The following is a 230,686-nucleotide window of genomic DNA, read 5'->3' as shown; positions in this document are numbered from 1 at the left end:
GAGCCTGGAGGCCCAGCTTGCGGTTCGCCACGACCGTTACGAGGGCGGAACGAACTCCACCACGCCCAAGGTGGCGCTGCGCTACCAGCCTATCAAGCAGGTGCTGCTGCGTGCCTCGTACTCTGAAGGGTTCAAGATGCCCTCGCTGCGCGACCTGTTCGGGGGCCTGAACCAGAGCGCGGATTCGGTCCAGGACTTTCCCGGCTGCGCGGCACGCAACCAGTCGCCCTGTCCGCGACTGCAGTACGACCGCTTCTCCGGTGGCAACACGGCGCTGCAGCCTGAGAAGGCCAAGGGCATGAACTTCGGCGTGCAGTTGGAGCCGACTGCCAACACTCGCCTGGGCTTGGACTACTTCATCATCAAGAAGACTGATGAAATCGGTCTGGTTCTAACTCAGTTCGTGATCGATAGCGTGCCCTATGCCCCGGGCGCCACGACCAATCTGGGCGGGAATCCCGCGTTCTCGGTGACCCGCAATGCAGGTGGCACCATCACCTCGGTGAACACGTCGCTGGGCAACCTGGGCAAGCGCAACATCCGCGGCTTTGACCTGTCCGCGGAGCAGGCGATCCCGACCTCCATCGGTCGGTTCTCGCTGGAAGCCAACGGCACCTACTACGCCAAGTACAGCTATGCCGACCAGCCCGGGACGCCGATGTACAACCGCCTGGGTCTGCTGAACCTGCCGCGCTGGCGCACCCAGGTTCGCGTGGGGCTGAAGTCCGGCAACTGGGACGGCAATGTGTACTTCAACAGCCGTGCCGACATGTACGACAAGCAGCAGTCGACTGCCGCTACGCCGGTGACCCCGACGACGGCGGTGGTAGGCAATTTCGACACCTTCGATCTGTCGCTGGTTTACACGGGCTTCAAGAACCTGCGTCTGACGGGGTCGGTGAAGAACCTGTTCAACAAGGAGCCGCCGTTCTCCAACAACGACACTCGCACGCTGGGCTTCTCGCAGATGGACGACATTCGCGGTCGTTTCTTCACGGTCAGCGCGAACTACACCTTCTGATGCTGATGGCTTGAACCCGGGCTAGCCTGGGTTTTCAGGTTCACGGGCGACTCCTCACCCGCAAGTTAACACCCCAACCACCTCGGTGGCTGGGGTGTTTTTATTGGCACTGCGGTTTCGCGAACAGGGCCAGTCGGCTGTCCGGCGTTGCTCGAGGGAGCGCGGGCGCACTGGCCGCCATGCCTTTCCCCATCAGAACTGCTTGGCGGCGGAACCTGACCGAATCCAGCATTACAAGTGTGGCGTTGTGTATGAACAACGGAAATTTCAAATTTTGATTAGGTAGAAACTCTTTGTTTTGCCACTGTTTTGTTTCAAAAAAAGCACCGCTTGGTTCGACTTAGTCATCAATTCGGGGGAACCCGACTCTGTGCTGTGTGAGGGGCATGAGAACTTTCACTCCCTTTTAGCAGGGACACCGGCTTGGCCGGTTGTGCCCAAGGGGGCGCGGCTTTCAGAAGGAGCCCGCTGCCACTCTGATTCAACGGGAGGTTATGAATGCTCAAACGCAACGCAATCAGCACCGCGGCCTTGGTCTGCCTTGGCGTGACCACCAGTGTCTCGGTGCAGGCACAAGAAGAGAAGACGACGCTGGAGCGTGTCACCGTCACGGGTTCCAACATCAAGCGGATTTCCGCGGAAGGCCCTCTGCCGGTTGAAGTGATCACCCGCGCCGAGATCGAGCGCAAGGGCGTGACCAGCACCAATGAGCTGCTGCGTTCGTTGTCCTACATGTCCAGCTTCAACGATGAGCTGACGTCCAACAGTCCCAACGCCACCGGCTCCGCGACCGCCGGTTTCCGCGGTCTCTCGGGCGATCAGACCGTGGTGCTGCTGAACGGACGCCGCCTGGCCAACTATGGCTTCGACGGCGCCTTCGTCAACCTGAACACCATCCCGCTGGGGGCCATCCAGCGTGTCGAAGTGCTGAAGGACGGGGCGGCCGCGATCTATGGTGCCGATGCCATTGGTGGCGTCATCAACTTCATCACCCGGCGCGATTACAAGGGCGTCGATCTGTCGGCGTCGTATGGCATTTCGTCGGAGGGCGACAGCAAGGAAACCTCGGCGACGGGTACGGTGGGCTTCGGCAGCCTGGAGCGTGAAGGCTTCAACGTGCTGGCCAACCTGAACTACTTCAAGCGCGACCCGCTGATGAATCTGGACCGGGAGCGCACGAAGACGGGCGACTACCGCCGCTTCGGCGGCAGCAACCAGCTGTCCACGTTCGCGCCGACCGGCAACTTCGTGAATCCGACGACCGGCCTGCAGGCGCCGTTCCGTCCCTGCCCGGACCCCAGTCTGCTGGTGACGCCCTCGCCGCTGTCGGGATCGGGCTCCAGCTGTGTGTTTGACTTCGCCCCCTATCGCACGACCATGTACAGCACCGAGCGCCTGGGTGGCCTGGTGTCGGGCCGTGTGAACCTGGGCAGCAGCGCCCAGCTGTTCGGCGAACTGATGTTCTCCCGCAGCGAGAGCTTCGCGAGTGCCGCGGGTGCGCCCGGCAACTTCACGCTGCCGGTGGGCCACCCGGCCAATCCTTATTCCAGCGCGATCACCGTGCGCGGCCGCCCGCTGCAGGCGGGGCCGCGCACGACGGACAACACCTCCGAGGCCTCGCGCATCCTGGTGGGGGTCGAAGGTACTGTCGGCGGCTTTGACTACAACATCGCGGTGGGCCAGGCCAAGAACAAGACGGAGAACGTTGACGGCGGCTACTTCCTGCTGGACAAGATGTTCGCCGCGATTGCGAACCGCACCTTTGATCCGTTCTCGACCAGCAACCCTCAGTCGGTCATCGATGCCATCAAGTCCAATGACGTGCGCACGGGTGAGACGACCAACACCTTTGTCGACGCCAAGCTGTCGACCGAGGTGGGCCAACTGGGTGGCGGGGCGATTGGTGTGGCGGCGGGCGTGACCTTGGGGCGAGAGGAAATCTCCGACGTGCCGGGACCGAACTCCCGTATCGGCAACATCTTCGGCAGCATCCAGCAGTCGGAAGTGAATGCCAAGCGTTCGCTAAGTGCTGCGTACGCGGAAGTGAGCCTGCCTTTCACCAAGAGTCTTGAGGCGCAATTGGCACTGCGGCACGACCGTTACGAGGGCGGAACGAACTCCACCACGCCCAAGGTGGCACTGCGCTACCAGCCTATCAAGCAGGTGCTGCTGCGTGCCTCGTACTCTGAAGGGTTCAAGATGCCCTCGCTGCGCGACCTGTTCGGGGGCCTGAACCAGAGCGCGGATTCGGTCCAGGACTTTCCCGGCTGCGCGGCACGCAACCAGTCGCCCTGTCCGCGGCTGCAGTACGACCGCTTCTCAGGTGGCAACACGGCGCTGCAGCCTGAGAAGGCCAAGGGCATGAACTTCGGCGTGCAGCTGGAGCCGACTGCCAACACTCGCCTGGGCTTGGACTACTTCGTCATCAAGAAGACCGACGAAATTGGCCTGGTTCTCGCACAGTTCGTGATCAACAACGTGCCCTATGTTCCGGGCGCCACCACGACGTTGGGTGGCAACCCCTTGTTTGCGGTGACCCGCAATGCCGGCGGCACCATCACAAAGGTGCAGACGTCCCTGGGCAACCTGGGCAAACGCAAGATCCGCGGCTTTGACCTCTCCGCGGAGCAGGCGATTCCCACCTCCATCGGTCGGTTCTCACTGGAGGCCAATGGCACTTACTATGTCAGATATGCCTATGCTGACCAACCTGGGACGCCGATGTACAACCGTCTGGGCCTGCTGAACCTGCCGCGCTGGCGCACCCAGGTTCGAGTGGGGCTGAAGTCCGGTAACTGGGATGGCAATGTGTACTTCAACAGCCGGGCCGACATGTACGACAAGACCCAGTCCAATGCCGCCTTGCCTACGCCTCCGACCACTCCGGTTGTCGGCAATTTCGACACCTTCGATTTGTCGCTGGTGTACACGGGTGTCAAGAACCTGCGTTTGACGGGATCGGTGAAGAACCTGTTCAACAAGGAGCCACCGTTCTCCAACAACGACCCCCGCACCCTGGGCTTCTCGCAGATGGACGAAATTCGCGGTCGTTTCTTTACGGTCAGCGCGAACTACGCTTTCTAATTCTCTCGGTGAGGGACCCGGCGATGCTCGGGTCGCGATCCTACGAGCTGTCTAAGCGCTTGTGACTCGACACCTCGGCCTCGACAGAGGCCGAGGTGTTTTTCATGTCCGTTCAGCATGAGCGCACTCTCGCCAAGACGGTCCTGACCATCAGCTACTTCGACCGGCCGGGCCGTCCCCGTCTTTCATGACCTCAAACTTTCGAACCGCCCGGTGTGGATCCTCATGCCGGGTGGTGTGGGAGGGGCTCGGCCGGCAAGGGCCGACCCCTATCCCGATTTCCGGTGGCGCATTCCGTCAGCGTGGCCGATTTGCCGGCCTGCATGCCATCTTCCCCCGAACGCATCAAGAGCGCTGACCGAAAGGCGGCTGGCGCTGATGGCATCTTGCTGTGTCTTAAAAAGATGATTTGGGCGATATGCGCCAATATATTTATATGGTGACGAAAACGGGCGAATTATGCGTATTTGTGCGACTGCTGAATGCGCAATCGATTTCGTGAAAATTGAAGATGGAGATTTTTGGCATTAGAAGAAGAGACCGGCATCCCGTTGCTTGATTTCCTGGCGTTGCCCCCCTCCAACAATGCCAGACGGCGGGCGGGGAAACCCGATGAATCCCTCTCTTGTGGTTCAGTGACACTCGTGGACTCATCAGTTGCACAACGGATGATTTATTGGTATCGCCATGCAAAACCAAATTGGTTGAGTGTTGCGAATCGTCAGAGGAGGATTATTATGAGATTGAAACCTATTGCTTCCGCGGTGGCCGCAGCACTTGCTGCTTTCACGGTTCCTGCGATTGCCCAACAGTCTGGGGCTACACAGCTTGAGCGTGTCGAAGTTACTGGAACGAACATCAAGCGTGTGGATGCGGAGACAGCGTCCCCGATTCAGACAATATCACGGGAAGATATTCAAAAGTCCGGTAAGACGACGATTGCTGACGTCATCATGGGGCTGAACGGCAATAGCAACGGTTCCGTTCCGATGTCGTTCAGCAACGGCTTTGCCGCAGGCGCTGCGGGTGTTTCACTGCGAGGACTGGGTGCGAATTCAACACTCGTTCTTTTGAATGGTCGTCGTCTGGCTCCTTACGGCCTGGCGGACGATGGCCAACGCACCTTCGTGGACCTCAGCACCATTCCGCTGGATGCGGTTGAGCGGGTGGAGGTCGTGAAGGACGGTGCGTCGGCGATCTACGGCTCGGATGCCATCGCCGGGGTGGTCAATATCATCACCCGACAAGACTATCAAGGAATATCCGCCAATGTTTCATACGGCCAGACTCGCTATAGCGATGGCGAACGTGTGAAGGCAGCCATTGCGGGTGGTTTTGGCGACATCGGACGGGATCGTTATAACGTCTTCTTCACGCTTGAGGCACAAAGCATCGGTGAGGTACGCCAGAGCGATCGTCAGGATCGTAAATGGATTGGCGATCCCGATATGACGAAATATGGCTACGATTACTTGCAAGGGGGGATTCGTGGTCAAAAAATATCTAATACTTCGGTAAGTCCGAGTCCGACCGGATGGGCTCGGGCAGTCACTGATGCGACGGGCGCGACCCCGGTTCCTGGCTCGGCCTATTTGCAACTGAAACCGATCGAAGGTTGTGCGACGCATCCGTCGGCCGTGGCTCAAGGATATAGCGGATGCACTTGGAATATACTGGACTATAATCAACTTCAGCCTAAGGAAAAGAAGCTGAATTTCTTGACGCGAGGTACTCTTCAAGTCAGTCCTTCAGTGACAGCATTTGGCGAAGTCGGGCTCTTTACATCCAAGGTGTCGACCACTTTCACGCCGACTTCAGTGTCGGCGAGTTGGGTGGATGCAGTGAAGGGTACTAACAAGGATAATACAAACATAGTTCTGGGTCCCAATCACCCTGACAATCCAACACCAGGTAGCTATTCGCGCCTGCGTTATGTGACAGCAGATTTTGGTGGCCGAGATAATACATATAATACGACCGTTTCTCGTGCCTTGGCGGGATTGAAGGGGACGGCGTGGGATTGGGATTGGGAAACGGGTCTCTTGTATACCGAGAGCAAGACCAAGCAAGGGACCGATGGCTATGTACGAGATAGCGTATTGCGAGACTTTCTAACTGGTCGTAATGATACGGGGCTTAATCCTTCTGGTAAGTACTACCGATTGGGAGCCAACGCGGGTCTGAACGGCAGTGATATCCGCGGTGCCATCGCGCCTCATATCGAACAAACTTCCAAAACATCGATTACTGCGCTTGACATTCGAGCGAGCAGGGAGTTGATCAAGCTGCCCGGAGGCATGTTGGCGCTGGCTGTGGGTGCGGAGTTTCGTCAGGAAAAAGTAGACAGTCCCCCGAAGCCCTTTACTTATGACGCTGATATCATCGGGTTGGGGTATTCTGGCTTTACTGGTAATCGTCGCGTGAACGCGATGTATGCTGAATTTGTAGCCCCGGTCCTCAAGAGCTTGGAGCTAAATGCGGCATTGCGGACCGACCGCTACTCGGACTATGGGTCCTCGACCACGCCAAAGCTCGGATTCACCTTTAAACCTTTGCCTCAGTTTCTGCTTCGAGGCACCTATGCAGAGGGCTTCCGTGCTCCAGGTGCGGCGGAGAGCGGCAAGAGTGAGGGCGGCTCAGCGGGATATGTGCAAGTGCGCGATCCGCTGCGTTGTCCGATGGTCAATGGCGTGGCGACCCCGCTGCCTGGTGCCACGATTAGCGACAGCTGTGAGGCCCAAGTTGTGGCGTTCAGCGCTGCGAACACGGCGGTCAAGCCCGAAAAATCGAAAAGCTTCAACTTTGGTGTGGTGCTTGAGCCTATCAAGGATCTGAGTCTGTCCTTGGACTATTGGAAGATCAAGCGTAAGGATGAAATTAACGGGGCGGACCCCGCAACGGTTCTTGAGAATCCCGCAGGCTTCCCTTCTGCTGTCATTCTTCGTAATGCAGGTGATGCATTGCCGGGTGTGCCGAATTCTGGCACGATTGCAGTGATATCAGCGCCGTATACTAATGGACCAAGCTCGGTCACGGATGGAATTGATATTGATCTTCGCCATCGCATGAGTTTGGGTGCTTGGGGTCGGCTGGTTTCTGGTTTGACATGGACTCATATACAGCATTTCCGCCGCACTTTGTCTGATGGGAAACCGTACGAGTATGCTGGCACTATAGGTCCTACTTCAATGAGTAGCTCATCTGGGCAGCCTAAGGATAAGGCTACGTTCCAAACAACTTGGGATCGTGGGGCATTTTCTTTTACTGCTACGGTGAATTATGTGTCTGGATATAAAAACGTGGAACACAAGTACACGGAAAGCGGCTGTATAAAGCGCTTTGCCAATGGCGAGGAGGCTCCTCTGGGTTGCCGAGCCCCGTCCTTCACTACGTTTGACCTGAGCGGCAAGTACGATGTTTCCAAGGCCTTGCAGGTTTATGGAAGCATCTCCAATCTGTTCGACCGTGTCGCTCCTCTGGACTTGCAGGCGTTTTATGGCTCTACCCATTACAACGCCAATTACAACCAGGCAGGTGGTATCGGCCGAACCTTCAATGTGGGGCTGAAGTATCAGTTCCGTTGAGGAGTGCTCCCCATTCCGGGGCGACTGAGCCGGATAGGCCCAGTATCAACAACGCCGGCATTCGCCGGCGTTTTTCTTGGTCAGCCGACGCTGCCCGACAGATTGCCGTTTGCACTGAGAGGTGTGGCGCGGACGGAGATGGGGGAGCTGAGTACATAGAATCCCCCTTCGTTCTCTGGAGTCTGGGCGATGAATGCTTACGATGCGGCAGCTGTTCCTGCGCGCTGTGATGTGCTGGTCATCGGCGCCGGCCCCGCCGGCTCGGCCGCGGCTCGGGTGCTGGCCTCGGCCGGCCGCGAGGTGCTGCTGGTCGATCAGCAGCCATTGGGCCGCGACAAGACCTGCGGCGATGGACTGATCCCCGACGCCCATCAGGCGCTGCGCCGCCTGGGGTTGCTGGACGCGGTGATGGCGCGCGCGCAACGTGTGGCCCACGTGGGCTGCGTGGGCCCGCGCGGCGGACGCATCGACGTGCCCGGCAGTCTGGCCGTGCTGCCGCGCCAGCAGCTGGATGAGATGCTCAACCGCCATGCGCAGGCCGCTGGTGCGCGCTTCGTCCAGGCGCGCTTCGAGCGCCCGCTGGAGGATGCCCAGGGCCGGGTCTGTGGCGCCGTGCTGAGGGCGGGTGACGCGGAGTTCGAGGTCCGCGCCGACTGGGTCGTGCTGGCCACCGGCGCGGTGCCCAAAGCGCTCAGCGCCGCCGGCATGTGCGAACGCCACACGCCCAGCGGCGTCGCGCTGCGCGGCTATGTGCAGGCGCCGTCTCTGGTGGGGCGCATCCGTGCGCTGGAGGTGGTCTGGAGCCGCGCCGTGCGGCCGGGCTATGGCTGGATCTTCCCTGCGCCCGATGGGCATTTCAACATCGGCGTCGGCGTGACGGACAGCCACCGCGCGGTGGGCGGCAAGGGCGCCAAGAAAGACATCAACCTGCGTGCCATCTTCGATGCCTTCGTGAAGGACTACGCGCCGGCCGCCGAGTTGATGCGCGAAGGCCGGCTGGTCGGCGAGCTGAAGGGGGCGCCGCTGCGCTGCACGCTGGCCGGCGCGCGCTGGTCGCGCCCGGGCCTGCTGGTCGCTGGCGAGGCGGCGGGCTCCACCTATTCCTTCACCGGCGAAGGCATCGGCAAGGCCATGGAGACCGGCATGCTGGCCGCCGAGGCCCTGCTGCAGCCGGGCGACGACGCGGCGCTGCGCGCGCGCTACGAGGCTGGCCTGCAGGCGCTCAAGCCGCGCTTCGATCTCTATGAACGTGCCAACCGCGTGAATGCCGCGCCCTGGCTGGCCGACCTGCTGATCTGGCGCGCCCGCAAGAGCCCGCGCCTGCTCGCGCGCATGAGCGGCGTGCTCAACGAAACCAGCAACCCGGGCAACCTGGTCAGCCTCAAGGGGCTGAGCCGGCTGTTCCTGGAATAGCCCGGGGCGATGCGATGTGCCAGCTGATGGGCATGAACGCCAATGTGCCGACCGACGTGATGTTCAGTTTCACGGGGCTGGCGCGCCGTGCCGACGAGCACAAGGACGGCTTCGGCATCGCCTTCTTCGAGGGGCGCGGCCTGCGCCACTTCGTGGACCACCACAGCGCCCGGGTGTCGCCGCTGGCCGAGCTGGTCAAGCACTATCCGATCCGCAGCGACAACGTCATCGCCCACATCCGCAAGGCCACCCAGGGCGTGGTGTCGCTGGAGAACACCCATCCCTTCCAGCGCGAGCTGTGGGGCCGCTACTGGGCCTTCGCGCACAACGGCGATCTCAAGGGCTTCGCGCCGCGGCTGCATGCGGCTTTCCGGCCGGTGGGGCAGACCGATTCCGAGCGCGCTTTCTGTTGGCTGATGCAGGAGCTGGCCAAGTCGCATGCCGACGTGCCCAGCATCGCGGAACTCAGCCACACCCTGGCCGAGCTGATGCCGCAGCTCAACCGCCATGGCACCTTCAACATGCTGCTGTCCAATGGGCAGGCGCTGTGGGCGCATGGTTCCACCAAGCTGCACTACCTGCTGCGCCGCCATCCCTTCGGCCGCGTGCAGCTGCAGGACGAGGACCTGCAGGTGGACCTGGCCAGTCAGACCACCGCCCAGGACCGGGTGGCCGTCGTCGCGACCGAACCGCTGACCCGGGACGAGGCCTGGGTGGCCTTTCAGCCCGGTGAGTTGAAGGTCTTCGTCGGCGGCGAACCCGTGCCGGCCGGGGCCTGAGCCTTGCCCGGCCAGCCGGGGTCGGGCCGCCAGGCCTTCCATCGCGCCTCCCCGCCATTCGCCGCACGGGCCTGCCGTTCGCCGCAGCATGGGCGAGGGGCCTGGGCATCTCACTAGACTGTCTGACATGAACGACAGCACCCGCTTCGACTGGACGCCGTGGATCTACCCCGGTCCGCAGCGCGTGTTCACGCCCGACGAGCTGCGGCGCGCAGGGGGCGACGCCTGGCCGGACAAGCTCAGCCATTACCTCTACGTCAATGTGCTGGTGCTGGTGCTGATCTTCTATAACGAGATGCCTCGCACGCTGGCGCCCTGGGTGCTTGTCGGGGCACTGGCGCTGGTCTGGATGAGCCTGGGCGTGGCGCGCATGCTGTGGCGCCAGCCGACGCGCCGCCGCCTCAATGTGGCTTCGGCCAGCCTGGCGCTGTGCGTGGGCGCGGGGGGCTTGGCACTGATCGGCACGCCCTATCGCGACAGCGTGCGGACCGCGCTGCCCTTTGTCGCCGCGGCGCTGACGCTGATCCTCAGTGCCTGGTGGTTCCTCACCGTGTATCGCTCGCAGCAGATCGCCACCCGCCTGGGCGAGCAGGAAGCGCAGGCCCAGCGCGTACAGCTGGCGCTGCGCCTGGCCACTGCGCAGATCCAGCCGCATTTCCTCTTCAACACCCTGGCCTCGCTGCAGCACTGGGTGGACACGCGCGACGAACGCGCCGGCCCCGTGCTGCGCTCGCTGACCCGCTATCTGCGCGCCACGCTGCCCATGTTCGCGCAGGACCGCCTGGCAGTGGCGCAGGAGCTGCAGATCGTGCGCAGCTATCTGGAGATCATGCAGGCCCGGCTGGGCGGGCGCCTGCGCTGGCACGAGGAGCCCGGGCCCGGCGTGGACGAGGCGCTGCTGCAGCGCGCCAGCCTGCCGCCCGGCAGCCTGCTCACCCTGGTCGAGAATGCGATCACCCATGGCATCGAGCCCAGCCTGCGTGGCGGCGCCGTCCGGCTGGGCGTGGCGCGCGAGGGCCAGGTCTTGCGCCTGAGCGTGCGCGACGAGGGGCAGGGGCTGTCGCCCGACGCTCACGAAGGGCTGGGGCTGCGCAACACGCGCGAGCGGCTGCGGGCCCAGTTCGGTGATGCGGCGCGCCTGCAGCTGCAGCCCGCCGAGCCCGGCTGCCTGGCCTGGATGGAGATTCCGCTGCCCGAGGACGACGCACGATGACAAGCCTGCCCACCCTGATCGCCGACGACGAGGAAGGCCCGCGCGAACAGCTGCGCGCCGCGCTGCAGCGCCTGGCGCCGGAGCTGGACATCGTGGCCGCCAGCTGCAATGGCGTGGACGCCTGGGACGACGCGCTGGCGCTGGAGCCTCGGCTGTGTTTCCTGGACATCCGCATGCCCGGGCTGAGCGGCCTGGAGGTGGCGCGCCGGCTCTCGGCGCTGGCCGAGCCGCCGCAGGTCGTCTTCGTCAGCGCCTTTGGCGACCATGCGCTGTCCGCCTTCGAGGCTGGCGCGGTGGACTATGTGCTCAAGCCGGTCGAGGACGAGCGCCTGGGCCTGTGCCTGCAGCGCCTGCGCGCGCGCGCCAGCACGGCCGCCGCCAACGCCCCCTCTATCGCGGCACACAACCCGCTGCTGGAGACGCTGCGCCAGCTGCTGCCGGCGCGCGCGCCGGTGCGCCCCGCACCCATCCAGGCCAGCGTGGGCAAGGAAATCCGCCTGATCCCGCCCGACGAGGTGCTCTTTTTCCAGAGCGACAACCGCTACACCCGCGTCGTGCATCTGGGCGGCGAGGCCTGGATACGCACGCCGCTGAAGGAGTTGCTCGTGGGTCTGGACGAAACCCAGTTCTGGCAGGTCCACCGCTCGGTGCTGGTGAACAGTCGTTTCATCGTCAGCGCCACGCGCGTCGATGAAAGCACCATGCTGCTGAGCCTGCGCGGGCATGACGAGAAACTGCCGGTCTCGCGCCAGTTCCAGAGCCTGTTCCGCGCCCAGTAGCGGCAAGGGCGATCAGCGGGCGTGCGGGCATCGCCAGCGCCAGGGGCGCCGTGCAAAATAGCCTCGGCCTGGCAACGCACATCCGCCCCCCCCATGTCTCAAACGCTGCCCACCCCGCGCTTCGACACCTTTCCTCGCTACGAGGAGCTGACCCAGCTGCTGTTCGCCTATGCGCAGGCGCGGCCCAATCTGGTGTCGGTGCGCTCCATCGGCAAGAGCCACGAGGGGCGCGACATCTGGATCGCCGTGCTCACCAACACGGCCACTGGCGCCGACCTCGACAAGCCGGCCTTCTGGGCGGACGGCAACATCCACGCCGCCGAGCTGACCGCTTGCACCACCTGCCTGTACTACCTGCACGACCTGCTCAGCCGCTACGGCGCCGACGCGCAGGTGACCCAGCTGCTGGACACCCGCGTGGTCTACCTGGTGCCGCGCCTCAACCCCGACGGCGCCGAGCTGGCGCTGGCCGAGCGGCCGCGGCACATCCGCTCCTCGACCCGCCGCTATCCCTACGACGAGGAACCGGTCGACGGCCTCTGCATCGAGGACGTGGACGGCGATGGCCGCATCCTGACCATGCGCGTGCCCGATCCGCATGGGGGCTACAAGAAGCACGATGGCGATCCGCGCCTGATGGTGCCGCGCGAGCCGGGCGAGTTCGGCGGCGAGTACTACCGCCTGATGCCCGAGGGCTTCATCCGCAACCATGACGGCCTGACCATCCAGGTCAACCGCGACCCCGAAGGCCTGGACCTGAACCGCAACTTCCCGGCCGACTGGCGCCAGGAATTCCAGCAGACCGGGGCCGGCCCCTATCCCACCAGCGAGCCCGAGGTGCGCGCCATGGTGGACTTCATCACCGGCCATCCCAACATCGGCGCGGCGATCAGCTTCCACACCTACAGCGGCGTGATCCTGCGCCCCTGCGGCACGCGCAGCGACGACGACATGACGCCCGAGGACCTGTGGAGCTACAAGCGCTTCTCGCAGCTCGGCGAAAAGGCCACCGGCTACCCGGCCATCAGCATCTGGCACGACTTCAAATACCACCCCAAGGAGACCGTCAGCGGCACCCAGGACTGGGTGTACGAGCACCTGGGCGCGCTGTTCTGGGTCGTCGAGCTGTGGTCGCCCAACCGCGAGGCCGGCATCGAGGGCTACAAATGGATCGACTGGTTCCGCGACCATCCGGTCGAGGACGATCTCAAGCTGCTCGCGTGGAGCGACCAGCAATGCGACGGCCAGGCCCACGTCGACTGGCGTCCCTTCCTCCATCCCCAGCTGGGCGCGGTGGAGATCGGCGGCTGGGACAAGATGAACTATTGGCGCAACCCGCCGCCGCAGCTGCGCGAGCGCGAGGCCGCGCGCTTCCCGGCGTGGATGAACCAGATCGCGCTGTCGCTGCCGCGCCTGGAGCTGCTGCGCACCGAGGTGCGCGCGCTGGGGCCGGACAGCTGGCGCGTGCGCCTGGCCGTGGCCAACAGCGGCTATCTCAGCGCCGCGGTCACCGCGCGGGCGCGCGAACGCGAGGTGGTGCGCGGCGTGATGTTCGAAATCCTGCTGCCGCCGGACCCGGAGGTGAGCCTGATCGGCGGTCGGCCGCGCTTCGAGGGCCCGCACCTGGAGGGCCATGGCCCCAAGTCCTCGCAGCTGAACTTCCTGCCCACCGAGCACATCACCGGCGACCGTGCGGTGGCCGAGTGGATCGTGCGCGCGCCCAAGGGCACGCGGGTCTCGCTGTCGGCCCATGCGGCGCGCGCCGGCACGGTGCGCACCGAGGTCACGCTGGACTGACGCGGCCGCCGCCTCACTGCAGCGGTGGCTTGAGCCCCTGGTCCTCGGCCGCCTGCATGGCCTCGCGCCACACGCGTGCGGGCACGAAGCTGCGCAGTTGCTCCAGCGCGCGCTCGATCAGCTGCGGGTGCAGCTCGTGGCCAATCTCGGGCAGCACATCGGCGGTGACGTCCGCTCCCAGCGCGATCAGGCGCTTGGCCGCGGCCACCTGATCCCGGTAGGGCAGCACCGCGTCCTGCTGGCCGTGCAGCAGATGCACGCAGACCTCCTGCGGCGCATGCTCGGGCAGCGTGGCATAGGCACCGCCGAAGGCCAGCACCCGGCCGGCCAGCTGCAGCTCGGCCTGCACGGCCTCCAGCGCCATCACCGCGCCCTGCGAGAAACCGGCCAGCGCCACCTGCTGCCAGGGCAGCTCGAAATGCGCGCTCCAGGCCCGCACCAGCGCGACGAAGCCGGGCATCGCGGCGGCCACGCGCCGCGCATGGTTGTCGTCGTCGGCGCCGGCCAGCGAATACCACTGCAGCCCGGCGCCGCCGCCAGGGATCAGGTCATAGGGCTCGGGCCCGGCCAGCGCCAGCACGGCCGCGCGCGGGTACTGCTGGCGCAGCGCCTGGGCCAGCGGACGCATCTGCGTGGCGTCGGCCCCGGCGCCGTGGAAAAGCAGGAACAGCAGCTCCGCCACGCCCTGGTCGGGCAGCAGGGCCAGCGCCTGCGAGCGTTGCGGGGAAGGGGATTCGTCGGAACTCATACCCGCATTGTGCGCATGCGCCGCGGGTCTGGCGAGCGGCGCGCTCAGGACAGGGCGGGGCCCGGCGCGCTGGCCGGCTGGGTCAGCCGCGTCAGCACCTGGCGCAGGCGCTGGGCGTCGACCGGCTTGGTCAGGAACTCGTTCATGCCGGCGGCCAGCGCCTCTTCGCGCTCCTGCACCAGCGCGGCGGCGGTCAGCGCGATGATGGGCAGCTGGCGCGCGTCGAAACGACGGCGGATCTCCCGCGTGGCCTCATGGCCGCTCATCACCGGCATCTGCACATCCATCAGCACCGCGTCAAAGGGCTTGCCCATGCTGGCGGCGGCATTCACCGCCTCCACCGCCTGGCTGCCGTCGCTGGCCTGTGAGACCTCCACGCCCCATTGCTCCAGCAGCGCCACCGCGATCATCATGTTGACCGGGTTGTCCTCCACCATCAGCACGCGCCGGCCCTTGAGCTGCGGCGGTTCGCGCGCCGGCTCGCGCGGAGCGCCATAGCCCGGCGGCGCCTCGGCCAGCGGCAGCTCGGCCCAGAAGGTCGCCCCCTGGCCGGGCTCGCTGATCACGCCGACGCGCCCGCCCATCAGCGTGGCCAGCTCGCGGCAGATGGACAGGCCCAGCCCGGTGCCGCCATAGCGGCGCGTGGTCGATTCGTCGGCCTGGGTGAAGGGCTGGAACAGGCGTTCGTGCAGCGCCTGCGCGATGCCGGGGCCGGTGTCGCGGACCTCGATGCGCAGCCGTGGTTCGTCGGGCTGGGCGATGCGGGTCACGCTCACCGTGACCGAGCCCTGCTCGGTGAACTTGAGCGCGTTGCTGAGGTAGTTGCTGAGGATCTGGCGCGTGCGCACCGGGTCGCCCAGCACCCAGGCCGGCACATCGGGCGCGACGTCGATCGCGAAGGCCAGCCCGCGCGCCTGTGCCAGCGTCAGATAGGCCATGCGCATGGTGGCCAGCATGTCGCGCAGCGCGAAGGGCACGGACTCCAGCGTCAGCCGGCCGGCCTCGATCTTGGACAGGTCCAGGATGTCCGACATCAGCCCGGACAGACTCTCGGCGCTGTCCAGCATCTGGTCCAGGTAGTGGCGGCGCGTCTCGTCGTCCAGGTCGGGCTGCTGCAGCAGGCGGGCCAGGCCGACCAGGCCGTTCAGCGGCGTGCGGATCTCGTGGCTGATGTTGGCCAGGAAGGCGCTCTTGGCCCGGCTCGCGGCCTGGGCCTCGTCCTTGGCCTGGGCCAGCGCGGCCTCGACGCGGCGCCGCTCGGTCACGTCCTCCATGATCCAGATCGTGCCGCCGCGGCTGGGATGGCGGGTGTCGACCGCGCGCGCCAGGATGCGGCACAGGAAGGTGCTGCCGTCGCGGCGGCGCATGGTCCGTTCGATCTCGATCTGCTCGCCCAGGCTCAGGCGCGGGCCGATCTCCCGGCCCACCTGCGCATAGTCGTCCTCGCCGCACCAGACCACGGAGCCGGGCTGGTCCAGCAGGCCGCCGGGCGGCCAGCCGAACATCTCCTCGACGAGGCGGTTGGCCTGCACGAAGCGCTGGTCGCGCGTCAGCGCGATGCCGATCGACGCGTTCTCCAGGATGGCACCGTGGACCAGGCGCGTGCGCTGCGTCTCGGACACGTCGCGGGCGTTGATCACCAGGTAGGAGACGCCGTCCATCTCGAACGGCGCGGCCGAGATCAGCGTCGGGATGGTGTCGCCGCTCTTGCGGATGAAGTTCACCGGCACGTCCACCGCGCGCCCCTGGGCGCGCAGCGCGCTGAGCAGGGCCTCGCGGTCGCTGCCCTCGTTCCAGATGCCCAGTTCCGACGCCGTGCGGCCCAGCACCTCCTCGCTGCCATAGCCGGTGAGCTGCTCGAAGGTCTTGTTGACCATCACATAGCGGCCGGAGGCCGATTCGGTCAGCGTGATCGCGTCGGGGCTGGTGGCGAACAGGTGCGACAGCAGGGCCTCGGAGCGGCGCAGCGCCTCCTGCGCGCGCGAGGCCTCGGTCTGGTCGATGAAGAAGGACAGCGTCGCCGGGCCGCTGGCGGCTTCCACGCGCACGCTGGTGGCATGGACCACGCGGCGCCGGCGCGACAGCGTGCGCAGCCGGAACTCCGCCATCGGCAGCATCGCGCCCAGCGGCATGGCCTCGATCTTGGCGGCGCGCTGGCGGCCGCGCTCCTCGTCGCCGGGCTCGAAGTGCGAGAACAGGTCCTGCCCGATCATGCTGGAGCGCTGGGTGTAGCCAAACATGGCCATGGCCGCCGGATTGGCATCCAGCACCCGGCCCCAGCGGTGCAGCACCAGCGGCGATGGCGAGCGGCGGAACAGCTCGCGGTAGCGGGTCTCGGTGGCCAGCATGGCCTGCTCGGTCTGCACCTCGTCGGTGACGTCCCGACCCACGCCCCAGTAGCCGCGGAAGTTGCCCTGGCCATCGAAGCGTGGCTCGCCACTGACCGAGACATAGCGGACCGTGCCGTTGCTCGACGCGCGCCGCATCACCAGGCCGCGGAAGGGGCGGTGCGATTCCAGGTCGGCGCGGTGCGCGTCCATCTCCTCATCGTTGAGCCCCAGGCCCTCGATCTCCCAGGGCGTGCGGCCGCGGCGCTTCTGCAGCGGCAGGCCCGACCCGCCCTCGCCGTTCTCGGCCAGGTGGGTGAAGCGGAACTCTCGGTCCATCTCCCAGTACCAGTCGGCGGCCATGGACAGCAGGTGGCGGAAGCGCGCATGGCGCTCGTTGACCTGGGCCAGCGCGCGCCGCAGCAGGCGCATGGAGCCCACGCCCACCATCAGGCCCACCATCAGGCAGGCGGCCTGCACGCTCAGGCGCAGGCTCAGCACCGGCTCGGCCTGCATCGGCCGGCCCTGTTGTTCCAGCACGGCCAGCACCAGCAGCGACAACAGCCCCAGCGCCGACAGGCCCAGCCCGGCGGCCATGCCCAGCATGGCCGTGCCCAGCGCCACCAGCAGGCCCAGCAGGCCCAGGCCCACCGAGTAGAGACCATGGCCGTGCAGCGCCGCCGCCGCCACCACGGTCAACATGCCGTAGCCCAGCACCAGCAGCACGGCCGGAGCGCCCAGGCGCGGCGGCAGGCGCCACCAGGCGGCGCCGGCGATCAGCGCGCCGATCAGCGCCAGCGTGGCGCTGACTTCGTTGGACGGGACCGGCGCGGCCAGCAGCAGCAACCCGCCCAGGCCCAGCAGCAGCGCGGCGCAGCCCAGGAACAGGCGCACCGAACGCCAGGACACGCCGCTGGGCAGTGCGTGGCTGCTCAGTGGCGTGTCCTGGCCCACCAGGCTGCTCAGATCATCCAGGGTCGGCTCGCTCAACGTCGTCTTCCAGGGCGCCAGGGCTCTTGGGCCCCAATCCCGCAGTCTCGGCGACAAGCGTGGCCTCTGAACAGCCGGTGAGACCCCGAAACCACGGGCAAATCCCCCCGGCGAAGGCCTCCGTGCCAACTATTCCCGGATGCCCGCGGCCGCGGCGCGCAGGGCGCGGGCGGCCGGGGTGCTCGGGCTCAGCGGCGCAGTTCGGCGCGGGTGGCCAGGGCCACGCGGCGCGCGGCGGCGGCGAAGTCCTCGCCCGCGCTGGCATACAGCACGGCCCGCGAGGAGTTCACGATCACCGGCCCGGTGGTCTGGCCCTGCGCGTCGCCGCGCCAGCCGGCGACCACCGTGGCACGGGCATCGCCGCCCTGCGCGCCCACCCCGGGGATGAGCAGCGGCAGCGTCGGTGCCAGCGCGCGCACGCGCTCGATCTCCTGCGGGTAGGTGGCGCCCACCACCAGCCCCAGCTGGCCGTTGTCGTTCCACTCGGTCTCGGCCAGTCGGGCCAGGTGCTCGTACAGCCGCGGCTGGCCCGGCACATCGGCCAGGCGCTGCATCTGCCAGTCGTCGCCGCCCGGATTGGAGGTGCGGCACAGCAGGAACACGCCCTTGTTCGCATAGCGCAGGAAGGGCGCGATGGTGTCCCGGCCCATGAAGGGCGACAGTGTGACGGCATCGGCCTGGTAGCGCTCGAAGGCCTCGCGGGCGTACTGTTCGGCGGTGGCCCCGATGTCGCCGCGCTTGGCATCCAGGATCACCGGCACCTGCGGCGCCACCCGCTTGATGGTGGCCATCAGCTGCTCCAGCTGGTCTTCGGCGCGGTGGGCGGCGAAGTAGGCGATCTGCGGCTTGAAGGCGATGACCAGGTCCTTGGTGGCCTCGACGATGGCGGCGCAAAAATCGTAGATGCGGCCGGCGTCGCCATTCCAGGCGCCGGGAAAGCGGGCCGGATCGGGGTCCAGTCCGACGCACAGCAGGGATTCGTTGAGACGCTCGGCGGTGCGAAGTTGCTGCAGGAAGCTCATGACGATAGGCGAAAGGGGGTGGCGCTGCGCTATTGTCCCCCGGTATTGTTCCGGTTCCGCCGGCCACCTCGTCGAATCCTGCCCATCATGGACATCCTGGAGACTTCCCGCTTGCGCCTGCGCTGGTTCGATCCCGAACGGGACGCCGCCTTCGCGCTGGAACTGCTCAACGATCCGGACTGGATCACCCACATCTACGACCTGCAGGTGCGCGAGCGGGTCCAGGCGCGCGAGTGGATCCAGGAGCGGCTGCTGCCGCGCTACTGGAGCCAGGGCCATGGCTTCTGGCTGGTGGAGCGGCGCAGCGACGGCGAGCCGCTGGGGCTGTGCGGCATCATCCACCGCGAGGGGCTGGACCATCCCGACCTGGGCTACGGATTCCTGGGTCGCCATCGCGGCCAGGGCTATGCGCGCGAGGCCGCCCGGGCCTGCCTGGACTATGCCCGGCGCGTGCTGGCGCTGGACTTCCTGCTCGCCACCACCGCGGTCGACAACGAGGCCTCGGGCCGGCTGCTGCTGGATCTCGGCTTCGAGGACCGCGGCGTGCAGCAGACCGCGGCCCACGAAGGGCTGTCGCGCGTCTACGAATGGGGCCAGGTCTTGCCGCCGGTCGACGACGACACGGCCATCCGCACGCTGCTGGCGCGCTTCTGGTCGGCCTTCGACAACCGAGAGGGGATTGCGCCGCTGGCCATGCTGCCGCGCCTGTTCAGCGCCGATGCGCGCATCCATCGCGCCGATGCCCAGGGCGTGCAGAGCATGGGCGTGGCGCAGTTCCTGCTGCCGCGCGCGGCGCTGCTGATGCCGGGCGGCGCGCTGACCGGCTTCCATGAAACCATGACCGAGCTGCGCCTGGACCGCCAGGGCCGCGTGGCCCAGGCCTGGATGCGCTACATCTGGTCTGGCCGCCGCGACGGCCAGCCGCGCCACGGCGGCGGCACCAAGACGGCGCAGCTGCTGCGCACCGACGCCGGCTGGCGCATCGCCTCGCTGGCCTGGCAGGACGAGGGCTGATCCCCGCCCCGCCGCGGGTGAGGGCTCAGCGCGCGGCGTCGAGCCGCTCCAGCGTGCGGCGCGCCATCGCGTGCTCGTTGAACTCGACCACGCCGGTGTCCACCGCCTTTTGCAGGTAGCGGCGCGCCAACGCGAGGTCCTTGTCCAGCAGGGCCTTCTGCCCGGCGTAGAAGTAGAGCTCGCACTCCTGTCCCAGGGCCTTGACCTTGTCTTCGCGCGCCAGCTTGAGCGCCGCCTCCAGGTCCAGCTCGCCCTGCATCAGGCGCAGCACCGGCGCCGGCCAGGCCGGCTTGCTGGCGCTGGGCTGGAAGGCGCGCACCGCCTCCTTGCCGTCCTCGCCCAGCTGGCGCGCGCTGAGGTAAAGCCAGATGCCGCCATAGCCGCGCTCGACCTCGCTGCGCGAGCGCAGCAGCTCGCGCAGTTCGTCGCGCGACTGCGCGTACTGGCCGGCAAAGTAGCGCGCCCAGGCGCGGGTGTAGCGCACCGAGGTGTTGCCCGGCGCGAGCTGCAGCGCGCGCTCGGCGTGGGTCACGGATTCGCCATCCTGGCCGCGCAGCAGCGCGTTGACGGCCAGCGCGCCGTGCAGGTCGGGGTCCTCGGCGTTCAGCGCCAGTGCCTGCTGCAGCAGTGCCAGGGCCTGCTGAGCCTCGCCGAGGTGGTCCAGCTGGATGGCGGCCTGGGTCAATACCTGGGCGCGCACCTTGGGCGGCAGCCGGCCTGCCTTCAGGCTGTGCTGGGCGACGAGCAGGTCCAGCCGCGCATTCACCTGGTCGCGGGTGAGCGCCTTGACGCTGCCGCGGCGCATCTGCTCGGTCTGCTCCTCCATCGCCTTGCGCAGCGCGGCCAGCTCGGCGGGCGCCATCGGGACAAGGCGCATCGTGTTGCCCAGCCGGGGCCAGGTCTTGAGCAGTTGCTCGCGGTAGGCGTTCCACTGCCCGGCCTCGACCTGCTCGGCGCGCAGCCGCAGCTCGCCTTCGATCTGCTGCATGCGCGGCTCGCCGGTGTAGGCGAGGTTCAGCTCGTAGAAGGGATTGCTGTCGTCGAAGCGGCTGCTGCTGGGCTGGCTGAAGGTCTCCTCGCCGAACTCGAAGCGCAGGGTCTGCGCATGGCGGCCGCGCGCGCTCAGCCGCATGGCCTGGCTGCGCGGCGTCTGGTCCTGCAGGCGCAGCGGGCTCATCAGCGCGTACAGGGCGTAGTCGCCGGCCAGCAAGCGCATGTCCTGCAGGCGCCAGAACTGCGGTAGCTTGTAGCGCTGGGTGATGCGCAGCGCGTTGCGCTCCGGCACCTCCTCGACCTGCGGCGTGCCGTCGGCGACCATGCCCGGGTAGGCGCGCCAGACCTCGCCGGTGACGATCTTCTGCCAGTCCTCGGGCGGCAGCGCGCTGCGCGCGTCGCGCAGCCATTCGGCGCTCTCGCCGTGATAGGTGCTGACCGCTTCCAGCTCGCCGGCCTCCGCCAGGCGCGGGAAGCGCAGCAGGTCACGGGTTTCGCTGCGCAGCACATCCTCTCCGCTGGGCATCGCGGTGGGAGAGGTTTCGGTCTTCACCGCGACCAGGCCGTGGCCCAGGGCCAGTGACTGCCGGCCCTCCGGCGCGCCGCGCTGGCTGGCCCGCGTGGCGTCCAGCCACAGCACCTGCCCAGGGACCGGTCCCTGCACGCGCGCGATCGCGTGGTTGAAGGCCAGCGGGCTGGGCAGCTGGTCCGCGACCGCCTCGCGCAGATGGGTGGACACCAGCACCGGCTGCGCGGGGATGCCCAGCCGTGCGAGCAGGTTCACGAGCAGCGCCGTCTTGTCCTTGCAATCGCCGAAGCGCTGCCGCAGCACGGTGTCGACCGAGGCCGGCTGGTGCGAGTTGATGCCGATCTCGGTGCCGAAGTAGCGGATGTCCTGCTGCACGAAGTCCAGCGCCCGGCGCAGCCGGTCTTCCGGCGAGCTGGCCTGCTGTTCGATGTCGCGCGCCACCGGGTCCAGGGCCTCCGTGCCCTTGGCGGCACGCGCGAAGAGCTGATCGGCCCAGGCAGCGACCTCGGCCCAGCTGGCGAACTCGCTGATGGAGATCTGGTCGCGGAAGGTCTCCGCCATGGGCAGCAGCGGGTCGAAATTGAACTGCGCGGCGCCGCGGCGCTGGAACACGGTCTCGCGCCAACGGCCGTCGACGCGTTCGCTGACCTCGGTGTCGGCTTGCCGGGTGCGGTGGTGCAGCTTGCGCTCGCTGGGCGCGAGCAGGCGCAGCCGCGCCAGCCCCACCGGCCCCAGGCTGCTGCTCATCCATTCCTGGTCGACGAAGCGGCCCTCGAACACCGGGTTGTCGCCGCTCAGGGTGTAGGCCCAGTCCAGCCGGTCGCCCACGCGCAGGTCTTCTAGCACGATGGACGCGGTCATCCGGCCGTCGATGATCTGTCGCTCCAGCTGCGGTTCGCGGTGCAGCAGCTTGACCTGGCGGCGGTCCAGGCGGTTGATGCGCTTGCCGTCGCGCCACAGATCGAGGTGGTGCAGGGTCAGCGTCTGGTAGGCGGGGTCGAACTCAATCTCGATCTGACCGCCGCGCTGCAGCCCGGCCGCCTCGCTGATGCGGCGCACGTTGCGCCGGTAGCGCTGGCTGCCCGCGGGATCGACGCGGGTCTGGCGATCCAGCAGCAGCACCTGGACCGCGCCGGCCGGGACCGGCAGCGCGGGGTCGACCTCCTGGGGGCGCACCCAGCCGGGCGCCGCGGCGACCTGGAAGCCCGGCGCCGCGGCACTGGGCGCCGCGGAGGTCGCCCGGGCCGCGGCCTTCGGGACCGCGGCGGACTGGGTTGCCTGGGTGGCCGTGGCCGCGAGCGCGGTGGTGGCCATCGTCAACGCGGCCGCGCAGCTCGCCGCGAGCAGCACGAGGCTGGCCCGCACGCGCTGACGCGCGGCGGTCCCTGTGGGCTGGTGCATGGGTTCCTCCCCGATTGTTCGTACACGGATTATCCCGGGCGGTCCGTCGGGCCCGGTCCGGCCTTGTCCTATGCTTGCGACATGAACGCCCCCCAGCTTGCCCGCATCCTGCTGATCGAAGACGACGAACGACTCGCCGAGCTGATCGCCGAGGCCCTGCGCCGGGCCGGCTACGAGGTCCGCATCTGCGGCGACGGGCTGGACGGCGAGACGCTGATGCGCCAGCAGGCCTATGACCTCGTGCTGCTGGACGGCCACCTGCCCGGCAAGGACGGGTTCGACGTGCTGCGCGACACGCGGCGCGATTTCGCCGGCCGCATCGTGATGCTCACCGCGCGCGACGATGACATCGACCAGGTGTTGGGCCTGGAGGGCGGGGCCGACGACTACATCACCAAACCGGTGGCGCCGCGCGTGCTGCTGGCGCGTGTGAAGGCGCTGCTGCGGCGCGAGCCGCTGGCGCCCGCGGGTGCGCCGGCGGAGGCGCTGCAATTCGGTCACCTGACCCTGTTGCCGCAATCGCGCGAGCTGCGCGTCGATGGCGAGCCGGTGGCGCTGACCACCGCGGAGTACGAGCTGCTGCTGTTCCTGGTACAGCGCGCCGGCCAGGTGGTCAGCCGCGACGAGATCATGCAGGGTCTGCGCGGGCTGGAGTTCGACGGGCTGGACCGCGCGATCGACGCGCGCATCTCCCGGCTGCGCCGCAAGATCGGCGACGACGCCCAGTCGCCGACCCGCATCAAGACCGTGCGCGGCCAGGGCTATCTGCTCGCGCCGGATTGAGGCCGACCATGACCAAGGTGCTGACGCTGCGCGCGTCGCTGGTGCGCATGGCGCTGGGCCTGGGCCTGGCGGTGCTGGCGCTGACGCTGCTGATCGAGGCGCTGGTGTTGATCGCCGCCGCCGAGGTCACCACCGACTACGTGCGGCACTTCATGCGCGGCACCGTGGACATGCTGGCGCGCGACCTCGCGCCGCTGGACGCCAGCGCGCGGCGCGAGCGCGTGCGCGAGCTGGACCAGGCCTTCGACTATCCGATACGCCTGGTGCCGGCCACCGAGGCGGGACTCAGCCTGCGCGAGCGCGAGCTGCTGGACCGCGGCGGCATGGTGGTCACCGGCATCAACCGGCGCATTTACGCCGCGCTGCCCGGCGAGCCCGAACAGCTGCTGCTGCTGGGGCCGCTGAGCGCCAAGCGCGGCGGCGAGCTGCCGCGCGAACTGGCGGCCCAATTGGGTGCCGCGCTGGTGCTGGCGCTGGCCGTCGCCGCGCTGGCCTGGTGGCAGCTGCGTCCGCTGTGGCATGACCTGCGCGCGCTGCAGCGCGCCGCCGAACGCCTGGGCGCGGGGCGGCTGGAGACCGAGCTGCCGCCGCTGCAGAGCCGGCTGTTCGCGCCCGTCGTGGCGGCCAGCCGCGCGATGCTGGAGCGGCTCGCCGCCGCGCTGGCCACGCAGCGCGAACTCACCGGCGCGGTCTCGCACGAGCTGCGCACGCCGCTGGCGCGGCTGCGCTTCGCGGTGGACGCGCTGGTCGAGGAAGAGGACCGCGACGCGCGCGAGCGCGCCGTGCAGGCCTGCGAAAAAGACATCGCCGAGCTGGAGCAGCTGATCGATGCCAGCCTCACGGTGGCGCGCCTGGACGTGGGCGCGCTGCAGCCCAAGCTCAAGGCGGGCAACCTGGCCGCGCTGCTGGCCCAGGAGGCCGCGTCGATGACGCCGCTGCTGTCCGGCAAGGCGCTGAGCACCGACCTCAAGCTGCCGCCCGAGCTGCCCTACGACGAGACCCTGCTGCCCTATGCGCTGCGCAATGGGCTGCGCAACGCGGCCCGCCATGCGCGCTCGCGCATCCGCCTCTATGCCTGGACCGCCGAGCGCCAGCTCTTCCTCGCGATCGATGACGACGGCGACGGCGTGCCGGAGCGCTGGCGCGAGGCCGCCTTCACGCCGTTCAAGCGCCTGGAGCTGGGCGGCCGCGCGCGCGGCCGCGGCTTCGGGCTGGGGCTGGCCATCGTGCGCCATGTCGCGCGCGCCCACGGCGGCGAAGCCAGCCTGCAGCAGGCCCCCGAGTTGGGCGGCGCGCGCCTGCTGCTGCACTGGCCGCTGGAGGCGCCCGCCGCCGCCGCGGGTCAAGAAGCGTAAAGCGCGGGCGCAGTCGCTGTCATCGACGGTCACAAAAGCCACGCAGTCCGCCCACAGACTTTCAGGGCCGGTCTTCCCACAATGAACCCATGCCGACATCGACGTTCGGCGCAGCGAAGCAACGCGAAAGGAGTTCATCATGACCAAGACCAACAAGACCAAGCTGTGGGCCGCTACCGCCATCGCTGCCCTGAGCCTCGGATCGGGCGCCGCGATGGCCGCCGACCAGGGCTTCTACATCGGTGGCGATCTGGCCAAGGCGCGCCAGTCCGTGGACGGCGGCGCGTTGAAGCGCAACAGCGACAGCTACGGCGTGTTCGGCGGCTACCGCTTCAACTCGAACTGGGCCGTGGAAGCCGCCTATACCGACCTGGGCAAGGTCCAGGGCTCGGCCATCGAAGCCAAGACCAAGACCTATTCGCTGGACGGCATCGCCCGCGCGCCGCTGGGAAAGGACTTCGGCTTGTACGGCCGTGTCGGCGTGGCACACTACGAGCGTGATTTCACCGGTGCCGGCGATGCCAGCGCCAATGGCCTGAAGCTGGGTGTGGGCGTGGACTACGCGCTGACGCAAAACCTGGCCCTGCGGACCGAGCTGACGCGCTACAACAACCTGCCGACGTCCTACGGCCTGGGCAAGAGCGTGGACCGCCTGGGCGTGGGCCTGAGCTACCAGTTCTGATCGACCGATCTCCCTCCGCGCGCCTTTCCCCAAGGCGCAACGGTTGGCAGCGCCGAGGCGCTGCCTTTTTTTGTGGGCGGCGCCCCAACGAGAAACGGCACCTCGCGGTGCCGTTTTTCATGGTCGGGCGCGTGGCGTCAGATGCGCTGCGCGAGTGCCTCGGCGCGGCCGGTGTAGCCGGCCGGCGTCAGCGCCAGCAGGCGCTGCTTCTCGTCTTCGGGCAGCTCCAGGCCGCGGATGAAATCCTGGATGGATTCGCGCGTGATCGCCTTGCCGCGCGTCAGCTCCTTCAGGCGCTCATAGGGGTTGGGCAGCGCGTAGCGGCGCATCACGGTCTGGATGGGCTCGGCCAGCACTTCCCACGCGGCGTCCAGGTCTTCGGCCAGGCGCGCCTCGTTGAGTTCCAGCTTGTCCAGGCCCTTGGCGAGCGAGTCCAGGCCCAGCAGCGCATAGCCCAGCGCGACGCCCATGTTGCGCAGCACCGTGGAGTCGGTCAGGTCACGCTGCCAGCGGCTGATGGGCAGCTTCTGACTCAGGTGCGTGAGCAGCGCGCTGGCCAGGCCGAAGTTGCCCTCGGCGTTCTCGAAGTCGATCGGGTTGACCTTGTGCGGCATGGTCGAGGAGCCGATCTCGCCCGCCTTGGTGCGCTGCTTGAAGTAACCCAGGCTGATGTAGCCCCAGACGTCGCGCGACCAGTCGACCAGGATGGTGTTGGCGCGGGTGACCGCGTCGAACAGCTCGGCCATGTAGTCGTGCGGCTCGATCTGGATGGTGTAGGGGTTGAAGCTGAGCCCCAGCTGCTCCTCGATCACGCGGCGGCTGAAGGCTTCCCAGTCGTGTTCGGGATAAGCGCTCAGGTGGGCGTTGTAGTTGCCCACGGCCCCGTTCATCTTGGCCAGCAGCTTCACCTCGGCGATCACGGCACGCGCGCGCTGCAGCCGGGCGACGACGTTGGCGATCTCCTTGCCCACGGTGGTGGGGCTGGCGGTCTGGCCATGGGTGCGGCTCAGCATGGACGCGCCGGCCAGGCCGTGCGCCATCTCGGTGAGTTTGGCGATGACGCGGTCCAGCGCCGGCAGCAGCACCTGCTCGCGCGCGGCCTTGAGCATCAGGCCGTGGCTGGTGTTGTTGATGTCCTCGCTGGTGCAGGCGAAGTGCACGAACTCGCCGGCGGCCTCCAGCTCGGCATGGCCGGCGAATTGCTTCTTGATCCAGTACTCGACCGCCTTGACGTCGTGGTTGGTGGTCTTCTCGATGTCCTTGATGGCCTGGGCGTCGGCCTCGCCGAACTGGGTGACCAGGCCGCGCAGCCGCTCGCGCGCGGCGGCCGACAGCGGCTTGAACTCGGGAAAGCCGGCGTCCGACAGCGCGATGAACCACTCGATCTCGACCTGCACGCGGCGGTGCATCAGGCCGAACTCGGACAGCAGCGGGCGCAGGCTGCCCATGCGCGAGGCATAGCGGCCATCCAGCGGGGACAGGGCGGTGAGGGCGGAGAGGTTCATGGCGGGCACCGGCGACGAAGCCGGCCAGAGCAGGGCAAACCCGGGGATTTTAGCGAGCCCGCTCCGGCTGCGCGAATGGCGACCGGCCAGCCCGCCGCAGCGGGGACAATGCCGGCGAGGCCGACTATCCAGGGAGGGTCCGTTGTCTTTGGCTCGTTGTTTCCCCAGGGGCCGCCTGTGCCTCGCGCTGTTGGCGGTCGTCGTGCTGGCGGCTTGCCAGCGCCAGGAGGGCGGCGCGCTCGCGCAGGCCGCGCCGGCCGCGTCAGCACCGGGCTCCGCCGCGGCGTCGGGCGCGCAGCGCCTGGCCGGCCAGGCCGACACCGTGCTGGCGCTGCACCGGCAGATGATCGTGCTGATGGACGGCGAGGCGGCACTCAAGCCCGCCGAGCGCGAGGCGGTGCAGGGCGTGGGGCTGATGTTGTTCCATGACCTGCAAAAAAGCAGCCGCGCGCTGATGGCCGAGGCCACCGCGGCGGCGACCCCGCTGGACGCGCCGGAGGCGCTGCTGGAGCGCATCGAGGCCGAGCCCGGCTGGTTCGACGCCGACCGCCTGGCCTTCAAGGAGCTGCTGGTGCAGCTGCACCAGCATTTCTCCGCCAGCCAGAGCATCGCCGGGCTCAAGCTGGCCAAGCGCGCGCAGGAGGACCTGGCCGTTCTGTCCGAGGTCGAACAGTCCTACGAGAAGGACCTGCGCGACACCTTCGGCCGCTTCGCGCAGCGCGGCATCACCTTGCAGCGCGAGAAGTGGAGCGACTATGTCGCCAAGCTCAAGACGCTGTACCGCCGCGAGCAGATCCTGAAGGACTACGCCACCATCCTGCCCTCGGTGCAGGCGCGCCCCAAGGCCGAGTCCGCGGAGCGCGAGCTCTTCGGCCGCCAGCTGCCGCCCAAGACGGTGCTGCTGAGCTTCGACGACGGCCCGCATGGCCGCTACACCGACGAGATCCTGGACATCCTGCGCCGCTACCAGGCGCCGGCCATCTTTTTCCAGCTGGGGCAGAACCTGGGCAGCGTGGCCGCCGATGGCACGGTCCGCCCCGGGCCCGGCAGCGCGGTGGCCAAGCGGGTGCTGGCCGCCGGCCACCAGCTCGCCAACCACAGCTTCACGCACAGCCTGATGTCCAAGTTCGCGCCCGAGCAGGTGCGCGAGGAAGCCCTGCACACCGAGGCCCTGCTGGACAAGGCCGGGCGCAGCGGCCAGGCCCTGTTCCGCTTCCCCTATGGCGCGCGCAACGACGCCGCGCTGGACACCATCGAGTCGCTGCAGCTGCGCTCGATGATGTGGAACATCGACTCGCTGGACTGGTCCGACCCCATTCCCAAGTCCATCGCCGCGCGCGTGCTGGCCGAGGTGCAGAAGCAGCAGCGCGGCATCATCCTCTTCCACGACATCCATGCGCGCACCGTGCAGGCGCTGCCGCTGGTGCTGGACCAGCTGGTGGCCGAGGGCTACAGCTTCGCGAGCTGGAAGGACGGCCAGTTCGTCAGCGCCGAGCGCAAGCCCCTGGCCAGCGGCAATGAGGGCCTGGCGGCTGGCGCCGCGCTGTACCGCGAAAGCCATGCGCTGATCATCGGCATCGACCAGTACCAGCGCTGGCCGCGCCTGCAGCATGCGGCGCGCGACGCGCGCGCGATGCAGACGCTGCTGCAGACCCGCTTCGGCTTCGCGCCCGAGAACGTCAAGCTGCTGCTGGACGGCGAGGCCACGCGCGCCAACATCCTGCGCGCGCTCAACCGGCTCGCCGGCCAGGGGCTGAAGCGGGACGACCGCGTCTTCGTCTTCTTCGCCGGCCATGGCAGCACGCGCAAGCTGCCCAGCGGGCGCGAGGTGGGCTATGTGATTCCGGTGGACGCCGGGCTGGACGATCTGCAGACCGACGCGGTCGCGATGCCGCAGCTGCAGGAGCTGGGCGAGGCGCTGCCGGCCAAGCATGCGCTGTTCATGATCGACGCCTGCTATTCCGGCCTGGGGCTGACCCGCGCCGGTGGGGCCAGCGCCAACTTCATCCGCGACAACGGCCGCCGCCTGGGGCGGCAGATGATGACCGCGGGCGGCGCCGACCAGCAGGTGGCCGACGACGGCCCCGGCGGCCACTCGGTCTTCACCTGGACCGTGCTGCAGGCGCTGACCGGCAAGGCCGACTTGAACGGCGACGGGCTGATCACCGCCACCGAGCTGGCTGCCTATGTCGCGCCGGCCGTCGCCGCGGTGGCGCACCAGACGCCCGCCTTCGGCAGTCTGCCGGGCTCGGAGGGTGGCGAGTTCGTCTTTGAGCTGGGCGCGGCGCAGGAGCAGGCGCTCAGCGGTGACAGCGGCCAGCTCGACGCCCAGGCGAGTGCGCTGGCCAAGCGCCTGGACGAGGTCGGTAGCGCGAGCCTGCAGCCGGCCCAGGGCCGCAACCCGCAGGTGCGGCTGCAGGGCCTGGACGGCAAGGAGGTCGCGATTGCGCCGTCACTGGTCAAGGTGGACCCGGGCGCGCGCGTGGCCGCCCAGCGTGCCAACGACCGCGGCCTGCAGCTGTACAAGGAGCGGCGCTACGACGAGGCCGAGGCCGCGTTCACCGAGGCGCTCAAGCTGCAGCCGCGCTTCGCGCTGGCCGCCAACAACCTGGGCTTCATCTACTTCAAGCGTGGCAAGCCGGTGGAAGCGGCGCGCTGGTACCAAAAGGCGCTGGAGATGGACGGCAGCCGCGCGCTGGCATGGCTGAACCTGGGCGATGCCCAGCTGCAGGCCGGCGACGACAAGGCCGCGCTGCAGGCCTATGCGCGCTTCGTGGAACTGGCGCCCCAGCATCCGCGCAGCGCCGCGCTGCGCGCCTGGCTGGCCCAGCCGGACGCGGCCAACCGGCCCAAGCTGCCCGCCTGAGGCGCGTGGCGGGGGGGGGCGCGCGGGTCGATGCCGGCCCGCGCGGCTTGGCTCAACCCGGCGCGTGCGCCCGCGCCCGCGCCCAGTCGTCGCGCGTCATGCCGTACAGATCGCCGTCGACATGGCGGCCGTCGATGAAGATGACGCCTCGCAGCCGGCCCTCGTACAGAAAGCCGGCGTTCTGCGCGACGCGCGCCGAGGCCAGGTTGTCCGGTGCCAGGCTGCAGCAGAGCCGGTGGACCGGCAGCGCGCGGAACAGATAGTCCACCAGGGCCCGCGCACCGGCCGTGCCATAGCCGCGGCCGCGGTCGGCCGGGTCGTGGACCGACCAGCCCAGCTCGCGCGCGCTGGAATAGCGATGGGCGCTGAAGTGCATCACGTCGCCGACAACGCGGCCTTGCTCGTCGCAGACCAGCAGGCGCTCCGCGTCCTCGCTCGCGAAGCCGTTGTCGCGAAAGCGCGCCCACAGCTGCTGCGGACTGGTCATGCGCGTGGGCGAATAGGCGCCGCGCCAGGCCGGGTCGGTGACGGCGCGGATCAGCTGTGGCATGTCGTCCTCGCGGACATGTCTCAGCGTGACGGTGGGCAAAATCATGGTGGGGCGAGCTCCTGGCGCAAGGGCGCCGCCCGGTGCGGCGGCGTGCCGATGTTATGCGCGGCGCCCATGGGCTTTCCCCGATGCCGCCGGTGCGGGCTTGCTGCTTAATGCACGCTTTTTCCCGCACGAGCTTCAGCCTGCATGGCCTTGGTTTCCGATGGCGTCGCCCCGCGCCTGATCCGGGTGCACCAGATCGACACGCTGGCCTGGGCGCCGCTGCTCGCGGCGGCCGAGGCCGAGGGCCGGCGCATGGTCCGGCGTCTGCTGGACGAGTGGCGCAGCGCCGCCAATCGCTACGACCGCCCCGGCGAATCGCTGTGGGCCTGGATGGACGCGCAGGGCCAGGTGGTGGCCGTCGGCGGCCTCAACCAGGAGCCGGCGCCGGGACGGCGCGGCACCGCGCGCATGCGCCGCTTCTATGTGCATCCGCAATGGCGCGGCCGGGGGCTGGCGCGGCGCCTGGTCGGCGCGGTGCTGGCCAGCGCGCAAGGGCATTTCGACCGCCTGCACGTCAACTGCGAGAGCGCGGAATCGGCCACCTTCTGGTCGCGCTGCGGCTTCGCGGCGGTGGAGGGCGACGCCCGCTACACCCACTGTCGGCTGCTACCGCAGGTGCGCGCCGCGGCCTGAGGCGCGTCGCCCGACCCTGTTCGCGCGTGCTCAGGGCCAGTGGCGGCCCAGCAGCTCGGCCACCTCGGGCAGGGCCTCGATGCGGCCCAGCAGCGCATGGAAATCCGGGCGCTGCTCCTTCAGAAAGGGGCGGGTGCCGGACCAGCGCGACACGATCACCGCCATGAAGTCCAGCGCGCCGGCGCGCGCGCCGCTCAGGAAGGGCTGCGCGGGGAACTGGTCGGCGAACAGCGCCCAGTGGTGGTGCAGCCGGGCACGCGTGCCTTGGCGCAGTGCCTCCAGCGAGGCCGTGTCGGTCTGCGTGGTCCAGCGTTCGGGGAAATCGCTGACGCTGATCGCGCTGTAGCAGTTCGCCGCGATGTAGACCAGCCCGCGCAGGATCTGGTCGCGCTGCGCCGACGTGTCGCCCAGCAACCCGCTGTCCGGGTGGCGCAGACCGAGATGCATCAGGATGGCCGCGCTTTCGGTCAAGACCTGACCCTCGGGGGTGCGCAGCGTGGGGATCTGCATCAGCGGATTGAGCTGGCGCAGCAGCTCGCGGTCTGACTGGTCTTCCCAGGACGAGGCCTGCACGACGCGATAGGGCTGGCCGCAGCGCGCCAGACCCAGCTCGGCGATCGCCGAACCGGAACCGCGGGTGCCCAGCAGGAGGTAGTCGCTCATGGCCATGAGTCTAGGCGGCTGCGGCACTCCGGGGTCGGATGTCCTTTGCGGCGCTGGGGCGGCAAGAGTGTGGCGCAGCCCCGAGCTGCCGACAAGCACCCCCGCAAGGGCGTGGTGGCGCCCTGACAGGCGGGCGGCAGACGCTTGGCTAGAATGATTTTCAAGTTGTCACCAGCGACGGTTCCCGTCGGCACACAGCCTTCTCGGCAAGAGAACCCGGTGCGGCGCTGCGTTTCCCTGAGAGGCCTGCGGGCTTCGCCCTACAGATCCCATGAAACTGATCGGTTCCCTCACCAGCCCTTATGTCCGCAAAGTCCGCATCGTGATGGCGGAGAAGAAGCTCGACTACCAGTTCGAGCTGGAGGACGTCTGGGCCAGCGATGCCATCCTCAAGGTCAACCCGCTGGGCAAGGTGCCCTGCCTGGTGATGGAGGGACAGGACTCGATCACCGGCGCAGTGTTCGATTCGCGCGTGATCGTCGAGTACGTGGACACGCTCAGCCCGGTGGGCAAGCTGATCCCCGAGCGCGGCCGCGAGCGTTGTGAGGTGCGCACCTGGGAGGCGCTGGCCGACGGCCTGTTGGACGCGGCGCTGGCCGCGCGCCTGGAGCAGACCTGGTCCGGCCGCAGCGAACTGGAGCGTAGCCAGGCATGGATCCAGCGCCAGACCGACAAGCTGCAGGCCGCGCTGAAGGCCATGGCCCATGGGCTGGGCGAGAAGCCCTGGTGCTCCGGCAACCACTTCACGCTGGCCGACGTGGCGCTGGGCTGCGCACTGGGTTACCTGGACTTCCGCTTCCCGGCCATCGCCTGGCGCGAGGCCCATCCCAACCTGGCGCGCCACTACGACAAGCTCATGACCCGGCCCAGCTTCCAGGATACCCAGCCGCCCAAGGTTTGACCTAGGCCGAACCCGGAGGGCGGGGCCGCGCCCGCTCTGCGTGTTTTCCTACCCCCAAGAGTGGGTCGCCTGGCTTTCGTCGGCGCGGCCCTGCTGCTGCACAATCGGCGCTCTTCGAGTCACTGAGGGGGAATGAAGTGTCCGTGAAGAGCCTGTTCTCACCGATCTGGTGGGTGTTGAAGAAATTCTGGTGGCTGCTGGACGGCACCCGCCGTGCGCTGCTGAACCTGCTGTTGCTGGCCCTGATCGTCGCCATCGTGTGGGGACTGGCGACGCGCGGTCCCAAGCCGTTGAAGGACAAGACCACGCTGGTGCTGGACCTGCAGGGCGACATCGTCGAGCAGTTCTCCGGCTCGCCGCGCGACCAGGCCCTGGCGCAGCTGCGCGGCGACGCGCGCCACCAGACCCGGCTGCGTGATCTGCTTGCCGTGCTGGACAGCGCGGCCAAGGACGACAAGCTGGCCCAGCTGGTGCTGGACCTGGACCGCATGGGCAGCGCCAGCCCCGCGACCTTGCGCGAGATGGAGGCGGCGCTGCAGCGCTTCAAGAAGGACAGCGGTGGCAAGCCCGTCGTCGCCTTCGCAAGCAACTACGACCAGCGCAGCTACTATCTCGCCGCGCAGGCCGACCAGGTCTATCTGCACCCCATGGGCGCGGTGCTGATCGAGGGCTTCGGCCGCTATCGCACCTACTACAAGGATGCGCTGGACCGCGTGGGCGTCACCGCCCACGTGCTCAAGGTCGGCACCTACAAGAATTTCGCCGAACCCTACATGGCCAATGGCCCGTCCAAGGCCTCGCTGGAGGCGGAGGCCTATCTGTGGGATGACCTGTGGGGCCGCTTCCAGCAGGGCATCGAGAAGGCCCGCAAGCTGCAGCCCGGTGCGCTGAAGCAGGCGATCGACGAGCTGCCCCAGCGCCTGGCCGCCGTCAACGGCAACACCGGCAAGCTGGCACTGAACGAGAAGCTGATCGACGGCCTGAAGACCCGCGACCAGCTCAAGGAGCTGCTGGAGAAGAAGGGCGCGCTCGACGACAAGCAGCTGCGTCAGATCCGCCTCGGCGCCTATCTGGCGCGCATCCCGCCCAAGCTGCCATCCTCCGAAGGGGCCGTGGGCGTGATCGTGGCCGAAGGCGAGATCGTCGACGGCGAGGCCGCGCCCGGCAAGATCGGTGGCGAGTCCACCGCCAAGCTGATCCGCCAGGCGCGTGAGGACGACAAGATCAAGGCCCTGGTGCTGCGTGTGAACTCGCCCGGCGGCAGCGCCTTCGCGTCCGAGCTGGTGCGGCGCGAGCTGGAGCTGGCGCGCAGCGCGGGCAAGCCGGTCGTCGTCTCCATGGGCGGCGTGGCGGCCTCGGGCGGCTACTGGATCTCCACCGCGTCCGACGAGATCTTCGCCGACGCCTCCACCGTCACCGGCTCCATCGGCGTGGTCGGCGTGCTGCCCACCGCCGAGAAGCTGATGGACAAGCTGTCGCTGCGCACCGGCGGCTACACCACCACCTGGCTGGCCGGCGGGCTGGACCCGCGCCGCGCGCTGGACCCGCGGCTGGAAGCGGTGATCCAGGGTGCGATCAACCACACCTACGGCGAGTTCACCGCGCGCGTCGCGCAGGCGCGCAAGAAGACCGTCGAGGAGGTGGATCAGGTCGGCCAGGGCCGCGTGTGGTCCGGCCAGCAGGCGCTGGAGCGCGGGCTGGTGGACAAGCTGGGCCGGTTGGAGGACGCGGTCGCGTCCGCCGCGCAGCGCGCCAAGCTGGGCGACAAGCCCCAGGTCCGCTATGTCGAGACCGAGCGCAGCAAGTGGGAGCAGGTGGCCGACAGCTTTGGCGACGCGCTGGCGCCGTCCGTGCAGGCCATGGTGCGCGATGCGCTGCGCCAGTCCGGCGTGCCCGTGCTGCCGCAGTCGGTCCAGGCCGTTCAGGGCGACATGAGCTGGCTGGTCGAGCAGGCCCAGACCGGCGCCAAGGGCCGCGTGCCCGCGCTGGCGCACTGCCTCTGCGGCATGCCCTGAGGACCCCCGTGGGGCGCTACAATGCGCCCCACAGCGCCGATTTGTTCCGGCTTGCGGGCGCTCAAGAAATCCAGCTAAAGAGGGACGCCCGATCCAGCATCGCCCGGTGTCCGCTTCTGATGCGACGCCGGGCGTTTTTGCTTTTGGAGTGTCAAGAATGGGCTCGGTCGGAGACGTGACGCCACAGCGCATGGCGTTCAGCGAGCCGCTGCGGCTGCGCAGCGGGGCAAGCATCGGCGACTACTGGCTGATGGTGGAAACCTACGGTCAGCTCAATGCCGACAAATCCAACGCGGTGCTGGTCTGCCATGCGCTCAACGCCAGCCACCACGTGGCGGGCACCTATGCCGGGCAGGCGCGCAGCGAGGGCTGGTGGGACAACCTGATCGGACCGGGCAAGCCGCTGGACACCGACCGCTTCTTCGTGATCGGCATCAACAACCTCGGCTCCTGCTTCGGCTCCACCGGCCCCATGCATGACAACCCGGCCACGGGCCGCGTCTACGGCGCCGACTTCCCCGTGGTGACGGTGCACGACTGGGTGGACGCACAGGCGCGCGTGCTGGAACGCCTGGGCATCTCGCAGCTGGCCGCGGTGCTGGGCGGTTCGCTGGGCGGCATGCAGGCGCTGGACTGGTCCTTGCGCTATCCGGAGCGGCTGCGCCACTGCATCGCGATCGCCACCGCGCCCAATCTGTCGGCGCAGAACATCGCCTTCAACGAGGTGGCGCGGCGCGCCATCATCACCGACCCCGACTTCCACGGCGGCTTCTTCTACGAGCATGGCGTGCTGCCCAAGCGCGGCCTGCGCGTGGCGCGCATGATCGGCCACATCACCTACCTGTCCGACGACGTGATGGAGCAGAAGTTCGGCCGCCAGATGCGCGCCGCCGAACTGGGTTATTCGACGCAGGACATCGAGTTCCAGATCGAAAGCTATCTGCGCCACCAGGGCGACAAGTTCAGCGAGTACTTCGACGCCAACACCTATCTGCTGATCACGCGCGCGCTGGACTACTTCGACCCGGCCCGCGAGTTCGGCGGCGACCTGAGCCGCACCTTCGCCAGCAGCCGCTGCAACTACCTCGTCGCCAGCTTCACGACCGACTGGCGTTTCTCGCCGGCGCGCTCGCGCGAGATCGTCAAGGCGCTGCTGGACAACAAGCGCGACGTGTCCTACGCGGAGATTGACGCGCCGCACGGGCACGACGCCTTCCTGCTGGAGGACCCGCGCTACCACGGCGTGCTGCGCGCCTACTTCGAGCGTGTGGCCAAGGAGTTTGGGCAATGAGCGACCGTGCCGTGATGGAGATGATCGCCGCGCTGGTGCCCCCGGGCTCGCGCGTGCTGGACCTGGGCTGCGGCAGCGGCGAGCTGCTGCACCACCTGCAGACGCAACGGGGCTGCACCGGCTATGGCGTGGAGCTGGACGATGCCAACGTGCTCGCCTGCGCGCAGCGCGGCGTCAACGTGATCCAGCTGAACCTGGAGGAGGGGCTGGCGATCTTCGAAGACCAGAGCTTCGACGTCGTGCTGCAGCTAGAGACCCTGCAGCACCTGCGCAACACCGAGGCCATGCTGCGCGAGACCGCGCGCGTGGGGCGGGTCGGCATCGTCAGCTTCCCCAACTTCGCGCACTGGCCCAACCGGCTGCAGGTGCTCACCGGCCGCATGCCGGTGACCCGCGTGCTGCCCTACCAGTGGTATGACACGCCCAACATCCGTGTCGGCACCCATGCCGACTTCGAGGTGCTGGCACGCAAGTGCGGGCTGCGCGTGCTGGACAGCTTTGGCGTGCAGGCCGGCCGCGCGGTGCGCCGCCTGCCCAACCTGATGGCCAGCATGGCGGTCTTCAAGTTCGACCGCGGCTGAGCGGCCGGGCGCTCAGGGATCGAAGCGCCCCAGCCTCACCGCCGTCTGCCCGGCCTTGAGCGGCCGCTGCGTGGGCATGACCAGCACGCAGTCGTCGAACGGGGTCGCGCGGAGGCGCCCGCCGTCCTCGGCCAGCGGCGTGCCGGCGCGGGGGATGCAGTCCAGGTGATGGACGTCCCGCAGGAAGCGGAAGTCCTCGCTCTGCGCGGTCCAGGCCGACGTCACCCGCAGCAGGCGCTGCTGTGTGGCCGCGGCCAGCGGCAGGCGGGCCTGCGCCCACGCGGCGTCCACCAGGCCTTGCTGGGCGAGCAGGCGCAGGCAGACGTCGAACGCCATCTCGGCCGATTCCCGCGCCCAGTGCGCACCACATTCCACCAGCAGGGCCTGGCGCGGGCTGGCCGGGTCGGCGAAGCCCGGGCGGTCGATCAGGCGCAGCCCGGCCGCGTGGCCGGTGTCCACCATCAGCGTGGCCGGCTGGCCCAGCGCGCGCGCCAGTGCCGCGCTCTTGTCCTGGGTGCCGCAGATCGCCAGCGCCGGGGCGCCGTCCTCCTGCATGGAGTGCAGGTCCAGCAGCACGTCGGCCTGTTCGACGAAGGGCAGCAGCGCACGCGCGCGGCGCAGCTCCAGCGAGTCGCGCGGGCCCTGCAACACCGCGTCGGCCCAGACGCGGTTCATGTCCTCGTCCACGCAGCGCGAATCGAAGGGATGGGCGGCGTCAAAGCGCAGGAAGGCCTCGATGTTGGCAAAGGCCAGGATCAGCCGACCGCGGCGCAGCTGCGCGCCCACCTGCTCCCGCAGCAGCCGGTCCAGCGCGATCGCGCCGCACAGCTCGTTGCCGTGCATCAGCGCCTGCAGCATCACCGTGGGGCCGGGCCGGCCGCTGTCCAGCAGGTGGACATAGGGCGTGCCGGTGTTGCCGGCGGCGTGGGGCGACAGGTCGGGGGGCAGCAGGTCTGGCGGTGTGTGCATGCCCGGGATTGTGACAAGCCGGACGCGCGCGGGCAGCCCCTACACTGCGCCGCATGCGCAGCCTCAAGACTGAAGACGGACTGCCGCTGCACTGGCGGCAATGGAGCCCCCCGGCGGGCACGGCCACGCGCGGGACCGTGCTGCTGGTGCACGGGCTGGGCGAACATGTGGGGCGCTACGAGGCGCTGGCGGGCCGGCTCAACGAATGGGGCTGGCCGGTGGTGGGCTATGACCACCGCGGCCATGGGGCCTCGGGGGGGCCGCGCGGCGACCTGCCGCAGCGCCACGCGATGCTGGAAGACCTGGCCCTGGTTGTGGACACCTTGCGCGCCGAACCGCTGGCGGACGGCCCGCTGATCCTGCTCGGCCACAGCATGGGCGGGCTGGTCGCGGCGCGCTTCGTCGCCGGAGCGCTGGAAGGCGCGCGCTGGTCGCGGCCGGTGGACGGGCTGGTGCTCAGCTCGCCGGCCATGGATCCGGGGCTGTCGGGCTTTCAGAAGGCCCTGCTGGCAACCAGCCTCAAGGTCGCGCCGCATCTGGCCGTGGGCAACGGGTTGAAGCCGGAGTGGATCTCGCGCAGCGCGGCCGTGGTGCGCGCCTATGTCGACGACCCGCTGGTGCACAACCGCATCAGCGCCACGCTGGCGGCGATGATCGCCGAGGAGGGCCGAGAGGTGCTGCGGCTCGCCCCCGGCTGGACCGTGCCCACCCTGCTGATGTGGGCCGGCGCGGACCGCTGCGTGAACCCGGCCGGCAGCGCGACGCTGGCGCAGGCGCTGCCGCCGCAGCAGCTGCAGGCCCAGGCCTTCGAAACCTTGTTCCACGAGATCTTCAACGAGCCGGAGCGCGAACAGGTGCTGACCCGGCTGCGGGCATGGCTGGACGCGCGCTTCTAAAATCGTCTTTCCGCGCGGCTGAACCGGCCGCGCATGCGCCCCTCACGCCCGGACCACGGCCCGGACCGCCCCGCAAGGGGCGAGAGCACCCGGGGCGGTCCTTCGTTTTCTCATGAGGAGAGCTTCGATGAACGCACGTGACCCGTCGTTGCCGCTGCAAGCCGATGAAGCGGGCGCCCTGGGCGCTTTTGCCGGGAAGGTCTGGGACGAGGAGATCGTCCCCAAGCTGACCGACTACATCGCCATTCCCGCCAAGAGCCCGATGTTCGACGCCGACTGGGCCAGCCATGGCTACATCGACCGCGTGGTGCGCGACGCGGCCGACTGGGTCGAGAGCAAGAAGATGCCCGGCCTGACGCTGGAAGTGATCCGCCTGGAAGGGCGCACGCCGGTGATCTTCTTCGAGCTGCCCGCGACCAAGGCGGACAGCGGCGACACCGTGCTGCTCTACGGCCATCTGGACAAGCAGCCCGAGTTCAACGGCTGGCGCGCCGACCTGGGGCCGTGGACGCCCAAGTACGAGGACGGCAAGCTCTATGGCCGCGGCGGCGCCGACGACGGCTATGCGATCTATGCCTCGCTGACCGCGCTGATGGCGCTGGACCGCCAGGGCTTGCCGCGCCCGCGCTGCGTGGGCCTGATCGAAACCTGCGAGGAATCCGGCTCCTATGACCTGCCGGCCTACATCGAGGCGCTGAAGCCGCGCCTGGGCAACGTGTCGCTGGTCGTCTGCCTGGACTCGGGCGCCGGCGACTACGACCGCCTGTGGCTGACTACCTCGCTGCGCGGCATGGTCTCCGGCGTGCTGAAGGTGGAGGTGCTGACCGAGGGCATCCACTCTGGCGACGGCTCCGGCGTCGTGCCGTCGTCCTTCCGCATCCTGCGCCAGGTGCTGGACCGGCTGGAGGACGCCAAGACCGGCCGCCTGCTGCCCGAGAGCTTCCATTGCGAGATTCCCGGCGCGCGGCTGGAGCAGGCGCAGGCCACCGCGGCCATCCTGAAGGAAGAGGTGTACAAGCGCCTGCCCTGGGCCTGCGGTGCCGATGGCGGTCCGGTGCTGCCGGTCACCACCGACCCGGTCGAGGTGCTGCTGAACCGCACCTGGCGGCCCACGCTGTCGGTGACCGGCGTGGACGGCTTCCCGGAGCTGAAGAATGCGGGCAACGTGCTGCGCCCCTACACCGCGTTCAAGCTCTCGCTGCGCCTGCCGCCGCTGGTGGATGGCAACGAGGCCGCGCTGCGCCTGAAGGCCCTGCTGGAAGACAACGCGCCCTACAACGCCAAGGTCAGCTTCGTGCCCGACGGCCGTGCCGGCGCGTTCGGCGCCACGGGCTGGAACACGCCGGACCTGGCGCCCTGGCTCAGCCGCGTGCTGGACGAGGCCAGCCAGGCGCACTTTGGCGCGCCGGTGGGCTACATCGGCCAGGGTGGCACCATCCCGCTGATGAGCATGCTGCAGAAGGGCTTCCCGGCCGCGCAGATGATGGTCTGCGGCGTGCTGGGCCCCAAGAGCAACGCCCATGGTCCCAACGAGTTCCTGCACGTGCCCTATGGCAAGCGCCTGACGGCCGCGGTGGCGCAGGTGATCGCCGCCCACCCCTGAGCAGGCCCCGTCGCGGAGCGCAGGCATGGACCAGGTTCGCGCGATGCGCGTGTTCAGCCATGTGATCGACCAGGGCAGTCTGGCCGGCGCGGCGCGCGCGCTGGACCTGGCGCCCGCGGTGGTCACCCGCCTGATCAGCGAGCTGGAGGAGCATCTGGGCGCGCGGCTGCTCCACCGCAGCACGCGCCGGCTGTCGCTCACCGATGTCGGCGAGGCCTATCTGGAGCGCGCGCGCCGCATCCTCAGCGACATCGAGGAGGCCGAGGCCCTGGCCTCGGCCGCCACCAACGAGCCGCGCGGGCATCTGCGCGTGCTGCTGCCGCCGGCTATCGCCGTGCACCAGCTGGCCAAGCACCTGCCGCGCTTCCGCGAGCAGCACCCGCATGTGACGCTGGAGCTGGATGCGCTGGGGCCGGTGCAGATGCTGGACGCGGCCTACGACCTGACCATTCTGTCCACCCGCCAGCCGCTGGATGGCGAGTTCGTCGCCCGCCGTCTGGCGCGCACCGAGGTGATCATGTGCGCCTCGCCCGATTACCTGGACCGGCGCGGCCGTCCGCGCCATCCGCGCGACCTGAAGGCCCACGACACCATGATGCCGCCGGTGGCCCAGCTGCAGCGCGGCCTGCTGTTCCAGAGTTGCGTGCCCGGCGGCGAGGACTTCCAGGGCACGCCCAGCCGCGTCGCGCTGACCACCTCGTCCATCGACACCAAGTACGCCGCGGCGCTGCACGGCTTCGGCATCGCCGGCCTGCCGTCCTTCGTGATCGGCGACGCCTTGATGGAGGGGGCGCTGGAGCGCGTGCTGCCCGAATGGCGGCTGTTCGACTACACGATCTGGGCCGCGATGCCCACGCGCAAGTTCGTGCCGGCGCGCACGCGCGCCTTCCTGGACTTCCTGCTCCAGGTCTTCGGCGGCGAGGACCGCGACCCCTGGCTGGCGGCGGCCGGCTGCCCCAGCGCCACGCCGGGGCCGCTCAACGCAGGCTGAAGCCGGTCTGCACGAACTGCGGCTGCAGGTCTTCCAGCAGGCGCAGCAGCGGGGCCAGTTCCACATAGCGGCTGGCCGTCTTGATCGTGTAGGCGAAGAAGCGCGGCAGGTCCTCGGCATAGGCTGGCTTGCCGTCGCGCAGCTTCAGGCGGCTGAAGATGCCCATGATCTTGAGCTGGCGCTGCAGCACCGTCCATTCCAGCGCGCGCCAGAACAGGCCGAAGTCCTGCGCCATGGGATGCGCCGCGTCGCCGTCGCCCAGCAGTCGGCTCATGCGCAGGCCTTCCCAGTAGCGCACCGCCCAGTCCAGCTCCTCCTCCTCGTCCCAGGAGATGAAGGCGTCGCGCAGCAGCGAACCCATGTCATAGCTCACCGGGCCGCGGACCGCGTCCTGAAAGTCCAGCACGCCGGGGCGGCCGTCCGCGTCGGCCATCACCATCAGGTTGCGCACCATGAAGTCGCGGTGCATGGGCACCTGGGGCTGCTCCAGCGCATTGCGCACCAACAGGGCCACCGTGTGCTCCCACCAGGCCTGCTGCTGCGCGTTCCATTGGCGGCCGAACAGGCCCTGCACGCACCAGTCCACGAAGATCTGCAGCTCGCGGCGCACGAAGGCCTCGTCATAGGCCGGCAGCTGGCTCGCGTCGCCCAGCAGCTGCCACTGCAGCAGCGCGACGCTGGCTTCGCGCATGAGCCGCGCCGGCAGCGCGCGGTCCTCGCGGCGCTGGGCGTCCAGCAGGGCCCGCAGATAGCTCTGCTCGCCCAGGTCCTCCATCAGCGCGAAGCCGGCCTCCGCGTCCACGGCATGCAGGACCGGCACATGCAGGCCGCAGCGGGCCATCTGCGCGCCGACGGTGACGAAGGGCGCCATCTGGTTGGGCGAGGCCGGATCGTCCATCACGATCAGCGACGGGCCGCCTTCGGTCTGGACGCGGAAGTAGCGGCGCACGCTGGCGTCGCCACTGGCCAGGCCCAGCGTGGACAGCCGCAGTCCATGGGTGGCGGCCAGGGGTTGGAGCCAGGCATGGAGCTGGTGCTCACGGGCGAGGGCGGCCGGGGCGGCAGAGTTCATCGGGTGGTGGCGAAGGCAGGAGGGTGGGCGTGGGCCGGAGCCCGGCATCATGAGCCCGACAAGGCGTTGCATTGACGGCCGCATGCCTGCATGGCGCGGGCATGGGCTCGTGGATAATGAATTCTACAAACCGCTGCGCCCGGACCTCGCGGGTGCGTTCCCGCACCTGCCGTTGCCGATACCGCCTTGAGCCCCCATTTCCGACTCGCGCCGCTGTGCCAGGCGGCCCTGCTGATGCTGAGCCTGTGCGCGACCGCTGGTGCGCAGGAGTCCGCCGAATCGCTGAAGCTCAAACCCGTCAAGCAGCTCGCGCCGCTGAAGAGCGAAGGGCGGCGCCCGGCCATGGTGCTGAGCGCCGACAGCGCCGAAAGCGAGGTCGACCGCAGCGCCCAGGCCCGCGGGAATGTGCAGCTGCGCTATGGCGACCTGAATCTGCGCGCCGATTCGCTGAGCTATGACGTCGCAAAGGACCTCGCCCATGCCAAGGGCGGCGTGGAGCTGAGCCAGGGCGGCTCGGTGCTGCGTGGCCCCGAGCTGACGCTGTTCGTGGACCGCTTCGAGGGTGAGCTGACCAGCCCTACCTATTTCTTCTCGGCCACCGGAGGCAGCGGCAGCGCTGCCCGCCTGAGCTTCCTCGGCGAGCAACGCCTGCGCGCCGACGCCGCGACCTACAGCACCTGCCCCATGCCGCGCGAGCCTGGCGAGACGCCGGCCTGGCAGCTCGTCACGCGCAGCCTGAAGCTGGACTTCGAGGCCGGCGAGGGCGTGGCCACCGATGCCGTGGTGCGCTTCTACGGCGTGCCCATCCTGGCTGCGCCGGCGCTCAGTTTCCCGCTCGGTGACCAGCCCAAATCGGGCTGGCTGCCGCCCAACTTCAACATGGACAGCCGTACCGGTGTCGAGCTGGGCCTGCCCTACTACTGGAGCATGGCGCCCAACCGCGACGCCACCGTCACGCCCTTCATCACCACGCGCCGCGGCGCTGGCGTGGACGGCGAGTTCCGCTACCTGGAGCCCCAGCACGCCGGCCAGCTCAACCTGGCCATGCTGCCCAACGACCGCGTGATGGGGCGCTCGCGCTGGGACTTCCGCACCGACCTGAAGGGCCAGCTGATGGACTGGCGCTACGAGCTGAAGTCCGAACGCGTGTCCGACGACGAGTACTGGAAAGACCTGCGCCGGCGCATGGTCAGCCCCACGCCGCGCCTGCTGAGCCTGGATGCCCAGACCCACCGCGAGTTCCAGCTCGGCTGGGGCGAGCTGCAGACCTATGCCCGCGTGCAGCGCTGGCAGCCGCTGCAAGGCACCGACACGGACGCCCAGTTCGCCTCGCCCTACCAGCGCTCGCCGCAGATCGGCGTGCGCCTGAACAGCCAGGCCGACGACGTGGTGCTGGCCGGCTACCGGCCCTGGGGGCGCCGCACCCGGCTCGAGGGCGGCGTGGAACTGGAGTACAACCGCTTCGACCTGCCCAGCGGCCGCCTGAGCGACCAGACCCAGACCGGAGAGCGGGCCCATGTGCTGGGGCACCTCAGCCTGCCGATGAGCGGCGCCGCCTGGTGGCTGATTCCCAAGATCTCGGTCAATGCCGCCAGCTACCGTGTGGACCAGCCGCTGGCGGACGGCCGGCGCAGTATCAGCCGCACCATCCCCAGCTTCAGCATCGACCATGGCTGGCTGTTGGAGCGCGACACGCGCCTGCTGGGCCGGGCCATGCGCCAGACCCTGGAGCCGCGCGTGATGTACCTGAACACGGCGTACCGCAATCAGGACCTGGTGCCCAACTTCGACGCCGCGGCGCGCGACTACAACTTCGACTCCGTCTTCGCCGAGAACCAGTTCTCCGGCGTGGACCGGGTCGCCGATACGCACATGCTGGCCTTTGGCGCCACCACCCGCTGGATCGAGGAGGAGCGCGGCGAGGAGCAGCTGCGGCTGGGCCTGGTGCAGCGCTACCTGCTGCGCGAGCAGCGCGTCACGCCGGACGGCAAGCCGCTCACATCCAAGCTCTCGGACATGGTGCTGCTGGCGTCGGCGCACCTGAACGACGCCTGGTGGGTGGACAGCTCGGCGCAGCTGAATTCCTCCAGCGGCAAGCTGGAGCGCACCGTGCTGCGCGCGCGCTACTCGCCGGGGCCGTTTCGCAGCCTCAGCGCGTCCTACCGGCTGGCGCGCGGGCAGAGCGAGCAGCTCGAGCTGGCCTGGCAATGGCCGTTGTTCGGCCGCGAGCGCAAGGCGGCGTCTGGCGGTTCGTCCTGCCAGGGAGCCTGGTATGGTGCGGGCCGTCTGCAGTACAGCCTGCGCGACAAGCGGCTCACCGATTCCGTCGTCGGCGCCGAGTACGACGCGGGCTGCTGGATCCTGCGCGTGGGCGTGGAGCGGCTGTCCACCGGTCGTGCCGAGGCGAACACCCGCCTGATGCTGCAACTGGAGCTGGTGGGCCTGTCGGCTGTGGGTTCCAATGCGCTGAAGGTCTTGAGAGACAATATTCCCGGTTACCGCGCGCTGAGTTCCGAGCGTTCGGTGTTTGCCACCAATGACTGAATTCCTGTCGATGCGTAAGAACTGCCTGGCCAGCGCGGCCGCGATCCTGCTGGCCATGGCCGGCGCCAGCGTGCATGCCCAGGGCTCGACGCCGGCTGCGGCGGCAACCCTGAAACCCGGCGACTACATCGCCGCGGTGGTGAACTCCGACGTCGTGGCCGCCAGCGAGGTGGTCCAGCGCGTCGAGCGGCTGCGCGAAGAGGCGCGCCGCCGCGGCGACAACGCGGACCCGGAGCTGCTGCGCAAGCAGGCGCTGGACGCGCTGATCGAGGACCGCGTCATCGTCACCTATGCGCGCGAAAACGGCCCGCGCGTCGACGAAGCCGAGCTGGATCGCGTGGTGGGCAACGTGGCCGCCCAGAACAAGCTCACGATGGAGCAGCTGCGCGAGCGCCTGAAGGCCGAGGGCATGGACTACAAGCGCTTCCGCGAAAACCTGCGCGACCAGCTGATGAGCGAGCGCGTGCGCGAGCGCGAGGTGCAGGGCCGCATCCGCATCACCGACGGCGACATCGACCGCTACCTGGAGGAGCGCCAGGCCGCCGCTCAGGAACGCGCCATGATCAACGTGGCGCAGATCCTGGTCCCCGTCCCCGAGGGCGCGTCGCCCGCCGTGGAGGCCGAACGCCGCGCCAAGGCTCAGGCGGCGCTGGACCGCGTCAAGGCGGGCGAAGATTTTGCCAAGGTCGCGGCCGAGGTCTCCGAGGACGCCAACAAGGCGCGTGGCGGCGAGATCGGCATGCGTCCGGCGGACCGCCTGCCAGACCTCTTTGTCGAAGCGGTCAAGGACTTGAAGAGCGGCGAAGTGAGCGCGACGCTGCTGCGTTCCGGTGCCGGCTTCCACGTGATGAAGCTGGTGGAGCGCCAGAAGGGCAGCTCCCTGAACATGGTGCTGCAGACCCATGCGCGCCATGTGCTGCTGCGGCCCTCGGCCCAGCTGAGCGCCGAACAGGCGGCCTTGCGCATGCGCGAGTTCAAGCGCCAGATCGAGGCCGGCCGCGCCACCTTCGAGCAGATCGCGCGCCAGAATTCCGAGGACGGCAGCGCCGAAGGCGGCGGCGACCTGGGCTGGGTCTCGTCCGGCGGCTTTGTGCCCGAATTCGAGGAGGCGATGAACGCCCTGCCGCTGGGCGGCATCTCCGAGCCTGTGATGTCGCGTTTCGGCATCCACCTGATCCAGGTGTTGGAGCGTCGCGACGTGGTGATGGAGAACAAGCAACTGCGCGAGCAGGCGCGCACCGCGCTGCGCGAACGCAAGTACGACGAAGCCTACGGCGAATGGGTCAAGGACCTGCGGGCCCGCGCCTTCGTCGAAACCCGGGAATGGCTGGATTGAGCCACGTCGCACGCAAGCGCTTCGGCCAGCACTTCCTGACCGATCGCGCGGTGATCGACGCGATCGTCGACGCCATCGCCCCGGGCGACAACGAGTCCATGGTGGAGATCGGCCCCGGCCTTGGGGCGATGACGCTGCCGCTGCTGGCGCGCCTGCCGGCGTCCAGCCAGCCGCTGACCGTGGTCGAGCTGGATCGCGACCTGGCGGCGCGCCTGCGCAAGCGGGGCGATCTGAATGTCGTCGAGTCCGATGTGCTGCAGGTGGACTTCGCGGCGCTGGCTGCCGAGCGTGGACGCAAGCTGCGTGTGGTCGGCAATCTGCCCTACAACATCTCCTCGCCCATCCTCTTCCATTTGCTGAACTTCGTGGATCAGGTGGTGGACCAGCATTTCATGCTGCAGAAGGAGGTCGTGGATCGCATGGCCGCCGAGCCGGGCGGCAAGGACTACGGCCGGCTCAGCGTGATGCTGCAGTGGCGCTACGACGTTGAATGGCTGTTTGACGTGCCGCCTGAGGCCTTCGACCCGCCGCCGCGGGTGGATTCGGCCATCGTGCGCATGCTGCCGCGCGCCGAGCCGGCGGCGCTGGATGCCCGGCTGCTCAGCGAGCTGGTGGCCAGCGCCTTCTCGCAGCGCCGCAAGCTGCTGCGCCACAGCCTGGGGCGTTGGCTGGAGGCGCGAGGCTATGGCGGCGACTTCGACCTGCAGCGCCGCGCCGAGGAGGTGCCGGTGCAGGAGTTCGTCGCGCTGGCGCAGAGCCTGGACTGATCAAGGCGCAGGCGGCTGTTCCCGCGCCCATGAAGAAAGCCCTCCGGCGGAGGGCTTTTTCTTTCCCGGGGGCACATCGTCTGGCGGACGATGCGCGGCGTTCAGGCCGCGTTGAGCCACATCGAGGTATCGAACGCGCTGCACATCATCGGCATGTTCATGCCGAAGTTGGGGTTCGGATTCGTCTTGGTGCTTTTGATCACCGGCTGTTGGGCCACCTCAGTCGCCCGCTCCCATGACCCGTTTTCCTGGGAGCGGGCTACCGAAAAGAATAAAAACATCGGAAGGGGATTTTTCGTTCCCCCCAGAAGTCCGCGGCATCCCGGAACACATCCAGCAGCTGCTCGCGCGCCTCGCGGTCGAAGCGGGCATGGTCGGGCAGCTGATCCAGCACGACGACAAAACCTGGCTGGCTGCCCGACTTGTGGACCAGATCGGTCATGCAGTCGTACAGCGCATCCAGGTTCTTGCCGAAATGCGCCGGAAATAGAAAGGACTGGGCGATCTGCTCCAGCACATCCTGCTTGGTCTCGGCGTCGGCGAGGCTGGCGTACAGGAAATGCTGGCCCGCGCCCTGAGCGGCTTGCATCAAGTCCTCGACCCTGTAGGCCCGGATGGCCTGCACGATGTTGGGACGGACGGTCTGCAACAGCATGGTCACGTTCCTCCTCAAAGTTCAAAAACCCGCACCGCCGCTCACTCCGCCACGCGCTTGAAGCTGGCGTAGTGGTCGTCGGTGTAATAGCAGACATCAGGCGTGGTGGGCGGCTTGCCGCCACAGACCAGCCGCCGCGCCCCGCGGTTGCGGGCCCTCGGCGTCTTCACGGTATATTCGCGGTAATAGCCTCGTGCCTTGACCGGCAGCAGGCGTTCCCGATTTCCGAACACCGAGCCGTCCTTGTCGTAGGGGAAGGGGCCGCCGACATGGATCAGGCGGTAGGTGTTCTGAGCCTCGGCCGGCAGTGCCGACAAGGCGACTGTGTCCTGCCGAGGTGTCGATTCGCGGGCCTGAGCCACTTGACCGGCCGCGAGAGTGGCCGCGATCAGCGTGGCGGCACCGAGGCGGTGCCAAGTGGCCCTGATCGCCGACTTGTCGAGCAAAAACACGGGTTTACCCTGAATCCTGAAGCCCTCATGGTACCGAAGGCGCCGAAGTTTCTCAAGCCGGGGGGCTTGCTCTTGCCTCATATTGAAGCAATGTGAGCATGCGCTTACTGTCTGAAATCAGTAGGCGTATACGGGGGATTCCTGCGGAAATCAGCGCTGGTGAGCCGGTGCAAACTTTTGTATTGCCGAGCGCGCTTCAAGGCCTTAGCGGGCCTTCGCGACGGCTATCGGGTCGTGGGACACCGCTCAGATCTCAGCGGAAACGGGCATGAAAAAACGCCCGCCGGCCCCCTCGAGGGGGCGGCGGGCGCGAGCGGATGCCGGTCCGCAGCGGGCCCGGCGGCACCGGATTCAGCGCGCGGCGTTGGCGTCGGCCACGGTCAGCGCAGTCATGTTGACGATGCGGCGAACGGTGGCGGACGGCGTCAGCACATGGACCGGCTTGGCCGCGCCCAGCAGCACCGGGCCGATCGCGATGCCGCCGCCGGCCGCGGTCTTCAGCAGGTTGTAGCTGATGTTGGCAGCGTCGATGTTGGGCAGCACCAGCAGGTTGGCCTCGCCGCTGAGCGTGGAGCGCGGCATCAGCTGGGCGCGGTAGTTGGCGTCCAGCGCGGTGTCGCCGTGCATTTCGCCGTCGACCTCCAGCCAGGGCGCGGTCTGCTGGATCAGCGCCAGCGCATCGCGCATCTTTACCGCCGACGGGCAGTTGCTGGAGCCGAAGTTGCTGTGCGACAGCAGCGCCGCCTTGGGGCGCAGTCCGAAGCGCATCATCTCCTCGGCGGCCATGATGGTGATCTCGGCGATCTGTTCGGCGGTGGGGTCGTAATTGACGTGGGTGTCGACCAGCATGACCTGGCGTCCGGGGAGGATCAGCCCGTTCATGCAGGCATAGGTCTTGACGCCGGGGCGCTTGCCGATGACCTGGTCGATGTACTGCAGGTGCATCGCGGTGTTGCTCCAGGTCCCGCAGAGCATGCCGTCGACTTCGCCCTTGTTCAGCAGCATGCAGCCGATCAGGGTCAGGCGGCGGCGCATCTCGATCTTGGCGAGCTGCTGGGTCACGCCCTTGCGCTCGGCCATGCGGTGGTAGGTCTGCCAGTAGTCGCGGTAGCGGTGGTCCTGCTCGACGTTGACCACGTCGTAGTCTCGGCCCTCCTGCAGACGCAGGCCGAAGCGCTCGCAGCGCTCGGCGATCACGGCGGGACGGCCGATCAGCGTCGGACGCGCCAGGCCTTCGTCGACCACGACCTGCACCGCGCGCAGCACGCGCTCCTCCTCGCCCTCGGCGTAGGCGACGCGCTTGTGCACGGCCCGCTTGGCCAGGTTGAAGATGGGCTTCATCGTCGTGCCCGAGGCATAGACGAAGCTCTGCAGCTTCTCTCGATAGCTGTCCCAGTCCTGGATGGGGCGCAGCGCCACGCCCGAGTCCTCGGCGGCCTGGGCCACCGCGGGAGCGATCTTGATCATCAGCCGCGGGTCAAAGGGCTTGGGGATCAGGTAGTCGGGGCCGAAGCTCAGCGTCGCGCCAGCATAGGCGGCGGCGACGACCTCGCTCTGCTCGGCCTGCGCCAGCTCGGCGATCGCATGCACCGCGGCGATTTCCATCTCGTCGGTGATGGTCGTGGCGCCGCAGTCCAGCGCGCCGCGGAAGATGTAGGGGAAGCACAGGACGTTGTTGACCTGGTTCGGGTAGTCCGTGCGGCCGGTGGCCATGATGGCGTCGTCGCGCACCGCCTTGACTTCCTCGGGCAGGATCTCCGGCGTGGGGTTGGCCAGCGCGAAGATCAGCGGATGGGCCGCCATGCTGGCCACCATGTCGGCCTTGAGCACGCCGCCGGCCGACAGGCCCAGGAAGACGTCGGCGCCGGCGATCACCTCGCGCAGGCTGCGCGCGTCGGTCTTTTGCGCGAACAAGGCCTTGTCCGGGTCCATCAGTTCGGTGCGGCCCTCGTAGACCACGCCGGCGAGGTCGGTCACCCAGATGTTCTCGCGCGGCAGGCCCAGCTTGACCAGCAGGCTCAGGCAGGCCAGCGCCGCGGCGCCCGCGCCGGAGGTGACCAGCTTGACCTTCTTGATGTCCTTGCCCTGGACCTTCAGCCCGTTGAGCAACGCCGCGCCGACGACGATGGCCGTGCCGTGCTGGTCATCGTGGAAGACCGGGATCTTCATCCGCTCGCGCAGCTTGCGTTCGACGTAGAAGCAGTCCGGCGCCTTGATGTCTTCCAGGTTGATGCCGCCGAAGGTGGGCTCCAGCGCGGCGATCACGTCGACCAGTTTGTCGAGGTCTTTTTCCTGAATCTCGAGGTCGAAGACGTCGATGCCGGCGAACTTCTTGAACAGCACGCCCTTGCCTTCCATCACCGGCTTGGAGGCCAGCGGGCCGATGTCGCCCAGGCCCAGGACCGCGGTGCCGTTGGTCACCACCGCGACCAGGTTGCCGCGCGAGGTGTAGCGGAAGGCGTTGGCCGGATCGGCGACGATTTCCTCGCAGGCGGCGGCCACCCCGGGTGAATAGGCCAGCGCCAGATCGCGCTGGTTGACCAGCTGCTTGGTGGGCGCGACGGCGATCTTGCCGGGCGTCGGGAACTCGTGGTACTCCAGGGCAGCCTGGCGGAGCTGGGCGCGTTTCTGTTCGGACGTGGACATGATCGGCAATTGAAGAGCGGGTCGGCGATTGTAGGAGTCGCTCCGCGATCGCGGCAGTGCGGTTCCTGCGTATGCCGAATGCGCATGGAGCGAACCCCGGGGCGAGGCGGGCGACAATGCGGCCATGGGTGAATTCGATCTGATCGCGCGCTTCTTCACGCGCCCTGGCCGCGGCGAAGGCGGGGTGGTCGTCCAGGGAATCGGCGACGACTGCGCGGTGCTGGGCCCGACGCCGGGCATGCAGTGGCTGGTTTCCACGGACATGCTGGTCGAGGGCCGGCATTTCCTCTCCACCGTGGCGCCCGAGCGCCTGGGCCACAAGGCCCTGGCGGTGAACCTCAGTGATCTGGCGGCCTGTGGTGCCACGCCGCGGGCCTTCTTCCTGTCGCTGGCCTTGCCGCGGGCGGACGAGACCTTTCTCGCCGGCTTTGCCGAGGGCCTGTTCGCGCTGGCGGACGTCCACGGCATCGTGCTGGCCGGCGGCGACACCACGGCCGGCCCGCTGAACATCAGCATCACCGTGATGGGCGAGGCGCCGCGCGGCCAGGCCTTGTTGCGTGACGGGGCGCGTCCCGGCGACCAGATTTGGGTCAGCGGACGCCTGGGCGACGCGCGGCTCGCGCTGGAAATGTTCCGCGGCCGCGTGGCCCTGCCGGGCGAACAGTTCCAGCGGGTGCGCGACGCGATGGAGTGCCCGCAACCGCGCGTGGCGCTGGGGCAGGCGTTGCGCGGGCTGGCAAGCAGCGCGATCGACCTGTCGGACGGCCTGCTGGGCGATCTGGGCCATGTGCTGAAGCGCTCGGGCGTCGGTGCGACGCTGGCGCTGGCCGCGCTGCCGCGCTCCGAGGTGCTGGCCGCGCAGCCGGCGGCCCTGCAACGGCTTTGCCTGTTGGCGGGCGGCGACGATTACGAGCTGGTGTTCACCGCCCCCGCGGCCGAACAGGCCGCGGTGCGCGCCGCCGCGGCGGCCTGCGCGACACCGGTCACCTGCGTGGGCTGCATCGACGCCCAAGCCGGGCTGCGCGTGCTGGACGAGGCGGGCCAGTTCCTGTCCGCGATGCCGGACGGCTTCGACCACTTCAAGTCATGAGCAGTACCGAACTGCCGCCCGGCGGCGAACGCGAGGACACCGCGCCGCGGCGCGCCAGTGCGCGCTTCATGGGGTCTCATCCGGCGCATTGGATCGCGCTGGGCTTTGGCAGCGGGCTGTCGCCCAAGGCCCCCGGCACGGTGGGCACGCTGTGGGCCTGGCTGGCCTATCTGGTGCTGGACCTCTGGCTCAGCCCCGCTGCCTGGGGCGTGGTGCTGGCGGGCGGCCTGTTGCTGGGCTGGTGGGCCTGCACCGTGACCGCGCGCCATCTGAACACGCCCGATCCTGGCGCGGTGGTCTGGGACGAGGTGATCGCGTTCTGGCTGGTGCTGTGGCTGGTGATGCCCGCAGGCCTGGCGTGGCAGGCGCTGGCCTTTGCGTTGTTCCGCTTCTTCGACGCCGCCAAGCCCGGCCCGGTCGGCTGGGCCGACCGGCTGTTCAAGGGCGAGCGCGGCGCGCGCGTCGGCTGGGTCCAGGGCTTCGGGATTCTCTTCGACGACCTGGTCGCGGCCGGATGTACGCTGCTGGTGATGGCGCTGGCGCGCCATTTCCTGACCTGACCCCACCCCGATGATGAGGAGGCTGCCATGCGTTGTCCCGAGGAATCCGAGCTGATCGAACGCATCGCGCTGGCGTTGATCCAGCGCCGCGAGCGCATGGGCACGGCCGAGTCCTGCACCGGCGGGCTGATCGCCGCGGCCTGCACCAGCCTGGCGGGCTCCAGCCAGTGGTTCGAGCGCGGCGTCGTCAGCTATAGCAACCAGTCCAAGACGGAGTTGCTGGGCGTGCCGGCCGCGCTGATCGAGCTGCATGGCTCGGTCAGTGGCGAGGTGGCCACGCACATGGCGCACGGCCTGCTGGCCCACGCGCCGATCGACTGGGCGTTGGCGGTGACCGGCATCGCCGGACCCAGCGGCGGCAGCGAGGCCAAGCCCGTGGGCACGGTCTGGCTGGCGCTGGTGCACGAGCGCCAGCCGGTGCGGGTCTGGAAGGAGCTGTTTCCGGGCGACCGCCAGGAGGTGCGGCTGCAGACCGTGCGCGCCGGTCTGACGGCGCTGTGCGAGGCGCTGGAAGACCGCGACCGCTGACCATGGCTTTGCTGCTGTGGGGCCAGTGGTCGGACGCGCAGCGCGACGACTGGCTGGCACGATTGCGCGCCGCGCTGCCCGGCGAGGACTGGGTGTTGGATCCGCAGGCCCCGCGTGCCGCCGAGGTGGAGCTGGCCGTGGTGGCCAACCCGCCGCCGGGCAGTCTGCGCGGCCTGCCGCGCTTGCGCCTGATCCAGTCGCTGTGGGCCGGCGTGGACCGGCTGCTGGACGACCCGACGCTGCCGCCGGGCGTGCCTATCGCGCGCATGGTGGATCCGGCGATGAACGAGGCCATGACGCAGACGGCGTTGTGGGCCACGCTGTCACTGCATCGGGGCTTCTTCCAGGTGTTGGCGCAGCAGCGCGAGGCCCTCTGGCGGCCGCCACCGCAGGCGCGTGCCGCCGAATGCCAGGTGCTGGTCCTCGGCCTGGGGGAGCTGGGCGGACGCGTGGCGCAGGCGCTGGCGGCCCAGGGATATGCGGTGAGCGGCTGGAGCCGCAGTCGCCGCAAGCCGCCGCCGGGCGTCTTGGCGCTGAGTGGTGACGCCGAGCTGGCGCCAGCGCTGGGCCGGGCCGACGTGGTGATCAACCTGCTGCCGCTGACGGCGCAGACGCGCGACTTCTTCGATGCCAGCCGCCTGGCGCAGTTCCGGCGCGGCGCGGCCCTGGTCAACCTGGCGCGCGGCGCTCAGGTGGACGAGGTCGCCCTGCTCGCGGCGCTGGACGACGGGCGGCTGGGGCATGCGGTGCTGGACGTGTTCCGGCAGGAGCCGCTGCCGGCCGGCCATGCGTTCTGGCGCCATCCGCGCGTGACGGTGTTGCCGCATACCGCGGCGCAGACCGACCCGCGCAGCGCGGCCGAGGTCGTCGCCGCCAACCTGGCGCGGCTGCGCGCCGGCCAGACGCCCTGGCACCTGGTGGACACGGGACGAGGGTACTGAACCGCCCGGCGCGCCGCGAGGGTCTCAGCGCCGCAGGGCCTGCATCAGCATCAGCGCCAGCCGGTTCAGCGCATCCCAGGGGTTGGCCGGCCACTCGGGATGCCTGAGGCCCTTGACGATGCCGTCGCAAACCTGCGCGGCATGCAGCAGCTCGAGCAGCTGGGGCTCGGCCAGTGCCGGCAGCACGCGCTCGAACAGGCGCTCCTTGGGACCCCAGACGCGCGCCTCGCGCAGCGCGATGGGCAGGGGTTTGCCGGCGGCCATCGCATCGCGGGCCCTCTTGAGCGCGCGGATGTCCTCGGCCAGGGTCCAGTGCACCAGCACGGCCGCCTCGCCTTCGGCCTGCAGGCCGTCCAGCATGCGCATCACGCGGCCGGCCTGGCCGGACAGCACGGCCTCGCTGAGCTTGAAGACATCGAAGCGCGCCACGTCCAGCACCGCCTCTTCGATCTGCGTCAGGCTCAGTTCGCCGGGCGGATGCAGCAGCGCGAGCTTCTGCAGTTCCTGGTGGGCGGCAAGCAGGTTGCCCTCCACGCGGTCGGCAAAGAATTCCAGCGCGCGCTGACCGTCCGGCCCGCCGGCCACCGGCTGGCCCTGCTGGGCCAGGCGGCGGGCGATCCAGGTCGGCAGCTCGCGGCGCTCCACCGGGTCCACGCGCACTGAGATGCCCGCGCCATCCAGCGCGCTGAACCAGGCGCTGCCCAGCTGGGTCTTGTCCAGGCGCGGCAGCGTGACCAGGGTCAGCACGTCCTGCGGCGCGGCCTCGCAGTAGCGTTGCAGGGCCTCCGAGCCTTCCTTGCCGGGCTTGCCGCCGGGGATGCGGATCTCGATCAGCTGGCGCTCGGCAAACAGGCTCATCGCCTGCGCCGCGGCCAGCACCGGCGCCCAGTCGAAATAGGCGCCGCTGACGGTGAAGACATGGCGCTCGCTGAAGCCGGCCTGGCGCGCGGCCGCGCGCACCGCGTCGGCCGCCTCCTGCGCAAGCAGGGCTTCGTCGCCATGCACGGTGTAAAAGGCCTTGAGCCCCTTGGCCAGGTGGCCGGCCAGCGCCTCGGGCTTGAGCTGCATGCCTCAGCCCGGCAGGCGCACGGCGGCCAGGCGGCGCAGCAGCAGGCCCACGGCCTCGTACTGCATCGCACGGTAGAGCGTGGCCTCTTCCTGCTCCTTGGCCAGCGCGGCGCTCTCGGTGTAGTTCATGTCGCGGGCCAGGCGCAGCTCGGTCTGCGGCAGCAGGATCTCGCCGGCGGCGCTGCGGATCTGGTAGTCGAGCGACAGACGCAGCTGCCATTCACGGACCTGGCCCGCGCTGGTCGTGACCACCGCGCTCTTGTCGCGCCAGTCGCGCCGGGCCTCCAGCACCACCTCGGCGCGGTTGGGATCCTCCAGCAGCTGCAGCGGCGTGCGCTCCAACTGGCGGCGCAGTTCGCGCGCCAGGGGCGAGGCCGGCGCGAAACCGGCCAGCGCCAGGGTCCGGAACTGGAACTCCGGCTCCTTGCGCAACTCGAAGCCGCAGCCGGCCAGAGGCGCGGCCAGCGCGGGAACCAGGGCTTGCAGCAGCTGGCGGCGGCGCATGACGTCAGACCACCACGTTGACCAGGCGACCCGGCACCACGATCACCTTCTTGGGCGTCTGGCCCTCCGCGAACTTGGCAAAGTCCGGGCTGGCCAGCGCGGCGGCCTCGATCGCGGCCTTGTCGGCGCCGGCCGGCACCTTGATCGCGCCGCGCAGCTTGCCGTTGACCTGCAGCATCAGCTCGACCTGGTCCTGCTGCAGCGCGGACTCGTCCACCTGTGGCCAGGGCGCGTCCAGCAGGTCGCCGAGTTCGGCGGCCAGCCCCAGATCGGTCCACAGCGCATGGGTGATGTGCGGGCAGGCCGGGTAGAGCACGCGCAGCAGCACCGAGAAGCCTTCGCGCAGCGCGGCGTCCTGGCCGGTGGCCTTGAAGCCCTCCAGCGCATTGAGCAGCTTCATCGCGCCGGAGACCACGGTGTTGTACTGCATGCGCTCGTAGTCGTAGCTGACCTGCTTGAGCACCAGATGCACCTCGCGGCGCAGGGCCTTGCCCTCGTCACTGAGCGCGCCGAAGTCGGCCTTGGCGGCCTGGATCGCGGCGGCATGCTTGGTGCCAAAGCCCCAGACGCGCTTCAGGAAACGGTGCGCGCCCTCGACGCCGGCGTCGTTCCATTCCAGCGTCTGCTCCGGCGGGCTGGCGAACATCACGAACAGCCGCGCGGTGTCGGCGCCGTATTCGTCGATCAGGGCCTGGGGGTCCACGCCGTTGTTCTTCGACTTGGACATGGTGGTCATTTCGTACTCGAGCGGCTGTCCGTCCGCCTTCAGCGTGCCGCCCACCGGCACGCCGTGCTCGTTGCGAATGACGTCGACCTCGTGCTCCCAGTAGTAGTTCTTGCCGGCGTCGGGCGGCTTGCGGAAGAAGGCCCCCTTCAGCACCATGCCCTGCGTGAGCAGCTTGGTGAAGGGTTCGTCGAACTTCACCAGGCCCAGGTCGCGCATCACCTTGGTCCAGAAGCGCGCATAGAGCAGGTGCAGGATCGCGTGCTCGATGCCGCCGATGTACTGGTCCATCGCGGCGCCCTGGCGCATCCAGTAGGCCGTGCCCTCGCCGACCATGGCCTGCTCGTTCTTCGCGTCGCAGTAGCGCATGAAGTACCAGGACGAGTCCACGAAGGTGTCCATGGTGTCGGTCTCGCGCCGCGCCGGCTTGCCGCACTTGGGGCAGCCGACGTTCAGGAAGTCGGCGCGCTTGTTCAGCGGGTTGCCGCTGCCATCGGGGATGCAGTCCTCGGGCAGCACGACGGGCAGGTCCTTCTCGGGCACCGGCACCGGGCCGCAGTCGTCGCAATGGATGATGGGGATGGGCGTGCCCCAGTAGCGCTGGCGGCTCACGCCCCAGTCGCGCAGGCGCCAGGTGGTCTTCTTCTCGCCCAGGCCCTGGGCACCCAGCAGCTCGGCGACCTTGTCGACCGCCTGCTTGTGGTCCAGCCCATCAAGCACGCCGGAGTTGACGCAGCGGCCCTTTTGCTTGTCACCGTACCACTCGGCCCAGGCCTCGGTGAAGAAGGTCTCATCGCCGACCGCGACGACCTGGCGGATGGCGATGCCGTACTTCTTCGCGAACGCGAAGTCGCGCTCGTCATGCGCCGGCACGCCCATCACGGCGCCATCGCCGTAGCTCATCAGCACATAGTTGCCGACCCAGACCTCGACCTGCGCACCGGTCAGCGGATGGGTGACGAAGAGGCCCGTGGCCAGGCCCTTCTTGTCCTGCGTCGCCAGCTCGGCTTCGGTGGTGCCGCCCTGCTTGCATTCCTCGATGAAGGCGGTGAGCGCGGCATTGCCGGCCGCGGCATGCGTGGCCAGCGGGTGCTCGGGCGCCACCGCACAGAAGGTCACGCCCATGATGGTGTCGGCGCGCGTCGTGAAGACGTGGAGTTTGCCGCCCTGGATCAGCTCGCCGCTGGCGTCGCGGATCTGGTGCGGGAAGGCGAAGCGCACGCCCTCGCTCTTGCCGATCCAGTTTTCCTGCATCAGGCGCACGCGCTCGGGCCAGCCGGCGAGGTAGTTCTTGTCCTCGGGATCGGCCACCGCGGCGAGCAGCTCTTCGGCGTAGTCGGTGATCTTCAGGTAGTAACCGGGGATCTCGCGCTTCTCGACCAGCGCGCCGGAGCGCCAGCCGCGGCCGTCGATGACCTGCTCGTTGGCCAGCACGGTCTGGTCCACCGGGTCCCAGTTGACGACTTGGGTGCGGCGTTCGGCGATGCCCTTTTCGAGCATCTTCAGGAACAGCCACTGGTTCCAGCGGTAGTACTCGGGCGTGCAGGTGGCGACCTCGCGCGACCAGTCGATCGCCAGGCCCATCGCCTGCATCTGGCGCTTCATGGTGGCGATGTTGTCGTAGGTCCAGGCGGCGGGCGGGACCTTGTTCTTCATCGCCGCGTTTTCCGCCGGCAGGCCGAACGCGTCCCAGCCCATGGGCATCAGGACGTTATAGCCCTTCATGCGCAGCTGCCGGGTCAGCATGTCGTTGATCGTGTAGTTGCGCACATGGCCCATGTGCAGCTTGCCGCTGGGGTAGGGCAGCATGGAGCAGGCGTAGAACTTGGGCTTGCTCGCGTCTTCGCTGACGCGGTAGGCGTCGCGGGCATTCCAGTGCGCGCGCGCGGCGGCTTCGACCTCGGAGGGGGAGTACTTGTCGTTCATGGTGGGCAAGAGGCTGTGCGCCCGATTGTAGGAGGCCGCGACGGACACGCCGGGTCGGCGCGGTCGTGGCTCAGCGCGCCGCGCGGTCCGACGGGCCGACCGCGTCGGTCGACTCGGCGGAGAAGGCAATGCGCTGGATGCCCGCGGCCTGGGCCCAGCCGATCAGCTCGGCCACCTGGCCATAGGGCACGCGGCGGTCGGCGCGCAGCTGCAGCTCCGGGTCGGGGCGCTCGCGCCCCAGCTCACTCAGCCGGCGCTTCAGCGCGGCGGCGTCCTGGGGCTGCTCGTCCAGGTAGTAACGGCCCTCGGGGTCGATGGCGACCTGGATCGCGGCCGGGCCCTGCTGCGGAGCGGTGGCCTCGGCCTTGGGCAGGTCCAGCTTCAGCGAACTGCTCATCAGGGGCGCCGCGATGATGAAGATCACCAGCAGTACCAGCATGACGTCGATCAGCGGCGTCATGTTGATCTCGCCCATGGGCTTGGGCGGCTCGCGTCGCTCCAGTCGGCCGAAGCTCATCGGGGCGGCCGCGTCAGCGCGGCTCCAGCAGTTCGCGCAGGTCGTGCGCGAAGCCTTCCAGCTCGGCTTCGCAGGCGCCGACGCGCTTGCCGAACAGGTTGTAGGCCAGCACCGCCGGGATGGCCACGGCCAGGCCGGCCGCGGTCATGATCAGGGCCTCGCCCACCGGGCCGGCGATCTTGTCGATGCTGGCCTGGCCGGCGGACGAGATGCTGAGCAGCGCGTGGTAGATGCCCCAGACGGTGCCGAACAGGCCGACGAAGGGTGCGGTCGCCCCCACTGTGGCCAGCACCACCTGACCGCTGCCCAGCTGGTTCAGCACCTGATGCAGGGCGTCGCGCAGCCGGCGCGTGAGCTGGGATTCGTGGCGCGCGCTGGCGGCCAGGGTCTGCGGCGCGGCCTCGGCGAGGCCGGCGTCCAGCAGCGGCAGCAGCAGGCCCTCACCATCCAGGCGCTGCAGGAGCTCTCGGCCCGCAGCCAGGTCGGGCGTGGCCCAGAACGCCGGCACGGCGCGCGCCAGGTCCAGGCGCGCGCGGCGTAGCGTCCAGCCCTTCCACAGGATCAGCACCCAGGAGAGCACCGACATCGCCAGCAGCATCAGGGCCACGGCGCGGGAGATCGCGTCGCCCTGTTCCCAGTATTGGCTCAGGCCGTCCATCGTGTCCCGCCGGCTCAGCGCGTGCCCAGCACGTCGGCCATGTCGAACAGCCCGTGGGGGCGCTGGGCCAGGAAGCGCGCGGCGCGCAGGCTGCCCTGGGCATAGATCCCGCGGCTGGACGCCTTGTGACTGATCTCGATGCGCTCGCCGGTGCCGGCGAACAGCACGGTGTGGTCGCCGATGATGTCGCCGCCGCGCACCGTTGCAAAGCCGATGGTGGACGGGTCGCGCGCGCCGGTGACGCCTTCGCGGCCATAGACCGCGCATTGCTTCAGGTCGCGGCCCAGCGCATCGGCCACCACCTGGCCCATCTGCAGCGCGGTGCCACTGGGGGCGTCGACCTTGTGGCGGTGGTGGGCCTCGACGATCTCGATGTCGTAGCCTTCGTTGAGCGCACGGGCGGCAACTTCCAGCAGCTTGAGCACGACGTTGACCCCCACGCTCATGTTGGGGGCCATCATGATGGCGGTGTGGCGCGCATGGGTGGCGATCTGCGCCTTCTGCGCCTCGTCGAAGCCGGTGGTGCCGACCACCGCCTTCACGCCCAGTTCGGCGCACAGCGCCAGGTGCGCCAGCGTGCCCTCGGGGCGGGTGAAGTCGATCAGCACATCGGCGCCGGACAGGCCCGCGCGCAGGTCGCTGGCGATCAGAACGCCGGTGCTCTGGCCCAGAAAGGCGCCGGCATCCTGGCCCAGCGCCGCGGAGCCTTCGCGATCCAGCGCGGCGGCGAGCCGGCAGTCCGGCGCGGCCAGCACGGCCTCGATCAGCATGCGCCCCATGCGGCCGGAGGCTCCGGCGATCGCGATGCGCAAGGGCTGCGCCCCGCTCATCGCTGGGTCTCCAGCGGTGGATAGCTGCGGTTCACGCCCATGGGTTCGGGCGTTTCGACCGGTTGCTTGGCCGGCACCGGCAGCGCCTTGCGCTCCTCTTCGCTCAGCTCCAACTTGGGCGCCTTGCCCTTGGCGCGGGCGGTGTCGATGGAGGCGATGAATTCGTACTCGGACGGCAGGTCCGATGGGGCGTCGACGGACTTCAGCAGGTCACCGTCAAACCACAGCACCACGGCGCGGCGCTGCGGCTCGGTGCCCTGGCGCCGGATCGTGAAGACATAGTCCCAGCGGTTGTCGTGGAAGACGTCGGTCAGCAGCGGCGAGCCGAGGATGTCACGCACCTGGGCGCGGCTCATGCCGGGTTTGGCTTGGGCCAGCAGTTCCTTGGTCAGCACGTTGCCCTGGACGACCTCGACCCGGTAGGGGCGCACCAGCCCCAGGACCTTGTCGCCGCTGACGGAGGTGATGGAGTTCAGCGTGGGCATTTGGGAGCAGGCGCTGAGGGCAACCAGCGCCAGAGCGGCCGCGGGCAGGCGCACAACGGCGGCGAAGCTAGGGGTCAATGGCATCTCGGTCGTTCGCAAATGCGCAAGCTGGCTATGATGCGGGCATTCTAGCGGTTGGTCCATGCCGGACCGGCCGGCACTCCCTGCGATGAACCGGTCAGACGAAATCAAGAACAGCGGCCTGAAGGCGACGCTGCCGCGCATCAAGATTCTGGAGATCTTCCAGAAGGCGCAGCAACGTCATATGACGGCCGAAGACGTGTACAAGGCGCTGCTGGACGAGCGTGCCGACATCGGCCTGGCCACGGTCTACCGTGTGCTGACGCAGTTCGAGCAGGCCGGCCTGCTGTCGCGCAACCACTTCGAGTCCGGCAAGGCGGTGTTCGAGCTCAACGAAGGCCATCACCATGACCATCTGGTCTGCCTGAGCTGCGGTCGCGTCGAGGAGTTCTACGACCCGCAGATCGAGGAGCGCCAGCACACCATCGCCAAGGATCGCGGCTTTGACCTGCAGGAGCACTCGCTGGCGCTGTACGCGACCTGCATCAAGAAGGACTGCCCGCACCGCGGGAGTTGAGGGCCCGTCCCGGGACGGGTGGATGACAGCCCTGGCGGCCCTGGGTCAGTCGGCGGACGGATCCAGCCCCTGTTCGATCGCCCGCTGGTGGCGTTCGACGAATTCGCGGTAGGTGTCGATGCCGCGCAGTTGCAGGATGGTGTTGCGCACCGCGGCTTCGACCAGCACCGCCAGGTTGCGGCCCGCGTCCACCGCGATCACGACTTTGCGCACCGGCATGCCCAGCACTTCCTCGTACAGCGGCTCGTAGGGCAGGCGCTCGAAGTCGCGCTCCAGTGTTTCCTTGCGCACCAGGTGCACGATCAGCTTGAGCCGCATCTTGCGGCGCACCGCGGTCTCGCCAAAGATGGCCTTGATGTCCAGCAGGCCGATGCCGCGCACCTCCAGCAGATTCATCAGCAGCTCGGGGCAGCGCCCCTCGATGGCCGTCTGCGCGATGCGGAAGAAGTCCACCGCGTCGTCCGCGACCAGTCCGTGGCCGCGCGAAATCAGCTCCAGGCCCAGTTCGCTCTTGCCGAGACCGGACTCACCGGTCAGCAGCACGCCCAGCCCGAGGATGTCCATGAACACCCCGTGGCGCGTCGTGCGCGTGGCGCACAGTTGTGCCAGGTAGCTGCGCACGACGTCGATCACATGGCCGGCTGACTCCTGGGTGACGAAGAGCGGGATCTCGGCGCGGTCGCACATCGCGACCAGGCGGTCCGGCGGCGTCTGGTTGTCGGCGACGATGATCACCGGCGGCTCCAGCGTGACGATGCGGGCGATGCGGCGGTCCAGCACGTCGTCGGAGGCGTTGCTGAGGTAGGCCACCTCGCGGCGTCCGACGATCTGCACCCGGTAGGGGTGGATGTAGTTCAGGTAGCCGACCAGGTCCGCGGAAGACTGGGCGTCGCGCAGCGCGCCCTCGTCGAAGCGGCGCTCGGGATGGGCATGCCCGGCGATCCATTCCCAACGCAGGCTTTCCCGATGCTCCTCGAAGAGCCGGTCGGCGCTGATGAAGGTGGGTTTCACGCGGCGGTCCGGCCGGTCAGGCCACCGACTTCAGCGGTTCCCACTCGGCGATCAGCCGGTGGACCGTGGCGGCCTCGGCCTCGGTCTTCAGGCGCTCGCGCAGTTCGCGGTCGGACAGCATTTCGGCGATCTCGGAGAGGATCTCCAGATGGCGCTGGGTGGCGGCCTCGGGCACGAGCAGGAAGATCAGCAGGCTGACGGGCTCGTCGTCCGGCGCGTCGAAGCCGATCGGCTGTTGCACGCGCAGCACGGCGGCGAGCGGGTTCTTCAGGCCTTTGATGCGGCCATGCGGAATGGCCACGCCATGGCCCAGGCCGGTGGAGCCCAGGCGTTCGCGGGCGAACAGGTTGTCCGTCACCGAGGCGCGGGCGATGGAATGATTGTTCTCGAACAGCAGGCCAGCCTGCTCGAACACGCGCTTCTTGCTGGAAGCGTCCACATCGACCAGCACGTTGCTGGCGGGCAGGATGGCAGCGAGACGGTTCATCGGGGCACAGCGCCGATTACGGCTTGGGGCCTTGGGCGAGACGCTTTGGTCAAGGGGTAGGGGGCGGATTATAGGAAGCCGCGCGGAATCCCGGTGGGCCGGGCGTGGCGCGGGCGTGATTTGATCGGCGCCTGCACAACAAAAAGGCGACCGTCCGGGGGTCGCCTTGCGTCAGTGCGTCAAGCGCACGGGATCGTTCTCAGGTGGCTGGCAGGTCCAGCCGCTTCGCGGACGCGTGGTGATGGTCCTGCAGCTTGTCCTTGTGGCGGCAGACCTGTCGATCCAGCTTGTCCATCAGTTGGTCGATCGCGGCGTACAAATCCTCGTGGGATTGCTCGACAAAGATGTCGCGTCCCTTGACATGTAGCGTGACTTCGGCACGTTGCCGGCGCTCCTTTTCCTTTTGCTTCTCCACGGTGAGCAGGACGTTGATGTCCACGACCTGGTCAAAGTGGCGGGTCACCCGGTCCAGCTTGGTGAGCACGTACTCACGCAGGGCTGGTGTCACTTCGAGATGGTGGCCGCTGATCGTCAGGTTCATAAAGCCTCCTTTCACAAGGGCTTGGTCGGGAAAGCGAATCAAATCAAACAGGATGGGGAGACGGTAGGTGGCTTTTGCGGTCTTGGCTTTCTGAGGCTGGGGTGGGGATCTGGAAGCTGCCCCGCGGAGGGGGCTGGAGATGGAACTGCGGTGGGAGGACCTGGTAGCAGATGAAGATTTCGTGAAACGAGTGTGCTCCCACTGCCCCAGTGTGGCAAGAGGGTTGGCGCAGCGAAATGGACGGTTATTCGCGCGTTCTTGGCTGGGGTTAAGAGCTGTGCTGGAATGCCGGATGTTGTCGGCGCGTCGGCTTGATGGCGGCGAATGCGCGGTGTGATAATGCCGCGTCCCAATTCCTGGAGATGTCCTTGGACAGCGACCACCCTCGGTGGCCGTCCACTCCAGTGTCAATGCGCCGCAAGCCGCGCTGATCCCCCGGAGCAGCCCGAGTTTTCGCACCGCGCCTTGTCCGGAGTGAGACGGGGTTCCACCGCCTATCGTCAAGCCTCTCAAGAAGAGCCCGGGTCATACCGGCTTTCTTGATCCCCCAGGGGAGCGTGCCCGGCCCAGCCTGGCCCCGAGGAAGCCCTCACCGACCGGACGAGCCGGGCCGCCGAGTGCGCGGCCCGACCCATCCCGCGAATCGTGCGCCGCGGTGCGCGCGCCGGAGATCTGCCGCATGCTGAACGTCTTCACGCTGGACAACGGCCGCCTCAAGGGTGGCCAGCTCCAGGACGAGATCGATTGCTCCCCCCAGGATGGCCTCGTCCGCCCCGTGTGGGTGGACCTGGAGTCGCCCACGGCCGAGGACAAGGCCTGGATACGCGAGCGCTTCGGGTTGGAGCTGCCCGAGGATATCGTCGACGAAGACCTGGAGGAATCGGCGCGCTTCTACGAGGAAGACAACGGCGAGCTGCACATCCGCTCCGACTTCCTGATCGACGATGCCGACACGCCGCGCAACGTGCGCGTGGCCTTCATCCTCTACAAGAACGTGCTGTTCTCGGTGCACAACGAGGACCTGCCGGTGTTCCGCCTGCTGCGCCTGCGCGCGCGCCGCATTCCGGCGCTGATCGAGGACGCCAAGGACGTGCTGCTCAAGCTCTATGACGCCGATGCCGAGTACTCGGCCGACGTGCTGGAGGGCATCTACGACAAGCTGGAACTGATCAGCGCGCGCGTGCTGAAGAACGACGTCGACGATGCCGCGGCCGGCGAGGTGCTGGCGGCGATCGCCCGCGAGGAAGACCTGAACGGCCGCATCCGCCGCAACGTGATGGACACCCGCCGTGCGGTGAGCTTCATGATGCGCAGCCGCATGCTCAACGCCGAGCAGTTCGAGGAGTCGCGCCAGATCCTGCGCGATATCGACTCGCTGGACTCGCACACCGCCTTCCTGTTCGACAAGATCAACTTCCTGATGGACGCGACGGTCGGTTTCATCAACATCAACCAGAACAAGATCATCAAGATCTTCTCGGTGGCCAGCGTGGCGCTGCTGCCGCCGACGCTGATCGCCAGCATCTACGGCATGAACTTCAAGATGATGCCGGAGCTGGATTGGGAGCTGGGCTACCCCTTCGCGCTGGGGCTGATGCTGGCCTCGGTCGCGGCGCCCTTCATCTACTTCCGGCGCAAGGGCTGGCTGAAGTAGGGTCTCCCGGAGGCGTCGTTCCGCCGCCGAGGCACACCGGGGCGAGGCAAAGAAAAAGGCGGTCGCGAAACGCGACCGCCTGGGCATAAAAGAAGCCTCAAGACGCCCCGGAGCCAACGAGGGAGGGAGGGAGGAGGAGGAAAAAGGCTCCGGAATTTCAGTCCTGATGGAAGGTCTTGCGGCTGAAATCTCCTTGTCACTTTAACCGCTTTGCGCACAAAGCTGGTAGAAACCCCGACTTATCGTTCGGGTTGTTGTGCGATTTCAGACATTCCGGCGACTCAATAGGCCGTTTGACATCTGCTGATTGGTGAAAACCCTTGTGGGGTGTTCACGGCTGGGCCAACAGTCGCTCCAGCTCGCGGACGAAGCCGGCGCTTTCCGGATCGGTCATGGAGCCGAAACTTAGCACCTCGGTGCCGTTTCTCGCCACCAGATATTTGTGGAAGTTCCAGCGCGGCGACTGGCCGGTGCGCCGGGCCAGTTCGGCGAACAGCGGATTGCGGTCCGGCTTGCCGGCGGCGACGCTGGACTTGGCGAACATCGGGAACTTGACGTTGAAGGTGTTCTCGCAGAACTCCGCGATTTCCTTGTTGCTGCCGGGTTCCTGGCTGCCGAAATCATTGGACGGGAAGCCCAGCACCACCAGCCCCTTGGCGGCATAGCGGGCGTGCAGGGCTTCGAGGCTCTTGTACTGCGGCGTGAAGCCGCAGAAGCTGGCGGTGTTGACCACCAGCACCACCTTGCCGGCGTACTGGCACAGGGCCTGCGGTTTTTCGTCCTGCAGGCGCGGCATCTCGCGCTGCAGCAGGCTGGGGCAGTCGGCGGCCTGCGCCAGGCCGGTGGCGAGGGCCAGCGCCAGGCTCAGGCCCCAGGCGCGCAGGCCCTTGAATCGGTGGACGTGCATCATGGTGGCGATCCTGTGGGTGTTCCGCGATCAAGGGCTGCCATCCTAGACCGAGCCGAAAACCGTTGCACGGGTACGGTGGCCGCGGGCGGCCCGCGACAGTGCAATGGCCCCAGAACAGCGACTGTCACACGGCGCTGGCTAGAATCCGCCCGCCCTCAAGCTCCCAGGATGGTCCCATGCTCTATCCCGAACTTTTCAAGCAGCTCGAAGCCGTGCGCTGGAACATGGACACGGACATCCCCTGGGATCGGTTCGATGCCAGCCTGTTGACCGAGGACCAGGCGCGCACCATCAAGATGAACGCGATCACCGAGTGGGCGGCGTTGCCGGCCACCGAGATGTTCCTGCGCGACAACCGCGACGACAGCGACTTCTCCGCCTTCATGAGCGTCTGGTTCTTCGAGGAGCAGAAGCACTCGCTGGTGTTGATGGAGTACCTGCGCCGCTTCCGTCCGGATCTGGTGCCCAGCGAGCAGGAGCTGCACGAGATCCGCTTCGAGTTCGATCCCGCGCCCGCGCTGGAGACGCTGATGCTGCACTTCTGCGGCGAGATCCGGCTCAACCACTGGTACCGGCGCGCGGCCGAGTGGCATACCGAGCCGGTGATCAAGGCCATCTACGAGACGCTGGCCCGCGACGAGGCGCGCCATGGCGGTGCCTATCTGCGCTACATGAAGCGGGCGATGCAGAAGTTCGGCGACGAGGCGCGTGCCGCCTTCGCCAAGGTCGGCGTGCTGATGGCCAGCGCGCGCCGCACCGCGCAGGCGCTGCATCCGACCAACCTGCATGTGAACGCGCAGCTGTTCCCGCGCGACACCATCCAGAGCCGGCTGCCCGATCCGCAGTGGCTGGAACACTGGCTGGACAAGCAGATCCAGTTCGACGCCGTGTGGGAGAACAAGGTCGTCGAGCGCATCTTGCACAACATGAGCCTGTTGATGGAGCGCAGCTTTGCCAGCGTGCAGGAGCTCAACCGCTTCCGCAAGGAGCTGTCGCAGCGTCTGACGCAGGCCGGCGCCGGCCCGGCGCCGGCGGCCTGATCCCGCGCCGCACAGCGACCCGGCCCGCCTCGCGCGGGCCTTGTGCTTTCAGAGCAGGCCGCGTGACTGCGCCATCAGCCGCGTCAGCCCCAGCAGCGCGTCGGTGAAGGGCGTGGGCAGGCCCAGGTGCTGGCCGGTCTCGCGCACTGCGCCCACCAGGGCGTCCAGCTCGATGGGGCGGCCCGCTTCCACGTCCTGCAGCATGGAGGTCTTGAAGGCGCCCAGCTTGCGCGTCACCGCATGGCGCTGCTCGGGCGTCTGGTCGATCGCGCAGCCGATGCGTTCGCCGATCGCCGCGGCTTCGCGCATCACGGCCGTCACAAGCCCCCGCACCAGCTCGTCGTCCAGGATGCGGTCGCAGGTGGCGCCGGTGAGCGCGGAGATGGGGTTCATGGTCATGTTGCCCCAGAGCTTGAACCAGATGTCGCGCTGGATGCGCTCGGACACCGACGCCTCGAAGCCGGCGCGCTGCAGCCTCGCGGCCAGTTCGTCGACGAACGGATCGCGGCCGCCGGCCGGATCGCCGAGGATCAGCCCGCGGCCCATCACATGCTGAACCACGGCCGGGGCGGCCAGCCGGCACGAGGCATGGACCACCGAGCCGACGACGCGCCACGCCGGCAGCATCTCGGCCAGGCGGCCTCCCGGGTCCACGCTGTCCAGCCGCAGGCCCCGGCAGGGGCCGTCCAGCGATTCGAAGAACCACCAGGGTACGCCGTTCATCGCCACCAGCACGCGGGTGTCGGGCCCCAGCAGCGGCAGCAGCGCCGGCACGGCCTGCGGCAGTGCCGGGGCCTTGACCGCCAGCACCACCAAATCCTGGGGCCCCAGCGCCTCGGCCCGGTCGCTGGCGCGCACGGCGCAGTGCCAGGTCTCGCCATCGGCGTGCCGCAGGCGCAGCCCTTGCGTCTGCAGCGCGGCCAGCGTGGCGCCGCGCGCCAGCACGCTCAGTTCGGGCCGCTCGTCCGGCGCGGCCTGCGTGGCCCATTGCGCCGCAATCCAGCCGCCGATCGCGCCGGCTCCCACGATGGCCATCTTCATCGCTGTTCTCTCGCTCCGCTGCACAAGCACGCAGTGTAGGCACGGCCGGCGCCAAAGCCGCAGTGCTGCGGCCCGGACGCCGGGCGGGGACAATGCGGTTCTGTCTGTTTTTTCACCGCCACCCTCGCGGGAGCCTCTGTACCGATGAAATACCTGCACACCATGGTGCGCGTCACCGATCTGGACGCTTCGCTGAAGTTCTACCGCGATGCGCTGGGCCTGGTCGAGGTGCGCCGCACCGAGCACGAGGCCGGCCGCTTCACGCTGGTCTACCTGGCCGCGCCCGGCGACGAGCCCGGCCCCTACCAGCCCCAGGTCGAGCTTACCTACAACTGGCCCGACGCGGACGGCAAGGGCGAGCTCTACACCGGCGGCCGCAACTTCGGCCACATCGCGCTGGCCGTCGAGGACATCTACGCCGCCTGCCAGCGCCTGGCCGACCATGGCGTGACCATCCTGCGCCCGCCGCGCGATGGCCGCATGGCCTTCGTGCGCTCGCCCGACCAGATCTCCATCGAGCTGCTGCAGATCGGCGCGGCACTGGCACCGGCCGAGCCCTGGGCCAGCATGCCCAATACCGGCAGCTGGTGAAGCTGCTGGCCGGCATCCGCGCGCTGCCGCGAACGGTCTGGTTCGTCGGCCTGATCAGCCTCGTCAACGACAGCGCCAGCGAGATGCTTTATCCGCTGGTGCCTCTGTACCTGTCGTCGGTGCTGATGGCGGGGCCGCGCGTGCTGGGCCTGATCGAAGGGCTGGCCGAAGCCGTGGCCAGCCTGCTCAAGCTGTTCTCCGGCGTCATGGTGGACCGCAGCCGGCGCAGCAAACCCTGGATCGTGGCCGGCTACGGGCTGGCCGGCCTGGGCCGGCCGCTGATGGCGCTGGCCACCGCATGGCCGGCGGTGCTGGCGCTGCGCTTCGCGGACCGCGTCGGCAAGGGGCTGCGCACCTCGCCGCGCGACGCGCTGCTGGCGGCCAGCGTCGCGCCGGGCCAGCGCGGGCTGGCCTTCGGGCTGCACCGCGCCATGGACAACGCCGGCGCCGTCATCGGCCCGCTGCTCGCGGCGGCGCTGCTGGCCGGCCAGTTTCCTTTGCGCGACATCTTTCTGTGGTCGCTGCTGCCCGGGCTGGTGTGCCTGGCATTGGCGCTGGCGCTGCGCGAGCCGCGCGCCGGCGCGCAAGAACCGGCGCCGCGCTTCGAATGGACGCTCGCCGATCTGCCGCCGGCTTTCCGCCGCTATCTGGTGGTGGTGGCGCTGTTCACGCTGGGCAACTCGTCCAACATGTTCCTGCTGCTGCGCGCGCGCGAGCTGGGCATGCCGCAGGCGCAGGTGCCGCTGCTGTGGGCGGGCGTCTCGGCGGTGGCGATGCTGCTGTCCACGCCGCTGTCCGCGCTGTCGGACCGCTGGGGCCGCTGGCCGGTGCTGACCCTGGGTTGGCTGGCCTATGCGCTGATTTATCTGGGCCTGGGCTGGCTGAGTTCGGGCGACGGCGTGTCGCTGGCGCTGCTGTTCGCCGGCTATGGCGTCTTCCTCGCCGCGACCGAAGGCGTGGAGAAAGCGCTGGTGGCCGATCTGGTGCCGCAGGCGCGGCGCGGCACGGCCTATGGCTGGTTCAATCTGGTCAGCGGTGCGATGCTGCTGCCGGCCTCGCTGGTTTTCGGCACGCTCTACCAGGGGCTGGGGCCGGCAACGGCCTTCGCCACCTCGGCAGCCTGCGCGCTGGTGGCCGCGGTGCTGCTGCAGCTGTGGGTGCGGCGCGCGGGCAAGACCTGACCCCCTGTCGTTTGCCGCCTTCCCGGCTTCAATGGCCCGGCCTGGACTGAGTCCGCGTGTGCATGCGGAGCCGGATCCCGTCCTCGCGCCCCCACAGGCGACAAGCGCGCGGCGGCAATGCCGCGTATCAGTAGTGGCCCAGCACGCCCAGCCGGCGCGCGCGCCGGTTCAACAGGATGAAGACCGCCAGCCCGGCCAGCAGGTAGAGCAGGCTGTTCAGCGCCACCGCGATCCACACGTCGCTGCCCAGCGGGGTGCCGGTGGCGGCCGCGCGTGCCGCGGCCGCGCTGAGCGCATAGGGCAGCAGGGCCAGCGCGTTGATCGGGAAGGCCGGCAGCGCCACCAGGCCGATCACCGCCGGCTGCGCGCTCACCAGCAGCAGCTCGCCGCGCTTGACCAGCAGCATCACGCCGGCCAGCGCGTAGCTCGCGCCCACCAGCGCGGGCGCGCCCAGCAGCAGCAGGCCGAGGACCTGCGGCTGCAGCGGCGCCACCCGGCCGTCGGTGAGCAGGCTGATCAGCATCAGGGTCAGCGCGAGCAGGCCCAGGCCCACGAGCATGCCCAGCACCGTGCGCACGGCCAGCGTGAAGCTGAGCGGGCGCGGCGCCAGGCTGAGCTGTTCCAGCGTGCGCTGCTCGGTCTCCTCCTGCACTTCCTTGCAGGCGCTGCCAAAGGCGCCGGCGGCGAAGAGCCAGATGGCGAAGCCGACGATCAGTCCGTCCGCCTCGCCGGAGCCCAGGCTCTGGCCGCTGACCGACAGCACCGCGAACAGCAGGCCGCCGAACAGGCCGAAGATAAAGCCCAGGCCGATCAGGCTCTCCACCCAGTAGCGGCGCGCCAGGCCCAGGCTGCGCAGCGCTTCGTTGAGCAGGTGGTGCATCCAGCGCGCCATCATGCGGCTTCTCCTTCGAGCTGGGGCTCGGCGCGCGACGCGTCGGCGCCGACCAGGCCCAGGTAGTGGTCGCGCAGATCCACGCGGCGCAGTTCCAGGCCGCGACAGCGCGGCAGCTCGTGCTGCCAGGCGGTCAGCAGCAGGCAGGTCTCGGCATGGCTGCGCAGCGGCAGCGTCCAGCTGCCATCGCCATGGCCGGTGGTGTCCGGGGCCTGCCAGCGCAGCCCGGCCAGCGCCAGCGGCAGCGCCGGCGGCGCCTCGCCTGCGGGGGGCTGCAGGCGCAGCTGGTAGTGGTGCTCCAGCTGCACGAAGGACTGGCGCGGTCCGTCGAAGACCTTGCGTCCCTGCGCGATGCAGACGATGCGACCGCACAGCCGTTCGATGAAGTGCAGGTCGTGCGAACTCAGCACGAAGGCCATGCCCTGCTGCGCGCCATGGCGCACCAGGGCCTGCAGCCGTTCCACGCCCAGCAGGTCCAGCCCCAGCGTGGGCTCGTCCAGCAGCGCCAGCGCCGGTTTGTGGATCAGCGCGCCCAGCAGCGCCGCGCGCAGCTTGTTGCCGGTGGAGAACTGGCGCACCGGCGCGCGCACGTCGGGGATCTCCAGCAGCGCGGCCAGCTGGTCGAAGTGGGCGCGGTCGAAGCGCGCTTCGCGCAGGCCGCAGAAGTAGCGTGCGTTCTCCAGCGTCGACAGGCGCTCGTAGGCGGCGCCGCGGCCTTCCAGGATCACGCCGATCTCGCGCAGGTGCGGACCGGCCTGGCCCGCCGGCAGCGCGTCGCCGCCGCGCCAGCGCAACTGGCCCTGATCGGCGCCGCACAGCCCGGTGACCAGCTTCACCAGCGTGGTCTTGCCCGAGCCGTTGGGGCCGAGCAGACCGACGATCTCGCCAGCCTGCACGCGCAGCGAGAAGTCATCCAGCGCACGGATGCTCTGGCCCGCGCGCCTGTAGGTCTTGCCGGCCTGCTGCAGGTCCAGCAACGCAGTGCTTGGTGTGGTCACGTTTCTCCCCGAGGTCCGCCGTCATGGTGCGACGCGCGAGCTCGCTAGTGTCCCGTGCCGACCCCCGGACCGCGCCCTACCTAGGTTCACAGGTGTGCGGTGCCGGCCGCGCCTTGCGCGACCTGCGCACACTACGGACCGGCCGGCCCTGTCACGCTGCCGTTACCATCGCGTGACTCCCCGATCCCGCCATGCCCCCCGACCTCATCGACAGCCCCCAGGCGCTGCAGGACTGGTTTCTGCGCAGCGGCGTGACCAGTCCGCTGCTGACCTGCGTCGGGCCGCTGCCGCGGACCCGGGCGTCGATCGCGCGCTGGTCGCGGCGACAGGCCGACAGCGCCATCCAGGTGGTCAGCCCGCATCCGGACAGCTACCGCATCGCCGTGATGCTGGAGCCACTGGAATCTCAGATCTGGGTCGGCGACCGCGTCGTGTGGGGCGGCATGATCGGCGCCAACCGCTTCCGCATCTGCCCGCCCGGCGCGCCCAGCCGCTGGCGCCAGCTGAGTGGCTGCGACATCGTCAATCTCTTCATCCCGGTGGACACCGTGGAGGCGCTGTGCGCCGACGCCGGGCTGCCGGACGGGGCGCGGCTGGCCGGCACCCTGTTCGCGCCGGACCGCCAGGTGCTGGACCTGGTCTGGAAGATGCTCGATGCGCAGGCGGCCGCCGGGCCGCTGGCTGCGCGCTACTGCGATGGGCTGGTCGACGCATTGCTGTGCTATCTGCTGGAGCGCCATGCCGCGATGGGCGAGGCGCGCGCCGGCGGGCCCGGGCTCAGCGGCGGACGGCTGCGCAAGGTGCTGGCCTTCCTGGCCGAGAACGCGACGCGCGATCCCAGCATCAGCGAGATGGCCCAGCTCTGCGCGATGAGCGACTCGCATTTCTCGCGCGAGTTCCGCGCCGCGATGGGGCTGCCGCCGCACCAGTACGTGATGAAGCTGCGCCTGGAGCGCGCCTGCGAGCTGCTGCGCGGCAGCGAGGCCAAGCTGGTGGACATCGCGCTGGAGCTGGGCTTCACCAGCGCCAGCCACTTCTCGCGCGCCTTCGCTCAGCGCTACGGACAGCCACCGGCCAGCTACCGCCGCCAGCGCGGCTGAGGGCTTTCCCGCGGTTGCCGTGCCGCGGCAGCAGGAATCGGCAAGTCCGGCAGGATTTGCGAAGCAGGGCGCCGGGTGGACTTTGAGAATCGCGCCGCGTTCTCAAACGAAAGCCCTCCCCATGACCTCCTTCCCCTCCAGCCACTTCCGGCGCGTGGCCCAGGCCGCCGCCGCCGTCTGCGCCGGGCTTGCCGCCTGGCCTCTGTTCGCCCAGACCTCCGAGGCCGAGCCCCGCGCACAGGCGCTGGAGCGGGTGGAGGTCACCGGCTCGCGCATCAAGCGGCTGGAGGCCGAGACCGCGTCGGCGGTGCAGGTCATCAGCCGCGACGACATCGCCCGCTCCGGCGCGCTGAGCGTGACCGACGTGCTGCGCGACCTGCCCGCGGGCAATGTCGGTGGCATCTCCAGCAACGGGCCGGTGGACGCCACCTTCGGCAGCGCCGGCATCTCGCTGCGCGGCCTGGGCGTGGGCTCCACGCTGGTCCTGATCAACGGCCGGCGCGTGGCGCCCTTCGGCTTTGGCACGGCGTCCTTCGTCGACACCAGCGCCATCCCGGTGGACGCGGTGGAGCGCATCGAGACCCTGCTGGACGGCGCGTCGGCCATCTACGGCGCGGACGCGATCGGCGGCGTGGTCAACATCATTCTGCGCAAGGGCTACGAAGGCCTGGTGGGCAGCGGCGGCTACGGCCGCTCCAGCCGCGACGACGGGCAGAGCCAGAACCTGTCCCTGACCTATGGCCGCGGCAACGTCGCGCGCGACGGCTACAACCTCTTCCTGACCTATGCCCACCGCGAGCAGGACCCGGTGCGCGCCTCCGCGCGCGAGCGCACCCGCGACGCCGACTTCCGCCGCTACGACCTGGCCGACCGGCGCTCCTCCTACTACCGCAATGTCTACCGCCTGACGCCCAGCTCCGGCCCGATCAACAACGACCCGGCCAACTTCCTCGGCCCGCTGACCGGGCTGGACCAGCCCTGTACGCCGGCCAGCGGCACCACCGCAACGCTGAACGGCCGCTGCCTGAACGACAACACCCGCTCCGTCAGCCTGTCCGCCGGCTGGACCATGGACAGTGTCTACGGCGCCGGGGTGCTGGCGCTGCCGGCGGGGTTCGAGCTGTTCGCCGATGCCGCGCTGACGCGCTCGGCCTACCACGCGCCCAACTTCAGTTACGGCAGCGACTCCTATGGCTACTACACCTACAACCAGGTGGACAAAGCGGGGCGCTACGGCAATGCGCCGGGCGCTCAGATCAACTACCTGATCCTGCCGGTGGGCCATCCGCAGAACCCGCTGGCCGATGCCGAGGTGGGGGTGCGCTACCTGTTCAATGACGTGCCCGGGCAGATGAAGAGCCACAGCTTGAACCAGCGCTACACGCTGGGCCTGCGCGGCGAATTGGGCGGCTGGGACCTGGAGTCGGCGCTGATGATCTCGCGCGCCCGCAACACGACCACGCAGCAGGGGCTGATGCAGGACGCGGTCTTCGTCAACGAAGTGCTGGACGCCAATGGCAAGGTGCGCCCCGGCTTCATCCTGGGCAACGCCGGGGCCAACGACGCCGGGCTGATGGCGCGGCTCTATCCCACGCTGCGCAGCGTGGGCCACACCGCCACCGAGTCCATCGACCTGCGCGGCAGCCGCGAACTGTGGCAGCTGCCGGGCGGCCGGCTGGGCGTTTCGCTGGGCGCCGAGTACCGCCGCGAGAAGGTGGACTCGGTGCCGGACACGCTGCTGTCCTCCGGCGCCATCTCGCTGTGGAACGTCCAGGGCGTCGCCGGCTCGCGCCGCGTCGGCGCGGTCTATGCCGAAGCGGTGGCGCCGCTGCTGAAGGGGCTGGAGCTGTCGCTGGCGCTGCGCATGGACGACAACAGCGACTTCGGCCGCTCCAGCACGCCCAAGGTCGGACTCAAGTGGCAGGCGCTGCCGCAGCTGCTGCTGCGCGGCACCTATGCCGAGGGCTTCCGCGCGCCCACGCTGCCCGAGCAGCACATGGGCACGCAGACCTATTACGTGAAGGTGCGCGATCCCAAGCGCTGCCCCAGCTTCGATGCCGCCAACCCCGACTGCGACCGCTATGTGGTGGGCATCTACGGCGCGTCCGGCGACCTCAAGGCCGAGACCTCCAAGAGCATTTCGCTGGGCCTGGTGTTCCAGCCGCTGCGCCAGCTGAGCCTGGCCGTGGACGCCTACGACATCAAGCGGCGCGGGGAGGTGGCGGCGATGAGCACGAGCTACCTGCTGGACCACGAGGATCAGTTCCCCGGCAAGGTGGTGCGCGGCGCGAGCTCCGGCCAGATCGACACCATCTACCTCACCTCGACCAACCTGGCGCAGACCCATGTGCGCGGGCTCGACGCCGAGGGGCGGGCGCAGGTCGACCTGCCCCAAGGCCTGGGCCGGCTGCAGCTGCAGGCCACCTACAACCGGCTTGCCAAGTACGAGCAGGCCAACGCGCCCGGCGCCGAGATGCTGGACACCGCCGGCTACTACCTCAAGCCCAAGGAGCGCATGCGCTTCGGCGTGGCCTGGGACCGCGGGCCCTGGCAGCTCAGCGTCAACTGGAACTACACCGGCGCCTACGCGCAGAAGGACGATCCCAGCGTGTCCTGCAGCTATGCCACGCAGGCCCTGGCGCGACCCGAGTACTGCCGCATCAAGTCCTGGCTCACCGCCGACGCCTACCTGGCCTACCGCGGCATTCAGAACCTGGAGCTGAGCCTGTCGGTGCGCAACCTGGACGACCGCGCCGCGCCCTTCGACGCCGACCGCATCGCCTACCTGCAGGGCTTCAATCCGGCCTATCACAACCAGCTGGGCCGCTACATCCAGCTCGGCGCGAAGTACCGATTCTGGTGAGCGCGATGGACTCCCAAGCTCATGCGGCCCGCCTCGCGGCGCTGCGCGCGGTGCTGGCGGCGCAGGGCCTCTCGGCGTTGCTGATCCCGTCCGCCGACCCGCATCTGTCCGAGTATCTGCCCGAGCGCTGGCGCGGCCGCGCCTGGCTCACCGGCTTCAGCGGATCGGTGGGCCACCTGGTGGTGAGCGCCGACGCGGCGGTGCTGCTGGTGGACGGGCGCTACCGGCTCCAGGCCGAGGCCCAGCTGGCCGGGACCGGCGTGGCGGTCCAGCCCATCGCCAGCGCCGCTGCCGCCGACGCGGCGGCGCGCGACTGGCTGGCGCGCCATCTGCCCGCGGGCGCCTGCGTGGCGGTGGATGGCGGCGTGCTCGCCTGTGCCGCGGCGGCGCGGCTGCGCGAGGCGCTGGCGGCCGCCGGGCTGGCGCTGAGAACGGACCTGGACCCGCTGGACGCGGTCTGGGCTGATCGGCCCGGCCTGCCTGCCCGGCCGGTGCTGGACCACGAGTGCGCGCAGGCCGGTGAGGGACGGGCCACCAAGCTGGCCGCGCTGCGCGCCGCGATGGCCGAGCACGGGGCCAGCCATCACCTGGTCTCGGCGCTGGACGAGATCGCCTGGCTGCTGAACCTGCGCGGCAGCGACGTGCCCTACAACCCGGTCTTCCTCGCCCATGTGCTGCTCGACGAGCACCAGTGCCAGCTCTTCGCCGAGCCGCAGGCGCTGGCGCCCGCGCTGCAGGACGCGCTGCGGGCGCAGGGGGTGTACCTGCGTCCCTACCGCGAGGCGGCGCAGGCCTTGGCCGGGCTGCCGGCCGGCGCGCGCCTGCTGATGGACCCGGAGCGCGTGGGGCTGGCGCTGGCGCAGGTGCTGCCCGCGTCGGTGCAGCGACTGGAGGCCCGCAATCCCGCGCTGCTGCTGAAGAGCCGGCGCAACGACGCGCAGGCCGCGCACCTGCGCCAGGCGATGGCGCAGGACGGCGCGGCGCTGTGCGAGTTCTACGCCGCGCTGGAGGCCCGCCTGGACGCCGGCGACCCGCTCACCGAGCTGGACCTGCATGCGGCCGTCACCGCCTGCCGGGCGCGCCGCGAGGACTTCCGCGGCCCCAGCTTCGAGACCATTGCCGGCGTCGACGCCCATGCCGCGATGCCCCACTACAGCCCCAGCGCCGCCAGCGCCCGGCCGCTGCGCGGCGCCGCGATGCTGCTGATCGACTCCGGCGCGCACTACCTGGGCGGCACCACCGACATCACGCGGGTCTGGCCGCTGAGCCCGCCCAGCTCCGAGCTGCGGCGCGACTACACCCTGGTGCTCAAGGGCCTGGCCGCGCTGTCGCGCGCGCGCTTCCCGCGCGGCACGCTGGCGCCCATGCTGGACGCGGTGGCGCGTCTGCCGCTGTGGGCGCAAGGCCTGGACTATGGCCATGGCACCGGCCATGGCGTCGGCCACTACCTCAATGTGCATGAGGGGCCGCAGTGCTTCGCGCAGGTCCTGCCGCGGCCCGAGATGGCGCTGCAGCCGGGCATGGTGATCAGCATCGAGCCGGGGCTGTATCGCGCCGGCCGCTGGGGCCTGCGGCTGGAGAACCTGGTGCTGTGCGTGCCCGACCGGCACACCGAGTTCGGCGAGTTCCTCGCCTTCGAAACCCTGAGCCTGTGCCCGCTGGACCTGGACTGCGTCGACACGGCGCTGCTGGACGAGGCCGAACAGGCCTGGCTGGATGCCTATCACGCCCGCGTGCGCGACCGGCTGGCACCGCTGCTGCGCGGCGAGGCCCTGGACTGGCTGCTGCGCCGCACCGTGCCGCTGGCCCAGCACAGCCCCCGGCCGCCGGCATCGGTGACCGCATGAGGGCCGGCGCTTTCGCCTCCCTCGTCGGGCTGGCCCTGCTGCTGGCGGCCTGCGCGCCGCTGCACCGCGCCGCCCCGGCCGGCCAGGACAGCATGGCCGCGGAGTGCCCGTTCCCGACCCGCTATACCCGTGTTGGGCATGGCGCGCTGACGCTGGCGGAGTTGCAGTCCATGGCCCAGGCGCGCCTGGGCCGCCTCGGGCTGGAGGCGGCCTGGAGCGCGCCCGAGGCGCGTGCCTTCGAGGACCTGCCCGAGGACCGTGAGCGCCTGAGCGCGCTGCTCAGCGTGGTGCTGCCGGCCTACGAGCGCTACCCGCGCGAGCTGTTTGCCCGCGTGGGGCTGCGCCGGCTGGAGCTGGTCCAGGATCTGCGCGTGGCCGGCCAGTTGCGCCGCGCCATGCCGGCCGTGCAGCGCGACGCCGTCGCGTATGCCGACATCGGCGACCCGCCGGGCGCCGCGATCTGCGAGGCCGGCATCGAGGCGCGCATCCACCACGAGCTCTACCACCTGATCGAGGCGCGGCTGTTCGGCGACTACTACCACCGCGACCCGCGCTGGCTGGCCCTCAACCCCGCCGGCGTGACCTATGGAAACGGTGGCGCCAGCGCCTATGGTGGCGTCTTCCACAACCTGGGCCATCCGCGCCCCGGCTTCGTGAGCCGCTATGCGCTGTACGGGCCGGAGGAGGACAAGGCCGAGGTCTTTGGCTGGATGATGACGCCCGGCTATGCCGCGCGCGTGATGCAATGGAGCCGCGACGACCCGGTGCTGAACGCCAAGCGCGAGTTCATGCTGGCGCTGATGCAGACGCTCAGCCAGGGCCGCATGGACCCTGCCTATCTCGATGCCCTGGCCCACCGCGAGGCCCCCTGAGACTCCACGACCGTGATGAACAACACCCTGCCGCAACCCTCCGTCCTGGCCGCGCTGCTGCTGGCCAGCAGTCTGCTCGTTCCGGCCGCGCAGGCCGCGCCGAGCGTCGCCATCGACCTCGCCGCCACCGCCGCGCTGCTGGATGCGCAGCAGTTCCGACAGGCGCAGCCGGCGCTGCGTCGCCTGCTGGCGCTGGCCCAGCCCGACGCGGCCCAGCGCGCCCTGATCTACGACTGGCTGTTCGCGGTCGACGACCTGGCGGAGGTGGAGCGGCGCACGCAGCGTGGCCTCGCGGCGGCCGTGGACCTGCTGGCGGCCGGTCGGCTGGCGCTCAACGCGCGCGAGTTCGCGCCGGCCCGCCAGCACTTCGAGCAGGCGCAAACGCGCGCGCGCGATGCCCGTGAGCGCGGCCAGGCGCTGCGCGGTCTGGGCCAGATCGCCTACCAGCAGCGCGACTATGAGCGCTCGCTGCCGCTGCTGGAGGCGGCGCGTGAGCAGGAGGCGTCACCCGACACGCTGATGGCACTGGCCGACACGCTGATCCGCCTGGGCCGCACCAACGACGCCGTCGCCGCCAGCGAGGAGGCGGTGCGCCGCAACCCCTTCCACGAGGTCGCCAACTACCAGCTGGGCAACGGCTACACGCGCGCCAACTACACCGAGCTGCAGGCACGCTGCGGCGCGGAGCTGGCGCGCGCGGCACGGCTCACGCGCCGCGCCTCCGACGCTTTCGAGGCCGGTCGGCTCGCGCAGGCCCGTGGCGACGCGCGCGCCGCGCTGGCCGCCTGCCCCGGCTATGGCCGTGCGCATGCGGTGCTGGCCAAGACGGTGGAGGGCGAGCGCATGCGCGTGGACGTCCACCGCGCCGAGGACGAGCGCCGCTTCGCGGCGACGCCCATGCCCCAGGTGCCCGGCATCGAGCGCTATGTGCTGAACTGGAAGGATCTGACGCCGCGCCACCGCAAGCGCGTCGCACTGTCGGTCGAGCCCTGGAAGGCCTACGTGCCCATCCTCGTGGCCGGCGGCGCCCACCACTACATCAAGCCGCTGCACATGCGCCTGTCCGAGACGCCCGGTGCCAAGTCGCTGCGCGACGCGCGCATCGACTACGACTCGCGGCTGTGGGACGACGTGCGCGGCATGGGCGGACACATGACCGTCACCGGCATCGAGGATGTGGAGCGCTCCATCTACGGCCGCTACAACACCGTGCTGCACGAGCTGACCCACCAGGTTCATGGCGTGATGACCAGCGCGCAGAAGCGTGAGATCCAGGCGCTTTACAGCCAGGCCAAGGAGCGCGACGCGCGCAGCGGCCAGGCCTTTCTGTCGCGCTATGCCGGTGGCTCCATCTGGGAATACTTCGCCGAGGGTGCCAATGCGCAGTCCTCGCCGCGGCGCGACCGCCACGACCACAAGGAGATCGCGCGCGAGCGCCTGGCCGCGCTGGACCCGGCGCTGCAGGCCCTGGTGCTGCGCGAGTTCGCGCGCCGCGACGTGGCCGCCAGCCTGCCGGTGGCGCTGGTCAACGACGCGCAGCGCCACCAGGAAAACGGCGAGCTGGACCGCGCGCTGGCCCAGCTGCAGCAGGCGCTGCGGCGCGCGCCCGACGACGAGCAGGTGCTGGCCGCCGCGCTGTACGGGCTGGCGCTCAAGGGCGAGCCCGCGCCGGTGCAGGCGCTCGCCCGCCAGGCGCTGCAACGCCACCCGGACAGCGCCAGCCTGCGCGTTGCCGCGGTTTCCGCGCAATGGCACAGCGGGCAGCCGTTGGCCGCGCTGCTGCCCCTGCTGGAGCCCGACGCCGCGCAGACGCTGGCGCCGGACGAGCGCTTCGAACTGGACATGGCGCGTGCCGGCTATGCGCTGCACCAGGGGCGCACCGAGGCGGCGCTGGCCGCCTACGAGGCGGCGCTGGCTTACCAGGCCGACAGCCCCGAGGCCCTGTGGGGCCGCGCCGCGACGCTGGCGCTGGCGGGCCGCTGGGACACGGCCTTCGCCGTCTACGGCCAGGTGCTGAAGCTGCGCACCGGCCTTATCGCGCTGCGCCTGGACCTGGCGCGCGACCTGCTGCTGGCCGGCCGCGTGGAGCCGGCGCGCGCTCAGCTGGCCGAAGCACGCACCTTGAATCCCACCGAGCCGCAGCTGCTGGCGATGGAAGGCTGGCTGGCCCTGGTCGACGGCCAGCCCGGCCAGGCCCTGGCCCGGGCTGACGAGGCGCTGCGCCGCGGCCCCTGGTGCGACACCGCGCTGATCGTGCGCGCCGCCGCGCTGCGCCGCCAAGGCCAGGCCGATGCCGCCGCGCAGGCGCTGGCGCCGCTGCGCGAGCGCCTGGCCGGCGACGCCGGGCCGCGCTATGTCTACCGCGCCGACATCTCCGGCTGGGACTCGGTGCGGCGCGACAGCGCGGTGCTGAAGCGGGTGCTGGGCGCGCTCGACACGCCGTCCTGAGCCCGTCGTGGCGCGGGGCCGGGTCTTGCCACCGAGGGTCTTCCCGCGGTGGCGGCAGGGATGTCGGGCCTGGACATGTCGGCGTCGCGCCGGGAGCACTTGGCCGGCGGCACAGGCCTAGAGTGCACTGGGTCAACTGCCGAACGGAGACCGCCCATGAGCCGCCCCCCCAAGACCTTGCAACGCCGCCACTTCATCGCCGGCGCCGCCGCGCTGGCCCTGCCCGCCGCGCCGCTGAGCGCGCTGGCCGACACCAAGCCCATACGCATCGGCTGGACCGCCTGGTCCGATGCCGAGGTGGTGACCCACGTCGCCAAGCTCATCCTCGAACAGCGCCTGGGCCAGAAGGTCGAGCTGGTGATGACCGACGTCGCGCTGCAGTACGCCGCGCTGCAGCGCGGCCAGATCGACCTGATGCTGATGGCCTGGCTGCCCGGCACGCACAAGAGCTACTGGGAGAAGGTCAAGGACGATGTCGAGGACCTCGGCGCGCTGTACACCGGCGCGCGGCTGGGCTGGGCCGTGCCGGACGAGATCCCGGTCGGCACGCTGCGCAGCATCGAGGACCTGGCCAAGCCCGAGGTCCGCGAGAAGCTGGGCTCGCGCATCCAGGGCATCGACGCCGGGGCCGGGCTGATGAAGCTGTCCGAGGCCACGATCAAGACCTATGGCCTGGACTACAAGCTGCTGACCGCATCCGACGCCGCGATGGTGTCGGCGCTGGACCGCGCGATCCAGCGCAAGCAGTGGATCGTCGTGACCACCTGGTCGCCGCACTGGATGTTCTCGCAGTACAAGCTGCGCTATCTGGAGGACCCCAAGCAGACGTTGGGCGGCGCCGAGTCCATCCACGGCCTGGCGCGCAAGGGCTTCACGGCGGCCTTCCCCAAGGCGGCCGCCTTCGTGCGCAACCTGAAGATGCCGCTGGCCGATCTGGAGGCCGTGATGCTCAAGGCGCGCGACAGCAATGCCGCGAAGGAAGCGGCCGCCTATGTGGCCTCGCATGGCGAGTTGGTCAACCAGTGGCTGACGGGCGCCTGAGCGTCCGAGCCCGTGGGCGGCGCGATGCGCCGCCCTGGCCCTGAGCCCCGCGGCCCCGCATTCACAGGCGGGGCCGTGTTCGTTCAGGAGGCCTGCAGCGGCAGGCCCGGCGTCGCCACCGCTCGGTGGCCCTTGGCGTGCAGCGGCGCCTGCAGGTGCACCAGGCCCTGGTTGCCGCCCTGGCGCCGGTGGTCGCTGGGCGAATGGCCGAACTGGGCGCGGTAGGCCTTGCAGAAATGCGAGGCGGTCTGGAAGCCGCAGGCCACGGTGATCTGCATGACCGGCGCGCTGGTGTGCGCCAGCAGCTCGCGGGCGCGGCGCAGGCGCAGCGCCAGGTAGTGCTGCGCCGGCGTCACGTCGTGGTAGCGGTGGAACAGCCGCTCCAGCTGGCGCAGCGACACGCCGGTGGCGTCGGCGATCTCGGCCAGCGACAGCGGCTCCTCGATGTTGGCGGACATCAGCGCGATGGCCTCGACCAGATGCTCGTAGCCCGGGCCGACGAATTCGGGCTGCGGCAGTCGCTGCTGGTCGCTCTGGTCGCGCACGCGGTCGACGATGAACTGCTCGGAGATCGCCATCGCCAGCTTGTTGCCGTGATGGCCGCGCACCAGGTGCAGCATCAGGTGCAGCGGGGCGATGCCACCCGATGCGGTGAGGCGGTCGCGGTCGACGACGAAGACCTCCAGCGTGAAGCGCGCCTGCGGGCAGGCCTCGCGCAGCGCGGTCAGGTTCTCCCAGTGCACGGCGCAGCGGTAGCCGCCCATCACGCCGGCCTCGGCCAGCGCATGCGCGCCGGTGCACAGGCCACCGAGCACCTGGCCGCGCGCGGCGCGGCGGCGCAGGTCCTGCACGACGGTGGGGTTGATCGCGCGCTGCACCTTCACGCCGCCGCAGACGAAGACCGCGTCGCAGCCGTCCAGATCGGCCAGCCGCGCCGGCTGCGCCAGGCTCAGGCCGTTGCTGGCCGTGCCGTGTTCGCCGTTGACCGTCGCGACGGTCCAGGTGTAGAGCGGCTGCCCGCTGAGCAGGTTGGCCATGCGCAGCACCTCCAGCGCATTGGCGAAGGCGATCATCGAATAGCTGTCCAGCAGCAGGAAGCCGAAGTGGCGGGCCGTGGGCCCGGAGGACGTGGAAGCTGTCATCGCAAGAGGCCGTGATCGTGATCGGCGGACTGCCGTGCATCGATCGCCAGGCTCGCCCTCCGTCGGAGCGGCGCTAAGCGTTCGATGTCGTCCGTTCGTTGATTCTGATCAATGAATGCCGCCAAGGCTGTCGGGTCTTTTGCGTAGCCCCTGGGGGCGACGCGAGCCCCGCAGGGCCGGCCGTTCCGGGGCCGGCACTTGCATGCAGGCTCAGGCCTGCGGCGGGATCAGCGCGCGCTGGCGCAGGTGGTCCAGCAACTGCCGCGCCTTGTCCAGCGCCGAACCTTCGTGCAGCACCGTGCCGCCGCGGCCGGCCGGTTCGGCCGCGCCGGTGGCCCGCGCCATGCGTTCGGCGCCGCTGGCCTGGCTGGCGGCGGCCAGCGGACGGCGCTGCTTGCGCGTCGGCTCGAGCTGCCACGGCGCCGCTGTGGCGCCACCCGGATGGGCCGACGCCGCGACGCGCAGCTCCTCGATGCGGCCGGCCTGCGCGGACGCCCAGGCATGGCGCTGCGGCAGGTCCTCGCGCTGCGCCAGGCGCGGGCTGCAGACCAGCACCGCGGCGACGCCAGGCTCCAGCCGCCAGCACCGGCGCGCGCCGCGCGGCCGGGCCTGCAGGACCCGCCAGCCGCCGTCCTTCTCGCGCTGCAGGTCGATCACGTCGTGGATCAGCGGGCGGTTCAGGCGTTGGGCCAGCGCATAGGGCAGCATGCCGCTGGACATGCCGGCCTCGCCGCGCGCGCCGCACAGCACCAGGCCCGCGTCGCGGCAGACATAGGCGAGCGCCGCGACCAGCTCACCCTGCGTGGCTTCGTCGGGCAGGGCCAGGTGCGTGAGCCGGCTCAGGCCCTGGGCCAGGTAGTCGCGCATCACGCCCGCCGGCAGGGCGCCGGCGCTGCACAGCCGGGGCTCGTGCGCTGGGCCCAGGGCCTGCTGGGCCAGCGCGACGGTCGCGGCATCGGCACGGCTGCGCGTCGCGCGGCCGCAGGTCGGGTCGATGCGCGGGCCCACCAGCACCATCAGGTCCGAGGGCTTGAAGACGGTCGTCGTGGTCATGGCTGGGTCTCCTGGGCGGGGGACGGGCCGGGCTCGCGGCGCAGCAGGCTCAGCAGCGCGCGCATCAGCGCCTGCACGTCCTCGGCCACGGTCAGTTCGGAGCGCTGCACGATGGGTGCGGCGGGGTCGGTGTTGACGGCCATCACATGGCGGCATTCGCGGATGCCCTGCAGGTGTTGGACCGCGCCGGAAATGCCCAGCGCCAGATAGCCGCGCGCCTGCACCGTGCGGCCGGTGGCGCCGATCTGCTGGCTGCGCGCGAAGCGGCCGTCGTCCACCGCGACGCGCGATGCGCCGACGCTGGCGCCCAGGGCCTGGGCCAGCTCGTGGAACAGCGCGACATCGGTGACGCCGTTGCCGGCGGCGATGATGAAGTCGGCCTCGTCCAGGGCCAGCTGCCGGGCCTGGCCGGCGAGCAGGCCCAGGTCGTGCACGCCGGCCATGGGGCGTGCCGCGGGCGGTGGCAGTTGCACCTGCTCGCCCAGTCCCAGAAAGGGCAGCTCGGTGCGCGCGACATGACGCGCCAGCAGCAGCAGCTGCAGCTGCGCCAGCGCCGCCGTCGCATCGCCGGCGGCGCGGCCCGGGGCGCCCAGGTGGCGCACGCGGGCCCGCCAGTCGCCGCGCTCCTGCGCGATCTCGACCACGCCGGCCGCCGTGGCCAGCCCCTGGGTCGCGGCCAGGCGGCGGCCCAGGTCGGCATCGTCGCCGCGGTCGGGCATCAGCAGCAGGCGCGGCCGCCAGTGCTGCCAGCGCTGCAGCAGGGCCTGGGCCTGCGCGTCCGGCGGCGTGGCGCCGGCCAGCGGCAGGATTTCCAGGCAGTCGATGCCCAGCGCCGCGGCGTCCAGCTGCAGCGGCAGCTCGGCCGCGGGAACGGGCAGCAGCGCGACCACGGCCTCGTCCGGCGCGGCGAGCAGCGCCGCCGCGGCCAGGGTCTCGCAGGCATGCTCGTCCAGCCCGCCCGCCTCGGGCTGGGCGATCACCATCAGGCAGCCGCGGGCGGCGCCGCTCAGGCGCGGGCGGCGCGCGCTCGCCTGGCCATGGGCGCCGGGACGCAGGTCGCGTTCGCCTTCGGTGCCGCCGAGCACGAGGCGGCGCAGGCCCTGTGCATTGCGCGTGGCGGGGCGGCGGGGGTCGATGCGTCGGGTCATGCTGGCCTCTCCTGGCCCGTGCCGGGCCGTACGGCGCGGGCCACCAGTTCGGCGACGTCCAGCACCTGGGGTCTCTTGCCGACCACGCCTTCCAGCATCGCGGTGCACTGCGGGCAGGCCACCGCGACGATGTCGGCGCCGGTGGCGCGGGCGTCATCCATGCGCAGATCGGGGATGCGACGCTGGCCCGGGATGTCGGTGGCCGGCGCGCCGCCGCCGCCGCCGCAGCAGCGCGCGTTCAGGCCATGGCGCTCCATCTCGACCACGCGGATGCCGATGGCCTTGAGCGCGCGCCGTGGCGCTTCGGTCTGGCCGTTGTAGCGGCCCAGGTAGCAGGGGTCGTGCAGCGTGACGGCGGGCGGCTCCACGCCAGGCGTCGGGGCCGCGGGGCGCAGCGCGCGGCGCTCCAGCAGCTCGGCGAGCAGCTCGGTGTGGTGCCAGACGCGCGTGCGGCCCTCGGCCAGCGCCTGGGCCCAGGCGGCATCCAGCAGCGGGTACTCGTTGCGCAGCGCGTGCAGCAGATGCGGGTCGGCGGTGACGATGTTGGCGGCCGGCCGCGTCCACAGCGTCGCGATCAGCTGGCGCGCGAGGCGCTGGTAGCCGGCCTCGTCGCCGAGGCGGCGCGCGAGATCGCCGCAGTCGGTCTCGGCCTCGCCCAGCACGGCCGGGACGATGCCGCCGGCCGCGAGCGCCTGCACCAGCGCGCGCAAGGTCTTCTGGCCGCGCATCTCGAAGCCGGCCTCGCCGGCCAGCAGCAGCCATTCGACCGCCGCCGCGTTGGCCTGCCCGGGCGGGTGCGCGGGGGCCAGCGGCAGGTCGAGGTCGGCCGCCCAGTGGTAGCGCGCGGCGAGCGGGAAGCGGCCCTGGGTGTCGGTTTCGCGCAGCGCGGCCAGCGCCTCGGCGCCCTTGTTGGGCAGCGTGCCGCCGACCAGCGTCAGATGGCGGCGCAGGTCCACCACCAGGTCCACATGCTCGATCAGCATGGGGCAGGCCTGCACGCAGGCGCGGCAGGTGGTGCAGCTCCACAGGGTCTCGGCCTCGATCAGGCCGGGCACGATGGGCTGCTGTGGCGCGCCGCGATGGCGTCCCGTCTCGCGGCCCGGGTAGGGGTTGCCGGCGTAGCGCGCGTCGCTGCCGCCGCTCATGCCCACGACCAGGTCCTGCACCAGCTTCTTGGGGTTGAGCGGCTGGCCCGCGGCGTAGGCGGGGCAGGCGGCCTCGCACTTGCCGCATTGCACGCAGGCGTCGAAGGACAGCAGCCGGTTCCAGGCCAGGTCGGCGGGACGCGCCACGCCGGGCGCGTCGCGCGTCAGCACCAGCGGCTTGAGGCTGCTCGCGGGGCGCTGCGCGCCAGGGCCCACGCGCTGCGGCTGGAAGCGCTCGGGGCGTGGATGCAGGCCCAGGTGCAGCAGCCCGGCGACGGCATGCTTCATCGGCCCCGCCAGGCCCACGCCCAGCGCCAGCTCGGCCGCGCCCGCGCCCAGCGCGAGCATGCACAGCGCCGCCCACCAGGGCGCGATCTGCGCCGACCACAGCGCGCCGGCGGCCAGCAGCGCGAAGCCGGCCGCGCCCGCGCCCAGGGTCCAGGGCAGGCGCCGCCACGGGCCTTGCGACACGCGCGCGGCCACCTGGGGCTGCGCGCGGCGGCGCGCCATCATCGCCGCGCCGGCCAGCATGGCCAGCGCGCTGAGCACCAGCGCCAGGTCCAGCAGCGGCAGGCGCAGGCGCAGCCCGTCGTTGAGCGCGACGAGCAGCAGGCAGGCCAGTGCGCCGCCCGCCACCGCGACATGGGCGCGCGCCGCCGCGGGCTCGCGGGCGACGACCTCGTGCAAGTCCACGAAGTAGCGCCTGGGGATGGCCAGCAGGCCGCGCCAGGCCAGCGGCGCCGCGCGCCCGGTGCGCCACAGCCGCGCGCGGCGCCAGGTGCCCAGCAGCAGCGCGGCGACGGCGAGCCAGAACAGCAGCGTGACCAGGTCGCGCCACACCAGCCCGCCGGCCGTGGGCGACGCGAGGAAGGAGGAAGTGAAGCCGTCCATGTCAGAAGTCCTTGCACAGGCGCAGCGCGTCGTAGATGGCGGCGTGGATGTTGTGCATGGACACCGCGTCGCCGATGCGGAACAGCGCGAACCCGCCCTGGCCCAGCGGCTGCGACAGCACCGGCTGGGGCCGGGCGGCGAAGAGGGCTTCGGTGTCGGTCTGGCCGCGGTTCAGCGAGCGCTCCTTGAGCTGCCAGTACAGCGCCTCGTTGGGCCGTATCCCGTTCTCGATCACGACCTGGTCGACGACGCGCTCTTCCTGCACCTCGGTGTACTCGTTGCGCAGCACGGCGACGAGCTTGTTGCCGTCGGGCGTGTGCTCGCGGTAGACGCGGTCCAGCCAGCAGTTGGGCGTCTGGATCACGCCTTGCGCGTAGAGGCGGCGGTAGAAGATCGGGAAGGTGGTGCCGCCGGTGTCGTCGGCGACCTTGACGTCCGGCGTGACGATCTCGACCAGGTGGCCGCGGCTGGCGATGTAGTCGGCCACGCTGGCGCCGGCATGGGTACTGACGCCGTCGTAGACCAGCACATTGCCCTGCGGCGCGACGCGGCCGCTGAGAATGTCCCAGCTGGACACCGACAGCCCCTGGTCCGCGCCCCAGTCCGCGATCTGGTCCACATGGGCGATGCCGCCGGTGGCGAGCACGACGATGTCGGGCCGCTGGTCCAGGATCATCGCGGCGTCGGCCTCGCAGTTCAGGCGTCGGTCCACGCCCAGCCGCGTGGTCTCCAGGTCGAACCAGCGGATGATGCCGGCCATCTGTTCGCGCTTGGGCGCCTTGGCCGCCAGGTTCACCTGGCCGCCGACCTGGGCCTGCTTCTCGAACAGCACGACCTCGTGGCCGCGCTCGCGCGCCACGCGCGCCGCCTCCAGCCCGGCCGGGCCGGCGCCCACCACCACCACCTTGCGCCGCGGGCCGCTGCTCTTCTGGATGATGTGGGGCATGCTGCGCTCGCGGCTGGTCGCGGCGTTTTGCACGCACAGCACGTCCAGCCCGTTGTACTGCCGGTCGATGCAGTAGTTGGCGCCCACGCATTGCTTGATCTGGTCCTCGCGGTCTTCGCGGATCTTGAGCACCATGTGCGGGTCGGCGATCTGCGCGCGCGTCATGCCCACCAGGTCCACCGTGCCGCTGGCGAGCAGGCGCTCGGCCTGCTGCGCGTCGCGGATGCTCTGGGCATGCATCACCGGGATCTTGACCACGCTCTTGATGCCGCCGGCCAGATGGGCGAAGGGCTCGGGTGGCAGCGCCATCGGCGGCATGCAATTGGCCAGCGTGTTGTGCGTGTCCGCGCCCGAGCCGATCACGCTGAGGTAGTCGATCAGCCCGGTCTCGCTCATCGCCTGCGCGATCTCCTTGAGCGCCTCGTGGTCCAGGCCGTCTTCGTGGAATTCGTCGCCGCACAGGCGCAGGCCGACGCAGAAGTCGCGCCCCACGGTCTCGCGCACGGCGGTCAGCACCTCGATGCCGAAGCGCAGCCGGTTCTGCAGCGAGCCGCCGTACTCGTCGCGGCGGTGGTTGGTGCGCGGGCTCCAGAACTGGTCGATCAGGTGCTGGTGCGCGGCCGAGATCTCGATGCCGTCCAGGCCGGACTCTTTGACGCGGCGCGCCGCCTGGGCATAGTCCTGGACGATGCGGCGGATCTCCTCGATCTCGATGGTCTTGGCGTTGCCTCGGTGCACCGGCTCGCGCACGCCCGAGGGGCTGACCAGGTGCGGCCAGTCGAAGCCGTGCCAGGCGGTGCGCCGGCCCATGTGGGTGGCCTGGATCATGATCTTGGCGCCATGCGCGTGCATGGTCTCGGCCAGGCGGGCCAGGCCCTCCATGGTCTCGTCGCGGGCCAGGTTGACCGAGCTCCACCATTCGCTGGGGCTGTCGCGCGAGACCGGGCTGGAGCCGCCGCAGATCGCCAGGCCCACGCCGCCGCGTGCCTTTTCCTCGTAGTAGCGGATGTAGCGCTCGCCGGGGATGCCGTTCTCGGCATAGACCTCGGCGTGGGCGGTGCTCACGATCCGGTTGCGGATCTTCAGCTGGTTCAGCTGTATGGGTTCGAACAGATGGGGGTAGCGCATGGTCGGGCGGCCTCGTCAGGTTCGGGAGGGAAGGGGCGTCACGCTGAACACGCAGTGCGCATGGCCTTCGGCGGCGCACTGGGTCTCCTCGCTGTGCGTGGTCCAGCGCTGGTCGCCGTCCTGGCCGACCCAGTCCATCGCGCCGGAGAACCAGCCGGCGAACAGATAGCAGAGCTTGTCGCGGCGCACCGGAACGCCGGCGATGCCCTGCGCGAGCACGAAAACCGAGTGCTCCAGCCGGATGCGGGCGTGGCCGGTCAGCGCATCCACCGACTCGAAGCTGAACAGGCCCCAGCCGCGCTGCGAGAGCCGCTTCAGGTAGTGCTCGTAGACCGCCAGGCCGCGCAGGCCGTGGGTGCGCGCTTCCTGCTCGCACCAGAAGTAGGCCGAGCGGTGGCCGGCCTTGTACAGGCTCTGCGCATAGGTGTCGCGGCCGATCGCGGCCTCGGCCTCGACGTGGTTGTTGACGAAGAAGTGGCGCGGCACATAGATCATGGGCAGGCCATCGGTGCTCCAGATGCCGGTGTCGGGGTGGATGTCGATGGGGAGTTGGGGTTGCATGGCGGGGCCTCGGGGGACGGGGGAAGTGAAGGCGAATGAGGAGGCGGGGGCGGGCTCAGGCGCCCCAGACGTCCTTGAACACGCGCAGCCAGTTGGCGCCTATCACCTTCTCGATGCGACGGGCCGGCCAGCCGGCGCGTTCCATCGCGTCGGTGAGGTTGGGCATCTCGCCGATGCTGCGGATGCCGGCGGGGTTCTGCACCGTGCCGAAATCCGTGAGGCGGCGGTGGCGGCCCTTGTCGTGCGTGAGGCTGTGGAAGAACTCGGCGCCATGGCCCTGGGTGTGGTCGGTGCCCACGCCCACGCAGTCCTCGCCGACGCGGTCGATCACGTAGGCGATGGCCTCCACGTAGTCGTCCACGGTGGCCTCGATGCCGCGGCGCAGGAAGGGCGGGAACATGGTCACGCCGATGAAACCGCCGTGGTCGGCGATGAAGCGCAGCTGCTCGTCGCTCTTGTTGCGTGGATGCGCCTTCAGCCCGGCGGGCAGGCAGTGGCTGTAGGTGACGGGCTTCTTGGAGGCGAGGATGGCCTCCTCGCTGGTCTTGGCGCCGACATGCGAGAGGTCCACCATGATGCCGACGCGGTTCATCTCGGCGATGACCTCGTGGCCGTAGCCGGAGAGGCCGCCATCGCGCTCGTAGCAGCCGGTGCCGATCAGGTTCTGGGTGTTGTAGCAGAGCTGGACCACGCGCACGCCCATGTCGGCGAAGGCCTCGATGTGGCCCAGGTGATCCTCGAAGGCATGGGCGTTCTGGAAGCCCAGGATGATGCCGGTCTTGCCTTCGCGCTTGGCTCGTTCGATGTCGGCCGTGCTGCGCACCAGGGTCAGCAGGTCGGCGTTGGCGCGGATGTGTGCCTTCATCTCGGCGATGTTGTGCACCGTGGCGCGGAAGTCCTCCCACACCGAGACGGTGCAGTTGGCGGCGCTGAGGCCGCCCTTGCGCATGTCCTCGAACACCGCGCGGTCCCACTTGGAGATGATCAGGCCGTCGATGACGATGGCGTTGGCGTGGATGGCGTTCATGGCTGGGTCCTCTCAAGAAAACGAAGGGCCGCCCCGAGTTGTCCGGCCCCTGTCGGAAGGCCCGCCGCCATGCGGCAGGTCTGGGGCGCGCGCATCGGCTGCGGGGCGCTCGCGGGGGCCACCGGCGGTGTGCTCCTGCAGGGCTGAATTCTTCGAGTCAGCGCCCCGTGGGGCTTGTGCGGCGCGGACACGCACTTGCACAAATCCGACATGGCCGACGGCGGCGCGTCCGGCCGTGGCGGTCAGAGCTCGAGCACGCGCGGCGCATGCCCGGTCAGCGCCAGGAAGCCGAGCAGCGCTTCGTGGGTCAGCGCCAGCGTGGCGGTGTTGCGCAGCGGATGGGCCTGCACCTTGCCCGCCTGCCAGACGGCGCTGTCCAGCACCAGCTCGACGCGTCGTTCGCGGTCCTGCATCAGCGCCAGCACGCTGACCGCGCCCGGCGTCACGCCCAGGTGGCGCTGCAGCCGCTCCGCCGACGCCAGGCTGAGCTTGGATGTCCCAAGAATCGGTGCCAGAGCCGCCAGGTCCAGCCGGCGGTCGTGCGGCACGATGACGAGGAAATGGCGGCTGCCCTTGGCGTCGCGCAGGAACACGTTCTTGGTCCGGAGGCCGTCGATCCGTGGCGTCGCGGCGAGCGCGTCGGCGATGGTGAACACCGGCGCATGCTCGACGCGCTCGTAGTGCAGGTGGTGGCCGTCCAGCAGCAGCAAGAGGGCGTCGCTGGCGCTGGTGTCGCCGGTGCTGGCGCTGGTCGGGGTGGAGGTGTCGTGTGGCATCGCGCCAGCATAGGAATCGGCATCGCGAACGCTGGTCTGCAAGCGTCGTGTCCTTGACGATTCACGACAAGGCGCGGGGCCGCGCGGCGACGCCGGCACCGCGTTTGATGGCGCAGAAACCGGCATGTCGATTCCAGACAAGTCCGCGTCCGACGCATGCAAGGTCGCCACGACGGCCCGCCGAACAATGCCGCAGCAGGGAGCCGGCCGCCTGTCGGCCGCGAGTTCCCGCGAGGCCCATTCAACGGATACCAAGGACCTGCGTCATGTCCATCCCGTCCCATCCCCTGACCCTGCATCCCCGCCTTGGCGCCTCGCGCGCATTTCTGGATGCCTTGCTCGACCGACGCCGCCCCGGCTACAGCCTGGAGGCGCCGTTCTACCTGAGCGACGAAGTCTTCCAGGCCGACATGGCCTACATCTTCCGTCGCCACTGGATCTTCGTCGGCGTCGCGCCGCAGATGCCGGAGCCGGGCGACTACATCACGGTGGACATCGGCGAGGACTCGTTGCTGATCGTGCGCGACGACGACATGGGCCTGCGCGCCTTCCACAACGTCTGCCGCCACCGCGGATCGCGGCTTTGCCAGGAGCACCAGGGCAGCCTGGGCCACATCGTCTGCCCCTATCACCAGTGGACCTACGACCTCGGCGGCCGGCTGGTCCATGCCGACCACATGGGCGAGGCCTTTCTGCGCGAACAGCATGGCCTGCACAAGGTGCACCTGCGCAACCTCGAAGGCCTGATCTTCGTCTGCCTGGCCGACCAGCCGCCCGAGGACTTCGACGAGGTCGCGGCGCGCATGAAGCCCTATCTGGCGCCGCACCGCCTGGAAGACTGCAAGGTGGCGGCCCAGGTCGACATCATCGAGGAAGGCAACTGGAAGCTCACGCTGGAAAACAACCGCGAGTGCTACCACTGCGTGGCCAACCACCCGGAGCTGACCGTCTCGCTGTACGAGCACGGCTTTGGCGCGCAGCCGGGGCCGCAGAACGCCGACGGCGTGGCGCGCTTCGAGGACATCGTCAAGAGCAACCACGCCCGCTGGCAATCGCTGGGCCTGCCCAGCGCGCGCATCGAGGAGCTGGACAGCCGCGTGTCGGGCTTCCGCACCCAGCGCCTGCCGCTGGACCGCGCCGGGCAGTCGCAGACGCTCAACGCCGAGGTCGCCTGCCGCAAGCTGCTCGGCGACTTCCGCGAGAAGTCGCTGGGCGGGCTGTCCTTCTGGACCCAGCCCAATTCCTGGCACCACTTCATGAGCGACCACGTGGTGAGCTTCTCCACGCTGCCGCTGGACCCCGGGCGCACGCTGGTGCGCACGCTGTGGTGCGTGCACAAGGACGCGGTCGAGGGCGTGGACTACAGCGTCGAAAACCTCACCGCCGTCTGGAACGCCACCAACGCGCAGGACCGTCGCCTGGTCGAGGCGACGCAGCGCGGCGTGGCCAGCCCGGCCTACCAGCCCGGCCCCTACTCGCCGTATACCGAAGGCCTGGTCGAGGCTTTCTCCAACTGGTATGTGACGCGCCTGCGCGCCGGCCTGCAGGGCGACCGGTGATGGAGCCGGCCTACCCCGATCTGGCGCTGGCGCCCGCCAGCCCCTGGGGGCCCGACGACGAGTGGCTGGAATGCGTGCGCGTGCGCGACGAGACGCACGACGTGCGCAGCTTCGTGCTGCGCCCGCTGCAGCCACGCTGCTTTCGCTACCGGCCCGGCCAGTTCATCACGCTGCGCCTGGAGATCGAGGGCGAGGTGCTGAACCGCTGCTACACGCTGTGCTCCAGCCCGACCCGGCCCGACACGCTCACCATCACCGTCAAGCGCGTCCCCGGCGGTCGCGTGTCCAACTGGCTGCATGACACGCTGCGGCCCGGCATGCGCGTGTCGGCCACCGGGCCGGCGGGCGCCTTCTGCTTTCCGCCCGGGCCGGTCGTGGCGCCGGCGCGCGGGCAGCTCTACCTGTCCGGCGGCAGCGGCATCACGCCGCTGATGTCCATGTCGCGCGCCTGGGCCGATCTGGGGCTGGACGCCGACGTGCAGTTCCTCCATGCCGCGCGCAGCCCGCAGGACATCGTCTTCGCCGACGAGCTGAAGCTGCTGGCGCGCGCGCTGCCGCGCTGGCGCGCCACCGTGCTGTGCGAGACGCGCGGTGCCGTGCCCGGCTACGACGGTCTGCTGGGGCGGCTCAGCCTGCCGCTGCTCCAGGCCCAGGTGCCGGACTTCCTGGCGCGCGAGGTCTGGTGCTGCGGCCCGGCGCCCTTCATGGCCGCGGTGCGCGCGCTGCTCGCTGAAGCCGGCTTCGAGATGGCGCGCTACCACGAAGAGAGCTTCAGCTTCGCGGCACCACCGGCCGGCGAGGTGCCGGCGGCGGACGCCGGCGTGCCCGAGGCCGCGCCCCGGCGCTTCAGCATCACGTTGCGCTCGCGCGGCGAGCGCTTCGATTGCGGCGCCGACGAGACCCTGCTGGGCGCCGCCCAGCGCGCCGGGCTGCGCTGGCCCTTCTCCTGCGCCAGTGGCATCTGCGGCACCTGCCGCACGCGCAAGCATGCCGGCGAGGTGGAGATGAAGCAGGGCGGCGGCCTGCGCCCGCGCGAGGTGGCGCAGGGCTGGGTGCTGCCCTGCTGCAGCTGGCCGCTGAGCGATCTGGAGCTGGACCGCTAGCGGCGCCGCGGCCCTCCACCCCTTTCTCCACGACCCAGGAGTCGAGCATGTCCCAGGCGAAGATTCAGATACGCGAGCTGACCAAGGTCTTCGGCACCCGGCCCGAGCAGGCACTGAGCCTGCTGGCCCAGGGCCTGTCCAAGGACGAGATCTTCCAGCGCACCGGCCAGGTCGTCGGCTTGAGCCGCGTCAGCTTCGACGTGGAGGCCGGCGAGATCTATGTGCTGATGGGCCTGTCGGGCTCCGGCAAGTCCACGCTGATCCGGCTCATCAACCGGCTGGTGGAACCCACCTCGGGCGCCGTCACCATCGACGGCCGCGACGTGGTGCGCATGCGCCCGGCCGAGCTGGTGCGCTGGCGGCGCAAGCGCGTCGCGATGGTGTTCCAGAGCTTCGCGCTGATGCCGCACCGCAGCGTGTTCGACAACGTGGCCTTCGGGCTGGAGATCGCCGGCGAGGCCGGCAGTCGCTGCCGCGATCGCGTGATGGACGTGCTCGAGCAGGTCGGCCTGAAGGCCTACGCGCAGAAGTACCCGCGCCAGCTCTCGGGCGGCATGCAGCAGCGCGTGGGGCTGGCACGCGCGATGGCGGTGGACCCCGACATCCTGCTGATGGACGAGGCCTTCTCCGCGCTGGACCCGCTCAAGCGCACCGAGATGCAGGACCTGATGCTGGAGCTGCAGCGCGAGCACCGGCGCACCATCTTCTTCGTCTCGCACGACCTGGAGGAGGCGCTGAAGATCGGCTCGCGCATCGGCATCATGGAAGGCGGCCTGCTGGTGCAGCAGGGCACGCCGCACGAGATCGTCACGCGCCCGGCCAACGACTATGTGCGGCGCTTCTTCAAGGGCGTCGACACCTCGCGCTATCTCACCGCCGCCGACCTGGTGGACACGGGCGGTGCCGTCGACCCGCTCGCGCATTTCAACGGCAGGAACCGACTTTCGGCGTCGACCACGCTGCCCGATGCCTTGCGCACCGTGCTCGGGCTGGATCAACCCGTGGGCGTGTTCGACGAGGCCGAGCGCCTGGTCGGCTGCATCACGCCCAAGAGCCTTCTCACCAAGATTGCGAGCACCCGCCATGCTTTCTGAACTTCTCCAGGCCCTGCTGAAGGGTCAAGACAAGGACGTGCTGCCTCTGGGCGCCTGGGTCAACGACGGCGTCAAGCTGCTGCTGAGCCGCGGCGCGGGCCTGTTCGACACCGTGGGCCGCGTCGTCGACAACTTCGCCAGCCAGGTCGAGACGACCTTTCTCGCGCTGCCCTTCTGGCTGGTGCTGCTGATCGTGGTGGGCGTGGGCACCTGGCGGCTGAAATGGCGCTTTGGCCTCTTCGCGCTGGCCAGCCTGCTGGTGATCCGCCTCACCGGCTTCTGGGACCAGACCATGGTGACGCTGGCGCTGGTCTTCTCGGCCACGCTGATCAGTCTGCTCGTCGGCGTGCCGCTGGGCATCCTTTGCGCGCGCCACGACCGCTTCAACGCCAGCCTGCGCCCCATGCTGGACTTCATGCAGACCATGCCCGCCTTCGTCTACCTGATCCCGGCGGCCATGCTGTTCGGGCTGGGCCGCGTGCCCGGCATCCTCGCCACCGTGGTGTTCGCGATGCCGCCGGTGGTGCGCCTCACCGCGCTGGGCATACGCCAGGTGAATGCCGAGCAGGTCGAAGCCGGCCAGGCCTTCGGCTGCACGCCGCTGCAGCTGCTGTGGAAGGTGCAGCTTCCCATCGCGCTGCCCACGCTGATGGCCGGCGTCAACCAGACCATCATGATGGCGCTGTCCATGGTGATCATCGCGTCCATGGTGGGCGCCGGTGGCCTGGGCAACGACGTGCTGTCCAGCATCCAGCGCCTGGACATCGGCCTGGGCTTCGAGAGCGGGCTGTCGGTGGTGCTGCTGGCCATCATCCTGGACCGCCTCACCGAGAGCTTCGGCACGCGCCACCTCGAAGGCTGACGGCGCGGCCGCCTGCGGCGACGGGGTGGGCAAGACCTGACCCCTGACGCGCCGGGCCTCCCAGCCTCTGAAGCCCGCGCGCTGCGCGGCGTCGGACGCATGTCGGATCGCGGCCGGTTTGCGTCGCCGCGCGGCAAGGGCGCCCGCGGCGCCTCCCTAGCATCCATCGGCAGATTCCCCCGCATCGGCTTGCGCCGCTGCCCCTCCCTTCCTCACCCCCATCGACAACCGGAGAGAGACATGACTTCGTTCCGACGTACCGCCGTTCCCTTCGCGGCCTGCGCGCTGTTGCTGGCCAGCGGCCTGGCCCAGGCCCAGTCCTCGGTCAGCATCTCGGGCCTGATCGACATCGGCGCCTACCGCGACTTCGACAAGACCAAGAAAGTCGGCACCATCCAGCGCAGCAACATCGCCTTCAGCGGCAGCGAGGACCTGGGCGACGGCATGGCCGCCACCTTCATGCTGTCGCACCGCTTCGATGCCGACACCGGCCGCGTCGAGGGCGATGGCGCCAAGCCCTTCTGGCATGGCGAGGCCAGCGTCGGCCTGAAGGGCGGCTGGGGGGCGCTGCGCCTGGGGCGCGCGCTGGATGTGATCTCGGCCAACTACTGGGCCTTCGACCCCTGGTACGCCTTCAACCGCATCGCGTCGCCCAGCTGGCATTTCGTCGAATACAACTACGCCGCCAACCGGGCCAGCAACAACGGCTCGGCCGAATACAACCGCCTCAACAACGGCGTCTTCTACGACTCGCCCACGGTGGCCGGCTTCAGCGCCCATGTCAGCGGCTCTTTCGAGAAGTCCGACGGCGCCACCAAGAACAACGCCGGCCTGTCGCTGAACTACAACCAGAACGGCGTCTCGCTGATGCTGGCCAGCACGCGCAACGGCTGGGGCGATACCGAGACCTTCGCCGGCGCCAAGTACGCCAGCGGCGCCTGGTCCGTGATGGGCAGCTATGACCAGAGTACGTACAAAGGCACGAGCGCGGATTCCAAGGCCAAGACCGCGACGCTGGGCGCGACCTACCGCCTGGGCCAGGTCGAGCTGAAGGCCGGCTACGGGCGCATCGACGTCGACGGCGTCAAGGGCCGCTTCGTCGGTCTGGGCGCCGACTACGCGCTGTCCAAACGCACCACGCTCTACGCCAGCCTGGGCAGCAAGAAGGCCCCGTCGCTGGGTGCGAGCAGCCAGACGGCCTATGGCGCGGGCCTCGCGCACAGCTTCTAAGCTTCAGGAGAACAGCATGTCCAGCAATCGCGGCGTCGCCTATGTGCGGCCCGGGGCGGTGGAGGTCCGCTCCATCGACTTTCCCACGCTGTCGGACCCGCGCGGCCGGCGCATCGACCATGGCGTGATCCTGCGCGTGGTCTCGACCAACATCTGCGGTTCCGACCAGCACATGGTGCGCGGACGCACCACGGCGCCCGAGGGCCTGATCCTGGGCCACGAGATCACCGGCGAGGTGATCGAGCTGGGTCGCGACGTGGAGACGCTGGCCAAGGGCGACCTGGTCTCGGTGCCCTTCAATGTGGCCTGCGGCCGCTGCCGCTGCTGCAAGGAGCAGAGCACCGGCGTCTGTCTCAGCGTCAACCCGGCGCGCGCCGGCGGCGCCTACGGCTATGTGGACATGGGCGGCTGGATCGGCGGCCAGGCCGAGTATGTGATGGTGCCCTATGCCGACTTCAACCTGCTGAAGTTCCCGGACAAGGCGCAGGCGATGGAAAAGATCCGCGACCTGACCTGCCTCTCCGACATCCTGCCCACCGGCTACCACGGCGCGGTGTCGGCCGGCGTGGGGCCGGGCAGCACGGTCTATGTCGCCGGCGCCGGACCGGTGGGTCTGGCGGCCGCGGCCTCGGCGCGGCTGCTGGGCGCGGCGGCGGTGATCGTCGGCGACGTCAACCCGGCCCGGCTGCGCCATCCCCAGGCGCTGGGCTATGAGGTGGTGGACCTGTCGCTGGACGCCGGGCTGGGCGAGCAGGTGGCGCAGATCCTGGGCGTTCCCGAGGTCGATTGCGCGGTCGACGCGGTCGGCTTCGAGGCGCGCGGCCATGGCCATGCGGGCGCCCAGGTCGAGGCACCGGCCACGGTGTTGAACTCGCTGATGGAGGTGACGCGCGCGGCCGGTCGCATCGGTATTCCCGGCCTCTACGTCACCGAGGATCCGGGCGCGGTGGACAACGCGGCCAGGACCGGTTCGCTGAGCATCCGCCTGGGCCTGGGCTGGGCCAAGTCGCACAGCTTCTTCACCGGGCAGACGCCGGTGATGAAGTACAACCGCGCGCTGATGCAGGCCATCCTGTGGGACCGCATCCGCATCGCCGAGACCGTGGGGGTGGAGGTGATCTCGCTGGACGACGCGCCGCGCGGCTATTCGGAGTTCGATGCGGGCGCGCCCAAGAAGTTCGTCATCGACCCGCACGGGCTGGTGGCCCGGGGCGCCGCCTGAGGCCGAGAACCCCAGTTGAGTCTGAGTCCCCGCCCCACAAAGGCGGTTGGGCGCGCATCCGGTCCGGAATGCGCGCCCGTTTTTTTGGCGGGTCCTGAAGAAGAGGTCTTGGCGCCGGGGGGCGCGGCCGCGGCCCTCCGCGCGGCTTACCTCAGCACCACGGTCCGCAGGCCGTTGACGAACACGCGGTGCTCCAGCACGTAGCGCAGCGCGCGCGCCAGCACCAGGCATTCCACATGCCGGCCCGCGCTCATCAGCTGCTCGGGCGAAAAAGCATGGTCCACGCGCTCCAGGGCCTGTTCGATGATGGGGCCCTCGTCCAGGTCGGTGGTCGCGAAGTGCGCGGTCGCGCCGATCAGCTTGACGCCGCGCGCATGCGCCTGCGCATAGGGGCGCGCGCCCTTGAAGCCGGGCAGGAAGGAATGGTGGATGTTGATCACGCGCCCGGCGAGCCGCTGGCACAGGTCTTCCGACAAGACCTGCATGTAGCGCGCCAGCACCACGAGCTCGGCACCGCTGTCTTCGATGCAACGCAGCAGCTGCGCTTCCTGCTGCGGCTTGGTCTGCGCCGTGATCGGCAGGTGGTGGAAGGGGATGCCGTCGGCCTGCGCGAGCGGCTGCAGGTCGGCATGGTTGGAGGCCACCGCGACCACCTCCATGTCCAGCTCGCCGCGGCGGCGCTGCGCCAGCAGGTCGATCAGGCAGTGGTCGGCCTTGGAGACCAGGATCAGCACGCGCGTGGGCCGGCGCGTGTCGTGGATCTCGCCCTGCGCATCGCCGATGCCGGCGCGCACGCGCGCATAGTCGGCACGTAGGGTCTGCAGGGCCTGGGCGCCGGTGTCGCGGATGCGGAAGACCGTGCGCAGATAGAAACGCTCGCTCAGCACATCGTCGAAGACGGCGAACTCCTCGATGTAGGCGCCGCGGCTCTCCAGCAGCGTGGTCACCTTCGCGACCTGCCCCCGTTCGCTGCGGCAGGCCAGGGTCAGGCAGTAGCGGCCCTCGGCCGCACCGCAGCGCGGCGGCGCGCCATCACCGCCGCTCATGCGAACCGCCGCGTGATCAGGCCGCATTCGCTGCTGGCGCGCTCCAGCATCAGCCACACATAACTCATGAAGCTGCGCCGCACCAGCAGCTCGTACTCGGGCGTGTCGGACAGCTGCCACAGCCAAACCGAGGCCTTGAAGAAATGCGAACCGGCGCTGCGGCCCGGCGCGAACACGCGCGGATGCAGGTCCAGCGGGCAGCCCTGGGCGAGCACCTCGCGCGCCGGCGTGCCGCTGAGGTGCAGCACCGTGTAGCCGCTGCTGACGTCGGTGAGCGCATGCAGCTGGCCGGCGAGCGCCTGGCGCAACGCATCGGTCAGGGCCTGCTGCTGGCCCTTGGGGCCAATGACGAACCAGTCGTCCGGGCCGACCCACACGATGCGCAGCGTCGCGCCGCCGCTGAAGCTGCAGGACTGCACCGGCAGCGGCGCGCCCAGCGCCCGCGCGACGGCGTCGCGGAAGGCGGGCTGCTCGCCGTCGCCGCGCAGATTGAGGATGGCCAGGCCCTCGCGCCAGCCGGCGAGCAGGCCGCGGGTTTCGTGGCGGGCGGGATTGAGCTCAAGCATTCTGGCGCTCCGATTGGGGGTCGTAGAACACGGGGCTGGCGATGGTCGCGGTGACCACGCGGCCGCCCTGCATGGAGACATGGACGCGTTCGCCCATGCGCTGCGCGCCGCCGCGCACCAGCGCCAGCGCGATGGAGCGGCCCAGCGTGGGGCTGGCATAGCTGGAGGTGACATGGCCCGACGCGCGCGTCGGCACCCGGGTGGGCGGCGCGTCCAGCACCTGGGCGCCTTCCTCCAGCACGACTTGCGGGTCATCGCTGAGCAGGCCCACGAACTGCTTGCGGTCGCCACGCGCGGTGTCGCTGCGCGCCAGCGAACGCTTGCCCAGGCAGTCCTTGGTCTTGGTCACCATCGCGCCCATGCCCAGGTCCACCGGGGTCACCGAGCCATCGGTGTCCTGGCCGACGATGATGTAGCCTTTCTCGGCGCGCAGCACGTGCATGGTCTCGGTGCCGTAGGGCGTGATGCCCAGCGGCGCGCCGGCCGCGTGGATGGCCTCCCAGACGCGCAGGCCCTCGGCCGAGGGCACGTTGATCTCGTAGCTGCGTTCGCCCGAAAAGCTGATGCGCATGATGCGGGCGCGCACGCCGGCCACCGTGCCCTCGCGGTAGGACATGAAGGGGAAGGCGGCGTCGTCGAAGTCCACGTCGGGGCAGAGCTTCTGCAGCAGCTCGCGGCTCTTGGGGCCGGCCAGCGCGGTGGTGGACCAGTGGTCGGTGACGCTGGTCAGGTAGACCTTGAGCTGGGGCCACTCGGTCTGCAGCCAGCGCTCCAGCCAGGCCAGCACGCGCGCCGCGCCGCCGGTGGTGGTGTGCATCAGGAAGTGGTTCTCGGCCAGGCGCACGGTGACGCCGTCGTCGAAGACCATGCCGTTCTCGTCCAGCATCAGCCCGTAGCGGCACTTGCCCACCTCCAGCTTGGACCAGGCGTTGCAGTACACCCAGTTCAGCAGCGTGGCGGCGTCGGGGCCCTGGATGTCGATCTTGCCCAGCGTGGAAGCGTCCAGCGTGCCCACGCCCTGGCGCACCGCGAGCACCTCGCGCCGCACCGCGGCATGCAGGTCCTCGCCCTTACGCGGGAAGTACCAGGGCCTCTTCCACTGCCCGACGTCCTCGAACAGCGCGCCCTGGCGCAGATGCCAGGGGTGCATGGCGGTGGTGCGCACCGGCTCGAAGGCGTCGCCCAGCTCCAGCCCGGCCACGGCGCCGAAGCTGATGGGCGTGTAGTTGGGCCGGAAGGTCGTCGTGCCCACCTCGGGAATGCGCCGGCCCAGGGCCTGCGCGGCGATGCCCATGCCGTTGATGTTGCCGGTCTTGCCCTGGTCGGTGCCAAAGCCCAGCGCGGTGTAGCGCTTGACGTGCTCGATGGAGCGGAAACCTTCACGCACCGCCAGCTCGATATCGGAGGCGGCGACATCGTTCTGCAGGTCCACGAACTGCTTGGGCGCGCGGCTCGCCGGCCGCGCATGCGGCACCAGCCACAGCGGGCGCAGCGTCCCTGCGTGGGTCTCGGGCACGCGTGGCGGCGTGCCGGGCGGCACCGCGAAGCCGGTGGCCTGCGCGGCGGCCACGCCGGCAGACCAGCCGTTGTGCGCGCACAGGAACAGGCTCTGCAGGCCGCGGCTCGCGCCGGCGCAGGTCTCCGCCTGGGCCGGGGCGCCGGGCACGAAGGCGGCGCGCTCCTCGTCCCATTGCGGCTTGCCGCCGGCCTGGCAGTACAGATGGACCACCGGGCTGAAGCCGCCGGACAGCGCGACCAAGTCGCAATAGAGCTGGCGCTCCGCGCCGCTGAGGCGGCCCTGCGCGTCCAAGCCCTGCACGAGCACGGCCCGCACGCGTCGACGGCCAATGGCTTCGGTGAGCACCTGGCCGGCAAGGATCTCCACGCCGCGGGCCCGCGCCCGTTGCGACAGGCTGCCGGTGACCTCGCTGCGCGCGTCCACCACCACGACCGACGCGCCCGCGCCCTGCAGCGCCAGCGCCGCGTCGTAGCCGGCGTCGTTGTTGGTGAAGACCACCGCGCGCCGGCCCGGTAGCACGGCATAGCGGCGCACATAGGTGGACACGGCCGAGGCCAGCATGATGCCCGGCAGGTCGTTGTTGCCGAACACCAGCGGACGCTCGTGCGCGCCGGTCGCCAGCACCACCTGGTGGGCGCGCACCTTCCACAGCCGCTCGCGGAAGGCCGGGGCCTGCTCCGACCGCAGGTGGTCGGCGCGGCGCTCCAGCAGCGTGAGCAGGTTGTGGTCGTGGTAGCCGAAGGCGGTGGTGCGCGGCAGCACGCGCACCTCGGGCATCGTGGCCAGTTCCTGCAGCGCCTGAGCCACCCATTCGGCGGCAGGCAGGCCGTCCACCTGTTCGTCGCTGGACAGCAGCCAGCCACCGGGTTCGGGCTGCTCGTCGCACAGCAGCACGCGCGCGCCGCTGCGTCCGGCGGCCAGCGCCGCGCTGAGCCCGGCGATGCCGGCACCGACCACCAGCACATCGCAGTGCGCGTAGCGCTTTTCGTAGCGGTCGGGATCGGGCAGCACGGGCGACTCGCCCAGGCCGCTGGCGGCGCGGATGTGCTTCTCGAAGAAATGCCAGGCCGACTGCGAAGCCATGAAGGTCTTGTAATAGAAGCCGGCCGGGATCAGGCGCGAGAACCAGCCGTTCACCGCCTTCAGGTCGAATTCGATGCTGGGGCTGGCGTGGATGGAACGGGCGCTCAGGCCATCGACCAGCTCGACCTCGGTCATGCGCGCGTTGGGCACGGTGCGCGCGCCATCGAACAGCTGCACCAGCGCATTGGGTTCCTCCACGCCGGCGCTGAGGACGCCGCGTGGCCGGTGGTACTTCCAGCTGCGCGCCACCAGCGCGACGCCGTTGGCCAGCAGCGCCGAGGCCAGCGTGTCGCCGGGATGGCCCGCGTAGCTGCGGCCGTTGAAGCGAAAGCGAATCGTCTGGCCGCGGTCGATGCGGCCTCCGGTGGCGAGGCGGGCCTTCATGCGGGGCTCCTGGTCGTGGTGCTGGGGGCGGTGGGGGTGGGCTGGCCATCGACGGCCGGCGCGGGTTCGCCGATGCGCCAGATGGCGACGAAGCGATAACTGACCGTGTCGCGCAGCGCGTTGAACCAGCGGCCGCAGCCGCTGCTATGGCGCCACTGCTCGTGGTGCACGCCCTTGGGGTTGTGGCGCATGAACACGTAGTCGCCCCATTGCTCGTCGCTGAGGGTCTCGGTGTTCAGCGGACGGGCGATGCTCTCGCCGCCGCAGTTGAATTCGGATTCGGCGCGCGGGCCGCACCAGGGGCAGTGGAGTTGCAGCATGGGGTGGGTCCCTTGGGGTTCAGTGGTGGGGCGGGGGGGCAGGGGCGTGCGCTTGGGCTTGAGGGTTGCCTCGTCGCCTGGTCGCTTGGTCGCTTGGTCGCCTGGTTCCGGCCTGGCGGCCGGGTCACTTTCTTCTGGGGGCCCAGAAGAAAGTAACCAAAGAAGAGGGCCTGAATGCGATTTGACCGAGACCCGCGCTGCGCACCGAGCAGCGGCCCGACGACCACCCGGGCCACGCCAACGCTCAGGCCTCGAGTCGCTCGCCGGGTACGGCTCGACTCCACGCCGGGCCTCGTGCACGGGCTCGCTGCCACGAGCAGCGCCGCACCCTCTGGGGGACCGTCCACGGTACGCCTCGGACAAGGGGGGCGCGCCTTGCTGGGCCGAGCGCCGGGTCGTCCCAAACCGGCCCGCGAGCGCCACCGGCGCCTCGCCAGTGGCCGGCCAAGGTTGGCCTTGGACGAGGGGCTCCTCATGTCAATGGGCCACGGCCGCCGCGCCGTGCTCGTCGATCAGATGGCCGCTGGAGAAGCGCTCCAGCGAGAACGCTTCGTTGAGCGCATGCGGACGGTCGCGCGCAATGGTGTGGGCCATGACCCAGCCGGAGCCCGGCGTGGCCTTGAAGCCGCCGGTGCCCCAGCCGCAGTTGATGTACAGGCCCTTCACCGGCGTCAGGCCGATGATGGGGCAGGCGTCGGGCGAGACGTCGACGATGCCGCCCCATTGGCGGTTCATGCGCACGCGCGAGAACAGCGGGAAGAGTTCGACGATGGCCTGCAGCGTGCCCTCGATCACGTGGTAGCTGCCGCGCTGGCCGTAGCCGGCGTACTGGTCGATGCCCGCGCCGATGACCAGGTCGCCCTTGTCGGACTGGCTGATGTAGGCATGGATGGCGTTGCTCATCACCACGGTGGGGAAGATGGGCTTGAGCGGTTCGGACACCAGGGCCTGCAGCGGATGGCTTTCCAGCGGCAGGCGGATGCCGGCCATTTCGGCCAGCACGCTGGAATGGCCAGCGGCGACCAGGGCGACCTTCTTGGCCTTGATGAAGCCGCGCGCGGTGTCCACGCCGATCACCGCGCCGCCCTCGCGGCGTAGGCCGTGCACCTCGCAGTGCTGCAGGATGTCCACGCCCAGCGCGTCGGCGGCGCGCGCGAATCCCCAGGCCACCGCGTCGTGGCGCGCGACGCCGGCGCGGCGCTGCAGCGACGCGCCCAGCACCGGGTAGCGCGAGTTCAGGTTGATGAAGGGCAGCATCTGCTGGACCTGCTGCGGCGTCAGCACCTCGGCGTCGACGCCGTTGAGCCGGTTGGCGTTGACGCGGCGCTGGATGTCGCGCATGTCCTGCAGCGAGTGGCCCAGGTTCATCACGCCGCGCTGGCTGAACATCACGTTGTAATTGAGGTCCTGGGACAGGCCTTCCCACAGCTGCATGGACTTCTCGTAGAGCTGCGTGGCCTCGTCCCACAGGTAGTTGGAGCGCACGATGGTGGTGTTGCGCGCGGTGTTGCCGCCGCCCAGATAGCCGCGCTCCACCACCGCGATGTTGCGCAGCCCATGCTCCTTGGCCAGGTAGTACGCCGTGGCCAGCCCATGCCCGCCGCCGCCCACCACCACCACGTCGTACTCGCGCTTGGGCTCGGGCGACCGCCACTGCGGCTGCCAGCCCTCGTGGTAGGACATCGCATTGCGCAGCAACGACCAGATCGAAAACTTCTGCATCTCAGTTCCTCTCAGTCCTCTTCAAAGCGGCACGCGCGCCGCAGCCCCAGGCGCGAAGCCTCATGCCATGGGCCGAGCGCCGGGCCGCCCCAAGCCGGCCCACCTGGCGATGTGCGAGCGGGGCAGTCCCCGCGAGCATCGCCGTCCCCTCGGGGGGCCGTCCAAGGCACGCCTTGGGCGAGGGGCTCCACGCATTTCCGGGCCGAGCGCCGGGCCGCCCCAAGCCGGCCCACCTGGCGATGTGCGAGCGGGGCAGGCCCCGCGAGCATCGCCGCCCCCTCGGGGGGCCGCCTCCGGTACCCCGGAGGCGGGGGGCTCCACATCAACACTCGACGACATTGACCGCCAACCCCCCGCGCGAGGTTTCCTTGTATTTGGTCTTCATGTCCGCCCCGGTGTCGCGCATGGTCTTGATCACCTTGTCCAGGCTGACGTGGTGGGTGCCGTCGCCGCGCAGCGCCATGCGCGCGGCGTTGATGGCCTTCACCGACGCGATCGCGTTGCGCTCGATGCAGGGGATCTGCACCAGGCCGCCGACCGGATCGCAGGTCAGGCCCAGGTGGTGCTCCATGCCGATCTCGGCGGCGTTCTCCACCTGCTCCGGCGAGCCGCCCAGCACCGCGCACAGCGCCCCGGCGGCCATGGAGCAGGCCACGCCCACCTCGCCCTGGCAGCCAACTTCGGCGCCGCTGATGCTGGCGTTTTCCTTGTAGAGGATGGCGATCGCCGCGGCGGTGAGCAGGAAGTCGAACACGCCCTGCAGGTTCGCGCCGGGAATGAAGCGGTGGTAGTAGTGCAGCACCGCGGGCACGATGCCGGCCGCGCCATTGGTGGGCGCGGTGACGACGCGGCCGCCGGCCGCGTTTTCCTCGTTGACCGCCAGCGCGTAGAGGTTGACCCAGTCCATCACCTGCAGCGGGTCGCGCAGCGCCGCCTCGGGGTTCTGCGTCAGACCGCGGTGCAGCTCGGCGGCGCGGCGGCGCACCTTGAAGCCGCCGGGCAGCACGCCCTCGGTGGCGATGCCGCGCCGCACGCAGGCCTGCATCGCTTCCCAGAGGCGGGTGAGGCCGGCGCGCAGTTCGTCGTCGCTGCGCCAGGCCAGCTCGTTGCGCCACATCAGCTGTGCGACCGACAGGCCGTTGGCGCGGCATTGCGCCAGCAGCTCGGCGCCGCTGCGAAAGGGGTGGGGCAGCGCGCGCGCATCGGGCCGTAGCTGCGGCTCGCCGGTCTCGTCCTGCATGACGACGAAGCCGCCGCCGACCGAGTAGTAGCAGCGCTCCATCAGCGGCCGGCCCTCGGCGTCCAGCGCGGTCAGGCGCATGCCATTGGGATGGAAGGGCAGGGTTTCGCGGCGCAGGAACAGCAGGTCCTCCTGCTCCACATAGGCGATGGCATGGCTGCCGGCCAGGCGCAGCAGGCGCCGCTCGCGGATGCGCTGCAGCCGCTCGGCGATGGTGTCGGGGTCGATGCGGTCGGGTTCCTCGCCTTCCAGCCCCAGCATCACGGCCTTGTCGCTGCCATGGCCCTTGCCGGTGGCGCCCAGCGACCCGTAGAGCTGGCAGCGCACGCGGCGCACGGCATCCAGCTGCCCGCTCTGGCCCAGCGCGACGGCGAACAGCCGGGCGGCGCGCATCGGGCCCACGGTGTGCGAGCTGCTCGGCCCGATGCCGATCTTGAAGAGGTCGAAGGTGCTGACGGCCATGGCGGCGCCCTCAGACCGGCGTGTCGACGTAGACCGGGAAGGCCTGTGCCAACGCCTCGACGCGGGCGCGCACCCGGGCCAAGGTGGCCGCGTCCGCGGGGTGGTCCAGCAGGTCGGCGATCAGATGGCCCACCTCGCGCGCCTGCGCCTCGCGGAAGCCGCGCGTGGTCATGGCCGGCGAGCCCAGGCGTATGCCGCTGGTGACCATGGGCTTCTCGGGGTCGTTGGGAATGGCGTTCTTGTTGACCGTGATGTGGGCCTGGCCGAGCAATGCCTCGGCGGCCTTGCCGGTGAAGCCCTTGGCGCGCAGGTCGACCAGCATCACATGGCTTTCGGTGCGGCCGCTGACGATGCGCAGTCCGCGTTCCACCAGGGTCTCGGCGAGCGCCTGCGCGTTCTTCAGCACCTGCTGCTGGTAAGCCTTGAACCCGGGTTGCAGCGCTTCGTGGAAGGCCACCGCCTTGGCGGCGATCACATGCATCAGCGGGCCGCCCTGCAGGCCAGGGAAGACGGCGCTGTTGATGGCCTTCTCGTGCTCCGGGCGCATCAGGATGATGCCGCCGCGCGGGCCACGCAGGCTCTTGTGCGTGGTGCTGGTGACGATGTCGGCATGCGGGATGGGATTGGGGTACAGGCCGGCGGCGATCAGTCCGGCGTAGTGCGCCATGTCCACCATCAGCAGGGCGCCGACGTCCTTGGCGACGCGCGCGAAGCGCTCGAAGTCGATGCGCAGCGCATAGGCCGAGGCGCCGGCGATGATGAGCTTGGGCCGGCACGCGTGGGCCTTGCGCTCCATCGCGTCGTAGTCGATTTCTTCCTGCGCGTTGAGGCCGTAGCTGACCACGTTGAACCACTTGCCGCTCATGTTCAGCGCCATGCCGTGGCTCAGGTGACCGCCTTCGGCGAGGTTCATGCCCATGAAGGTGTCGCCGGGTTTCATCAGCGCCATGAAGACCGCCTCGTTGGCCTGCGCGCCGGAGTGCGGCTGCACGTTCGCGGCCCAGCCGTGGCGGTCGGCGCCAAAGAGCTCACGCACGCGCGCCAGCGCCAGCAGCTCGGCCTGATCGACGTACTCGCAGCCGCCGTAGTAGCGCCGGCCGGGATACCCTTCCGCATACTTGTTGGTGAGCTGGCTGCCCTGGGCCGTCATCACGGCCGGCGAGGTGTAGTTCTCGCTGGCGATGAGTTCGATGTGCTGCTCCTGGCGCTGGTGCTCCTGTTGCACGACCTCCCATAAATCGGGGTCGACGGCCTTGAGCGAATGCGTGTGGGTGCTGAACATGGAGGGGTCCCGAGGTGGATCGCGAAGTGAGCGAATCTTCCGAGCGCAGCGCCTCCAGCGCTGATCCGATTGCGACGCACAACATGCCAATTACGACATCGCTCCCCACAACCACAACCACAACGCCGGCGCGGCCTGGCCACCACTCGAGGCGCGACGCGGCGGAGGGCGCCGTGGCGCCGCTGCGCGTGGGCTTTCTGCTCACACCGCGCTTCACGCTGACGGCCTTCGCCGGCTTCGCCGATGCGCTGCGCCTGGCCGCCGACGACCGCGACCGCAGCCGGCCGCGCCAGGCGCGCTGGGCGGTGCTGGATGCCAACGACGGGCCGGTGTCCTCCAGCTGTGGGGTGGCCGTGCTGCCCAATGCGCCGCTGGAGGCGCCGCGGGACTATGACTACCTCGTCGTGATCGGCGGCTTGCTGCATGGCGGCCAGCGGGTGCCGGCGCGCCTGAGTGCCTTTCTGCACGAAGCGGCCGCGGCGGGCGTCAAGCTCGTGGGCCTGTGTACCGGCTCCTTCGTGCTGGCGCGCGCGGGGCTGCTGGAGGGCCACCTGGCCTGCGTCAGCTGGTTTCATCGCGAGGAGTTCGCGGCCGAGTTCCCGGCCTGCCGCGTGGTCTCCAACCAGATGTTCGTCGTCGATCGAGACCGGCTGACCTGCGCCGGCGGCACCAGCGTGGTCCACCTCGCGGCCCACATCATCGAGCGCAGCCTGGGCCGCGCGAATGCGGTCAAGGCGCTGCGCATCATGATCGAGGAGCAGCCGCTGCCCTCGCGCACGCTGCAGCCCGAGCCGGTGATCTCGCTGCGCAGCACCGACAGCGTGGTGCACAAGGCCATGCTGCTGCTGGAGCAGCAGCTGCATGCGCCCAGCACGATTGACGAGCTGTGCGCGCCACTGGGCCTGGGCCGCCGCCAGCTGGAGCGGCGCTTTCAGCGCGACGTGGGCCTGAGCCCGGCCGAGTACCGCCAGCGCCTGCGCCTGGAGCGCGCGCGCTGGCTGCTGCAGCACACCGACCTGGAGGTGACCGAGATTGCGCTGGAATGCGGTTTCCAGAGCAGCGCCAATTTCGCGCGGGTGGTGCGCCGGGCGCTGGGGCAGAGCCCGCGCGAGCTGCGCCAGCTCGGCCGGGGCGAGAAGCGCGAGCTGTCCGGCGCGGGGCAAACCGCTCCTAAAGGCACGTGACCCCTCAGGGTGGGCTCACAACACCTTGAATCGCGCCAGCGCCTCGGTGCTGCTCATGCCGGCCTCGATGGCCTGGCGCACCCGGTTCTCGCTGCCCACCTTGTCCAGCGCGCGGCGCAACACCTCGTCCTCGCAGGCGCGCGGCACGACGACAACGCCGTCCATGTCGCCGAACACCAGGTCGCCCGGGCGTATCCAGACCCCGCCCAGTTCGATCTCGCAGCGGAAGTCGACGATGCCGGTGCGCACCGCCGAGTCCTGGCCGAAGGCCCCGCGGCTGAACACCGGCCACTGCTGGGCCAGCACCATGGGCGTGTCGCGGTGATAGCCGTCGATCACCGCGCCGTTGGCGCCGCGCATGCGCGCGGTGACGGTCAGCAGCTCGCCCCAGTAGGCGGAGCGCATCAGGCCGCCGGCGCCGCCGGTCCCGCCAGCCTGACCGGCGCGGATGACGGCAAGACCCGCGGCACCCGCTTCGGTGCCCAGGTCGAGGTCTGGTTCTGACGCTTCGCGGACCGCGTGAGCGAGGCCGGTCCCCGCTTTGAGGGGGCCGGTCCCCGCGCGCTGCGGCATGCCGCGCGATCTGGGCCACCAGGCGCCGCGGACAGAGCCGGCCGAGTCGGGGTACAGCGCATGAGATCAAGCTGCGCAAGCAAGGCGTCCGGCTGGTCTATCAAATCAAGGACGTTCAGCGACGCTGTATCGCGTCCGTTGACCTGCAGATTTGAGCGGCCGCGCTACAGCGGCGCCGGATTCATGACATCGGGCGTGCAGTTCTCTTTCACGATTGCGGCGGGGTTGCCAGCGACAACCGAATAGGCGGGCACACTTTCTGTGACGAATGCCCCCCCGGCGACTCTGCTACCACGGCCAATCGTCACGCCCCCGACGATTATTGCGTTCGGACCGACCCATACGTCATCTTCGATGACTGGGTATTCAGTCAGGCGGGTCCCATCGGGCGCGATGCGATCTCGTTGTCCGAGAGTAACCCCGTGAAATAGCGTTACGTTTCTACCGATGACAGCGCCTTGATTGACGACAAGCCCCCATCCGTGCGTGAGGGCAAGTCCTCCTCCTATCTTCGTCTGCCACGAAAAATCCATCGCTGCGGAATGTGTGGCGATGCGATGCATCACTTTCAAGGGGAGAAGCATGAATCGGTAAGCCCCGCGGCGAGTCGCCACAGCTTGGCAAAGACGCATCGTAACGACGGGGCGAAAAGTCCGACGTAAGACCATACCCTTTACAACGTGCCCCCAGCTGAATTTGCCATATTGCCGATATGTGTCTGCTTTTAGTTCATCCCATTTCATGTCTCTTGCCGCCTTGGTTGTTATAGAGAATGGTTCGGGTGGCGATTGGGGCACATGGCTCTGTGCGGCCCTCCCTTTGTTAGAGGGGTATTTTATCATGCCATGATGGATTTGAATTTTGGGTATATCTGGACTGGGGTGGATATGGCGGAAATTAGGCGGAAAGGCGGGGAGCGCTAAGCAAGAAGTTCGGCATCCAGATGGCATGTACATCGGGAACTGATCCGCATTGAATAAATTGAGACACGCTGAGCGTTAGTCTTTCGGCGGTTCGGCCCCTACACGGACGCGACCAACCCCTGCCAGGGGGTCAAGGGTTTCAAGGAAGTCGGGCGCGACCGCTACGTGAGCGACGACGAATTCCGGGCGGTGTGGGAGAAGGCGGACCAGACCCTGCGCGACGCGATGGACCTGGCTCTGTTGACCGGCCAGCGGCCAGCCGATGTGCTGAAGACCAAGCGCGAGGACTTGCGCGACGGCGCGCTGTGGATCGTGCAGAACAAGACCAAGGCCAAGCGCGCCATCGAGATCACCGGCGAGCTGGCCGCGCTGATCGAGCGCATCGGGGCCAGACCGCGCGAGCGCCTGAGCGCCTGGCTGATTCAGGATGATGACGGCAAGCCGCTGGGCACCTTCGGCCTGCGCTCACGCTTCGACAAGGCGCGGCGCGCGGCCGGCGTGGAGTTCCAGTTTCGGGACATTCGGGCCAAGGCGGCAACCGACACGGGCGACTTGGCGCATTCGCAGAAGCTGCTCGGCCATCGGAATCGCGAAATGACCGAGCACTACGTCAGAACACGCATCGGTGAGCGGGTTAGACCATTGCGCTAGCCAACGGAAAGCCCGCCTGGGCCGTCATACCTGGCGTTCCTGATCGCAAATACTTCAGAGTTCGTCGTCAGATCCAACGCACTCAGGGCGAACCTGACGTCAGGACGAAGTGAGCGACTCACTACAGCGATACCAGATATTCGAGTTGGTATCCGATCGTTCTGCGCCAGTTGCTCGATGACGCGTCGGATCATGGCCCCAAATCCGGGCTCAGCAATTGACGCCCCGAGGACAAGGACACCTCCGCCGTCTTGCGTAATCTGACCGCGTGTCGCCCGAAGCTTCTCCTCAACGATACGGGCGAGCCGGTCTTCACTCGGCATCGTCACAGGCCACTGCAGTTCCGCCGGAGCCTTGACTTCGATGCTGTGCCTGCGATCTGCATCCAAGTTGATGAACATGTCCGGACTCCTGCCGCCGCCAGCTCTCGGCTCTCCAAAACCAATCCGATTTCCGGCCTCGGCCAAATAGCTCGCCGCGATCAACTGCGCCATGGAGTGATTGAACTCAGACAGCAGCGCCGCACGAATGGCGGGAAACCGTTCGTGGTGCTGCCAACGCGGCAGCAGGCCCAGCAGGGTATGCAGCGTCGCCAACGCGACTCCATCCACCGTATCAAGGTCAAGCGCCCTGGCAGCGACGCATTGCTGAAGCCAGGCTAACGCCCAAGCCGGAGGGCACTCGATGAATCGCTGGTTACCTCTCTGCATAGCGTTTCTGACACGGCGCATACAGCTCTGGAAACCGTCCAACGTCTCGCCCAGCGTCACTTCAAGCGCGGCGAGCCCTTCGGGACTAATTTCCAATGGGCTGGCTGCTGGGGGGGCACCAATCCCGCTCTCCCTAGTAACCCTTGCGATTTCTTGAGCGGGCGCGAGGACAACCGCGCGACCCCTTTGATCGACGGTACCTGCTATACGAAAGCGACCTGCGTCTCCCAACGAAACAACGCTGAAAGGCAAAGGTTCGCCGGCTGGCCATTGGGGTGTCCGAGTAATCCGCTGACAGCGAAAGCACTCTAGGTCCACTGCTGCGAAGAGCCTTGGAATGTACCCATCAATAAGGATGTGTCCGCAACCGACGCATGCGAGAGCTCCGTCGCCGGCCCCTCTAAACATGGGCGCCTCGCTTCCCTGCACGATGGTCGGCCAGTTCGCTTCAGTCACCAACGCAATGCCCCCCCCAGGTGGCTCGAACGCGGATTTGTAGATGGTCGCGAAGATTGTAGAAAAGCCCCGGACAGTCGAACTGCGCGGGGCTCTCTGTAAGTGCTTGTGGGCACTCGGGAATTCTGGTGGCCAAGGGCGGAATCGAACCACCGACACGCGGATTTTCAATCCGCTGCTCTACCAACTGAGCTACTTGGCCTTGTTCTGTCTGCCGCCGCGACCCTCTTGCGAGGCGCGTCGATCAGCGAAGACAGAGACTATAACACTAAATTCCGCTGTTGCGCTTGTTGCGCGAAAGATCCACACCCAGCTGCTTCAGCTTGCGGTACAGGTGGGTGCGCTCCAGGCCGGTCTTCTCGGCCACGCGGGTCATGGAGCCGTTCTCCTTGGCCAGGTGGAACTCGAAGTAGCTCTTCTCGAAAGCGTCGCGCGCCTCGCGCAGCGGGCGGTCGAGTTCGAACAGCTGCTCGGAGGCCAGGCCCTGGCTGGGCAGGGTGGCGCTGGGCAGGTTGCCCATGAGGGCGGGGCTGTGGCCGCCGCTCATCACCGGCATCGCGGCAACCCCGGCGCCCACGCCGGGATCGAGCCGGGTGTAGGTGGGCAGGCCCACGGGCGCGGCGGCGGCCGGCAGCGGGCGCGGCGCCGTCTTCACCAGCGCCTGCTCCACGGCGCGCAACAGCTTCTGCAGCGTGATGGGCTTTTCCAGGAAGGCCATGGCACCGAACTTGGTGGCCTCCACCGCGGTGTCTATGGTGCCGTGGCCGCTCATCATGATGACCGGCATGGTCAGCTGGCCGTTGCTGCCCCATTCCTTGAGCAGCGTGACGCCGTCCACGTCGGGCATCCAGATGTCCAGCAGCACCAGATCGGGGCGCATGCGCTCGCGATAGGCGCGCGCCTGCTGGGCGTTTTCCGCCAGCTCGATGGTGTGGCCCTCGTCGGAGAGGATTTCTGACAGCAGGGCACGGATGCCCAGTTCGTCGTCTACAACAAGAATGGTTGCCATGTATGCCTACTGTTCACACGGGCTGCGGCTTCGTGTCCTGCAGAGGGCCCGGTGCAGTCGCGAGTTTTGAAAATGATAACGAAACTTGTGCGCCTGTCGGCGTGCCTGAGGGTTGGTCCTCGGTTCCCAGGTTGGCGAGCCGGATGCGCGCCCCATGTTCGTCGGCGATCTTTTTGACCACCGCCAGGCCCAGGCCGGTGCCCTTGGTCTTGGTGGTCACATAGGGTTCGAAGGCGCGCTTGAGCACGCTTTCGGCAAAGCCGGGGCCGTTGTCGGTGATGACCAGGCGCAGCGCGCGCAGCTCGCCGGCGTCGTTGAGCGCCTTCTGGGTGCGCACCAGCACATGGCCGTCGGGCCGGTCGGTGACGGCGTCCAGCGCGTTCTGGACCAGGTTGTGGATGACCTGGCGCAGCTGGGTGGCGTCGCCCAGGATGGCGGGCGGCTCGGTGGTCAGCTCGGCGCGCAGATGGCCGGACTCCTGTGCCGGGATGTACAGCGCCAGCACCTCGTTGACCAGGGCGTTGAGGTCCAGCGGGTCCAGCTTGGCGGCGGGCAGGCGGGCGTAGTCGCGGAACTCGTTGACCAGCTGCTTCATCGCCTGCACCTGGTTCACGATGGTGCCGACCGAGCGCACCAGCATGGACTGGTCGGCGCCTTCCAGCTTGGCTTCCAGTTTGTGCTGCAGCCGCTCGGCGGAGAGCTGGATGGGGGTCAGCGGGTTCTTGATCTCGTGGGCCAGGCGGCGCGCGACCTCGCTCCAGGCGGCGGAGCGCTGCGCCGACACCACCTCGGTGATGTCGTCGAACACCATCAGCCGTGCGTCCTGGGGCAGCGCCGCGCCGCGCACCAGCAGGGTCAGCGCGTTGCTGGGGTCCAGCGGCAGTTCGAAGGACTCCTGCCAGTGGTCGCGCTCGCCGGCCTCGGGGCTTTGCAGCTCGAAGCGCTGCCAGACGGCGCGGGCGAAGTCCTGCAGCTCGGGCACCTCGTCCAGGCGGCGGCCGACATAGGCCGACAGCGGCAGCTTGAGGATGCGCGTGGCGCCGGGGTTGACGGTCTCGATGCGGCGCTGCGCGTCGAACACGATGACGCCGGCGGTCAGGTTGTCCAGGATGGTCTGCAGGTGGGTGCGTGCGCTCTCCAGCTGGGTCAGGCTGCGGTCCACCAGGCTGCGAGCGTCGGACAGCTGCTGGGTCATGTCCGCGAAGGAGCGTGTCAGGCCGCCCAGTTCGTCGCGCGAGCGGAACACGGGCTTGGCGGTGAGGTCGCCCTGCGCCACCTGGCGCACGCCGTCGGCGAGCAGCAGCAGCGGGCGCGCGAGCTGGTTGCCCAGCGCCACGGCGAGCAGGAAGGCGGCGAACACGGCGAGCACCAGCACCAGGGTCAGCGTGCCCAGGTACATGCGGCGCAGCCCGTCGCGCTCCAGCGCGCGCGCCTGGTACTCGACGTTGGCGGTCTGCACCGCCAGCGCGTTGGCGACCACGCTGCTGGGCAGGCGCTGCACCACCATCAGATAGCGGTCGGAACTGCCCAGCTGCAGCTCCAGCGAAGGCAGCAGCGCCAGCGCGCGGATGCGCGCCTGGCCCTGCAGCGCCAGGTTCTCGTCCTCCAGGCCCTCCAGCTGGGTGGCCACGCCGGCGGTGCGCGCCTGGCGCAGCAGGCTGGCGGACGGCCGGTCGGGCGTCAGCGCGTTCGGCTCGCCGCCCACGCTGGTGAGCACCTGGCCGTTGCTGCCGACCACGGCCACGGTGCGCGCCGAAAGCTGGTCGCGCAGCCGCTCCAGCGCCAGTGGCGAGGTGCCGGTCTCGGTCCAGCGGTCGGCGGCGCCACGGGTGCGGTTGCCCAGGTCGTTGACCAGGTTGTCCAGGGTGCCGCGGCCCAGGGTGAGGCCGGCGTCCAGCGCGCTGGCCAGGCGCTGGTCGAACCAGTTCTCGATGCTGCGGTTCACGAACTGGTAGGACACGGTGTAGATCAGCAGGCCGGGCACCAGCCCCACCATGCCGAAGATGCCGGCCAGCTTGAGCAGCAGCCGGCTGCCGAAGCGGCCGTGCTTGAGTCGCAGCACCAGGCGCACGCCGGCCGCGACGATCACCACGGTGAGCAGCGTCGCCACCGCGACGTTGAGCCAGAACAGCCAGTCGTAATGGCGCTCGAAGAAGCCGCGCTGCGCGGTGGTGCTGACCGACAGCAGGAAGGCCAGGACCGCGCTGGCGCCGGAAATGGCGAACAGCGAGGCCAGCCAGGCCAGGCGCGCGCCCTTGCTCACAGCATGACTCTCATGGCGTGGTCTTGACCGCGGCGGCTTCCAGGTTCAGGGTCAGGCTGCGCTCGATCGCGAGGTTCCAGCCATGCGGCAGCCCGAGGCCGATCTGCATGGGCTTGGGCAGCTGGCTGGAGTCCAGCCGGTAGCTGAATTCCAGGTAGTAGCGGCCGTCGTCCTCCAGGTCGCGGGCCTCGGCGATGCGCCAGCCCGACAGCCCGCGCAGCGAGGCCACGGCCTCGGGCAGGCTTTCATAGCTCTGGTGCAGGCCGCCGGTGGAGACGCGGTATTGGCGTGTCAGCGGCTGCCAGCTCAGGCGCCAGCTGCGCGAGGCGCGTGCCACGCGGGCGTCGCGCCAGTACCAGCGACTGCGGTAGACCGAGACCTCGGCGGTGAAATAGATGGGCACGCCCTTGGACAGCGCGTCTTCCACCGTGCGCGGCAGCTCGAAGCGGGTGCTGAAGCCCAGGTTGAGCCCGCCGTCCTCGGCGCGCTCACTGTCCAGGTGCAGCAGCTGGATGCCCTGGGCGGGCGCCATTCCTGCCCACAGGCCCAGCAGCAGCGCCAGCCACAGCGGCGCACGGCGCAGCGCGGCGAACAGGCGCTGCGGCAGGGTGGGCAGGGCGTAGGGGGTGGACACGGACGGGGTCAGGCCTTGTGCAGCAGGGCGTAATAAAAGCCGTCCAGCGCCGGGACGGACGATGGCCCATTGTCGGCCAGCGGCAGGAGGTGGCCGGTGCAGCCCGGCAGCTCCAGGCGTTTGGCGTCGGCGTGGCGTTGCAAAAACGCGTCGGTCTGGTGCTCGCCCTCGTCTTTGAAGACCGAGCAGGTGGCGTAGACCAGGCGACCGCCCGGCTTGAGCAAGAGCCACAGCGCGTCCAGCAGCCGCGCCTGGGTGCGCGCCAGCGCGGCGATGTCGCTGTCACGGCGCAGCCAGCGCACGTCGGGGTGGCGGCGCACGATGCCCGAGGCGCTGCAGGGCGCGTCCAGCAGGATGGCGTCGAAGGGGCGCCCATCCCACCAGGCGGCGGTGTCGCCGGCATCGGCGGCACGGACCTGGGCGTCCAGGCGCAGCCGCGCAAGGTTCTCGCGCACCCGTTGCAGCCGCTTCTCGTCGGCGTCCAGCGCCAGCAGATCGAGCCGGTTGCCCGCCAATTCCTGCAGATGGGCGGTTTTGCCGCCGGGTGCGGCACAGGCGTCCAGCACGCGGGCGCCGGCCGGCAGCATCGGCCAGGGAGTGCCGGGGCCGCCGATCAGCAGCGGCGCGGCGAGCTGCGCCGCGGCGTCCTGCACCGAGGCGGCGCCGCTGGCGAAGTCCGGCAGCTCCTGCACCGGCACCGGATGGTCCAGCACCAGGGCCTGGTCCAGCAGTGGCAGCGGGGGCGCCTGGGAGGGCAGCCCTTGCGCGGCCAGACGGGCCTGGTAGTCGGCGCGGCGGTCGTGGCCGGCGGTGGGCTCCGATGCGGGGCCCAGGCGGTTGACGCGCAGCGTCATCGGCGCGCGTTCGTTGTTGGCCGCGAGCAGCGCGGGGGCGAGTTCACCCCAGTCCCGCCGCAGCATGTCCACCCACCAGGACGGATGGTTGTACAGCGCCACCGGGTCCTGCCGCAGCTCGGCCAGCAGCGCCTGCTGCTCGCGCAGGAAGCGGCGCAGCACCGCGTTGACGAAGGCGCTGCTCGGCGCGGCGCGCTCGCGCACCGCCGCCACCGCCTGGTTCACCACCGTGTGCGGGGCATAGGCGGGGGCATCCTCGGGCCACAGCAGCGCCAGCGCGCACAGCAGCAGGTTGTCCACCGCCGGCGGCGGATTGCGTGGCGCGAGGCGGCGGCGCAGTGCTTGCGCGGCGCCGAGCCGGCGCAGCACGGTGAAGCTCAGGGCCTGGACCCCGGGGCGCAGCTCGCCCGGGCATTGCGCCAGCCATTCGGTCAGCGAGCGGCCGGCGCGCACCGCCTGCACCGCCTGGGCGGTCTGTAGCAACAGGCGCGCCAGCGACGGGGCGCGGGCCGGGGCGAGGGGGGATGGGGAAGCGGACACGGGCCGCAGTGTATCGGGGTGTCCGCGCGGCGGTCGGCGCCACTGCGGACGCTGGCCCCCCGCGATGCAAGGACATCCCTTTGCCAGGACAATGCCGCGGTCAGAACCGCAGGACCACCATGAACGAAGGCTCACCCATCCTGAGCGAGGCGGAACTGGCCGCGCTGCCGGCCTCGGAACGCATCCGCTATCGCCTGGTCAATGCGCGCCAGCGCCATCACGCCAATGACAACATCTCCGAACACATCGCGGCGGGCGAGCTGGACGAACTGCAGGCCGAGGTGCAGGCCAAGATGCAGGAGGTGCTGCGCGCGCTGGTGATCGACACCGAGGGCGATCACAACACCCAGGAAACCGCCAAGCGCGTCGCCAAGATGTTCGTGCGCGAGGTGTTCCGCGGGCGCTACGAGGCCGCGCCGCCGGTCACCGACTTCCCCAATGTCGAGCGCCTGAACGAGCTGATGATCGTCGGCCCCATCACGGTGCGCAGCGCCTGCTCGCACCATCTTTGCCCCATCATCGGCAAGGTGTGGATCGGCCTGCTGCCCAACGAGCACTCCAACCTGATCGGCCTGTCCAAGTATGCGCGGCTGACCGACTGGGTGATGAGCCGTCCGCAGATCCAGGAGGAGGCCGTGACCATGCTCGCCAACGAGCTGCAGCGCCGCGTCCAGCCCGATGGCCTGGCCCTCGTGATGGATGCCGACCATTTCTGCATGCATTGGCGCGGCGTCAAGGACATGGACTCGACCATGATCAACAGTGTGATGCGCGGTGCCTTCCTGAAGGATGCCAACCTGCGCCGCGAGTTCCTGTCTCTGATCCGCAAGACCTGACCCCGGGCCTGCACCCACAAGGAGTTCCTGATGCTCGTCCGCCTTGTCTATGCCAGCCGCGCGACGCGCGCCCTCGGCGCCGCCGACCTGGCCGCCATCCTGCGCCAGTCGCGGGAGCACAACCATGCCGAAGGCATTACCGGCCTGCTCTGCTTCAGCGAAGGGCAGTTCATCCAGGTGCTGGAAGGCGGACGCGACGCCGTCAACGCGCGCTACAAATACATCATGGGCGACGAGCGCCACGGGGATCTGGTGCTGCTCAGCTACGACGAGATCCAGGAACGCCGCTTCGCCGGCTGGACCATGGGGCAGGTCAATCTGCAGCGCCTCAATCCCGCGCTGGTGCTGAAGTACAGCAGCAGCCAGCGCCTGGACCCTTATGCGATGAGCGGGCGCGCGCTGACCGCGTTGTTCGAGGAGCTGCTCAGCTCCGGCGCGATCGAGTGCGGTTGAGCGTGTGCCGCGCCGCGCCGGCCCTCACAGGCTGCGCGCCTCGCTGAAGCCGAAGAAGCTGGTCAGCACGCGGGTGGGGAACTGGCCCACCGCCTCGTTGTACTGCGCCACCGCCTTGTTGAAGACCTGGCGCGAGAAGGCGCGCTGGCGCTCCACCATCTTCAGCTCATCCACCAGCGGCGCCACCTCGGGGTCGGTGGCCAGTTCCAGGTGGTGTTCCACCAGCGACATCAGCCGCGTCACCGCCGCCGCATGCACGGCGGTTGCGACGGCCAGCTGCGCCACCGGGTCGGCCGCATAGGGGCGCGGCCGTGCCGCGCGTGCCGCCGCCAGTGCGTCGGCCTGGGCCGAATCCAGCGTGTCGAAAGTGGCCTGCTCGCTGGCCATGCGCGGGCGCAGCAGCGCGAGCAGCTTCTCGCAGGCCGCGGCGCGCTGCACCAGGGCCTCGTCCAACTGCGCATAGGCTTTGGCGATCGCGTTGCGCAGGCCCATCACACGGTTGTAGGCGCCTATGCCCCAGAACACGAGCAGGGCGACAAGGATCCAGGCGGACCAGGTCCATGGCGTCATGGGTGGGGGGCGCGGGCGGCGAGGTATTCGGCGTGGCCGCGGGCGCGCAGTTCGCACGCGGGGCAGCTGCCGCAGCCATAGCCCCAGGGGTGGCGCAGGGTGCGCTCGCCCAGGTAGCAGGTGTGGGTGTGTTCCTCAATCAGCGCGTTCAGCGCGGCGCCGCCCAGCTGCTCGGTGAGGGCCCAGGTCTGCGCCTTGGTCAGGAACATCAGCGGCGTTTCCAGCGTCATGGGCGTGTCCAGCCCCAGGCTCAGCGCCACCTGCAGCGCCTTCAGCGTGTTGTCGCGGCAGTCGGGATAGCCGGAGAAGTCGGTCTCGCACATGCCGCCCACCAGCACCGAGGCGCCACGCCGGTAGGCCAGGGTCGCGGCAAAAGTCAGGAACAGCAGGTTGCGGCCGGGCACGAAGGTGTTGGGCAGGCCGTTGGCCTGAAGCTCGATCGCGCGCGCCTGGGTCAGCGCGGTGTCGGAGATCTGGCCCAGCAGCGCGAGGTCCAGCAGGTGGTCCTCGCCCAGGCGCGCCGCCCATTGGGGGAAGCGCGCGGCGAGTTCGCGCCGCACCTCGGCACGGCAGTCCAGCTCCACGCGATGGCGCTGGCCGTAGTCGAAGCCCAGGGTCTCGACTTCGGCATAGCGTTGCAGCGCCCAGGCCAGGCAGGCGGTCGAATCCTGCCCGCCGGAAAACAGCACCAGGGCCTTGCGGGCCGTGGCGGCGTGGGGAGAGGCGGTGGTCGTGGGGGCGGACATGGGCGGAGCGGGCGGCGAGGTCAGGGCGCAAGTGTGCCAGGGCCTGCATGCTACCGTTGCCCCTCCCTGCAATCCCGGAGAGTCCGCGATGACCCTGAGTTCCCGCCCCTGCATCCTGGCCGCGCTGGCGCTGGCCTGCATTCCGCTCCAGGCCCAGTCGCAGGACGCGGGCAGCCGCATCGAACAGGTGCTGCTGTTCCCCGGTGGCGCGCAGGTGGAGCGCGTGCAGCGCGTGCCAGCGGGCGCCGCGCAGGCGCGCTTTGCCTGCCTGTCCGAGCATCTGGAGCGCGATTCGCTGCAGGTCCAGGCCGGCCCCGGCGTGGCCCTGGGCGAGCTGCAGATCCTGCAACTGCCGCGCGAACAGCTGCCCGAATGCCAGCGCCGCGATCCGCGCCTGCGCGAGCTGGAGGCGCAACGTGCCGCCGCCGAGGCCGAACTGGGCGCACTGGACCTGGCACTGGGCGCGCTGAAGGGCTGGAGCAGCACCGAGCCGCGCGGCGCCGTGGCGGGGCTGCCGGCGCTGCTGGAGTCGGTGCGCCGCCAGGGGCAGGAAGCCCTGGTCCGGCAGCAGGGCGTGAAGCAGCGCATCGAGGACCTGGACCGCCAGCTGCGCGCGCTGCGCGACGAGGGTGAGCGCGCCGAGGGGCAGGTCAGCGTGGTGCAGCTGCGCCTGTCGGCCCCGCAGGGCACCGAACTGCGCCTGAGCTACCGCGTGCGCCAGGCCGGCTGGCAGCCGCAGTACCGCGCCCATCTGGACAGCGCGGCGGCGCAGCTGCAGCTGGAGCGCCTGGCCGAGATCGCGCAGTCCAGCGGCGAGGACTGGTCCGAGGTTCGCCTGCGCCTGTCCACCGTGCAGCCGCGCCAGGCGGTGTCGCCGGGCGCCCTGGCACCCTGGCGCCTGGACCTGCGCGACCCGCGCAGCGAAGCGGCGCCCGCCTACGCGATGGCCGCGGCACCGGCGCCGGCCGCCGCGCTCGCCAAGGTGGAAGTGACCGGCTCGCGCGTCTTCGAGCCAGCGGTCTTTGTCGGCGAGTTCGCCACCGAATACGAGCTGGCCGGCCGCGTGAGCCTGCGCGGCAATGGCCGGCCGCTGGTGGTGGCGCTGGGCCGCGTGCAGCCGGCGGTGACGCTGGCCTCGCGCGTGCTGCCGCAGCGCGATGCGCGCGCCTACCTGGTGGCCGAGCTGGCGCGGCCCGAGGGCAGCTGGCCGGCCGGCCCCCTGCAGCTCTATCGCGACGGCAGCCTGGTGGGGCAGTCGCGGCTGCAGTTCAGTGGCGATGCGGTGCAGGACCTGTTCTTTGGCGTCGACGAGCGGCTGCGCGTCCGCGTCGAGCCCGAGCAGCGCGAGGGCGCCGACACCGGCTTTGTCGGCAGCCGCCGCGAGCAGCGTCTGCGCCGCGCCTGGGTGGTGGAAAACCTGCGCGACAAGCCCATCGCGCTGCAGGTGCTGGAGGCCGCGCCGGTGGCGCAGCACGACGACATCAAGCTGCAGCGCCGCTTCTCGCCCACGCCCTCGCAGGCGAACTGGCGCGAACAGCCGGGGCTGCAGCTGTGGTCGCTGCAGCTGGCGCCGCGCCAGTCCCAGCGCTTCGAGGCCGACTACACGGTCAGCAGCCCCAAGGACGCGGTCATGAGCGGCTGGCGCTGATTGCGCAAGCCCGGTCAGGCCGGCGGCGTGGCCGCAGGGCACAGTGGCGTCACGATGAACGACCGCATGAATGCCCCCCATGCCGCCGAAGGCGCGCCGCCCGAGCGTGCCGCGCGCGCCCGTTGGCGCGAGCGCCTGGCGCGGGTCCTGCGCGAGGTGGATGCGCGGCCCGACGCGGCGCATTCGCTGGCCACGCTGGCCGCGCTGGCGCACAGCTCGCCCTGCCACTTCCATCGCCAGTTCAGCGCCTGGTGCGGACTGCCGCTGGCGCGCTATGTGCAGCTCTCGCGGCTGCGGCGTGCCGTGCTGCAGCTGCTGCACCGGCCTCGGTTGCGTGTGCTGGACGTGGCGCTGGGCAGCGGGTACGAGAGTGGCGAGGCCTTCGCGCGTGCCGTTCGTCGCGAGCTGGGCCTCTCACCGTCGGCGCTGCGGCGCGAGCCGCTGCGGCTGGCCGCCTGCGCGGGCTGGGCGGCCTTGGAGCGTCAACTGAACGATGCGGAGCACGCCACCATGAACGACAGCCTTTTCCAGATCGACGCCGTCCGGCGCGTCCACCTGCCTGACATCCCCGTGGCCTTGCGGGTGCATCGTGGGCCGCCGGCGCAACTGGCCGCGTCGCTGGGCGACTTCATCGCCTGGCGGCGCGAGCGGCGCCTCAGCCCCGAGCGTGCCGCCACCTACAACCTGCTCTACGACGACCCCGAGGCCGTGGCGCCGCAGGACTTTCGCTTCGGGCTGGCGGTGGCCTATGACGGCGCGGTCGAGCCCAATCCCCAGGGCCTGCAGGCCGCGGTGATCCCCGGCGGCCCGCATGCGGTGCTGCGCGTGGTCGGGCCGGACGCGATGCTGGAGCGGGCCCTACGCTGGATGTACGGCCACTGGCTGCCCGCCAGCGGCTGTGAACTCGTGGACCGGCCCGCCTGGCTGCAACGCCTGACCCTCTTTCCGGATGTGCCGGCGCAGCAGGGGGAGTTGTTGCTGCACCTGCCGCTGGCGGGCTGAAGCCGCTGGGGGCGCGGGCGGCCGGGGCACTTTCTTCGTGGGGCCCGGCAGGAGCGTCACCAACGAAGAGGGCCTGTATGCGATTGGACCGAGGCCTGCGCCGGGCACCGAGAGGTGGCCCGACGACCACCCGGGCCACGCCAACGCTCAGGCCTTGAGTCGCTCGCCGGGCCTCATGCCAGCGATCCCGACGATGTTTGCGGCGTATTTCGGGCCGAGTGCCGGGCCGCCCCAAGCCGGCCCATCGGGAGATGAAGGCGGGGCATGCCCTGCCTTCGTCTCCGCCCCCTCGGGGGGCGGCCCAGCGCACCCGCTGGGCCGGGGGCACCACCTTATTGACGAACTTCCCCCTGCCCCAGCACCACCCACTTCATCGACGTCAGCCCCTCCAGCCCGACCGGACCGCGGGCGTGGAATTTGTCGGTGCTGATGCCGATCTCGGCGCCCAGGCCGTACTCGAAGCCGTCGGCGAAGCGGGTGCTGGCGTTGACCATCACGCTGGCCGAGTCGACTTCGCGCAGGAAGCGCATGGCGTGGGGATGGTGGGTGGTCAGGATGGCGTCGGTGTGGTGCGAGCCGTAGCGGTTGATGTGGGCGATGGCCTCGTCCAGGCTGTCCACCACCTTGATGCTGATGACGGGCGCCAGGTATTCGGTGGACCAGTCCTCTTCGGTGGCGGGCTGCAGCCGGGCGCCGGGCAGCGGACCCAGCAGCGCCAGGCTGCGCGGGCAGGCGCGCATCTCCACGCCCTTGGCGGCGAAGACGGCGCCGATGCGCGGCAGGAAGGCGGCCGCCTGCGCCGCATGCACCAGCAGCGATTCGGTGGCGTTGCAGGGGCTGTACTTCTGCGTCTTGGCGTTGTCCACCACGGCCAGCGCCTGCTCGAGGTCGACCTGCTCGTCGACATAGCTGTGGCAGTTGCCGTCCAGGTGCTTGATCACCGGCACGCGGGCCTCGCGGCTGATGCGCTCGATCAGGCCCTTGCCGCCGCGCGGGATGATGACGTCGACATGCTCCGGCATCGCGATCAGCAGGCCCACCGCGGCGCGGTCGGTCGTGGGGATGAGCTGCACCGCGGTGTCGGGCAGGCCGGCCTCGCGCAGGCTGTCGGCCACCAGCGCGGCCAGCGCCAGGTTGGTGTGCAGCGCCTCGGAGCCGCCGCGCAGGATGCAGGCGTTGCCGCTCTTGATCGCGAGCGACGCGGCCTCGATGGTCACGTTGGGCCGACTCTCGTAAATCATGCCGAACACGCCCAGCGGCACGCGCATCTGGCCCACGCTGATGCCGGTGGGACGGCGCTTGACGCCGGTGATCTCGCCGATGGGGTCGGGCATCGCGGCGATCTGCTCGCAACCCTCGGCGACGGTGGCGATGACCTGGGGCGTCAGGCGCAGACGGTCCACCAGCGGCGCTTCCAGACCGGCGGCCACCGCGGCCCGCAGGTCGCGTTCGTTGGCGGCGGCCAGCGCGGGGCCGGCCTCGCGCAGGCGGCGCGCCAGCGCCCGCAGCGCGGCGTTCTTCGCGGCGGTGGACGCGGCGGCCATCAGCGTGGATGCGGCGCGGGCCTGGCGGCCGATGCGCTGCATCAGCGCGCCCAGCTCGGGGTCGACGGCGGGGCGGGTCTGGTCGGGGGAAGACGTGCTCATGCCGCCATTCTGAACGATGGCGCGCGCCGGGCCCGGGGATCAGGCCGGCGGTGTCGCTTCAGCGCTCCAGCGCTACTCCCACACCTCCACCGGCGCGCGCGGGAAGTCCTTCAGCTGCGGCAGCAGCTTGGCCTTGTCGCCGACGGCCACCACCACCAGCCGTGCCGGATCGACATGGCGCAGCAGGGCCTGGTGCGCCTGCGCGGCATTGACCGCGGCAAAGCGCGCCGGCAGCCGGGCGATGGAGTCCAGCGGCTTGCCCAGGGCCCATTCGGTGGCGTAGCTGCTGGCGACGACGCGGTTGGTGTCGAACAGCCCCGGCAGCGCCAGCAGCTGGGCATTGCGCACGCGCTCCAGCTCGGACTTGCCCATGGGCGCCGCGCGCATGCCGCGGATCTCCTGGAACATGTCCTTCAGCGCGGCGGCGGTGACCTCGGTGCGCACGCTGCCGCGGATGCCGAACTGGCCGCTGCCGCGGTCCATCGCGAAGGCCGAGTAGATGCCATAGGTGTAGCCCTTGACCTCGCGCAGCTGGTGGTTGATGCGCGAGGTGAACAGGCCGCCCATCGCGGCATTGCCCACCTTCAGGGCGATCTCGTCGGGCGCGCCGGCCTGCGGGCCGGGCGCGACCACGGCCAGCGCGGTCTGCGGCGCGCCGGGCTTGTCCACCAGCACCAGGCGGGCGGCCGTGGGCTGCGGCGGTGCGCTGCTGGGCTGCGGCGCCGGCGTGTCCGGCCGGACCCAGGGGGCGAACAGCGGTTCGACCAGGCGCTGGAGTTCGTCACGCGTGAGGTCGCCGGCCACGACCAGTGCGGCCTGGTCGGGGCGGTAGTGGGCCTGCCAGAAGCTCCGCAGCGCCGCGCTGTCGGTCGCGCGGATCGAGGCCTCGTCGCCCAGCGCGCTCTGGCCCAGCACATGGTCGGCGCCGTAGACGGCGCGGTTGCCCATCAGGCCGGCCAGCTGCGCCGGCTGCTCGCGCTGCTGCGCCAGCGCAGCCAGGCGCGAGGCCTGCAGCCGGGCCACCTCGGCGGCATCGAAGGCGGGGTTCAGTGCCAGGTCGGCCAGCAGTGCCAGTCCCTTGCCGAAATGGGTCTTGAGGCTGCTGAACTCCAGGCGCGCCTCGTCGCGGCCGGCCGCGCTGCCCACGCTGCTGCCCAGTAGCGCCGCCTCGTCGGCGATCTGCTGCGCGCTGCGGGTGCGCGTGCCCTGCTGCAGCATGGCGGCCGTGAAGGAGGCCAGTCCGGGATGCTTGGGCGGATTGGCGGTCTGGCCGGCGCGCAGCACCAGGCTGGCGCTGACCAGCGGCAGGCCCGGGCGCGCCACGTGGATCACGGTCAGGCCGTTGGCGAGCTGGAAGCGCTCGCCTTCGGGCAGGCGCAGCGTCGGCGCGCGGCCGGCCTTGGGCTGGGTCTTGCGCCACGGCGCTTCGGCGTTGAGCGACTCGCGCTCGCCCTTGCCGGCCCGGGTGGGCATGGGCGGGGTCGGCACCTCGGGCGCCAGCTTCTGTTCGCCCTTGAGCGCATGCACGACCACGCGCGCGTCCTTGCCCAGCTGGGCGGCGACGGCGGCACGGATCTGCTCCGGCGTGACGGCCTGGTAGCGCGCCAGGTCCTGGCCCACATAGCCCGGATCGCCGGCCTGCTGGTTGTAGTAGTTCATCAGGTCGGCGAGCTGGCCGACCTTCTCCATGCGCGACAGCAGCGCGGTCTCGACCGTGGTGCGGGCGCGCTGCAGCTCTTCGGCGCTGGGTGCTTGCTGCGCCAGGCGGGCCAGTTCGGCGTCGACCAGGGCCTCGATCTCGTCCAGCGACTTGCCGGGCCGGGCGACGATTTCGATGCTGAACACCGAGCCCAGCGACTGCGAGTACTGCTGCACCGCGACCGACTGCGCCAGCTGCTTCTCGTACACCAGGGTCTTGTAGAGCCTGCTGGCCTTGCCGCCGCCCAGAATGTGGGCGGCCATGTCCAGCTCGGCGTCGCCGGCCTGGAAAACCGCCGGCGTGTGCCAGGCCAGGTTCAGGCGCGGCAGCTCGATGCGGTCGGTCACGACCAGGCGCTTCTCCTGCGTGATGCGCGGCTGGGCCACCTGCACCGGCGGCACCGGGTCGCCGGCCTTCAGCGGGCCGAAGTATTTCTCGACCAGTGCCTTGGCCTCGGCCGGGTCGAAGTCGCCGGCCAGCACCAGCGTGGCATTGTTGGGGCGGTAGTAGCGCCGCGCGAAGGCCTTCACGTCGGCCAGGCGGATGGACTGGATGTCCTCGTGCGAGCCGATCACCAGCGCGTGATAGGGATGGTCCTTGGGGAAGAGCGCCTGGAACACGGCCTCGTCGACGATGCCATAGGGGCGGTTCTCCACCGACTGGCGGCGCTCGTTGCGCACCACGTCCTGCTGGTTGGCCAGTGCCACCGAATCGACCTCGTCGATCATGTAGCCCAGCATGTCGGACTTCAGCCACAGGCCCAGCGCCAGCTGGTTGGACGGCAGGGTGAAGAAGTAGTTGGTGCGGTCGAAGTCGGTCGTGCCGTTGGAATCGGTGCCCCCGGCGGCATCGACGATTTTGTCCATCTGCCCGCGCGGGATGTGCTTGGTGCCGGCGAACATCAGGTGCTCGAACAGGTGGGCGAAGCCGGTCTGGCCTTTGGCCTCGTTGCGCGGGCCCGCGTGGACCCACAGGTTGAAGGCCACCAGCGGCAGGCGGTGGTCTTCGACCAGGATGAGCTCGAAGCCATTGGCCAGGCGCAGCTTCTCGTGGCGCACGGCCAGCCGGCCGTCCTGTGTGCTGACGGCGCCCTGTGCGGCGGCCTGGACGGCCTGCGGCAGGCTCAGCGCGAGGGTGGGGGCCAGGGCCGCAGCCTGGATCACGGCGCGGCGGCGCAGCTGGGGAGCGGGGATGTCACGCATACGGGCAGCTCTCGGAATGCACGGTGGCGAAGCGACGCACCTTACTGCGACCGACGCCTCGCCACAAGTGGCAAAGGGCGGGCCCCGAACAAGGACGAAGGCGGGGATGAGGCCCCCGTGGGGGGCGTGCTCAGAGCGGCCGCTGCATCAGCAACTGGTGCAGCGGCTGGGGCGCGAAGCCCAGGTCGCGCAAGACCTGACCCCCGAGGTCCAGGCGCTGCAACTGCGGCACGCGCAGGCTGCGCTGCGGATGGTCGGCGGCCAGGGCCAGGACCAGCGCGCGGGCATCGGCCTCGCAGCCGGGCGGCGCGATCAGGCTGGCGATCGCCACGCTGTGCGCGTCGGGCAGGGTGTAGGCCAGTTGCGCGCCGCCGCGGCGCAGCGCCCGCAGGCCCTGGGCGTGGCGCAGCGAAGCGCGCGTGACCTGCAGCGGCAGCCCGGCCAGGCGGGCCTCGGCCCGCTCCAGCCAGTCCAGCGCCGCGTCCGCGTCCACCGCGTCGACGCCGTCGGGCGCCGGGCCGGCCGTGAGCGTGCCGGCTTCGGCCAGATAGCCGTGCAGCGCATGCAGGGTCTGGAAGCCCCGCCCCTCATAGAGCCGCAGCGCGCGCTCGTTCTGCGCGAAGACCTCCAGCTCCACGGCGGCGGCGCCGGCGGCCGCGGCGCGGGCGATGACGTCGTCCAACAGGGCCGGTGCCGCGCCGCTGCCGCGAGCCTCGGGAAGCGCACCCATGGTGGCCAGGCGCCAACGTCCGGTGCGCGGCGCGACCCACGCAAAGGCCAGCGGCTGGCCCCTCGCGTCCAGCGCCACGCGGCTGAGCGCCAGGTCCACGCCCTGGCGGCCCAGGAAGACCGGCCACTGCGCCAGGTCCAGCGTGAAGGGCCCGATCAGGTAATCGGCAAAGGCCGCGCGGAAGGCGGCATGCAGCTGCGACGGCGCGAGGGTGGCGGCGACGGCGAATCGAAAAGCGCTCATGGCCGGGCAGTATGCCGGCGCGCGGCGCGGGTGACCGAGGACATGGCGGCCCGAGCCAGCCCCGCGCGCCTCAGCGTCCGCCGCAAGGGGACGCGGCGCCCTCTTGGGCGGGGCGGCAACAGCCGGCACCGGTCGCCACGGAGCCCGCCATCGGCGCGGCGGCCGGAACGCCGTTGTCCACGCCTGGCGCGGTCGTGGCGGCCCGAGCCTCCTTGCGCTCGCTGTAGCGGTCGAGCAGGTAGGCGCCCAGGTCGCGCGTCAGCAGCGTGAACTTGAACAGCTCCTCCATCACGTCGACGACGCGGTCGTAGTAAGCGGAAGGCTTCATGCGCCCCTCGTCGTCGAACTCCGCGTAGGCCTTGGCGACCGAGGACTGGTTGGGGATGGTGAGCATGCGCATCCAGCGTCCCAGCACGCGCATCTGGTTCACCGCGTTGAAGCTCTGCGATCCGCCGCAGACCTGCATCACGGCCAAGGTCTTGCCCTGGGTCGGACGGATGGCGCCCTCGGACAGGGGGATCCAGTCGATCTGCGACTTCATCACTCCCGTCATCGCACCATGGCGCTCCGGCGAGCACCACACCATGCCCTCGGCCCAGGCCGCCAACTGGCGCAGCTCGCGCACCTTGGGGTGGGTGTCGGCCGCGTCGTCCGGAAGCGGCAGGCCGGACGGGTCGAAGATCCGCACCTCGCCGCCCATGGCCTCCAGCAGGCGCGCCGCCTCGAAGGTCAGCAGGCGACTGTAGGATCGCGGGCGCAGCGAGCCATAAAGCAACAGGAAACGCGGCCGGTGCGTCGACGCCTGGCGCGCCGTCAATCGGGCGAGGTCCGGCACGTCGAAGAGCTCCGGCTGCAGCGCAGGAAAGGTGGGTTCCAGTTCAGGCACGTGAGGCTCCTTGTTCATACCAGCCCTGCGAGCGGTTGACGAGGGCGACCACCGCCAGCATCACTGGCACCTCGATCAGCACGCCCACCACCGTGGCGAGGGCGGCGCCGGACTGAAAGCCGAACAGGCTGATCGCGGTGGCCACGGCCAGCTCGAAGAAGTTGCTCGCGCCGATCAGGGCCGAGGGGCCGGCGACGCAGTGGCGCACGCCCAGCCGACGGTTGAGCACGTAGGCCAGCCCCGAGTTCAGGACCACCTGGATCAGGATGGGCACGGCCAGCAGGCCGATGACCAGGGGCTGGCGCAGGATCTGGTCGCCCTGGAAGGCGAACAGCAGCACCAGGGTCAGCAGCAGCGCGGCGATGGACAGCGGGCCGAGCCGGGCCGCGACCGCCTGGAAATGCGCGGTGCCGCGCCTGAGCAGCCGCCGGCGCCACAGCTGCGCCAGGATGACCGGCACGACGATGTACAGGCCGACCGAGCTCAGCAGCGTGTCCCAGGGCACGGTGATTGAGGACAGGCCCAGCAGCAGCGCGACGATGGGCGCGAAGGCGACGACCATGATGGCGTCGTTGAGCGCCACCTGCGAGAGCGTGAAATAGGGATCGCCCTTGCAGAGCTGGCTCCAGACGAAGACCATGGCCGTGCACGGTGCCGCGGCCAGCAGGATCAGTCCGGCGACATAGCTGTCGAGCTGGTCGGCCGGCAGCCATGGCGCGAACAGTTGGCGCACGAAGATCCAGCCCAGCAACGCCATCGAGAAGGGCTTCACTGCCCAGTTGATGAAGAGCGTGACGGCGATGCCTCTGACATGCGCCCTCACCTGGCCCAGCGCCGCGAAGTCGATCTTCAGCAGCATCGGCACGATCATCACCCAGATCAGCAAGCCCACCGGCAGGTTGACCCGCGCCAGCTCGAGCGCGGCAACCGCCCGGAACGCGGCGGGGAAGAGCTGCCCCAGCGCGACGCCTGCGACGATGCACAGCGTCACCCAGACGCTGAGATAGCGCTCGAAGAAACCGATCGCGGGCGGGGCAGGGCGCGCGGTGGAGTCGAGGGGGGTGGTGTTCATGAGGGAGGCTCAAGAAGCCGAGATCGCCTCCAGCGCGCGCTGGAGCTCGGCATCGCTCATGGAGGCCAGCGGCAGCAGCGCCAGCTGCAGCATGCGGTAGCCGATGGCCTGGCGGGTCAGCTCGAAGGCCTGGGGCCGGTCCGCCTCGGGCGCGGTGGACGGGTCGGCATAGCCCCAGTGGACCTGGACCGGGCTGCCCGGCCAGTAGGGGCAGGTTTCCGCGGCCGCGCTGTCGCAGACGGTGATGACGACGCGCATGCGCGGGGCGTCGTCCGCGACGAACTCGTCCCAGCTCTTGCTGCGGAAGTCGCGCGTGTCCAGGCCGGCGTCGCCGAGCGCCTGCAGCGCGTGGGGGTTGATCCGGCCGCTCGGCGCGCTGCCGGCGCTAAAGGCGCGGAGGTCCTTGCCCAGGCGGCGGGCCCAGTGGTTCAACATGCCCTCGCCCAGCACGCTGCGGGCCGAGTTGTGGGTACACAGGATGAGGACGTTGGTGGTCATGCGGGGATGGGTTGAGGGGGTCAGCAAGCGCAGGAGGCCGCCTGTGCCGGCACGGCACAGGCACTGCCCTGGCAGCAGTTGTCGGTGAGGTAGCCCAGCAGCGCGTTCATGCGCGCATAGGCGGCCCGGTAGACCAGGTGGCGGCCGGCGCGTTCCTGGGTCACGAGCCCCGCGGCGACCAGCTCCTTGAGGTGAAAGGACAGCGTGGCGGCGGGAACCCCCAGGCCTTCCTGGATGGCGCTCGGCGTCAGGCCGGCCTCGCCGACCACCACAAGAGCCCGGAACACCTGCAGTCGCAGGGGCTGGGCCAGTGCGCCCAGGGCGCGGACCACCTCGTTTTCTTCCATATTTCCATAATAGTCGAATTATGGAAATGAATGCAAGGATCAGCCTGAGGCCGGGGTGGGCAGGCTCAGCGTGAAGGTGAAGCGGCTGCCCTGGCCGGGCTGGGTCCGCACCTCGATCTCGCTGCCCATCAGGCGCACGAGCTGCTGGCTGATCGCCAAGCCCAGGCCGGTGCCGTCCTGGCGTCGCCGGCCTTCGGCCACCTGCTCGAAGGGCTGGAAGATGCGATCCAGCTGCTCCGCGGCGATGCCGATGCCGGTGTCCTGCACCGCGAAGCGCAGCAGGGCGAGGCCGGGTTCCTCATGGATCCGCTCCACGGCCAGCGTCACCTGGCCCATGTCGGTGAACTTGATGGCGTTGCTGAGCAGGTTCAGCAACACCTGGCGCAGGCGTTGGCCGTCGGCGCGCACCTGCGAGGGCAGGTCGGGCGCGAACTGCTGCTCGAAGCGCAGGCCTTTCTCGGTCGCGCGCAGACGCACCGAATCGCAGGCCATGTCCAGCAGCGCGCGCAGGTCCAGCTGGGTGGGAAACAGGCTGAGCTTGCCGGCCTCGATGCTGGCCACGTCCAGCAGATCGGTGATCAGCGCCAGCAGGTGGTCGCCGGAATCGCGGATCAGGCGCACGCGCGACTGTTGCTGGGCCTCCAGCCGGGGGTCCAGCTGTAGCAGCTGGGCAAAGCCCAGGATGGCGTTGAGCGGCGTGCGGAACTCGTGGCTCATCGCGGCCAGAAAGCGGCTCTTGGCCTGGCTGGCGGCTTCGGCGCGTTGCATGGCCTGGCTGAGCTCGGCGGTGCGTTCGGCCACCAGTTGCTCCAGTTCGCTGCGGTTGCGCGCCTCGCTGTCGCGCAGCTCCTGGGCCGAGGCCTTCAGGCGCAGGCTCATCGCGTTGAGCTGGCGCGTCAGCTGGCCGAGTTCGTCCTCGCGCTCGACCTCGATCTGCGCACCCAGCTCGCCATCGGCGACGCGGCCGGCCAGCCGGCTCAGGCGCAGCACCGGCCGTTCCACGAGGCGGCGCAGCAGCCAGTAGCTGCTGCACAGCGTGGCCAGCAGCGCCATCGCCAGCAGGCTGATGACCAGCTCGCGGGTGTCGGCCAGGCTTTGGTTGACCAGCGCGCGGGTGTAGGTCAGGCGGGCGCGGCCCAGCTCATGTCCGTCGCCCGTGCCGGCGCGATAGAGCAGCGCCACCTCGCGCGTCTGTGTCTGCGCGGCCGGCGTCGCGCGGCGGCGGCTGAACGAGACCCGGTCCAGCCCCGGCGCCTCCAGCTCGATGGACTGCACCTCGGGGTCGGCCATCACCGCGTCCAGCAAATCGGACAGCGAGGACAGGTCGAGGTTCCACACCGGCTCGGCAAAGCCGCGCGCCACCATCTGCGCCATGCGCTCCTGGCGCTGGTCCAGCGCCAGGTTCAGCGCGCGCTCGCTGCGCTGCACCCAGTACCAGCCGATCAGGCCCATCAGCAGCGCCGTGCTCAGGCTCAGGCCGGCCATCAGCCGTGTCTGAATGCTCCACGGGGGTCGCGACATCCCAAGCCTTTCTCTGCGGGCCAGTGGAGAAACAGTGTCCTCCAAAAAGGCGGGGCGCGGCTAGGCGGGATGGCACCGCCCCCCAAGTGGGGGCGGTGTGGCGAGGCCGCCGGGGCAAGACCTGGCCCCGGCGCCGGGACTCAGCCCTTGGCGGTCGCTTTCTTGGCGGCGGCCTTCTTGGCCGGCGCGGCGCGCGGCGGGCGCGGTTCGAACTCGAACACCACCTTGCCTTCTTTCTTGTCGTAGGCCAGGAAGGCCTTGAACTTGCGTCGCGTCTTGTTGGAGACGAAGTTCTCCAGCAGGCCGGTCTTGCCGGTCGCGAGCAGCTTCTCCATCTGCGCCGGCTCGACGGGCTGCTGCAGGATCACCTTGCCGCTCTTGAAGTCGCAGGTGGCGTTGGCGCCCACGGCGCGTTCGCAGACGTAGTTGCTGCCGTGCTCGAACACCGAGCCGCCGCACTTGGGGCAGTGGCCCAGGGAGGCCTGGCCGCTGAAGTCCACCGGTTCGCCGGATTCCTCAGCCTTCTTCGCGTCCTCGCCGAAGTCGAACTCCAGCTTCCAGTTGCGGATTTCGTCGTCGTAGACCAGCGCCAGCTCGGCGGTGAAGGGCCAGCCGGCCTTGGATCGGAAGCCCTCCAGCGGGCCGATCTTTTTGTCGCTCAGGAATTGTTCGACCTCGTGCAGTTCGAAGCTGCGTCCGCCGGGGATCTTGCCGATGGAGAAGCCGCAGCCTTCGCCGTCCCCGGCCTTGCCCGAGCAGGTGAAGCGGCGGTAGTTCTCCTTCACGATGCCGCCGCAGTTGGGGCAGGGCGTCTTCAGCGTGGCGTAGTCGCCGGGGATGGTGTCGCGGTCGTATTCCTTGGCCTTTTGCACGACGCGCTGGGTCATCGCGGCGATCTCGGCCATGAAGGCCTCGCGCTTGAGCCGGCCCTTTTCCATCTCGGCGAGCTGGAACTCCCAGTTGCCGGTCAGCTCGGGCTTGGTCAGCTCCACCACACCCAGCCCGCGCAGCAGCGTCATCAGCTGGAAGGCCTTGGCGGTGGGGATCAGCTCGCGCCCCTCGCGCAGCATGTATTTCTCGGTCAGCAGGCCTTCGATGATGGCCGCGCGCGTGGCCGGCGTGCCCAGGCCCTTTTCGGCCATGGCCTCGCGCAGCTCGTCGTCGTCCACCAGCTTGCCCGCGCTTTCCATCGCCGAGAGCAGCGTGGCTTCGGTGTAGCGCGCCGGCGGCTTGGTCTGCAGCGCCTTGACCTCGGCGCCCTCGGTGCGCACGAGCTCGCCGGGCTGCACGGGCACCAGGCTGGCGCCGCTGCCCTCGGCGCCTTCCTCCTGCGCCTCCTTGCCGTACACGGCCTGCCAGCCCGGCTTCACCAGCACCTTGCCGTTGGTCTGGAAGCTGTAGTCCTTGCCGCCCGCCTTCACCGTGGAGATGCGCGTGGTGACCTGGAATTCGGCGGGCGGGAAGAACACCGCCAGGAAGCGCTTGACGACCAGTTCGTAGAGCTTGGCCTCGGCCTCGCTGAGGCTGCGCGGGGGCTGCAGCGTGGGGATGATGGCGAAGTGGTCCGACACCTTGCTGTTGTCGAAGACCTTCTTGGTCGGCTTGATGTAGCCCTGCTGCAGCGCGGTGTGGGCGTGCGTGGCCAGGCCCAGCAGCGGCCCTGGCAGTTCCTCGCTGGCGATCATCTGCGCGGTCTGCTTGGCGACGGACAGGTAGTCCTCGGGCAGGTAGCGCGAGTCGGTCCGCGGGTAGGTCAGCACCTTGTGCTTTTCGTACAGCGCCTGTGCCAGCGCCAGCGTGGTCTTGGCCGAGTAGCCGAAGCGCGAGTTGGCCTCGCGCTGCAGGGTGGTCAGGTCGTACAGCCCGGGGCTGGCCTGGGTGCTGGGCTTGGATTCCTCGGTGACGCTGGCCGGCTGGCCGCGCACCGCGGCGGCGATGGCCTCGGCCTCGGCCTGAGTCCAGACGCGGTCGGCGCGCTGCTCGGGGTCGTCGGCGTTCTTCTTGAACTTGGGGTCGAACCACTTGCCCTCGTACTGCCCGGCCTGGGCGTCGAAGCTGCCGCGGACTTCCCAGTAGTCGCGGTAGACGTGCTTGCGGATCTTTTCCTCGCGCTCGACGACGATGGACAGCGTGGGCGTCTGCACCCGGCCCACGGTGGTGAGGAAGAAGCCGCCGTCGCGCGAATTGAAGGCGGTCATCGCGCGCGTGCCGTTGATACCCACCAGCCAGTCGGCTTCGGAGCGGCAGCGTGCGGCGTCGGCCAGCGGCAGCATCTGCGCGTCGCTGCGCAGGTGCTCGAAGCCGTCGCGTATGGCCTGCGGCGTCATCGACTGCAGCCACAGGCGTTGCACCGGCTTGTCCAGCTTGCCCTTGGCGGGCTGCGCGTACTGGACGATGAGGCGGAAGATCAGCTCGCCCTCGCGCCCCGCGTCACAGGCGTTGATCAGGTGCGTGACGTCCTTGCGGCGGATCAGCTTGACCAGGGCGTTGAGCCGGCCCTTGCTCTTGTCGATGGGGTTGAGTTCGAAATGCGGCGGGATCACCGGCAGGTGGGCGAAGCTCCACTTGCCGCGCTTCACGTCGTAGTCCTCCGGCGCCTTGATCTCCACCAGATGGCCGACCGCGGAGCTCACCACGTATTGATCGTTCTCGAAGTATTCGTCGTGCTTCTCGAACTTGCCCGCGAGCGGCGTCAGCGCACGCACGATGTCCTGCGCCACCGAGGGCTTCTCCGCAATCACCAATGCCTTGCTCATCCTGCTTCTCTTTCGTTGGAGCGGGCGGCGCGGAACACCGCGAACGCCTGCCTACAATCCGGCCTCGCGCGCACACGCGCGCGCACCCATGATTTCAATGTAACGGACTCGCCTCATGCCGCAAGCCAAGCCCGCCGACCGTTCTCCGGAAACCCAGAGGTCGCCTCGGGATTCCCGTTCCTCGCCGGCTGTCCTGCCGCGCGGGAGTGTCCGGGCGGCCTCGGGCGGCCGGCGCATTCTGGTGCGGGCCTCGGGGGTTCATGGGCGCGGAGTCTATGCGGTGGCGGAGATCCCCGCTGGCGATCTCATCATTGAATACAGGGGCGAGCGCATTGGGTGGGACGAGGCGCTGCGGCGCCATCCGCACGATCCGCGCCAGCCCGACCATACCTTTTACTTCCATCTCGGCGATGGCAGCGAGGTCATTGACGCGCTGTACGGCGGCAACAGCGCGCGCTGGATCAACCACAGTTGCGAACCCAATTGCGAGGCGCGCGAGGAGGGCGGCCGCGTCTTCATCCATGCGCTGCGCGATATCCTGCCCGGCGAGGAGCTGTTCTACGACTACGGCCTGGTGATCGACGAGCGCTACACCCCGGCGCTGAAGAAGCGCTTCGCCTGCCGTTGCGGCAGTCCGCTCTGCCGTGGCACCATGCTGGCGCCCAAACGATGAGCTTGTCTGACACCCTGGACGCCGAGCTGCTGCCGATGCAAGAACACCAACACTGGGGCGTCGAAGCCTTGTGGCAAGACCTGGAACCCATCCTGCCCGGACTCAGCATCGAGGTCCTGGCTCGGGTCGAGTCCACCAATGCCGCGCTGGTGGAGCGCGTGCGCACCGAAGGGCGCGGGCGCGACGCGCCCTATGGCCGCCGCCAGCACGACCTGCAGCCCTGCCTGTTGATCGCCGAGCACCAGACCCACGGCCGCGGCCGTCTGGGTCGGCAGTGGTATTCCAGCGTGGGCGCCTCGCTGACCTTCTCGCTGTCGCTGCCGCTGAACGTGGCCGACTGGTCGGGGCTGTCGCTGGTGGTCGGCTGCGCGATCGCCGAGGCGCTCGATCCGCTGCCGCCCGGGCAGGCGCCGCGGCTGCAGCTGAAGTGGCCCAACGACCTGTGGCTGGATGGCCGCAAGCTGGGCGGCATTCTGATCGAGACCGTGCCGGCCGGTCCCACGCGCATGGGGGTGATCGGCATTGGCCTCAATGTGTCCGAGCGGGCCCGCGTCGCCGAAGGGCTGCTGGGGACAGGTTTTGCCTGCTTGCAGGAGCTGCATCCCGGCATCACGCCGCCGCGGGCGCTGGCCCGGCTGGCCCCGGGGCTGTTGCGCGCGCTCGCGGACTTTCCCAATCAGGGCTTTGCCGGCTGGCGCGAGCGCTTCGCGGCGCGCGACCTGCTGCGCGACCGTCCGCTGATCAGCGGCGCGCAGGAAGGCCGCGGTGCCGGGGTCAATGAGCGTGGCGAACTGCTGATCCAGACCGCCCAGGGCCTGCAGGCCGTGGCCGGCGGCGAGGTCAGCGTGCGCCTGGCGGCGGCCCCTGGGCCGCAGGCCGGCTGAGGGGCGGCCGATGCTGCGCGCGCTGGTCGTGTTGCTGCTGCTGGCCAACCTGGCGGCCCTCGTCTGGACCCAGGGCTGGGTGGGCAAACCCGCGCCCGATGCCCACATGGCCCAGCAGTTGGAGCCCCAGCGGCTGCAGCTGTTGAACGCGCAGCGGGCCACGCGGCTGCAGCAGCGCAGCTGTGTGGAACTGGGGCCGCTGGATGGCGAGGAAGCCCTGCGCCAGGCGCGCCAGGCCTTGCAGCGCAACGGCATCAGCCTGGCCGTGTGGCAGCCGCAGATGCAGGAGCAGGGCGGCGTCTGGGCCGTGGCCACCATCCGCATGCCCAGCAAGGATTTCCAGGCGCGCAAGGAAGAAACCTACCGGCGCATGCGCCTGCCCTTCGAGCCGCTGACCGTCCTGCCCGACGAGCAACCCTCGCTGCTGCTCAGCCGCCACCCCAGCCAGGCCGCCGCCCAGGCTGCGCTGGACGCGCTGGAGCAGCGCAGCTTCAAGGGCCTGCGCGTGCTGCAGCTGGAGGCGCCGCAGCGGCGCTACTTCCTGCGCGCCCAGACCCTGGACGGGCTGCAGTTTGAAAAGCTGCGCGCGCTGCCCGCCTCCACCTGGGGCTCCGCGCTGGTCAGCGCCTGCAGCGCTCCGGCGCCGCAGGCGGCCTCGGCGGCGTCCGCACCAGCGTCGGCCGCCTCGGCACCCGCGTCAGGCGCCGTGCGCTGACGCGGCGCCCGCCGACGGGCGGCCCGGCCGCCCTAGCGCCAGCGCCGCCAGCGCCAGTGCGAGCAGCCAGCCCGGGTGGGCGAGGCCGCCCCCGCCGCCGGAAGAGCCGCCGGAGGAGACGTTGCTGACCGGCGTGGCGCTGATGGTCAGCACCAGGTCCTGCGAGGCGCTGACGCCCAGTGAATCGGTGACCGTGAGTCTCACCGTCACCGTGCCGGCGCTGCCGCCGCTCAGCGTGACGCTGGCGCCGTTGCTGGCGCTGAGCGTGGCCGAACCGCTGCCGTTGGTGATGCTCCACTGGTAGCTGGCAATGCTGCGCCCGCCCGCCGCGACGGAGCCGCTGCCGCTGAGCGTGATGCTGGCACCGGTCTGCACGGTGCTGGCGCTGGCGGTGATCGTGGCGGTCGGGGTGGAAACGGCCGCGGCCGCCTGCACCGCGGCGGCGGCGTCCAGCATGCCGGCGCCGCAGGTGCTGGTCGTGCAATAGCACTCCAGCTGCGCGGTGCTGCTGGGCGCGCGGCATTGTGGTACCGAGCCGCCGGCACCGCTGGTCACGAAGGCGCGCGCCGATCCGCGCAGCAGCTGGGTCAGCCGGGCCGGTGTCAGCGTCGGATCGGCCGACAGCATCAGCGCCGCGGTGCCGGACACCAGCGGGGTCGCGAAGCTGGTGCCCACGCCGCCGTAGTTGTAGGCGTTGTCGGCGGCCACCGGCGCCTTGCTGCCGCTGTTGCTGGTGGCCAGCATGGGATAGAGGCAGGGGCCGGTGGCGTTGCCGTTGGCGTCCACGTTGACGCAGTTGCCGCCCGGGGCGGACAGCGTCACTTCGGGGCCGAGGTTGGAGAAGCCCACCTTGGTGCCGGCATGACGCAGGGCCGCCACCGCGATCACGCCGCTGCTGAACGCGGCGCAGTTGGCCGGCGCGGTCACCGCGACGCCGCCCTGGTTGCCGGGCGTTTCCTGCCCATTGCCGGCCGCCGCCACGATCAGCGCGCCCTGCGCCACGACGGCGCTGACCGTGCTCTGGTAGCTGGCGCCGCAGCTGCCGCCGCCGCCCAGGCTGAGGTTGAGGATGCGCGCGGGATTGGGATTGGTCGGCACGCCGGGCACGGCCAGGCCGGCGGCCCAGCGCATGCCGGCCTGGATTTCGGAATCCCAGCCGCCACACTTGCCCAGCACGCGCACCGGCAGGATGCGCGCGCCCCAGGCCACGCCCGCCATGCCCAGGCCGTTGTTGCTGGCCGCACCGATCAGTCCGGCCACCCGGGTGCCGTGCCAGGAGCTGTTGGCGATGTCGCTGCTGGTGCAGCCACTGCCCAGGCCGCCGGCATTGAGGTCGGCCTGGTCCACCCAATCGCCCGGGTCGCTGGCGTCGGGGTCGGCGCCGTCGCCGTCGTTGGCCTGCGCGATGCTGCCGTTCTGGTAGGCCACGAAGTCGTAGCCGCCGACGATCTTGCCGGTCAGGTCGGGGTGGTCCTTGCGGATGCCGGTGTCCAGCACCGCGACGACGACGCTGCTGCTGCCGGTGGTCAGATCCCAGGCGGCCGGGGCGTTGATGCTGGAGACCACGGTCGCGCCGGGCGGCTTCAGGTACCACTGGCCGGCCTCGGGCCCGCTGGGCAGCGCAGTGGCGTACAGCGGATCATTGGGCAGCAGTGCGCGGCGGCGGCGGTGGTCCACGTCCACCCATTCGACCTCCGGGTCGCGCGCCAGGCGCCGGGCCAGCTCGTCCGAGCCCAGGCCGCTGACGCTCAGCGCATGGGTGCGTTCATCGAGGCTGAGGCGGGCGCGCAGCGCCAGGCCCTGGCGCAGGCCCATGGCATCGGCGCGCAGCTGCGCCACCTGGCGGGCCTCGCCGACGGTGCTGGCGTGGCCCAGGGCCTGGGCGCGCACGCTCTGCGCGGATTCCTTGAAGCGCACGATCACGCGGCCCTCGGCATCGGCGGCCTGCGCGGGCAGTGCGCCGCCCATCACCCCTATCAGTGCCGCCAGCAGCATGCCGCTCAGTGCTCTCTGGCCCCGTTGTTGGGCCGCGCGGCTCGGTGGACAGGGAAACGGGCAAAGGGGGAGTCGGGACTTCATGACGGCGCTCTCCTGGTCGACGCGGGCTCCCCGCATCATGCCCCGAAGCTGGGGCGTCGGTGTGTGACGGGCACCACGCGCCATGGATGAAGAAGTGCAAAGCCGGGCGTCCGGGAGCCGGATGCGCCCGTCCACGGGCTTTCGCGCAGTCAGGGCCTTGCGGGCCCCAGGCTGCGCCTGGGGGGCTGGTTCAGGAAGGACTGGGCGCCGGCTTGGGTGAACCGGGCGGGCGCGATGGGGACGCCCTCGGTGAGGCTTGCAAGCTCCTGCGCCATGGCGTCGCGCGGCAGACCCAGCGCTTGCAAGGCGGGCTTGGTGCGAGGGGCATGGCTGCGCAGCACCACGGGAATGGGCATGCCCGAGGCATCGCTGTAGCGATGGACAGGCCGCCGCGCATGGAAGCAAACATCGGTGGCGTCGGGGCTGGGCCCCGGGGCAGGCGCTGCACTGCTGTTCACCGCCAGCGCTGTCAGCGCGCTGGACCAGACGCAGGAGGCGCCGCCTGGCAGTTGCTCGCGGGGGACGGACTCGGACGCTTCCGGTGTTTGGCGGGTGTCGCAGCCGCCTTCGGGCGGCGGATCCTGCTCCCAGTGGACTGACGCGGGGCGATGATCAAACAGGAGTTCGCGGATGGGCGTGCTCGTGCCGTGCAAGCGCGGGCCACAGCTGGTTTCGATCGACACCGACCGCTCCATCCACAGCGCCAGTTCGCAGCCGCGCGCGGCATCGGGGGCGACGCGGGCGATCATGTTGTAGACGGCGTGGCGAGGACCGTCGAACAGCTCCTCCTCTTCAAGAAGATGGATGTCCGCCAGCGACGGGGGCGTGAAGGCCGCTGGTGGAAGTCCGTGCTGGAGCCGGCATCCCGCGACCAGACCCTCCAGCTGGACGATGTACTCGGCGCTCTGACTGATTGGCGAAAAGCGGACGATGCGCAGGGGCGGCGACTCATCTTGCGCCGGGACTGGGCGCTGGGCCGGGGTGGCTGGACTGCCGGCATCCGAACAGGCGGCCAGCAGCGACACGGTCGCGGCCAGCAGGGCGGACAGGGGGGCTCGGTTCAAGGTCGGTCTCCCATTGTGGGGACCAACCATAGCCAGTAGAAACCTGCGCGGGGAATCCCTCCTTTGGCCGGTCTTTGTAAGGCTTGGTGTCGCGGACGTGGCGTCCGGGGATTGCCGTGATGCAAGGCGGGGGTCAGGTGTTGCCCGAGCCGCCACGCGGACGAAAAAAAGCCGGGCCAGGCCCGGCTTTGTCGTCCGGCCCGCGAGGGCCTGCGGCGTGCTTACTGGCTGACCACGCGGACCATCTCCAGCACCTTGTTGGAGTAGCCCCACTCGTTGTCGTACCAGGCGACCAGCTTCACGAAGGTGCCGTCCAGCGCGATGCCGGCCTCGGCGTCGAAGATGGAGGTGCGGGCGTCGCCGCGGAAGTCGGTGGCCACCACCTTGTCTTCCGTGTAGCCCAGCACGCCCTTCAGCGCGCCCTGGCTCTGCGCCTTCATCTCGGCGCAGATCTCGGCATAGGTCGCCGCGTTGTTGAGTTCCACGGTCAGGTCCACCACCGACACGTCGGAGGTCGGGACACGGAAGCTCATGCCGGTCAGCTTCTTGTTCAGCTCGGGGATCACCACGCCCACCGCCTTGGCTGCGCCGGTGCTGCTGGGGATGATGTTCTCCAGGATGCCGCGGCCGCCGCGCCAGTCCTTGTTGGACGGACCGTCCACGGTCTTCTGCGTCGCGGTGGCGGCGTGCACGGTGGTCATCAGGCCGCGCTTGATGCCCCACTTGTCGTTCAGCACCTTGGCGACCGGCGCCAGGCAGTTGGTCGTGCAGCTGGCGTTGGAGACGATGGCCTGGCCGGCGTAGGTCTTGTGGTTCACGCCGTACACGAACATCGGCGTGTCGTCCTTGGACGGGGCCGACATGATGACCTTCTTGGCGCCGGCGGCCAGGTGCTTCTCGGCGCTTTCCTTGGTCAGGAACAGGCCGGTGGACTCGACGACGATGTCGGCGCCAACCTCGCCCCACTTCAGCTCGGCCGGGTCCTTCACCGCGGTCAGGCGGATCTTCTGGCCGTTGACGACCAGGGTGTTGCCTTCGACGGAGACTTCGCCGTCGAACTTGCCGTGCACGCTGTCGTACTTGAGCATGTAGGCCAGGTAGTCAGGCTCCAGCAGGTCGTTGATGCCCACGACCTCGATGTCCTTGAAGTTCGCGATGGCGGCGCGGAACACCATGCGGCCGATGCGGCCGAAGCCGTTGATACCGATCTTGATCGTCATTGGGAGCTCTCCTGTGTGGTTTGAGACGTTGATGATGAGGGTGTGAGATGCAGTTGACCGCAGGGGACCTGGATCTGCAGCACTTCGCCGAACAGATCACGGGCGGCGCGCTCGTCGTTGAGGGCCAGGTTGCGCTCCGCCAGCCATTTGAGGAAGAGCACGCGGTTGGGGTCGATCGGTTTGCCCGCGGACACTTCGTTGGGCAGGTGTGGCCCGTACAGCGTGTAGTTGACTTTGAACGGACAGTTCATCGTCGTGAAGTCGAAGTCGGCTTCGAGCGTTTCCACATCTTGCGTGAGGCCGAGGAACTCCATGAGCGTGAGTTGCGGGCGCTTGAAAACGCGACGCTTCGCATAGGCGGGGACCATGATGAAGGCCTGCTGGACCACGCGCGGCGCCTGGCCCGCCTTGCGGCAGGGCATGCGGAACTCTTGCATCCAAGCCTTGGCCGACTCGACGAGGTCCTCGGGCGCGTTGCTATAGAGAACCTTGGTCTCCGGCGGCGCCGAACCATCCCCCGTGAATGCGGCCGCGATGACGGTGTGGAAGGGCTTGTCGCCCGACATGAACCCTGGCTTGATGTCGCGACGCGGCCGGACCAGGCATTGCTCATTGCCGGACTTGTCGTCATCCGGGAAGGGCAGGGGGTCCCGCCCCGTATTGTCGAAGCGGAACTCCTGCACCGCGCGGACCTCGCCGTCCTCGGGCCGCAGGCAGGGCAGTCGATAGCCTCTCAGATAGCGGTAGACGCGGTTCTGCATGTCTTCGCGGGCGGTGTTCTGCAGGATCTCGACCCGAGGCGATGAGTTCGGCGAAGTGAAATGCAGCTGCACGCGCATGAAGCCAAATGACTGGTCATGCGGGTTCTTCATCGGAAAGCTGGGCCGCTGTTCCGGCCGTTCCAGGCAGCTCAGCGACTGCGCTGGCGACAGCGGTGTGATGTCCGTGGTCTGCGCCCATGCAAAAGGGCTGGTCCCGACAAGCAGGCCAGCCCACAGTACACGGCGCCCGAACCCCGATTTCTTCGTCTGGTGGTTCAAGCAGTTCTCCCTGATTTGTCGCGATGATTTCAGTGATGCGACTCTGTCACTTGCGCGCCTTCAACCGCGCCGCCCCGACCGCGACCTTGACCGCATCGGCGACGTTCTCGGCCGTGAAGCCGAAGTGCTTGAAGAGCACGCCGGCCGGCGCCGATTCGCCGTAGCTGTCGATGCCGACGACGGCGGCGCAGCCGTACTTCCACCAGAAGTCGCTCACGCCGGCCTCGACGGCCACGCGCGGCAGGCCCTCGGGCAGCACGCTCTTCTTGTACTTCACGTCCTGGCGGTCGAAGACGCTGGTGCTGGGCATGGAGACCACGCGCACCGGGATGCCGGCCTGGGCCAGCTGCTGCTGGGCATGCAGCGCGAGCTGCACCTCGGAGCCGGTGGCGATGATCACCGCGCGGGCCTTCTTCTTCAGGCCCACCTCGGCCGGCTCGGCCAGCACGTAGGCACCCTTGGCGATGTCGTCCACCGCGGTCTTGGGCGCATAGGGCAGGTTCTGGCGCGACAGCGCGAGCACGCTGGGGCGGCTGGCGTTGCCGATGGCCATGGTCCAGGCAACCACGGTCTCGGTGGTGTCGGCGGGACGCCAGACGTCCAGCCCCGGGATCAGGCGCAGGCTGGAGACATGCTCGATGGACTGGTGCGTGGGGCCGTCCTCGCCCAGACCGATGGAGTCGTGCGTGAAGACGTGGATCACGCGCTGCTTCATCAGCGCGGCCATGCGGATCGCGTTGCGGCTGTAGTCGCTGAAGGTCAGGAAGGTGCCGCCGTAGGGGATGTAGCCGCCATGCAGCGCGATGCCGTTCATGATCGCGGCCATGCCGAACTCGCGCACGCCGTAGTTGATGTGGCGGCCGCCATTGGCGCTGCCATCGGCTTCCAGGCGGAAGGCCGGCGTGCTCTTGGTGTTGGTGAGGTTGGAGCCGGTCAGGTCGGCCGAGCCGCCCAGCAACTCGGGCAGCGCCGCGGTGAAGTGCTCCAGCGCGAGTTGGCTGGCCTTGCGGCTGGCGACGGTCTCGGCCTTCTCGTGCGCGGCGACGACGGCGTCCACCGCGACCTGCGCGAAATCGGCGGGCAGCACGCCGGCCATGCGGCGCTGGAACTCGGCGGCCAGCTCGGGATGGGCCGCGGCATAGGCCTCGAAGCGCTCGTCCCAGGCCTTCTCGGTCTCGGCGCCCTGGGCCTTGGCGTCCCAGGCGGCATAGACCTCGGCCGGGATCTGGAAGGGCTCGTGGGTCCAGCCCAGGGCCTCGCGGGTCAGCTTGATCTCCTCGCCGCCCAGCGGCTCGCCGTGGGCCTTGGCCGTGTTGGCGCGGTTGGGCGAGCCCTTGCCGATGTGGGTCTTGGCGATGATCAGCGTGGGCTTGTCGGTGCTTTGCTTGGCCTTCGCGATCGCGGTGTCCACCGCGTCCACGTCATGGCCGTCCACCGGGCCGATCACGTTCCAGCCATAGGCCTCGAAGCGCTGCGCGGTGTTGTCGATGAACCAGGGCGCGACTTGGCCGTCGATGGAGATGCCGTTGTCGTCGTAGATCGCGATCAGCTTGTTCAGCTTCCAGGCGCCGGCCAGCGCGCAGGCCTCGTGGCTGATGCCTTCCATCAGGCAGCCGTCGCCCAGGAAGGCGTAGGTGCGGTGGTCGACGACGGTGTGGCCCTCGCGGTTGAATTCCTTGGCCAGCATCTTCTCGGCCAGTGCCATGCCCACCGCGTTGGTGATGCCCTGGCCCAGCGGGCCGGTGGTGGTTTCGACGCCCGGGGTGATGCCGACTTCCGGGTGGCCCGGCGTCTTGCTGTGCATCTGGCGGAAGGCCTTCAGCTCCTCGATGGGCAGCGCATAGCCGCTCAGGTGCAGCAGCGCGTAGATCAACATGGAGCCGTGGCCGTTGGACAGCACGAAGCGGTCGCGGTCGGCCCACAGCGGGTTGGCCGGGTTGTGGCGCAGGTGGCGGCCCCACAGCGCGACGGCGATGTCCGCCATGCCCATCGGGGCGCCCGGGTGGCCACTGTTGGCCTGCTGCACGGCATCCATGGCCAGGGCGCGGATGGCGTTGGCCATCTGGTTGGCGGTGCCGGTGGCGGTGCCGGGAGTGGGGCTGGCGGCGAGGGCGTCGGACATGGTGCGGGCGGCGGTAGTTGCGGGGTAAACCCGGGATTTTACAGGGCCATGTCGGCCCGTGCCGGGGGGCACTGCCCACCCGCAGGGGGTGGCCCGAAGCGGCGCGCAAAACTTGATCCACGGCAATGCCGGGGGGCGGGTGCGGCCTCAGTCTTCAACGTGGAGACAACTGGCAAGAGAGAACACCCATGGCCAACCCCATCCCTCTGACCCTGCGCGTGATCCGCAACGAGCACCAGGCCCTGGCGGCCATGCTGCGGTCCATCCCGCTGTTGCTGGCCCAGCAGCGCAGCCGCGGCATCGCGCCGGACTTCGAGGCCTTGCGCGCGATGCTGTTCTACGTGGACGAATTCCCCGAGCGCCTGCACCACCCCAAGGAGTCGCTGCTGCTCTTCCCCAAGCTGCGCGCCCGCGCGCCGCAGCTGCGCGAGGTGCTGGACCAGCTGGAGGACGAGCATGAACGCGGCGAGCGCGCGATCCGCGACCTGGAGCACGCGCTGCTGGCCTACGAGATGCTGGGCGAGCCGCGCCGCGACGCCTTCGAAACCCTGTTGCAGCGCTATGTGAGCGGCTATCTGCAGCACATGGGCACCGAGGAGCGCGACATCCTGCCCGCCGCCGAACGCCTGCTCAGCGAGGCCGACTGGCGCGAGCTGGACGAGGCCTTCGCGCGCAACCAGGACCCGCTGGCCGCGGAAGGTGGCGTCGTCAGCGCGCCCGACGGGCTGTACCAGGCGCTGTTCCAGCGCATCCTCAACGCGCTGCCGGCCCCGCTGGGGCTTGCGCCGGCCGTTTGAGCGGGCCGGTCCGCGCCAAAAAAATCACGTAACTGCTGGAACTGAGAATCAAAAATATCAAATAAAGCAGATTTGATGGAATGCTCGGGCTGACGAATCCACGGCTCTGGTACTTCCGCGGTGGCGGCGGTGTCCAGCATGGTCACGAGGCCCGAGATGTCCGCAGAAACTCTTCCCAGCATTCTCTTCGTCGACGACGAGCCCTCCATCCTCAGCGCGCTGAGGCGGCTGCTGCGCCCCTTGCCCTATCGCGTGCTGACCGCCGAGGGCGGCGTGGAGGCCCTGGCCCTGCTGGAGCGCGAGCCGGTGGACCTGGTGGTGTCGGACATGCGCATGCCCGGCATGGACGGCGCCACCTTCCTGGAGCAGGTGTGCCAGCGCTGGCCGACGGTGCAGCGCCTGCTGCTGACCGGCTATGCCGACATGGACGCCACCATCGCGGCGGTCAATCGCGGCGAGATCCACCGCTACGTGGCCAAGCCCTGGGAGGACCAGGACCTGCTGCTGGCGCTGCGCGACGCCCTGTCGCGTCGCCAGCTGGCCGAGGAAAACCGGCGCCTGCTCGCGCTGACCCAGGAACAGAATGACGCGCTGCAGCGCGTCAACGGCCAGCTGGAGCAGCGCGTGCGCGAGCGCACCGCCGAGCTGGAGCAGGTCAACGGCATGCTGGAGAAGGCCTACGCGCAGCTGCAGGACAACTTCATGCTGTCGCTGGACGTCTTTGCCGGCCTGCTGGAGCTGCGCGACCGCGGCTCGGCCGGCCATTCGCGCGAGGTGGCGCGGCTCGCGCAAGGCCTGGCGCAGGAACTGGGCCTGCCGCCGCGCGACCAGCAGGACCTTTTCGCCGCCGGACTGCTGCACGAGATCGGCAAGATCAGTCTGCCCGACTCCCTGTTGCGCAAGCCCTTCTCGGTGATGAATGCGGAGGAGCAGGCGCAGTTCCGCCGCCATCCCCAGGTGGCCGAGGCGGCGCTGATGCCGCTGGCCGCGCTGCAGCGCAGCGCGCGCCTGGTGCGCGCGCAGCTGGAGCGGCTCGACGGCAAGGGCGTGCCCGACGGCCTGCAGGGCGAAGGTTTCGGCTTCGCGGCGCAGGCCCTGGCGCTGGCCGTGGAATACCGCGGCCTGCTCGGCGGGCGCCTGTCCAGCCGGCCGCACACGCCGGAGCAGGCCCAGGCCCTGATCGCCGGCGGCGCCGGCAGCCGCTACAGCGTGACCGTGGTGCAGGCTTTCCGCGAGCTCATGGCGCGCATGCGCGAGGTCCCGCCCGAGGACCTGTGCATCGACGCCAGCGCGCTGCGCGCCGGCATGGTGCTGTCGCGCGACCTGATGAGCGAGCGCGGCACCCTGCTGCTGGCGCGCGGCTTTCACTTCGACGCGCAGGCGGTGCGCAAGATCCACGACTATGTGGCGCGCCAGGGCCTGCGGCTGCGCCTGCATGTACAGCCGGCCGATGCCGAGACACGGCCGGTGGCGCTGGCGGAGCGCTGAGATGACGGAGCACCTCATGCAAGCCCTGACCCGGCCCCGTCTGCTGTTGGTCGACGACGAGCCCCACATCCTCAGCGCGCTGACGCGCAGCCTGCGCCACAGCCTGCGCCAGCGCTTCGACGACGTGGTGCTGGAAACCCAGAGCGATCCGCTGCAGGCGCTGCGACGCGCCGCCGAGCAGCCCTTCGACCTGATCCTCTCCGACTACCGCATGCCCGGCCTGCTGGGCGTGGAGCTGCTGGTGCGCATCCGCGGCCTGCAGCCCCAGGCGGGGCGCCTCATCCTGTCCGGCCAGGTCGACCACGACGGCCTGGTGGCGGCGATCAACGAGGCGTGCATCGATGCCTTCCTCGCCAAGCCCTGGAACGACGAGCTGCTGGCCGAGGTGGTGGCGCGCACGCTGATGACGGTCTCGGCGCGCCGAGAGACCGAAAGACTGGCCGACCAGATGCGTGCCCGGCGCGGCGAGATCACGCCACAGGAGCTGGAGCGGCGCCGCCTGGAGCTGCTGGAGCCGGGTATCACCCACGCCGAGTGGGACAGCGATGGCAGCCTGCTGATGGAGGTCCCGCTGTGACCACCGCGCTGCCGGACTGCGCGCGCGTGCTGGAGGCGGTCAGCGCCGCCACCCTGGTGCATGGCGGCGGCCGCATCCTGCTGGCCAACGCGGCGATGCAGCGGCTGCTGGGCTACACCCAGGCCCAGCTGCAGGCGATGGATGCCGCCGCCTGGGCGGCTCCGGAGGCGCGCGAGATGCTGGCCGCCTATGGCCATCGTGCGCTCAGCGAAGACGGCGAACTCCCCGTGCTGGAGGTGGAGGCGCTCACCGCCAGCGGCGCGCGCCGCCAGCTGGAGATCAGCGCCCGGCGGCTGGCGGGCGAGGAGCCGCCGCTGGTGCTGGTGACGGCCCAGGACCTGAGCGACATCCGCCATGTGCAGAACAGCCTGCTGGAGGTCGGCCAGGCCATGCGCCAGATCGTCCAGAACGACCCCGTACCCACCTTCGTGATCGACGCCCAGCACCGCGTGACGCAATGGAACGCGGCCTGCGCCCAGCTCACCGGCATCCCCGCGCATCGCATGCTGGGCAGCACCGAGGCCTGGCGCGCGTTCTACGACCAGCCGCGGCCCATGATGGCCGACCTGATCGTCGATGGCAGCATCGCCGAGCAGGGGGCCCGCCATTACGGCGATGCGCTGCGCGCATCTCCGGCCGTGCCGCAGGCCTATGAGCGCGAGGACTTCTTCCCGCGCCTGGGCGAATCGGGGCGCTGGCTGTTCTTCAACGCCGCGCCGCTGCTGGACCTGGAGGGGCGCGTGGTCGGCGCCATCGAGACCCTGCAGGACGTCAGCGCGCGGCGCCGCGCCGAGGAAGAGCTGCGCCGCCACCGCAACGCGCTGGAGCAGATGGTGGCGGAGCGCACCGCCGAGCTGCTGATGACCCACCACGACCTGGACGCCTTCATGGAGAACGCGCCGGTGGGCATCCTGGCCACCGAGCACAAGCGCATCGTGCGCAGCAACAAGACCTTCTGCGACATGTTCGGGCTGGACGGCGCCAACATCGGCGAGCTGACCGGCCGCTCCTTCTTCGTCAGCGACGAGGACTACAAAGGGCTGATCCGGCTGATGGCGCCACAGCTGATGGCCGGCCGCGCGGTGACGCACGAGATGAAGATGCGCCACGCCGGCGGCGCCGCGCTGTGGGTGCAGTTGATCGCCTATGTGGCCGACCCGCAGGTGACGCCGCCGCGCGTGTGGTGGCTGCTGCAGGACCGCACCGCGGTCTGGCAGGCGCAGCAGGAGCTGGTGCTGAACTACCGCAACCTGCAGGAGGCCAATGCCCGCGTCGCCGAGGCGCAAAGCCAGCTGCTGCAGTCCGAGAAGATGGCCTCAATCGGCCAGTTGGCCGCCGGCGTGGCCCATGAGATCAACAACCCGATCGGCTTCGTCAACGCCAACCTCAGCTCGCTGCGCCGCTATGTCAGCGGCATGCTGGCACTGCTTCAGGCCTATGTCGCGCGCGAGGACGGCACGGCCGCGCAGGACCCCGAGCTGCTGCAGCTCAAGAAGTCCGCTGACCTGGACTACATGGCCGAGGACCTGCCGCTGCTGCTGACCGAGAGCGAGGAGGGGCTGAGCCGGGTCAAGAAGATCGTCCAGGACCTGAAGGATTTTTCGCGCGTGGACCATGCCGACTGGCAGATGGCCGACCTCAACGCGGGCCTGGACTCCACGCTCAACATGGTGATGAACGAGGTCAAGTACAAGGCCGAGCTGCGCCGGGAGTACGGCTCCATGCCGCCCGTGCGCTGCCTGGCCGGCCAGCTCAACCAGGTGTTCATGAACCTGATCGTGAATGCCGCGCATGCCATTCCCACGCGCGGCGTGATCACGCTGCGCACCGGGGTGGCGCCGCGCGACGGCGAGGACTGGGCCTGGGTCGAGGTGCAGGACGACGGCCACGGCATGAGCGCCGAGGTGCAGCGGCGCATCTTCGAGCCCTTCTACACGACCAAGCCGGTGGGCCAGGGCACGGGGCTGGGGCTGTCGCTGTCCTTCTCCATCGTCAAGAAACATGGCGGGCACATCGAGCTGGAATCCGCGCCGGGCCAGGGCGCGCGCTTTCGCGTCTGGGTGCCCGTCGCCGGGCCTCGGTCGGGCGCCGCCGAGGCGCGGGCCTACACTGCCGCGCTGATCACTTCTTCCTGAGCTTCCCGATGGCAGTCTTCCGATGCGCGCGATGATTCTCGCGGCCGGGCGCGGCGAGCGCATGCGGCCCCTGAGCGACCACACCCCCAAGCCGCTGTTGCAGGTGCGCGGCCGCCGCCTGATCGAATGGCATTTGCTGGCGCTCGCCGCGGGCGGCGTGCGCGAGGTGCTGATCAACTGCGCCTGGCTAGAGGAGCAGTTTCCCGCCACGCTGGGCGACGGCAGTGCCTACGGCCTGTCGCTGCACTACAGCCTGGAGCGGCGCGACCACGGCGGCGCGCTGGAAACGGCCGGCGGCATCGCCAAGGCGCTGCCCTGGCTGTGTGAGCGGGGCGACGAGGCCTTCTGGGTGATCTCGGGCGACGTCTTCATGCCCGAATTCCGCTGCGACCCCGCGGCCGCGCGCGCCTTTGCCGACAGCACCCGCCTGGCCCATCTGTGGATGACGCACAACCCGCCGCACAAGCCCGGTGGCGACTTCGGCATCGGCCCGGACGGACTGGCGATCAGCGACGCGCAGCCCGACGCCTTGCCGGGTCCGCGCTACACCTGGACCTGTGCCGGGCTGTTCCGCCGCGCGCTGTTCGCCGATGTGCCGGTGGGCACGGCAAGGCCGCTGCGCCCGCAGCTCGAACTGGGCATCGCGCAGCGCGCGATCAGTGCGGAGCTGTTCACCGGGCTGTGGCGCGACGTGGGCACGCCACAGCGGCTGGCGGAATTGAACGCCTGAGCGCCGGAGGACCGTCGCGGCCCTACACCGGCCGGCCGGCCCAGCGCTCGCAGCTCTGGCGCACCAGCTCGGCCAGCAGCTGCTCGCTGTCCACCACGCCGCGCGCCCAGGTGGCGTCGTTGCCCTGCCAGCGGACCTCGTCGCGCACCAGCTTCAGCGCGCCCTCGGCGCCCAGCGCCGCGGCATGCGGCTCCAGCGCCTGCAGCGTCAGCACCAGGTCCTCGCGCAGGCTGCGGTGCTCGCCGGTCTTGGGGTCGACGAAGCTGCCGTCCAGCCCGAAGCGGCAGGCCTGGAAGCGGTTGAAGGTGTAGGGCAGGTAATCGTCCTCGTGCAGCGCGAAGGGCTGGTCCTGCGTCAGCCAGCGCGCCAGGCACTGGATCAGCGCGGCCAGCGCCGCCGCCTTCTCGATGGTCAGCGGCGTGTCCAGCACCCGCACCTCGATGGTCCCGTACTCCGGCTTGGGGCGGATGTCCCAGTAGAAGTCCTTCATGCTCTTGACCACGCCGGTGCGGGTCATCTTGTCGAAGAACACGCGGAACTCGTCCCAGCTCAGCACGAAGGGCGCGCGGCCGGACAGCGGGAAGGCGAACACCGAGTTCAGCCGCGCCGAGTGGAAACCGGTGTCTGCGCCCTGCACATAGGGCGAGGAGGCCGACAGCGCGATCAGGTGCGGGATGAAGCGCGACAGCCCGTGCAACAGGCGCAGCGCCTGGTCCGGCCCGGCGCAGCCGATGTGCACGTGCTGGCCGAACACGGTGAACTGCTTGCTCAGATAGCCGTACAGCGAGGACAGCTCCTGGAAGCGCGGCTTGTCGAAGATGCGCTGCCGGCTCCACTTCTGGTAGGGATGGGTGCCGCCGCCGGACAGCCCCAGATTGAGCCGGTCGGCGCAGCGCACCAGCGCGTTGCGGGTCTGGCTCAACTGCTCCAGCACCTGGCCGTGCGTCTCGCAAACCCCGGTGCACAGCTCGATCATGCTGTCGGTGATCTCGGGCGTCACGCCGCCGGGCAGCTTGACGCCTTCCATCAGGCGCAGCAGATCGCGCGAACCGGGGGTCAGGTCGTAGTCGTGGCGGTTGACGATCTGCAGCTCCAGCTCCACGCCCATGGTCAGCGCGCGCGAGGTGGCAAAGGTCTCCAGGCTCATGACTTGCTCCCGCCGCCGGGCTGTTGTTCACCGGTGATGCGCAGCCCCCACTGCACCGCGATCGGGCCGGCCAGTTCCATCAGCGCGATGGCCGACAGGATGATGGGCGCCAGCTGCGCGGCCACCTCGGGATGCAGGGCCTGGATCTCGCTGAACAGCACCAGCGTGGATCCGGAGATGGGGCTCAGGCACACCGCCAGCGCGAGGCCCTGGCGGGCGTCGATGCCGCTGACGCGCGCCAGCCCCACCAGGGCCAGGCCCTTGGCGATCAGGCGCGTCAGCAGCAGCACGGCGGCCAGGCCCACGCCCGCGGCGAGCGCCTGCAGCGTCCAGGCCGAGCCCACGGCGACGAACAGCAGCAGCACCAGCACGCCGCCGGCGGTGCCGAAGTGGCGCGGCCAGACCCAGGGCCGCGCGGTGGTGTTGCGCAGCACCACGCCGGCCAGCAACGGCACCAGCAGCGTCGAGAGGTTCAGCGCGCGCGCCAGCCCCAGCGCCAGCAGCACCAGGCCCAGCAGCATTAGCACGGTGTTCTCGTCGCGCAGGTCCAGCCGGCGCATCAGCACGGCGATCAAGCGCGCCAGCGCGGCGGCCAGCAGCACCGACGCGACGAAGACATAGAGCGGCTGCGCCACCGCCTCCAGCCAGTCCCCGGCGCGGTCCATGTGCAGCCAGCCCAGCAGCAGGCGGTGGGCGAGCACGGCGTAGACGGTGTTCAGTGCGGTCAGCACCAGCATGCGCTCGTTGACCTGGCCGGCGGCCTTGAGCTCGGTGCCGACGCGGCCGATCACCGCGCCCGACGCAGCCACGGTGAGCACCGCGCAGCTCAGCGCCAGCAGCGGCGACAGCCCCAGCAGCCACAACACATAGGCCACCGCGGAAAAGCTCAGCAGCGATTCGCCCGCGCTGGCCAGCAGCAGGGCCTTGTTGTCGCGCAGCCAGCGCAGGTTGACCCGGCTGCCCATCTCGAACAGCAGCAGCGCCAGCGCCAGATCCACGACCAGGCGCAGCCGCTGGTCCATCGCGCCATTGGCGAACAGACCATGTCCGGTGACGGCCATCAGCATGCCCACCACGCTGTAGCCCACCACCCGGGGCAGGCCTATGCGGCGGTAGACCGCCTCACCCAGCAGTCCTGCCACGAAGAGGATCAGGGTGGCCCAGAAAATCCAGTCCACGCGCGGTGGCCAGGCACTGAATTGAAGGAAGTCGGCGAGCGGGTTCAAACCGTTGCATCTCCTTGCAGATAAAGGGTGGCACCGGCAAAGCGGGCCAGACTGAAGAGCTCCCCCGGGGCGATGGCAAACGGCTTGCCGCCCCGCGCGAGGGGCAAGGGAACCTGGGCGGACCTGGGTCCCTTGAGAGGCCAAACGATTCTAGAGTCTAGACCGGCGTCAACGGCTCGCCGGGGCAATGCCCACGCCTGGGCCAGCGGGTATACCGCGGGCGCATTCGCGCCCTTGCCCGTGCCCATGGGGCCGGGCCGGGTTCAGGCACTGCGACGCGTCGCCGGATCATGCGCCAAGACCGGGGCGACAGGCAGTGCCTGTGGGCGAAGAGCGGTCCATTCGAGCTCCCCGCTGCGCAGCCAATCGTCCACGCGCCGGCCCGCGCGGCGCGATTCGCGCGCCTGGGCGCGCAGCACGCCCACCCAGCCATCGCGGCCGCCATGCTTGGCCGCGTACATGGCCTGGTCGGCCAGCGCGACGACCAGGTTCCAGTCGGCGTCGCGCGGATGCTCCGGGTCCAGCGGGAAGCAGGCAAAGCCCACCGAGCAGGTCATCGCGCGCCACTGGCCGTCGCCCAGGTCGAAGGGCTGGCTGGCGACCTGCTGGCGCGCGCGCTCGGCCAGCTCGGCCGCATGGGCGCGCGTGGTGCTGCGCGCGACGATGAGGAACTCCTCGCCGCCCCAGCGTATCAGGTGGTCGGTCTCGCGGAACACGGGCTGCAGCCGTGCGCGGATCTGGCGCAGCACGGCATCGCCGGCGGCATGGCCCAGCTCGTCGTTGACTTCCTTGAAGTGGTCCAGGTCGATGAGGAAGAACAGCAGGTCCGCGTCGTGCGGCGCGGGCTCGCCGGGCTGGCGCGTCGCCTCGTGGCGCGCCAGGCTCAGCGCGACGTCCGGTCCGATCTGCTGGGTCAGGAAGCGCCGGTTGCGCATGCCCGTCAGCGGATCGCTGAGGCTGGACTCTTCCAGCTCCACGGTCTTGCGCTGCAGCGCGCTGGACATCGCTTCCAGCGCCGCGGTGCGCTCGCGCACGCGCTGCTCCAGCGCGGCCTGCTGGGCGCGCAGATAGCGGGTGCGCATCAGGATCCAGGCATACATCAGCGCGAGCAGCGCGGCCAGCGCCAGCGCGCGCGCCCACCAGGTCTGCCACCAGTGCGGCAGCACGCGCACTGGCAGGTCCAGCTCCTGCGGGCTCCAGGCGCCGCTGCGGTTGGTGCCGCGCACCTGCAGCCGGTACTCGCCCGGATCCAGGTTGCTGTAGCTGGCCACGCGCTGGTCCGCGCCCACCTGGGTCCAGTCGGTGTCGAAACCGTCGAGCCGGTAGGCGTAGCGGTTGCGCGTCGGGTCGCTGTAGTCCAGCGCCGCGAACTCGACGCTGAAGCCGCGCGCCTGCGGTGCCAGCGTGAGTTCCGGCTGCAGCCCGGCCAGCGGCGCGCGGCGCCCGTCGATGCGCAGCTCGGTGAAGGCCAGCGGCGGCTGGTAGCGCCAGGGCTCGAACTGCTCCGGCGCCACGACCAGCACGCCCTTGGCGCCGCCGAAGAGCATGCGCCCGTCGCGCAGCTGCGCGTAGCCGCGGTACCAGCCGGTGCCCAGGTCCGCGCCGTCGGCCGGCGTGAGCTCGTCGTGGCGGTCGCGGGCGGGGTCGTAGACGAACTGCTGGGTCCAGATGCGGCCGCGCTCGTCTTCGAGCAGGTTGGCGCCGAAGGCGCGGCCGGACACACCATGCCGCGCGCCGACGCGCTCGAACACGGCCTCCTGGCCGCGCAGCGCGCGCAGCCGGTGCAGCCCGGCCGCGGTGTCCACCCACAGCGTGCCGTCGCGCGCCAGCAGCAGGCCGACGACCGACGGATGGCCCAGGTCGTCCGGCGCGACCGAGCGCAGGGGCAGCAGCTCGCCGCCGTCGCGCGGGCGCAGGAACAGACCCTTCTCGGTGCCCACCCAGAGCCCGCGCGCCGGGTCCTCGATCAGTGCGTTGACGTCGCCCGTCAGCGCCGTGCCGCCCTGGGCCAGGACGCGCTGCGGTTCGCGTTCCGCCGGACCGAGCCGGTAGAGGCCGTCCTGCGTGCCGATCCACAGCACCTGCTGCGCGTCGACCAGCAGCCGGCGCGCCCGGCCCGGGCCGGCCCGGAGCACGCGCAGCACGCGGTGCCGCGCGTCGATCTGGTGCAGGCCCGCGTCATGGCCCAGCCAGACCGTGCCGTCGGCGGCCTGCGCGATGCTGGACACGCGGCCCGGCGGCAGCACGCCGCCCTCGGCCTGCGGCCGGATCGCGTCCCGCGGCCGCAGCTGCGCGTCCAGGATGTAGACGCCGCTTTCGTTCGTACCCAGCCAGACCTCGCCGCTGGACAGCTGGGCCACGCTGCGCACATTGAGGTCGCTGCCCAGGCGCGCGAAGCGCTCGCGGCCCAGCACCTGCAGGCTGCGGTTGCCCGGGTTGTGGCGCTGCAGGCCTCCGCCGTAGCCGCCCACCCACAGCCAGCCGGCGCGGTCGCGCAGCAGCGCGCGCACCTCGTTGCCCGCCAGGCTCTGCGCCCGTTCCGGATCGTGCCGCTCCAGGCCCAGCAGCGCGCCGTCCGCGGCGCGCCGGATCTCCAGCCCGCCGGTGCGCCCGACCCAGACCTCGCCCGCCGGCGTCAGCACAAAGCTGTTGATCGCGCCGCGCAGCCGCGCATCGGCCGGGACGCGGCGGCTGCGCCCGCTGCGCGGATCGACGAGCGCCAGCTCGCCCTGCTGGGTGCCGACCCAGATCTGGCCGTCCGGCGCCTCGAACAGCGCGAGCACGATGTGCTCGGCCAGATCGGGCTCGCCGTTGTCCGGCCGCACCGGCTCGAAGCGCTCGGAGCCCGCCACGCGGCGCGCCAGGCCGCGCCAGGTGCCCACCCACAGCGTGCCCTCGCGGTCCACCAGCAGCGCCTGCACGCGGTCGTCCGGCAGCCCCAGGCCGCTGGCCTGGCGCACATGGTCGAAGCGGTCGCGGTCGGGGTCGTAACGGTCCAGGCCATGGCCGATGGTGCCCACCCACAGCCGGCCGTCGCGGTCCTGGGCCAGCGCGCGCAGGGTGCCCGGCGCGATGCCGTCGGGCCGGCCCTCGCCGTTACGGAAGAACTGCAGGCGTTCGCTGCGCGGGTCCAGCACCGCCAGGCCGTCGGCCTCGGTGCCGATCCAGAGCCGGCCATCGCGCGCGACCAGCAGGCTGCGCACGAAACTCAGGCTCTTGGACTGCGCGCCCACCGCGGTCTGGGCGCGGAAGTTGTAGCCGTCATAGCGCAGCAGGCCGGCCGAGGTGCCGATCCACATCAGGCCCTGCGGGTCCTGCGCCAGCGCGGAGATCACACCCAGCGACAGCGGCGAGTTCGCGCCCAGCGACTCGAAGCGCAGCGGCGCGGCCGCCACCGGGTCGCGGCCAGCCTCGGACGCCGCGCGCGCGGGCGGGGCCTGCAGCGGCGCGGCGCCGACGGCACCGGCGGCCAGGATCAGGGGCGCGATGAGACGGAACAGCATCGGCGACGATCGTAGCCGACGCCGGTGACCGTCCCGTCAGCGCGCCAGCGGCGTCGAGATCGCGTCGATGCGCGCCATCACCTCGGGCGTCAGCTTGGGCGTCAGCGCCAGCGCGCCCAGGTTGTCCTGCAGCTGCGCGAGCTTGCTCGCGCCCAGGATCACCGTGGAGACGCGCGGGTTCTTGTTGACCCAGGCGATGGCCAGCTGGGCCACCGTGCCGCCCAGCTCGCGGGCGATCGCCTCCAGCTCGCCGACGGCGGCATTGCGCGCCGGATCCAGCAGCTGCTCGCGCATCCAGTTCATGCTTTCCAGCGAACCGCGGCTGCCCTCGGGCACGCCCTGGCGGTACTTGCCGGTCAGCAGGCCCGACGCGAGCGGGCTCCAGGTCGTCAGGCCCAGGCCCAGGTCCTCGTACAGCCGGGCGTATTCCTGCTCGACGCGGCGGCGGTGGAACAGGTGGTACTGGGGCTGCTCCATCACCGGCTTGTGCAGGTGGTGGCGCTCGGCGATCTCCCAGGCGGCACGGATGTCGGCGGCGCTCCACTCGCTGGTGCCCCAATACAGCGCCTTGCCCTGGCTGATCATGTCGCTCATCGCCCAGACGGTTTCCTCGATGGGCGTGTTCGGGTCCGGGCGGTGGCAGTAGACCAGGTCCACGAAGTCCAGCTGCAGCCGCTTCAGCGAGCCGTCGATGGCCTGCATCAGGTATTTGCGGTTCAGCGTGTTCTGGAAGTTGACCGTGTTGCCCTCGCGCGCCAGGCCCCAGTAGAACTTGGTCGAGACCACATAGCTGTGGCGCGGCCAGGCCAGCTGCTTGAACACCTGGCCCATGATCTCCTCGCTGCGGCCCAGTGCATAGACCTCGGCGTTGTCGAAGAAGTTCACGCCGGCGTCGCGGGCCGCGGCCATCAGCTCGACGGCGGCGCCCGTGTCCACCTGGGTGTGGTAAGTGACCCAGGAGCCCAGCGACAGTTCGGAGACTTGCAGGCCGCTGCGGCCCAGACGACGGTATTGCATGGTGGACATTCCTCCGGGAAGTCTTGGATGAACAATGGGAGCGAAAGCCTAGCCGAAAGCGCGCTGGCGCACCGGCCGTCACCGTATAGTCCGTCACCGATGAGCTCCCACACCGATTCTGCCCACCCGCTGCGCCTGGCGGTCGTCGGCGCCGGCCCGGCCGGGCTGGCTCTGGCGCTGCTGGCGGCGCGCCATCTGCCTGCGGCCCGCATCCGCCTCTTCGACGCCCGCCCGCTGGCGCGCGACATCTCGGGCGACCCGCGCACGCTGGCGCTGTCGCTGGGTAGCGTGCAGCTGCTGCAGCGCCTGCAGGTCTGGCCCGCGGCGGCGGCCCAGCCCATCGCCGAGGTGCATGTGAGCCAGGCGCCGCCCACCCTCAGCGGCCCGCTGTTCGGGCCCGCGGGCGAGCCCGAGGTGCGCATCAACGCCCGCGAGCAGGGCCGCGAGATGCTGGGCGCGGTGCTCAGCTACGGCCAGCTGGTGGCGCCCTTGCAGCAGGCCTGGCTGGCCGCCTGCGAGCGCGAACCGCAGCGCCTGGCCGCCTGCTTCGGCCAGCCGGTCGCGGCGATCAAGCCGCTGCCCGGCGGCCAGGTGGAGCTGGACACCGGCGATTGCCACCTGGCCGAGTCCTATGACCTCGTCGTGGTCGCCGAAGGCGGCGTGTTCGCCGAACAGGCGCGCAAGGCGCTGGCGCACGACTACCGCCAGAACGCCTGGGTGGGCAGCGTCGAGCTGGCACCCGACAGCCCCGAGGGCGTGGCCTACGAACGCTTCACCCGCCACGGCCCGCTGGCCCTGCTGCCGCTGCGCGCCCTTGCCGACGGCACGCGCCGCGCCGCGCTGGTCTGGTGCCTGCCGCAGGACGAGGACGAGGTGGCCGGCCTCAGCGACGCGCAGCGCCTGGTCGTGATCCAGCAGCAGCTGCCCGAGCGGGTGGGCCGGCTGCGCGCGATCAGCCCGCTGAAGTGCTTCGCGCTGGGGCTCAATGCCGAGCGCAGCCTGGTGGAGGGGCGCGTGGTGCGCATCGGCAACGCGGCGCAGACCCTTCATCCGGTGGCCGGCCAGGGCCTGAACCTGGGCCTGCGCGACGCCTACACGCTGGTCGACGCGCTGCGCCGGGCGCAGGCCGAGGAGGGCGGCGACGTCGACAAGGCGCTGCGCCGCGTCGAATGGGCGCGCGCGCCGGACCGCTGGAGCACCATCGCCACCACCGATTTCCTCGCGCGCAGCTTCGCCTGGCGCTGGCCGGGCCTGCCCGCCGTGCGCGGGCTGGGGCTGGCGGCGCTGCAGGCGCTGCCGCCGCTGCGCAGCGCGCTGGCGCGCCAGATGATGTTCGGCCGCCGCTGAGGAGCCCGCGCCGGTGACGACCGCCCCGTCCAGCGCCGCCAGCAACGCCCTGCAACAGGGGCGTCTGGCGCTGGCCGTGAGCCTGGGCGAGGAATGGTGGCTGGACGCGCTGGAGCGCGCGGACGAACTGCAGCAGGCCTGTGCGCTGCTGCACCTGGCGCGCTGCGACACCTGGCTCAACCAGCGCGCCGCGGCGCGCGCGCGCAGCGAGCAGGCGGTGCGCCTGTTCCGTCAGCAGGGCGATGCCGCCGGGGAGGCGGCCGCGCTGTCGGTGCTGTCGCACAGTGCCAGCCTGTCGGGCGAGCATGAAGAAGCGGTGGAGGCCGCGCTGCTGGGCGTGGGCCTGGCGCGCGCCAGCCGCGACGCCGGCGCGCTGGCGCTGGCGCAGCAGGACCTGGGGCAGGCGCTGATGTGGGCGCGCAGCCATGAGCGCGCCGCCGAGGCGCTGCGCAAGGCGGTCGACGCCTGCCATGCCTGCAAGCCGCCGCGCCATCCGCTGCGGGCCTGCCTGGCGCTGGCCTGCAACGAGCTGATGCGCCTGGCCGAGCAGCGCGAGCGCCTGGGCGCGGCGGTCACGCTGGGCATGCTGGACGCCCATCTGCTGCATGCCCGCCATCTGCTGGACGAGCAGGCCGAACCCGACCCGGCCGAGCTGCTGCAGTGGCAGCTGATGTCGGCGCTGCGCCGCGTCTGGAAGGGCGAGGCGGAGCTGGCGCGGCGCGAGCTGCTGGCGCTGGCGCCGCTGCGCGTCCGTGTCGGCCGCGAGCACTGGATGAGTCTGGTGGTGCTGGTCGTGCAGGCGGAGCAGGCCTGGCTGGGCGGTGACCCGGCGCTGGCGCTGCACCATGCCGAACAGGTGGTCGTCGAGGCCGACCGGCTGAAGCACGAACCGCTGGCCCAGCTCGGCGAGGCCCTGGCCAGCCGCATCGAAGAGGCCCAGGGCCGCAGCGGCGAGGCGCTGCTGCGCCTGCGCCGGCTGCGCGTGCGCGAGGCTCGCGTGCGCGTGCAGCGCCTGGACAGCCGCGCCGAAGCCGTGCAGTGGCAGCTGGAGGCGCGGCGCAGCGCCGCCGACCGCGACCTGCTCGCCAGCGAGGCGCAGCGGCTGGAAAAGCTGTCCATGGAGGACGCGCTCACCGGGCTGGCGAACCGGCGCGCCTTCGAGCGCCAGCTGCAGGTCCTGGTGGAGGCGCGGCCTCCCCCCCAGGCCTGCGTGGCGCTGATCGACGTCGATCACTTCAAGCAAATCAACGACGGCCATTCGCACCTGGTCGGCGACCGCGTGCTGACGCAGATCGCGCGGCTGCTGCGCGAGCATGTGCGCGAGCACGACCTCGCCGCGCGCCTGGCCGGCGACGAATTCGTGCTGTTGCTGCGCGGTGCCAGCGAGGCCGTCGCGCAGCGTGCCTGCGAGCGCCTGCGCGACGGCGTGCGCCGCCACGACTGGACGGCGCTGGCGCCCGGGCTGGCGGTCGGCATCAGTGTGGGCTTCGCGCCGCTGCGCCCCGGCGACAGCGTCGAAAGCCTGCTGGCGCGCAGCGATGCGGCGATGTATGCGGCCAAGCGTTCGCGCGACGCCGTCCACCCCTGAACCCATGACGATGAACAGTCAGAACCCGGATCCCCACTACGACGTGCTGCGGCAGACCCCGTCCGCCGAGACCTATCGCGCGCTGCGCACCGCGGCCGGCCTCAGCGCCAAAAGCGAGGAGGCGGCGCTGCGCGGCCTGCCCAACAGCCTGTTCGCGGTGCAGATCCTGCATCGCGGCGAACCGGTGGGCATGGGGCGCATCGTCGGCGACGGCGGCTGCTTCTACCAGGTGGTGGACATCGCCGTGCGGCCCGAGCACCAGGGGCGCGGGCTGGGCAAGCGCATCATGCGCGAGCTGATGGCCTATGTGCAGGCCGAGGTGCCGGCCAGCGGCTATGTGAGCCTGATCGCCGACGGGCAGGCCCAGCACCTGTATGCGCAGTTCGGCTTCGAGCCGACCGCGCCGCGCTCGGTGGGCATGGCCTACCGGCGGCCGGCCTAGGCGTCCAACGCGGCGGCGCGCGCCTGCAGCAGCTCGCGTTCGCGCACATTGGCGGTCAGCGTGGCGGCGCGCAGCAGTTCGGCACGCGCCTCGCCATGCCGCCCCAGGCGCTGCAGCAGGTCGGCATGCACGCTGGGCAGCCAGGGATAGCGGGCCAGCACCGGGTCGGCCAGCAGCGGCTGCAGCGCGTGCAGCGCGACGCCGGGGCCTTGCGCCATGGACAGCGCGACCACGCGGTTGAGCGCGATCACCGGCGAGGGCTGGCGCTCCTCCAGCTCGCCATACAGCGCCAGGATGCGCGCCCAGTCGGTGTCCTGCGCCTGCGCGGCGCGTGCATGGCAGGCGGCGATCTCGGCCTGCAGCGCATAGGGGCCCGGCGGCTGCGGCGCCGCCAGGGCCTGCGCCTGCGCCAGCGCGGCCAGGCCGCGGCGTATCAGCAGGCGGTCCCAGCGCTGGCGGTCCTGCGCCATCAGCAGCACCGGCCGGCCCTGGGCGTCGACGCGTGCGCCATTGCGCGAGGCCTGCAGCTCCAGCAGCGCGGCCAGGCCGTGGACCTCGGGTTCGGTGGGCACCAGCTCGGTCAGCATGCGCGCCAGGCGCAGCGCCTCGTCGCACAGCGGCGTGCGCAGCCAGTCCTCGCCTTCGGTGGCGGTGTAGCCCTCGTTGAAGACCAGGTAGACCACCTCCAGCACCGCGGCCAGCCGCTCCTGCAGCGCCTCGCCCTGCGGCAGGTCGAAGGGCACGCCGGCGCCGGCCAGGGTCTTCTTGGCGCGCACCAGGCGCTGTGCGACGGTGGGCTCGCTCTGCAGGAAGGCGCGCGCGATCTCGGCGGTGGAGAGCCCGGCCACCAGCTTGAGCGTCAGCGCCACGCGCGCCTCGCGCGACAGCACCGGGTGGCAGCTGCAGAAGATCAGGCGCAGCACGTCGTCGCCGAGCTGGCGCTGGCGGCGCGCGTCGTCCAGGCCGTCGACGAAGTCGGGCACGATCATCGCCTCCCGGGCCTCCAGCTCCAGGCCCAGTTCGTTGAGCCGGGTGTCGCTGAGCTTGCCGTGGCGCAGCCGGTCCAGCGCTTTGTTGCGCGCCGCGGTGAGCAGCCAGGCGCCGGGCTTGTCGGGCAGGCCCTCGCGCGGCCAGTGCTCCAGCGCGGCGACCAGCGCGTCCTGCGCCGCATCCTCGGCCAGGCCGAGGTCGCGCGTGAGCCGGGTCACGCTGGCGACGATGCGCGCCGACTCCAGCCGCCAGACGGCGGCGATCGCCGCGCCCGTCGCGGCGTCGGCCGCGGTGCTCATTGGGGGCGCTCCGGCGCGGCGGCCATGTCCATGTACACCAGCTCCCAGATGTGACCGTCCAGGTCCTCGAAGCCATGGCCGTACATGAAGCCGTGGTCCTGCGGCTGGCGCGGCACCGCGGCGCCGGCGGCGCGCGCCTTGGCCACCAGCGCGTCCACCTCCTCGCGGCTCTGGCAGGACAGGCAGACCAGCACCTCGGTGCTCCGGGTCGCGTCGGCGATGGGCTTGGCGGTGAAGCCCTGGAAGAAGGGTTCGGTGAGCAGCATCGCGTAGATGTGCTCCGAGATCACCATGCAGGCCGCCGCGTCGTTGGTGAACTGCGGGTTGAAGGCATAGCCCAGCTCGGCGAAGAAGCGCATGCTGCGCGGCAGGTCCTTGACGGGCAGGTTGACGAAGATGTGATGGTGGGTCATGGCGGGTCTCCTCCGGGGGTCAATGAAGCTGGGGGCCTGGGGCGGGCGGCGGTTCGATCACGGGGCACAGTTCGATCCGGGCCGCCAGCCCGCCGCCCCGCGGGGCCGCCGGAAAGCGGCGCGACCAAGCCAGCGCCTCCTCGCGCGAGCGCACCTCGATCAGCGAGAAGCCGGCCAGCTGGACCTCGGGCGCATCGGGTGGACCGTCGCTGGGCCGGCCGCCGTCGGCCGGATAGTCCACGCGCCAGCCCGCGGGGCCGGGGCCCAGGTCCATGCCCTCCAGCAGCACGCCCGCGCGGGCCAGTTCGGCGCGGAAGCGGGCCATGCGCGCCTGCCATTCCGGCGGCAGCGGGGCCGGCGCGGCGCAGGCGGCCTTCACCAGGATCATGTATCGCATCGCGCGCTCCCGCCCCGCGAGGGCGGGGCTGCATCCCGACGACGAAGCCGGCGCGCGCATTTCGACAGGACGGCGAAGAAAAGCGGCCTCAGCCGCGCGATTCGGCGAAACAGGGGCCCAGCGCGCGCACCTCTACCGTCGCCCATTCGGCCGCCGGGCATTCGCGCGCGATGGCCAGCGCCTGCTCGCGGTCCTGGCAGTTGAGCCAGAAGAAGCCGCCCACCATTTCCTTGGCCTCGGCGAAGGGGCCGTCCAGTGTGCTGATGCGGCCCTCGCGCCGGCTCACCCGGCTGCCATGGTTCAGCGACTGCAGCGATTGCGCGGCCTGCAGCAGGCCCTGGTCGCGCAGCCGGTCGGCGAAGTCGGTCATGCGCGCATAGGCTTGGCGCCCTTCCTCGGGGGTGCGCGCCTCGCGTTGGCCCAGGGGTTCTTGGATCAGCAGCAGATAGCTCATCGGGGGTGTCCGCGGTGACGGCCGGCCGGGCTGGCCGCGCCAAGCGGCCGACTGTCGCACGGACGCCGGGCGGACGGCAATGTCCCTGGCGGGCGCAGGTGATCGCCGCGCGATGGGGCGGCCCGCGCGCGCCAGCCGCCTCACCGGGGCCGCAGGGCGGGCCGCCCCCGGCAGAATGCCGGGCCGGGCCTGCCCAGGCCCTCAGCGAGGAGTGAAGCCCCATGCCGTCTTTCCTGTCCCAAGTCTCGCCCTGGTGGCTGCTGGCCGTGGCCGGCGTGCTGGAGGTGGTGTGGTCCCTCAGCATGAAGGCCTCGGACGGCTTCAGCCGCCCCTGGGCCACCGGCGTGACCCTGGTCGCGGCCTGGGCCAGCTTCTGGCTGCTGGGCCTGGCGCTGAAGCAACTGCCGGTGGGCACGGCCTACGCGGTCTGGACCGGCATCGGCGCGGTGGGCGCGGCGCTGCTGGGCATCGTGCTGTTCAGCGAGCCGGCGACGCTGGCGCGTCTGGGCTGCATCGGCCTGATCGTGGCCGGCATCCTGGGGCTCAAGCTGCTGCACTGAGCCCCGCAGGGGCCGCGCGCCGCGGCGCCGGCCGGCGTTAGCGCCGCGGCCGCCGTGGCGCGACGGACAGCGCCAGCACCACCGCGAGCGCCGCCGGCGTCGCGGCCACGGCCCAGTCCACCAGCGCCTGCGCCGGGCGGTCCGCGCTGGCGGCCAGTCCCATCCCCAGACCCAGCAGCGCCAGCGCGAGGCCGCGCAGCAGGCGGCGCTGCCGCGGCGCGGGCGGGCGGCCGCGCAGGTCCTCGTGATGGCGGTCCATCGCCAGCGCCAGCGCGGTCATCGCGCCCAGGTGCAGCAGCATCTGCAGCATCAGCATGGCCGCGCCTCCCCATCGCCGGGCGGGGTGGCGGTGGCGCGGCGCGCGGCGCGCGGTTCGCGCAAATGCCAGGCCAGCGCGCCCAGCAGTGCCGCGGCGACCAGCCAGCCCAGCTCCACCAGCGCGCGCACGTGCTCGCCGTGGGCCAGGTCGTCCAGCAGATGGCCGGCGCCGCTGGCCGCGCCCAGCAGCGGCAGCGCCGCCAGGCCCGTGGCCGCCAGCGCGAGCAGGCGGCGCCAGGTCGCCCGGGTGGGCTGCCACAGCGCCCACAGCAGGGCCAGGCCCCAGGCGCCGAAGAAAGCCTGCAGCTCGGCGTCCATGCGCTGCGGCAGCTGCGCCGGCAGCAGCCGGTTGGCCAGCAGGTAGGCGCACAGCGCCAGCGCCAGGCCGGCGAGGCTGGCGATGTTGAGCGCGTCGACCAGGCGCTCTCCGGCCGAGGCGCGCGCCGCGCGGCGCGCCGTCTGGGCGCGCCGTTTCACGCGCCACAGCAGCAGCCCGGTGGCGATCATCGCGCTGCCCAGCACGCCCAGCGCGAACAGGGTCCAGCGCAGCCCCCAGTCGGCGAAGCGCGCCATGTGCAGCCCGTACAGCACGCCGTACACGCGCGTGGCCGGCGTGCCGCGGTCGACCGCGTGCAGCAGGCGGCCGTCGCGGCCATCCAGCACCAGGCGCGGTGGCGGGTATTGCAGCCGCCCGCCGTCCCGCGCGCGCAGCTCCAGGCGCAGGCCCTCGGGGCCGTCGCGCTGCACGCTGAGGCTCTCCAGCGGCAGGTCCGGCCAGTGGTGCCGCGCCTGGTCCAGCGCCGCCTGCAGCGCCAGCGGCGGCATGGGGCCGGGCGCGGGCGTGGCCGCGCGCGCGCCGCCGCGGCCGCGCATGGCGCTGCCGGCGGGCTCGCCGGCCAGATCGCTGAAGTAGGCGCCGTCCTTCATCCCGTAGGCGGCGGCGATGCCGGCGGGCAGGTAGAGGCTGTGGAAGATCATCAGCCCGCTGAAGGTGATCAGCAGGTAGAAGGGCAGGGCCAGCACGCCGCTGACGTTGTGGGCGTCCAGCCAGGCGCGCTGTCCGCCCTTGGCCCAGCGCAGCGTGAAGAAGTCGGCGAACAGGCGGCGGTGGGTCACGATGCCGCTGAGCAGCGCGACGAACATCGCCAGCGTTGCCAAGCCCACGACCCAGCGCCCCTCCAGAATCCAGCGGCTTTTCTCGGCGGAACGCAACTCGAAGTGGAAGCGGTAGAAGAAATCGCCGCCGAAGGTCGGGCGCGGCCGCAGCTCGGCGCCGCTGGCGGGGTCCAGCCAGCGCGTCTCGAAGCGCGGCCGCTCGCCGGGCCGAGCCGCCGGCTCGCGCCAGGACACGCGCAGCGCCGGCTCGCGCGCGTCGGGCAGGCGCACGGTCCAGTTCTGGGCCTGCGGCGCATGCGCGCGCAGCCAGCGCTCGGCCAGCGCCGGCGTGCCGGCATGGGCGGCGCCCAGGCCGCGCAGCTCGGGCTTCATCCACAGGCTGATCTCGTGGCGGAAGAAGCTCAGCGTGCCGGTCACGAAGATCGCGAACAGCAGCCAGCCCAGCAGCAGGCCGGCCCAGGTGTGCAGCCAGGCCATGGACTGGCGCAGGCCTTCCTTGGCTCCATCGGGTCTCATCGCGTCTCCTTGGCGTTCAGCGCGGCGCGGCCCAGACCGCCAGGCCCAGCAGCGCCGCCGGCCCGAGGGTCCAGACCCAGGCGCGCGCGGCGCTGCGCGCCGCGAAGGCGCCCAGCACGGCCAGCGCATAAGCCAGGTTGCCCAGCAGGGTGCCGGTCATCGTGGCTTCCACCCGCTCCAGCGGCAGGTGCAGCGCGCAGGCCGCGGCCAGCGCCGACGCGAGCAGGTAGCCGCCCGCCAGCGCGGCCAGGCTGCGCGAGAGCACGGCGCCGCGGTAGCGCAGCGGCAGCGGGGCGTTCGGAGGCGTGGCCATGGCTCAGAGACGGGCGTGCAGGCTCAGCAGCCAGTTGCGCGGCTCGCCGTAGTTGGGATAGTCCAGGTTGGCCCAGTAGCGCTGGTCCAGCACATTGCGGGCCGACAGCGTGAGGCTGTAGCGCTCGTTGAAGCGCCAGCCGGCGCTCAGGCCCAGCAGCGCATAGGCGGGCTGGCGCACCGTGGTCGTGCCCAGCAGCGGGTGGGGGATGTTGAAGCCCTCCACCGCGCTCTGCCAATTCAGGCTGGCGCCCAGGCTCAGGCCCTGCAGCGCGCCGCCGAAGCGGTAGCGGCCCGAGACCTGCAGGTAGTGGTCGGGCAGATTGGTCCAGATCAGGTCGGTGGCCTGGCGGCGCGTATGCAGATAGGTGTAGCCGCCCTGCAGGCTGAGGCCGGGCAGCGGTTCGCCGAACAGCTCCAGCTCCAGACCGCGGCTCTCGGTGCCGTCGACGCCGATGAAGGCGGAGCTGCCGTCGGGCAGGCTGCCCTCGGGCACGCTGCTGTCGCGCACGCCCAGGCCGTTCTGGCGCGTCCGGAAGGCGGCGGCCGACCAGGCGAGGCCGTTGTCCAGCTCGCCCTTGATGCCCAGTTCCAGGTTCTTGCCGCGCACCGGGGCGAGCGGGCGGTTGTCGCGGTCGCGGTAGTTCTGCGGCTTGAAGATGTCGGTGATGCTGGCGTAGACGGAATGGCCCCTCCCCAGCTCATGGACCAGGCCCAGATAGGGCGTCAGCTCGTCGCCGACGCGGTAGGCGGCGCTGCGGCCGCTGTAGCCGCCCTGGGCGTTCCAGGCGTCGGTCCAGGTCTTCCAGTGGCTCACGCGCAGCCCGGTGATCAGCGCCAGCGGCTCGGTCAGGCGCCAGCGCGCGGTGGCGTAGAGGCCGCTCTGCTGCGTCACCGTGACGCGGCGCGCGCCGGTGCGGGTGACCTCCGGCTCGGGGGCGTTGCCGTCCCAGCGCGCCAGGTCGGGGATGTCGTAGCGCCATTTGCCGACCGCGCTGAGCGTGGGCGACAGCGCGCGCAGGCGCTGGCTGCTGGCGCCCAGCACCAGCTCGTGGCGGCGGCCCAGCCAGGAGAAGCGGCCGGACAGGTAGAGGTCCGCGGCGTCGCGGCGGTCCTCGCCGTCGCTGACGCCGGCCAGCAGGTAGACGCCCTGGCCGGTGCGCGGGTCGGGGAAGCCGCTGGCATAGGCGCGCCGGCTCACCACCTCGCCGCGCGTGTGGTTGTAGGCGGCCTTCAGCGCCCAGTCCTCGCCCAGGCGCTGCTCGGCATTCAGGAAGAGGGTGCCGGACTCGCGCGACCAGCGTGTCCAGCGCGGCGCGAAGTTGGTCGAGACGGGCAGCCGGGCCAGTGAGCCGTCCGCGGCGAAGCGCGGGATGGTGCCCCAGGTGGAGCCGGTGGGCCGGTTGTCCTGGTTCTGCACGCCCAGGGTCAGCACGGTGCCGGCTTGCGGCTCGGCCTCCAGCACCGCCATCCAGGCGGCCTTGTCCTCCTGGTAGCGGTCCAGGTGGCTGTCGCGCTTTTGGAGGGCGGCGACGAAGCGGGCGCGCAGCCGGCCGTCCTCGCTGAGCGGAACGTTGAGGTCGCCCTGCAGCCGGCGCAGGTTCCAGGCGCCGACGGTGAGCGCCGCGGCGGCGGCGAAGTCGCGCTGCGCGCGCTTGCGCTGCAGGTGGATGGTCGCCGAGGGCAGCCCCGCGCCACTGAGCAGGCCGTTGGCGCCGCGCACGATGTCGATGCGCTCGTACAGCGCGGTGTCGTACTCCTGGTTGGTGGAGCCGCTGTAGCTGGGCATGCCGTCGACCTGGAAGTCGGTGATCTGGAAGCCGCGCGCGAAGTAGAGCGGGCGCTGCGTGTCGTAGTGGCTCACGTTGACGCCGGTGACCTGGCGCAGCACATCGTCCACGCTGAGCAGTTGCTCGTCCTCCAGGCGCTGGGCGCCGACGCTGGTCAGCGATTGCGGCGTCTCGCGCCGGCTCAGCGGCAGCCGGGTGCTGAGGCTGGCGCGCCGGCTGCCGTTGAGCTGGACCTTGTCCAGGCGCTGCGCGGCGGCCGGGCGCGCGGCCTCGGCGCCCGCCGCGGGAGCGGACTCGGCCGGCTCGGGCTCGGGCAGGGGCGCGGCCTGCTGGGCCAGCGCGGGGCCGCTCAGCACGAGGCACAGCAGCGCGGCGCGGGCGATGGGGGAAACCGGCGCGGCGAGGCAACCGGAAGAGCGGTGTGGGGACGGGATCATGGTGGACTGAAACCGGCGGCGGCGCATGCGGCGGGCCGGTGGTGGGGGGACGATGAAAGGGGGAGGCGCTGAAACGGGGGCGACGCGGGGCGTCGTGCTCAGGGCTGCGAAGGCGCGGTGGGGGGCGGGGGCGGCGGCGCGGCCGGTCCCAGGGGCTGGACCAGGCTCAGCGTGGTCACGTACAGCGCCTGCTCGTAGCGCTGGCCGGCGCGTTCGCCGCCGCTCGGGTCCTGGTGCTTGACCTCCAGCACGTACTGACCGCGCCAGGGCAGCTCCAGGCGCAGCCGGCCCTGCTCGTCGGCCAGCACGCTGCGGCTCCAGCCCGAAGGCGACACCACCTCCACCCTGGCCTTGGGCAAGACCTGACCCTTGTAGACCACGCGGAAGCTGCCGGGCTCGTCCTGCGGCAGCAGGTCCAGGGTGAGCTGCGGCGCCAGCGCGCCCGGCCCCAAGACCCAGCGCGCGGCCGGAATCCAGGCGCTGTGCGAGAGCACGCGCTCGCCGTCGCGGCGCTCGATCAGCGGGTAGCTGTCGTCCTGGACCAGCAGCGACTCGCCGCGCCCGGCGCGCATGGGCAGCGCGAAGCCGTCGCTGCCCCGGCGCAGCGCCAGCGGCAGCAACTGGTCGCCACGCTGCAGCCGGGCCTGCGGCTGGACCAACTTGTCCAGCAGCCCCGGCGAGCGTTCGCGCAGGTTGTCGGCGTATTCGCCGAAGCGCAGGTGGATGACCTGATCGGCCTGCTCCAGCCAGAGCTGGTGGGCGGACGCGCCCGAGGCGCCGAGGAGCAGGGCCAGCGCGAGGCCCAGGCGCCGGCTGGGGGCCGGCAGGGGTGGAATCGGGGACGGCATGGTGTGTTCCGGAGTCAGAAGCCGTAGCGGCAGGGCGGTGGGCCGCCTCCGGGAACCTGGGCCTTCGGCGTCGGCACCCTGTCCCGGAGGAACGGGCAGGCGGGCGACGGCTGGCCTGACAAATGGCGCCACCAGGGCGCCACCCGAATCATAGCTTAGCAAATGAGAATTGTTCGCAATAGCGCAAACGAATCCACGGCGCGCGTGCGATGCGCAGTCCGCCCCCTCGCGGCTCGCCGCTACATTGCGTCAATGCGGATGACTTTCTTTTCACGCGTGGCGCGATGCTGAGCCTGGACCTGCGCTCGCTGGCCGTGATGGCCGGGCTGATGGGCGCGGTGCTGGGCCTGCTGTTGCTGGGCGTGCGCCGCAACCATCCGGCCGCGACGCCGGGCAGCCTGGCCTGGGCCTGGGCGCCGCTCACCTGCGCCGCCTCGGTGCTGTTCTACGCGCTGGAGCCCCTGCTGCCGCAGCTGCTGGTGGTGGTGGCCGGCAACGGCCTGCTGCTGGGCGGCCTGGCGCTGTTCCTGATCGGCACGCGGCGCTTCTACGGGCTGCCTACGCGCTGGAAGCCGGTGCTGCTGGGCCTGGCGCTGAGCCTGCTGGCGCTGGCGCTGTTCCTGCAGGTCTGGCCGGACTATCGGGTGCGCGTCTGGATCTTCACGCTCAGCGCGGCGGTGCTGCTGCTGGCCCATGTGCGCGTGCTGGCGCGGCAGGAGCGCAGCTTCGGCTCGCGCTTCACGGCCATGGTGTTGCTGGCCATGGCGCTGATCATGGCGGTGCGCGCGGCCAGCGGCCTGTGGGTGGATGGCCCGGACTCGGGCCGCTTCGATCCCAGCCTGGCGCAGGCGCTCTACATTTCGGCCTTCAACTTCGCGCTGTTGCTGGCCAGCGTGGGCGTGCTGCTGATGGCCAGCGAGCGGCTGCGCGAGGAGTTCCGCCACATCGCCCGTCACGACGACCTGACCGGCGCACTGACGCGGCGCGCCTGGATGGAGCTGGCGGTGCTGGAGCTGGAGCGCGCGCGCCGCTACGGGCATGCGCTGTCGCTGATGATTTTTGACCTGGACCACTTCAAGCGCATCAACGACCAGCACGGCCATCTGACCGGCGACCGCGTGCTGCGCGAGGTGGTGGCGCTGGCGCGCACCGGGCTGCGCCAGTCCGACCAGATCGGCCGCTTCGGCGGCGAGGAGTTCGTCGTGCTGCTGCCCGAGACCGGCGCCGATGCCGCGGCCGCGGTGGCCGAGCGGGTGCGCGCGGCGGTCGCGGGCCGCCAGGGCGAGCCTGCGGCCAGCCTCAGCGGCGGGCTGATCAGCCTGCCTGCGGGGACCCAGCCCGCGCCGACGCTGGACGAGCTGCTGGCGCGTGCCGACGCAGCGCTCTACCGCGCCAAGCAGGAGGGGCGCGACCGCATCGCGCGCGCCGCGCTCACTTGAAGAACCAGTAGCCGACGACGATGGCGCCCACCAGCCCCACCAGGTCGGCGAACAGCCCGCAGCTCAGCGCATAGCGCGTCTTCTTGATGTTGACGCTGCCGAAATAGACCGCCAGCACATAGAAGGTGGTCTCGGTGGAGCCCTGGATGATGGCGGCGAGCTTGCCCTGGAAGCTGTCCACGCCATAGGTCTTCATCACGTCCACCATCAGGCCGCGCGCGCCGCTGCCGGACAGGGTCTTCATCAGCCCCACCGGCAGCGCCGGCACGAAGTCGGTGGGCAGGCCCAGCAGGCCCACCAGCGCGGCGATGGCCTGCACCACGTAGTCCATGCAGCCGGTGCTGCGGAAGACCGAGATCGCGACCAGGATCGCGACCAGGTAGGGAATGATCTGCACCGCGACGCCGAAGCCTTCCTTGGCGCCCTCGACGAAGCTCTCATAGACGTTGATGCGCCGCCAGGCCCCCACCGCGATGAAGGCGACGATGATGCTCATGATCACCAGGCTGCCCAGCAGGCCGATCAGGCGCGACATCTGCTCCGGCGGATAGCCGTGCAGCCAGGTCCACAGCGCCGCCATGATGGCGACGAAGCCGCCGAAGAAGCCCATCACCGGCCAGCTCAGCAGCCGGATGCGCTGCACCCAGGCCACCGCGACCAGGCCGGCGGCGAAGGAGATGAAGGTGCCGATCAGCGTGGGCAGGAAGATGTCCGCCGCGTTGAAGTTCTGCAGGCCCTGGTCGATCGCCATGGTCTGGCGGATCGCGATCACCGAGGTGGGGATCAGCGTGATGCCCGCGGTGTTGAGCACCAGGAACATGATCATCGCGTTGCTGGCGACGTCCTTCTGCGGGTTGATCTCCTGCAGCTCCTTCATCGCCTTCAGGCCCAGCGGCGTCGCGGCGTTGTCCAGCCCCAGCATGTTGGCCGAGAAGTTCATCACCATGGAGCCGCCCGCCGGATGGCCCTTGGGCACCTCGGGGAAGATGCGCGCGAAAAAGGGCGCCAGCACGCGCGCGAAGAGCTGGATCACGCCGGCGTTCTCGCCGATCTTCATGATGCCCAGCCACAGGCACATCACGCCCACCAGGCCCAGCGAGATGTCGAAGCCGGTCTTCGCGGTGTCGAAGATGCCGGTCAGCACCTGCGAGAAGATCAGCAGATCGCCCTGCAGCAGGCGCAGCAGCGCGACGCCGAAGCCGATCAGGAAGAAGGCGATCCAGATGTAGTTGAGCACCATGGGCGGGTCCTTTCGGGCGCCCATTATTCCGGGGCGCGGCGCGCCGCACCGTCGCGCCGACGCGGCGCGGGCATCACGATCGCGGCGCCGGCCATAACCTGGGGTCGCGGCCGGCGCGGGCTCAGCCTTCTTCGAGGAAGCGCGAGCGCACCTCCAGCACCTCGGGCAGATGATCCAGAAACAGGGCCACCAGGCGCGGCTCGAAATGGCGGCCGCTCTCGGACTTGAGCAGCTCCACCGCGCGCTCCACCGGCCAGGCCGGCTTGTAGGGGCGCACGCTGGTCAGCGCGTCGAACACATCGGCGATGGCGACGATGCGCGCCTCCACCGGAATCTGCTCGCCGGCCAGCCCGCGCGGATAGCCGCTGCCATCCCATTTTTCATGGTGGGCCAGCGCGATGCGGCGCGCCATCTGCAGCAGGCTGGAGGGGTCCTCGCCGAGGATCTCGGCGCCGATCTCGGGATGGCGGCTCATGATGGCCCACTCCTGCTCGTCCAGCTTGCCGGGCTTTTGCAGGATGGCGTCCGGGATGCCCAGCTTGCCCACGTCGTGCATGGGCGCGGCGTGCAGGATCTCGTCGGCCGCCGCCTCGCCGAAGCCGGCGGCGCGCGCCAGGATCTGCGCGTAGTGGCTCATGCGCACCACGTGCCAGCCGGTCTCGTTGTCCTTGTACTCGGCGGCGCGGCCTAGCCGGCGCACGATCTGCAGCCGCGTCTCGCGCAGCTCCTCGGCATGCACCAGCGACAGGTGGGTGCGCACGCGCGCACGCACGATGGGCGGGCTGACCGGCTTGGTGATGTAGTCCACCGCGCCGGCGGCGAAGCCCTCGGTTTCGTCCTGCGTGTCGGCCAGCGCGGTGACGAAGATCACCGGGATCGCGCGCGTCGCCGCCTGCCCCTTGAGCCGGCGGCAGACCTCCAGCCCGGACAGCGCCGGCATCATCACGTCCAGCAGGATGAGCTGCGGCTGCTCGGCCTGCGCCAGCTCCAGCGCGCGCGCACCGTCGCGCGCGAACAGCAGCCGGTAGTCCTGCTGCAGGATCTGGCGCAGCACCTGCAGGTTGACGGGTTCGTCGTCCACCAGCAGCAGCTTGGGACGCGGATCTTGCGGGAAGGTCATGCTTGCTCCGGGCGGTGCCGCAGGGGCTGCAGCGCGCGCAGCGCGCCGTCGAAATCGAACTGGTCCAGCGCCTCGTCCAGCGCCGCGCGCTGCTCCTGCGCGAGCTGGCGGCGCAGCACGGCCAGCGCCGCGTCGTCGAGTTCGCCGTGGCGCAGCGCCGCGGCGAGGCGCTCCAGCGCATCCTGCAGCGCCAGCCCGGCCTCGGTGCCGCCGGCCGGCGGGGGCGCCGCCACGGCCGGCGTGGGGGGCAGGTCTTGCTGCGCCGCGATCAGCGCCAGGGCCTGGGCCAGCGCCTCGCGCAGCGCGCGCACCGCCTCGTCCAGCGCCGTGCCCACGGTCCTGTCGCGGAACAGGTCCTCCGCCTGCTGCGCGGCGCGTGCCAGGCGCGGCAGCGCCAGGCTGCCGGCCACGCCGCGCCAGCGGTGCACCAGCGCGCGCGCCTCCAGCCAGTCCTGGCGCTCGACCAGGCCCTGCAGGCGCTCGCCACCCTGGCCCTGCTCCTGCGCGAAGCGGCGTAGCGCGCGCTGCCAGGCGTCGGCGCTGCCCCACAGCTGCAGGCCCTGCAGCGTGTCCAGCGCCTCTTCGTCGGGCAGGGGCTCGGGGCTGGGCGGTGCGGGCGTGCTCAGCGGCTCCAGGCCCAGCACGCGCGCCATCTCCGCGCGCAGCCGCGCCGCCTCCACCGGCTTGACCGCGAAGCCGTCCATGCCGGCGGCGCGCGAGGCTTGGCGGTCTTCCTCCAGCACGCTGGCGGTGAGCGCGATGATGGGGGTGCGCGCACGGCCATGGCTGAGCTCGAAGGCGCGGATGCGCCGCGTCGCCTCCAGTCCGTCCAGGCGCGGCATGTGCACGTCCATCAGCACCAGGTCGTAGCGGTCGGCCGGCGCCTGCGTCAGCGCGCTGATGGCCTGCAGCCCGTCGGCCGCCAGGCTGACCTGGTGGCCGTCACGGCTCAGCAGCAGCTGCAGCAGTTCGCTGTTTTGTTCGACGTCGTCGGCCACCAGGATGCGCAGCGGCGGCAGCCCCGGGCCGGCCTCGGCGGCCTCGGCGCGCACCGGCTGGCCTTCGCGCAGCGGCAGCCAGACATGGAAGCGGCTGCCTTCGCCCTGCGCGCTTTCGACGGTGATGCGGCCGCCCATGCGCTCGGCGAGCTGGCGCGCGATGGTGGTGCCCAGCCCGGTGCCGCCGAAGCGGCGCGTGGTGGATGCGTCGGCCTGCGCGAAGGCGTCGAAGATGCGCTCCAGCCGGTCCGGCGCGATGCCGATGCCGGTGTCGATCACGCTGAGCTGGACCTGGCCGCCGTCGTAGCGCATGCGCAGCGTCACCGCGCCGCGCTCGGTGAACTTGATCGCGTTGCCGACCAGGTTGACGAGGATCTGCTGCAGCCGCAGCGCGTCGCCGACGAAGTACTGCGGCAGGTCGGCCGGATAGTCCAGGTTCAGCGCCAGGCCCTTGCGCTGGGCGCCCAGGCGCAGCGAGGCCAGGGTCTGCTGGCACAGCGCGCGCAGCGAGAAGTCCGCCTGCTCCAGCTCCACCGCGCCTTTCTCCAGCTTGGCCGTGTCCAGGATGTCGTTGAGCAAGCCCAGCAGCGAACGCGCCGAGCTGCGCACCGTGCCCAGGTGCTTGCGCTGGGTCTCGCTCAGCGTGGTGTCCAGCAGCAGCTCGGTGAAGCCCAGGATGGCGTTCATCGGCGTGCGGATCTCGTGGCTCATGTTGGCGAGGAAGGCGCTCTTGGCCTCGGCGGCGGCCTCGGCGCGCTGCTTGGACAGCTCCAGCGCCTGCTGCATCTGCTTGGCGCCGGTGATGTCCAGGATCACGCCGTCCACCCAGCACAGCGCGCCCTGCGCGTCGCGCACGCCGCGGCCGCTCTCGGACACCCAGCGCTGCAGGCCGTCGCGCCGGCGCAGCCGGTATTCGACGGTGTAAGGCTGGTCGGCCGCGAGGCGCTCGCGGATCTGCGCCAGCACGCCGGGCGCGTCCTCGGGATGCATCAGGTCGAACAGCTGCACCTGGCCGTCCAGCACCTCGCGCGCGGTCCAGCCGGTGAGGTCCGCCACGGCCTCGCCGATCACCACCTTGGTCCATTGCGCGTCCAGCCGGCCGCGGAAGCTCACGCCCGGGCTGTTGGCCATCAGGTCGCGGTACTGCTGCTCGCTGTCGCGCAGCGCCTGCTCCATGCGCTGGCGCTCGCTGATGTCGCTGACGAAGGCGATGAAGCTGGTCTCGCCCTGGAAGTCCATGCGGCCGATCGCCAGCCGTATCGGCAGCGGGTGGCCGTCGCGGTGCTGGCCGACGACGTCGCGGCCGACGCCGATGATGCGCGTCGCGCCGGTGCTCAGGTGGGTGGCGAGATAGCCGTCGTGCTGCTTGCCGTCGTGCGCGGGCATCAGCATGTTGACGTTGCGCCCCAGCACCTCGGCGGCGCGCCAGCCGAACAGCTGTTCGGCCGCGCGGTTGAAGGACTGGATGAGGCCGCGGCTGTCGATCGTGATGATGCCGTCCACCGCGGTATCCACCATGGCCTGCATGCGCAGCTGGCCGCTGAGCAGGTCGCGGTTGAGGCGGCGGTAGCGCAGCAGGCCGTTGGCGCCGGCGACCAGCGCGCCCACCGACAGCGCCACCAGCGCGATGCCCAGCGCCAGCGCGCCATGCCCGGCCCAGGCGTCCTCGCAGGGCAGCTCGGGCCGGCCGACGAAGCGGGCCGCGCCCATCGCCGTGTAGTGCATGCCGGAGATCGCGCCGCCCATCACCAGCCCGGCGAGCAGCGCCGAGTGCCAGCCGCCGAGGCGGCCCTTGAGCCCGAAGCGTATCCACAGCGCCAGCATGGCCAGCAGCACCGCCACCGCGATGGAGACGGCGAACCACAGCGGGTCGTAGCGCAGCTGCGGCGCCATGGTCATGGCCGCCATGCCGGTGTAGTGCATGGTGCCGATGCCCGCGCCCACCAGCACGCCGCCGCCGATCCAGCTCCAGCGCGAGAGCTGGTGGCGTGCCAGCTGCGTCAGCGCCACCCAGGACGCGGCGACGGCCGGCAGCAGCGAGGCCAGCGTGATGCCGGTGTCGTAGCTGACATCGGCGCAGAGCCGGAAGGCCAGCATGCCGATGAAATGCATGGACCAGATGCCGCAGCCCATGGCGGCGGCGCCGCTGAGCAGCGAGAGCTGGCGCAGGCGCGGGTGGCGCTCGCGCCGGGCGCTGCCGGCCAACTGCAGCGCCATCACCGAGGTCGCCGTGGCGACCAGCACCGACAGCAGGACCAGCCAGGGAGAATGGCTGCCGATCAGCAGCAGCGCGGGGCTGCCGTCGGGCCACAGGAAGAAATCGGACCAGGAAAAATGCGGGGCAGGCACGGGCAAGGGGGGAGGGACCGGGCAGCCGCTATGGTGCCGGTGATTCACGGCGCGCGCTGTGGCAATTGCACGGCTTCCGCCGCTCATTCACCGGCTTAGGCGGCCTAAAGCCACGCGCGGCGCCAAAAAGAAGGCCCGGCGGGTGCCGGGCCTTGCCATGCGGGCCTGTCCGCGTGCGGACGGCGGCGGGCGATCAGAACGCGGGCACGACGGCGCCCTTGTACTGGGTCTCGATGAAGCGCTTGACCTCGGGGCTCTGCAGCGCCGCGGCCAGCTTCTTCAGCGCCGGGCTGTTCTGGTTGTCGGCGCGCGCCACCAGCCAGTTGGCATAGGGCGATTCGCGGCCTTCCAGGGCCAGCGCGTCGCGCTGCGGGTTGAGCTTGGCTTCCAGCGCGTAGTTGGTGTTGATCAGCGCCAGGTCCACCTGGGGCAGGATGCGCGGCAGCGTCGCGGCCTCGATCTCGCGGAACTTCAGCTTCTTGGGGTTGGCGCTGATGTCCTTGGTGGTGGCCAGGATGTTGCTCTTGTCCTTCAGCTGGATCAGGCCGGCCTGGTCCAGCAGCAGCAGCGCGCGGCCGGCGTTGGTCGGGTCGTTGGGCAGCGCGACGACGCCGCCCTCGGGCAGCTGGTCCAGCTTCTTGTGCTTGGCGGAATAGGCGCCGAAGGGCTCCACATGCACCGCGACCACCGCCACCAGGCCCGTGCCCTTGCCCTTGTTGAACTCGGTCAGGTAGGGCTTGTGCTGGAAGAAGTTGGCGTCCAGGCGCTTTTCGGCCACCTGCACATTGGGCTGGACGTAGTCGGTGAAGACCTTGACCTCCAGCTCCACGCCCTGCTTGGCCAGCGGCGCCTTCAGCTGGTTCAGGATCTCGGCGTGCGGCACCGCGGTGGCGGCGACGCTGAGCTTCTCGGCGCGGGCGGCGCCGGTCAGGGCCAGCGCGGCGATGGCGACGGCGGCGAGCAGTTTCTTCATCGGGAACTCCTTGTGAATGACAGGCAAAAGGAAAGCGGTTTCAGCGATGGCTGACGCGGCGCACCAGCCAGTCGCCCAGCATCTGCAGGGCCTGGACCAGCAGCAGCAGCAGGCCCACGGTGACCACCATCACCTCGGTCTGGAAGCGCTGGTAGCCGAAGCGGATGGCCAGATCGCCCAGGCCGCCGCCGCCGATCACGCCGGACATGGCGGTGTAGGACACCAGGGTGATCGCGGTGACGGTGAGCCCGGACAGGATGCCCGGCAGCGCCTCGGGCAGCAGGGCCTGCAGCACGATCTGGCGCGGCGTCGCGCCCATCGCCAGGCCGGCCTCGACGATGCCGCGCTCCACGCCGCGCAGCGCGGTCTCCACCAGGCGGGCGAAGAAGGGCGTGGCGCCCACCACCAGCGGCGGGATCGCCCCCGCGACGCCCAGCGAGGTGCCGGTGATCAGCAGGGTGAGCGGGATCATCACGATCAGCAGGATCACGAAGGGCAGCGAGCGCAGCACGTTGACCACCAGCGACAGCAGCCCGTACAGGCGCGGCGAATCCAGCAGCTGGCCGCGGTCCAGCAGGAAGAGCAGCACGCCCAGCGGCAGCCCCAGCACGGCGGTGAAGAGCAGCGAGCCACCCAGCATCAGCAAGGTGTCGGCGCCGGCCCAGCCGATCTCGGCCCAGTCCATCGCGGCGAGCAGCGTCATCATGCGCGCAGCTCCTGCACGTCGACGCCGCGTTCGGCCAGCAGCGCGCGCGCCGCAGGCAGGTCGCCGGCGCTCACCGCGATGTCCAGCTGGCCATAGGGCTGGCGCTTGATGCGACCGATGCGGCCGTTGAGGATGCCGAAGTCCAGCTGGGTGCGCCGCGCCACCTCGCCCAGCAGCGGGGCATAGGTGCTGTCGCCGAGGAAGCTCAGGCGCCAGATCGCGCCGGCCACGTGGGCGAAGTCCTCGCGCTGGGCCTGCTCGTCCAGATGCTCGGCGGCGAGCACGAAGCGGCGCGCGGTTTCCGAGCGCGGGTGCAGAAAGACCTCGCTGACCGGCCCCTGCTCGACGATGCGCCCGCCCTCCAGCACCGCGACGCGGTCGCAGACCTGGCGCACCACCTCCATCTCGTGGGTGATGAGCACGATGGTCAGCCCCAGTTCTTCGTTGAGCTCGGCCAGCAGCGCGAGGATGGCGCGCGTGGTCTCGGGGTCCAGCGCGCTGGTGGCCTCGTCGCACAGCAGCACGCGCGGCTCCAGCGCCAGCGCGCGGGCGATGCCCACGCGCTGCTTCTGGCCGCCCGACAGCTGGGCCGGGTATTTGTGCGCCTGGTCGGCCAGGCCCACGCGGGCCAGCAGCTGGGCCACGCGCGGCGCGATGCGCGCGCTGTCCCAGCCGGCGATGCGCAGCGGCCAGGCCACGTTGTCGGCCACGCTGCGCGAGCTCAGCAGGTTGAAGTGCTGGAAGATCATCGCGATGCGCTGGCGCGCGGCGCGCAGACCCGGCGCGTCCAGCCGCGTCAGCGCCTGGCCGTCGACCTGGACCTCGCCCTGGTCGGGGCGCTCGAGCAGGTTGATCACGCGCAGCAGCGTGCTCTTGCCCGCGCCCGACGCGCCGACGATGCCGTAGACCTCGCCCGGCGCCACCTCCAGCGAGAGGTCCTGCAGCGCCGTGACGCGGCGCGCGCCCTGGCCGTAATGCTTGTGGATGTGTTCGAGACGGATCACGCGGGGAGTCGTTGTTCTTGTCGTCGGAGCCGCGCCGTGGCGGCGCATGGGAGCCGGAATCCTAGTGGAAACCCGAGGGCTCCCTAGAATTCGTTCGTAATAAGCAAATTCCGCCGCGGGAGCGGCGGACGGCGGGCTCAGCCGCGCAGCTGCGGCGCGGCGACCAGCTCGCGCATCAGCTCGGAGAAGCTGTGGCGCAGCGCGCCTTCGTTGGCCAGGCGTATGCGTTCGTTGGGGTCCAGCATCGCATCCGACCAGGGCGTCACGTGGTGCAGCCGCATCTGGCGCTGGTAGACCAGCTGCCCGCTGGCGCGCTCCACCAGCCGGTATTCCACATAGACCGTCACGTTGGCGTCCAGCACCGAGATCCAGGGCTGGGCCTGGCCCAGCACCTTCAGGCGCAGCTCGTAGCGGCCGCCGTCGGGCTGCAGCGACATCAGGCCGGTGCCGCGCAGCAGCTCGTCCAGCGCGACGCGCAGCGCCTCGTTGCCCAGGCGCGAGCCCCAGTAGCGCGCGGTGGGCACGCCGCCCTCGACCGTGCCCAGCACGACCTGGCCGCGCAGCGATTCGGGCAGCCAGCCGCGCAGCTGCATGCGTTCGATCTCGGCCAGCCGCATGCCGTCCGGCTCGGCCGGCGTGCCGCAGCCCGCCAGCAGCGTGGCGGCCAGCAGCGCGAACAGCGCGGCGCGGCGGCGCGGGGGCGGGACGGGCAGGGAGCGCATGCTGCGCACTGTAGGCCCGCCATCGCGGTGCGATGCGCGGAAATGCGGGCGGGAAGCGGCGGTGTTCGGCGCCCGCCCGGGCCGCACAATGCGCGCCATCCCATCCTTGTGCTTGCCATGAGCGCCACGCCCACCCTGCGCGAAGCCCGTCCGGCCGACCTGGCCCCGCTGGCCGAACTGTTCGACCTCTATCGACAGTTCTACGAGCGCGCGCCCGACCGCGCGGCCGCGCTGGCTTTCATCGGCGAGCGGCTGCAGCGGCGCGATTCGCAGCTGCTGGTGGCCGAGGCCGGGGGCCGGCTGCTGGGCTTCTGCCAGCTCTATCCGCTGTTCTGCTCGCTGGAGGCGCGGCCCATCTACAGCCTCTACGACCTCTTTGTCGCCCCGGCTGCGCGCCAGCAGGGCGTGGGCCGCGCGCTGCTGCTGGCGGCGGAGGCGACGGCGCGCGCCCAGGGCAAGGTGCGCATGGACCTGACCACGGCCAAGACCAACCACGCGGCGCAGTCGCTGTACGAGTCGCTGGGCTGGGTGCGCGACGAGGTCTTCCTCACCTACACGCGCCGCGTCGCGGGCTGACCGGCCACGGGTCGCGGCGCTAGGATAGATCCGTCATCACGCCACAAGGCAAGGGAAGGAGCCCCACATGGAAACCCATGAGATACACCGTGGCCGTCTGATCGACCACCTGCAGCTGGTGGTCGCCGACCTGGAGGCCAGCCGCGAGTTCTACACCGCGGTGCTGGCCGCGCTGGAGATCCCGATGGGCGGCGAGGCCGAGGACTATTTCTGGGCCGACGAGCTTTTCGTCTCCAGCTCCGACAGCGCGGCCGCGCAGGGGCGGCTGACCGGCCGCGTGCACCTGGCCTTCCAGGCCCGCGACGCGGCCATGGTGCAGGCCTTTTACCGCGCCGCGCTGGCCCATGGCGGCAAGGACAACGGCGCGCCCGGCGAGCGCCCCTACCACCCGGGTTACTACGCCGCCTTCGTGCTGGACCCGGATGGCAACAACATCGAGGCCGTCTTCCACGGCCCGGCGCAGCGCAGCGCGGACTCGGTCAAGGTGAGCTTCTAGGCGGGCGCGGCCCCGCCCGGCGAGGGCTCAGACCCCGCCGAGGCGGAAGGTGCCGACGACCTGGCTCAGGCGCGCGGCCTGGTCCTTCAGACTGTCGGCGGCGGCCGCGGATTCCTCCACCAGCGCCGCGTTCTGCTGGGTCATCTGGTCCAGCTGGGACACGGCCTGGTTGATCTCGACGATGCCGCGGCTCTGCTCGGTGGCGCCGCTGCTGATCTCGCCGATGGTGTCGCTGACGCCGCGCACGCTGGCGAGGATCTCGTCCATGGTGCGGCCCGCCTCGGCGACCAGCTGCGCGCCCTCGTCGACGCGCGCCATGCTGCCGCCGATCAGGGTCTTGATCTCCTTGGCCGCCTCGGCCGAGCGCTGCGCCAGGCTGCGCACCTCGCCGGCCACGACCGCGAAGCCGCGGCCCTGCTCGCCGGCGCGCGCGGCTTCCACCGCGGCGTTCAGCGCCAGGATGTTGGTCTGGAAGGCGATGCCGTCGATCACGCCGATGATGTCGCCGATCTTGCGCGAGCTGGCGCTGATCTCGTCCATGGTGCGGACCACCCGACCGACGACGGCGCCGCCGCGCTGGGCCACCTCGGCCGAGTTGCCGGCGTGTGCGCTGGCGGAGCCGGCGGACGCGGCGCTGCGGTGCACGGTCTCGGTCAGGTGCTCCATCGCGGAGGCGGTCTCCTCCAGGTTGGAGGCGGTCTGCTCGGTGCGCGCGCTGAGGTCCTGGGCGCCCATCGCGATTTCACGCGACGCGGTGGCGATGGACTCGGCCGAGCTGCGCACGTCGCGCATCACATGCTCGATCTGGCCGACGAACTGGTTGAAGGCGTGCGCGATGTCGGTCAGCTCGTCCTCGCCCTGTTCGTCCAGGCGCTGGGTCAGGTCGCCGCCGCCGGCCGAACCGATCTGCTCCATCGCGTTGCGCACGCTGACCAGGCGGCCCAGCAGGCGCCGCACCAGCCAGGTCGACACCGCGACCGCGCCCAGCACCACCAGCACCAGCGCGATGCCGGCATTGCGCAGCAGCTCGCTCAGCGACGCGAGCGCCTCGCCACGGTCGGCGGCGCTGATCAGCAGCCAGTCCGTGCCCTGGATGGGCGCGCTCTTGACGAACACCTGCTGCGCGCCGACGCGCAGCTCGGTCAGCGTCGCGGCGGCCTGGCCCAGCACCGCGGCGCTGAGCTCGGGCGACAGCTCGGCCAGCGGCTTGAGCGTGTACTTGGGATCGGGGTGGGCGATGATGCGCCCCTCGCGGTCCGCCAGCAGCGCGAAGCCGCTGGGCGTGGGCCGGATCTTGTTGAGCCGCTCCACCACCTCGTCCAGCGGCACGTCGGAGCCGACCACGCCGCGCACCTCGTCGCCCTGGCGCACCGCGGTGGCGAAGGTCACGACCAGCTTCTGCGTGGAGGTCGCGATGTAGGGCGCGGTCAGCACCGGCTCGCGGGCCGCGGCGGCGGCCTTGTACCAGGGGCGCACGGTGGGGTCGTAGTCGGCCGCGCGCGGACGCGCCGGTATCGACACCATGCGCTTGTCCGCGGTGCCCATGTAGGCCATGTCCAGCACGCCGGAGGTCTGGGCCTGCTGCAGCGCGGGATTCGGGTCGGCCTGGTCCAGCACCGGGCCCAGCGCGCGCACCACGTTCTTCTGCGTGCGCACCCAGGCGGCGATCGCGGCGGCCTGGGTGTCGCCGGCGTCGGCGAGCTGCTGCGCCACGTCCCGCATCACCGTGTTGCGCACGGTGCGGTAGCTGGTCACGGTGGCCAGCGCGATCGCGGCGATGACGATGCCGGCGGAGGCCGCCGTGAGGCGTGCCTTGATGGACTTCAACATGGGAACCCTGAAATTTGGAGAGCGCGCAGTGTCGCCTTGGCGACGGCGCTATGCGCACCAATACACAGGGTTTACCCGTATCTTTTCACGGCTTGCGGCGGATCAAAACGCGCCGTTGACGCCGTCCGGCCCGGCGGGGTGGCTCAGAAGCGCCGATGCTCCAGCGCCGGCAGCTGGCGACGCACCTGGGCCAGGCGCTGCAGATCCAGCTCGGCCAGCGCCAGGCCTTCGCCCTCGGGCAGGCAGGCCAGCACCTCGCCCCAGGGGTCGACCACCAGGCTGTGGCCCCAGGTGCGGCGGCCGTTCTCGTGGCGGCCGCCCTGGGCGGCGGCGATCACATAGGCCTGGTTCTCCACCGCGCGGGCGCGCAGCAGCAGCTCCCAGTGGGCCTGGCCGGTGGTGTGGGTGAAGGCGGCCGGCACGCTGATCAGGTCCAGCGGCGCCAGCCCGGGTGTGAAGCTCATCTGGCGGTAGAGCTCGGGAAAGCGCAGGTCGTAGCAGACCGACAGGCCCAGCTGCAGCGTCTGTCCGCCGGGCGCCACCGCCAGGCGCACCGGCGCGTCGCCGGCCTCCAGCACGCGACCCTCGTCGTAGTGCTCGCGTCCGTTGTCGTAGCGGAACAGGTGCAGCTTGTCGTAGCGGCCGGCGATCCGGCCGTCCGGCGCGTACACCTGGCAGCTGTTGCGCACGCGCGCCGGGTCGGCGCAGCGCATGGGCTGGGTGCCGGCGATGATCCACAGGCCCAGTTCGCGCGCCGCGGCCTGCATCGCCGCCTGGATGGGGCCCTGACCGGGCGCCTCGGCGAACTGCAGCTTGGCTTCGTCACCATGGCCCATCAGGCAGAAGTACTCGGGCAGCGCCACCAGGCTGGCGCCCTGGGCGGCGGCCTCGTTCATCCAGTGGCGGGCGCGGGCGAGGTTGGTGGCCAGGTCGGGTCCGGAGACCATCTGGATGGCGGCGATCTTGGTCATGGCTGGCGCGCCTCCTGCACGGTGTCGGTGGGGGAATGCGCCTCGGCCTGGCCGGCGCGGCGCTGCAGCTGCTCCACCTTGGGTTCGGACCAGCTGCCGGTGATGCGGAATTCCTCGGTGCCGGCCGCCGCGAGCGGCTTGCGCAGCAGCCACTGGGCGACGAAGGTGCCCAGCCCGATCGCGGGGTTGATCGCCGCATAGGCCAGCGCGGCGCCGCCGGCGTTGATCTCAGGCACGACCAGCACATGCAGGTCCTGGGTCTCGCGCGCGAGGTCGGCCTGGCCTTCCATCAGCACCACCGCCTGCAGCCCGCGCATCTTCAGGTTGTCGCTGTGCGCCACGCCCTGCGCGATGCGGATGTCGCCGGCGAAGCCGTCGAAGGCAAAGCCCTGCGAGAACAGGTCGCGGAAGTCCAGCACCAGGCGGCGCGGCAGCGACTGCAGGCTCAGCACGCCCAGCAGCCGGCCGACGCCGGGCTCGGCCTTGAGGAACTGCCCGGCGTCGATCTGCAGGTTGAGCGCGCCGTTCATGCTCGCGTAGTCGGGCGACAGCGGTGAGCCGCTCCAGTCCAGCTTGCCGGCCAGCACGCCCTTGCCGTTGCGCAAGACCTGACCCTGGCCCAGGCGCTCCAGCAGCTTGCCGGCGTCGGCCACCTCCATGCGCCAGTCCAGCTCGGTGCGGCGCGCGCCCTGGCCGGCCGCCGGGGCCCACTGGCCGGTGGCGCTCAGCGTGGCGTCGGGGTTTTTCAGCTGCAGCTTGGAGAGCCGCCATTCGCGAGCCTCGGCCTGCTGCTGCGCCTGCACCTCCAGCCGGCCCAGGCGCAGCCCGCGCAGCTCGAAGTCGTCGATCACGATGTCCAGCGTGGGCACCGAGCGCGGGTGCTGGTCCATCAACTGGTCCAGGTCGTCGGCGTCGCTGCGCGGCACGGCCAGCCGCGCCATGCGCGCGTACACCCGCCCCGGGTTGCCGGGTCGTCCCGGGCGCAGCTCGGCGTAGCCGCTGAGCTGCTCGGCATCCAGCGACGCGCGCCAGGTGCTGCCTTCGCGCGAAAGACCGGCCACCAGCTTGTTGAGCGTGCGCCCGCCCAGCTGCAGCGCCTGCGCGCGCAGGTTGAGCTGGCCGGGGACATAGGGGTTGTCCTGCTCCAGCCCCGGGCCGGCGGGGCCCAGGCGCTGGGCCAGCTGCTGCCAGGCGTCCAGGTTCAGCGTGCCCAGCTGCGCGCGCGCGATGACGCCCTGGGCGGGCAGGTCGGGCAGCTTGTCCAGCAGCGCCAGCGCGCCGCGCAGCACGCGCGGCTCGGCGCCTTCGGGCAGCTCGCGCTGGTACTGCGCCTGCAGCAGCGTGCCCAGCTCCACGCGCAGCTCCTCGCGCGGCGTGCCGTTGGGCGCGGGCAGCGCGCGCACCGCGATGCGCAGCGGCAGGCTGTCGTCGGCGGGCTTGCGCAGCGGCGCCGGCAGGTCCAGCGCCAGGCCCTGCAGGCTGCTGCTGATGCTCAGCTCGGTCTGCTGCTTCAGCACGGCCAGCTCCAGGCGCATGGGCGTCTGTCCGCTCATCTGCTGGGCCAGGCGCTGGGTCAGCCCCAGCTCGGGCGCGCCGCGCAGGCCTTCGGCGCTGACCTGGCCCTGGGCGCTGAAACGCAGGCTGCCGTCGGGATGGCTGGCGCCCTCGATGCTGATGTCGCCGCCCAGCGCGCGCGCCTGGCCACCGCGCAGCTGCACGCTTTTCTGGTCGAACTCGATGCGGCCACGCGCCTGGGTCAGCAGCGGCGTGGTCGGCGTGATGCGCAGCTCGTTGCCGGCGAGCTGGACCTGGCCCTTCAACGCGCTCTGCTCCGGATGGTTGAGCGGCAGCTTGAGGGCCAGCTTGAGCGCCGCCGGGCCGCTGCCGCTGGCCTGGGCCAGCGCATGGCCGGTGTACTCGCCCACCGGCGAGCTGCGGATGAAGCGCAACAGGTCGGCCAGCGGCGCGCGGCCCTGGCCCTCGATCTCCAGCACCGGATGGTCCGAGCCCATGTCGGGGATGGCGCCCCGCACGCCGTTCAGCTCCACGCCCATCAGCCGCGCGCGCCCGTTGCGGATGCTCATGCCGGCGCGCTCGAAGACCAGCTCGGCCTGCACCTGCTCCATCTCCGGCCAGGGCGATTGGTAAGCCGGCCGCCCCCAGGCCTCGGGATGGCTGGGCACATAGGCCAGGGTCACGTCCTGCGCCAGGGTGCTGATGCGGAAGACGCCCTTCTGGCCCTGCGGGCCCGGCTTGTCGAAGGGGAAGTCCTGCAGATCGCCGCTGACGCGCATCTGCACCTTGTGCGCGGTGCCGCCGCGCACCGCGTGGCGCACATAGTGGCGGGCGTCGAAACCCACGCCCAGCGGCAGGTAGTCGACCACGCGGGTGGCGCGCACCTCGTCCAGGCGGCCGCTGAGCTCCAGCCGGCCCAGCGCGCGCTCGGTGGCGCGCCACTGCAGTTCCAGCTCGCCGCGCAGGTCGGCATTGGCCACCTGGATCTGCGGCAGGCGCAGCTCCAGCAGGCGTGGCACGCCGTTGGGCTGCGGCTGCAGCTTCCATTCCAGCGCGGCGCGCAGCTGGTCCAGCGGCAGCTGCGGGTCCTCGAACACGCCGGGGAAGGCGAAGTGGCCCTGCTGGATGCGCAGCGCGGCATGGCCGCCCTGCTCGTTGGCGTCGAACTGCAGCTGCGCGCCGGACAGGCCGGGGCGGCCCACCGGCGCATGCGCGCCCGGGCCGGCCGCGCCCTCGGCGGCCGCCTCGGCGCGCACCGACAGGCCCTCCAGCAGGCCCTTGGCGCTGTAGCGCCGTGGCGCCGCCAGCGGCCCATCCCAGGCGAAGCGCACGGCCTTGAGCCGGCCGGTCGGCGCCATGTCCTTGATCAGCTCGCGCTGCGCCTGGGCCAGCGGCAGCCGCTCCATGATCTGCGCCGCCAGCGCGAGGTCCAGCTGCTGCGCGTCGATCTCGCCGCCGGTGACGGAGGTGGTGTCGCCGCGCGCATGGTTGAGGCGGAAGGACCAGTCCGAATGGGGCCAGTCCATGCCGTCCTCGCCGGTGAAGCCCAGCTGGCGGGCCTGGACGCTGAAGTGCTGGGCCTCGCGCTGCAGCGACAGCCGGCCGCCGATGCGGCTCAGGCGCAGCTCGGGCAGGTCGGGCGCGACGCGCAGGCGCACCGAGCGCAGGCCCATGTCCAGTGTCAGCCCGCTGGGCCGGCCCTGGTCCAGGTCCAGCCAGGCGCGCAGCGCGCCGTCGCCTTCGCGCAGCTCGAAGGGCAGGTCCACGTAGCGGCGCAGCTCGCGCACGTCGGTGCGCGGCAGGTCGGCGAAGAGCTGGCCGCTCCAGTGCTGCACCGCGCCGGGGCGCTTGAGCAGCGACTGCGTGAAGCGCCCGCGCAGGCTGAAGCGCTGGCCCCAGGCGGCGCCCGGGGTGGCGTCCAGACGCAGCTCGTGGCGGCGCAGCCCGTTGCGCACCACCAGGTTCAGCGCGCCCAGCTCCAGCGTCGGCGCCTGGCGCTGCTCGTCCTGCCAGCGCACGCGGCCGTCGACGATGATGAATTCATGCTGCTGGAAGAACCAGTCGGCGGCCTGCTCGGTGGCCTCGGCGTCGCCGCCACCTTCCATGCTGAGCCCGCCTATCGTGATGCGGCCCTGGGCGTCGCGGCGCAGCAGCAGCTCGGGGCGCTCCAGCAGCAGTTGGGCAAAGCGCAACTCCAACGCCGGCAGCGAACTCAGCGACAGCCGCGCGCTGATGCGCGGCAGGCGCAGCGCCTCGCGGCCGCGCGGGTCGATCAGGCGCACGTCCTGCAGGTCCAGCGCCGGCACCAGGCCGCCGCCCTGGGTGCCGATGCGGCCGATGCGGACCTTGACCCCAAGCGCCTTGGAGGCTTGTTGTTCCAGCGCCGGACGCCAGTCGTCGATGTGCGGCAGAATCGCCCAGTGCAAGGCCAGTCCGGCCGCCAGCAGCAGGGCCAGTGCGACCAGCACCAGCCCCAGGGCCCAGCGTCCGCAACGCCAGAGCGCGGAGCCCGTGCCGCTCAGGACGGGACGGATATGGGCTGACCAGGACATGTCGAGGGAATGAGACGGAGCGCGGCGTATCGATGAGCCAGAACAACAGAACAAGAGAAGTCTTGGCCACTGAGCGCCTGCCCCAGATCGCCACCCCGTCCCGGTGACGGGGAATCTAGCACAGCCACGCCCTCCCATGAGCCACGGAGACAAGTCTTTACCCCCGCCCGCGCGGGCCGATCACAGCCGTTTTGTGCAGCGCATCCGGCGCCGCTACGCCGAGGAGCTGGCGCTGCTGCCGCCGGGTCTGCCGGACCGCGACACGATGGCTGCCACCGTGGCCGCGCTGCAGCAGCGCGGCCGTGCGCTGGCCAGCGCGCTGCGCGTGATGCGCCAGCTGGTGCTGGAGCGGCTGGCGGTGCTGGACATCGAGGCCGGTACCGCGATGGCCGACATCTGCCGTGCCATGACCCACCTGGCCGAAATCAGCCTGGACCTGGCCGTGACCCAGGGCCGCGCCGAGCTGGACGCGCAGTACGGCGCGCCGCTGGACGCGGCCGGCGAGGTCATCGAGTTCTGGGTCGTGGGCATGGGCAAGCTGGGCGGGCGCGAGCTCAACGTCTCGTCCGACATCGATCTGATTTATGTGTACGACGAGGACGGCCAGACCGCCGGCCCGCAGACCATCACCGCGCACGAATACTTCGCCCAGCTGGCGCGCAAGCTCTACGCGCTGATCGGCGAGGTCACCGAGGACGGCCAGGTGTTCCGCGTCGACCTGGCGTTGCGCCCCAATGGCAATTCGGGGCCCTCGGTGGTCAGCCTGTCCATGCTGGAGGAGTACTTCTTCGTCCAGGGCCGCGAATGGGAGCGCTTCGCGTGGCTGAAGAGCCGCGTGGTCGCGCCGCTGGCCAGCGTGCAGGGCGCCAAGGTGCAGGCGCTGCGTTCGCTGGTCACGCCCTTCGTCTACCGCCGCTACCTGGACTACGGCGTCTTCGAGGGCCTGCGCCAGCTGCACCGCAAGATCCGCGACGAGGCGCAGAAGCGCGCCGCCGGCCGCCCCGAGCGTGCCAATGACGTCAAGCTCTCGCGCGGCGGCATCCGCGAGATCGAGTTCATCGTCCAGCTGCTGCAGGTGGTGCGCGGCGGGCAGTTCCCGGAGATCCGCACCCGCTCCACGCTGAAGGCGCTGAACCGCGTGGCGGCACGCGGGCTGATGAAGCCCGAGACCGCGCAGAAGCTGGCCGAGGGCTACGACTTCCTGCGCCGTGTCGAACACCGCATCCAGTACCTGGACGACCAGCAGACCCACTGCCTGCCCTCGGCGGACGAGGACCTGGGCTGGATCGCGCGCAGCCTGGGCCTGGTCTGCCGCGAGGAAACCTGCGAACTGCTGGAGCGGCTCTGCGAGGTGCGCGAACTGGTCGCCACCGAGTTCGATGCGCTGCTGCACGACGGTGCGGCGCCGTCCGGCGGCGGCTGCAAGGGCTGCGGCGGCCCGCCGCTGCCGGTGGATGCCGAGGACTTCCTCGCCCGGCTGCCCGAGGAACTGGCGCAAAGCGTGCGTCGCTGGGCCCAACAGCCGCGCGTGCAGAACCTGCGCGAGGAATCGCGCCTGCGCCTGGCCAAGCTGGTCGGGCGCGCGGCGCTGGCCGTGAAGCAGGGCGAGTGCGGCCTGGACGCCGCGCTGCGCTTCGTCGACTGGCTGGAGCCGCTGCTGCGCCGTGAAAGCTATCTGGCGCTGCTGGTCGAGCGCCCCGCGGTGCAGCAGCGCCTGCTGCGCCTGCTGGGGCTGGCGCGCTGGCCCATGCGCTACCTGATGCAGCATCCCGGCGTGATCGACGAGCTGGCCGACGTGCGCCTGCTGCAGCAGCGCTTCGACGGCGCGGCCTTCATCGCCGAGCTGCAGGCGCGCCACGACGCCTGGGCCGAACATGGCGAGGCCGACGAGGAAGCGCTGCTGGACAGCGTGCGCCGCGCCCACCATGCCGAGGTCTTCCGCACCCTCGTGCGCGACGTCGAGGGCAGCATCACGGTGGAGGAAGTGGCCGACGAGCTGTCCCTGCTTGCCGATGCCACGCTGCAATGCGTGATCCGCTGGGCCTGGCAGCGCCTCAAGCAGCGCCACCGCGAACAGCCGCGCTTTGGCGTCATCGCCTACGGCAAGCTGGGCGGCAAGGAGCTGGGCTATGGCGGCGACCTGGACGTGGTCTTCTTGTTCGACGACGAGGACGAGAACGCGCCCGAGATCTATGCCGCCTTCGTGCGCAAGCTGATCACCTGGCTGACACTGCGCACCTCGGCCGGCGAACTGTTCGACATCGACACCGCGCTGCGCCCGAATGGCAACTCGGGGCTGCTGGTGACTTCGATGAACTCCTTCGAGAACTACCAGAGCGGCCGCGGCAGCAACACCGCGTGGACCTGGGAGCACCAGGCGATCACGCGGGCGCGCTTCTGCGCCGGCGACGCGGCACTGGCGCCGCGCTTCGAGGCCGTGCGCCGCGCCGTGCTGACCGCGCCGCGCGACGCCGACGCGCTGCGCCGCGAGGTCCAGGCGATGCGCGAGAAGGTGCGCCAGGCGCGGCCGGTGCGCGCCGGACTGTTCGACGTCAAGCACAGCCCCGGCGGCATGATGGACGCCGAGTTCGTTCTGCAGTTCCTCATCCTGGCGCATTCGCACGCCCACCCCGAGCTGCTGGACAACGCCGGCAACATCGCGCTGCTGCAGCGCGCCGAGGCGGCGGGCCTGCTGCCCGAGGGCGTGGGCCACGCGGCGGCGGATGCCTACCGCGAGCTGCGCCGCTTCCAGCACCGCGCGCGGCTGGACGAGCAGTCGACCGCGCTGGACGAGGCCGCCGCCGCCCCGCTGGCGGCGCATCGCGACGCCGTGCTGGCGCTGTGGCGGGCCGTCTTCAGCCCTGAATGACGCGGCGACCGGCCTGGGAACTGCTGGCGGCGTTGCTGGCCCTGGGCGCGCTGGCGACCTGGTGGCTGCCCGAGTCCGCGCAGCAGGCGCTGGAATGGCGCCCCGCGCTGGCGGCCGAGCAGCCCTGGCGCGCCTGGAGCGCGGCCTGGCGCCACTGGAGCCTGCAGCACCTGCTGGCCAACCTGGCCGGCTGCGCGGTGCTGGCCTGGCTGGGCCGCCGCGCCGGGCTGGGGGGACGCGCCGCGCTGGCCTGGCTGGCCGCGTGGCCGCTGACCCAGGCGGCGCTGGTGCTCGCCCCGGCGCTGCAGCGCTTCGGCGGGCTGTCGGGCGTGCTGCATGCCGGCGTCGCGGTGGCCGCGCTGGAACTGCTGGCGCGGCCGGGCCGCCCGCGCGTGGTGGGGCTGGGCCTGGTGGCCGGGCTTGCCCTCAAGCTGGCGCTGGAGCGTGGCTGGGCCGCGCCCTGGCTGCGCGAGGCGCCCGGCTGGGACATCGCGGTGGCGCCGCTGGCCCACCTGAGCGGGGCCGTCGCGGGCGCCGCCTGCACGCTGATCCTGATGCTCGTCGGCGCGTGGCTCGCGCCGCGCGGGCGACGCCGCCACGGCGCTTCACTTTCGTCACCACCATGAGCACCACCTCTTCCCCCGACCCCCTGGCGGACGCCGTGCCGGCGCCGCCGCAGCGCAAGTCCCAGCTCGACGGGCTGGCCGTGCTGCTGCTGCTGGCCTGCTGCGTGATGTGGGGGCTGAACCAGGTCGCCGCCAAGGCGGCGCTGAGCGAGATCGGGCCGCTGTGGCAGGCCGCGCTGCGCTCCGGTGTGGCGGCGCTGCTGGTCTGGGGCTGGAGCCTGGCGCGCGGCATCGCGCTGTTCACGCGCGACGGCAGCCTGCCGGGCGGGCTGCTCGCCGGCGCGCTGTTCGCCGCCGAGTTCGCCTGCATCTTCCTGGGCCTGCAGTACACGACGGCCTCGCGCATGGTGGTCTTCCTCTACCTGGCGCCCTTTGTCGTGGCGCTGGGCATGCCCCTGATCGCGCCCAGCGAGCGCCTGGGGCTGCGCCGCAGCCTGGGCCTGTTGCTGGCCTTCGGCGCGGTGGCCTTCGCCTTCGGCGAGGGGCTCACCGCCACCGGCGAGCTGCCGCGCCAATGGCTGGGCGACCTGCTGGGCCTGTGCGCGGCGCTGCTGTGGGCCGGCACCACGCTGGCGATCCGCGCGACGCGGCTGTCGCAGGCCAGCGCGGAGAAGACGCTGCTCTACCAGCTGGCGGTCTCCACCGTGGCGCTGTCGCTGGGCGCGCTGGCGACCGGCGAGGCGTTGCCGCTGGCCTGGTCGGCGCGGCTGTGGGGCCTGTTCGGCTTCCAGGCGGTGATCGTCACCTTCGCCAGCTATCTGGTCTGGTTCTGGCTGGTGCGCCACTACCCGGCCACGCGCCTGTCCAGCTTCACGCTCAGCACGCCGCTGTTCGGGCTGCTGGCCGGCGCGCTGCTGCTGGGCGAGCCCATCACGCCGCGGCTGATGCTGGCGCTGGGCGGGCTGGCCGCCGGCATCCTGCTCGTCAACCGCTGAGCGCCCAAAGGTCGCCAAGCGGACGGACAAACGCCGCTTCCCGCCCCTAGACTGGGCTTTTCACCAGGAGACAAACCCATGATCACGCTCTGTGGCTTTTCGCTGTCGAACTACTACAACAAGGTCAAGCTGGCGCTGCTGGAGAAGGGCATCCCCTTCCAGGAAGAGGTGGTGATGACCAAGAGCAAGGACGAGGCGGTGCTGGCCTGCTCGCCGCTGGGCAAGATCCCCTTCATCCGCACCGAGCAGGGCTCGCTGTGCGAGAGCCAGGTCATCCTGGACTACCTGGAGGCCACCCACCCCGCGCAGCCGCTGCTGCCCGCCGATCCCTTCGCCGCGGCCAAGCTGCGCGAGCTGATCACCTTCATCGACCTGCACCTGGAGCTGGTGGCCCGCGAGCTGTACGCGGAGGCCTTCTTCGGCGGCACGGTCAGCGAGAGCAAGAAGGACTGGGTGCGCCAGCAGCTGAACAAGAACATCCCCGCCTTCAAGCGCCTGGCGCGCTTCGCCCCCTACGTCGGCGGCGAGCAGTTCACCATGGCCGACTGCTCGGCCTACGCCAGCCTGCCGCTGATCGGCGCGGCGACCAAGAACGTGCTGGGCGAGGACCTGCTGGCCGCGCACGGGCTGGACTGGAAGACGTATGTCAAGCTGATCGGCGAGCGTCCGGCGGCGCAGAAGGTCGCGGCCGACCGCAAGGCCGACACCGAGCGGCTCGCCGCGCTCAAGGCCGGCGGGTCTCCGGCCTGAGGCCATCCCGGGCCGGCTCAAACCCGCGCCCGGCGCGGCCCGGGCCATGTCGTTTTTCTTCAAGACGGCGGGCCCGGGGCGGGCGCAGCATGCGCGCATGACTGCAACCGAACCTGCCTATTCCCTGGAGCGCGACGGCTTCGTGCTCGCGCGGCTGGACGACGCGGTGCGCGCCGCGCAGGGCAACAGCCTGTGGTACCTGACCTTCGGGCTGGCCTGCTGCGCGGTGGAGATGATGCATGCCGCCGCGGCGCGCTACGACATGGAGCGCTTCAGCATGATCCCGCGCGCCAGCCCGCGCCAGGCCGACCTGATGTTCGTCTCGGGCACGCTGACCAACAAGATGGCGCCGGCGCTGCGCAAGGTCTATGACCAGATGGCCGAGCCGCGCTATGTGATCTCCATGGGCTCCTGCGCCAATGGTGGCGGCTACTACCACTACAGTTATTCGGTGGTGCGCGGCTGCGACCGCATCATTCCGGTGGACGTCTACGTGCCTGGCTGCCCGCCCACCGCCGAGGCGCTGATCTACGGCATCCTGCAACTGCAGCGCCGCATCCGCGAATCCCGCGCGACGCTGTCGCGCTGAAGCTCCAGGCCCGTCCCCGACCCGACCACCGTCCGCGCCATGTCCGCCTCGCCCGCCGCCGCGCTGTGGATGCCCGACGCCGAACTGGCGCCCTGCCTGCGCGCCGGCGTGATGCGCGACACCCGCGCGCTGGGCGAGCTGCCGCTGGCGCAGCGCATCAACCGCTTCCCTGCCCATCCCTATTGCGGCATCACCTGGCTGCTCGAAGGCGATGGGGTGCTGACGCGCTGCGGTGGCCAGGACTGCCAGCGGCGCCTGCCGCGGGTCTTCCTCAGCGGCCCGCAGCGCCATCCGGTGCAGTCGCTGAACCTGGGGCCGCTGCATTCCTTCTTCCTGGTCTTCCAGCCCGCCGGCCTGGCGCGCCTGTTCGGGCTGGAGCCCGAGCACTACCGCGACCGGCATGTGGCGCTGGACGAGGTGCCCGAGCTGGCCCGCGCGTTGCAGCCGCTGCACGAGCGCATCCTCGCCGCGCCCGACGATGCGGCACGCTGGCGCGCCAGCCTGGACTGGCTGCGGCCCCTGTGGCGCGAGCGCTGCGCCGGCGAGCCCGACCGCCTGGGCACGGTGCTGGCGGGCATCGGGCAGCTGGGCGTGCGCGCGGCGGCGGCGTGGATGGGCTGGTCCGAGCGTCATCTGCAGCGCCGCGGCCGCGCGCTGACCGGGCTGCGTCCGGCCGAGCTGCGCCGCCTGCAGCGCGCCGAGACCGCGGTGCGCGCGGCGCTGCTGGCCGAGCAGGCCGGCGGCTGGGCCGGCGTGGCCGCCCAGCACGGCTATGCCGACCAGGCCCATCTGGGCCGCGAGGTCAAGGCCATCGCCGGCCACAGCCCCGACGCGCTGCGCCGCGCGGTGCACAGCGACGACGCCAGCTGGTGGGTCTACCGCCTGGACGAGTGAGGCGGCGCGGCCGCGTCAGTCGGGCTGCCGGCGCGGCCCGCGGCGCCACACCAGCAGGCAGCCCAGGCTCACGGTGAGCAGCGCGAAGCCCGGTGCTCCCAGTGCGCCCACCCGGTCCACCAGCAGGCCGCCGACGATGGCGCCGCTGGCGATGGCGATCTGGAAGGCCGCCACCAGCAGCCCGCCGGCGCCCTCGGCCTGGTCCGGCGCGGCGCGCACGGTCCAGGTCTGGAAGCCCACCGGAAAAGCGCCGAAGGCAAAGCCCCACAGCACCACCGACGCGGCGGCCGCCACGGGCCAGTGGCCGGCGAACAGAATCGTCGCCGCCAGCAGCGCGATCAGCGCGCTGCCACCGACGATGGCCAGGCGCTCGCTGCGCTGCGCCAGCCAGCCGCCGACGAAGTTACCGAAAAAGCCCGCGACGCCATAGCCCAGCAGCACCGCCGAGATGCTCGCGACCGGCAGCCGCGTGACCTGCTCCAGCAGCGGCCGCACATAGGTGAAGCCGGCGAAGTGGCCGGGGATGATCAGCAGCACCGCCAGCATCGCGGTGCGCACGCCGGGCCGCTTCAGCAGCGCGCCCAGCACGCGCAGGTCGGCCTTCTCGCGCGGGGGCAGCGGCGGCAGGGTGGCGAACTGGAAGGCCAGCGTGACCAGGCTCAGCCCGCCGGCGGCGACGAAGGCGCTGCGCCAACCCCAGAGCCCGCCCATCCAGGCACCCAGCGGCGCGGCGCAGACCGTGGCGACCGACACGCCGGTGAGGATCACCGACATCGCCCGCGCGAACAGGGTCGCTGGCACCAGGCGCAGGGTCAGCGCGCCCGACATGGACCAGAAGCCGCCCAGCGCCACGCCCAGCATCACCCGCGACACCAGCAGCGGGGTCAGGCTTTGCGCCAGCACCGCGAGCAGGTTGGACAGCACCAGCAGCAGCGTCAGCGCCAGCATCACCCGGCGGCGGTCCAGGCGCTGCGTCAGCAGCGGCAGCGTCGGCGCGGCGAGGGCACCGACCAGCGCGGTGACGGTGACGGTCTGCCCGGCGGCGCCGTCGGAAACGCCCAGGTCCGCGGCCATGGTGGTCAGCAGGCTGGCGGGCAGGAACTCGGCGGTGACCAGGCCGAACACGCCCAGCGTCAGCGCGACGACGGCAGGCCAGTGCGCGTGCTCGGCGGCCGGCGGGGCCGCGGTGGGGCTGGAGAGGGCGGAGGGGGCCGGGGCCGCAGCGGCCGGGCCGTCGGGGCGGCAGACGGAAGACACCTTGGGTTGTTCCTGAGACGGTGGAAGGAGCGCGCAGCTTAGGGATAGGATCCCGGCGTTTCCATGCCGGAAAAGCCGCAATGCTTGCTCATTCGTCCAATGAACCGCAGATCGCCCTGGAAGAGGCCGAGGCCACGCGTGACAGCCTGACGCAGATCCTGCTCGGGCTGCGCCTGGAGGGCGTGGCCTACGACCGCTGCGTGCTGCACGGCCCCTGGGCGATCGGCTTTCCGGCGCAGGCGGCGGCGCGCTTTCTCTTCGTCGCGCGCGGCACGGCCTGGCTGCAGTCGCCCGGTTCGGCGTGGATGCGCCTGGAGGCCGGCGACGCGCTGCTGCTGCCGCATGGCGGGGCCCATGTGCTGGCCAGCGACCCCGAGGTGCCGCCGGTGGCGCTGGACGCGCTGGAGCGCACGCCGGTGACCGAGACCATCACGCTGGTGCGCTGCGAGGGCCGGGTGCGCTGTACCGCGCCGCGGGCCGGCGCGGCGGCGCCGCCCGACGTGGTCTTCTGCGGCAGCATGCGCTTCAACCTGGACCCGCTGCATCCGCTGATGGCGCTGATGCCCGAGCGCATGCACGCGGGCGCGCTGGCGCAGCGCGACCCCACGGTGCCGGTGCTGCTGGAGGCGATGGAGCGCGAGGTGGCGCTGGACCGCATCGGGTTCTGCGGCATCCTGGCGCGGCTGGCCGACGTGCTGGCGGCCAGCGTGATCCGTGCCTGGGTGGAATGCGGCTGCAGCGACGCCAGCGGCTGGATCGCCGCGCTGCGCTGCCCGCGCCTGGGCCAGGTGGTCGCCGCCATCCACCGCGAGCCCGCGCGCGACTGGCGCGTGGCCCAGCTGGCGGCGCTGATGGGCGCGTCGCGCTCGCGCTTCGCCGACGCCTTCACGCGCACGCTGGGCGAGAGTCCGGCGCGCTATGTCGCCAAGGTGCGGATGTCCGAGGCGCGGCGCTGGATCGCCCAGGAGGGCATGCGGGTCGCCGTCGCGGCGCACCGCCTGGGCTACGATTCCGAGGCGGCCTTCAGCCGCGCCTTCAAGCGCATCGTCGGCCAGCCGCCCAGCGCGTTGCGGCTCAGGCCGGACGGCCGCTGAAGGCGGCCGCCCCCGCCGCCCATCCCCTTGCGCGGTCGCGAGACCCGCCACTTCAGGACGCCGCCATGGCCGCAAAAACTGTCCAGGGACTGCTCGAAGACATCCGTCTGCTGTCCGAAGAACATCACGCCGTGGTGGTGGCCGCGCGCGCCCTGGTGCACCAGACCCTGGGCGCCGTCGACGAGGAACTCAAGTACGGCGGTCTGCTGTTCTCGGCCGGTGGCGTCCAGCTCGGCGGCGTGTTCGCGTACAAGCAGCATGTGTCGTTCGAATTCAGCCATGGCGCGGCCATCGCCGATCCCCATGGCCATCTCGAAGGGGCCGGCAAGGGGCGCCGCCACCTCAAGCTGCGGGGGCTTCAGGACCTCCGGGACAAGCAGCTTGCGGCCTACCTGGTGCTGGCGCTGCGGGCCGCCGAGGCGGCGGCCTGAGACAGAGGCCGCCCGCCGCCGGAGCGCTCAGGCCTGCGCCGCGTGCGGATCGGTCACGCGCGGCCAGTAGTCGAGATCGCGCCGCTGGTAGGGGATCGCGGCGAAGTCCGGCGTGATGGCGCCGGGCGTCGCGGCATAGAGCACGGCGCGGGCGATGGGCGCGAAGTCGGCATGGAAGTGCTGGGTGGACTTCACCACCACCAGCTTCTTGTCGCCCAGCGTGAGGCCGATGCCGGTGAAAGCGTCCGTGCCCAGGACCTGCCCGCGCACCGAGGACAGCAGCAGGTGCAGGCCGTTGGCGGCCTCCACCCAGACGCAGCGCCCCATGGGCACGCGGCCGGTGACGCCGGGAATGCCCTGCGAGTGGTTCTGCACGATGTTGCGCACGGTCACGCGCAGGTCGACCGGATCACCCGAGGCGGGGCTGCATTTGCCGCCCACGCGCAGATCGACCTCGGCGCCGACACCCGCGTCGTGGCAGATCTGGATCGCGCCCAGGTCCCAGAACGCGCCGATCACCACCTGAGGGATGCGGCGCTCCAGCACGCGACGCAGCACGAAGGTGCTGTCGCTGGGCGCGCCGCCACCGGGGTTGTCGGCCACGTCGGCCAGCACCACCGGGCCGCCGTCCACCGCCATCGCGCGGTCCAGCGCCTGGTCCAGCGGCAGCGAGTTGTCGCCGGTCTTGTGGCGCAGGTTCCAGAACTCCCGCCCCAGCTGCTCGGCCAGGGCCTGCGCCTTGTCGGCATCGTGGTCGGTGATGACCCAGAGCTTGGCCCCGGACTCCGGCACGTCGCCCCACGGGAAGCCGTGGCCCAGCGAGATGGACAGCACGCCCTCGCGCCCCTCCAGCGACTGCATGCGCTGCACGAAGCCCTTCATCGGCTCGCGCGTGGTGTGCCACAGCCCCACCATCTTGCAGTCGAACACGGCGGTGGTTGGCCGCACGCGGCCATGCGCCATCGCGACGAGCAGGTGGTAGAGCTCGCGCGCGCGCTCCTCGCCATCGATGTGCGGGTACTCCTTGAAGGCGATGATCAGGTCGGCCGAGCGGCGCATCAGCTCGGTGAAATGGCAGTGCAGGTCCAGCTCCATGCCGATCGGCACGCCGGGACCGACGATCTCGCGCACCCGTGCCGCGAGGTCGCCCTCGCAGTCGTCATAGCCCTCCGCCACCATCGCGCCGTGCAGCACCAGCATCACCGCCTGCACCGGCAGCGCGGCGCGCAGGTCTTCCAGCAGGCGGTCGCGCAGCGTCTCGTAGACCGCGCGCACGGTGCGGCCCAGCGGCTGCGCGAAGCAGCACAGGCTTTCCACCATCTCGTGCCCGTCGGCCTCGATCATGTCGCGCGCGAAGCGCAGCAGCGCGCCCGCGCCGTCGGCCGCCACGCGGCTCGCGTCGCCCCGGTAGATCCCGAATTCCTCGAACGCGCCCCAGCCGGTGGGCGCATAGGCGAAAGTGTTGGTCTCGGTGGCCAGTTGTGCCACGAATATCTTCATGCCGTTCTCCTTGATGCGGTGGGTCGTCATTCGGTCGTTGCCCCCTCAGTCGGCCAGGCGCTCCAGGCGCAGGCCGCGGGTGCGCACGGTGTCGATCCGCAGGGCCTGCACCCGTCGGTCCGCCCCGCGCTCCAGGGTCAGCGCCCCGCACATCGAGGGCGATCCCTTCTCCTGCCAGCCCAGCACCCCGTCCGACCAGGGCTGCAGCAGCAGCGTGTGCCGGCCATACGGTCCCAGCACGTCCAGGCGCAGCTGCTCGCCGTCCAGGCGCAGCAGGGCCGTCGCGGCCAGGTCCGGCGCGCGGTAGCGGCCCAGCAGGCCGCGGCCGAGCTGTGACGCGACGGGCGGCGTGGCCGGCAGGCGCTCGAAGCGCTCGACGCGGCCGGCTTCGCTGATCTCCAGCGTGGCGGGCGGCTCGCCTTCGCGCGCCAGCGCCGCGGCGGGCAGGGCGATCGGACCCAGGGCCAGGATCTCCAGCTCCACCTGCAGCATGGCGCCCTGGGCGTGCAGCGGCACGGGCGGCTTGTTGAGGACGCGCGCCGCCAGCCGTCCGTCCGCCGTGCTGTCGAAGCCGACCACCAGGCCCGACGCCGGCGCCCGGTAGCGGGTGCCCAGCATGGGGCGGTACGACGCGCCAGCGGGTTCGCCCGCTGGCGCGGCGAGCAGGGCATCGCCCAGCACGGTGTCGATGATCTGGTAGGCCAGCGGCACCGGGTCGAGTTCCGCGCCGTTGTTCAGCGCGACCACGTCCAGCGCGTGCGCCGGCACGGTGATCATCTGGCTCGCGCCGCCGACCACGCCGCCCGCGTGGTGGATCACCTCGACCCCGCGGTAGCGGCCCAGCCTCAGCCCCAGCCCATAGGGGATCTCCAGGCCGTTGTTGAGCCGCGCGGGCGTCAGCATCTGGCGCCAGCTCGCGTCGCTGCCGACGCGCTTGGGGCCGCGCAGGTGCGCCAGCCAGCGCAGCATGTCGTCGACGGTGGAGATGATGGCGCCTTCGCCGCCCACGTCCTCGGGCGGCGAGATGCCGCGCCGCCAGCCGCCGCCTTCTTCGGCGGGCACGGGCTCATGCAGCGTGGCCATGCCGCGATGGATCTCGAAGTCGCTGGGCGCCACGGCGCTGTCGTGCATGCCCAGCGGCGCGAAGACGCGCTCCTTGAGGAAGTGCCGGAAGGACTGGCCGCCGACCCGCTCGACGATGAGCGACAGCAGCTGATAGCCGCCGTTGCAGTACATCATCATCTCGCCCGGCGCGAAGTTGGCCCGGCTCTGGCGCATCTGCGTGTCCAGCAGTCCGCCCTGGGGCTTGAGGGTCCGGTCCCCGTCGGCGAGGAAGCCGACGTCCAGATAGCAGCGGTAGCCGCTGGTGTGCTGCATCAGCTGGCGCAGGCTGGGCTCGCCCTGCAGCGGCGGCAGCTCCGGCAGATAGCGGCGCACGCCGGCATCGAGGTCCAGCAGGCCGTCCTCGGCCAGCAGCAGCGCGGCCAGCGCGGTGAAGTGCTTGCTGGTCGAGCCGATGCGCATGCGCGTCCACGCCGTATTGGCCACGCCGTGCTCCAGGCTGGCCATGCCGACGCCGCGGCGGTAGATCGCCCGGCCGTGCTGGGCCACGCCCACCACCAGGCCTGGCGCATCGCTGCGATTGACGCCGTCGAGCAGGGCGTCGAGCGCCGCGCGCAGTTCGGGGCGGGAAGAGGGCTCGCTCATCGGGTTCTCCTGTCGTTCCATGGGTTCTCCAGTCGCTCAGCATTCGTTCGGTCCGTCGGACCGCCGTTCGAAGCGCAGCCCGCGGCTGCGCAGCGTGTCCAGTCGCCAGCAACGCACGCGCCGGTCCGCGTCGCGCTCCAGGTTCAGCACGCCCAGCGCCGGTTGCAGTCCCAGCACGTCGTCGGCCCAGACCTCCAGGTCCAGCGTCTGCCGGCCGTAGGCGCCGACCAGCTCCAGGCGCAGACGTTCGCCCTCCAGGCGCAGTCGCGCCTGGGCCGCCATGTCCGCGCACTGGTAGCGACCCAGCAGCCCGTCGCTGACGGCACGCGCGCCGGGCGGCGTGGCCGGGAGGCGCTGGTAGCGCTCGGCATGGCCGCCTTCGCGGATCTCCAGCGTGGACGGGGCCTCGCCGTCGCGCGCCAGCGCGGCCTTCGCCACGCTGATCGGGCCGATCGCGATGGCGTCCAGGTCGATCTGCAGCCGCTCGCCGTCGTCCTTCAAGGGCAGCGGGGCATGGTTCAGGAAGCTCAGGCCCAGCCGGCCGTCCGGCGCTTCGGCGAACGCGGCCACCAGGCCCGAGCCCGGCGCGTGGTAGCGCGTGCCCAGCATGGGTGTGAACGCGGTGCTGGCGGCTTCGGGCGTGGGGGCGTCGAGCCGGGCGTCGCCCAGCACGGCGTCGATGATCCGGTAGGACAGCGCCGTCGGCGAAACCGGCGCGCCGTTGGTCATGAGGATGATGTCCAGCGCCTGCGCGGGCACGGTGATCATCTGGCAGAGGGCGCCGTTCACGCCGCCGGCGTGGTGGATCACCTCGACGCCGCGGTAGCCGTGCACCATCAGCCCCAGCCCGTAGGGAATCTCGGTGCCGTCGTTGAGCCGGGTGGGCGTCAGCATCTGGCGCCAGCTCGCGTCGCGGCCGACGACGCGCCGGGGGCCGCGCAGATGCGCCAGCCAGCGCAGCATGTCGTCGACGGTGGACACGATGGAGCCCTCGCCGCCCACGTCCTCGGGCGGCGAGATGCCGCGCCGCCAGCCGCCGCCTTCCTCGGCGGGCACGGGCTCGTGCAGCGTGGCCATGCCGCGGTGGATCTCGAAATCGCTGGGCGCGAGCGTGGTGTCGTGCATGCCCAGCGGCGCGAAGATGCGTTCGCGCAGGACATGCCGGAAGGGCAGGCCGCTGACCCGCTCGACGACCAGCGACAGCAGGTGGTAGCCGCCGTTGCAGTACATCATCTTCTCGCCCGGCGCGAAGTTCACGCCCTGCTGGCGCGCCTGCGCGTGCAGCGCTTCGCCCTTGGGCTTGCAGGCGGTCTCGCCGTCGGCCAGGCAGCCGATGTCCAGGTAGCAACGGTAGCCGCCGGTGTGCTGCATCAGCTGGCGCAGGCTGGGCTCGCCCTGCAGCGTGGGCAGTTCCGGCACGTGGCGGCGCACGCTGGCGTCGATGTCCAGCAGGCCGTCCTCGGCCAGCAGCAGCACCGCCAGCGCGGTGAAATGCTTGCTGGTCGAGGCCAGGCGCATGCGCGTCCACACCGTGTTGGCCAGGCCATGCTCCAGGCTGGCCAGGCCGAAGCCACGGCGGTAGAGGGCGCGGCCCTGGTGGGCCACGCCGACGACCAGGCCGGGGGCGTCGCTGCGGTTGACCGACGCGAACAGCGTGTCCAGCGTCGCGCGGAGCTCATGGGGAGAGGCGGGGTGGCTCATGGGGGTCCAGGCGCTCACGGCGTGCGATGGCCGCGGGCGAGTTCGGGATGCACCGCATGGACGGTGCGGACATAGGGCTGTTCGGCGACGAACATCAGCCAGGCCCCCAGCACGAAGCCCGTCGTGCCCAGCGCCGCCGCCAGCGCCAGCAGCCCCGCTGGCGAGGCGCGCAGCAGGTCGGAGGCCAGGCCCACCAGCACCGGGCTCAGCGAGCTGATCACCACGGTGACGGCCGTGCCCAGCGCGATCACGCGCGAGCGCAGCGCCTCGGGGGTCATGTCTTGCAGCAGCGTGGGGATGAGCACGCTGCCGGCGATCAGCGACGCCACCTGGATGCTCAGCAGCACATACAAAGTGGAGGCCTGGCTGGCCAGCGGCATGGCGGCGGTCGCCAGCGCGGCCACCACGGAGCCGACGCTGATCACGCGCACCGGCAGGGCCACGCCCAGCCGGCCGCCCAGCAGCTTGGCGCCCGCGGCGCCGGCCAGCGCGCCCACGGCCGTGCCGAGCAGCGTCGCGAGGCCCGTGCCCTGCCCGACGTCGGCGATGGACGCGCCGAAATGGCGCGTCGCGATGATGGGCAGCCAGGTGCTGGTGACAACCACGCCCAGCGTCGCCAGGCCCACGCCGCCGAACACCGTGGCCATGGTGTGCCCATGCTGCCGCCGGTAAGGGCGGAACGGGGCCAGCCGCCCGGGCAAGGCGTCCATGGGCTGCCTGTCGGCGCGCCAGGGATGCAGCCGGATCAGCAGCACCGCCAGCGCCACCAGCGGGCCCGGGATCGCGACGGCCAGGAAGGCCAGCCGCCAGGGCTCCAGCCCCTGCCAGGCCACGGGCAGCCAGGGGCGCACGGCGTCCAGGCTCTTCACCATCGCGCCGCTCAGGGTCAGGCCCAGGCCGCCGCCGAAGATGGCCGCCAGCGCGTACACGCCGTTGGCCAGCACGCGGCGGCGTGCCGAGACGATCTGCGGAATCAGCCCGTAGACGATGGGCCCCAGCCCGGCCTCGCCGATGCCCAGGCCCGCGGCCGCGACGAACAGCGTCGTGAAGTCCTGGGCCAGCCCGCAGGCGCCCGTCGCCGCCGCCCAGACCAGCACGCAGGCGGCCAGCATGGCGCGGCGGCCGTAGCGGTCGGCCAGCCAGCCGATGGGCAGGGCCGCGACGCCGGACACCAGCGTGATCGCGGCGCCCTGCAGCAGGCCGATCTGGGTGTCGGACATGCGCAGGGACTGGCGCATCGGCTCGGCCAGCAGCACCAGGATCTGCCGGTCCAGCGCGGCGAACACGGTGGCGACGATCAGCACCAGCATGCCGTAGGCCGCGATCGCGGCGGTGCCGGCGCCAGCGGCGGGCCGGTGCGGCGGCGCGATCGCGTGCGGGAGTTCGGGGGCGGAGCTTTGCATGGTCGAGGTCCGGGCAGGGGTAGCGGCAGGGGCGGGGGCCGGCGACGGGGCGCCGGCATGGCGGGGGCGCGGCGGTGCTCAGTCGGGCAGGCGCTCGAAGCGCAGGCCGCGGGTGCGCACGGTGTCGATCCGCAGGGCCTGCACGCGCCGGTCGGCGTCGCGCTCCAGGTTCAGCACGCCGAACAGCGGCAGCGTGCTCTTCTCCCGCCAGCCGAACACGTCGGTGGAGAACGGTTCCAGTGCCATCGTGTGCCTCCCGTAGGCACCGATCACCTCAAGGCGCAGTTGGCCCTCGTCCAGGCGCAACTCAGCCTGGGCCTCCAGGTCGGGCGCGCGGTAGCGGCCGAGCAGGCCGTGGCTGGCCTCTTCCGCGCTGGGCGGGTTGGCTGGCAGGCGCTCAAACCGTTCGACATGCCCGCCTTCACTGATGTCCAGCGCGGAGGGCGGTTCGCCCTCGCGGGCCAGCGCCGCGGTGCTGACACACAGCGGGCCCGCGGCGATGTCCTCGACGCCGAACTGCAGCACCGAGCCGTTCTCGGTCAGCGGCAGTGGCGGGTTGTTCAGAATGCGCAGCCCCAGCTTGCCCTCGGCCGCCTCGTCGAAGCCGATCACCAGGCCCGAGCCGGGCGCGTGGTAGCGCGTGCCCAGCATGGGCTTGAAGGGCTCGCTGTCCGGCTTGGCCGCGCGCTCGGCGGGCAGCGCGTCGGCCAGCACGGTGTCGATGACCTGGAAGGCCAGCGCCGTCGGCGAGACCAGGGCGCCGTTGCTCATGATGATGATGTCCAGCTCATGCGACGGCACGGTGATCATCTGGCAGGCGCCGCCGATCACGCCGCCCGCGTGGTGCACCACGCCGACACCGCGGTAGGGGTGGACCATCAGCCCCAGCGCATAGGGGATCTCGGTGCCGTTGTTGAGCCGCGCGGGGGTCAGCATCTGGCGCCAGCTGGCCTCGCTGCCCACGGTCTTGGGGCCGCGCAGATGGGCCAGCCAGGTCAGCATGTCGTCGATGGTCGAGATGATCGCCCCTTCGCCGCCCAGGTCCTCGGTGGGGAAGATGCCGCGCCGCCAGCCGCCGCCTTGTTCCTTGGGCACGGGGTCGTGCAGCGTCGCCATACCTCGGTGGATCTCGAAGTCGCTGGGCACCTGCGCGGTGTCGCGCATGCCCAGCGGCAGGAAGATGCGCTCGCGCAGGAACTGGCGAAAGGGCTGGCCGCTGACGCGCTCGATGATGTGCGACAGCAGGTGGTAGCCGCCGTTGCAGTACATCATCTTCTCGCCCGGCGCGAAGTTGACGCAGCTCTGGCGCATCTGCGAGCTCAGCGCCTCGCCCTTGGGCTTGATCGCCGTCTCGCCGTCGGCGAGGAAGCCGACGTCCAGGTAGCAGCGGTAGCCGCCGGTGTGTTGCATCAGCTGGCGCAGGCTGGGCTCGCCCTGCAGCGCGGGCAGTTCCGGCAGGTAGCGGCGCACGCTGGCGTCGATGTCGAGCCGGCCCTCCTCGGCCAGCAGCAGCGCGGCCAGGCAGGTGAAGTGCTTGCTGGTCGAGCCGATGCGCATGCGGGTCCAGACCGTGTTGGTCACGCCATGCTCCAGGCTGGCCAGGCCGAAGCCGCGGCGGTAGAGGGCCCGGCCCTGGTGGGCCACGCCCACCACCAGGCCGGGCGCATCGCTGCGGTTGACGTCCGCGAAAAGGGCGTCGAGTGCGCCGCGCAGGTCGGTGGACGCGTTGGTTTCGCTCATGTGGATCTCCGTTGGGTTAGAGGGTGAGAGGGGCTTTCGCCATGTCCGGGTGCACGGCATGGACGGTGCGGATGTAGGGTCGTTCGGCGACGAACATCAGCCAGGCGCCCAGCGCCAGGCCCGCGGCACCCAGGCCCGCGGAGATCGCCAGCAGGCCCGCCGGGGAGGCCTGGATCAGGTCGGAGAGGGCCCCGACCAGCACCGGGGTGCCCGACGCGATCACCACGGTGACCACCGAGCCCAGCGCGATCACGCGCGACTGCAGTGCCTCGGGCGTCATGTCCTGCAGCAGCGTGGGAACGAGCACGGTGCCCGCGACCAGCGAGGCACCCTGGACGCCGAACAGCACATACAGCACGTCCGCGCTGGGCGCCATGGGCATGGCGGCGGTCGCGACCGTGGCCACCAGCGAACCGACCGCGATCACGCGCATCGGCAGGGCCACGCCCAGCCGGCCGCCCAGCAGCTTCACGCCCACGGCGCCGGCCACCGCGCCCAGCACCACGCCGAGCAGATTGGCCAGGCCTATGCCCTGGCCCACGTCGGCCATGCTGGAACCGAAATGGCGTCCGGCGATGACGGGCAGCCAACTGGCGCTGGCGACCAGGCCCACCGAGGCCAGTCCCACGCCGGCGAACACCAGGGTCAGGGTGCGCCCATGCTGCTGCCAGTAGGGACGAAAGGCCGAGGGCGTGGCGCGCGCCGGCTCGGCCGGAGCCTCGGCGTCGGCGCGCGCCGGATGCAGGCGGATCAGCAGCAGGGCCAGCGCCACCAGCGGGCTGGGCAGGGTCAGCACCAGCAGGGCGACCCGCCATGGTTCCAGCCCCTGCCAGACGGCGGGCAGTAGCGGACGCAGGGCCTCCAGGCTTTCCGCCAGCGCGCCACTCAGGATCAGCGCGAGGCTGCCGCCCAGCATGGTGGTCAGCATGAACGCCCCGTTGGCCAGCACACGATGGCGCGCCGAAACGATCTGCGGAATCAGCCCGAAGACCACCGGCCCCAGGCCGGCCGCCCCGATGCCGACGCCCGCGGTGGCGAGGAAGAGCGACGGAAAGTCCGGCGCCAGCCCGCAGCCCACCGTGGCGCCGGCCCAGACCAGCACGCTGAGCGCCAGCAGGCCGCGCCGGCCGTAGCGATCGGCCAGCCAGGCGATGGGCACGGAGGCGATGCCTGCCACCAGCGTGAAGCCCGCGCCCTGCAGCAGGCCCAGCTGGGTGTCCGTCATCCGCAGTGACTGCCGGATCGACTCCTCCATCAGCAGGATGATGGGTCCGTCCAGGGTGGTGAACAGGCTGGCGACGATCAGCGCCAGCATGCCGTAGGCGGCGATCAGCGTGGTGGCCCAGCCGGTTCTGCGGGCGTGCGGCGGCTGGGCCTGGGGCTGGTGTCCGGGGAGGGAAGTGTCCATGGGGAAGACCTTTGGAAATACAGGCGCCAGCGGCAGGCCGCCGGCGCGGGGACTCAGAACGGCAGGGCCAGCGTGGCGCCGACGGTGCGGGCCGCCTCCAGCGACACCAGGGCGGGATTGCCGGGCACCAGCGGGTCGCGAGCGGACAGCTGGGCGGCGCGGTTGAACAGGTTGCGCACATGCAGGGCCAGGTGCGCGGACTTGAAGTCGATGCCCGCCTGCAGGTCGGTCATCGCATAGGCCGGCAGGCGGTAGGGCGAGGGCAGCGCGCCGGTGGCCAGCGCGCTCAGGCGCTCGCCCACGTAGCGCTGCGTCAGTCCGGCGTAGCTCGCGTACCCGCCCAGGCTGAAGGCATAGGTGGCCGTCAGCGACGCGGAGACGCGCGCGCTGGACGGCAGGCGCGTGCCGGCCCGGGCGTCCAGGCCGGTCGCGTCTTCGCTGAGCTTGGCGTCGATCAGGGCCGCGTTGCCGTTCAGCGACCAGTGCTCGTCCGGGCGCCAGGTCGCCGCCAGCTCCGCGCCCCGCATATGGGCGGCGCCCGCGTTGGTGATGATGGAAACGGCGTTCGCCACCTTGTACTGCTGCAGGTTTTTCCAGCGGATGTCGAAGACGGCGGCCTCCAGCGACAGGCGCTGGTTCAGCAGCTCGGCCTTGTAGCCCGCCTCCAGGTTGATGAGCGTGTCGTGCTGGAAGCTGCTCGGTCCGGAGGGGGCGCCGCTCACCGGGTCGATCACCACGGGATTGGGGCCGCCGGGCCGGTAGCCGGAGGCGCCGCGCAGATAGACGCTGCTGCCGGGCCCCAGCGCGTAGCGCGCGGTCAGCAGCCAGGTCCGGCTGGTCTCGCGCGAGGCCCCCTCGCGCCACTGCGTGTCGTTGTCCAGCCTGTTGTCGTAGTTCTGCGTGAAGCTCTGCCGGTTGCGTGCCACGCGCAGCCCGCCGGTCAGCGCCAGGCCGTTGGCGAACTTCCAGGTGACGTCGCCATAGAGCGCCGCTTCCCTGTAGCGGGCCGGCAGTGCCGCGCTGGACAGGACCTGGCTGGGCGGGCCTTCGGGCGGGGTCGCGGCGGTGAACTGATCGTTGGTGGACTTCTCGTCGTCCCAGTAGAAGCCCAGCAGCCATTCCAGCTGCTTGTCCGACGCCGAGGTCAGGCGCAGCTCCTGCGTGGTCTTGTCCAGGCTGTTGCTGCCGCTGGCGGCGACGCTGCGGAACAGCAGGCCCTGTTGGGCGAGCGACGGCAGATAAGCATCGCTGACGTCGGCCACGGAGTTGGCGCGCACGCGCTGCCGCGAGGTGATCGCGTTCAGGCGCGCCGCGCCGAAGTCGTACTCGAGGTCCGCCGACACCAGGTCGGTCCTGACCCGGTACGGCTCGGCCTCGTACAGGCGGCGCTGGCGTTCGCCGTGCAGGGGCTGGCTGTCCTCGGGACGGTAGTCGACGCTGTCGGCGCCTTCGCGGCGTATGGTCTGCGTCGTGCCGGTGAGCCGCAGCTTCAGGTGATTCGTCGGCGTGAGCAGCAGCGAGGCGCGCAGGCCGCGGGTGTCGCCGCGGTCGCTGTGCCGGCGCCATACCAGCGGGCCGATCGCCTCGACGCTGCCGCCCGCATGCTCGTTGAAGGCCGACAGGCGCAGGCCCGCGACGTCTTCCTTCAGCGGGACATTGATCACCACGCCTGCGTTGTGGCTGAGGCCGCCACCGCGCGTGGCCGAGCTGCCCAGCGTGAGCTTGCCGGACCACTCGGCGGTGTCGGGTTCGTGGGTCACGTACTTCAGCAGCCCGCCCATGGCGCCCGCGCCGTACAGCGTGCCCTGCGGGCCGCGCAGCAGCTCCACCTGCTTGATGTCCAGCAGGCCCAGGTCCAGCGCCATCAGCTGGCCGTTGGCGAAGGGGCCGCTGGAGCCGAAGGCCACGTCGTCCACGTACAGGCCGACGGTGGCGATGGTCTGTTCACCGGTGGTGACGCCACGGATGCTGATCGCGCCGAAGCCGGGGCCCCCGGCGCTGTTGACGTCGACACCGGGCTGGTTGGCCAGGTAGTCCTGCAGATGTCGGGCGCCCTGGCGGCCGAGCTGTTCGGCGTCCAGCACGTTGACCTGCATCGGCACCTCGCGCACCGGCTCGTTGCGCCGGTTGGCGCTGACGAAGACCGAGTCGAGCCGGGTCTTGTCGACCTCGGTCGACGAGTTCGGCGAGGCCGGCGCGTGGCTGAGCGTCCAGGCGTTGCTGCCGGTCTGCACCGCCTGGAGGCCGCTGCCCTCCAGCATCTGCCGCAAGGCCTCGAGCGGCGTGAACTCGCCGTTCACGGCGCGCGTGGTGATGCCGCGCAGCAGCGGGGGCGCGTACACGAGCTGGATGCCGGTCTGATCGACCAGCCGTTTCAGCGCCTGGGCGGCGGGCTGCGCCGGAATGTCCAGCGCGTGGGACGGCGGCGGATCGTTGGTCGCGGAAGCCCGGGTCTGGGCCACGCTGTGGAGGCTGCCCAGCGCGAGCGCGAGGGCAAGGACGAGGGGGGTCATCGAGGGGGTGTGGAGGGTGCGCACCTGGGTCTCCTGGATCTTGTGTGGAGGTCGCCTGGCAGGGCCGGCCACCGCATTGCGCGGTGCAGGTATGACGCACCGCCGCGGACCCTCCCTCACAAGGACAAACCCCTACCGGACGCGGCGGCCGCGGCGGCGCCGAGGGCCTGCCGCGCGGCGACAGGTCGGCGGAGGACTCAGAAGGGCACCGTGAGCGTGGCACCGACGGTGCGCGGCGACTCCAGCACCACGCGCGACACGCTGTCCGACGGCTGCACCAGGGCGTTGCCGCCCGAGAGTTGCGCCGCCCGGTCGAACAGGTTGCGCACGAAGAAGGACAGCTGCACGCGCCTGAAGTCCAGGCCGGCCTCCAGGTCGGTCACCGCATAGCCGGGCAGCGTGTAGGGCGCCGTGCGGGCGTTGCCGCCAAAGCCCGTGCGGCGCGAACTTGCGTAGCGCTGGGTTAGTCCGACATGGCCGGGATGGCCGGCCAGGCTGAAGGCGTAGCGGGCCGACAGCGCGGCGGACAGGCGCGGCGAGACGGGCAGGCGGTCGCCGGCCACCGCGCCCAGGCCCGGCGCGTCTTCGCTGAGCCGGGCGTCGACGAAGGCGGCATTGCCGGCCAGGGTCCAGCGCGGATCGGGCCGCCAGCTCAGCCCCAGCTCCGCGCCGCGCACATGGGCCGCGCCCGCGTTGACGATGGTCGTGACCTCGCGGCCGGTCTTGAACTGTTGCAGGTCCTTCCAGCGGATGTCGAAGACGGCCGCCTCCAGCGTGAGGCGGCGGTCCAGCAGCTCGGCTTTGTAGCCGGCTTCGAGGCTGGTGAGCGTGTCGTGCTTGAAGGTGGCCACGCCGGTGGGTTCGCCGGTGACGGGATCGTTGACGACGGGGTTGGGGCCCCCGGGCCGGTAGCCGGTGGCGCCGCGCAGATAGACGTCGCTGTGCGGGTTCAACGCATAGCGCGCCGTCAGCAGCCAGGTGCGGCTGGTGTCGCGGGATGCGCCCGGCAGCGACCGCGAGCCGCCCACCAGCGGGCCCGAGGTGATCTGCGTGAAGTGCTGGCGGTTGCGGGCCACGCGCAGCCCGCCGGTGACGGCCACGCCATTGGCGAACTTCCAGGTGATGTCGCCATACGCGGCCATCTCCTTGTAGCGCGCGGGCAGGGCGGCCCGGATCAGCTCGGGCCCAGGGGTCCCGTCGACGCGATTGCCGGATGCCAGCTGGTCGTTGGTGGAGGTCTCGTCGTTCGCGTAGAAGCCCAGCAGCCACGCCAGCTGCCGGTCTGCGCGCGAGGTGAGGCGCAGCTCCTGGGTGTTCTTGTGGAGGGCGATGCGGCCGTTGGTCTGGGTGCTGCTCAGCCCCAGCGCGGGCAGGCTCTGCAGGTCGAGCAGGCTGGTGTCCACCTGTTGCTGGCTCACCATTCTTTGCCGGGAAAGGATGGCGTTGATCCGGGCCCAGCCGAAGTCGTACTCGAGGTCGGCCGACAGCAGGTCGACCTTCACCTCGTAGGGCTGAGGCACATAGAGGCGGATCTGCCGGCCGCCCAGCAGCGGCTGGCGGTCGTCCAGGCGGTACTCGACCAGCCCGCTTCCCTCACGGCGAATCGTTTGCGTCATGCCGGTGGCGCGGATCTTGACGCGACTCGTGGGCGTGATCAGCAGCGAGCCGCGCAGCCCGCGTGTGTCGCCGCGATCGACGTGGGTCGCGAACACCCGCGGGCCGATGGCGTCGACCGTGCCGCCGTGGTGGTCGTTGAACGCGGACAGGCGCAGACCCGCGAGGTCTTCCTTCAAGGGCACATTGACCACCGCGCCCGCCGTATGGCCGATGCCGCCGCCGCGCGGCGCCGACAGGCCCAGCGTGAGCCGGCCGGACCACTCGGCGGTGTCCGGCTCGTGGGTCACGTACTTCAGCACGCCCCCCATGGCGCCGGCGCCGTACAGCGTGCCTTGCGGGCCGCGCAGCAGCTCGATGTGCTTGAGGTCCAGCAGCCCCAGGTCCAGCGCCAGCTGCCCGCCGCCGGCGAAGGGGCCACTGGAACCGAAGGCCACCTCGTCGACATAGACGCCGACGGTGTTGATGGTCTGGCTGCCGGTGGTGATGCCGCGGATGCTGACCGTGCCGGCGCCGGGCCCGCCCGTGCTGCTGCGGAGGTTGACGCCGGCCTGGTCGGCCAGGTAGTCCTGCAGGCTGCGCGCGCCCTTGCGGCCGAGTTGATCGGCGTCCAGCACGCTGACCTGCATGGGCACCTCGCGCACCGGTTCGTTGCGCCGGCTGGCGCTGACGATGACCGAGTCCAGCCGTGTCCGGTCCCCGTTCGGTCCGGACGTCGGCTGCGTGGGGCGTATGGTCCAGGCATTGACGCCGGTCTCGACGACCTGCAACCCGCTGCCGTCCAGCATGCGAACCAGCGCCTGGAGCGGCGTGAAGTGCCCGCTCACGGCCTTGGTCGTGAGGCCCTGCACCAGCTCCGGCGAATAGACAAGCTGGATGCGCGTCTGTTCGATGAGCTGCTGCAGCGACTGCGTCGCGGGCTGTGCGGGGATGTTCAGCGCATACGCGGGCGGCGTGGTGGCCAGGGTGGCGGTGCTGCTCTGCGCGCTGCAGGCCAGGCTGGACAGGGCGAGCGTCGCAGCCACGGCGAGCGGTCTCAACAAAGGCTCGTGCAAGTTAGGCACTGTGGAGTCTCCTTCGGATGGGTCAGAACGGGACGGTGAGCGTGAGGCCGGCGGTGCGCGGCGGCTCCAGGAAGACGTAGGCCGCCGTGCTGGTGGCGTACCCGGACAGCTGCGCCTCCCGGTCGAACAGATTGCGCACGAAGAAGGCCAGCTGCACGCGCTTGAAGTCGATGCCCGCCTGCAGGTCGGTCAGCGAGTAGGCCGGCAGTTGGTAGGCCGGGCTCCCGGAGCTGTCCTCGAACCTCGTGAGGCGCGCGCCCACGTAGCGATGCGTCAGCCCCGCGTAGCTGGGATAGCCGCCCAGGCTGAAGGCATACGAGGCCGACAGCGACGCGGAGAAGCGCGCGCTGATGGGCAGCCGCGCGCCGGCTGCCGCGTCCAGGCCGGGGGCGTCCTCGCTGAGCCGGGCGTCGATGTAGGCGGCATTGCCGCCCAGCGTCCAGTGCGAGTCGGGGCGCCAGTTCGCGGACAGCTCCACGCCGCGCACGCGCGCCGCGCCCGCGTTGACGATGGTCGCGACCGTCCGGGCCGGCTTGAACTGCTGCAGGTCTTTCCAGCGGATGTCGAACACCGCCGCCTCCACCGACAGGCGCTGGTCCAGCAGCGCGGCCTTGTAGCCGAGCTCGAGGTTGGTGAGCGTGTCATGCCCGAAGCGGGTGGCGCCGGTGGGCTGGCCGGTCACCGGGTCGGTCACCACCGGATTGGGGCCGCCGGGCCGGTAACCGCTGGCGCCGCGCAGATAGACGTCGCTGTGTCTGTCCAGCGCATAGCGCGCTGTCAGCAGCCAGGTGCGGCTGGTGTCGCTGGACGCGCCGGGCATCGACTGCGAGCCGCCGGCCAGCAGGCCCTCGGAGCTCTGCGTGAAGTGCTGCCGGTTGCGCGCCACGCGTAGCCCCCCGGTGACGGCCAGGCCGTTGGCGAACTTCCAGGTGAGGTCGCCATAGACGGCGATTTCCCGGTAGCGGGCCGGTAGCGCGGCCCTGAACATTTCCTTGTCCAGCGTGCCATCGACCATGGTGGCGGCGGTGCGCTGGTCGTTGGTGGACTTCTCGTCGTCCCAGTAGAGGCCCAGCAGCCATTCGAGCTGCTTGTCCGACTTGGAGGTCAGGCGCAGCTCCTGGGTGGTCTTGTCCAGGGTCACGTGGTTGCTGCCGCGCACGCTGCGCACCAGTTCGCCCAGCTCCTCCAGGATCGGGCGGTCGTCCTCGGTGCTGTCGGTGCGGACGCGGCTTGCCGACCGCTGTCGCGAGGTGATGGCGTTGAAACGAGCCCAGCCGAAGTCGTACTCGACGTCGGCCGACAGCAGGTCGATCTTGATGCGATAGGGCTCGAACTCATACAGCCGGCGCTGGCGGCCGCCGTGCAGCGGTCGGCCGTCGGGCCGGTAGTCGATGACTTCGCCGCTGTCGTAGCGCAGGGTCTGCGTCGTTCCGGTGAGGCGCAGCTTCAGCCGGTTCAGCGGCGTGAGCAGCAGCGAGGCCCGCAGGCCATGGGTGTTGCCTCGGTTGTTGTTCGCCCGCACCACGAACGGGCCAATGGCGTCGATCGTGCCGCCCGCATGCTCGTTGAAGGCCGACAGCCGCAGGCCCGCCACGCCGCTCTTCAGCGGCAGGTTGGCCACCGCCCCCACCGTGTGGCTCAGGCCGCCGCCTCGTGGCACCGACACCCCGGCGGTGAGATGGCCCGACCACTCGGTGGTGTCGGGCTCGTGGGGCACATACTTCAGCAGGCCGCCCATGGCGCCGGCGCCGTACAGCGTGCCCTGCGGGCCGCGCAGCACCTCGATGTGCTGGAGATCCAGCAGGCCCAGATCCAGGGCCTGCGTGGTGCCCAGGGCGAAGGGGCCGCTGGAGCCGAAGGCCACCTCGTCCACATACACGCCGACGGTGCTGATGGTCTGGCTGCCGGTGGTGATGCCGCGGATGCTGACCGTGCCCATGCCCGGACCGCCGTTGCTCTTCACGTTGACGCCGGACTCGTTGGCCAGGTAGTCCTGCAGGTTGCGCGCGCCGCCGCGGCCGAGCTGCTCGGCATCCATCACGCTGACCTGCATGGGCACTTCGCGCACCGGTTCACGGCGCCGGCTTGCGCTGACGAAGACCGATTCCAGGCGCGCCCGTTCCTCGCCTGCGGCCGGCGCGGCGGGCGCGCGGCGCAGAGTCCAGGCGTTCTCGCCGGTCTCCACCGCCTGGAGCTCGCTGCCCTCCAGCATCTGGGCCAAGGCCTGGCGGGGCGTGAAATGGCCGTTCACCGCCCGAGTGACGAGACCCTGCACCAGCTCGGGCGCATAGACGAGCTGGATGCCCGTCTGCTCGATCAGCTGCTGCAATGCCAGCGCCGCGGCCTGGGCCGGGATGGCCAGCGCATGGCCGGGCGTTGCGGCATTCGTGGTCGGCGGGGCGTCCTGCGCGAGGCCGTCCAGGCTGGACAAAGCCAGTGACAAGGCCACGGCGAGCGGGCGTAACAAGGGCTGCTTCTGCATGAGCACGGGGTCCTCCTTCGGGGTGGGTCAGAACGGCAGCGTCAGCGTCACCCCGACGCTGCGCGGGGGCGCGAGCGACACCAGCGCCGGCCCACCGAAGGGCAGCAGCGCGTTGTCGCTGGACAGTTGGGCGTTGTGGTCGAACAGGTTGCGCACGGAGAGGGCCAACTGCAGCGACGGGAACTCGATGCCGGCCTGCAGATCGGTCATCGCATACGCCGGCAGGCGGTACGGCGGCGACAGCGCGCTGCCCTCGAAGCCGCTGGTGCGCGCGCCCACATGGCGCTGCGTCAGGCCGGCATAGGCGGGGCGGCCTCCCAGCTGGAAGGCGTAGTGCGCCGACAGCGCCGCCGAGAAGCGCGCGCTGGACGGCAGGCGCGCGCCGGCCGCGGCGCCCAGGCCCGGTGCCTCCTCGCTGAGTCGGGCGTCGAGGTAGGCGGCATTGCCGCTCAGACTCCAGTGCGCGTCGGGGCGCCAGCTCAGCACCAGCTCCGCGCCGCGCAGCCGGGCCGCGCCGGCATTGACGATGGTGGAGATGCCGCGCACCGGCTTGAACTGCTGCAGGTCCTTCCAGCGGATGTCAAACACGGCCGCTTCCACGGACAAGCGCCGGTCCGCCAGCTCGGCCTTGTAGCCCGCCTCCAGGCTGGTGAGCGTGTCGTGGCGGAAGCGGTTGACGCCGGTGGGCTCGCCGCTCACCGGGTCATTCAGCACGGGGTTGGGGCCGCCGGGCCGGTAGCCGCTGGCGCCGCGCAGGTAGACGCTGCGGTCCGGGCCCAGCGCCTGGCGCGCGGTCAGCAGCCAGGTGCGGCTGGTGTCGCGGGACGCGCCCGGCAGCGTCTGGCTGCCGCCGGCCAACGGGCCCGAGGTGATCTGCGTAAAGTGCTGGCGGTTGCGCGCCACGCGCAACCCGCCCGTCAGCGCCAGGCCGCTGGCGCTCTTCCAGGTGAGGTCGCCATAGACGGCCATCTCCCTGTAGCGCGCCGGCAGCGCGGCCGTGAACAGCACCGGCCCGGGGCCGCCATCGGGCAGGATGCTGGGGGCCCGTTGGTCATTGCTGGACTTCTCGTCGGCCCAGTAGACGCCAAGCAGCCACTCCAGCCGCTTGTCCGACTTCGAGGTCAGGCGCAGCTCCTGCGTGGTCTTGGACAGGCCGACATCGCCGCTGACCGACACGCTGCGCAGCGCCAGGCCCTGGCTGGCCAGCAGGGGCACGTAGATCATCGTGATGTCGCTCAGCGCGCGGGCCGCGAGCTGTTGCCGCGAGCTGATCGAGTTGAGGCGGGCCCAGCCGAAGTCGTACTCGAGCTCGGCCGACAGCAGGTCGGTCCTGACCCGGTAGGGCTCGGGCTCGGAAAGGCGGCGCTGGCGGCCCGGATGCAGCGGCCGGCTGTCGGCGGCGCGGTACTCGACGAAGTCGTTGCCGTCGCGGCGGATCTTCTGCGTCGTGCCGGTCAGGCGCAGCTTCAGCCGGTTCGTCGGCGTGAGCAGCAGCGAGGCGCGCAGGCCGCGGGTGTCGCCGCGGTCATTGTTCGTGCGCCGCACCTGCGGACCGATGGCGTCGACCGTGCCGCCGAAGTGCTCGTTGGCGGCCGACAGCCGCAGCCCCGCGACGTCCTCCTTCAACGGCAGATTGATGACCGCGCCCGCGGTGTGGCCCAGGCCACCGCCGCGCGCGGCCGTCAGCCCCAGCGTGAGCTTGCCGGACCACTCGACGCTGTCCGGCTCGTGGGTCACGTACTTCAGCAGGCCGCCCATCGCGCCGGCACCGTACAGCGTGCCCTGCGGGCCGCGCAGCACCTCGATGTGCTTCAGGTCCAGCAAGCCCAGGTCCAGCGCCATCGACGCACCGCGTGCGAAGGGGCCGCTGGAGCCGAAGGCCACGTCGTCCACCACCACGCCGACCGTGGTGATGGTCTGCCGGCCCGTGGTGACGCCGCGGATGCTGATCGTGCCCATGCCCGCGCCGCCGGCGCTCTTGACGTCGACGCCGGCCTGGTCGGCCAGGTAGTCCTGCAGGCCGCGCGCACCGCTGCGGCTCAGCCGCTCGGCGCCCAGCACGCCGACCTGCATCGGCACCTCGCGCACTGGCTCACGGCGCCGGCTGGCGCTGACGACGACCGATTCGAGCCGCGCCCGGTCGGCATCCGAGGCGGGCGGCGAGGGCGGCGACGCGGGCTCTGGCGCCCCGTGGGGCGTCGCGGCCGTCGCGCTGGCCGCGTGCGGCGGAGCGATGTCCTGTGCCAGGCTGCAGTCCAGGCGGCCGTGGACCAGCGTCACGGCCACGGCGAAGGAACGCAGCATGCGCTGCTTCAGGGTATGCACATGGGCCTCCTGTGGGAGAGCCTGACGGGGCCGGCCGCCGTGTCGGCGATGCAGCTATGACGCACCCAGGCGGCGCGGCCCTCACAAGTACAAACCCCTAGGGGGCGCGCAGCCCCTTAGGCACCCGTCACCGGGTCAGGGTGCAAGCGGCATCGACACCTCCACGCGCAGTCCGCCCGACTCCCCGTCCGCGAGCCGGATCTGCCCCTCCAGCCGGCGCAGCACGGCGCGCACGATCGCCAGCCCCAGCCCGCTGCCGGGCTCGCGTTGGCTGGGATCTCGGTAGAAGCGGTCGAACACCCGTTCGCGCAGCGCCGGAGGAATGCCCGGCCCCTCGTCCTCGATCACCAGCAAGGCCAGGTCGCCCTGGCGGCGCAGGTCGACGCGGATCACGCCGCCCCGGGGGCCGTACTTGATGGCGTTCTCGACCAGGTTGTCCACCAGCGAGGCCAGCGCCGTGGGCGAGGCCAGCACGCGCAGCCCGGGCTCGGCCTCGACCTCAGCCTGCAGCTCGATCCCGGCCCCCTTCAAGGCCGCCAGAGGCGCCAGCGCGGCCAGCCTGTCCTGCAGAAGGCGCTCGAGCTCCACGCCTTCGGCGGCGTCGGCCTCGCTGGCTTCGCTGCGCATCAGGCTCAGCAATTGATTGACCACCCGCGTGGCCCGATGGCCGCTGCTGAGGATGCCGGCCATCAGCTGGCGCTCGCGGTCGTCGCGGGCCCGGCTGTCCAGGGCCTGCACGTTGACCATCATCGCGGCCAGCGGCGTGCGCAGCTCGTGCGCGGCATCGGCGACGAAGCAACGCTCGCGCTCCGAGCTGGCGGCGACGCGGAGCATCCAGCCGTTGATGGCGTCCACCATGATGGCCAGCTCCTGGTGGCTGTCGCGATAGCGCAGCGGCTGCAGCTCCTTCGGACCCCGTCGCTTGACCTCGCGCGCCACCTCCGTCCAGGGGCGCATCGCCAGGCGAATCGACACCCAGGCGGGGATGACCAGAAAGGGCAGGCAGGTCAGCAGGGGCATGAAATAGAAGCCGTCGGAATACACGGTGCGCAGCACATTCCAGCCATCGTCCGGCGCGAACATGGTGACCTGCGTGCCGGAGTCCGCCCGCAGGGTCCGGCTGCGGTACAGGGTGCCATCCAGCTGGACCGAGCTGACTTGGTCCGAGGGCTGAGGCGGCAGGGCAGACGGGGCATAGCGCGTCCGGTACACCACCTGACCATGCTGCACGACGACGAAGGTGGGCCAGCGCTCCGGCCTGCCGCCGTAGTCCTCGACGATGGTCTCGTGCATCTTGTCGAGCAGGCGCTGGCGCTTGTCGGGTGCCTGTTCCAGGTCGTCGGCCACGAGGTTGATCGCTTCGAACAGGCGCGTCGCTTCGAGCAGCAGAAAGGACCGGCCGCCCAGGCTGAGCAGGTAGGCGATGCCCAGCGTCCACATCAGCATCAGCAGCAGCATCTGCGCGATCAACAGCCGTCGGAGCAGGCTGGGGCGGACCACGGCACGCACCCCGCCTCCCACCCACCGAAAGCAGCGGCAGGTGCGGTCCCGTGCCTGCCCCCGCCATCCGGCCGGGGGCGAGGTCATTCCGCCCCCTGGTTGTCGATCACGAAGCCGATGCCGCGCACGGTGCGGATGACGCCGTCGCCGATCTTGCGGCGCAGGTTGGCCATGTGCACGTCCAGCGAGTTGCTGGCCAGGCTGGCGCCCCCCGGCAACACCGAGTCTTCCAGCGTGCGCCGCGTGACGATGCGGTTCGCGCGCATCATCAGCAGGCGCAGCACTTCGTACTCGCTGGCGGTCAGTTCGACGGCGCGTCCCTGCACCGTGACGCGGCGGGTCGGCGTGTGCAGCTGCAGGCCACGGAGCACCAGCAGCTCGCCTTCGAAGCCGTAGCTGCGCCGGGCCAGCGAGCGGATCCGGGACACCAGTTCGGCCACTTCGAACGGCTTCACCAGGTAGTCATCCGCCCCGGCATCCAAGCCGTGGACCTTGTCCGTCAAGGCCTCCCGTGCGCTCAGGATCAGCACGGGCAGCGCGCCATGGTCGCGCCGGATGCGCGCCAGCAGGTGCAGGCCATCGCCATCGGGCAGGCCCAGATCCAGCAGCACCAGGTCGCAGGGCTGCTCCTTGAGGTGGCGTGCCGCGGCGTCGATGTGGCGTGTCCACACGACCTCGAACCCGCGGTCGTTCAGCGCGATGCGCACGCCATTGCCGAGGTCCAGGTCGTCTTCGATGAGCAAGATCTTCATGGCCTCCATTGGACCAGCGCGGGCGCAATGAAAGCGGCGCCGCGACGGGCGCTTCATGCGTTCTTCATGGATTGCCTAAGCCCGCTTCATTGGGGCTTTCGACACTGCGTGGGCGGTCCAGCCTGCTGCCGGCCCGCATTGCACAGGACTACCACAGTGAATGAATCGAACCTGCCGAGGACGGATGCCCGCGGCTCCGCCGCGCGAACGCGCCACCGCCTGCCCGCGCCGCTGGTCTACGCCTTGATCTGCCTTTTGAGCGCCTGCGCGGCCACCGTGGACCCCATCACCACCCCTCGGGGCCGCACGGGCTTTGTCGTGACCTGCGACAGCCCGCAGGGCTGGCCCGCCTGCTATCGCGCCGCGGAAGAAGCCTGCGAGGGCCGCTACCGCGTCATCGATCGCAGCGAGCGGGCCAAGCGCCTGGTGACCGAATGCGACCGGCACGGACGCTACGAGTGAGCCTCCACGCACGCCTTCAGGAAGCCTTTGGCATCCCGCCTTTCCTCTGACTTCAAGACCATGAAACGAATCTCTTCGCCGTCGCATCGCGTCCCCACGGCCGCCCTGCCCATGACCCTGGCCCTGGCTCTGCTGGCCACCGCCGGGCCCGTCCGCGCGGACGAGGCGGCGCCGGCCGCGGACTCCCCGCTCGTCACCAAGGCGCCAAGGACCGCGCCCGCCGCCGCGTCGTTCACCGTGGGCCTGGGCGCCGCCGTGTCGACCCGCTACAGCGGCTCCAACGAGACGGTGGCCCTGCCGCTGCTGGTGCTCGACTACGTCCGGCCGGACGGCTTCTTCGCCAGCACGCTGCGGGGTCTGGGCTATGCCGGATCGGCCGGCCAGCTTTTCTACAGCGTGGCCCTTGGCTATCGCGTGCCGCGGCATGAGAAGCCGCGTGGCCCGGCCGGCTTCGGCACCGGCAGCCGATACCTCCACGGCATGGGCGACGTCAAAGGCAGCGCCACCGCCCTGGCGTTGGTGGGCTACAGCGTGCAGCCCTGGCTGGACCTGGTCGCCTATACCGAGCAGCCCCTGAGCGCGCGCGGCAACGGGGCACGATATGGGCTGGATGCCAGCGCCAAGGTGCTGCAGGCGGCGCAGGACACGACGACCCTGTCGGCTTCGCTCAGCGCCGGCGATGGCAGATACATGCAGACCTACCATGGCGTGAGCCCGATGCAGGCCGCGAACGCCGGCTATGCCGCCTTCGCGCCCAAGGCCGGCGTGTATCAGCTGGAGGCGACGCTGAGCCACCAGCACCGCTTCTCCAATGCCTGGAGCCTGACCGGGCAACTCGGCGTCCAGCGCCTGCAGGGCGACGCGGCGAAAAGCCCGCTGACGCGCCGGACCACGCAGCCGGTGGCCGCCGTCTATGCGAGCTACGCGTTCTGAGCGCCGCCCCCGCCCCGGCCTTGGGCGACGCGCTCAGGCATTCGGGCAGACCTGGGTCACGCTGCGGACGCGCTGGCGCCGCGTGGGCAGCGCGTCCTTCTTCAGGGTCCAGCTGCCATCGACCAGCACCTCGTAGGCCGAGAACCGGAAGGGGAGCACATGCTGGTCCAGCGGATTGGGGCTGGACATCAGATGGAAGTGCAGATGCGGGGCGTTGGACTGCCCGCTGTCGCCGACCTGGGCCACGGGCTGCAAGGCCTCCACCATATCGCCGGGTTGAACAAGCAGGGATCCCTGGCGTGCGTGCGCGAGGAAGGCATAGACGCCCGCATGCTCCAGCGACTCGATCACCAGATGGTTGCCGGCGAACTCCCGGATGTCGGTGTTGGGGTCCGCCAGCAGGCGTTCCAGCCGGCGTCTCTCGGCCGGCGACAGGGCGGACCGCAGCACGGAAAGGACCTTCAGCAGATAGGCCCGCGGCACCTCGGGCACGCCGTCCACCGCGAGGGCCACTCTCCCCTTGAAGGGGCTCAGGATGGGCTGACCCCAGCCCAGGTGGTGTTGATACGGGACGGCCGTCAGCAACTCGCGCCACAGCGATTGGTCGGTGGCTTTCAGCCGCTTGTCCAGGCGCAGGAAATCAAACGCCAGTTCATGGCCCGGTTCGGTGCCATCGGCACCCACGAACCACTCCCCGGTCAGCGGGAAATCAACGGTCAGAGGTGTTGTCGTCATGTTGTTGTCGGCCCAGGTCGGGCGCTGTGATGCAGGGCATGCCGCCGCCGCTGGGTATGACTCCCCGGGGCGCCGCTTCCCCCATAGGGGCAAACCAGGGCTCGTGCCGCCGGCGCGGTGGCTAGGGCGCCGGCTGGCTCAGCACCCAGGCGTCGCCGACGCGCTGCACGCGCAGGCCGAAGCCTTTCTCCAGGCTGCGCAGGAAGACCAGGGTGTCGCGCGTGGAGAACGATCCCGAGACCTGCATGGCGCCCAGTTCTGCGCTGCCCAACCGGATCGGCACGGCGCTGTAGCGGTTGACCTCTTCCAGCGCATCGGCCAACGGGCTGCGGTCGAACTCGAGGCGGCCCTGCTGCCACGCGAGCTTGCGCCCTAGGGCCTGGGGCTGCGACAGCGCCACCAGCATCTGCTCGGGCGCGCTGATGGCGACCTGGCCGGCGCCCAGGCGTATGGGCTGGGGCGCGGGCGGCCCCATCACCTCGTCCGGGTGTTGTTCGTCCGTCGCGTCTTCCGGGCCGGACTCGGGGGTCTTGGACACCTCCACCACGCCCTCGTACACCGTGACCTCGACGCGCCCGCCCTCGCGCCGCTGCACCAGAAAGCGCGTGCCCACCGCGCGCACCACGGTGTCGCCGACCACCACCTCGAAGGGCCGGGTCTTGTCCTTCGCCACATCGAACAGAACTTCGCCGCGTTCCAGCAGCACGCGGCGGTGGGTCGCGCTGTAGGCCACGCGCAGCGCGGACGCGGCATTCAGCTCCGTGCGCGAACCATCCGGCAGGGCCACCGGCGCCGGCCGACCCACCGGCGTGCTGTGCAGCACGGCCAGCTCCGGCGCATGACCGGTCGGCAGTGGGGGCAGGCCGCGCCACAGCGTCGCCGCCAGCGCGACGGCCCCCACCGAGGCCAGCGCCCAGACCGTCGGCCGCGGCCGTGTGCGGCCCCAGTGCAGCATCGGCCGCGAGCGGCTCCCGGGGAGCATCGGCCGAGGCGAGTCCCGGCGTGCAGCGGCGGGCTGCGGGAAACGCGCACGGCTGGCCGTGGCCCACAGCAGCGCGTGCCGGTCCAGCAGGCGCGGGTGCTCGGGGTCCTGGGCCAGCCAGTCCTGCAACTGGCGCCGTTCGTCCGCGTCCAGCGGACCGGCGTCAATGCGCATCACCCAGCGGCACGCTTCAGCCTCGGCTTCCGCCCGAGGCGACCGTCCGAAGCTCATCACCTTGCCGTTCATGCCCGCTTCTCCTTCGTGTGCTCGGGAGGCCGCCGCGCCGCGCGCCGTCCACCGTCTTCGCAATCGGCCAGGGCCTCGTGGCACAGCTGCAGCGCCCGCGTGATGTGGCGTTCCACCGTCTTGGTGGAGATGTTCAGGCGTTCGCCGATCTCGGCATGCGACAGGTTGTCGATCTTGCGCAGGCGGAACACCTCCAGGCATTTGGGCGCCATGCGCTGCATGGCCAATTCAACGGCCCCGATGTACTGACGCTCCTGCAGCTGCGCCTCGGGGTTGGCACCGGGGGCGATCACGCCCAGCGCATCCAGGTCGGCGATGGTGTCGGTGGCGCGCGTGGTGCGCTTGCGCAGCTCGCTGAGCGCCAGGTTGCGCGCCACCGTGTACAGCAAGGCCTCGCTCACCGGCGTCTGGCCGCCCAGCTCGGCGGCGTAGACGCGCAGAAAGGCCTCTTGCGAAACGTCGGCCGCGTCAGCGCTGTTGCCCAGCAGCCGACGGACGTAGCGCTCCAACGCCTTGCTGCGGCGCTGATACATCTCGATCAGATTCATGCAGGGGGTGGCCTCGGCGCATCGCGCAGCCGGAAACGACACGCCCCGGACCTGCGGATGATGAATGCACGACGCGCGAGCTCGCGACATCCCCCATAGTCGTAACGAAAAACAGTGACATAGCCGTCTCAAGCCGGCCGTGCGGCGCCCGCGAAGCGGTCCGGCAGGAAGGGTGCCGCATCCACGGCCGGTGCCTGGCCCGCCATCAGGTCCGCCAGCAGCCGCGCGCTGGCCGGGCCCAGCGTGAAGCCCTGATGGCCATGCGCGAAGTTGAACCACAGCCCCGGGTGGCGGGGCGCCGCGCCGATGATGGGCTTCATGTCCGCGCTGCAGGGCCGGGCGCCCAGCCAGGGCTGCGCCTCGACGGACACGCCGAGGTCCAGCAGGCGGCGCGCCTCGGCCTCGGCCGCGTCGATCTGAGCGCGCCGGGGCGGGGCGTCGAGACGCGCGATCTCGGCCCCGGTGGTCAGGCGCAGGCCGCGGCTCTGCGGCGTCAGCACATAGCCGCGTTCGGCATCCAGCGTGGGCAGCGCCACCGTGGCGCCGTCGCGGAAGTGGCGGTGGTAGCCGCGCTTGGGAAAGAGCGGCAGGCGGTAGCCGAAGCGGCGCACGCAGGCGTCCGACCACGGCCCCAGCGCCACCACCACCTGCGCGGCGTCCAGCGGACCGTCCTGCGTGGCGACCTGCCAGCCGTGGCGGGTCTGGCGCAGGCTCATGGCGTCGCCCGCCACATAGCGCCCGCCCGACTGTTCGAACAGCAGCGCATAGCGCTGCACCAGCGCGCCGGGGTCGGTGACGCTCCAGGAATCCAGCCAATGCACCGCGCCAGCCAGCGGCAGGCGCAGCGCCGGTTCGGCCGCGGCCAGCGCAGGGCCGTCCAGCGCGGCGAACGCGATGCCATGCGCGCGCCGCAGGCCTTCGGCGCGCGCCACGGCGGCCTCCAACACCCGTGGCTGTCGGTAGATCAAGCGCAGGCCCTGGCGGCGCACCAGCGCCTCGGCGCCGGCCAGGCGCAGATAGTGCTCATGCGCCGAGGTGGCCTGCGCGATCAGCGAGGCATAGTCGCGGCTGATCGCCTGATGGCGGCGCGGCGCCGAATGCCACCAGTAGCGCAGCAGCTGCGGCCAGGCGCTCCACAGGCCGGCCGCCTGCCAGCGGATGTCCAGCCGGCGGCCCCGGGCGGCGCTCAGCAGCGTGGGCAGGTCGCGCGGGAAGGCATAGGGCTCCACCGCTTCGCGCTGGATCACGCCGGCATTGCCATACGAGGTCTCGCAGCCCGGCGCCCGGCGGTCGATCAACGTGACCGGGTGGCCGCGCAGCGCCAGCTCCAGTGCCGTGCAGGTCCCCACCATGCCCGCGCCCAACACGATGGTCTCGCGTCCAGAACCAGCGCCCCTCATCGCTTCTCCTCTCTCCTGTTGCGGCCGGCGCCATGGCCCGCCACGAGACAGGACGAGCGGGCGGGGGGTATCCCTCATCGGGTAATCCCGGATTAGTTCCGCGGTTCGGCGCACGGACTTGCCTCGCGTGGATGTCGGTTTTCACTGAACATTGAACACCCTGGCCAGCTCGATCAGCCACTTACAACTGATCCGCTCGGCCAAGGCTGACCCCGCGTTTCACTGAACTTTGAACTTTCGGCCGTTCGATTCGCTGAAGATTGAACTTTCGCTTCGCCCCCGCATTGCGGGTTGGCAAGCTGGGCGGGAATGGCAGGCACTGAGGTCGACAGAGGACTTTCGCGGGGCACGGATTTTCTGGTGCTGGCAGGCCTAATGCCTGTTCGAGATCAACCATGCGCGCTAACGGTCAGTTGTGGGCTCCAGCGGCGAATCGGAGCCAAAGCAGCCCGATCATGAGTAGTGCCAGCAGGGAAATGGAACACGCTGCAACCAGACGCCAAAGGAGTAGGCTCTCCCCCGCTGCCGCGTTGGCCGCCCTCATCTGCCCCTTCTCCGTGTTCACCTTCTGAAGCTCTCGATCCTTCTGCGCTACCAGCTCCTTCAGCTGATTGGCATCCGTCTGGCGCCCTGCGCTGATCAGGCGCTCGGTAGCCAATTCTTTGCGCACTCCGGAGACCTGGCCCCTCGCCTCCTCAAGTTCCTTCTCAACGGAAGACTTCTCCATCCTTGCTTGGCCTAGGGACTTCAAAAGGCTTTTGTTCTCGCTCAGAAGGTATTCCCTCGACTTGGGATCGCTCAACATCTTTCCCCCTATCCATCCAGAAAAGAGCCTCTTGAGCCATTCCACATGCTGGTCCATGTCAGCTCTAGTGGCGACGTTCTCTGCAACGTTGAACTGCAGCTTTTCTGTCACTCGCATCTCGAACATCGCCAACCCAGCGTTAAAGAAGTCCTTCGCCTTCGTTTCTCCCGTCGCGTGCGTGTGCCAGACTTCCACGTGGAGGACGCCGCCCCATTTCATCTCGTGCTCGCAATCGGACTCGAATCGGAAGGACACGTCTGGCCGGTAGCGGTTTTCGCCGATGACCACATCCGTCTCAGAGGAACTTTCCAGAATGCGGATCGAAATCTCGCGGCCGCCCACTCGGAGCGTCGTGCCCGTTAACTCGCTGATCGCGCGCTTGCACAAAGCATGTGACAACGTTTCGCGTGCCCCTTCGCCCTCCCGGTCCGAGTCTTCAGACCGGAAGTAGAAGTGCCCCCCTTTGCCACCTGGGTTGGTGCGCTGGAACATGACCTCTCTACGACCGGGGTCACCGTCGCTGTAGAACTTGGGAGAAGTCCACCCGCGGCCAATGAGTCGCCGTGCGGCTTTGTTGGCCTCGATGTCGGCAGCGAACACGATGTTGTTGCAATAGGGCGTTTCGTAAGCCCAGAACTTCATGTGGACTCCCCCTTTTCCACGCTCTCAGGGGAGGCAACAGCGGCTCTCTCAAGAAGAAAGAGCTGATTCAGCACCAGAAACTCTGCGAGCTGCTCCGATCTCGACTCATTGAGATGCCTGTGAGCGCGAGGATTGCGAAACGCCTGATATGCACCTGTGAAGAGCTGAGCACGACCAGTCTGCTCCCCCCTATCGATTAGCTCCAACGGCTGAGGCCGCTCAAGCTCATTTAGCGACTCGGCTCCCTTGAGCATCGCCAACAGACGGGCGTTCTCATCCACTTCCTCGAGCCACACCAATGCGGGCTTGTCGCCCGCAAAGGCGATCGAGAACAGCCTTGTGCCGTGCTCTCTTGACTTAAGTCGCTCTCGAATGCGGTCTTCGAGACGCCTAAAGCCGTCCAAGATTGCGCGGTCCGGGCTCTCGGAGAACCGCACGGCCAGATCATTCAAGCGCTCGTCGATCACATGCCATGGCATGACCTCGGGGAACTGTTGCCATGTCGAGCTCTCGACATCCTTGTCTTCAAAGATGCCATAGATGTAGTCGTACCAACTTGTAGGCCTGACCGGCTCGCTGGCTTTGATGAAATCGAGATCGGCTTTGGTCAATGCGGACAGTTCAAGGCGCTCCAGCAAATCTGCAGAGACTCTAACCTCCTCGATCTCGATGTCGGCTGCCATAAGGGCGCGTAGTGCGTCGGCCAAAGCCGTTGGACCTTCCCCTCGATATCCAGAACTGAGGCCACTCTTGATGGCGACATCTCCGTCCTGCTCCGAGCACAGCAAAAATGCGTGTCCGTGATCTACGGTCAACAGAAGTGCCAGGTCCGGTCGCTCGCCGAACTGCAGAATCCGACGAATAGCGTCAAGGCAGCTTCGCGATATGCCGCTCAAGCCGTGGTACTGAATAGCGGCAAGCTCGCTGAAGCGAACCTTTCCAAGGTCACCGAACATATGTTTCTCTGAGAGAACGAGGCATCGGACGCCTCGACACCAATCGCATTACCGCGACTCGACATGATGTGCCTGACAAGCTCGGCACCGGCGCTAAAGCTCCGCTTGAAGGCGGGCATCCCGATAGCGCCGAACAACGATGTTCTTCGGTGATGAGCAATACAAGATGATCTTCCCGGTAGGTGCCACGTAGCACTTGGCGGCGACCAGAACATGCGCGCCTTCGAGGTCATCAAGGTCTTCAATATTGAATGTGCTCAAGAATTCTTCAGCGATGTCTTGAAAGATCGCAACACTGACGCCCTGGTAGCGGTCTGAGGAGTTCAACCAGACCTTGCCATCGGCCGTTCTTCCTGCGGTTGCAATCGGCCCCCAGAACAGTTGAGTTTCCCCGTTATGAGCCGGGCGAACCTCATCGAAGGCCGCGACAACATCCCGCGCTTCGCCGCGAACGAGGGTGCTTTTCTCGTCCCTATACAAGGCGATCCGACGGCGGGAAGTTCGGAAGTCCGGGCTTTGAATTAGCCTCAAGAGAATTCGGCGGAGCGTGAAGTGTTGTGCAGACTCACGGCCTTGGCCTGGAATGGCGAAGGTGCGCCCACCACCGCCGGCACCAGGCATTGGAGGCGTCTGCACCTCCGTAACGTCAACAGCCGTTCCGCGCTCCTGGTCCAGTCGAACAACGATGTCATCGCCGGCCTCGACTTCCTCCTCAGCGCTACTCGGCTCACCACGTCGATCATCGACCACGACATAGTTGACCTTTAGGTCGCAGTCGTCCCTATGGTGAGCGCAGAAGTGGGCAGGGTGGCCGTGAGTGCTCTCCTTCCTGAACCAGGCGAACTCATCACACTGGACACAAGAGAGGCTCCGCCGCTTGGCGTCCAGTTCCGCAGCGGGCAGAGCAGCGAATCTTTCTGCCTCCCAGACCTCTCCATCAACTGCGCATCTTGCGTGCTGCATATCTCTCCCTTTCTATCTGGTCTCGCCATTCAAGCCAAGTCGCAACAGGCGATGAACGTACCGGTGACAGTTGGCGCAAAGACATTGCAAGTCCTCCAGCTTGGTCAGATGGTCTGCTGGCATGTCACTCACCTGAACAAGCGCATGGTGCACTTCGATGCATGCTTCCCCATGCTCCGAGCCGAAAATGGTGATCGGGTCAGCTTTGCATCTTTCGCAGAAGAGTCGGCCATGCTGCTTGATGAAGGCCGCCTTCTTTGCTCGAGCCGCCGCAGGCCTGCGCTCTCGGCCTACATGCCGTTTGAACGTACTTGAGCCTTCAGTCCAGCTTTCCTCGGCGCCTTCCATGCTGAGGTCCAAATCTTCTTTGGGCTGCTCACCCTTCGGGACCACTCTGTAGCCCGCATCTCTCAGAAGCCGGAAGCACAAGGAGCCATCGCCACCTGCGAAGTGCTTAGGCACGATTGCTCGATTGGTCGCAAGAGAAAGCGCCAACCCGAACACGGCCTTGGGTGCAAGGCGTTGGCCCTCGTCGGTGATGAGGTCGTAATCGGTGGACTCCCCGAACTCATGCGCAGCACCGCTCAAAGCCGCCGCGACCCCAGCAAAGATGAAATCGGGGGTGACTTGCCTCAGCACCTCAGCAGGAAGCCGCTCCAAGCTTCGGCGGTCATTTGGCACAGCTGCTCTAGCGCCCGAGGCGCTTAGTGCATCCTCTAGCAGCTGGGCAGAGGCTGGCGATAGTCGCCGCACCTTCCGCATGGCATTGCGCTCCACATGACCAGGTCGATGCTGATCCATAGCCACCCTGTCTGCGCCACCCTGAAAGCGCAAGCTGTCCACGATCGCCAGTGGTAGCTCTCGAATCGCAAACTCGGTCGCCGTGCCCGCTGCGGGCCACAGGTACTCTTTAGCGTCCCAGGAGACACCCGGCGGCACACCTTCTGCGGCGGCGCTCACCTGGTCGACCGTAAATGCCCCCAGCAAGCGCAGCACGCCGCCCGCGATGTTGGTCACATAGATGCGGTCGCCCTTTCTGATCCGTCCGGTGAAGTCGGCTCCCCCGGCGCCCATGAGCCGTTTGCCTGCCTCATAGCTCCGCCAACCCTGTGCTCCCCAGTAAATCGTGAATGCGTTCGCCAAAATCCCTCCCCTGGCCGCCATGGTTCCGCGGCAACGCCCGTCGCACGGGGCCGCAACATGATCGAACGCTGTGCGACCCATCGGCTCCACATACTCATGCTTGCCTAGCGTGACGGGACCTTTTCAAACTCAAGTCGCACACAGCGTCCAGCGTGCAAAGCACGTTAACGAGCTACGTCGGCTCAAATTTCAGCTTTCGCTGCAGGGCTTTCTTGAAAGTTGGGAGGGACGGGCAGCCGGCGGCATGTATAGCCCTGTGGCAGTTACTGCATAGAACCGCGAAGTGCTCGCCCGTTGGGCTCAGCTCGACACCTTCATCGGCGACCGTCGAAATCGGCACTAAGTGGTGCGCTTCAATGTATTGCGCCATAGAGCGACCGTACATGTCGCCGAACTTGAATTCACAAGCAGAGCATGCATACCCAAGGTTCTTCTTCACATCAGCGATCAGCTTGGAGTTGCGCTTCCTGGTTTCGAACCTTTTGTGCTCCAGGACCTGTTTTGCTCCATCCACCGTCCCCTTGGGCAGCTCGCCCGTCTGCTTCAGGCCTAGCAGGTCATCATCTTGTTGAGCGAACTCGAGGCCGCCCTTGCGCACAAGGTCGGCATAGATGTTCAGCATGCCGACGAGGTCACTAGAAAGCTCTTGGTCCGTGTGCATGCCATCAATTTCGTAGCGCTTGCCGAATGCAACGGCAATGGACCACGGATCACGGCCCGCGTCTGGGGTGCTAGCCACTGCGGCTTTGCGTAGAGTGTCGAAGCGGCCTGCACTGAAGCCCATATCTGCCCAGCCAGTTGCATGGTTGCGCAGAAGCTCAGCACGTCGCGCCAGTTCTACAAGCGCGGCCTTCTTTCCGACGGCCTCCTCCAGGCTTGCCGCGCCCTGGCCCATGACTAGGCAAACGGTCTTGAAGCCGGGCTCGAATAGGTAGACCGGGTAGAAGCCCGCCTTGGCCGATCTCGTAACGTCGGGATGGAAGATAGCCAGCCATGGCGCGGCATTCCACGCTCCAATGCCTGCGCTCGAACTGAGCAAGAAGGGGGTCAGCGCGGAAGGGGCGACGATGGCACGTAATTCGTCCTGCCAATCTCGCTCGATCTTCTTTGCCAACGGATGCGCTTTGAGGCTCTCCGTCTTTGCCTTAGGAAAGCCTTGTGCGATTTCTACGGTGACAGCCGCAAAGCTCATTTTCTCCCTCATGCCTTGTTGTAGTGCTGAGCACGATTAGCCCATTTTGTTACAAGTGCAACGGCGGCAGCATGAGTGGATGCGTGAGAAATTCCGCACTCACACCTTCCGTCGGAGGCGCAATGGTTGCGGAACCGTTATGCGAGGGTTTCCGAGCGGGAACTGGCGCGGATAGAGAGTGGTGCT

At 70.2% G+C, this 230,686-nt stretch carries 185 protein-coding genes and 1 tRNA gene (1 of these 186 cut by a window edge); 76 read left to right on the top strand and 110 right to left on the bottom strand.

Annotated elements, in window-relative coordinates; genetic code table 11:
- From LZ017_RS09035 to LZ017_RS09000, 8 genes are all read left to right on the top strand, one after another.
- On the top strand, positions 1-1,021 hold the 3' end of the coding sequence (locus LZ017_RS09035) for a TonB-dependent siderophore receptor (protein ID WP_241396306.1). 1,565 nt of this gene lie to the left of the window's left edge; the window shows 1,021 of its 2,586 coding nt (coding positions 1,566-2,586); its start codon lies beyond the left edge, outside the window; it ends in the stop codon at positions 1,019-1,021.
- Positions 1,022-1,519: 498 nt separating this feature from the next.
- Positions 1,520-4,105 (top strand): TonB-dependent receptor, encoded by a 2,586-nt coding sequence (locus tag LZ017_RS09030; RefSeq protein WP_241396305.1) that lies wholly within the window; start codon positions 1,520-1,522, stop codon positions 4,103-4,105.
- A 521-nt stretch (positions 4,106-4,626) separates the two neighbouring features.
- Entirely contained in the window at positions 4,627-7,689 is a 3,063-nt protein-coding gene (locus tag LZ017_RS09025) for a TonB-dependent receptor (RefSeq protein WP_241396299.1), read from the top strand.
- Positions 7,690-7,878: 189 nt separating this feature from the next.
- Entirely contained in the window at positions 7,879-9,102 is a 1,224-nt protein-coding gene (locus LZ017_RS09020) for a geranylgeranyl reductase family protein (protein ID WP_241396297.1), read from the top strand.
- Between the two features lie 14 nt (positions 9,103-9,116).
- Positions 9,117-9,881, top strand: coding sequence for a class II glutamine amidotransferase (locus LZ017_RS09015; protein WP_241396292.1), 765 nt, complete (start codon positions 9,117-9,119; stop codon positions 9,879-9,881).
- Between the two features lie 127 nt (positions 9,882-10,008).
- Positions 10,009-11,094, top strand: a complete 1,086-nt coding sequence (locus LZ017_RS09010; protein ID WP_241396291.1) for a sensor histidine kinase — start codon at positions 10,009-10,011, stop codon at positions 11,092-11,094.
- Positions 11,091-11,873, top strand: coding sequence for a LytTR family DNA-binding domain-containing protein (locus LZ017_RS09005; protein ID WP_241396289.1), 783 nt, complete (start codon positions 11,091-11,093; stop codon positions 11,871-11,873). The genes LZ017_RS09010 and LZ017_RS09005 overlap by 4 nt, the downstream gene beginning before the upstream one ends.
- Positions 11,874-11,966: 93 nt before the next feature.
- Complete coding sequence (locus LZ017_RS09000; protein WP_241396287.1) at positions 11,967-13,670, top strand: M14 family metallopeptidase; 1,704 nt, start codon at positions 11,967-11,969, stop codon at positions 13,668-13,670.
- A 13-nt stretch (positions 13,671-13,683) separates the two neighbouring features.
- On the opposite strand, the gene ypfH is transcribed toward LZ017_RS09000, so the two are convergent.
- The 3 genes from ypfH to pyrF form a co-directional block, all read right to left on the bottom strand.
- A complete protein-coding gene (gene ypfH, locus LZ017_RS08995) occupies positions 13,684-14,418 on the bottom strand; it encodes an esterase (RefSeq protein ID WP_241396285.1) in 735 nt (244 codons plus the stop codon).
- A gap of 44 nt (positions 14,419-14,462) precedes the next feature.
- Positions 14,463-17,735 (bottom strand): PAS domain S-box protein, encoded by a 3,273-nt coding sequence (locus LZ017_RS08990; protein WP_241396284.1) that lies wholly within the window; start codon positions 17,733-17,735, stop codon positions 14,463-14,465.
- Between the two features lie 188 nt (positions 17,736-17,923).
- Complete coding sequence (gene pyrF / locus LZ017_RS08985; protein WP_241396282.1) at positions 17,924-18,757, bottom strand: orotidine-5'-phosphate decarboxylase; 834 nt, start codon at positions 18,755-18,757, stop codon at positions 17,924-17,926.
- An 87-nt stretch (positions 18,758-18,844) separates the two neighbouring features.
- Between pyrF and LZ017_RS08980 the strand changes: the two genes are divergently transcribed.
- A complete protein-coding gene (locus tag LZ017_RS08980) occupies positions 18,845-19,771 on the top strand; it encodes a GNAT family N-acetyltransferase (RefSeq protein WP_241396280.1) in 927 nt (308 codons plus the stop codon).
- A 25-nt stretch (positions 19,772-19,796) separates the two neighbouring features.
- Here LZ017_RS08980 and LZ017_RS08975 read toward each other — a convergent pair whose 3' ends face one another.
- A complete protein-coding gene (locus LZ017_RS08975; RefSeq protein ID WP_241396278.1) occupies positions 19,797-22,694 on the bottom strand; it encodes a DUF3857 domain-containing protein in 2,898 nt (965 codons plus the stop codon).
- Positions 22,695-22,775: 81 nt separating this feature from the next.
- Between LZ017_RS08975 and LZ017_RS08970 the strand changes: the two genes are divergently transcribed.
- The 3 genes from LZ017_RS08970 (at position 22,776) to LZ017_RS08960 (ending at position 25,514) form a co-directional block, all read left to right on the top strand.
- Positions 22,776-23,477: a response regulator transcription factor gene (locus LZ017_RS08970; protein ID WP_241396277.1), complete on the top strand. Its 702-nt coding sequence runs from the start codon at positions 22,776-22,778 to the stop codon at positions 23,475-23,477.
- Between the two features lie 8 nt (positions 23,478-23,485).
- Entirely contained in the window at positions 23,486-24,832 is a 1,347-nt protein-coding gene (locus tag LZ017_RS08965) for an ATP-binding protein (protein ID WP_241396275.1), read from the top strand.
- Between the two features lie 139 nt (positions 24,833-24,971).
- Positions 24,972-25,514, top strand: a complete 543-nt coding sequence (locus tag LZ017_RS08960) for a porin family protein (RefSeq protein WP_241396273.1) — start codon at positions 24,972-24,974, stop codon at positions 25,512-25,514.
- Between the two features lie 137 nt (positions 25,515-25,651).
- Here LZ017_RS08960 and purB read toward each other — a convergent pair whose 3' ends face one another.
- Positions 25,652-27,019, bottom strand: a complete 1,368-nt coding sequence (gene purB, locus LZ017_RS08955) for an adenylosuccinate lyase (protein ID WP_241396271.1) — start codon at positions 27,017-27,019, stop codon at positions 25,652-25,654.
- A 202-nt stretch (positions 27,020-27,221) separates the two neighbouring features.
- On the opposite strand from purB, the gene LZ017_RS08950 reads away from it, so the two are divergent.
- Positions 27,222-29,885 (top strand): polysaccharide deacetylase family protein, encoded by a 2,664-nt coding sequence (locus tag LZ017_RS08950; protein WP_241396270.1) that lies wholly within the window; start codon positions 27,222-27,224, stop codon positions 29,883-29,885.
- 52 nt (positions 29,886-29,937) lie between these two features.
- On the opposite strand, the gene LZ017_RS08945 is transcribed toward LZ017_RS08950, so the two are convergent.
- Positions 29,938-30,480: a GNAT family N-acetyltransferase gene (locus LZ017_RS08945; protein ID WP_241396269.1), complete on the bottom strand. Its 543-nt coding sequence runs from the start codon at positions 30,478-30,480 to the stop codon at positions 29,938-29,940.
- A gap of 144 nt (positions 30,481-30,624) precedes the next feature.
- Here LZ017_RS08945 and LZ017_RS08940 point away from each other — a divergent pair, with 144 nt between their 5' ends.
- Positions 30,625-31,113: a GNAT family N-acetyltransferase gene (locus LZ017_RS08940; protein WP_241396268.1), complete on the top strand. Its 489-nt coding sequence runs from the start codon at positions 30,625-30,627 to the stop codon at positions 31,111-31,113.
- A gap of 30 nt (positions 31,114-31,143) precedes the next feature.
- Here LZ017_RS08940 and LZ017_RS08935 read toward each other — a convergent pair whose 3' ends face one another.
- Positions 31,144-31,776 (bottom strand): glutathione S-transferase family protein, encoded by a 633-nt coding sequence (locus LZ017_RS08935; RefSeq protein ID WP_241396267.1) that lies wholly within the window; start codon positions 31,774-31,776, stop codon positions 31,144-31,146.
- Between the two features lie 271 nt (positions 31,777-32,047).
- Here LZ017_RS08935 and LZ017_RS08930 point away from each other — a divergent pair, with 271 nt between their 5' ends.
- The 4 genes from LZ017_RS08930 to metW all read left to right on the top strand — a co-directional run bounded on the left by LZ017_RS08930 (position 32,048) and on the right by metW (position 36,564).
- Positions 32,048-32,677, top strand: coding sequence for a glutathione S-transferase family protein (locus LZ017_RS08930; protein WP_241396266.1), 630 nt, complete (start codon positions 32,048-32,050; stop codon positions 32,675-32,677).
- A 143-nt stretch (positions 32,678-32,820) separates the two neighbouring features.
- Positions 32,821-34,692 (top strand): signal peptide peptidase SppA, encoded by a 1,872-nt coding sequence (sppA, locus tag LZ017_RS08925; protein ID WP_241396265.1) that lies wholly within the window; start codon positions 32,821-32,823, stop codon positions 34,690-34,692.
- Positions 34,693-34,849: 157 nt separating this feature from the next.
- Positions 34,850-35,983, top strand: a complete 1,134-nt coding sequence (locus LZ017_RS08920) for a homoserine O-acetyltransferase (RefSeq protein WP_241396264.1) — start codon at positions 34,850-34,852, stop codon at positions 35,981-35,983.
- Positions 35,980-36,564 (top strand): methionine biosynthesis protein MetW, encoded by a 585-nt coding sequence (gene metW / locus LZ017_RS08915; protein WP_241396263.1) that lies wholly within the window; start codon positions 35,980-35,982, stop codon positions 36,562-36,564. Before LZ017_RS08920 ends, metW begins: the two co-directional genes overlap by 4 nt.
- A 12-nt stretch (positions 36,565-36,576) precedes the next feature.
- Here the strand turns inward: metW and LZ017_RS08910 are convergent, their stop codons facing one another.
- The gene (locus LZ017_RS08910; RefSeq protein WP_241396262.1) at positions 36,577-37,533 is read right to left on the bottom strand and encodes a succinylglutamate desuccinylase/aspartoacylase family protein; all 957 of its coding nucleotides are present in this window, start codon (positions 37,531-37,533) and stop codon (positions 36,577-36,579) included.
- Between the two features lie 53 nt (positions 37,534-37,586).
- Between LZ017_RS08910 and LZ017_RS08905 the strand changes: the two genes are divergently transcribed.
- From LZ017_RS08905 to LZ017_RS08895, 3 genes are all read left to right on the top strand, one after another.
- Positions 37,587-38,429, top strand: coding sequence for an alpha/beta hydrolase (locus LZ017_RS08905; protein ID WP_241396261.1), 843 nt, complete (start codon positions 37,587-37,589; stop codon positions 38,427-38,429).
- A gap of 127 nt (positions 38,430-38,556) precedes the next feature.
- Positions 38,557-40,032: a M20 family metallopeptidase gene (locus tag LZ017_RS08900; RefSeq protein ID WP_241396260.1), complete on the top strand. Its 1,476-nt coding sequence runs from the start codon at positions 38,557-38,559 to the stop codon at positions 40,030-40,032.
- Positions 40,033-40,057: 25 nt separating this feature from the next.
- The gene (locus LZ017_RS08895) at positions 40,058-41,023 is read left to right on the top strand and encodes a LysR family transcriptional regulator (RefSeq protein ID WP_241396259.1); all 966 of its coding nucleotides are present in this window, start codon (positions 40,058-40,060) and stop codon (positions 41,021-41,023) included.
- Here LZ017_RS08895 and LZ017_RS08890 read toward each other — a convergent pair.
- Positions 41,010-42,095 (bottom strand): aminoglycoside phosphotransferase family protein, encoded by a 1,086-nt coding sequence (locus tag LZ017_RS08890; protein WP_241396258.1) that lies wholly within the window; start codon positions 42,093-42,095, stop codon positions 41,010-41,012. The two genes, LZ017_RS08895 and LZ017_RS08890, sit on opposite strands and share 14 nt — an antisense overlap.
- 186 nt (positions 42,096-42,281) lie before the next feature.
- Here LZ017_RS08890 and LZ017_RS08885 point away from each other — a divergent pair, with 186 nt between their 5' ends.
- From LZ017_RS08885 to rsmA, 3 genes are read left to right on the top strand one after another with little or no spacing between them, the layout of a single operon-like run.
- Positions 42,282-44,639: an LPS-assembly protein LptD gene (locus LZ017_RS08885; protein ID WP_241396257.1), complete on the top strand. Its 2,358-nt coding sequence runs from the start codon at positions 42,282-42,284 to the stop codon at positions 44,637-44,639.
- A gap of 10 nt (positions 44,640-44,649) precedes the next feature.
- Positions 44,650-45,975, top strand: coding sequence for a peptidylprolyl isomerase (locus LZ017_RS08880; RefSeq protein WP_241396256.1), 1,326 nt, complete (start codon positions 44,650-44,652; stop codon positions 45,973-45,975).
- A complete protein-coding gene (gene rsmA, locus LZ017_RS08875; protein WP_241396255.1) occupies positions 45,972-46,742 on the top strand; it encodes a 16S rRNA (adenine(1518)-N(6)/adenine(1519)-N(6))-dimethyltransferase RsmA in 771 nt (256 codons plus the stop codon). The genes LZ017_RS08880 and rsmA overlap by 4 nt, the downstream gene beginning before the upstream one ends.
- 259 nt (positions 46,743-47,001) lie before the next feature.
- Here the strand turns inward: rsmA and LZ017_RS08870 are convergent, their stop codons facing one another.
- From LZ017_RS08870 to LZ017_RS08860, 3 genes are all read right to left on the bottom strand, one after another.
- Positions 47,002-47,397, bottom strand: a complete 396-nt coding sequence (locus LZ017_RS08870) for a barstar family protein (RefSeq protein WP_241396254.1) — start codon at positions 47,395-47,397, stop codon at positions 47,002-47,004.
- Between the two features lie 41 nt (positions 47,398-47,438).
- On the bottom strand, positions 47,439-47,843 hold the full coding sequence (locus LZ017_RS08865; protein WP_277604627.1) for a ribonuclease: 405 nt from the start codon (positions 47,841-47,843) through the stop codon (positions 47,439-47,441).
- A 357-nt stretch (positions 47,844-48,200) separates the two neighbouring features.
- Complete coding sequence (locus LZ017_RS08860) at positions 48,201-50,495, bottom strand: NADP-dependent malic enzyme (RefSeq protein ID WP_241396253.1); 2,295 nt, start codon at positions 50,493-50,495, stop codon at positions 48,201-48,203.
- Positions 50,496-50,619: 124 nt separating this feature from the next.
- Here LZ017_RS08860 and thiL point away from each other — a divergent pair, with 124 nt between their 5' ends.
- From thiL to LZ017_RS08840, 4 genes are read left to right on the top strand one after another with little or no spacing between them, the layout of a single operon-like run.
- Positions 50,620-51,585 (top strand): thiamine-phosphate kinase, encoded by a 966-nt coding sequence (gene thiL, locus LZ017_RS08855; protein ID WP_241396252.1) that lies wholly within the window; start codon positions 50,620-50,622, stop codon positions 51,583-51,585.
- The gene (locus LZ017_RS08850) at positions 51,582-52,145 is read left to right on the top strand and encodes a phosphatidylglycerophosphatase A (protein WP_241396251.1); all 564 of its coding nucleotides are present in this window, start codon (positions 51,582-51,584) and stop codon (positions 52,143-52,145) included. The genes thiL and LZ017_RS08850 overlap by 4 nt, the downstream gene beginning before the upstream one ends.
- 27 nt (positions 52,146-52,172) lie before the next feature.
- Positions 52,173-52,673 carry a CinA family protein gene (locus LZ017_RS08845; RefSeq protein ID WP_241396250.1) on the top strand — a complete coding sequence of 167 codons (501 nt, stop codon included), beginning with the start codon at positions 52,173-52,175 and terminating at the stop codon, positions 52,671-52,673.
- 2 nt (positions 52,674-52,675) lie between these two features.
- Complete coding sequence (locus LZ017_RS08840; RefSeq protein ID WP_241396249.1) at positions 52,676-53,614, top strand: glyoxylate/hydroxypyruvate reductase A; 939 nt, start codon at positions 52,676-52,678, stop codon at positions 53,612-53,614.
- A gap of 24 nt (positions 53,615-53,638) precedes the next feature.
- Here the strand turns inward: LZ017_RS08840 and holA are convergent, their stop codons facing one another.
- The 7 genes from holA to LZ017_RS08805 form a co-directional block, all read right to left on the bottom strand.
- Positions 53,639-54,682: a DNA polymerase III subunit delta gene (gene holA / locus LZ017_RS08835; RefSeq protein WP_241396248.1), complete on the bottom strand. Its 1,044-nt coding sequence runs from the start codon at positions 54,680-54,682 to the stop codon at positions 53,639-53,641.
- Between the two features lie 3 nt (positions 54,683-54,685).
- A complete protein-coding gene (gene lptE / locus LZ017_RS08830; RefSeq protein WP_241396247.1) occupies positions 54,686-55,186 on the bottom strand; it encodes an LPS assembly lipoprotein LptE in 501 nt (166 codons plus the stop codon).
- A 4-nt stretch (positions 55,187-55,190) separates the two neighbouring features.
- On the bottom strand, positions 55,191-57,836 hold the full coding sequence (leuS, locus tag LZ017_RS08825; RefSeq protein ID WP_241396246.1) for a leucine--tRNA ligase: 2,646 nt from the start codon (positions 57,834-57,836) through the stop codon (positions 55,191-55,193).
- A gap of 70 nt (positions 57,837-57,906) precedes the next feature.
- Positions 57,907-58,353, bottom strand: a complete 447-nt coding sequence (locus tag LZ017_RS08820; protein WP_241396245.1) for a biopolymer transporter ExbD — start codon at positions 58,351-58,353, stop codon at positions 57,907-57,909.
- A 13-nt stretch (positions 58,354-58,366) separates the two neighbouring features.
- Positions 58,367-59,011, bottom strand: coding sequence for a MotA/TolQ/ExbB proton channel family protein (locus LZ017_RS08815; protein WP_241396244.1), 645 nt, complete (start codon positions 59,009-59,011; stop codon positions 58,367-58,369).
- 14 nt (positions 59,012-59,025) lie between these two features.
- Positions 59,026-59,841: a 4-hydroxy-tetrahydrodipicolinate reductase gene (dapB, locus tag LZ017_RS08810; RefSeq protein WP_241396243.1), complete on the bottom strand. Its 816-nt coding sequence runs from the start codon at positions 59,839-59,841 to the stop codon at positions 59,026-59,028.
- Positions 59,838-60,410 (bottom strand): outer membrane protein assembly factor BamE, encoded by a 573-nt coding sequence (locus LZ017_RS08805; protein WP_241396242.1) that lies wholly within the window; start codon positions 60,408-60,410, stop codon positions 59,838-59,840. Before LZ017_RS08805 ends, dapB begins: the two co-directional genes overlap by 4 nt.
- A gap of 85 nt (positions 60,411-60,495) precedes the next feature.
- On the opposite strand from LZ017_RS08805, the gene fur reads away from it, so the two are divergent.
- Positions 60,496-60,924, top strand: coding sequence for a ferric iron uptake transcriptional regulator (fur, locus tag LZ017_RS08800; RefSeq protein ID WP_241396241.1), 429 nt, complete (start codon positions 60,496-60,498; stop codon positions 60,922-60,924).
- A 45-nt stretch (positions 60,925-60,969) separates the two neighbouring features.
- On the opposite strand, the gene hprK is transcribed toward fur, so the two are convergent.
- The 3 genes from hprK to hpf all read right to left on the bottom strand — a co-directional run bounded on the left by hprK (position 60,970) and on the right by hpf (position 62,963).
- Positions 60,970-61,935, bottom strand: coding sequence for an HPr(Ser) kinase/phosphatase (gene hprK, locus LZ017_RS08795; protein WP_241396240.1), 966 nt, complete (start codon positions 61,933-61,935; stop codon positions 60,970-60,972).
- A 16-nt stretch (positions 61,936-61,951) separates the two neighbouring features.
- The gene (ptsN, locus tag LZ017_RS08790; RefSeq protein ID WP_241396239.1) at positions 61,952-62,422 is read right to left on the bottom strand and encodes a PTS IIA-like nitrogen regulatory protein PtsN; all 471 of its coding nucleotides are present in this window, start codon (positions 62,420-62,422) and stop codon (positions 61,952-61,954) included.
- Positions 62,423-62,621: 199 nt separating this feature from the next.
- Positions 62,622-62,963, bottom strand: a complete 342-nt coding sequence (gene hpf, locus LZ017_RS08785; protein WP_241396238.1) for a ribosome hibernation-promoting factor, HPF/YfiA family — start codon at positions 62,961-62,963, stop codon at positions 62,622-62,624.
- A 679-nt stretch (positions 62,964-63,642) separates the two neighbouring features.
- On the opposite strand from hpf, the gene corA reads away from it, so the two are divergent.
- Positions 63,643-64,617, top strand: a complete 975-nt coding sequence (gene corA, locus LZ017_RS08780; RefSeq protein WP_241396237.1) for a magnesium/cobalt transporter CorA — start codon at positions 63,643-63,645, stop codon at positions 64,615-64,617.
- Between the two features lie 331 nt (positions 64,618-64,948).
- Here corA and LZ017_RS08775 read toward each other — a convergent pair whose 3' ends face one another.
- Complete coding sequence (locus LZ017_RS08775) at positions 64,949-65,527, bottom strand: glutathione peroxidase (protein WP_374109901.1); 579 nt, start codon at positions 65,525-65,527, stop codon at positions 64,949-64,951.
- A 176-nt stretch (positions 65,528-65,703) separates the two neighbouring features.
- Between LZ017_RS08775 and LZ017_RS08770 the strand changes: the two genes are divergently transcribed.
- The gene (locus LZ017_RS08770) at positions 65,704-66,567 is read left to right on the top strand and encodes a ferritin-like domain-containing protein (RefSeq protein ID WP_241396236.1); all 864 of its coding nucleotides are present in this window, start codon (positions 65,704-65,706) and stop codon (positions 66,565-66,567) included.
- Positions 66,568-66,615: 48 nt separating this feature from the next.
- Here LZ017_RS08770 and LZ017_RS08765 read toward each other — a convergent pair whose 3' ends face one another.
- On the bottom strand, positions 66,616-67,608 hold the full coding sequence (locus LZ017_RS08765; protein WP_241396235.1) for a 2-dehydropantoate 2-reductase: 993 nt from the start codon (positions 67,606-67,608) through the stop codon (positions 66,616-66,618).
- A gap of 144 nt (positions 67,609-67,752) precedes the next feature.
- On the opposite strand from LZ017_RS08765, the gene LZ017_RS08760 reads away from it, so the two are divergent.
- Both LZ017_RS08760 and LZ017_RS08755 read left to right on the top strand, forming a co-directional pair.
- Positions 67,753-68,199, top strand: coding sequence for a VOC family protein (locus tag LZ017_RS08760; protein ID WP_241396234.1), 447 nt, complete (start codon positions 67,753-67,755; stop codon positions 68,197-68,199).
- Positions 68,196-69,380, top strand: coding sequence for an MFS transporter (locus LZ017_RS08755; protein ID WP_241396233.1), 1,185 nt, complete (start codon positions 68,196-68,198; stop codon positions 69,378-69,380). Before LZ017_RS08760 ends, LZ017_RS08755 begins: the two co-directional genes overlap by 4 nt.
- Before the next feature lie 127 nt (positions 69,381-69,507).
- Here the strand turns inward: LZ017_RS08755 and LZ017_RS08750 are convergent, their stop codons facing one another.
- The gene (locus LZ017_RS08750; protein WP_241396232.1) at positions 69,508-70,275 is read right to left on the bottom strand and encodes a hypothetical protein; all 768 of its coding nucleotides are present in this window, start codon (positions 70,273-70,275) and stop codon (positions 69,508-69,510) included.
- Complete coding sequence (locus LZ017_RS08745; RefSeq protein WP_241396231.1) at positions 70,272-71,270, bottom strand: ABC transporter ATP-binding protein; 999 nt, start codon at positions 71,268-71,270, stop codon at positions 70,272-70,274. Before LZ017_RS08745 ends, LZ017_RS08750 begins: the two co-directional genes overlap by 4 nt.
- 191 nt (positions 71,271-71,461) lie before the next feature.
- Between LZ017_RS08745 and LZ017_RS08740 the strand changes: the two genes are divergently transcribed.
- From LZ017_RS08740 to LZ017_RS08715, 6 genes are all read left to right on the top strand, one after another.
- Positions 71,462-72,370: an AraC family transcriptional regulator gene (locus tag LZ017_RS08740; RefSeq protein WP_241396230.1), complete on the top strand. Its 909-nt coding sequence runs from the start codon at positions 71,462-71,464 to the stop codon at positions 72,368-72,370.
- A gap of 121 nt (positions 72,371-72,491) precedes the next feature.
- Entirely contained in the window at positions 72,492-75,233 is a 2,742-nt protein-coding gene (locus tag LZ017_RS08735) for a TonB-dependent siderophore receptor (RefSeq protein WP_241396229.1), read from the top strand.
- A gap of 5 nt (positions 75,234-75,238) precedes the next feature.
- Entirely contained in the window at positions 75,239-77,080 is a 1,842-nt protein-coding gene (locus LZ017_RS08730) for an aminopeptidase P family protein (protein ID WP_241396228.1), read from the top strand.
- Positions 77,077-77,952: a hypothetical protein gene (locus LZ017_RS08725; protein WP_241396227.1), complete on the top strand. Its 876-nt coding sequence runs from the start codon at positions 77,077-77,079 to the stop codon at positions 77,950-77,952. Before LZ017_RS08730 ends, LZ017_RS08725 begins: the two co-directional genes overlap by 4 nt.
- A gap of 15 nt (positions 77,953-77,967) precedes the next feature.
- Positions 77,968-80,400 (top strand): tetratricopeptide repeat protein, encoded by a 2,433-nt coding sequence (locus tag LZ017_RS08720; protein ID WP_241396226.1) that lies wholly within the window; start codon positions 77,968-77,970, stop codon positions 80,398-80,400.
- A gap of 156 nt (positions 80,401-80,556) precedes the next feature.
- Positions 80,557-81,441 carry a glycine betaine ABC transporter substrate-binding protein gene (locus LZ017_RS08715; protein ID WP_241396225.1) on the top strand — a complete coding sequence of 295 codons (885 nt, stop codon included), beginning with the start codon at positions 80,557-80,559 and terminating at the stop codon, positions 81,439-81,441.
- An 83-nt stretch (positions 81,442-81,524) separates the two neighbouring features.
- On the opposite strand, the gene LZ017_RS08710 is transcribed toward LZ017_RS08715, so the two are convergent.
- The 8 genes from LZ017_RS08710 to LZ017_RS08675 form a co-directional block, all read right to left on the bottom strand.
- Positions 81,525-82,583 carry a GlxA family transcriptional regulator gene (locus LZ017_RS08710; protein ID WP_241396224.1) on the bottom strand — a complete coding sequence of 353 codons (1,059 nt, stop codon included), beginning with the start codon at positions 82,581-82,583 and terminating at the stop codon, positions 81,525-81,527.
- A gap of 210 nt (positions 82,584-82,793) precedes the next feature.
- On the bottom strand, positions 82,794-83,636 hold the full coding sequence (locus LZ017_RS08705) for a hypothetical protein (protein WP_241396223.1): 843 nt from the start codon (positions 83,634-83,636) through the stop codon (positions 82,794-82,796).
- Positions 83,633-84,784 (bottom strand): FAD-binding protein, encoded by a 1,152-nt coding sequence (locus LZ017_RS08700; RefSeq protein ID WP_241396222.1) that lies wholly within the window; start codon positions 84,782-84,784, stop codon positions 83,633-83,635. Before LZ017_RS08700 ends, LZ017_RS08705 begins: the two co-directional genes overlap by 4 nt.
- Positions 84,781-86,820 (bottom strand): DUF3483 domain-containing protein, encoded by a 2,040-nt coding sequence (locus LZ017_RS08695; RefSeq protein WP_241396221.1) that lies wholly within the window; start codon positions 86,818-86,820, stop codon positions 84,781-84,783. Before LZ017_RS08695 ends, LZ017_RS08700 begins: the two co-directional genes overlap by 4 nt.
- A gap of 1 nt (position 86,821) precedes the next feature.
- Positions 86,822-88,894, bottom strand: a complete 2,073-nt coding sequence (locus LZ017_RS08690; RefSeq protein WP_241396220.1) for an NADH:flavin oxidoreductase — start codon at positions 88,892-88,894, stop codon at positions 86,822-86,824.
- A gap of 15 nt (positions 88,895-88,909) precedes the next feature.
- Complete coding sequence (locus LZ017_RS08685) at positions 88,910-89,455, bottom strand: DUF5943 domain-containing protein (protein ID WP_241396219.1); 546 nt, start codon at positions 89,453-89,455, stop codon at positions 88,910-88,912.
- Between the two features lie 55 nt (positions 89,456-89,510).
- The gene (locus tag LZ017_RS08680) at positions 89,511-90,482 is read right to left on the bottom strand and encodes a dipeptidase (RefSeq protein ID WP_241396218.1); all 972 of its coding nucleotides are present in this window, start codon (positions 90,480-90,482) and stop codon (positions 89,511-89,513) included.
- Between the two features lie 242 nt (positions 90,483-90,724).
- Complete coding sequence (locus tag LZ017_RS08675) at positions 90,725-91,300, bottom strand: prolyl-tRNA synthetase associated domain-containing protein (RefSeq protein WP_241396217.1); 576 nt, start codon at positions 91,298-91,300, stop codon at positions 90,725-90,727.
- Positions 91,301-91,524: 224 nt separating this feature from the next.
- Between LZ017_RS08675 and LZ017_RS08670 the strand changes: the two genes are divergently transcribed.
- The 6 genes from LZ017_RS08670 (at position 91,525) to fdhA (ending at position 98,328) form a co-directional block, all read left to right on the top strand.
- Positions 91,525-92,817 carry an aromatic ring-hydroxylating dioxygenase subunit alpha gene (locus LZ017_RS08670; RefSeq protein ID WP_241396216.1) on the top strand — a complete coding sequence of 431 codons (1,293 nt, stop codon included), beginning with the start codon at positions 91,525-91,527 and terminating at the stop codon, positions 92,815-92,817.
- Positions 92,772-93,920 (top strand): FAD-binding oxidoreductase, encoded by a 1,149-nt coding sequence (locus LZ017_RS08665; protein WP_374109904.1) that lies wholly within the window; start codon positions 92,772-92,774, stop codon positions 93,918-93,920. The genes LZ017_RS08670 and LZ017_RS08665 overlap by 46 nt, the downstream gene beginning before the upstream one ends.
- Positions 93,921-93,967: 47 nt before the next feature.
- Complete coding sequence (locus LZ017_RS08660) at positions 93,968-95,014, top strand: glycine betaine/L-proline ABC transporter ATP-binding protein (protein ID WP_308194066.1); 1,047 nt, start codon at positions 93,968-93,970, stop codon at positions 95,012-95,014.
- Positions 95,004-95,876, top strand: coding sequence for a proline/glycine betaine ABC transporter permease (locus tag LZ017_RS08655; RefSeq protein ID WP_241396214.1), 873 nt, complete (start codon positions 95,004-95,006; stop codon positions 95,874-95,876). Before LZ017_RS08660 ends, LZ017_RS08655 begins: the two co-directional genes overlap by 11 nt.
- A 240-nt stretch (positions 95,877-96,116) precedes the next feature.
- A complete protein-coding gene (locus tag LZ017_RS08650; RefSeq protein ID WP_241396213.1) occupies positions 96,117-97,106 on the top strand; it encodes a porin in 990 nt (329 codons plus the stop codon).
- 16 nt (positions 97,107-97,122) lie between these two features.
- On the top strand, positions 97,123-98,328 hold the full coding sequence (fdhA, locus tag LZ017_RS08645; protein ID WP_241396212.1) for a formaldehyde dehydrogenase, glutathione-independent: 1,206 nt from the start codon (positions 97,123-97,125) through the stop codon (positions 98,326-98,328).
- A 146-nt stretch (positions 98,329-98,474) separates the two neighbouring features.
- Here fdhA and purU read toward each other — a convergent pair whose 3' ends face one another.
- The 7 genes from purU to glyA all read right to left on the bottom strand — a co-directional run bounded on the left by purU (position 98,475) and on the right by glyA (position 107,952).
- Complete coding sequence (gene purU / locus LZ017_RS08640) at positions 98,475-99,374, bottom strand: formyltetrahydrofolate deformylase (protein ID WP_241396211.1); 900 nt, start codon at positions 99,372-99,374, stop codon at positions 98,475-98,477.
- On the bottom strand, positions 99,371-99,940 hold the full coding sequence (locus tag LZ017_RS08635; protein WP_241396210.1) for a sarcosine oxidase subunit gamma: 570 nt from the start codon (positions 99,938-99,940) through the stop codon (positions 99,371-99,373). Before LZ017_RS08635 ends, purU begins: the two co-directional genes overlap by 4 nt.
- Positions 99,933-102,926 (bottom strand): sarcosine oxidase subunit alpha family protein, encoded by a 2,994-nt coding sequence (locus LZ017_RS08630; RefSeq protein ID WP_241396209.1) that lies wholly within the window; start codon positions 102,924-102,926, stop codon positions 99,933-99,935. The genes LZ017_RS08635 and LZ017_RS08630 overlap by 8 nt, the downstream gene beginning before the upstream one ends.
- Positions 102,923-103,246, bottom strand: coding sequence for a sarcosine oxidase subunit delta (locus LZ017_RS08625; RefSeq protein WP_241396208.1), 324 nt, complete (start codon positions 103,244-103,246; stop codon positions 102,923-102,925). The genes LZ017_RS08630 and LZ017_RS08625 overlap by 4 nt, the downstream gene beginning before the upstream one ends.
- 477 nt (positions 103,247-103,723) lie before the next feature.
- Complete coding sequence (locus LZ017_RS08620; protein ID WP_241396207.1) at positions 103,724-104,968, bottom strand: sarcosine oxidase subunit beta family protein; 1,245 nt, start codon at positions 104,966-104,968, stop codon at positions 103,724-103,726.
- A gap of 322 nt (positions 104,969-105,290) precedes the next feature.
- Entirely contained in the window at positions 105,291-106,670 is a 1,380-nt protein-coding gene (locus tag LZ017_RS08615) for an L-serine ammonia-lyase (protein ID WP_241396206.1), read from the bottom strand.
- A 10-nt stretch (positions 106,671-106,680) separates the two neighbouring features.
- Positions 106,681-107,952, bottom strand: coding sequence for a serine hydroxymethyltransferase (glyA, locus tag LZ017_RS08610; RefSeq protein ID WP_241396205.1), 1,272 nt, complete (start codon positions 107,950-107,952; stop codon positions 106,681-106,683).
- Between the two features lie 173 nt (positions 107,953-108,125).
- On the opposite strand from glyA, the gene LZ017_RS08605 reads away from it, so the two are divergent.
- Positions 108,126-109,136 carry a GlxA family transcriptional regulator gene (locus LZ017_RS08605; RefSeq protein WP_241396204.1) on the top strand — a complete coding sequence of 337 codons (1,011 nt, stop codon included), beginning with the start codon at positions 108,126-108,128 and terminating at the stop codon, positions 109,134-109,136.
- Positions 109,137-109,151: 15 nt separating this feature from the next.
- Here LZ017_RS08605 and LZ017_RS08600 read toward each other — a convergent pair whose 3' ends face one another.
- A complete protein-coding gene (locus LZ017_RS08600; RefSeq protein ID WP_241396203.1) occupies positions 109,152-109,541 on the bottom strand; it encodes an RraA family protein in 390 nt (129 codons plus the stop codon).
- Between the two features lie 332 nt (positions 109,542-109,873).
- Complete coding sequence (locus LZ017_RS08595) at positions 109,874-110,452, bottom strand: serine acetyltransferase (protein ID WP_241396202.1); 579 nt, start codon at positions 110,450-110,452, stop codon at positions 109,874-109,876.
- A 345-nt stretch (positions 110,453-110,797) separates the two neighbouring features.
- On the opposite strand from LZ017_RS08595, the gene LZ017_RS08590 reads away from it, so the two are divergent.
- A complete protein-coding gene (locus tag LZ017_RS08590) occupies positions 110,798-111,283 on the top strand; it encodes a tyrosine-type recombinase/integrase (protein ID WP_241396201.1) in 486 nt (161 codons plus the stop codon).
- Here the strand turns inward: LZ017_RS08590 and LZ017_RS08585 are convergent.
- From LZ017_RS08585 to rsmB, 6 genes are all read right to left on the bottom strand, one after another.
- Positions 111,280-111,879 carry a hypothetical protein gene (locus LZ017_RS08585; protein ID WP_241396200.1) on the bottom strand — a complete coding sequence of 200 codons (600 nt, stop codon included), beginning with the start codon at positions 111,877-111,879 and terminating at the stop codon, positions 111,280-111,282. The genes LZ017_RS08590 and LZ017_RS08585 overlap by 4 nt on opposite strands.
- A gap of 696 nt (positions 111,880-112,575) precedes the next feature.
- A tRNA-Phe gene (locus tag LZ017_RS08580) sits at positions 112,576-112,651 on the bottom strand.
- A gap of 66 nt (positions 112,652-112,717) precedes the next feature.
- On the bottom strand, positions 112,718-113,458 hold the full coding sequence (locus tag LZ017_RS08575) for a response regulator (RefSeq protein ID WP_241396199.1): 741 nt from the start codon (positions 113,456-113,458) through the stop codon (positions 112,718-112,720).
- A 13-nt stretch (positions 113,459-113,471) separates the two neighbouring features.
- Complete coding sequence (locus LZ017_RS08570) at positions 113,472-115,721, bottom strand: ATP-binding protein (protein WP_241396198.1); 2,250 nt, start codon at positions 115,719-115,721, stop codon at positions 113,472-113,474.
- 10 nt (positions 115,722-115,731) lie between these two features.
- A complete protein-coding gene (locus LZ017_RS08565) occupies positions 115,732-116,355 on the bottom strand; it encodes a DUF4390 domain-containing protein (protein ID WP_241396197.1) in 624 nt (207 codons plus the stop codon).
- Positions 116,356-116,363: 8 nt separating this feature from the next.
- Positions 116,364-117,749, bottom strand: coding sequence for a 16S rRNA (cytosine(967)-C(5))-methyltransferase RsmB (rsmB, locus tag LZ017_RS08560; RefSeq protein ID WP_374109900.1), 1,386 nt, complete (start codon positions 117,747-117,749; stop codon positions 116,364-116,366).
- A gap of 119 nt (positions 117,750-117,868) precedes the next feature.
- Between rsmB and folE the strand changes: the two genes are divergently transcribed.
- A complete protein-coding gene (gene folE, locus LZ017_RS08555; RefSeq protein ID WP_241396195.1) occupies positions 117,869-118,585 on the top strand; it encodes a GTP cyclohydrolase I in 717 nt (238 codons plus the stop codon).
- 30 nt (positions 118,586-118,615) lie between these two features.
- Entirely contained in the window at positions 118,616-119,038 is a 423-nt protein-coding gene (locus LZ017_RS08550) for a BLUF domain-containing protein (RefSeq protein ID WP_241396194.1), read from the top strand.
- 24 nt (positions 119,039-119,062) lie between these two features.
- Here the strand turns inward: LZ017_RS08550 and LZ017_RS08545 are convergent, their stop codons facing one another.
- Positions 119,063-119,608 (bottom strand): LemA family protein, encoded by a 546-nt coding sequence (locus LZ017_RS08545; protein ID WP_241396193.1) that lies wholly within the window; start codon positions 119,606-119,608, stop codon positions 119,063-119,065.
- Positions 119,605-120,354, bottom strand: coding sequence for a 7-cyano-7-deazaguanine synthase QueC (queC, locus tag LZ017_RS08540; RefSeq protein WP_241396192.1), 750 nt, complete (start codon positions 120,352-120,354; stop codon positions 119,605-119,607). The genes LZ017_RS08545 and queC overlap by 4 nt, the downstream gene beginning before the upstream one ends.
- An 88-nt stretch (positions 120,355-120,442) precedes the next feature.
- On the opposite strand from queC, the gene LZ017_RS08535 reads away from it, so the two are divergent.
- Together LZ017_RS08535 and LZ017_RS08530 are read left to right on the top strand one after the other, a co-directional pair.
- Entirely contained in the window at positions 120,443-122,002 is a 1,560-nt protein-coding gene (locus LZ017_RS08535; RefSeq protein WP_241396191.1) for a mucoidy inhibitor MuiA family protein, read from the top strand.
- Positions 122,003-122,068: 66 nt separating this feature from the next.
- On the top strand, positions 122,069-123,004 hold the full coding sequence (locus LZ017_RS08530; RefSeq protein ID WP_241396190.1) for a GyrI-like domain-containing protein: 936 nt from the start codon (positions 122,069-122,071) through the stop codon (positions 123,002-123,004).
- A gap of 332 nt (positions 123,005-123,336) precedes the next feature.
- Here LZ017_RS08530 and LZ017_RS08525 read toward each other — a convergent pair whose 3' ends face one another.
- From LZ017_RS08525 to LZ017_RS08485, 9 genes are all read right to left on the bottom strand, one after another.
- Complete coding sequence (locus tag LZ017_RS08525; protein ID WP_374109903.1) at positions 123,337-124,590, bottom strand: glutamate-5-semialdehyde dehydrogenase; 1,254 nt, start codon at positions 124,588-124,590, stop codon at positions 123,337-123,339.
- Positions 124,591-124,722: 132 nt separating this feature from the next.
- Entirely contained in the window at positions 124,723-127,551 is a 2,829-nt protein-coding gene (locus tag LZ017_RS08520) for a pitrilysin family protein (RefSeq protein ID WP_241396188.1), read from the bottom strand.
- A 130-nt stretch (positions 127,552-127,681) separates the two neighbouring features.
- A complete protein-coding gene (locus LZ017_RS08515; protein WP_241396187.1) occupies positions 127,682-128,524 on the bottom strand; it encodes an N-acetyltransferase in 843 nt (280 codons plus the stop codon).
- A gap of 70 nt (positions 128,525-128,594) precedes the next feature.
- Entirely contained in the window at positions 128,595-129,428 is an 834-nt protein-coding gene (gene arsH / locus LZ017_RS08510; protein WP_277604607.1) for an arsenical resistance protein ArsH, read from the bottom strand.
- On the bottom strand, positions 129,403-130,482 hold the full coding sequence (gene arsB / locus LZ017_RS08505) for an ACR3 family arsenite efflux transporter (RefSeq protein WP_241396186.1): 1,080 nt from the start codon (positions 130,480-130,482) through the stop codon (positions 129,403-129,405). The genes arsH and arsB overlap by 26 nt, the downstream gene beginning before the upstream one ends.
- A 9-nt stretch (positions 130,483-130,491) precedes the next feature.
- Entirely contained in the window at positions 130,492-130,980 is a 489-nt protein-coding gene (locus LZ017_RS08500) for an arsenate reductase ArsC (protein WP_241396185.1), read from the bottom strand.
- Between the two features lie 20 nt (positions 130,981-131,000).
- A complete protein-coding gene (locus tag LZ017_RS08495) occupies positions 131,001-131,327 on the bottom strand; it encodes a metalloregulator ArsR/SmtB family transcription factor (protein WP_241396184.1) in 327 nt (108 codons plus the stop codon).
- Between the two features lie 39 nt (positions 131,328-131,366).
- A complete protein-coding gene (locus LZ017_RS08490; RefSeq protein WP_241396183.1) occupies positions 131,367-132,848 on the bottom strand; it encodes an ATP-binding protein in 1,482 nt (493 codons plus the stop codon).
- 140 nt (positions 132,849-132,988) lie between these two features.
- Positions 132,989-135,604 carry a DNA topoisomerase III gene (locus LZ017_RS08485; RefSeq protein WP_241396182.1) on the bottom strand — a complete coding sequence of 872 codons (2,616 nt, stop codon included), beginning with the start codon at positions 135,602-135,604 and terminating at the stop codon, positions 132,989-132,991.
- 115 nt (positions 135,605-135,719) lie between these two features.
- Between LZ017_RS08485 and LZ017_RS08480 the strand changes: the two genes are divergently transcribed.
- The 3 genes from LZ017_RS08480 to LZ017_RS08470 are packed head-to-tail and all read left to right on the top strand — an operon-like array spanning position 135,720 to position 137,876.
- Positions 135,720-136,277 (top strand): SET domain-containing protein, encoded by a 558-nt coding sequence (locus LZ017_RS08480; RefSeq protein ID WP_241396181.1) that lies wholly within the window; start codon positions 135,720-135,722, stop codon positions 136,275-136,277.
- Positions 136,274-137,161, top strand: a complete 888-nt coding sequence (locus tag LZ017_RS08475; protein ID WP_374109899.1) for a biotin--[acetyl-CoA-carboxylase] ligase — start codon at positions 136,274-136,276, stop codon at positions 137,159-137,161. Before LZ017_RS08480 ends, LZ017_RS08475 begins: the two co-directional genes overlap by 4 nt.
- A 10-nt stretch (positions 137,162-137,171) precedes the next feature.
- Positions 137,172-137,876 (top strand): hypothetical protein, encoded by a 705-nt coding sequence (locus tag LZ017_RS08470; protein WP_241396180.1) that lies wholly within the window; start codon positions 137,172-137,174, stop codon positions 137,874-137,876.
- Here the strand turns inward: LZ017_RS08470 and LZ017_RS08465 are convergent.
- From LZ017_RS08465 to tkt, 5 genes are all read right to left on the bottom strand, one after another.
- Positions 137,859-139,871, bottom strand: a complete 2,013-nt coding sequence (locus LZ017_RS08465; RefSeq protein ID WP_241396179.1) for a S8 family serine peptidase — start codon at positions 139,869-139,871, stop codon at positions 137,859-137,861. The genes LZ017_RS08470 and LZ017_RS08465 overlap by 18 nt on opposite strands.
- 233 nt (positions 139,872-140,104) lie before the next feature.
- A complete protein-coding gene (locus LZ017_RS08460; RefSeq protein ID WP_241396178.1) occupies positions 140,105-140,980 on the bottom strand; it encodes a hypothetical protein in 876 nt (291 codons plus the stop codon).
- Positions 140,981-141,240: 260 nt separating this feature from the next.
- The gene (gene gap / locus LZ017_RS08455) at positions 141,241-142,239 is read right to left on the bottom strand and encodes a type I glyceraldehyde-3-phosphate dehydrogenase (protein WP_241396177.1); all 999 of its coding nucleotides are present in this window, start codon (positions 142,237-142,239) and stop codon (positions 141,241-141,243) included.
- Positions 142,236-143,279 carry a hypothetical protein gene (locus LZ017_RS08450; RefSeq protein WP_241396176.1) on the bottom strand — a complete coding sequence of 348 codons (1,044 nt, stop codon included), beginning with the start codon at positions 143,277-143,279 and terminating at the stop codon, positions 142,236-142,238. Before LZ017_RS08450 ends, gap begins: the two co-directional genes overlap by 4 nt.
- A 46-nt stretch (positions 143,280-143,325) precedes the next feature.
- A complete protein-coding gene (gene tkt, locus LZ017_RS08445) occupies positions 143,326-145,401 on the bottom strand; it encodes a transketolase (RefSeq protein ID WP_241396175.1) in 2,076 nt (691 codons plus the stop codon).
- Positions 145,402-145,589: 188 nt separating this feature from the next.
- On the opposite strand from tkt, the gene LZ017_RS08440 reads away from it, so the two are divergent.
- From LZ017_RS08440 to LZ017_RS08420, 5 genes are all read left to right on the top strand, one after another.
- On the top strand, positions 145,590-146,198 hold the full coding sequence (locus LZ017_RS08440) for a hemerythrin domain-containing protein (protein WP_241396174.1): 609 nt from the start codon (positions 145,590-145,592) through the stop codon (positions 146,196-146,198).
- 156 nt (positions 146,199-146,354) lie between these two features.
- Positions 146,355-147,686 carry an HD domain-containing phosphohydrolase gene (locus tag LZ017_RS08435; protein WP_241396173.1) on the top strand — a complete coding sequence of 444 codons (1,332 nt, stop codon included), beginning with the start codon at positions 146,355-146,357 and terminating at the stop codon, positions 147,684-147,686.
- Positions 147,687-147,702: 16 nt separating this feature from the next.
- Positions 147,703-148,263, top strand: coding sequence for a response regulator (locus tag LZ017_RS08430; RefSeq protein ID WP_241396172.1), 561 nt, complete (start codon positions 147,703-147,705; stop codon positions 148,261-148,263).
- Positions 148,260-150,398: a PAS domain S-box protein gene (locus LZ017_RS08425; protein WP_241396171.1), complete on the top strand. Its 2,139-nt coding sequence runs from the start codon at positions 148,260-148,262 to the stop codon at positions 150,396-150,398. The genes LZ017_RS08430 and LZ017_RS08425 overlap by 4 nt, the downstream gene beginning before the upstream one ends.
- A gap of 22 nt (positions 150,399-150,420) precedes the next feature.
- On the top strand, positions 150,421-151,128 hold the full coding sequence (locus tag LZ017_RS08420; protein ID WP_241396170.1) for a nucleotidyltransferase family protein: 708 nt from the start codon (positions 150,421-150,423) through the stop codon (positions 151,126-151,128).
- A 22-nt stretch (positions 151,129-151,150) separates the two neighbouring features.
- Here the strand turns inward: LZ017_RS08420 and LZ017_RS08415 are convergent, their stop codons facing one another.
- The 4 genes from LZ017_RS08415 to LZ017_RS08400 all read right to left on the bottom strand — a co-directional run bounded on the left by LZ017_RS08415 (position 151,151) and on the right by LZ017_RS08400 (position 158,021).
- Positions 151,151-152,275: a YbdK family carboxylate-amine ligase gene (locus LZ017_RS08415; RefSeq protein ID WP_241396169.1), complete on the bottom strand. Its 1,125-nt coding sequence runs from the start codon at positions 152,273-152,275 to the stop codon at positions 151,151-151,153.
- Complete coding sequence (locus LZ017_RS08410; protein WP_241396168.1) at positions 152,272-153,501, bottom strand: cation:proton antiporter; 1,230 nt, start codon at positions 153,499-153,501, stop codon at positions 152,272-152,274. The genes LZ017_RS08415 and LZ017_RS08410 overlap by 4 nt, the downstream gene beginning before the upstream one ends.
- Positions 153,502-153,764: 263 nt before the next feature.
- Positions 153,765-157,004, bottom strand: a complete 3,240-nt coding sequence (locus LZ017_RS08405; protein WP_241396167.1) for a ligand-binding sensor domain-containing diguanylate cyclase — start codon at positions 157,002-157,004, stop codon at positions 153,765-153,767.
- Positions 157,005-157,040: 36 nt separating this feature from the next.
- The gene (locus tag LZ017_RS08400; protein ID WP_241396166.1) at positions 157,041-158,021 is read right to left on the bottom strand and encodes an aldo/keto reductase; all 981 of its coding nucleotides are present in this window, start codon (positions 158,019-158,021) and stop codon (positions 157,041-157,043) included.
- A gap of 99 nt (positions 158,022-158,120) precedes the next feature.
- Between LZ017_RS08400 and LZ017_RS08395 the strand changes: the two genes are divergently transcribed.
- The 3 genes from LZ017_RS08395 to LZ017_RS08385 are packed head-to-tail and all read left to right on the top strand — an operon-like array spanning position 158,121 to position 161,398.
- Entirely contained in the window at positions 158,121-159,368 is a 1,248-nt protein-coding gene (locus LZ017_RS08395; protein ID WP_241396165.1) for an FAD-dependent monooxygenase, read from the top strand.
- A gap of 13 nt (positions 159,369-159,381) precedes the next feature.
- The gene (locus tag LZ017_RS22255; RefSeq protein ID WP_241396164.1) at positions 159,382-160,956 is read left to right on the top strand and encodes a diguanylate cyclase; all 1,575 of its coding nucleotides are present in this window, start codon (positions 159,382-159,384) and stop codon (positions 160,954-160,956) included.
- 10 nt (positions 160,957-160,966) lie between these two features.
- Positions 160,967-161,398: a GNAT family N-acetyltransferase gene (locus LZ017_RS08385; protein ID WP_241396163.1), complete on the top strand. Its 432-nt coding sequence runs from the start codon at positions 160,967-160,969 to the stop codon at positions 161,396-161,398.
- Here the strand turns inward: LZ017_RS08385 and LZ017_RS08380 are convergent.
- The 4 genes from LZ017_RS08380 to LZ017_RS08365 all read right to left on the bottom strand — a co-directional run bounded on the left by LZ017_RS08380 (position 161,395) and on the right by LZ017_RS08365 (position 163,951).
- A complete protein-coding gene (locus tag LZ017_RS08380) occupies positions 161,395-162,687 on the bottom strand; it encodes a sigma-70 family RNA polymerase sigma factor (protein WP_241396162.1) in 1,293 nt (430 codons plus the stop codon). The two genes, LZ017_RS08385 and LZ017_RS08380, sit on opposite strands and share 4 nt — an antisense overlap.
- The gene (locus LZ017_RS08375) at positions 162,684-163,100 is read right to left on the bottom strand and encodes a VOC family protein (protein ID WP_241396161.1); all 417 of its coding nucleotides are present in this window, start codon (positions 163,098-163,100) and stop codon (positions 162,684-162,686) included. The genes LZ017_RS08380 and LZ017_RS08375 overlap by 4 nt, the downstream gene beginning before the upstream one ends.
- A 19-nt stretch (positions 163,101-163,119) precedes the next feature.
- Positions 163,120-163,497 (bottom strand): YciI family protein, encoded by a 378-nt coding sequence (locus LZ017_RS08370; RefSeq protein ID WP_241396160.1) that lies wholly within the window; start codon positions 163,495-163,497, stop codon positions 163,120-163,122.
- 88 nt (positions 163,498-163,585) lie between these two features.
- Complete coding sequence (locus tag LZ017_RS08365) at positions 163,586-163,951, bottom strand: YciI family protein (protein WP_241396159.1); 366 nt, start codon at positions 163,949-163,951, stop codon at positions 163,586-163,588.
- Between the two features lie 221 nt (positions 163,952-164,172).
- On the opposite strand from LZ017_RS08365, the gene LZ017_RS08360 reads away from it, so the two are divergent.
- Complete coding sequence (locus LZ017_RS08360) at positions 164,173-164,511, top strand: multidrug efflux SMR transporter (RefSeq protein WP_241396158.1); 339 nt, start codon at positions 164,173-164,175, stop codon at positions 164,509-164,511.
- 37 nt (positions 164,512-164,548) lie between these two features.
- On the opposite strand, the gene LZ017_RS08355 is transcribed toward LZ017_RS08360, so the two are convergent.
- The 5 genes from LZ017_RS08355 to LZ017_RS08335 all read right to left on the bottom strand — a co-directional run bounded on the left by LZ017_RS08355 (position 164,549) and on the right by LZ017_RS08335 (position 169,848).
- Positions 164,549-164,827, bottom strand: coding sequence for a DUF3325 family protein (locus LZ017_RS08355; RefSeq protein WP_241396157.1), 279 nt, complete (start codon positions 164,825-164,827; stop codon positions 164,549-164,551).
- Complete coding sequence (locus LZ017_RS08350; RefSeq protein ID WP_241396156.1) at positions 164,821-166,461, bottom strand: PepSY domain-containing protein; 1,641 nt, start codon at positions 166,459-166,461, stop codon at positions 164,821-164,823. The genes LZ017_RS08355 and LZ017_RS08350 overlap by 7 nt, the downstream gene beginning before the upstream one ends.
- A 16-nt stretch (positions 166,462-166,477) precedes the next feature.
- Positions 166,478-166,774 (bottom strand): iron transporter, encoded by a 297-nt coding sequence (locus LZ017_RS08345; RefSeq protein ID WP_241396155.1) that lies wholly within the window; start codon positions 166,772-166,774, stop codon positions 166,478-166,480.
- 3 nt (positions 166,775-166,777) lie between these two features.
- A complete protein-coding gene (locus LZ017_RS08340; RefSeq protein WP_241396154.1) occupies positions 166,778-169,000 on the bottom strand; it encodes a TonB-dependent siderophore receptor in 2,223 nt (740 codons plus the stop codon).
- A 98-nt stretch (positions 169,001-169,098) separates the two neighbouring features.
- A complete protein-coding gene (locus LZ017_RS08335; RefSeq protein WP_241396153.1) occupies positions 169,099-169,848 on the bottom strand; it encodes a DUF4198 domain-containing protein in 750 nt (249 codons plus the stop codon).
- Between the two features lie 284 nt (positions 169,849-170,132).
- Here LZ017_RS08335 and LZ017_RS08330 point away from each other — a divergent pair, with 284 nt between their 5' ends.
- Positions 170,133-171,287 (top strand): GGDEF domain-containing protein, encoded by a 1,155-nt coding sequence (locus LZ017_RS08330; RefSeq protein WP_241396152.1) that lies wholly within the window; start codon positions 170,133-170,135, stop codon positions 171,285-171,287.
- On the opposite strand, the gene LZ017_RS08325 is transcribed toward LZ017_RS08330, so the two are convergent.
- From LZ017_RS08325 to LZ017_RS08295, 7 genes are all read right to left on the bottom strand, one after another.
- Complete coding sequence (locus LZ017_RS08325; protein WP_241396151.1) at positions 171,280-172,527, bottom strand: spore maturation protein; 1,248 nt, start codon at positions 172,525-172,527, stop codon at positions 171,280-171,282. The genes LZ017_RS08330 and LZ017_RS08325 overlap by 8 nt on opposite strands.
- A 121-nt stretch (positions 172,528-172,648) precedes the next feature.
- On the bottom strand, positions 172,649-173,647 hold the full coding sequence (locus tag LZ017_RS08320) for an HD-GYP domain-containing protein (RefSeq protein ID WP_241396150.1): 999 nt from the start codon (positions 173,645-173,647) through the stop codon (positions 172,649-172,651).
- Positions 173,644-176,994: an MHYT domain-containing protein gene (locus LZ017_RS08315; RefSeq protein WP_241396614.1), complete on the bottom strand. Its 3,351-nt coding sequence runs from the start codon at positions 176,992-176,994 to the stop codon at positions 173,644-173,646. The genes LZ017_RS08320 and LZ017_RS08315 overlap by 4 nt, the downstream gene beginning before the upstream one ends.
- A gap of 193 nt (positions 176,995-177,187) precedes the next feature.
- Positions 177,188-177,967, bottom strand: coding sequence for a MetQ/NlpA family ABC transporter substrate-binding protein (locus LZ017_RS08310; RefSeq protein ID WP_241396149.1), 780 nt, complete (start codon positions 177,965-177,967; stop codon positions 177,188-177,190).
- 40 nt (positions 177,968-178,007) lie between these two features.
- Entirely contained in the window at positions 178,008-178,673 is a 666-nt protein-coding gene (locus LZ017_RS08305; protein ID WP_374109898.1) for a methionine ABC transporter permease, read from the bottom strand.
- On the bottom strand, positions 178,670-179,677 hold the full coding sequence (locus LZ017_RS08300) for a methionine ABC transporter ATP-binding protein (protein ID WP_241396148.1): 1,008 nt from the start codon (positions 179,675-179,677) through the stop codon (positions 178,670-178,672). Before LZ017_RS08300 ends, LZ017_RS08305 begins: the two co-directional genes overlap by 4 nt.
- Before the next feature lie 137 nt (positions 179,678-179,814).
- Positions 179,815-180,399, bottom strand: a complete 585-nt coding sequence (locus LZ017_RS08295; RefSeq protein ID WP_241396147.1) for a hypothetical protein — start codon at positions 180,397-180,399, stop codon at positions 179,815-179,817.
- Positions 180,400-180,516: 117 nt separating this feature from the next.
- On the opposite strand from LZ017_RS08295, the gene LZ017_RS08290 reads away from it, so the two are divergent.
- The gene (locus tag LZ017_RS08290; RefSeq protein WP_241396146.1) at positions 180,517-180,975 is read left to right on the top strand and encodes a GNAT family N-acetyltransferase; all 459 of its coding nucleotides are present in this window, start codon (positions 180,517-180,519) and stop codon (positions 180,973-180,975) included.
- A gap of 67 nt (positions 180,976-181,042) precedes the next feature.
- Positions 181,043-181,471 (top strand): VOC family protein, encoded by a 429-nt coding sequence (locus tag LZ017_RS08285; RefSeq protein WP_241396145.1) that lies wholly within the window; start codon positions 181,043-181,045, stop codon positions 181,469-181,471.
- A 27-nt stretch (positions 181,472-181,498) separates the two neighbouring features.
- On the opposite strand, the gene LZ017_RS22065 is transcribed toward LZ017_RS08285, so the two are convergent.
- The 3 genes from LZ017_RS22065 to LZ017_RS08265 form a co-directional block, all read right to left on the bottom strand.
- Positions 181,499-183,301: a methyl-accepting chemotaxis protein gene (locus tag LZ017_RS22065; protein WP_277604604.1), complete on the bottom strand. Its 1,803-nt coding sequence runs from the start codon at positions 183,299-183,301 to the stop codon at positions 181,499-181,501.
- A 143-nt stretch (positions 183,302-183,444) separates the two neighbouring features.
- A complete protein-coding gene (locus tag LZ017_RS08270) occupies positions 183,445-184,272 on the bottom strand; it encodes a carbon-nitrogen hydrolase family protein (protein ID WP_241396144.1) in 828 nt (275 codons plus the stop codon).
- Positions 184,269-188,339, bottom strand: coding sequence for a YhdP family protein (locus LZ017_RS08265; protein WP_241396143.1), 4,071 nt, complete (start codon positions 188,337-188,339; stop codon positions 184,269-184,271). The genes LZ017_RS08270 and LZ017_RS08265 overlap by 4 nt, the downstream gene beginning before the upstream one ends.
- Before the next feature lie 136 nt (positions 188,340-188,475).
- On the opposite strand from LZ017_RS08265, the gene glnE reads away from it, so the two are divergent.
- The 6 genes from glnE to LZ017_RS08235 all read left to right on the top strand — a co-directional run bounded on the left by glnE (position 188,476) and on the right by LZ017_RS08235 (position 195,002).
- Entirely contained in the window at positions 188,476-191,208 is a 2,733-nt protein-coding gene (glnE, locus tag LZ017_RS08260) for a bifunctional [glutamate--ammonia ligase]-adenylyl-L-tyrosine phosphorylase/[glutamate--ammonia-ligase] adenylyltransferase (RefSeq protein ID WP_241396142.1), read from the top strand.
- The gene (rrtA, locus tag LZ017_RS08255) at positions 191,205-191,834 is read left to right on the top strand and encodes a rhombosortase (RefSeq protein ID WP_241396141.1); all 630 of its coding nucleotides are present in this window, start codon (positions 191,205-191,207) and stop codon (positions 191,832-191,834) included. Before glnE ends, rrtA begins: the two co-directional genes overlap by 4 nt.
- Entirely contained in the window at positions 191,831-192,769 is a 939-nt protein-coding gene (locus tag LZ017_RS08250; protein WP_241396140.1) for a DMT family transporter, read from the top strand. Before rrtA ends, LZ017_RS08250 begins: the two co-directional genes overlap by 4 nt.
- Positions 192,770-192,847: 78 nt before the next feature.
- Positions 192,848-193,519 (top strand): glutathione S-transferase, encoded by a 672-nt coding sequence (locus tag LZ017_RS08245; protein ID WP_241396139.1) that lies wholly within the window; start codon positions 192,848-192,850, stop codon positions 193,517-193,519.
- A gap of 97 nt (positions 193,520-193,616) precedes the next feature.
- Positions 193,617-194,108: an NADH-quinone oxidoreductase subunit B family protein gene (locus tag LZ017_RS08240; RefSeq protein ID WP_241396138.1), complete on the top strand. Its 492-nt coding sequence runs from the start codon at positions 193,617-193,619 to the stop codon at positions 194,106-194,108.
- A gap of 39 nt (positions 194,109-194,147) precedes the next feature.
- The gene (locus tag LZ017_RS08235; protein WP_241396137.1) at positions 194,148-195,002 is read left to right on the top strand and encodes an AraC family transcriptional regulator; all 855 of its coding nucleotides are present in this window, start codon (positions 194,148-194,150) and stop codon (positions 195,000-195,002) included.
- A gap of 15 nt (positions 195,003-195,017) precedes the next feature.
- On the opposite strand, the gene LZ017_RS08230 is transcribed toward LZ017_RS08235, so the two are convergent.
- Entirely contained in the window at positions 195,018-196,259 is a 1,242-nt protein-coding gene (locus LZ017_RS08230) for an MFS transporter (protein WP_241396136.1), read from the bottom strand.
- Between the two features lie 80 nt (positions 196,260-196,339).
- Between LZ017_RS08230 and LZ017_RS08225 the strand changes: the two genes are divergently transcribed.
- Complete coding sequence (locus tag LZ017_RS08225; protein ID WP_241396135.1) at positions 196,340-197,353, top strand: AraC family transcriptional regulator; 1,014 nt, start codon at positions 196,340-196,342, stop codon at positions 197,351-197,353.
- 65 nt (positions 197,354-197,418) lie between these two features.
- On the top strand, positions 197,419-197,784 hold the full coding sequence (locus tag LZ017_RS08220; RefSeq protein WP_241396134.1) for a DUF1801 domain-containing protein: 366 nt from the start codon (positions 197,419-197,421) through the stop codon (positions 197,782-197,784).
- A 27-nt stretch (positions 197,785-197,811) separates the two neighbouring features.
- Here LZ017_RS08220 and LZ017_RS08215 read toward each other — a convergent pair whose 3' ends face one another.
- From LZ017_RS08215 to LZ017_RS08160, 12 genes are all read right to left on the bottom strand, one after another.
- Complete coding sequence (locus LZ017_RS08215; RefSeq protein WP_241396133.1) at positions 197,812-199,284, bottom strand: M81 family metallopeptidase; 1,473 nt, start codon at positions 199,282-199,284, stop codon at positions 197,812-197,814.
- Between the two features lie 45 nt (positions 199,285-199,329).
- Positions 199,330-201,012 (bottom strand): beta-lactamase family protein, encoded by a 1,683-nt coding sequence (locus LZ017_RS08210; protein ID WP_241396132.1) that lies wholly within the window; start codon positions 201,010-201,012, stop codon positions 199,330-199,332.
- Positions 201,013-201,027: 15 nt separating this feature from the next.
- A complete protein-coding gene (locus tag LZ017_RS08205) occupies positions 201,028-202,692 on the bottom strand; it encodes a beta-lactamase family protein (RefSeq protein WP_241396131.1) in 1,665 nt (554 codons plus the stop codon).
- A 14-nt stretch (positions 202,693-202,706) separates the two neighbouring features.
- On the bottom strand, positions 202,707-204,095 hold the full coding sequence (locus tag LZ017_RS08200) for an MFS transporter (protein WP_241396130.1): 1,389 nt from the start codon (positions 204,093-204,095) through the stop codon (positions 202,707-202,709).
- Positions 204,096-204,173: 78 nt separating this feature from the next.
- Positions 204,174-205,835, bottom strand: coding sequence for a beta-lactamase family protein (locus tag LZ017_RS08195; RefSeq protein ID WP_241396129.1), 1,662 nt, complete (start codon positions 205,833-205,835; stop codon positions 204,174-204,176).
- Between the two features lie 16 nt (positions 205,836-205,851).
- Positions 205,852-207,243 carry an MFS transporter gene (locus tag LZ017_RS08190; RefSeq protein ID WP_241396128.1) on the bottom strand — a complete coding sequence of 464 codons (1,392 nt, stop codon included), beginning with the start codon at positions 207,241-207,243 and terminating at the stop codon, positions 205,852-205,854.
- A 53-nt stretch (positions 207,244-207,296) separates the two neighbouring features.
- Positions 207,297-209,780, bottom strand: a complete 2,484-nt coding sequence (locus LZ017_RS08185) for a TonB-dependent receptor (protein WP_241396127.1) — start codon at positions 209,778-209,780, stop codon at positions 207,297-207,299.
- 173 nt (positions 209,781-209,953) lie between these two features.
- Positions 209,954-212,395 (bottom strand): TonB-dependent receptor, encoded by a 2,442-nt coding sequence (locus tag LZ017_RS08180; protein ID WP_241396126.1) that lies wholly within the window; start codon positions 212,393-212,395, stop codon positions 209,954-209,956.
- Between the two features lie 61 nt (positions 212,396-212,456).
- Entirely contained in the window at positions 212,457-214,916 is a 2,460-nt protein-coding gene (locus tag LZ017_RS08175; protein WP_241396607.1) for a TonB-dependent receptor, read from the bottom strand.
- 27 nt (positions 214,917-214,943) lie between these two features.
- Positions 214,944-217,241, bottom strand: coding sequence for a TonB-dependent receptor (locus LZ017_RS08170; protein WP_241396125.1), 2,298 nt, complete (start codon positions 217,239-217,241; stop codon positions 214,944-214,946).
- Between the two features lie 135 nt (positions 217,242-217,376).
- Positions 217,377-218,750: a HAMP domain-containing sensor histidine kinase gene (locus LZ017_RS22250; protein WP_241396124.1), complete on the bottom strand. Its 1,374-nt coding sequence runs from the start codon at positions 218,748-218,750 to the stop codon at positions 217,377-217,379.
- A 74-nt stretch (positions 218,751-218,824) separates the two neighbouring features.
- Positions 218,825-219,493 carry a response regulator gene (locus tag LZ017_RS08160; protein ID WP_241396123.1) on the bottom strand — a complete coding sequence of 223 codons (669 nt, stop codon included), beginning with the start codon at positions 219,491-219,493 and terminating at the stop codon, positions 218,825-218,827.
- Positions 219,494-219,649: 156 nt separating this feature from the next.
- On the opposite strand from LZ017_RS08160, the gene LZ017_RS08155 reads away from it, so the two are divergent.
- Together LZ017_RS08155 and LZ017_RS08150 are read left to right on the top strand one after the other, a co-directional pair.
- Positions 219,650-219,955: a hypothetical protein gene (locus LZ017_RS08155; protein WP_241396122.1), complete on the top strand. Its 306-nt coding sequence runs from the start codon at positions 219,650-219,652 to the stop codon at positions 219,953-219,955.
- A 60-nt stretch (positions 219,956-220,015) separates the two neighbouring features.
- A complete protein-coding gene (locus tag LZ017_RS08150) occupies positions 220,016-220,888 on the top strand; it encodes a MipA/OmpV family protein (RefSeq protein WP_241396121.1) in 873 nt (290 codons plus the stop codon).
- A 33-nt stretch (positions 220,889-220,921) separates the two neighbouring features.
- Here the strand turns inward: LZ017_RS08150 and LZ017_RS08145 are convergent, their stop codons facing one another.
- The 9 genes from LZ017_RS08145 to LZ017_RS08105 all read right to left on the bottom strand — a co-directional run bounded on the left by LZ017_RS08145 (position 220,922) and on the right by LZ017_RS08105 (position 230,500).
- On the bottom strand, positions 220,922-221,623 hold the full coding sequence (locus LZ017_RS08145) for a M23 family metallopeptidase (protein WP_241396120.1): 702 nt from the start codon (positions 221,621-221,623) through the stop codon (positions 220,922-220,924).
- A gap of 121 nt (positions 221,624-221,744) precedes the next feature.
- Complete coding sequence (locus tag LZ017_RS08140) at positions 221,745-222,851, bottom strand: FecR domain-containing protein (RefSeq protein WP_241396119.1); 1,107 nt, start codon at positions 222,849-222,851, stop codon at positions 221,745-221,747.
- A complete protein-coding gene (locus LZ017_RS08135; RefSeq protein ID WP_241396118.1) occupies positions 222,848-223,399 on the bottom strand; it encodes an RNA polymerase sigma factor in 552 nt (183 codons plus the stop codon). The genes LZ017_RS08140 and LZ017_RS08135 overlap by 4 nt, the downstream gene beginning before the upstream one ends.
- 128 nt (positions 223,400-223,527) lie before the next feature.
- Complete coding sequence (locus LZ017_RS08130; protein WP_241396117.1) at positions 223,528-224,799, bottom strand: FAD-binding oxidoreductase; 1,272 nt, start codon at positions 224,797-224,799, stop codon at positions 223,528-223,530.
- Positions 224,800-225,208: 409 nt separating this feature from the next.
- Positions 225,209-226,246: a hypothetical protein gene (locus LZ017_RS08125; RefSeq protein WP_241396116.1), complete on the bottom strand. Its 1,038-nt coding sequence runs from the start codon at positions 226,244-226,246 to the stop codon at positions 225,209-225,211.
- Positions 226,243-227,202, bottom strand: coding sequence for a TIGR02391 family protein (locus tag LZ017_RS08120; RefSeq protein ID WP_241396115.1), 960 nt, complete (start codon positions 227,200-227,202; stop codon positions 226,243-226,245). The genes LZ017_RS08125 and LZ017_RS08120 overlap by 4 nt, the downstream gene beginning before the upstream one ends.
- A gap of 93 nt (positions 227,203-227,295) precedes the next feature.
- Complete coding sequence (locus LZ017_RS08115) at positions 227,296-227,952, bottom strand: hypothetical protein (protein WP_241396114.1); 657 nt, start codon at positions 227,950-227,952, stop codon at positions 227,296-227,298.
- 225 nt (positions 227,953-228,177) lie between these two features.
- Positions 228,178-229,182: a hypothetical protein gene (locus tag LZ017_RS08110; protein ID WP_241396113.1), complete on the bottom strand. Its 1,005-nt coding sequence runs from the start codon at positions 229,180-229,182 to the stop codon at positions 228,178-228,180.
- Positions 229,183-229,480: 298 nt separating this feature from the next.
- Positions 229,481-230,500 carry an MrcB family domain-containing protein gene (locus tag LZ017_RS08105; RefSeq protein WP_241396112.1) on the bottom strand — a complete coding sequence of 340 codons (1,020 nt, stop codon included), beginning with the start codon at positions 230,498-230,500 and terminating at the stop codon, positions 229,481-229,483.
- Positions 230,501-230,686 lie beyond the last annotated feature (186 nt).

The sequence above is a fragment of the Pelomonas sp. CA6 genome (assembly GCF_022549225.1).
Lineage (GTDB): Bacteria > Pseudomonadota > Gammaproteobacteria > Burkholderiales > Burkholderiaceae_C > Roseateles.
Note: the sequence above shows the minus strand (reverse complement) of the source record. Positions and strands in the feature narration are given on the sequence as shown.

Bases quoted from the DNA above. Each gene is read 5' to 3' on its own strand.
- LZ017_RS09020 (WP_241396297.1), top strand. From the start codon at position 7,879: ATGAATGCTTACGATGCGGCAGCTGTTCCTGCGCGCTGTGATGTGCTG.
- LZ017_RS08380 (WP_241396162.1), bottom strand. From the start codon at position 162,687: ATGAGCACCGCGGCCGACGCCGCGACGGGCGCGGCGATCGCCGCCGTC.
- LZ017_RS08680 (WP_241396218.1), bottom strand. From the start codon at position 90,482: ATGAACGCCATCCACGCCAACGCCATCGTCATCGACGGCCTGATCATC.
- LZ017_RS08500 (WP_241396185.1), bottom strand. From the start codon at position 130,980: ATGACCACCAACGTCCTCATCCTGTGTACCCACAACTCGGCCCGCAGC.
- LZ017_RS08120 (WP_241396115.1), bottom strand. From the start codon at position 227,202: ATGTTCGGTGACCTTGGAAAGGTTCGCTTCAGCGAGCTTGCCGCTATT.
- LZ017_RS08690 (WP_241396220.1), bottom strand. From the start codon at position 88,894: ATGCGCTACCCCCATCTGTTCGAACCCATACAGCTGAACCAGCTGAAG.
- arsH (WP_277604607.1), bottom strand. From the start codon at position 129,428: ATGAACAAGGAGCCTCACGTGCCTGAACTGGAACCCACCTTTCCTGCG.
- ptsN (WP_241396239.1), bottom strand. From the start codon at position 62,422: ATGAACCGTCTCGCTGCCATCCTGCCCGCCAGCAACGTGCTGGTCGAT.
- tkt (WP_241396175.1), bottom strand. From the start codon at position 145,401: ATGTCCGACGCCCTCGCCGCCAGCCCCACTCCCGGCACCGCCACCGGC.
- rrtA (WP_241396141.1), top strand. From the start codon at position 191,205: ATGACGCGGCGACCGGCCTGGGAACTGCTGGCGGCGTTGCTGGCCCTG.
- hpf (WP_241396238.1), bottom strand. From the start codon at position 62,963: ATGAACCTGACGATCAGCGGCCACCATCTCGAAGTGACACCAGCCCTG.
- LZ017_RS08195 (WP_241396129.1), bottom strand. From the start codon at position 205,835: ATGAGCGAAACCAACGCGTCCACCGACCTGCGCGGCGCACTCGACGCC.
- LZ017_RS08600 (WP_241396203.1), bottom strand. From the start codon at position 109,541: ATGCGCTCCGCCTACTGGGGCGAGCTGCTGACCGTCACCGCGCGCATG.
- LZ017_RS08475 (WP_374109899.1), top strand. From the start codon at position 136,274: ATGAGCTTGTCTGACACCCTGGACGCCGAGCTGCTGCCGATGCAAGAA.
- LZ017_RS08545 (WP_241396193.1), bottom strand. From the start codon at position 119,608: ATGACGCCATGGACCTGGTCCGCCTGGATCCTTGTCGCCCTGCTCGTG.
- LZ017_RS08730 (WP_241396228.1), top strand. From the start codon at position 75,239: ATGGACTCCCAAGCTCATGCGGCCCGCCTCGCGGCGCTGCGCGCGGTG.
- LZ017_RS08960 (WP_241396273.1), top strand. From the start codon at position 24,972: ATGACCAAGACCAACAAGACCAAGCTGTGGGCCGCTACCGCCATCGCT.
- LZ017_RS08975 (WP_241396278.1), bottom strand. From the start codon at position 22,694: ATGCACCAGCCCACAGGGACCGCCGCGCGTCAGCGCGTGCGGGCCAGC.
- LZ017_RS08310 (WP_241396149.1), bottom strand. From the start codon at position 177,967: ATGAAGAAACTGCTCGCCGCCGTCGCCATCGCCGCGCTGGCCCTGACC.
- LZ017_RS08435 (WP_241396173.1), top strand. From the start codon at position 146,355: ATGTCCGCAGAAACTCTTCCCAGCATTCTCTTCGTCGACGACGAGCCC.
- lptE (WP_241396247.1), bottom strand. From the start codon at position 55,186: ATGCGCCGCCGCCAGCTGCTGCAAGCCCTGGTTCCCGCGCTGGCCGCG.
- LZ017_RS08660 (WP_308194066.1), top strand. From the start codon at position 93,968: ATGTCCCAGGCGAAGATTCAGATACGCGAGCTGACCAAGGTCTTCGGC.
- LZ017_RS09015 (WP_241396292.1), top strand. From the start codon at position 9,117: ATGTGCCAGCTGATGGGCATGAACGCCAATGTGCCGACCGACGTGATG.
- LZ017_RS08215 (WP_241396133.1), bottom strand. From the start codon at position 199,284: ATGAAGATATTCGTGGCACAACTGGCCACCGAGACCAACACTTTCGCC.
- glnE (WP_241396142.1), top strand. From the start codon at position 188,476: ATGAGCCACGGAGACAAGTCTTTACCCCCGCCCGCGCGGGCCGATCAC.
- LZ017_RS08670 (WP_241396216.1), top strand. From the start codon at position 91,525: ATGTCCATCCCGTCCCATCCCCTGACCCTGCATCCCCGCCTTGGCGCC.
- LZ017_RS08465 (WP_241396179.1), bottom strand. From the start codon at position 139,871: ATGCTGCTGGCGGCACTGATAGGGGTGATGGGCGGCGCACTGCCCGCG.
- LZ017_RS08685 (WP_241396219.1), bottom strand. From the start codon at position 89,455: ATGCAACCCCAACTCCCCATCGACATCCACCCCGACACCGGCATCTGG.
- LZ017_RS08880 (WP_241396256.1), top strand. From the start codon at position 44,650: ATGCGTAAGAACTGCCTGGCCAGCGCGGCCGCGATCCTGCTGGCCATG.
- LZ017_RS08850 (WP_241396251.1), top strand. From the start codon at position 51,582: ATGAGCAGTACCGAACTGCCGCCCGGCGGCGAACGCGAGGACACCGCG.
- LZ017_RS08235 (WP_241396137.1), top strand. From the start codon at position 194,148: ATGTCCGCCTCGCCCGCCGCCGCGCTGTGGATGCCCGACGCCGAACTG.
- LZ017_RS08470 (WP_241396180.1), top strand. From the start codon at position 137,172: ATGCTGCGCGCGCTGGTCGTGTTGCTGCTGCTGGCCAACCTGGCGGCC.
- LZ017_RS08225 (WP_241396135.1), top strand. From the start codon at position 196,340: ATGCTTGCTCATTCGTCCAATGAACCGCAGATCGCCCTGGAAGAGGCC.
- holA (WP_241396248.1), bottom strand. From the start codon at position 54,682: ATGCAGCTCAAGCCCGAGGCGCTGGCCGGCCACCTGGCCAAGGGGCTC.
- LZ017_RS08630 (WP_241396209.1), bottom strand. From the start codon at position 102,926: ATGAAGGCCCGCCTCGCCACCGGAGGCCGCATCGACCGCGGCCAGACG.
- LZ017_RS08845 (WP_241396250.1), top strand. From the start codon at position 52,173: ATGCGTTGTCCCGAGGAATCCGAGCTGATCGAACGCATCGCGCTGGCG.
- LZ017_RS08105 (WP_241396112.1), bottom strand. From the start codon at position 230,500: ATGAGCTTTGCGGCTGTCACCGTAGAAATCGCACAAGGCTTTCCTAAG.
- LZ017_RS08340 (WP_241396154.1), bottom strand. From the start codon at position 169,000: ATGATCCCGTCCCCACACCGCTCTTCCGGTTGCCTCGCCGCGCCGGTT.
- LZ017_RS08805 (WP_241396242.1), bottom strand. From the start codon at position 60,410: ATGCCATTGACCCCTAGCTTCGCCGCCGTTGTGCGCCTGCCCGCGGCC.
- LZ017_RS08495 (WP_241396184.1), bottom strand. From the start codon at position 131,327: ATGGAAGAAAACGAGGTGGTCCGCGCCCTGGGCGCACTGGCCCAGCCC.
- LZ017_RS08320 (WP_241396150.1), bottom strand. From the start codon at position 173,647: ATGACCTTCCCGCAAGATCCGCGTCCCAAGCTGCTGCTGGTGGACGAC.
- LZ017_RS08220 (WP_241396134.1), top strand. From the start codon at position 197,419: ATGGCCGCAAAAACTGTCCAGGGACTGCTCGAAGACATCCGTCTGCTG.
- LZ017_RS08530 (WP_241396190.1), top strand. From the start codon at position 122,069: ATGAATGCCCCCCATGCCGCCGAAGGCGCGCCGCCCGAGCGTGCCGCG.
- LZ017_RS08900 (WP_241396260.1), top strand. From the start codon at position 38,557: ATGAACGCACGTGACCCGTCGTTGCCGCTGCAAGCCGATGAAGCGGGC.
- pyrF (WP_241396282.1), bottom strand. From the start codon at position 18,757: ATGAGCTTCCTGCAGCAACTTCGCACCGCCGAGCGTCTCAACGAATCC.
- LZ017_RS08430 (WP_241396172.1), top strand. From the start codon at position 147,703: ATGCAAGCCCTGACCCGGCCCCGTCTGCTGTTGGTCGACGACGAGCCC.
- LZ017_RS08175 (WP_241396607.1), bottom strand. From the start codon at position 214,916: ATGCAGAAGCAGCCCTTGTTACGCCCGCTCGCCGTGGCCTTGTCACTG.
- LZ017_RS08160 (WP_241396123.1), bottom strand. From the start codon at position 219,493: ATGAAGATCTTGCTCATCGAAGACGACCTGGACCTCGGCAATGGCGTG.
- LZ017_RS08700 (WP_241396222.1), bottom strand. From the start codon at position 84,784: ATGACCCGACGCATCGACCCCCGCCGCCCCGCCACGCGCAATGCACAG.
- LZ017_RS08415 (WP_241396169.1), bottom strand. From the start codon at position 152,275: ATGAGCCTGGAGACCTTTGCCACCTCGCGCGCGCTGACCATGGGCGTG.
- corA (WP_241396237.1), top strand. From the start codon at position 63,643: ATGCTGAACGTCTTCACGCTGGACAACGGCCGCCTCAAGGGTGGCCAG.
- LZ017_RS08820 (WP_241396245.1), bottom strand. From the start codon at position 58,353: ATGAGCTTCGGCCGACTGGAGCGACGCGAGCCGCCCAAGCCCATGGGC.
- LZ017_RS08895 (WP_241396259.1), top strand. From the start codon at position 40,058: ATGGACCAGGTTCGCGCGATGCGCGTGTTCAGCCATGTGATCGACCAG.
- LZ017_RS08205 (WP_241396131.1), bottom strand. From the start codon at position 202,692: ATGAGCCACCCCGCCTCTCCCCATGAGCTCCGCGCGACGCTGGACACG.
- LZ017_RS08620 (WP_241396207.1), bottom strand. From the start codon at position 104,968: ATGCAGAAGTTTTCGATCTGGTCGTTGCTGCGCAATGCGATGTCCTAC.
- LZ017_RS08710 (WP_241396224.1), bottom strand. From the start codon at position 82,583: ATGACAGCTTCCACGTCCTCCGGGCCCACGGCCCGCCACTTCGGCTTC.
- LZ017_RS08720 (WP_241396226.1), top strand. From the start codon at position 77,968: ATGAACAACACCCTGCCGCAACCCTCCGTCCTGGCCGCGCTGCTGCTG.
- purU (WP_241396211.1), bottom strand. From the start codon at position 99,374: ATGAGCGGCGGTGATGGCGCGCCGCCGCGCTGCGGTGCGGCCGAGGGC.
- LZ017_RS08295 (WP_241396147.1), bottom strand. From the start codon at position 180,399: ATGCGCTCCCTGCCCGTCCCGCCCCCGCGCCGCCGCGCCGCGCTGTTC.
- LZ017_RS09010 (WP_241396291.1), top strand. From the start codon at position 10,009: ATGAACGACAGCACCCGCTTCGACTGGACGCCGTGGATCTACCCCGGT.
- LZ017_RS08130 (WP_241396117.1), bottom strand. From the start codon at position 224,799: ATGAGGGGCGCTGGTTCTGGACGCGAGACCATCGTGTTGGGCGCGGGC.
- LZ017_RS08535 (WP_241396191.1), top strand. From the start codon at position 120,443: ATGACCCTGAGTTCCCGCCCCTGCATCCTGGCCGCGCTGGCGCTGGCC.
- LZ017_RS08970 (WP_241396277.1), top strand. From the start codon at position 22,776: ATGAACGCCCCCCAGCTTGCCCGCATCCTGCTGATCGAAGACGACGAA.
- glyA (WP_241396205.1), bottom strand. From the start codon at position 107,952: ATGTTCAGCACCCACACGCATTCGCTCAAGGCCGTCGACCCCGATTTA.
- LZ017_RS08150 (WP_241396121.1), top strand. From the start codon at position 220,016: ATGAAACGAATCTCTTCGCCGTCGCATCGCGTCCCCACGGCCGCCCTG.
- LZ017_RS08840 (WP_241396249.1), top strand. From the start codon at position 52,676: ATGGCTTTGCTGCTGTGGGGCCAGTGGTCGGACGCGCAGCGCGACGAC.
- fdhA (WP_241396212.1), top strand. From the start codon at position 97,123: ATGTCCAGCAATCGCGGCGTCGCCTATGTGCGGCCCGGGGCGGTGGAG.
- LZ017_RS08525 (WP_374109903.1), bottom strand. From the start codon at position 124,590: ATGCAGCGCATCGGCCGCCAGGCCCGCGCCGCATCCACGCTGATGGCC.
- LZ017_RS08485 (WP_241396182.1), bottom strand. From the start codon at position 135,604: ATGAGCAAGGCATTGGTGATTGCGGAGAAGCCCTCGGTGGCGCAGGAC.
- thiL (WP_241396252.1), top strand. From the start codon at position 50,620: ATGGGTGAATTCGATCTGATCGCGCGCTTCTTCACGCGCCCTGGCCGC.
- LZ017_RS08625 (WP_241396208.1), bottom strand. From the start codon at position 103,246: ATGCTGCAACTCCACTGCCCCTGGTGCGGCCCGCGCGCCGAATCCGAA.
- LZ017_RS08330 (WP_241396152.1), top strand. From the start codon at position 170,133: ATGCTGAGCCTGGACCTGCGCTCGCTGGCCGTGATGGCCGGGCTGATG.
- LZ017_RS08550 (WP_241396194.1), top strand. From the start codon at position 118,616: ATGCTCGTCCGCCTTGTCTATGCCAGCCGCGCGACGCGCGCCCTCGGC.
- LZ017_RS08285 (WP_241396145.1), top strand. From the start codon at position 181,043: ATGGAAACCCATGAGATACACCGTGGCCGTCTGATCGACCACCTGCAG.
- LZ017_RS08725 (WP_241396227.1), top strand. From the start codon at position 77,077: ATGAGGGCCGGCGCTTTCGCCTCCCTCGTCGGGCTGGCCCTGCTGCTG.
- ypfH (WP_241396285.1), bottom strand. From the start codon at position 14,418: ATGAGTTCCGACGAATCCCCTTCCCCGCAACGCTCGCAGGCGCTGGCC.
- LZ017_RS08385 (WP_241396163.1), top strand. From the start codon at position 160,967: ATGAACAGTCAGAACCCGGATCCCCACTACGACGTGCTGCGGCAGACC.
- LZ017_RS08270 (WP_241396144.1), bottom strand. From the start codon at position 184,272: ATGACCAAGATCGCCGCCATCCAGATGGTCTCCGGACCCGACCTGGCC.
- LZ017_RS09005 (WP_241396289.1), top strand. From the start codon at position 11,091: ATGACAAGCCTGCCCACCCTGATCGCCGACGACGAGGAAGGCCCGCGC.
- LZ017_RS08140 (WP_241396119.1), bottom strand. From the start codon at position 222,851: ATGAACGGCAAGGTGATGAGCTTCGGACGGTCGCCTCGGGCGGAAGCC.
- LZ017_RS08965 (WP_241396275.1), top strand. From the start codon at position 23,486: ATGACCAAGGTGCTGACGCTGCGCGCGTCGCTGGTGCGCATGGCGCTG.
- LZ017_RS08740 (WP_241396230.1), top strand. From the start codon at position 71,462: ATGCCCCCCGACCTCATCGACAGCCCCCAGGCGCTGCAGGACTGGTTT.
- LZ017_RS08980 (WP_241396280.1), top strand. From the start codon at position 18,845: ATGGACATCCTGGAGACTTCCCGCTTGCGCCTGCGCTGGTTCGATCCC.
- LZ017_RS08290 (WP_241396146.1), top strand. From the start codon at position 180,517: ATGAGCGCCACGCCCACCCTGCGCGAAGCCCGTCCGGCCGACCTGGCC.
- LZ017_RS08365 (WP_241396159.1), bottom strand. From the start codon at position 163,951: ATGAGCTATCTGCTGCTGATCCAAGAACCCCTGGGCCAACGCGAGGCG.
- LZ017_RS08945 (WP_241396269.1), bottom strand. From the start codon at position 30,480: ATGATTTTGCCCACCGTCACGCTGAGACATGTCCGCGAGGACGACATG.
- gap (WP_241396177.1), bottom strand. From the start codon at position 142,239: ATGACGATCAAGATCGGTATCAACGGCTTCGGCCGCATCGGCCGCATG.
- LZ017_RS22065 (WP_277604604.1), bottom strand. From the start codon at position 183,301: ATGTTGAAGTCCATCAAGGCACGCCTCACGGCGGCCTCCGCCGGCATC.
- LZ017_RS08910 (WP_241396262.1), bottom strand. From the start codon at position 37,533: ATGCACACACCGCCAGACCTGCTGCCCCCCGACCTGTCGCCCCACGCC.
- LZ017_RS08405 (WP_241396167.1), bottom strand. From the start codon at position 157,004: ATGCTGTTCCGTCTCATCGCGCCCCTGATCCTGGCCGCCGGTGCCGTC.
- LZ017_RS08210 (WP_241396132.1), bottom strand. From the start codon at position 201,012: ATGGAACGACAGGAGAACCCGATGAGCGAGCCCTCTTCCCGCCCCGAA.
- LZ017_RS08335 (WP_241396153.1), bottom strand. From the start codon at position 169,848: ATGCCGTCCCCGATTCCACCCCTGCCGGCCCCCAGCCGGCGCCTGGGC.
- LZ017_RS08370 (WP_241396160.1), bottom strand. From the start codon at position 163,497: ATGCGATACATGATCCTGGTGAAGGCCGCCTGCGCCGCGCCGGCCCCG.
- LZ017_RS08765 (WP_241396235.1), bottom strand. From the start codon at position 67,608: ATGAAGATGGCCATCGTGGGAGCCGGCGCGATCGGCGGCTGGATTGCG.
- LZ017_RS08375 (WP_241396161.1), bottom strand. From the start codon at position 163,100: ATGACCCACCATCACATCTTCGTCAACCTGCCCGTCAAGGACCTGCCG.
- LZ017_RS08420 (WP_241396170.1), top strand. From the start codon at position 150,421: ATGCGCGCGATGATTCTCGCGGCCGGGCGCGGCGAGCGCATGCGGCCC.
- LZ017_RS08200 (WP_241396130.1), bottom strand. From the start codon at position 204,095: ATGCAAAGCTCCGCCCCCGAACTCCCGCACGCGATCGCGCCGCCGCAC.
- LZ017_RS08750 (WP_241396232.1), bottom strand. From the start codon at position 70,275: ATGATGGCGCGCTGGATGCACCACCTGCTCAACGAAGCGCTGCGCAGC.
- metW (WP_241396263.1), top strand. From the start codon at position 35,980: ATGAGCGACCGTGCCGTGATGGAGATGATCGCCGCGCTGGTGCCCCCG.
- LZ017_RS09030 (WP_241396305.1), top strand. From the start codon at position 1,520: ATGCTCAAACGCAACGCAATCAGCACCGCGGCCTTGGTCTGCCTTGGC.
- LZ017_RS08240 (WP_241396138.1), top strand. From the start codon at position 193,617: ATGACTGCAACCGAACCTGCCTATTCCCTGGAGCGCGACGGCTTCGTG.
- fur (WP_241396241.1), top strand. From the start codon at position 60,496: ATGAACCGGTCAGACGAAATCAAGAACAGCGGCCTGAAGGCGACGCTG.
- arsB (WP_241396186.1), bottom strand. From the start codon at position 130,482: ATGAACACCACCCCCCTCGACTCCACCGCGCGCCCTGCCCCGCCCGCG.
- LZ017_RS08490 (WP_241396183.1), bottom strand. From the start codon at position 132,848: ATGTCGCGACCCCCGTGGAGCATTCAGACACGGCTGATGGCCGGCCTG.
- LZ017_RS08760 (WP_241396234.1), top strand. From the start codon at position 67,753: ATGAAATACCTGCACACCATGGTGCGCGTCACCGATCTGGACGCTTCG.
- LZ017_RS08305 (WP_374109898.1), bottom strand. From the start codon at position 178,673: ATGATGACGCTGCTCGCCGCGATGGACTGGGCCGAGATCGGCTGGGCC.
- LZ017_RS08870 (WP_241396254.1), bottom strand. From the start codon at position 47,397: ATGCTGTTGCAGACCGTCCGTCCCAACATCGTGCAGGCCATCCGGGCC.
- LZ017_RS08940 (WP_241396268.1), top strand. From the start codon at position 30,625: ATGGCCTTGGTTTCCGATGGCGTCGCCCCGCGCCTGATCCGGGTGCAC.
- LZ017_RS08350 (WP_241396156.1), bottom strand. From the start codon at position 166,461: ATGAGACCCGATGGAGCCAAGGAAGGCCTGCGCCAGTCCATGGCCTGG.
- LZ017_RS08695 (WP_241396221.1), bottom strand. From the start codon at position 86,820: ATGGACGGCTTCACTTCCTCCTTCCTCGCGTCGCCCACGGCCGGCGGG.
- LZ017_RS08705 (WP_241396223.1), bottom strand. From the start codon at position 83,636: ATGACCACGACGACCGTCTTCAAGCCCTCGGACCTGATGGTGCTGGTG.
- LZ017_RS08935 (WP_241396267.1), bottom strand. From the start codon at position 31,776: ATGAGCGACTACCTCCTGCTGGGCACCCGCGGTTCCGGTTCGGCGATC.
- LZ017_RS08860 (WP_241396253.1), bottom strand. From the start codon at position 50,495: ATGTCCACGTCCGAACAGAAACGCGCCCAGCTCCGCCAGGCTGCCCTG.
- LZ017_RS08595 (WP_241396202.1), bottom strand. From the start codon at position 110,452: ATGAAATGGGATGAACTAAAAGCAGACACATATCGGCAATATGGCAAA.
- LZ017_RS08145 (WP_241396120.1), bottom strand. From the start codon at position 221,623: ATGACGACAACACCTCTGACCGTTGATTTCCCGCTGACCGGGGAGTGG.
- LZ017_RS08325 (WP_241396151.1), bottom strand. From the start codon at position 172,527: ATGGTGCTCAACTACATCTGGATCGCCTTCTTCCTGATCGGCTTCGGC.
- folE (WP_241396195.1), top strand. From the start codon at position 117,869: ATGAACGAAGGCTCACCCATCCTGAGCGAGGCGGAACTGGCCGCGCTG.
- LZ017_RS08515 (WP_241396187.1), bottom strand. From the start codon at position 128,524: ATGAGCGCTTTTCGATTCGCCGTCGCCGCCACCCTCGCGCCGTCGCAG.
- LZ017_RS08635 (WP_241396210.1), bottom strand. From the start codon at position 99,940: ATGCTTGAGCTCAATCCCGCCCGCCACGAAACCCGCGGCCTGCTCGCC.
- LZ017_RS08520 (WP_241396188.1), bottom strand. From the start codon at position 127,551: ATGCGTGACATCCCCGCTCCCCAGCTGCGCCGCCGCGCCGTGATCCAG.
- LZ017_RS08735 (WP_241396229.1), top strand. From the start codon at position 72,492: ATGACCTCCTTCCCCTCCAGCCACTTCCGGCGCGTGGCCCAGGCCGCC.
- LZ017_RS08440 (WP_241396174.1), top strand. From the start codon at position 145,590: ATGGCCAACCCCATCCCTCTGACCCTGCGCGTGATCCGCAACGAGCAC.
- queC (WP_241396192.1), bottom strand. From the start codon at position 120,354: ATGTCCGCCCCCACGACCACCGCCTCTCCCCACGCCGCCACGGCCCGC.
- LZ017_RS08715 (WP_241396225.1), top strand. From the start codon at position 80,557: ATGAGCCGCCCCCCCAAGACCTTGCAACGCCGCCACTTCATCGCCGGC.
- LZ017_RS08775 (WP_374109901.1), bottom strand. From the start codon at position 65,527: ATGATGCACGTCCACCGATTCAAGGGCCTGCGCGCCTGGGGCCTGAGC.
- dapB (WP_241396243.1), bottom strand. From the start codon at position 59,841: ATGAGCGGGGCGCAGCCCTTGCGCATCGCGATCGCCGGAGCCTCCGGC.
- LZ017_RS08400 (WP_241396166.1), bottom strand. From the start codon at position 158,021: ATGCAATACCGTCGTCTGGGCCGCAGCGGCCTGCAAGTCTCCGAACTG.
- LZ017_RS08250 (WP_241396140.1), top strand. From the start codon at position 191,831: ATGAGCACCACCTCTTCCCCCGACCCCCTGGCGGACGCCGTGCCGGCG.
- LZ017_RS08395 (WP_241396165.1), top strand. From the start codon at position 158,121: ATGAGCTCCCACACCGATTCTGCCCACCCGCTGCGCCTGGCGGTCGTC.
- LZ017_RS08655 (WP_241396214.1), top strand. From the start codon at position 95,004: ATGCTTTCTGAACTTCTCCAGGCCCTGCTGAAGGGTCAAGACAAGGAC.
- purB (WP_241396271.1), bottom strand. From the start codon at position 27,019: ATGAACCTCTCCGCCCTCACCGCCCTGTCCCCGCTGGATGGCCGCTAT.
- LZ017_RS08575 (WP_241396199.1), bottom strand. From the start codon at position 113,458: ATGGCAACCATTCTTGTTGTAGACGACGAACTGGGCATCCGTGCCCTG.
- LZ017_RS08245 (WP_241396139.1), top strand. From the start codon at position 192,848: ATGATCACGCTCTGTGGCTTTTCGCTGTCGAACTACTACAACAAGGTC.
- LZ017_RS08190 (WP_241396128.1), bottom strand. From the start codon at position 207,243: ATGGACACTTCCCTCCCCGGACACCAGCCCCAGGCCCAGCCGCCGCAC.
- LZ017_RS08125 (WP_241396116.1), bottom strand. From the start codon at position 226,246: ATGAAGTTCTGGGCTTACGAAACGCCCTATTGCAACAACATCGTGTTC.
- LZ017_RS08360 (WP_241396158.1), top strand. From the start codon at position 164,173: ATGCCGTCTTTCCTGTCCCAAGTCTCGCCCTGGTGGCTGCTGGCCGTG.
- LZ017_RS08480 (WP_241396181.1), top strand. From the start codon at position 135,720: ATGCCGCAAGCCAAGCCCGCCGACCGTTCTCCGGAAACCCAGAGGTCG.
- LZ017_RS08135 (WP_241396118.1), bottom strand. From the start codon at position 223,399: ATGAATCTGATCGAGATGTATCAGCGCCGCAGCAAGGCGTTGGAGCGC.
- LZ017_RS08905 (WP_241396261.1), top strand. From the start codon at position 37,587: ATGCGCAGCCTCAAGACTGAAGACGGACTGCCGCTGCACTGGCGGCAA.
- LZ017_RS08265 (WP_241396143.1), bottom strand. From the start codon at position 188,339: ATGTCCTGGTCAGCCCATATCCGTCCCGTCCTGAGCGGCACGGGCTCC.
- LZ017_RS08615 (WP_241396206.1), bottom strand. From the start codon at position 106,670: ATGGCCGTCAGCACCTTCGACCTCTTCAAGATCGGCATCGGGCCGAGC.
- LZ017_RS08355 (WP_241396157.1), bottom strand. From the start codon at position 164,827: ATGCTGATGCTGCAGATGCTGCTGCACCTGGGCGCGATGACCGCGCTG.
- LZ017_RS08650 (WP_241396213.1), top strand. From the start codon at position 96,117: ATGACTTCGTTCCGACGTACCGCCGTTCCCTTCGCGGCCTGCGCGCTG.
- LZ017_RS08930 (WP_241396266.1), top strand. From the start codon at position 32,048: ATGAAACTGATCGGTTCCCTCACCAGCCCTTATGTCCGCAAAGTCCGC.
- LZ017_RS09000 (WP_241396287.1), top strand. From the start codon at position 11,967: ATGTCTCAAACGCTGCCCACCCCGCGCTTCGACACCTTTCCTCGCTAC.
- LZ017_RS08890 (WP_241396258.1), bottom strand. From the start codon at position 42,095: ATGAACTCTGCCGCCCCGGCCGCCCTCGCCCGTGAGCACCAGCTCCAT.
- LZ017_RS08920 (WP_241396264.1), top strand. From the start codon at position 34,850: ATGGGCTCGGTCGGAGACGTGACGCCACAGCGCATGGCGTTCAGCGAG.
- LZ017_RS08345 (WP_241396155.1), bottom strand. From the start codon at position 166,774: ATGGCCACGCCTCCGAACGCCCCGCTGCCGCTGCGCTACCGCGGCGCC.
- LZ017_RS08770 (WP_241396236.1), top strand. From the start codon at position 65,704: ATGCTCTATCCCGAACTTTTCAAGCAGCTCGAAGCCGTGCGCTGGAAC.
- leuS (WP_241396246.1), bottom strand. From the start codon at position 57,836: ATGAACGACAAGTACTCCCCCTCCGAGGTCGAAGCCGCCGCGCGCGCG.
- LZ017_RS08815 (WP_241396244.1), bottom strand. From the start codon at position 59,011: ATGGACGGCCTGAGCCAATACTGGGAACAGGGCGACGCGATCTCCCGC.